218 protein-coding genes, 2 tRNA genes, 3 pseudogenes and 2 other annotated features (2 of these 225 only partly in view) are annotated in these 230,686 nt (G+C 36.8%); of the genes and pseudogenes, 45 read left to right on the top strand and 178 right to left on the bottom strand.

Annotation, left to right across the window (positions count from 1 at the left end; all coding sequences use genetic code 11):
• Both IGK91_RS03960 and IGK91_RS03955 read left to right on the top strand, forming a co-directional pair.
• On the top strand, positions 1-548 hold the end of the coding sequence (locus IGK91_RS03960; RefSeq protein ID WP_034867873.1) for an ATP-dependent Clp protease ATP-binding subunit. 1,690 nt of this gene lie to the left of the window's left edge; 548 of the gene's 2,238 nt are visible here — the last part of the coding sequence; the start codon falls outside the window, past its left edge; the stop codon is at positions 546-548.
• Positions 549-751: 203 nt separating this feature from the next.
• Entirely contained in the window at positions 752-1,072 is a 321-nt protein-coding gene (locus IGK91_RS03955) for a DUF1827 family protein (RefSeq protein ID WP_010719687.1), read from the top strand.
• Positions 1,073-1,171: 99 nt separating this feature from the next.
• Here the strand turns inward: IGK91_RS03955 and IGK91_RS03950 are convergent, their stop codons facing one another.
• From IGK91_RS03950 to IGK91_RS03925, 6 genes are all read right to left on the bottom strand, one after another.
• Complete coding sequence (locus tag IGK91_RS03950; protein WP_181934223.1) at positions 1,172-1,345, bottom strand: hypothetical protein; 174 nt, start codon at positions 1,343-1,345, stop codon at positions 1,172-1,174.
• Between the two features lie 147 nt (positions 1,346-1,492).
• Positions 1,493-2,593 carry a non-hydrolyzing UDP-N-acetylglucosamine 2-epimerase gene (gene wecB, locus IGK91_RS03945; protein ID WP_081123507.1) on the bottom strand — a complete coding sequence of 367 codons (1,101 nt, stop codon included), beginning with the start codon at positions 2,591-2,593 and terminating at the stop codon, positions 1,493-1,495.
• An 80-nt stretch (positions 2,594-2,673) separates the two neighbouring features.
• Complete coding sequence (locus IGK91_RS03940; protein WP_010738143.1) at positions 2,674-4,254, bottom strand: peptide chain release factor 3; 1,581 nt, start codon at positions 4,252-4,254, stop codon at positions 2,674-2,676.
• A gap of 348 nt (positions 4,255-4,602) precedes the next feature.
• A complete protein-coding gene (locus tag IGK91_RS03935) occupies positions 4,603-8,928 on the bottom strand; it encodes a polysaccharide lyase family 8 super-sandwich domain-containing protein (RefSeq protein WP_128479150.1) in 4,326 nt (1,441 codons plus the stop codon).
• A gap of 634 nt (positions 8,929-9,562) precedes the next feature.
• On the bottom strand, positions 9,563-10,939 hold the full coding sequence (locus IGK91_RS03930; RefSeq protein WP_010738146.1) for a hemolysin family protein: 1,377 nt from the start codon (positions 10,937-10,939) through the stop codon (positions 9,563-9,565).
• Between the two features lie 151 nt (positions 10,940-11,090).
• On the bottom strand, positions 11,091-12,212 hold the full coding sequence (locus IGK91_RS03925) for an AI-2E family transporter (protein WP_010719694.1): 1,122 nt from the start codon (positions 12,210-12,212) through the stop codon (positions 11,091-11,093).
• Positions 12,213-12,354: 142 nt separating this feature from the next.
• On the opposite strand from IGK91_RS03925, the gene IGK91_RS03920 reads away from it, so the two are divergent.
• Positions 12,355-12,789 (top strand): GNAT family N-acetyltransferase, encoded by a 435-nt coding sequence (locus IGK91_RS03920; protein WP_010719695.1) that lies wholly within the window; start codon positions 12,355-12,357, stop codon positions 12,787-12,789.
• 128 nt (positions 12,790-12,917) lie between these two features.
• On the opposite strand, the gene ntdP is transcribed toward IGK91_RS03920, so the two are convergent.
• The 3 genes from ntdP to recX all read right to left on the bottom strand — a co-directional run bounded on the left by ntdP (position 12,918) and on the right by recX (position 15,516).
• Positions 12,918-13,451, bottom strand: a complete 534-nt coding sequence (gene ntdP / locus IGK91_RS03915) for a nucleoside tri-diphosphate phosphatase (protein WP_010719696.1) — start codon at positions 13,449-13,451, stop codon at positions 12,918-12,920.
• Positions 13,452-13,544: 93 nt separating this feature from the next.
• Positions 13,545-14,726, bottom strand: a complete 1,182-nt coding sequence (gene mutY / locus IGK91_RS03910) for an A/G-specific adenine glycosylase (protein ID WP_081123505.1) — start codon at positions 14,724-14,726, stop codon at positions 13,545-13,547.
• The gene (gene recX, locus IGK91_RS03905) at positions 14,719-15,516 is read right to left on the bottom strand and encodes a recombination regulator RecX (protein WP_010738148.1); all 798 of its coding nucleotides are present in this window, start codon (positions 15,514-15,516) and stop codon (positions 14,719-14,721) included. The genes mutY and recX overlap by 8 nt, the downstream gene beginning before the upstream one ends.
• Positions 15,517-15,623: 107 nt before the next feature.
• On the opposite strand from recX, the gene rlmD reads away from it, so the two are divergent.
• Complete coding sequence (gene rlmD, locus IGK91_RS03900; protein ID WP_010738149.1) at positions 15,624-17,021, top strand: 23S rRNA (uracil(1939)-C(5))-methyltransferase RlmD; 1,398 nt, start codon at positions 15,624-15,626, stop codon at positions 17,019-17,021.
• A gap of 163 nt (positions 17,022-17,184) precedes the next feature.
• Here rlmD and IGK91_RS03895 read toward each other — a convergent pair whose 3' ends face one another.
• From IGK91_RS03895 to IGK91_RS03885, 3 genes are all read right to left on the bottom strand, one after another.
• Positions 17,185-17,865: a YcjF family protein gene (locus IGK91_RS03895; protein WP_010738150.1), complete on the bottom strand. Its 681-nt coding sequence runs from the start codon at positions 17,863-17,865 to the stop codon at positions 17,185-17,187.
• 386 nt (positions 17,866-18,251) lie between these two features.
• A complete protein-coding gene (locus IGK91_RS03890; RefSeq protein ID WP_010719701.1) occupies positions 18,252-18,830 on the bottom strand; it encodes a lytic polysaccharide monooxygenase auxiliary activity family 9 protein in 579 nt (192 codons plus the stop codon).
• Positions 18,831-18,907: 77 nt separating this feature from the next.
• Positions 18,908-20,461, bottom strand: coding sequence for a carbohydrate-binding protein (locus IGK91_RS03885; protein WP_081123503.1), 1,554 nt, complete (start codon positions 20,459-20,461; stop codon positions 18,908-18,910).
• A gap of 329 nt (positions 20,462-20,790) precedes the next feature.
• Here IGK91_RS03885 and IGK91_RS03880 point away from each other — a divergent pair, with 329 nt between their 5' ends.
• On the top strand, positions 20,791-21,261 hold the full coding sequence (locus IGK91_RS03880; RefSeq protein ID WP_010738152.1) for a TspO/MBR family protein: 471 nt from the start codon (positions 20,791-20,793) through the stop codon (positions 21,259-21,261).
• Between the two features lie 52 nt (positions 21,262-21,313).
• On the opposite strand, the gene IGK91_RS03875 is transcribed toward IGK91_RS03880, so the two are convergent.
• From IGK91_RS03875 to IGK91_RS03855, 5 genes are all read right to left on the bottom strand, one after another.
• Positions 21,314-22,531: an LCP family protein gene (locus IGK91_RS03875; protein ID WP_010738153.1), complete on the bottom strand. Its 1,218-nt coding sequence runs from the start codon at positions 22,529-22,531 to the stop codon at positions 21,314-21,316.
• Between the two features lie 346 nt (positions 22,532-22,877).
• Complete coding sequence (locus IGK91_RS03870; RefSeq protein ID WP_113803740.1) at positions 22,878-24,362, bottom strand: Mur ligase family protein; 1,485 nt, start codon at positions 24,360-24,362, stop codon at positions 22,878-22,880.
• Positions 24,363-24,393: 31 nt separating this feature from the next.
• Entirely contained in the window at positions 24,394-24,633 is a 240-nt protein-coding gene (locus IGK91_RS03865) for a hypothetical protein (RefSeq protein WP_034698894.1), read from the bottom strand.
• A gap of 22 nt (positions 24,634-24,655) precedes the next feature.
• Positions 24,656-26,320, bottom strand: coding sequence for a hypothetical protein (locus IGK91_RS03860; RefSeq protein ID WP_034867856.1), 1,665 nt, complete (start codon positions 26,318-26,320; stop codon positions 24,656-24,658).
• 91 nt (positions 26,321-26,411) lie between these two features.
• Positions 26,412-28,352 carry an adhesive domain-containing protein gene (locus IGK91_RS03855; protein WP_430605333.1) on the bottom strand — a complete coding sequence of 647 codons (1,941 nt, stop codon included), beginning with the start codon at positions 28,350-28,352 and terminating at the stop codon, positions 26,412-26,414.
• 511 nt (positions 28,353-28,863) lie between these two features.
• Between IGK91_RS03855 and IGK91_RS03850 the strand changes: the two genes are divergently transcribed.
• Both IGK91_RS03850 and IGK91_RS03845 read left to right on the top strand, forming a co-directional pair.
• Positions 28,864-29,505, top strand: coding sequence for a helix-turn-helix domain-containing protein (locus IGK91_RS03850; RefSeq protein WP_081125049.1), 642 nt, complete (start codon positions 28,864-28,866; stop codon positions 29,503-29,505).
• A gap of 9 nt (positions 29,506-29,514) precedes the next feature.
• Positions 29,515-30,312 (top strand): hypothetical protein, encoded by a 798-nt coding sequence (locus IGK91_RS03845; protein ID WP_010738160.1) that lies wholly within the window; start codon positions 29,515-29,517, stop codon positions 30,310-30,312.
• A 98-nt stretch (positions 30,313-30,410) separates the two neighbouring features.
• On the opposite strand, the gene IGK91_RS03840 is transcribed toward IGK91_RS03845, so the two are convergent.
• From IGK91_RS03840 to IGK91_RS03830, 3 genes are all read right to left on the bottom strand, one after another.
• The gene (locus tag IGK91_RS03840; RefSeq protein ID WP_010719711.1) at positions 30,411-30,611 is read right to left on the bottom strand and encodes a cold-shock protein; all 201 of its coding nucleotides are present in this window, start codon (positions 30,609-30,611) and stop codon (positions 30,411-30,413) included.
• A 123-nt stretch (positions 30,612-30,734) separates the two neighbouring features.
• Positions 30,735-31,343: a superoxide dismutase gene (locus tag IGK91_RS03835; protein WP_034867853.1), complete on the bottom strand. Its 609-nt coding sequence runs from the start codon at positions 31,341-31,343 to the stop codon at positions 30,735-30,737.
• 97 nt (positions 31,344-31,440) lie between these two features.
• Positions 31,441-31,905: a GtrA family protein gene (locus IGK91_RS03830; protein WP_010719713.1), complete on the bottom strand. Its 465-nt coding sequence runs from the start codon at positions 31,903-31,905 to the stop codon at positions 31,441-31,443.
• A 240-nt stretch (positions 31,906-32,145) separates the two neighbouring features.
• Here IGK91_RS03830 and IGK91_RS03825 point away from each other — a divergent pair, with 240 nt between their 5' ends.
• Complete coding sequence (locus tag IGK91_RS03825; protein WP_025480226.1) at positions 32,146-32,943, top strand: DUF1189 domain-containing protein; 798 nt, start codon at positions 32,146-32,148, stop codon at positions 32,941-32,943.
• A gap of 100 nt (positions 32,944-33,043) precedes the next feature.
• On the opposite strand, the gene IGK91_RS03820 is transcribed toward IGK91_RS03825, so the two are convergent.
• The 8 genes from IGK91_RS03820 to mltG all read right to left on the bottom strand — a co-directional run bounded on the left by IGK91_RS03820 (position 33,044) and on the right by mltG (position 39,642).
• Complete coding sequence (locus IGK91_RS03820) at positions 33,044-33,991, bottom strand: phosphoglycerate dehydrogenase (protein ID WP_325810402.1); 948 nt, start codon at positions 33,989-33,991, stop codon at positions 33,044-33,046.
• Positions 33,992-34,119: 128 nt separating this feature from the next.
• Positions 34,120-34,413, bottom strand: coding sequence for a HesB/YadR/YfhF family protein (locus IGK91_RS03815; protein WP_010719716.1), 294 nt, complete (start codon positions 34,411-34,413; stop codon positions 34,120-34,122).
• 12 nt (positions 34,414-34,425) lie between these two features.
• Positions 34,426-35,091: a potassium channel family protein gene (locus tag IGK91_RS03810; protein ID WP_010719717.1), complete on the bottom strand. Its 666-nt coding sequence runs from the start codon at positions 35,089-35,091 to the stop codon at positions 34,426-34,428.
• Positions 35,092-35,176: 85 nt separating this feature from the next.
• Entirely contained in the window at positions 35,177-35,809 is a 633-nt protein-coding gene (locus tag IGK91_RS03805; protein WP_010719718.1) for a response regulator transcription factor, read from the bottom strand.
• A gap of 6 nt (positions 35,810-35,815) precedes the next feature.
• Positions 35,816-36,883 (bottom strand): two-component system sensor histidine kinase LiaS, encoded by a 1,068-nt coding sequence (gene liaS / locus IGK91_RS03800; RefSeq protein ID WP_010719719.1) that lies wholly within the window; start codon positions 36,881-36,883, stop codon positions 35,816-35,818.
• On the bottom strand, positions 36,880-37,611 hold the full coding sequence (gene liaF, locus IGK91_RS03795; RefSeq protein WP_010719720.1) for a cell wall-active antibiotics response protein LiaF: 732 nt from the start codon (positions 37,609-37,611) through the stop codon (positions 36,880-36,882). The genes liaS and liaF overlap by 4 nt, the downstream gene beginning before the upstream one ends.
• 230 nt (positions 37,612-37,841) lie before the next feature.
• A complete protein-coding gene (greA, locus tag IGK91_RS03790) occupies positions 37,842-38,321 on the bottom strand; it encodes a transcription elongation factor GreA (RefSeq protein WP_010719721.1) in 480 nt (159 codons plus the stop codon).
• A gap of 142 nt (positions 38,322-38,463) precedes the next feature.
• A complete protein-coding gene (mltG, locus tag IGK91_RS03785; RefSeq protein ID WP_010738164.1) occupies positions 38,464-39,642 on the bottom strand; it encodes an endolytic transglycosylase MltG in 1,179 nt (392 codons plus the stop codon).
• Between the two features lie 196 nt (positions 39,643-39,838).
• On the opposite strand from mltG, the gene IGK91_RS03780 reads away from it, so the two are divergent.
• Positions 39,839-41,008, top strand: coding sequence for a serine hydrolase domain-containing protein (locus tag IGK91_RS03780; RefSeq protein WP_025480539.1), 1,170 nt, complete (start codon positions 39,839-39,841; stop codon positions 41,006-41,008).
• Positions 41,009-41,227: 219 nt separating this feature from the next.
• Here IGK91_RS03780 and IGK91_RS03775 read toward each other — a convergent pair whose 3' ends face one another.
• Positions 41,228-42,172, bottom strand: coding sequence for an NAD-dependent epimerase/dehydratase family protein (locus IGK91_RS03775; protein ID WP_181934219.1), 945 nt, complete (start codon positions 42,170-42,172; stop codon positions 41,228-41,230).
• 404 nt (positions 42,173-42,576) lie between these two features.
• On the opposite strand from IGK91_RS03775, the gene IGK91_RS03770 reads away from it, so the two are divergent.
• Positions 42,577-44,271: an IS1182 family transposase gene (locus IGK91_RS03770; protein ID WP_113803737.1), complete on the top strand. Its 1,695-nt coding sequence runs from the start codon at positions 42,577-42,579 to the stop codon at positions 44,269-44,271.
• Here IGK91_RS03770 and IGK91_RS03765 read toward each other — a convergent pair.
• The 27 genes from IGK91_RS03765 to map all read right to left on the bottom strand — a co-directional run bounded on the left by IGK91_RS03765 (position 44,268) and on the right by map (position 77,122).
• The gene (locus tag IGK91_RS03765; protein WP_010738167.1) at positions 44,268-45,692 is read right to left on the bottom strand and encodes a lipopolysaccharide biosynthesis protein; all 1,425 of its coding nucleotides are present in this window, start codon (positions 45,690-45,692) and stop codon (positions 44,268-44,270) included. The genes IGK91_RS03770 and IGK91_RS03765 overlap by 4 nt on opposite strands.
• 9 nt (positions 45,693-45,701) lie before the next feature.
• The gene (locus IGK91_RS03760; RefSeq protein ID WP_081123071.1) at positions 45,702-46,673 is read right to left on the bottom strand and encodes a glycosyltransferase; all 972 of its coding nucleotides are present in this window, start codon (positions 46,671-46,673) and stop codon (positions 45,702-45,704) included.
• A gap of 80 nt (positions 46,674-46,753) precedes the next feature.
• Positions 46,754-47,578 (bottom strand): LicD family protein, encoded by an 825-nt coding sequence (locus tag IGK91_RS03755; RefSeq protein ID WP_010738169.1) that lies wholly within the window; start codon positions 47,576-47,578, stop codon positions 46,754-46,756.
• Between the two features lie 138 nt (positions 47,579-47,716).
• Entirely contained in the window at positions 47,717-49,153 is a 1,437-nt protein-coding gene (locus IGK91_RS03750; protein ID WP_430605332.1) for an O-antigen ligase family protein, read from the bottom strand.
• Between the two features lie 40 nt (positions 49,154-49,193).
• Complete coding sequence (locus IGK91_RS03745) at positions 49,194-50,168, bottom strand: glycosyltransferase family 2 protein (RefSeq protein ID WP_010719729.1); 975 nt, start codon at positions 50,166-50,168, stop codon at positions 49,194-49,196.
• Positions 50,161-51,222 (bottom strand): NAD-dependent epimerase/dehydratase family protein, encoded by a 1,062-nt coding sequence (locus IGK91_RS03740; protein WP_181934218.1) that lies wholly within the window; start codon positions 51,220-51,222, stop codon positions 50,161-50,163. Before IGK91_RS03740 ends, IGK91_RS03745 begins: the two co-directional genes overlap by 8 nt.
• 9 nt (positions 51,223-51,231) lie before the next feature.
• The gene (locus IGK91_RS03735; protein WP_010719731.1) at positions 51,232-51,933 is read right to left on the bottom strand and encodes an IspD/TarI family cytidylyltransferase; all 702 of its coding nucleotides are present in this window, start codon (positions 51,931-51,933) and stop codon (positions 51,232-51,234) included.
• Positions 51,934-52,167: 234 nt separating this feature from the next.
• The gene (locus tag IGK91_RS03730; protein WP_181934217.1) at positions 52,168-54,885 is read right to left on the bottom strand and encodes a DUF5776 domain-containing protein; all 2,718 of its coding nucleotides are present in this window, start codon (positions 54,883-54,885) and stop codon (positions 52,168-52,170) included.
• A gap of 12 nt (positions 54,886-54,897) precedes the next feature.
• Positions 54,898-55,743, bottom strand: coding sequence for a LicD family protein (locus IGK91_RS03725; RefSeq protein WP_010719733.1), 846 nt, complete (start codon positions 55,741-55,743; stop codon positions 54,898-54,900).
• Between the two features lie 253 nt (positions 55,744-55,996).
• Entirely contained in the window at positions 55,997-57,037 is a 1,041-nt protein-coding gene (locus IGK91_RS03720; protein ID WP_010738173.1) for a glycosyltransferase family 2 protein, read from the bottom strand.
• A gap of 17 nt (positions 57,038-57,054) precedes the next feature.
• A complete protein-coding gene (locus IGK91_RS03715; protein WP_010738174.1) occupies positions 57,055-58,446 on the bottom strand; it encodes a sugar transferase in 1,392 nt (463 codons plus the stop codon).
• Positions 58,447-58,652: 206 nt separating this feature from the next.
• On the bottom strand, positions 58,653-60,791 hold the full coding sequence (locus IGK91_RS03710) for a glycosyltransferase family 2 protein (protein WP_430605331.1): 2,139 nt from the start codon (positions 60,789-60,791) through the stop codon (positions 58,653-58,655).
• 37 nt (positions 60,792-60,828) lie between these two features.
• Positions 60,829-62,415, bottom strand: a complete 1,587-nt coding sequence (locus IGK91_RS03705) for a class I SAM-dependent methyltransferase (protein WP_081123065.1) — start codon at positions 62,413-62,415, stop codon at positions 60,829-60,831.
• A complete protein-coding gene (locus IGK91_RS03700; RefSeq protein WP_010719738.1) occupies positions 62,405-63,625 on the bottom strand; it encodes an ABC transporter ATP-binding protein in 1,221 nt (406 codons plus the stop codon). Before IGK91_RS03700 ends, IGK91_RS03705 begins: the two co-directional genes overlap by 11 nt.
• Positions 63,626-63,636: 11 nt before the next feature.
• Positions 63,637-64,443 carry an ABC transporter permease gene (locus tag IGK91_RS03695; protein WP_010719739.1) on the bottom strand — a complete coding sequence of 269 codons (807 nt, stop codon included), beginning with the start codon at positions 64,441-64,443 and terminating at the stop codon, positions 63,637-63,639.
• A 213-nt stretch (positions 64,444-64,656) separates the two neighbouring features.
• Positions 64,657-65,910: an EpaQ family protein gene (locus IGK91_RS03690; RefSeq protein WP_010738177.1), complete on the bottom strand. Its 1,254-nt coding sequence runs from the start codon at positions 65,908-65,910 to the stop codon at positions 64,657-64,659.
• 222 nt (positions 65,911-66,132) lie between these two features.
• A complete protein-coding gene (locus tag IGK91_RS03685) occupies positions 66,133-68,184 on the bottom strand; it encodes a DUF7657 domain-containing protein (RefSeq protein WP_081115122.1) in 2,052 nt (683 codons plus the stop codon).
• Positions 68,185-68,235: 51 nt separating this feature from the next.
• Positions 68,236-69,084, bottom strand: coding sequence for a dTDP-4-dehydrorhamnose reductase (gene rfbD / locus IGK91_RS03680; protein WP_014834184.1), 849 nt, complete (start codon positions 69,082-69,084; stop codon positions 68,236-68,238).
• A 181-nt stretch (positions 69,085-69,265) separates the two neighbouring features.
• A complete protein-coding gene (gene rfbB, locus IGK91_RS03675) occupies positions 69,266-70,294 on the bottom strand; it encodes a dTDP-glucose 4,6-dehydratase (RefSeq protein ID WP_430605330.1) in 1,029 nt (342 codons plus the stop codon).
• Between the two features lie 21 nt (positions 70,295-70,315).
• The gene (gene rfbC, locus IGK91_RS03670) at positions 70,316-70,888 is read right to left on the bottom strand and encodes a dTDP-4-dehydrorhamnose 3,5-epimerase (RefSeq protein WP_010719744.1); all 573 of its coding nucleotides are present in this window, start codon (positions 70,886-70,888) and stop codon (positions 70,316-70,318) included.
• Positions 70,889-70,902: 14 nt separating this feature from the next.
• Positions 70,903-71,769 carry a glucose-1-phosphate thymidylyltransferase RfbA gene (rfbA, locus tag IGK91_RS03665; RefSeq protein ID WP_010738180.1) on the bottom strand — a complete coding sequence of 289 codons (867 nt, stop codon included), beginning with the start codon at positions 71,767-71,769 and terminating at the stop codon, positions 70,903-70,905.
• An 88-nt stretch (positions 71,770-71,857) separates the two neighbouring features.
• Positions 71,858-72,574: a glycosyltransferase family 2 protein gene (locus IGK91_RS03660; protein ID WP_010738181.1), complete on the bottom strand. Its 717-nt coding sequence runs from the start codon at positions 72,572-72,574 to the stop codon at positions 71,858-71,860.
• A gap of 13 nt (positions 72,575-72,587) precedes the next feature.
• Positions 72,588-73,412 (bottom strand): glycosyltransferase, encoded by an 825-nt coding sequence (locus tag IGK91_RS03655; protein WP_010738182.1) that lies wholly within the window; start codon positions 73,410-73,412, stop codon positions 72,588-72,590.
• On the bottom strand, positions 73,409-74,209 hold the full coding sequence (locus tag IGK91_RS03650; protein ID WP_010719748.1) for a glycosyltransferase: 801 nt from the start codon (positions 74,207-74,209) through the stop codon (positions 73,409-73,411). Before IGK91_RS03650 ends, IGK91_RS03655 begins: the two co-directional genes overlap by 4 nt.
• Positions 74,209-75,339 carry a glycosyltransferase family 4 protein gene (locus tag IGK91_RS03645; protein WP_010719749.1) on the bottom strand — a complete coding sequence of 377 codons (1,131 nt, stop codon included), beginning with the start codon at positions 75,337-75,339 and terminating at the stop codon, positions 74,209-74,211. The genes IGK91_RS03650 and IGK91_RS03645 overlap by 1 nt, the downstream gene beginning before the upstream one ends.
• A gap of 68 nt (positions 75,340-75,407) precedes the next feature.
• Positions 75,408-76,331 carry a YihY/virulence factor BrkB family protein gene (locus tag IGK91_RS03640; protein WP_010719750.1) on the bottom strand — a complete coding sequence of 308 codons (924 nt, stop codon included), beginning with the start codon at positions 76,329-76,331 and terminating at the stop codon, positions 75,408-75,410.
• A 26-nt stretch (positions 76,332-76,357) separates the two neighbouring features.
• Complete coding sequence (gene map, locus IGK91_RS03635) at positions 76,358-77,122, bottom strand: type I methionyl aminopeptidase (RefSeq protein WP_010719751.1); 765 nt, start codon at positions 77,120-77,122, stop codon at positions 76,358-76,360.
• Between the two features lie 158 nt (positions 77,123-77,280).
• On the opposite strand from map, the gene IGK91_RS03630 reads away from it, so the two are divergent.
• Positions 77,281-77,721 carry a flavodoxin gene (locus IGK91_RS03630; RefSeq protein ID WP_010719752.1) on the top strand — a complete coding sequence of 147 codons (441 nt, stop codon included), beginning with the start codon at positions 77,281-77,283 and terminating at the stop codon, positions 77,719-77,721.
• Positions 77,722-77,910: 189 nt separating this feature from the next.
• Here IGK91_RS03630 and IGK91_RS03625 read toward each other — a convergent pair whose 3' ends face one another.
• Positions 77,911-78,480, bottom strand: a complete 570-nt coding sequence (locus IGK91_RS03625; RefSeq protein WP_081123059.1) for a TetR/AcrR family transcriptional regulator — start codon at positions 78,478-78,480, stop codon at positions 77,911-77,913.
• Positions 78,481-78,738: 258 nt separating this feature from the next.
• Here IGK91_RS03625 and IGK91_RS03620 point away from each other — a divergent pair, with 258 nt between their 5' ends.
• Both IGK91_RS03620 and IGK91_RS03615 read left to right on the top strand, forming a co-directional pair.
• Positions 78,739-79,971, top strand: a complete 1,233-nt coding sequence (locus tag IGK91_RS03620) for an aminopeptidase (protein WP_034867838.1) — start codon at positions 78,739-78,741, stop codon at positions 79,969-79,971.
• A gap of 317 nt (positions 79,972-80,288) precedes the next feature.
• A complete protein-coding gene (locus tag IGK91_RS03615) occupies positions 80,289-80,696 on the top strand; it encodes a hypothetical protein (protein WP_081123057.1) in 408 nt (135 codons plus the stop codon).
• Positions 80,697-80,757: 61 nt separating this feature from the next.
• On the opposite strand, the gene IGK91_RS03610 is transcribed toward IGK91_RS03615, so the two are convergent.
• Positions 80,758-80,831 (bottom strand) — tRNA-Arg (locus tag IGK91_RS03610).
• Positions 80,832-80,983: 152 nt separating this feature from the next.
• On the opposite strand from IGK91_RS03610, the gene IGK91_RS03605 reads away from it, so the two are divergent.
• Positions 80,984-81,148, top strand: coding sequence for a hypothetical protein (locus IGK91_RS03605; RefSeq protein ID WP_010738186.1), 165 nt, complete (start codon positions 80,984-80,986; stop codon positions 81,146-81,148).
• Between the two features lie 158 nt (positions 81,149-81,306).
• On the opposite strand, the gene IGK91_RS03600 is transcribed toward IGK91_RS03605, so the two are convergent.
• The 11 genes from IGK91_RS03600 to sfsA form a co-directional block, all read right to left on the bottom strand.
• On the bottom strand, positions 81,307-82,488 hold the full coding sequence (locus IGK91_RS03600) for a GNAT family N-acetyltransferase (protein WP_010738187.1): 1,182 nt from the start codon (positions 82,486-82,488) through the stop codon (positions 81,307-81,309).
• 145 nt (positions 82,489-82,633) lie between these two features.
• The gene (locus IGK91_RS03595) at positions 82,634-83,047 is read right to left on the bottom strand and encodes a DUF3284 domain-containing protein (RefSeq protein ID WP_010719758.1); all 414 of its coding nucleotides are present in this window, start codon (positions 83,045-83,047) and stop codon (positions 82,634-82,636) included.
• Complete coding sequence (locus IGK91_RS03590) at positions 83,047-83,229, bottom strand: DUF3188 domain-containing protein (RefSeq protein WP_010719759.1); 183 nt, start codon at positions 83,227-83,229, stop codon at positions 83,047-83,049. Before IGK91_RS03590 ends, IGK91_RS03595 begins: the two co-directional genes overlap by 1 nt.
• Before the next feature lie 27 nt (positions 83,230-83,256).
• Entirely contained in the window at positions 83,257-83,478 is a 222-nt protein-coding gene (locus IGK91_RS03585; protein WP_010719760.1) for a hypothetical protein, read from the bottom strand.
• A gap of 63 nt (positions 83,479-83,541) precedes the next feature.
• Positions 83,542-84,999, bottom strand: a complete 1,458-nt coding sequence (locus tag IGK91_RS03580; protein WP_010738188.1) for a PTS sugar transporter subunit IIC — start codon at positions 84,997-84,999, stop codon at positions 83,542-83,544.
• A 124-nt stretch (positions 85,000-85,123) separates the two neighbouring features.
• Positions 85,124-85,444, bottom strand: a complete 321-nt coding sequence (locus IGK91_RS03575; RefSeq protein WP_010719762.1) for a PTS lactose/cellobiose transporter subunit IIA — start codon at positions 85,442-85,444, stop codon at positions 85,124-85,126.
• 25 nt (positions 85,445-85,469) lie between these two features.
• Positions 85,470-85,787 carry a PTS sugar transporter subunit IIB gene (locus tag IGK91_RS03570; protein ID WP_010719763.1) on the bottom strand — a complete coding sequence of 106 codons (318 nt, stop codon included), beginning with the start codon at positions 85,785-85,787 and terminating at the stop codon, positions 85,470-85,472.
• A 154-nt stretch (positions 85,788-85,941) separates the two neighbouring features.
• Positions 85,942-88,644: a sigma 54-interacting transcriptional regulator gene (locus IGK91_RS03565; protein WP_034867831.1), complete on the bottom strand. Its 2,703-nt coding sequence runs from the start codon at positions 88,642-88,644 to the stop codon at positions 85,942-85,944.
• A gap of 64 nt (positions 88,645-88,708) precedes the next feature.
• Positions 88,709-89,998, bottom strand: coding sequence for a DEAD/DEAH box helicase (locus IGK91_RS03560; RefSeq protein ID WP_010738191.1), 1,290 nt, complete (start codon positions 89,996-89,998; stop codon positions 88,709-88,711).
• Position 89,999: 1 nt separating this feature from the next.
• Entirely contained in the window at positions 90,000-91,013 is a 1,014-nt protein-coding gene (locus IGK91_RS03555) for a Gfo/Idh/MocA family protein (protein WP_010738192.1), read from the bottom strand.
• A gap of 16 nt (positions 91,014-91,029) precedes the next feature.
• Positions 91,030-91,758: a DNA/RNA nuclease SfsA gene (gene sfsA / locus IGK91_RS03550; protein WP_010738193.1), complete on the bottom strand. Its 729-nt coding sequence runs from the start codon at positions 91,756-91,758 to the stop codon at positions 91,030-91,032.
• A 161-nt stretch (positions 91,759-91,919) separates the two neighbouring features.
• Here sfsA and IGK91_RS03545 point away from each other — a divergent pair, with 161 nt between their 5' ends.
• From IGK91_RS03545 to zwf, 3 genes are all read left to right on the top strand, one after another.
• The gene (locus IGK91_RS03545; RefSeq protein ID WP_430605329.1) at positions 91,920-92,312 is read left to right on the top strand and encodes a DUF4828 domain-containing protein; all 393 of its coding nucleotides are present in this window, start codon (positions 91,920-91,922) and stop codon (positions 92,310-92,312) included.
• Between the two features lie 247 nt (positions 92,313-92,559).
• Entirely contained in the window at positions 92,560-93,207 is a 648-nt protein-coding gene (locus tag IGK91_RS03540; RefSeq protein WP_010719768.1) for a metal-dependent transcriptional regulator, read from the top strand.
• Positions 93,208-93,221: 14 nt separating this feature from the next.
• Positions 93,222-94,751, top strand: coding sequence for a glucose-6-phosphate dehydrogenase (gene zwf / locus IGK91_RS03535; protein ID WP_034867829.1), 1,530 nt, complete (start codon positions 93,222-93,224; stop codon positions 94,749-94,751).
• 219 nt (positions 94,752-94,970) lie between these two features.
• On the opposite strand, the gene ileS is transcribed toward zwf, so the two are convergent.
• From ileS to IGK91_RS03450, 17 genes are all read right to left on the bottom strand, one after another.
• Positions 94,971-97,763 carry an isoleucine--tRNA ligase gene (gene ileS / locus IGK91_RS03530; RefSeq protein WP_010738196.1) on the bottom strand — a complete coding sequence of 931 codons (2,793 nt, stop codon included), beginning with the start codon at positions 97,761-97,763 and terminating at the stop codon, positions 94,971-94,973.
• Positions 97,764-97,820: 57 nt separating this feature from the next.
• Positions 97,821-98,038, bottom strand: a binding site (T-box leader).
• Complete coding sequence (locus IGK91_RS03525) at positions 98,022-98,726, bottom strand: DivIVA domain-containing protein (protein WP_010719771.1); 705 nt, start codon at positions 98,724-98,726, stop codon at positions 98,022-98,024. Its footprint overlaps the feature before it by 17 nt.
• A 20-nt stretch (positions 98,727-98,746) precedes the next feature.
• Positions 98,747-99,529 (bottom strand): RNA-binding protein, encoded by a 783-nt coding sequence (locus tag IGK91_RS03520; protein WP_081123053.1) that lies wholly within the window; start codon positions 99,527-99,529, stop codon positions 98,747-98,749.
• 35 nt (positions 99,530-99,564) lie between these two features.
• Positions 99,565-99,834 carry a YggT family protein gene (locus IGK91_RS03515; protein WP_034686156.1) on the bottom strand — a complete coding sequence of 90 codons (270 nt, stop codon included), beginning with the start codon at positions 99,832-99,834 and terminating at the stop codon, positions 99,565-99,567.
• Positions 99,835-99,863: 29 nt separating this feature from the next.
• Entirely contained in the window at positions 99,864-100,460 is a 597-nt protein-coding gene (locus IGK91_RS03510) for a cell division protein SepF (RefSeq protein ID WP_010719773.1), read from the bottom strand.
• Positions 100,460-101,146 (bottom strand): YggS family pyridoxal phosphate-dependent enzyme, encoded by a 687-nt coding sequence (locus IGK91_RS03505; protein WP_010719774.1) that lies wholly within the window; start codon positions 101,144-101,146, stop codon positions 100,460-100,462. Before IGK91_RS03505 ends, IGK91_RS03510 begins: the two co-directional genes overlap by 1 nt.
• A gap of 14 nt (positions 101,147-101,160) precedes the next feature.
• The gene (gene ftsZ, locus IGK91_RS03500) at positions 101,161-102,405 is read right to left on the bottom strand and encodes a cell division protein FtsZ (RefSeq protein ID WP_010719775.1); all 1,245 of its coding nucleotides are present in this window, start codon (positions 102,403-102,405) and stop codon (positions 101,161-101,163) included.
• A gap of 22 nt (positions 102,406-102,427) precedes the next feature.
• Entirely contained in the window at positions 102,428-103,756 is a 1,329-nt protein-coding gene (gene ftsA, locus IGK91_RS03495; RefSeq protein WP_010719776.1) for a cell division protein FtsA, read from the bottom strand.
• A gap of 153 nt (positions 103,757-103,909) precedes the next feature.
• Positions 103,910-105,157 carry a cell division protein FtsQ/DivIB gene (locus IGK91_RS03490; RefSeq protein ID WP_010738198.1) on the bottom strand — a complete coding sequence of 416 codons (1,248 nt, stop codon included), beginning with the start codon at positions 105,155-105,157 and terminating at the stop codon, positions 103,910-103,912.
• Between the two features lie 16 nt (positions 105,158-105,173).
• Entirely contained in the window at positions 105,174-106,256 is a 1,083-nt protein-coding gene (murG, locus tag IGK91_RS03485) for an undecaprenyldiphospho-muramoylpentapeptide beta-N-acetylglucosaminyltransferase (RefSeq protein ID WP_010738199.1), read from the bottom strand.
• A gap of 16 nt (positions 106,257-106,272) precedes the next feature.
• On the bottom strand, positions 106,273-107,643 hold the full coding sequence (murD, locus tag IGK91_RS03480; RefSeq protein ID WP_034867826.1) for a UDP-N-acetylmuramoyl-L-alanine--D-glutamate ligase: 1,371 nt from the start codon (positions 107,641-107,643) through the stop codon (positions 106,273-106,275).
• Positions 107,644-107,656: 13 nt separating this feature from the next.
• Positions 107,657-108,619, bottom strand: coding sequence for a phospho-N-acetylmuramoyl-pentapeptide-transferase (mraY, locus tag IGK91_RS03475; RefSeq protein ID WP_010719780.1), 963 nt, complete (start codon positions 108,617-108,619; stop codon positions 107,657-107,659).
• A 26-nt stretch (positions 108,620-108,645) separates the two neighbouring features.
• Positions 108,646-110,838, bottom strand: coding sequence for a penicillin-binding transpeptidase domain-containing protein (locus IGK91_RS03470; protein WP_430605328.1), 2,193 nt, complete (start codon positions 110,836-110,838; stop codon positions 108,646-108,648).
• On the bottom strand, positions 110,839-111,234 hold the full coding sequence (ftsL, locus tag IGK91_RS03465) for a cell division protein FtsL (RefSeq protein WP_010719782.1): 396 nt from the start codon (positions 111,232-111,234) through the stop codon (positions 110,839-110,841).
• Between the two features lie 4 nt (positions 111,235-111,238).
• A complete protein-coding gene (gene rsmH / locus IGK91_RS03460; RefSeq protein ID WP_010738202.1) occupies positions 111,239-112,198 on the bottom strand; it encodes a 16S rRNA (cytosine(1402)-N(4))-methyltransferase RsmH in 960 nt (319 codons plus the stop codon).
• 20 nt (positions 112,199-112,218) lie between these two features.
• The gene (mraZ, locus tag IGK91_RS03455; RefSeq protein WP_014834189.1) at positions 112,219-112,650 is read right to left on the bottom strand and encodes a division/cell wall cluster transcriptional repressor MraZ; all 432 of its coding nucleotides are present in this window, start codon (positions 112,648-112,650) and stop codon (positions 112,219-112,221) included.
• Positions 112,651-112,821: 171 nt separating this feature from the next.
• Complete coding sequence (locus tag IGK91_RS03450; protein ID WP_010719785.1) at positions 112,822-113,190, bottom strand: DUF3397 domain-containing protein; 369 nt, start codon at positions 113,188-113,190, stop codon at positions 112,822-112,824.
• A gap of 255 nt (positions 113,191-113,445) precedes the next feature.
• Between IGK91_RS03450 and IGK91_RS03445 the strand changes: the two genes are divergently transcribed.
• Together IGK91_RS03445 and IGK91_RS03440 are read left to right on the top strand one after the other, a co-directional pair.
• Positions 113,446-114,402: a magnesium transporter CorA family protein gene (locus IGK91_RS03445; RefSeq protein ID WP_010738203.1), complete on the top strand. Its 957-nt coding sequence runs from the start codon at positions 113,446-113,448 to the stop codon at positions 114,400-114,402.
• A gap of 69 nt (positions 114,403-114,471) precedes the next feature.
• On the top strand, positions 114,472-114,588 hold the full coding sequence (locus tag IGK91_RS03440; RefSeq protein ID WP_010719787.1) for a DUF4044 domain-containing protein: 117 nt from the start codon (positions 114,472-114,474) through the stop codon (positions 114,586-114,588).
• A gap of 222 nt (positions 114,589-114,810) precedes the next feature.
• Here IGK91_RS03440 and recN read toward each other — a convergent pair whose 3' ends face one another.
• The 21 genes from recN to rplU all read right to left on the bottom strand — a co-directional run bounded on the left by recN (position 114,811) and on the right by rplU (position 133,767).
• A complete protein-coding gene (recN, locus tag IGK91_RS03435; protein ID WP_010719788.1) occupies positions 114,811-116,490 on the bottom strand; it encodes a DNA repair protein RecN in 1,680 nt (559 codons plus the stop codon).
• A gap of 17 nt (positions 116,491-116,507) precedes the next feature.
• Complete coding sequence (argR, locus tag IGK91_RS03430) at positions 116,508-116,957, bottom strand: arginine repressor (protein WP_010719789.1); 450 nt, start codon at positions 116,955-116,957, stop codon at positions 116,508-116,510.
• Between the two features lie 99 nt (positions 116,958-117,056).
• Positions 117,057-117,875, bottom strand: coding sequence for a TlyA family RNA methyltransferase (locus tag IGK91_RS03425; protein ID WP_010738204.1), 819 nt, complete (start codon positions 117,873-117,875; stop codon positions 117,057-117,059).
• Positions 117,876-117,889: 14 nt separating this feature from the next.
• Positions 117,890-118,774, bottom strand: coding sequence for a polyprenyl synthetase family protein (locus IGK91_RS03420; RefSeq protein ID WP_010719791.1), 885 nt, complete (start codon positions 118,772-118,774; stop codon positions 117,890-117,892).
• Positions 118,774-118,998 (bottom strand): exodeoxyribonuclease VII small subunit, encoded by a 225-nt coding sequence (locus tag IGK91_RS03415; protein WP_010719792.1) that lies wholly within the window; start codon positions 118,996-118,998, stop codon positions 118,774-118,776. The genes IGK91_RS03420 and IGK91_RS03415 overlap by 1 nt, the downstream gene beginning before the upstream one ends.
• A gap of 5 nt (positions 118,999-119,003) precedes the next feature.
• Complete coding sequence (gene xseA / locus IGK91_RS03410) at positions 119,004-120,344, bottom strand: exodeoxyribonuclease VII large subunit (protein WP_181934214.1); 1,341 nt, start codon at positions 120,342-120,344, stop codon at positions 119,004-119,006.
• Complete coding sequence (locus tag IGK91_RS03405) at positions 120,345-121,190, bottom strand: bifunctional methylenetetrahydrofolate dehydrogenase/methenyltetrahydrofolate cyclohydrolase (RefSeq protein ID WP_010738206.1); 846 nt, start codon at positions 121,188-121,190, stop codon at positions 120,345-120,347. It abuts the gene before it with no gap.
• Positions 121,191-121,284: 94 nt separating this feature from the next.
• Entirely contained in the window at positions 121,285-121,734 is a 450-nt protein-coding gene (gene nusB, locus IGK91_RS03400; protein ID WP_081123045.1) for a transcription antitermination factor NusB, read from the bottom strand.
• On the bottom strand, positions 121,727-122,152 hold the full coding sequence (locus tag IGK91_RS03395) for an Asp23/Gls24 family envelope stress response protein (RefSeq protein WP_010719796.1): 426 nt from the start codon (positions 122,150-122,152) through the stop codon (positions 121,727-121,729). Before IGK91_RS03395 ends, nusB begins: the two co-directional genes overlap by 8 nt.
• A gap of 235 nt (positions 122,153-122,387) precedes the next feature.
• Positions 122,388-123,452, bottom strand: coding sequence for a M24 family metallopeptidase (locus tag IGK91_RS03390; protein WP_010719797.1), 1,065 nt, complete (start codon positions 123,450-123,452; stop codon positions 122,388-122,390).
• A 189-nt stretch (positions 123,453-123,641) separates the two neighbouring features.
• Positions 123,642-123,887: a GlsB/YeaQ/YmgE family stress response membrane protein gene (locus IGK91_RS03385; RefSeq protein ID WP_010719798.1), complete on the bottom strand. Its 246-nt coding sequence runs from the start codon at positions 123,885-123,887 to the stop codon at positions 123,642-123,644.
• 172 nt (positions 123,888-124,059) lie between these two features.
• Complete coding sequence (locus tag IGK91_RS03380; RefSeq protein ID WP_010719799.1) at positions 124,060-124,434, bottom strand: DUF956 family protein; 375 nt, start codon at positions 124,432-124,434, stop codon at positions 124,060-124,062.
• A 116-nt stretch (positions 124,435-124,550) separates the two neighbouring features.
• Positions 124,551-125,465, bottom strand: coding sequence for a PTS system mannose/fructose/sorbose family transporter subunit IID (locus IGK91_RS03375; RefSeq protein WP_010738207.1), 915 nt, complete (start codon positions 125,463-125,465; stop codon positions 124,551-124,553).
• A 21-nt stretch (positions 125,466-125,486) separates the two neighbouring features.
• The gene (locus tag IGK91_RS03370; RefSeq protein ID WP_010719801.1) at positions 125,487-126,290 is read right to left on the bottom strand and encodes a PTS mannose/fructose/sorbose transporter subunit IIC; all 804 of its coding nucleotides are present in this window, start codon (positions 126,288-126,290) and stop codon (positions 125,487-125,489) included.
• A gap of 32 nt (positions 126,291-126,322) precedes the next feature.
• Positions 126,323-127,312 carry a mannose/fructose/sorbose PTS transporter subunit IIA gene (locus tag IGK91_RS03365; RefSeq protein WP_010719802.1) on the bottom strand — a complete coding sequence of 330 codons (990 nt, stop codon included), beginning with the start codon at positions 127,310-127,312 and terminating at the stop codon, positions 126,323-126,325.
• A gap of 98 nt (positions 127,313-127,410) precedes the next feature.
• Positions 127,411-127,902: a mannose/fructose/sorbose PTS transporter subunit IIB gene (locus IGK91_RS03360; RefSeq protein WP_010738208.1), complete on the bottom strand. Its 492-nt coding sequence runs from the start codon at positions 127,900-127,902 to the stop codon at positions 127,411-127,413.
• Between the two features lie 208 nt (positions 127,903-128,110).
• The gene (locus IGK91_RS03355) at positions 128,111-130,924 is read right to left on the bottom strand and encodes a sigma 54-interacting transcriptional regulator (RefSeq protein ID WP_181934213.1); all 2,814 of its coding nucleotides are present in this window, start codon (positions 130,922-130,924) and stop codon (positions 128,111-128,113) included.
• 441 nt (positions 130,925-131,365) lie between these two features.
• A complete protein-coding gene (locus IGK91_RS03350; RefSeq protein WP_014834192.1) occupies positions 131,366-132,475 on the bottom strand; it encodes an acyltransferase family protein in 1,110 nt (369 codons plus the stop codon).
• 304 nt (positions 132,476-132,779) lie between these two features.
• The gene (gene rpmA / locus IGK91_RS03345; RefSeq protein WP_010719806.1) at positions 132,780-133,073 is read right to left on the bottom strand and encodes a 50S ribosomal protein L27; all 294 of its coding nucleotides are present in this window, start codon (positions 133,071-133,073) and stop codon (positions 132,780-132,782) included.
• 12 nt (positions 133,074-133,085) lie between these two features.
• Positions 133,086-133,430, bottom strand: coding sequence for a ribosomal-processing cysteine protease Prp (locus IGK91_RS03340; protein ID WP_010719807.1), 345 nt, complete (start codon positions 133,428-133,430; stop codon positions 133,086-133,088).
• Between the two features lie 28 nt (positions 133,431-133,458).
• The gene (gene rplU, locus IGK91_RS03335) at positions 133,459-133,767 is read right to left on the bottom strand and encodes a 50S ribosomal protein L21 (protein WP_010719808.1); all 309 of its coding nucleotides are present in this window, start codon (positions 133,765-133,767) and stop codon (positions 133,459-133,461) included.
• Between the two features lie 19 nt (positions 133,768-133,786).
• Positions 133,787-133,862: a sequence feature (ribosomal protein L21 leader region), on the bottom strand.
• Between the two features lie 141 nt (positions 133,863-134,003).
• On the opposite strand from rplU, the gene IGK91_RS03330 reads away from it, so the two are divergent.
• On the top strand, positions 134,004-134,657 hold the full coding sequence (locus IGK91_RS03330; RefSeq protein WP_010719809.1) for a uracil-DNA glycosylase: 654 nt from the start codon (positions 134,004-134,006) through the stop codon (positions 134,655-134,657).
• Positions 134,658-134,802: 145 nt separating this feature from the next.
• Here IGK91_RS03330 and IGK91_RS03325 read toward each other — a convergent pair whose 3' ends face one another.
• The 5 genes from IGK91_RS03325 to IGK91_RS03305 form a co-directional block, all read right to left on the bottom strand.
• Positions 134,803-136,422, bottom strand: a complete 1,620-nt coding sequence (locus IGK91_RS03325) for a SulP family inorganic anion transporter (protein WP_181934212.1) — start codon at positions 136,420-136,422, stop codon at positions 134,803-134,805.
• A gap of 132 nt (positions 136,423-136,554) precedes the next feature.
• The gene (locus IGK91_RS03320; protein ID WP_010738267.1) at positions 136,555-136,914 is read right to left on the bottom strand and encodes a DUF1304 domain-containing protein; all 360 of its coding nucleotides are present in this window, start codon (positions 136,912-136,914) and stop codon (positions 136,555-136,557) included.
• A 398-nt stretch (positions 136,915-137,312) separates the two neighbouring features.
• Positions 137,313-137,386 (bottom strand) — tRNA-Arg (locus tag IGK91_RS03315).
• 159 nt (positions 137,387-137,545) lie between these two features.
• Positions 137,546-138,232, bottom strand: a complete 687-nt coding sequence (locus tag IGK91_RS03310) for an O-methyltransferase (RefSeq protein WP_010719812.1) — start codon at positions 138,230-138,232, stop codon at positions 137,546-137,548.
• A gap of 70 nt (positions 138,233-138,302) precedes the next feature.
• Positions 138,303-138,842 (bottom strand): signal peptidase I, encoded by a 540-nt coding sequence (locus IGK91_RS03305; protein ID WP_010719813.1) that lies wholly within the window; start codon positions 138,840-138,842, stop codon positions 138,303-138,305.
• A gap of 217 nt (positions 138,843-139,059) precedes the next feature.
• Here IGK91_RS03305 and IGK91_RS03300 point away from each other — a divergent pair, with 217 nt between their 5' ends.
• Positions 139,060-140,910 carry a hypothetical protein gene (locus IGK91_RS03300; RefSeq protein ID WP_430605327.1) on the top strand — a complete coding sequence of 617 codons (1,851 nt, stop codon included), beginning with the start codon at positions 139,060-139,062 and terminating at the stop codon, positions 140,908-140,910.
• Between the two features lie 145 nt (positions 140,911-141,055).
• Here the strand turns inward: IGK91_RS03300 and IGK91_RS03295 are convergent, their stop codons facing one another.
• From IGK91_RS03295 to IGK91_RS03245, 11 genes are all read right to left on the bottom strand, one after another.
• Positions 141,056-142,060, bottom strand: a complete 1,005-nt coding sequence (locus IGK91_RS03295; RefSeq protein ID WP_010738270.1) for a lipoate--protein ligase — start codon at positions 142,058-142,060, stop codon at positions 141,056-141,058.
• Between the two features lie 10 nt (positions 142,061-142,070).
• Positions 142,071-142,811 (bottom strand): MBL fold metallo-hydrolase, encoded by a 741-nt coding sequence (locus IGK91_RS03290; RefSeq protein ID WP_010719816.1) that lies wholly within the window; start codon positions 142,809-142,811, stop codon positions 142,071-142,073.
• Between the two features lie 65 nt (positions 142,812-142,876).
• Positions 142,877-143,674 carry a DUF975 family protein gene (locus IGK91_RS03285; RefSeq protein ID WP_113803733.1) on the bottom strand — a complete coding sequence of 266 codons (798 nt, stop codon included), beginning with the start codon at positions 143,672-143,674 and terminating at the stop codon, positions 142,877-142,879.
• Positions 143,674-144,756 carry a M42 family metallopeptidase gene (locus IGK91_RS03280; protein WP_010719818.1) on the bottom strand — a complete coding sequence of 361 codons (1,083 nt, stop codon included), beginning with the start codon at positions 144,754-144,756 and terminating at the stop codon, positions 143,674-143,676. Before IGK91_RS03280 ends, IGK91_RS03285 begins: the two co-directional genes overlap by 1 nt.
• A gap of 238 nt (positions 144,757-144,994) precedes the next feature.
• On the bottom strand, positions 144,995-146,266 hold the full coding sequence (gene dltD / locus IGK91_RS03275; protein WP_010738272.1) for a D-alanyl-lipoteichoic acid biosynthesis protein DltD: 1,272 nt from the start codon (positions 146,264-146,266) through the stop codon (positions 144,995-144,997).
• A 2-nt stretch (positions 146,267-146,268) separates the two neighbouring features.
• Complete coding sequence (gene dltC / locus IGK91_RS03270; RefSeq protein ID WP_010719820.1) at positions 146,269-146,502, bottom strand: D-alanine--poly(phosphoribitol) ligase subunit DltC; 234 nt, start codon at positions 146,500-146,502, stop codon at positions 146,269-146,271.
• A 69-nt stretch (positions 146,503-146,571) separates the two neighbouring features.
• Positions 146,572-147,777, bottom strand: coding sequence for a D-alanyl-lipoteichoic acid biosynthesis protein DltB (gene dltB, locus IGK91_RS03265; protein WP_010738273.1), 1,206 nt, complete (start codon positions 147,775-147,777; stop codon positions 146,572-146,574).
• Positions 147,774-149,291 carry a D-alanine--poly(phosphoribitol) ligase subunit DltA gene (gene dltA / locus IGK91_RS03260; RefSeq protein WP_081123037.1) on the bottom strand — a complete coding sequence of 506 codons (1,518 nt, stop codon included), beginning with the start codon at positions 149,289-149,291 and terminating at the stop codon, positions 147,774-147,776. The genes dltB and dltA overlap by 4 nt, the downstream gene beginning before the upstream one ends.
• Before the next feature lie 10 nt (positions 149,292-149,301).
• The gene (locus IGK91_RS03255; protein ID WP_014834217.1) at positions 149,302-149,451 is read right to left on the bottom strand and encodes a teichoic acid D-Ala incorporation-associated protein DltX; all 150 of its coding nucleotides are present in this window, start codon (positions 149,449-149,451) and stop codon (positions 149,302-149,304) included.
• A gap of 290 nt (positions 149,452-149,741) precedes the next feature.
• Positions 149,742-151,805, bottom strand: a complete 2,064-nt coding sequence (locus IGK91_RS03250; RefSeq protein ID WP_181934209.1) for an ABC transporter permease — start codon at positions 151,803-151,805, stop codon at positions 149,742-149,744.
• Positions 151,795-152,562 carry an ABC transporter ATP-binding protein gene (locus IGK91_RS03245; protein ID WP_034698771.1) on the bottom strand — a complete coding sequence of 256 codons (768 nt, stop codon included), beginning with the start codon at positions 152,560-152,562 and terminating at the stop codon, positions 151,795-151,797. Before IGK91_RS03245 ends, IGK91_RS03250 begins: the two co-directional genes overlap by 11 nt.
• A gap of 371 nt (positions 152,563-152,933) precedes the next feature.
• Between IGK91_RS03245 and nrdD the strand changes: the two genes are divergently transcribed.
• Entirely contained in the window at positions 152,934-155,123 is a 2,190-nt protein-coding gene (gene nrdD, locus IGK91_RS03240; protein ID WP_181934208.1) for an anaerobic ribonucleoside-triphosphate reductase, read from the top strand.
• A 245-nt stretch (positions 155,124-155,368) separates the two neighbouring features.
• A complete protein-coding gene (gene nrdG, locus IGK91_RS03235; RefSeq protein WP_010738277.1) occupies positions 155,369-155,971 on the top strand; it encodes an anaerobic ribonucleoside-triphosphate reductase activating protein in 603 nt (200 codons plus the stop codon).
• Between the two features lie 73 nt (positions 155,972-156,044).
• Here nrdG and dinB read toward each other — a convergent pair whose 3' ends face one another.
• On the bottom strand, positions 156,045-157,151 hold the full coding sequence (gene dinB, locus IGK91_RS03230) for a DNA polymerase IV (RefSeq protein WP_010738278.1): 1,107 nt from the start codon (positions 157,149-157,151) through the stop codon (positions 156,045-156,047).
• A 195-nt stretch (positions 157,152-157,346) separates the two neighbouring features.
• Complete coding sequence (locus IGK91_RS03225; RefSeq protein WP_010719828.1) at positions 157,347-158,003, bottom strand: redox-sensing transcriptional repressor Rex; 657 nt, start codon at positions 158,001-158,003, stop codon at positions 157,347-157,349.
• Between the two features lie 222 nt (positions 158,004-158,225).
• Between IGK91_RS03225 and IGK91_RS03220 the strand changes: the two genes are divergently transcribed.
• Entirely contained in the window at positions 158,226-160,163 is a 1,938-nt protein-coding gene (locus IGK91_RS03220; RefSeq protein ID WP_034866355.1) for an ABC-F family ATP-binding cassette domain-containing protein, read from the top strand.
• A gap of 118 nt (positions 160,164-160,281) precedes the next feature.
• On the opposite strand, the gene IGK91_RS03215 is transcribed toward IGK91_RS03220, so the two are convergent.
• The 3 genes and pseudogenes from IGK91_RS03215 to IGK91_RS03205 all read right to left on the bottom strand — a co-directional run bounded on the left by IGK91_RS03215 (position 160,282) and on the right by IGK91_RS03205 (position 163,358).
• Positions 160,282-160,989, bottom strand: coding sequence for a hypothetical protein (locus IGK91_RS03215; protein ID WP_010738280.1), 708 nt, complete (start codon positions 160,987-160,989; stop codon positions 160,282-160,284).
• Between the two features lie 189 nt (positions 160,990-161,178).
• On the bottom strand, positions 161,179-161,838 hold the full coding sequence (locus tag IGK91_RS03210; protein WP_010738281.1) for an ABC transporter ATP-binding protein: 660 nt from the start codon (positions 161,836-161,838) through the stop codon (positions 161,179-161,181).
• Between the two features lie 18 nt (positions 161,839-161,856).
• Positions 161,857-163,358 (bottom strand): annotated as a pseudogene (locus tag IGK91_RS03205) (ABC transporter permease).
• Between the two features lie 141 nt (positions 163,359-163,499).
• Here IGK91_RS03205 and IGK91_RS03200 point away from each other — a divergent pair.
• Complete coding sequence (locus IGK91_RS03200; RefSeq protein ID WP_181934207.1) at positions 163,500-164,174, top strand: response regulator transcription factor; 675 nt, start codon at positions 163,500-163,502, stop codon at positions 164,172-164,174.
• Positions 164,175-164,178: 4 nt separating this feature from the next.
• The gene (locus IGK91_RS03195; protein ID WP_181934206.1) at positions 164,179-165,495 is read left to right on the top strand and encodes a sensor histidine kinase; all 1,317 of its coding nucleotides are present in this window, start codon (positions 164,179-164,181) and stop codon (positions 165,493-165,495) included.
• 373 nt (positions 165,496-165,868) lie between these two features.
• Here IGK91_RS03195 and IGK91_RS03190 read toward each other — a convergent pair whose 3' ends face one another.
• Together IGK91_RS03190 and IGK91_RS03185 are read right to left on the bottom strand one after the other, a co-directional pair.
• Positions 165,869-167,665, bottom strand: a complete 1,797-nt coding sequence (locus tag IGK91_RS03190; protein ID WP_181934205.1) for an ABC transporter ATP-binding protein — start codon at positions 167,663-167,665, stop codon at positions 165,869-165,871.
• Positions 167,665-168,297, bottom strand: coding sequence for a MarR family winged helix-turn-helix transcriptional regulator (locus IGK91_RS03185; RefSeq protein ID WP_010719836.1), 633 nt, complete (start codon positions 168,295-168,297; stop codon positions 167,665-167,667). Before IGK91_RS03185 ends, IGK91_RS03190 begins: the two co-directional genes overlap by 1 nt.
• A gap of 369 nt (positions 168,298-168,666) precedes the next feature.
• Here IGK91_RS03185 and IGK91_RS03180 point away from each other — a divergent pair, with 369 nt between their 5' ends.
• Positions 168,667-168,771, top strand: a complete 105-nt coding sequence (locus IGK91_RS03180) for a putative holin-like toxin (RefSeq protein ID WP_430605326.1) — start codon at positions 168,667-168,669, stop codon at positions 168,769-168,771.
• Between the two features lie 444 nt (positions 168,772-169,215).
• A complete protein-coding gene (locus IGK91_RS03175) occupies positions 169,216-169,473 on the top strand; it encodes a hypothetical protein (RefSeq protein ID WP_010738287.1) in 258 nt (85 codons plus the stop codon).
• A gap of 78 nt (positions 169,474-169,551) precedes the next feature.
• Here the strand turns inward: IGK91_RS03175 and IGK91_RS03170 are convergent, their stop codons facing one another.
• The 5 genes from IGK91_RS03170 to IGK91_RS03150 all read right to left on the bottom strand — a co-directional run bounded on the left by IGK91_RS03170 (position 169,552) and on the right by IGK91_RS03150 (position 173,522).
• Positions 169,552-169,827, bottom strand: a complete 276-nt coding sequence (locus IGK91_RS03170; protein WP_010738288.1) for a hypothetical protein — start codon at positions 169,825-169,827, stop codon at positions 169,552-169,554.
• Positions 169,824-170,174, bottom strand: coding sequence for a type II toxin-antitoxin system RelE family toxin (locus IGK91_RS03165; RefSeq protein WP_010738289.1), 351 nt, complete (start codon positions 170,172-170,174; stop codon positions 169,824-169,826). The genes IGK91_RS03170 and IGK91_RS03165 overlap by 4 nt, the downstream gene beginning before the upstream one ends.
• A 508-nt stretch (positions 170,175-170,682) precedes the next feature.
• Positions 170,683-171,885 (bottom strand): site-specific integrase, encoded by a 1,203-nt coding sequence (locus tag IGK91_RS03160; protein ID WP_181934204.1) that lies wholly within the window; start codon positions 171,883-171,885, stop codon positions 170,683-170,685.
• 59 nt (positions 171,886-171,944) lie between these two features.
• Positions 171,945-172,148, bottom strand: a complete 204-nt coding sequence (locus IGK91_RS03155; protein ID WP_181934203.1) for a DUF3173 domain-containing protein — start codon at positions 172,146-172,148, stop codon at positions 171,945-171,947.
• Between the two features lie 141 nt (positions 172,149-172,289).
• A complete protein-coding gene (locus tag IGK91_RS03150) occupies positions 172,290-173,522 on the bottom strand; it encodes a replication initiation factor domain-containing protein (RefSeq protein ID WP_181934202.1) in 1,233 nt (410 codons plus the stop codon).
• A gap of 161 nt (positions 173,523-173,683) precedes the next feature.
• Here IGK91_RS03150 and IGK91_RS03145 point away from each other — a divergent pair, with 161 nt between their 5' ends.
• Positions 173,684-174,496 carry a helix-turn-helix domain-containing protein gene (locus IGK91_RS03145; RefSeq protein WP_181934201.1) on the top strand — a complete coding sequence of 271 codons (813 nt, stop codon included), beginning with the start codon at positions 173,684-173,686 and terminating at the stop codon, positions 174,494-174,496.
• A gap of 373 nt (positions 174,497-174,869) precedes the next feature.
• Here the strand turns inward: IGK91_RS03145 and IGK91_RS03140 are convergent, their stop codons facing one another.
• The 16 genes and pseudogenes from IGK91_RS03140 to IGK91_RS03065 all read right to left on the bottom strand — a co-directional run bounded on the left by IGK91_RS03140 (position 174,870) and on the right by IGK91_RS03065 (position 190,236).
• The gene (locus IGK91_RS03140) at positions 174,870-175,085 is read right to left on the bottom strand and encodes a hypothetical protein (RefSeq protein ID WP_239000525.1); all 216 of its coding nucleotides are present in this window, start codon (positions 175,083-175,085) and stop codon (positions 174,870-174,872) included.
• Positions 175,086-175,301: 216 nt separating this feature from the next.
• A pseudogene (locus IGK91_RS03135) lies at positions 175,302-175,531 on the bottom strand (hypothetical protein).
• Positions 175,515-175,712, bottom strand: a complete 198-nt coding sequence (locus IGK91_RS03130) for an accessory gene regulator B family protein (RefSeq protein ID WP_071868827.1) — start codon at positions 175,710-175,712, stop codon at positions 175,515-175,517. The pseudogene IGK91_RS03135 and the gene IGK91_RS03130 overlap by 17 nt, the downstream one beginning before the upstream one ends.
• Positions 175,713-175,849: 137 nt before the next feature.
• A complete protein-coding gene (locus IGK91_RS03125; protein ID WP_181934429.1) occupies positions 175,850-176,728 on the bottom strand; it encodes an ROK family protein in 879 nt (292 codons plus the stop codon).
• A 38-nt stretch (positions 176,729-176,766) separates the two neighbouring features.
• A complete protein-coding gene (locus IGK91_RS03120; protein WP_002287020.1) occupies positions 176,767-177,885 on the bottom strand; it encodes a glycoside hydrolase family 172 protein in 1,119 nt (372 codons plus the stop codon).
• Entirely contained in the window at positions 177,882-179,981 is a 2,100-nt protein-coding gene (locus IGK91_RS03115; RefSeq protein ID WP_181934200.1) for a glycoside hydrolase, read from the bottom strand. The genes IGK91_RS03120 and IGK91_RS03115 overlap by 4 nt, the downstream gene beginning before the upstream one ends.
• Positions 179,982-180,030: 49 nt before the next feature.
• On the bottom strand, positions 180,031-180,852 hold the full coding sequence (locus IGK91_RS03110) for a PTS system mannose/fructose/sorbose family transporter subunit IID (RefSeq protein ID WP_002295014.1): 822 nt from the start codon (positions 180,850-180,852) through the stop codon (positions 180,031-180,033).
• On the bottom strand, positions 180,849-181,658 hold the full coding sequence (locus IGK91_RS03105) for a PTS sugar transporter subunit IIC (RefSeq protein WP_002287024.1): 810 nt from the start codon (positions 181,656-181,658) through the stop codon (positions 180,849-180,851). The genes IGK91_RS03110 and IGK91_RS03105 overlap by 4 nt, the downstream gene beginning before the upstream one ends.
• Before the next feature lie 20 nt (positions 181,659-181,678).
• Positions 181,679-182,173, bottom strand: coding sequence for a PTS sugar transporter subunit IIB (locus IGK91_RS03100; protein WP_002287026.1), 495 nt, complete (start codon positions 182,171-182,173; stop codon positions 181,679-181,681).
• Positions 182,174-182,184: 11 nt separating this feature from the next.
• Positions 182,185-182,685: a PTS sugar transporter subunit IIA gene (locus IGK91_RS03095; RefSeq protein WP_256664972.1), complete on the bottom strand. Its 501-nt coding sequence runs from the start codon at positions 182,683-182,685 to the stop codon at positions 182,185-182,187.
• Positions 182,686-182,749: 64 nt separating this feature from the next.
• Positions 182,750-185,368: a sigma 54-interacting transcriptional regulator gene (locus IGK91_RS03090; protein WP_430605325.1), complete on the bottom strand. Its 2,619-nt coding sequence runs from the start codon at positions 185,366-185,368 to the stop codon at positions 182,750-182,752.
• A gap of 505 nt (positions 185,369-185,873) precedes the next feature.
• A complete protein-coding gene (locus IGK91_RS03085; RefSeq protein ID WP_181934198.1) occupies positions 185,874-186,947 on the bottom strand; it encodes an ABC transporter substrate-binding protein in 1,074 nt (357 codons plus the stop codon).
• Entirely contained in the window at positions 186,944-187,771 is an 828-nt protein-coding gene (locus tag IGK91_RS03080) for an ABC transporter permease (RefSeq protein WP_010719841.1), read from the bottom strand. The genes IGK91_RS03085 and IGK91_RS03080 overlap by 4 nt, the downstream gene beginning before the upstream one ends.
• Positions 187,771-188,577 (bottom strand): ABC transporter permease, encoded by an 807-nt coding sequence (locus IGK91_RS03075; protein ID WP_010719842.1) that lies wholly within the window; start codon positions 188,575-188,577, stop codon positions 187,771-187,773. The genes IGK91_RS03080 and IGK91_RS03075 overlap by 1 nt, the downstream gene beginning before the upstream one ends.
• A 13-nt stretch (positions 188,578-188,590) precedes the next feature.
• Positions 188,591-189,676 (bottom strand): ABC transporter ATP-binding protein, encoded by a 1,086-nt coding sequence (locus IGK91_RS03070; protein ID WP_010719843.1) that lies wholly within the window; start codon positions 189,674-189,676, stop codon positions 188,591-188,593.
• 17 nt (positions 189,677-189,693) lie between these two features.
• Positions 189,694-190,236 (bottom strand): helix-turn-helix domain-containing protein, encoded by a 543-nt coding sequence (locus tag IGK91_RS03065; RefSeq protein ID WP_010719844.1) that lies wholly within the window; start codon positions 190,234-190,236, stop codon positions 189,694-189,696.
• Between the two features lie 240 nt (positions 190,237-190,476).
• Here IGK91_RS03065 and IGK91_RS03060 point away from each other — a divergent pair, with 240 nt between their 5' ends.
• From IGK91_RS03060 to IGK91_RS03035, 6 genes are all read left to right on the top strand, one after another.
• Complete coding sequence (locus tag IGK91_RS03060) at positions 190,477-191,466, top strand: acryloyl-CoA reductase (protein ID WP_010738292.1); 990 nt, start codon at positions 190,477-190,479, stop codon at positions 191,464-191,466.
• Positions 191,463-192,209 (top strand): phosphopantothenate--cysteine ligase, encoded by a 747-nt coding sequence (locus tag IGK91_RS03055; protein ID WP_081123028.1) that lies wholly within the window; start codon positions 191,463-191,465, stop codon positions 192,207-192,209. Before IGK91_RS03060 ends, IGK91_RS03055 begins: the two co-directional genes overlap by 4 nt.
• Positions 192,210-192,294: 85 nt before the next feature.
• Positions 192,295-192,846, top strand: coding sequence for a phosphopantothenoylcysteine decarboxylase (coaC, locus tag IGK91_RS03050; protein WP_010719847.1), 552 nt, complete (start codon positions 192,295-192,297; stop codon positions 192,844-192,846).
• 16 nt (positions 192,847-192,862) lie between these two features.
• Positions 192,863-193,495 (top strand): ECF transporter S component, encoded by a 633-nt coding sequence (locus IGK91_RS03045; RefSeq protein ID WP_014834225.1) that lies wholly within the window; start codon positions 192,863-192,865, stop codon positions 193,493-193,495.
• Positions 193,496-194,014: 519 nt separating this feature from the next.
• Positions 194,015-194,662 (top strand): SDR family oxidoreductase, encoded by a 648-nt coding sequence (locus IGK91_RS03040; RefSeq protein WP_010719849.1) that lies wholly within the window; start codon positions 194,015-194,017, stop codon positions 194,660-194,662.
• A 3-nt stretch (positions 194,663-194,665) separates the two neighbouring features.
• Positions 194,666-195,649: an NAD(P)H-quinone oxidoreductase gene (locus tag IGK91_RS03035; RefSeq protein ID WP_081123025.1), complete on the top strand. Its 984-nt coding sequence runs from the start codon at positions 194,666-194,668 to the stop codon at positions 195,647-195,649.
• A 102-nt stretch (positions 195,650-195,751) separates the two neighbouring features.
• Here the strand turns inward: IGK91_RS03035 and IGK91_RS03030 are convergent, their stop codons facing one another.
• A complete protein-coding gene (locus tag IGK91_RS03030) occupies positions 195,752-196,285 on the bottom strand; it encodes an isoprenylcysteine carboxyl methyltransferase family protein (RefSeq protein ID WP_010738296.1) in 534 nt (177 codons plus the stop codon).
• A gap of 210 nt (positions 196,286-196,495) precedes the next feature.
• Entirely contained in the window at positions 196,496-198,007 is a 1,512-nt protein-coding gene (locus IGK91_RS03025) for a flavocytochrome c (protein WP_081115105.1), read from the bottom strand.
• Positions 198,008-198,244: 237 nt separating this feature from the next.
• Between IGK91_RS03025 and IGK91_RS03020 the strand changes: the two genes are divergently transcribed.
• A complete protein-coding gene (locus IGK91_RS03020; RefSeq protein ID WP_010719854.1) occupies positions 198,245-199,084 on the top strand; it encodes a hypothetical protein in 840 nt (279 codons plus the stop codon).
• 220 nt (positions 199,085-199,304) lie between these two features.
• On the opposite strand, the gene IGK91_RS03015 is transcribed toward IGK91_RS03020, so the two are convergent.
• The 4 genes from IGK91_RS03015 to IGK91_RS03000 all read right to left on the bottom strand — a co-directional run bounded on the left by IGK91_RS03015 (position 199,305) and on the right by IGK91_RS03000 (position 202,496).
• Positions 199,305-199,610, bottom strand: coding sequence for a bacteriocin immunity protein (locus tag IGK91_RS03015; protein ID WP_010738298.1), 306 nt, complete (start codon positions 199,608-199,610; stop codon positions 199,305-199,307).
• A 281-nt stretch (positions 199,611-199,891) separates the two neighbouring features.
• Complete coding sequence (locus IGK91_RS03010) at positions 199,892-200,476, bottom strand: GNAT family N-acetyltransferase (RefSeq protein ID WP_181934197.1); 585 nt, start codon at positions 200,474-200,476, stop codon at positions 199,892-199,894.
• A gap of 107 nt (positions 200,477-200,583) precedes the next feature.
• The gene (gene murB, locus IGK91_RS03005; protein ID WP_010719857.1) at positions 200,584-201,504 is read right to left on the bottom strand and encodes a UDP-N-acetylmuramate dehydrogenase; all 921 of its coding nucleotides are present in this window, start codon (positions 201,502-201,504) and stop codon (positions 200,584-200,586) included.
• A 71-nt stretch (positions 201,505-201,575) separates the two neighbouring features.
• Positions 201,576-202,496, bottom strand: coding sequence for a Gfo/Idh/MocA family protein (locus IGK91_RS03000; protein ID WP_010738300.1), 921 nt, complete (start codon positions 202,494-202,496; stop codon positions 201,576-201,578).
• 114 nt (positions 202,497-202,610) lie between these two features.
• On the opposite strand from IGK91_RS03000, the gene IGK91_RS02995 reads away from it, so the two are divergent.
• The 3 genes from IGK91_RS02995 to IGK91_RS02985 all read left to right on the top strand — a co-directional run bounded on the left by IGK91_RS02995 (position 202,611) and on the right by IGK91_RS02985 (position 205,370).
• Positions 202,611-203,363, top strand: a complete 753-nt coding sequence (locus IGK91_RS02995) for an exodeoxyribonuclease III (RefSeq protein WP_010738301.1) — start codon at positions 202,611-202,613, stop codon at positions 203,361-203,363.
• A gap of 191 nt (positions 203,364-203,554) precedes the next feature.
• Positions 203,555-204,088 (top strand): 3'-5' exonuclease, encoded by a 534-nt coding sequence (locus IGK91_RS02990; RefSeq protein ID WP_010719861.1) that lies wholly within the window; start codon positions 203,555-203,557, stop codon positions 204,086-204,088.
• A 196-nt stretch (positions 204,089-204,284) separates the two neighbouring features.
• Positions 204,285-205,370 carry a hypothetical protein gene (locus IGK91_RS02985; RefSeq protein ID WP_081123020.1) on the top strand — a complete coding sequence of 362 codons (1,086 nt, stop codon included), beginning with the start codon at positions 204,285-204,287 and terminating at the stop codon, positions 205,368-205,370.
• A gap of 97 nt (positions 205,371-205,467) precedes the next feature.
• Here the strand turns inward: IGK91_RS02985 and IGK91_RS02980 are convergent, their stop codons facing one another.
• The 4 genes from IGK91_RS02980 to IGK91_RS02965 all read right to left on the bottom strand — a co-directional run bounded on the left by IGK91_RS02980 (position 205,468) and on the right by IGK91_RS02965 (position 208,530).
• Positions 205,468-205,992 carry a GNAT family N-acetyltransferase gene (locus tag IGK91_RS02980; RefSeq protein WP_010738303.1) on the bottom strand — a complete coding sequence of 175 codons (525 nt, stop codon included), beginning with the start codon at positions 205,990-205,992 and terminating at the stop codon, positions 205,468-205,470.
• A complete protein-coding gene (gene tsaE / locus IGK91_RS02975) occupies positions 205,985-206,458 on the bottom strand; it encodes a tRNA (adenosine(37)-N6)-threonylcarbamoyltransferase complex ATPase subunit type 1 TsaE (protein WP_010738304.1) in 474 nt (157 codons plus the stop codon). The genes IGK91_RS02980 and tsaE overlap by 8 nt, the downstream gene beginning before the upstream one ends.
• A gap of 258 nt (positions 206,459-206,716) precedes the next feature.
• Positions 206,717-207,697, bottom strand: coding sequence for a phosphate acetyltransferase (pta, locus tag IGK91_RS02970; protein WP_010719866.1), 981 nt, complete (start codon positions 207,695-207,697; stop codon positions 206,717-206,719).
• Between the two features lie 152 nt (positions 207,698-207,849).
• Positions 207,850-208,530, bottom strand: coding sequence for a uracil-DNA glycosylase (locus IGK91_RS02965; RefSeq protein WP_010719867.1), 681 nt, complete (start codon positions 208,528-208,530; stop codon positions 207,850-207,852).
• A 124-nt stretch (positions 208,531-208,654) separates the two neighbouring features.
• On the opposite strand from IGK91_RS02965, the gene IGK91_RS02960 reads away from it, so the two are divergent.
• The gene (locus IGK91_RS02960; protein WP_010719868.1) at positions 208,655-209,524 is read left to right on the top strand and encodes a Cof-type HAD-IIB family hydrolase; all 870 of its coding nucleotides are present in this window, start codon (positions 208,655-208,657) and stop codon (positions 209,522-209,524) included.
• A 23-nt stretch (positions 209,525-209,547) separates the two neighbouring features.
• Positions 209,548-210,063, top strand: a complete 516-nt coding sequence (locus IGK91_RS02955; RefSeq protein ID WP_010719869.1) for an LURP-one-related/scramblase family protein — start codon at positions 209,548-209,550, stop codon at positions 210,061-210,063.
• Between the two features lie 178 nt (positions 210,064-210,241).
• Here the strand turns inward: IGK91_RS02955 and IGK91_RS02950 are convergent, their stop codons facing one another.
• The 5 genes from IGK91_RS02950 to gloA2 all read right to left on the bottom strand — a co-directional run bounded on the left by IGK91_RS02950 (position 210,242) and on the right by gloA2 (position 214,279).
• Complete coding sequence (locus IGK91_RS02950; RefSeq protein WP_430605324.1) at positions 210,242-212,128, bottom strand: collagen-binding domain-containing protein; 1,887 nt, start codon at positions 212,126-212,128, stop codon at positions 210,242-210,244.
• Between the two features lie 286 nt (positions 212,129-212,414).
• Positions 212,415-212,978 (bottom strand): GNAT family N-acetyltransferase, encoded by a 564-nt coding sequence (locus IGK91_RS02945; protein WP_010719873.1) that lies wholly within the window; start codon positions 212,976-212,978, stop codon positions 212,415-212,417.
• A gap of 52 nt (positions 212,979-213,030) precedes the next feature.
• Positions 213,031-213,210, bottom strand: a complete 180-nt coding sequence (locus tag IGK91_RS02940; protein ID WP_010738307.1) for a hypothetical protein — start codon at positions 213,208-213,210, stop codon at positions 213,031-213,033.
• 77 nt (positions 213,211-213,287) lie between these two features.
• A complete protein-coding gene (locus IGK91_RS02935) occupies positions 213,288-213,806 on the bottom strand; it encodes a hypothetical protein (RefSeq protein ID WP_010738308.1) in 519 nt (172 codons plus the stop codon).
• A gap of 92 nt (positions 213,807-213,898) precedes the next feature.
• The gene (gene gloA2 / locus IGK91_RS02930; protein ID WP_010719876.1) at positions 213,899-214,279 is read right to left on the bottom strand and encodes an SMU1112c/YaeR family gloxylase I-like metalloprotein; all 381 of its coding nucleotides are present in this window, start codon (positions 214,277-214,279) and stop codon (positions 213,899-213,901) included.
• A 285-nt stretch (positions 214,280-214,564) separates the two neighbouring features.
• Between gloA2 and pnuC the strand changes: the two genes are divergently transcribed.
• A complete protein-coding gene (pnuC, locus tag IGK91_RS02925; protein ID WP_010738309.1) occupies positions 214,565-215,323 on the top strand; it encodes a nicotinamide riboside transporter PnuC in 759 nt (252 codons plus the stop codon).
• Between the two features lie 153 nt (positions 215,324-215,476).
• On the opposite strand, the gene IGK91_RS02920 is transcribed toward pnuC, so the two are convergent.
• From IGK91_RS02920 to IGK91_RS02905, 4 genes are all read right to left on the bottom strand, one after another.
• A complete protein-coding gene (locus tag IGK91_RS02920) occupies positions 215,477-216,772 on the bottom strand; it encodes a hypothetical protein (protein WP_034866335.1) in 1,296 nt (431 codons plus the stop codon).
• Positions 216,773-216,862: 90 nt separating this feature from the next.
• The gene (gene pcp / locus IGK91_RS02915) at positions 216,863-217,507 is read right to left on the bottom strand and encodes a pyroglutamyl-peptidase I (protein WP_010738311.1); all 645 of its coding nucleotides are present in this window, start codon (positions 217,505-217,507) and stop codon (positions 216,863-216,865) included.
• A 55-nt stretch (positions 217,508-217,562) separates the two neighbouring features.
• The gene (locus IGK91_RS02910) at positions 217,563-218,507 is read right to left on the bottom strand and encodes a DUF979 domain-containing protein (RefSeq protein ID WP_010719880.1); all 945 of its coding nucleotides are present in this window, start codon (positions 218,505-218,507) and stop codon (positions 217,563-217,565) included.
• 1 nt (position 218,508) lies between these two features.
• A complete protein-coding gene (locus IGK91_RS02905; protein WP_010719881.1) occupies positions 218,509-219,195 on the bottom strand; it encodes a DUF969 domain-containing protein in 687 nt (228 codons plus the stop codon).
• A 471-nt stretch (positions 219,196-219,666) separates the two neighbouring features.
• Between IGK91_RS02905 and IGK91_RS02900 the strand changes: the two genes are divergently transcribed.
• Positions 219,667-219,987 carry a DMT family transporter gene (locus IGK91_RS02900; protein WP_010719882.1) on the top strand — a complete coding sequence of 107 codons (321 nt, stop codon included), beginning with the start codon at positions 219,667-219,669 and terminating at the stop codon, positions 219,985-219,987.
• A gap of 162 nt (positions 219,988-220,149) precedes the next feature.
• Here IGK91_RS02900 and IGK91_RS02895 read toward each other — a convergent pair whose 3' ends face one another.
• Complete coding sequence (locus tag IGK91_RS02895; protein ID WP_010738312.1) at positions 220,150-221,574, bottom strand: basic amino acid/polyamine antiporter; 1,425 nt, start codon at positions 221,572-221,574, stop codon at positions 220,150-220,152.
• A gap of 208 nt (positions 221,575-221,782) precedes the next feature.
• Between IGK91_RS02895 and nrdI the strand changes: the two genes are divergently transcribed.
• Complete coding sequence (nrdI, locus tag IGK91_RS02890) at positions 221,783-222,232, top strand: class Ib ribonucleoside-diphosphate reductase assembly flavoprotein NrdI (RefSeq protein ID WP_010719884.1); 450 nt, start codon at positions 221,783-221,785, stop codon at positions 222,230-222,232.
• A 628-nt stretch (positions 222,233-222,860) separates the two neighbouring features.
• Entirely contained in the window at positions 222,861-223,262 is a 402-nt protein-coding gene (locus tag IGK91_RS02885; RefSeq protein WP_010738313.1) for a hypothetical protein, read from the top strand.
• On the opposite strand, the pseudogene IGK91_RS02880 reads toward IGK91_RS02885, so the two are convergent.
• The 7 genes and pseudogenes from IGK91_RS02880 to IGK91_RS02850 all read right to left on the bottom strand — a co-directional run.
• A pseudogene (locus IGK91_RS02880) lies at positions 223,245-223,505 on the bottom strand (IS5/IS1182 family transposase); the annotation flags it as partial. The gene IGK91_RS02885 and the pseudogene IGK91_RS02880 sit on opposite strands and share 18 nt — an antisense overlap.
• 243 nt (positions 223,506-223,748) lie before the next feature.
• Entirely contained in the window at positions 223,749-225,737 is a 1,989-nt protein-coding gene (locus tag IGK91_RS02875; RefSeq protein WP_081123014.1) for a glucose PTS transporter subunit IIA, read from the bottom strand.
• Positions 225,738-225,750: 13 nt separating this feature from the next.
• Positions 225,751-226,647: an N-acetylmuramic acid 6-phosphate etherase gene (gene murQ / locus IGK91_RS02870; RefSeq protein ID WP_010738315.1), complete on the bottom strand. Its 897-nt coding sequence runs from the start codon at positions 226,645-226,647 to the stop codon at positions 225,751-225,753.
• The gene (locus IGK91_RS02865) at positions 226,634-227,710 is read right to left on the bottom strand and encodes a DUF871 domain-containing protein (protein ID WP_081125417.1); all 1,077 of its coding nucleotides are present in this window, start codon (positions 227,708-227,710) and stop codon (positions 226,634-226,636) included. The genes murQ and IGK91_RS02865 overlap by 14 nt, the downstream gene beginning before the upstream one ends.
• Before the next feature lie 440 nt (positions 227,711-228,150).
• Complete coding sequence (locus tag IGK91_RS02860; RefSeq protein ID WP_430605323.1) at positions 228,151-228,708, bottom strand: histidine phosphatase family protein; 558 nt, start codon at positions 228,706-228,708, stop codon at positions 228,151-228,153.
• Positions 228,709-228,794: 86 nt separating this feature from the next.
• Positions 228,795-230,291: an Lsa family ABC-F type ribosomal protection protein gene (locus tag IGK91_RS02855; RefSeq protein ID WP_034866329.1), complete on the bottom strand. Its 1,497-nt coding sequence runs from the start codon at positions 230,289-230,291 to the stop codon at positions 228,795-228,797.
• Between the two features lie 349 nt (positions 230,292-230,640).
• Positions 230,641-230,686, bottom strand: partial view of a glycerate kinase family protein gene (locus IGK91_RS02850; protein ID WP_034866328.1) — the end only. It continues 1,076 nt past the right edge of the window; the window shows 46 of its 1,122 coding nt (coding positions 1,077-1,122); the start codon falls outside the window, past its right edge; its stop codon occupies positions 230,641-230,643.

Below are 230,686 nucleotides of genomic sequence, written 5' to 3'. Positions count from 1 at the left end.
TCCAAATTTTGGATGATGGCCGTTTGACTGACGCACAAGGTCGGACAGTAAGCTTTAAAGATACGATCATCATTATGACAAGTAATGCTGGTACAGGTAAAGTCGAAGCAAATGTCGGTTTTGGAGCAGCTCGTGAAGGGGTTACTCGTTCTGTTTTAAACCAACTAAACAATTACTTCACACCTGAATTCTTGAACCGTTTCGATGGAATCATCGAATTTAGTGCGCTATCAAAAGAAAACTTAATGACCATCGTTACCTTGATGCTAGATGAAGTCAATGAAATGTTAGCAGCACAACAACTGCATATCGAAGTGCCGACAAATGTCAAAGAAAAACTTGTTGACTTAGGCTATGACCCAGCAATGGGCGCACGCCCTCTTCGTCGAACGATCCAAGAACAAATCGAAGATGGAATTGCTGAATTTTATTTAGACCATCCTTCAATCCATGAACTAAAAGCAAAATTGGATAAAGAAGAAAAAATTGTGATCACTTCTAAACCAGAACGTTTAGTCAAAGAAACGACAAACGAGCCAACAAACTAAACATCTGACAAAAACTTCGCTTTGCGACTGATAAAAAATGAAGCACCCATGAAAAAGCGACAGCTTTTCTCACGGGTGCTTCATTGCTCAAAGCGGATTTTTGATTGTTTTTTGACAAAAAGCAAAATACTGTTCTTTTCATTAGAAAAAAATTATAATGAAATTAAGTTGTATCTAAAATCTACATAAAAGAGGTGAGCGCCATGAAATTTGTCAATGTAACGAATAGTCATTCACGTTTGGTTTTAAACCAATTGGAAAATACAGATGCTCATATGGTGAAGGTTTACACTGCAGGCAATACAATGATTGTTTACACTGAAGCACCGGAACATAACGAGATTTTACTGATTAATGAAAAACGAAAAATACAACCCAAAGAAATTGAAGAAGTCAAAACGTACTTCCTCAATAAAATCCATGACGCCCTATATCAAGAAAACGAAATCCAAGTAATTGAATTAGATGACTTAGTTGAAATCTCGATTCCGAAACATCATCCCCACACTGAGGTTGCAATGTGATGATTACAAATAAACAAAAAAAAGAAACCTTTTTTAGAAGGATCGAAGGATAATGTTTGATTTTATCCTTGATCCAGCTCATTTATAGAGCTGGATCTTCTAAGATTGATTGGTTTCTTTTTTTGGTGTTTTTCCTAGCCGAACGATTGCTCTTACTTCGTTAACGATCGATTCATTATGCTCCCAACCTTCAACATCTAACAGCTTGCATAAACGCTGCATTTCTAACTTTTTTCTTGCTTTACGTTGTTTTCGTTGCTCCAGTGTTTCCATCCAACTCCCCCTTTTTTCTTTTTATATGTACACATCTTTATTTTAATTCATTTTATTTCAAAGAATTTACCAATTTTTTCTTTAAAATAAAAAAACTTTCCACCAAAATTGTTGGAAAGTTTTTTTTGCTTTTTTGGTAACCTGTAATCAATGAAATGAGGCTGCGATAGCCTCTAAGATTCGTTGACTTGCGTAACCATCTCCATAAGGATTTTTTGCTTGTGCCATCTTTTCATAAGCCTTTACATCAGTTAACAATTGTTTTGTCTCGTCATAAACTGTCTCTTCGTCTGTACCAACGAGTTTTAAAGTTCCGGCTTTTACACCTTCCGGTCGTTCAGTGGTATCACGTAAGACAAGAACCGGAACACCTAAAGAAGGTGCCTCTTCTTGAACTCCGCCTGAATCAGTTAATATAAGATAACTTTTGGCTGCACAATTGTGAAAATCAATGACATCTAATGGTTCGATCAGCTGAACATTCTCATATTGTCCTAAAATAGTATCAGCTAATTCTCGTACTTTAGGATTTTTATGCATCGGAAAAATAATGGATACATCAGAAAATTCTTCAGCAATCCTTCCTAATGCTTGAAAAACGTTCGCCATTGGCTCGCCTAGGTTCTCACGTCGATGCATTGTTACTAATAATTGTTTAGTGGAGCTGCTCGAAAGATGATCGCTTTTTTGATCCGCCACGATCGTGTACCTCATCGCATCGATCGCCGTATTGCCAGTAACGAAGATGTTTGCTTCATCGTGGTGCTCTCTTCTAAGATTATCAGCACTTTCATTGGTTGGCGCAAAGTAGAGATCCGCTAAAACATCTGTGGCTTGCCGATTGATTTCTTCAGGAAACGGTGACCATTTGTTCCAAGTTCGTAATCCTGCTTCGACATGTCTGACTTTAATTTGTTGATAAAATGCTGCGGTCGCTGCAGCAAATGTTGTGGTCGTATCTCCATGAACTAAGACGATATCAGGCTGTTCTGCTTGTAAGATTGGTTCTAATGATAAAAGAACTTTCGTTGTAATAGCGGTGAGTGTTTGATTGACACTCATCACATCTAGATCGTGATCAGGAGTAATTTCAAACACTTCTAACACTTGGTCTAACATTTCACGGTGCTGGCCTGTAACCGTCACGATTGATTCAAAGCGCTCATCTTTTTCCAGCGCTTTGATCAAAGGTGCCATTTTTATTGCTTCTGGACGTGTTCCAAAGACCGACATTACTTTAATCATCATTAAATTCCTCCGGATTATTTAGTTATTCTCTCCCGGCTATTTTCATAGTACTCCCAAAGCACCACCATGTGATGAGCGCTTTACATTAAACTTTTTAATTTGACATTTGGGTACTTGTCAGCAAACCAACGTTCAGCAAATTGGTTTTCGAACAAGAATAATGGCTGATCAAAACGGTCACGTGCCAAGATATTACGACTAGAACTCATCTTCTCATCTAAATCTTCGGGCTCGATCCAACGGGCAATTTTATGACCCATAGGAGACATAATCACTTCTGCATTGTATTCATTTAGCATCCGGTATTGGAATACTTCAAATTGAAGTTGTCCAACTGCGCCAATGATGTATTCTTCCGTCAAATAAGTTTTATAGAGTTGGATCGCACCTTCTTGGACTAACTGATAGATACCTTTATGGAATGATTTTTGTTTCATCACATTTTTAGCAGTGACTTTCATAAATAATTCCGGAGTAAAGGATGGTAACTCTTCATACGCCACCTTCAATTTCCCTTCATAAAGAGTATCGCCAATTTGATAATTTCCTGTATCATAGACCCCGATAATATCCCCTGCTACAGCATTCTCGACATTCTCTCTTGAGTCAGCCATAAACTGCGTCACATTACTTAACTTCAATTTTTTACCTGTTCGTTCTAATTGAACATCCATCCCACGTTCAAAAGTTCCAGAACAGATTCGCACAAAAGCAATCCGATCTCGGTGAGCTGGATTCATATTGGCTTGGATCTTAAAGACAAAACCTGAAAATTCTTCTTCATAAGGACTAACTTCTTGTCCTGATTGTGTTTGATGTCCGTAAGGTGAAGGGGCTAATTCCACGAAGGTTTCTAAAAATGTTTGCACACCAAAATTTGTTAACGCTGAACCAAAGAAGACCGGTGTCTGATCTCCCCGAGCAATTTTTTCTTCATTAAAAGAATCTCCTGCTTCTTTCAACAATTCTACTTCTTCAAGAACTTGTTCATACAATGAATTTTCCGTCAAAGGATGGCCTTCTGGCAGCAATCCTTCTTCATCCAAGGCAACAAGGCGCTCATCATTATAGTTTTCTGGACGATAAAACTCAATACGATTATGGTGGATATCATAGAGTCCTTCTAAGCCTTTCCCCATACCAATCGGCCAATTCATTGGATAAGACTCGATATCGAGCAACTCTTCCAATTCTTCTAAAAGTTCTAATGGTTCGCGACCATCTCGATCTAACTTATTGATAAAGGTAAAAATAGGGATTCCTCTTTTTTTAACGACTTGGAATAATTTTTTTGTTTGAGCTTCAATCCCTTTGGCACTATCGATGACCATAACCGCACTATCGACAGCCATCAATGTCCGATACGTATCTTCAGAAAAATCTTCATGCCCTGGGGTATCTAAGATATTGACTCTTTTACCATGATAATCAAACTGCATCACAGAACTGGTAACTGAGATTCCACGTTGCTTCTCAATTTCCATCCAGTCAGATTTTGCAAAGTTACCAGTCTTTTTCCCTTTGACAGTTCCTGCCTGACGTATTGCGCCACCAAATAAAAGCAATTGTTCAGTAATCGTTGTTTTACCAGCATCCGGATGGGAAATAATCGCAAACGTGCGTCGGTTATCTACTTGTTGTTTTAAGTTAGGGTTATTCATGTTTTACTCCATTTCTGTTACATCATTATCATCTTATTCGTCATCCTGTTCGAGGAATGATCGAACTAGCTATCTCAACTTACCAAGTATATCATGGAAACTATCAAAAAATAAACACTTGTTATGAGTCTTCTCTCTTTCTCTGTTGAATATCATATAAACGACTTTTTCAATAGGAGAAAATAAAGCTTTTCCTGCTACTATAACAACTGAAAACAGATTAAACGAAAAAAGTTGAACTTGGAACAGGCTTTTGTTCCAAGTTCAACTGTCTATTTCAATCATCTACAGACAAACGATTATTTATTTTACCTTGTGTTTTTCATCAGATTACTTGCCTAATTTATTTTAACTCCTCTTAGATTCCTTTCGACCTTTCAATAGGAACAAGCTAACGAATACCACTAATAAAATTGTATATCCTAATTTTTGAATAACTTGGTTATTTTTTTCACCTGTTTTTGGTAATAAACCTTCCTTACCGGTCTCTTCACTAATAGAAGATTTACCTATTTCATTGTTGCCCTCTTGTGTATTTTTACCTTGCTCTGCTTTATTATTGATGTTTTTATCTTCCTCAGAGGATGATGCAGTTTCTTTATTCTCTAATTGTTCGATGGCCTGCACCAAATCGTTCATCACTAGTTCGACTTCAGCTTGCGTAGTATTTGAATCAGCTAACACTGCTTGCGCTGCTTCCAGCGCTTTGCGGAACACTTGCCAACTTTCCGCTGTATAACTACTTGCAACTCGGCTTTGGTTTTCTTCGACCAATTTTTTTAATGCTGTTTTGTCTACTTTAGTTACTTCTTGCAGTTGTTCGATGGCTTTATTCACTGCTTGGATTGCTTCGTCTACTTCAGCTTGCGTAGTATTTGAATCAGCTAACACTGCTTGCGCTGCTTCCAACGCTTTGCGGAACACTTGCCAACTTTCTGCCGTATAACCACTTGCAACTCGGTTTTGGTTTTCTTCGACCAATTTTTTTAATGCTGTTTTGTCTACTTTAGTTACTTCTTGCAGTTGCTCGATGGCTTTTCTCACTGCTTGAACTGCATCGTCTACTTCGGCTTGTGTTGCTTTTGGATCTGTTAACACCGCTTGGGCTAATTCCATTGCCTTAGTGAAGACTTTCCAACTTTCTTTTGTATAGTCGCTTTCGTTTCGGTTTTGGTTTTCTTCGACCAATTTTTCTAATGCTGTTTTGTCTACTTTAGTTACTTCTTGCAGTTGCTCGACGGCTTTTCTCACTGCTTGAACTGCATCGTCTACTTCGGCTTGCGTTGCTTTTGGATCTGTTAACACCGCTTGGGCTAATTCCATTGCCTTAGTGAAGACTTTCCAACTTTCTTTTGTATAGTCGCTTTCGTTTCGGTTTTGGTTTTCTTCGACCAATTTTTCTAATGCTGTTTTGTCTACCTTAGTTACTTCTTGCAGTTGCTCGATGGCTTTTCTCACTGCTTGAACTGCTTCATCTACTTCGGCTTGCGTTGCTTTTGGATCTGTTAACACCGCTTGGGCTAATTCCATTGCCTTAGTGAAGACTTTCCAACTTTCTTTTGTATAGTCGCTTTCGTTTCGGTTTTGATTTTCTTCGACTATTTTTTCTAATGCCGTTTTATCTACTTCTGAAGGAACTTTGATAGTAATTGATCTCGAACTTCCTTTTAACCCTTTGCTATCAAATAGAAATGCTCCTGAATCCATGGTAATTTCGGACTCTTTTTCGATAACCTCAATGATCTCTTTCTCAATCGAAAATTCAATCACCTTATTATTTTGAACAGGATTCGCAATTGACAGTCGATAAGTATCATTACTCAATTTTTCTGCAATAATGGATGCAGGTTCAGATACGTGAACAAAAGCTGCCTGTTGATTTCCACTCCAAGCATTCAACATGAGATAGTCTTTTGTCTCAATCGCTTGGATTTCTGGTGTGTTTGCTAACACATTATAGCTTTTATGTTGCGCCATTTCTGCCATTTCTTCTGCTGTCTTTCCAGCAACAGTCAAATACTCATAAGTATCATTTTGAGCGTTACTTCCATGATTTTTGATGATTTTTACAAATTCTTTTGTATATGATTGATCATTGACAAAATATTCGTTGATATCCAAATATTTGCCAGATCGAATTTCTTTTTGAACGTCAACGTTCGACATGGTATTTGGAAAAATGTAACCTAAATTATTGAGTGGATTTGTCGAAGTAAGATTGATCCAAGTAGAATCAGCTGTTTTCTTTTGGATAATTTGCATGTTACTTGAATCCATCATTCGATTATCAAGGATCGTCTCAATTGTCGCATTCGTTGTTCCGCTGATTCCACTGCCTAAATTAATCAATTTATCTTCTAACAAAAACCATGATTTCTTTGCTACCAAATCCATATTTTCATTTTTCTTATCTAAAAACATTCCGACTGCAGCTACTTTGCCATTATTCGATCCTCCCACCCAAGACTGAGGACTCTTTTTACCAGTAGAAGCACCTTCTGCTAACACTTTTGTGTCTATAGTGGTACCTGGTAAGCGATAAGAATCAATAGTGACCCAATAACCTTCATCAAATTGAGCGAGGTCACCGTTATAAAGATAAACCATCCCATCGGCCGTATGCCATCCTTTTTTATTTTCAGTATTTCCAAATTCATAATTTCCAATACGACTAGAGTACATACTTATTCCGAGACTATAACTCTCGTTTTTTTGAAACACCCGATCCATTGAACCATAAACATTCACGAGATTTCGTTCTTCTTTACTAGTTATCGAAGGCTCATTCATGATTTTCTTAAGATCAATCAACGCTTCAAAGTCTCTTGGATTTTCAAAAAAATCATAAAAATAACTACTATGCTCAAGCCATGCTTTAATAGACGAATCAATTTTCTTGCGTAAAATTTCTGGCGAAAATTTCGCTACTAATGTAAGATTGGCGATTGTTTCCTTTCCAGATTCAAATTCAGAGGTAAAGGGATTCGTCCCAGGAGCTCTAGAAATACTTCGTCCTGATACCATTGAGGGCATTTTTCCATTTACCATCAATTGTAAATAACCTTTATCGGTTACTTGAAACAAGTTATTTATATTGTCATCTTTGATTTCCCAATGTGTCCCTTGCAAAATCGTTTGAACCCGTCCAAAGCCTTTCAGCAATTCATTTCCATAACTTCCGTTATATGGGAAATGACTATGTTGGATTAATGAGCCGTCTGAATATAAGCCATCTCCTCCTGTCACCATTTTTAAAACGGATGGAACAGCGCTTTGAACTGCCTCTACTCGGGAATCATTTTCTAATAAAATGGCTGTTCCTAAGACGGTAATAGATATATCTGTTAAGTTCGCTCCTGTAGCCGTATAGCTAGGCCATTGAACTTTAGGATCTTGCGCATAGTGGTTTAAAGGTTCAACAAATTTAGTTAAGATTGCATCATCTTTTTCGATTAAATCATCATGTAATAAAATCAGTGTGTCTGTTAATGGCTGTGCTGATCCAATTTGCCAATCCCACCAATTCCCACTCCAGTAAGTTCCATTGTAGTTTTTGGTTTCAATCATAAAATCAATTGCTTTCAAAATTTGCGTAAAAACCTCTTGATTCTTATGTAATGAACTCGAAGGATCATAATAACCTAATGTCAATTTTTTGATGTTGGTAAATTGAGTGGTATAGTCTGCTGATAATGTGTCTGAACTTTTTTTCTCCCACAAATAAGTTCTATTTTCTGACTTATTAAGTGTTTGCCATAATTCTAAACTATCTTTGGCTATTCTCGCTCGATATTTTTTTACGTCCGAATCCTGATCAAATTCTTCATGATCTTCTTTAGATCCTAGCAAGCGTGCTTTCCATTTCTCACGCATTTCACGATACTCTGCTTTTTCTTGAATAACCGTAACTGGAATCGTATCACTTAAATCCGTATTTTTGATTCTCACAGTCACCTTTGCTTCTCCGGTTTTGAGTGCTTTCATTCTTCCTTGACTGTCTACATTGACAATACTAGGATCACTACTGCTCCACTCAATTTGTTTTTCAGGAACTTGGACGCCTGTTGGTGTTAATATGTAAGTTAATTGTTTGGATCTTTTCTCGCTGATTTCGGCTGAATCAATCGAAAACTTTATCCCATCAGGTAAACGTGCTTGACGATAAGCTTCCATTGAAATAATGCTCGAACCATAATATTGACCATTCGTGTGCTTCCACATTTTTAGTTGTTGGTATTTAATATATCGAGCTGTTACATTCGCTACTTCAATATATTTTTTTGCTTCTTTCCCGCCACTTCCACGCTCCTCCTTATAGATGGATTGATAATTTTGATTGTCGTTAGAAACTAATACCTCATATTCTGGACTCTCCGCATGAAAGTGTAAAACCACCTGACCAATTGTTTTTTCTTCTCCAATATCAACAGTCAGCCACTGATTATCTGTTTTATCCGCTGACCATCTCGTCGATACATCCCCATCAACCGCTTTTTCACCTACAAATTGCGGATATTTCCAATTATCTCCTTGTTTCCCACCTTCTACTCCTGAGTAGGTAACATTCTTTTGAAACAAAAAATCTTCAGTATCTTCAGCACAAACGATTGGACTGTAAAAAGATGTAACAACAAGCGCCAATCCTGTTAAAGCAAAAATGATTGCCTTCTTCATTAAAAAATTCCTCCTTTAGTTAAATAGAATAGTCGATAAAAAATTTTAAGTCGTGAGGCAAAATGAATGATCATCAATTTTTTATCCATTCTTTGCAACTTTTGTACATACTACTTTTACTTGAGAGAACTACCTAATATTTGTTCTTAGTTTTTTAGTTTCAATTGAGATAAATCATTGGAAGAATCGCTCATATCTGCTTATTCGTAAAATATTTAAAATCTGTCTTTCTACTAAAAACACTACTTTACATTTTTCCCACCTCCTCACTGATTCACTTAAACATATAAAAAAATAGGCATGAAAAAACGACGGAAGACTCCGTACGTGTTTTCCATGCCTAGTATAACCTAGTCACATGAAACTTGTGTTTGCGTTTTCATAATACTCTAGCAAAAATTTATTGTCAACCAACAAAACATTTAAATATACTGGTTATATTATGTATAAGTTAACTGGGAGCATAGGATCTTATTGTATGTTTTAGTAATCTTTACAAAAGGGTAAAGCTCTGCCTCTCTTGCTTCTGACTACCCCTCAACTTAGGGAACCACACTGATTTACGTATCAACTTTGAAAAAAAGAAAAAAACATCCTTGCACAAAATCTCTTCTGTGCAAGGATGAAACATATCTTATCTTCTCGGCTCATTTTCATCAAAATCTTTATAAAATAAACGACGGTCCTCATCTGGTTCCACAATTTCTTCTTTAGGATCATGGAACACCACGCGAATTTTTAAAATTCTAGAACCTTCCATTTCTTCAGAAGTCAAAGTAATGTTATCTACATCAAACGATAATTTTTCTCCCTCATCAGGGATCATGCCCAAAGCAGTGATTAAATAGCCTGCCATCGTGTCAACATCGCTCATGTGTAAGTTACTGTCAAATACTTCGTTGAACTCATCGATCAACATTCGTCCTTGGATCACGTATTCATGTTCAGCAACCTTTTCATATAATTTTTCGACTTCATCTGATTCATCATCAATTTCACCGACGATTTCTTCTAGTAAATCTTCTAAAGTCGCTAAACCAACGACTCCACCATATTCATCCAGTAAAATAGCCATCTGGTTTTGAGTTTTTTTCATTTCGTACAAGAGATCATCAATGAATATTGTCTCTGGTACAAATAAAGGTTCTTGCATGATTTTTTGAATATTTAAATGTTCAAAGCCAAATTTATGAGCAGCTTTCAATAAGTTTTTCGTATGAAGAATCCCAACAACTTTGTCTTTGTCTTCATTATAGACCGGAATCCTTGAATAATTTTCTGATAAAACTTCATTGACATTCTCTTCAACGGAGTCATTGATATCGATCATAAAAGCATCTGTTCGAGGAACCATTACTTCCCTAGCTACTTTGGTATCTAAAGAAAAAACACCTTGCAGCATTTCTAACTCTTCATTATCAAGTACACCTTCAGTTTCCAACATATACCGCATTTCATCTCTCGTCATTTTTGAATCTTCATCATCAAAAGTCATTGGTGTGACACGAGCTAGTAAACTAGTCGATGCAGATAATAACCAGACGAAAGGTTTGGCAACCACACCGATCAGACGGATAATTCCTGAAGTAAAGTTGGCTACTTCTTCTGATTTGTTCAAGGCGATTCGTTTAGGATACAATTCACCAAAAACAATCGATACGTAGGTCAAAATAGCTAAAACAATAATATTGGCAATATTTCTTGCTGCTACACTACCACCTAATAATGGTGCTAATTTTTCTGATAATGTATTGGCTAACGAAGCACCGGATAGGATATTGACTAACGTGATTCCTACCTGGATCGTTGACAGAAAGTTATTTGGGTTCTGCAATATTTTTAAAAGCTTTTGAGATTTAACATCTCCTTCTTCCGCTTTTTGCTCGACTCGATTTTTGTTGATCGAAACAACAGCAATCTCGGAAGCAGCTAAAAAAGCATTGATCAAAGTTAAAATGATCAGTAATAAAATTTGCGCTAACAGCGACTGACTCTCAGGGTCAGCATTCATAATCGCATTCTCTCCTTATATTTTTTAATTTTTTTGTTTACGATAGAAAAAAAGCGTGACTATAAAGATAGCCACGCTAAAATGTTATCACAAAGAATTTTTCTTTGCAATAAAAACAACTATGAAGCAATTAGTCGGAATTGCTGATACGTTATTCCAATGTCGTTGCAATTTTTTTCTTTTTTTCATTTTGCTGGTCTTCTTTAACAATTTTGATGACATAAGAAATAATCGTCTTACAAATGGCATAAAACGGTACACCTAAGAAAATCCCGATCAAACCAGCAATGTTTCCTGCTACTAATAACACAATGATGATCGTTAGCGGATGGATTTTTAATGATTTTCCGATGACATTTGGATAAATCACATTTCCATCCAATTGTTGAACGATCAAGACAACGACACAACAAAGCAGTGCTTTAACAGGATCATTGAATACTGTCACTAAAAATGCTGGAGCTAAGCCTAGGTAAGGACCTAGATAAGGAATCAAATTAGTCAAACCAGCGATGACGCCAAATAAAAAGGCATAATTGACCCCTAGAATCAGATACCCCAAAAAAGTAAATGTTCCGACAAAAAGACATTCAATCGCTTGACCACTAATGTAGTTAGCTAATGTTTTGTTCAATTGACCAAGTAATTCAACAATTTGATCTCTTCTCTTTTCAGGAAAGAATTTCTTGACTGTCGGAACCATTTTTTCTCCATCTTTCAACATATAAAACAAAATAAATGGAGCTGTGATGATCACGATTGTAGCAGAAGCGATCGTACCGACAAGCGATCCTAAGCTGTTTGAAATCCCGCTGAGGAACTGTTGGATAATCTTAGCATAAGAAATATCTAATTGATTCAAATAATGATTGATATCTACCTCTTTGAAGATCGGTAGTTGGGCCATATTATTTAACCAAGTCTCTACACGACTAATAAAGTCAGGAATATTCGATGCGATGGATGAAATTTGTTGGATCAAGCTAGGAATCACGCTGAGCAAAATCCAGATGATCGCTGCGACAAGCAAAAGTAATACGATTGCTACCGCCCAAATGCGTTTGATTTTGATTTTCATCAATAGTTTGACAATAGGATTCAACAAATAATACAAAAATCCAGCAATCAAGACTGGTGCGAATAATGTTGAGAAAAACGTTCCAATTGGTTGAAAGATAAAATTGATTTTTGAAGAAACCAAGATCAACGTGGCGATAATGAGTAATTCGCAAGACCAAAACATCAATTTTGATTGTTTCAATTTTTCAAACAATATACTTCCTCCTTTCGTCTTTTTTACTAGTATATATTATTTGTGTGAAAATTTCTTTTATTCTTACTGATATTTGTTTTTTTATCCACTTTTCATTTTATTTTCTTTACAGTATACTAAACGAATGAAAGGTGGGTTTCGGATGAAAGTCGTTCAAACAAAAGATACATTAAGTGATATTTACCTTGATGCCGTTCGTATTAGAAACCAAGTTTTTGTCAAAGAACAAGGCGTTCCTATAACTAGAGAAATTGATCAAAATGAAGCACATTGCATCCACTTTGTTCTTTATTCAGACCAAAATCTACCTTGTGGGACCGTTCGGCTATTACCATTAGAAAATGGAAAAATGAAGTTACAACGAATGGCGATTCTTGCAGATTATCGTCATCAAGGATTAGGTCAAATTTTAGTAGCTGAAGCTGAAGCTTTCGCCAAAAGTCAAGGATATAATACGATTTTGCTAGGCGCCCAAGCAACAGCTGAGAATTTCTATAAAAAATTAGGATTCACTGCTTATGGAGAACCATTTGAAGATGCTGGTATTGCTCATATCGCAATGAAAAAAGTCTTTTAATTATTGACAGGCTATCAAAGCAAGGATCATCCCTTGTCCTTTTTCTTCCATCATCAGTGTCTATGTTGAAGAACCCATAGCAAAAAAGCAGTAAGCGCAAAACTTTTGCGCTTACTGCTTTTTTTTGTTTACTTGCGCGACAATTGCTTGTAACGGTTATACCAAATATCAATATAGCCTTCGGAGAAAGGGCCCTCACCATTATTGATCCAGTCAACCAAGATCTTCACGTTTTCTTTTAGGATGAAGTCGATATCATTCGGATAATTCATCATTTGGCTATGCATCTCATATTCATCGACATCTAGTAATCGTTTCTCTCCATCAGGAAAAACTTTGATATCTAAATCATAATCAATATACTTCAATGCCTCATCGTCCAGCAAAAAAGGTGAAGCTAGATTACAATAATAGGAAACCCCCTTTTCTCGAATCATTGCTATTACATTGAACCAGTATTTTTTGTGAAAATACACAATTGCTGGTTCTCGAGTCACCCAACGACGTCCATCAGACTCTGTAACTAGAGTATGATCATTGACACCGATCATCGAATGCTCACTTGTTTTTAATACCATGGTATCACGCCACGTTCGATGCAATTTGCCGTCATGTTTGTAACTTTGGATCGTTACAAACTCACCTTCTTTTGGGACTCCCATAGCAACCCTTCCTTACGCAGCATCTCATGCTTTGTGTTTGGGTGTTCATTACACCGACATCGTAATTATTATATCAATAAAAAAGAGCTTTGCCTAGAAAGGATTACTATTGTTTCGATTTTTCTCTAATTGTTCGTTTAATTTTACCTGTACTTTTGGAAAAGCCACGTTATCGAAGTCTTCTGGTAATAACCATTGTGTTATTTCAGTTTTAGGAAATTTGTCATTTGATTGAGAAAGTATTCGACCGTAAAATAGTAATACGTGCCATTTCAAATGGCTAAAGATATGCGTTACCTCTCCCAAATGCCGCTTTTGCCAAATCAATTGTTCTTTAAAATGAAAGGGTAGCTCTGTTTCTTCTTCTGCAACTTTGTCTTGATCGAATAAGCTTGGTTCATGAGATTGAGCCCATTCAGCTTGCAACCATTCGTATTTCTCTTTTGTGACTTCGACCATCGGGAACGTCCACATGTTTGCTAATAACCTTTGCGTATGTCGTTCCTCAAAATAATAGGCTCCCGCCTCATTTTGAATCGCTGCACACACATAATAGACATCTTTTGGTTTGGCTTTCTTTGTTTTTACTGGAAACGAGGTTTGCTCATTTTTTTTGTAAGCTAAGCAAAATGATTGGATCGGACATGATTCACAATTAGGTGAAGTAGGTGTACAAATGGCCGATCCTAGATCCATCATTGCTTGGTTAAACTCACCAGGATGCTTTTCATCAATGATCTTACGCATCGCCTCATCAAAAATTTTCCGACTAGAAGCTTTGGCGATGTCAGCTTCAATACAAAATAAGCGACTCACGACTCTCATGACATTCCCGTCGATTGCTGGTTCTGGCAAACCAAAAGCAATACTTGAAATAGCGCCTGTAGTATAAGGGCCAATCCCTTTCAATGAACTGATTTCTTCTGGTGTTTGCGGCATACGTCCATCAAATTCTGTCATGATCTGTTGGGCAGCAGCTTGGATATTTCGAACGCGAGAATAATACCCCAATCCTTCCCAAGCCTTTAAAAGTTTTTCTTCTGGTGCCGCAGCTAACGCTTCAATCGTCGGAAACCATTCCATAAAGCGATAAAAATAAGCAATTACCGTATCTACACGGGTTTGTTGAAGCATGATTTCAGAAATCCAGATACGATAAGGATCACGATCATAGCGCCAAGGTAGATTGCGTTTTTCTTTTTCGTACCAGCCAACAAATTGCGTTTGAAACTGTGCGATTTCCTCTTCCGTCCATTTTTCCCATTCTTTATTCACTTGCTTCTTCCTTTTCTACGATAAATCGTTGGATCATTTCTAAATCAAATCCTTTTTGATATAAGCTTTGTTTGATTTTTAAATTACGTTTTTTCGGTTCAAATCTCTCATTTTTACGCCATAACTTGTCTCCTTGTGAAACTAATGCTTCATATTCAGCGTCTTCATCCGTTTCTTGTGGTAAATGGGCGATGGCTTGTTGGATCGCCTCTTGGGTGAATCCCTTTGTCATCAAGTTTTGTTGAATTTTTCTAAAAAGTTCTTTATGACTTTTCCCATGATTTTTATTGAATAATTTTTCTGCCGTTTGCGATGCTATCGCTATTTGTTCTTCTTCTGGATATTGCAACAGTGCCTGCTCGATGATTTCCGGTTTCAAACCCTTTTGTTGTAATTGCTGAGCTATTTTTTTTGGTCCTTTGTCACTTAGTCGTACATTTGTCCGCACGTAGCTTTCACCATAGACGAGGTCATTGATCAAATCTAATTCCTTTAAACGATCCACGATCTTATTACGGTCAGCTAGTTCAATCTCTTTTTCTTTCAAATAAGTTCTAATTTCTTTTTCCGAACGCAATTGATAACTTAGATAATTGAGCGCTTGTTGGAGACCAAAGTCAAACCCACTACTTTTCTTGATTTCCTCAATTGTTTCTTCTGTTAATTCTTGTCCCTTTAACAAGCGGTAACGCACCAAGATATCTTCTGAAACCTTCAAAGAATCTCCTTCAGATAATTCGACTTGATAAAATGGACCTTTGCCTTTACTGATCCTAGTAACTGTTATCATTGAGTTACCTCCTCGAACGTATATTCTTATCATAACATAGAAAATCCCCATCGCTATTAATAATATGTTAGAATAAAACCACACTATTAGAAAAAAGGAAGATACTTATGACAGAAACCATTGTCAAAAACGGCCAAACCATCCCTTTAAAAATCAAACGACTGGGTATCAACGGTGAAGGGATCGGTTATTTCAAACGTTTGATCATCTTTGTCCCTTATGCACTGCCCAAAGAAGAAGTTCTTGTCAAGATCACGAAAGCAACACCTCGCTATGCGGAAGCTCGGTTAATCAAAGTCAAAAAGCAAAGCAAGGATCGAGTGGTGGCGCCTTGTCCAGTGTATTATGAATGTGGTGGCTGTCAGCTTCAACATTTAGCATATCAGGCGCAACTTGATTTCAAAAAAGATTTGCTTATGCAAGCGCTAGAAAAATTCAAACCGGCTGGCTTTCGTTCTTACAAATTACGTCCAACGATTGGCATGGAAGAACCATGGCATTACCGAAACAAAGCACAATTCCAATTAAGAAAAAATAAGAAAACACAACAAATCGAAGCTGGGCTATATCAAGCAAATTCCCATGAACTTGTGCCATTAATCGATTGCTTAGTTCAAGAACCACAGACACAGAAAGTGATGAATACGGTCGTCGAGTTATTGAATAAGTATGACCTTCCTATCTATGATGAACGGAGCAACAGTGGCATTTTTCGGACGATCATGGTACGTGTTGGAATAAAAACGGGTGAATTACAAGTTGTATTTATTACTCGTAGTCAAAAATTTCCACAAAAAAATGCAATCATCCGTGACATTAACCAACAATTGCCAGAGGTTGTTTCAATCATGCAAAATGTTCAACCTGCTAAAACTTCTCTCGTAATGGGCGATGAAACAATCCACCTTTGGGGAAAAGATGCTATTGAAGAACATCTCAATGAAGTTACTTTTGATCTCTCACCACGAGCTTTTTTCCAGTTGAATCCGCAACAAACAGAAGTCCTTTATAATGAAGGAATCAAAGCACTCGCGATCCAACCAAATGAAACGATCGTAGATGCTTACTGTGGTGTGGGAACGATTGGTTTAAGTGTAGCAAAACAAGCGAGAGAAATCCGTGGAATGGATGTGATTCCTCAGGCTATTGATGATGCACGTAAAAACGCTCAACGTTTAGGGTATACTAATACCCATTATGAAGTTGGAACTGCTGAAGAATTATTACCAAAATGGCTTGAAGAAGGATTTGAACCAGATGGGATCATTGTCGATCCCCCTCGTACAGGGCTTGATCCCCAGTTGATTCAATCGATCCTCAACTATCCGCCAACGAAATTAGTATATATTTCCTGCAACGTCTCAACCTTAGCACGAGATCTGGGACAATTAAGTAAGAAATTCAAAGTGGAATATTTGCAGTCAGTGGATATGTTTCCCCAAACGGCTCGATGTGAAGTCGTTGTAAAATTGACTAGAAGATCAAGTGTTACCAGCAAAAACTAGCTGAACTTTTTTCGGTACTTTTTCTGCTCGTCTGACTTAACTCAACCTAAGTAAATAAAAAACATCCAAAACACAGCTCTGTGTTTTGGATGTTTTTGTTATGCAATAGTTCATGATTGTCCACTTTTTTAACTCTTACTAATTCAATTTATCCACTAAATATTTACTTTTTGATACTTTTTAACGCACGAAACAATGTCTGGGATTGTCCTTTGAATGACATGACTTGTTCAAATATATCTTCCCCATCATTCAGCATCTTTACGGTGGTCCACCCTAGTGATTCGGTGATGGCACTTGCAACAGTGGCATTGATCGCTGCCCCTGTAACAGTTCCAACTGCTGGTACAAATTTGACAATATTTCCGACAGTACTTCTTCCTAAACTGACTACTACAAGTTCTTTAGAAACACTTTTCCCTAAACTTTCTGACCAAGATTGTCCAAAAAGTTTATGTAGCCGAGCCATCATAGTCAATTGAACTGGAACTAATAAAAACGCATCTGAAAAAGGGATCGGAGAGCAACCGATGATTGCAGCTGTTAACGAAGCCGCGTGAATGATCCTATGACTTTTTTTGCGTGTCGTTTCATCGACTCCTTTTAAGAAATCTTTAAATACATGATCAAATTTTTCTTGATTTTTTGCAAGGATTTTTTCTGCTACGATTTTCGATTGGTCATAAGCATTAAGGATCACTCTAGCTGATTTTTGTGGCATTTTTTTTAACACTTCAGCAAAGAAAGAGTCGAACTCTTGCTGGTCAAGTGTTTCTTTAGCAAGTGGTGCAACATGATTAGTTTCATCGCTTGTATCTTGCGTATTCTTCTTAAAAAATCTCATCATACTTTTCCCCCTACTAAAAACTACCAATACTCCATTTAATGAAGTATTGTTGTAGCTCTATCATACATTAAACCTTTCCTTAACCAAAATCATTCACTCATGAACAAAAGAAGGTTGAAACAACAATGTTTAGCATCAAGAATTTAGAACGAATTTCCGAAAACTGCTTCTCAAATTTAAAGATGAAAATCTCGAAACAGCTTCTCATATTTTGAAAAATTCAGGCTTATTTCGAGGAGCTGATGATTGAACACCATTTACACATTTTTAGAAATAAAGAGACTGAAGCAAGTTTTGCCTCAGTCTCCTACACTTGTCTTTGAATAATTGGTATTTCTAGCACATATTCGCTGAAATTGAACCCAAAAGATTCTTATGCTTTATTATTGAATATTCGCATCAATTACTTGATAAAAAGCATTGGTTGTATCACTAATATTCCATACAGCCAAGATCACGTGATAGCCTTTACGATCTTTTGGAATATTGATTGTTTGTTTGACAGTTTGTGGCGGTCTTGCACCTTTGTCATCAATTTTTGATATCAATTCAAAATCACTGATTTTCAATGGTGCATTAGGATTCCAACCAGTTTTAGTGATATAGTAATCCCAAGTACTTGTACTATGCTGCGCAGTTAAAAACCAAGTAATATTCAAGTTGCCAGTATTGATGATATTTTTATGCCATCTAGTTGCTGTTTGCTCATCTAGTGGCTCAAATCCAGTAACCCCAGCACTTGCTATTTTCCCATCGATAAAGGTATTTTTTGGTGCTTCAATACTTTGTGGCTCCCACTCTGCTCGTCCAACATTTTGGTTCAAATTACCAGCTGCTGCAGTTCCGAAATAAGCACGACTTCCAGGTGAGGTAATATAGCCATGAGCATAGCCAGATGCACCAAATCCAAACAAACCTAACATAACAACGCCAACAAACATTAAGATATTAACCTTTTTCATGATGAACCTCCCATTCATTGATGGGTTCATTGTAAGCGCTTTTAATAAAAGAATCAAACATTATGCTTTTATAACTTTTAATAGATTCTTACCCATAAAGCTTCTGTAATATCTGGTTCCCATCCCTCAGTAGCTGGATGTGGTTGAATACAACGATAACGATGTCCCTTATAGGTAACGATATCGCCTATTTTATATGATTTTCCGATAACCCAAGTATCACCTTGCGTACTTTCACTTGTGGTTTTCACTGAGATTGCTTGGCTAAAGTCAGAGGTTCCTGCAGCGTTAACTGCTTTAACTTTATAGCTGTAGGTTGTATTTGCTTGTAAATTTTGATCTTTAAATGTATTCGTTGCACTTGTAGCGATGCGAATATTGTTTCGATAAACTTCATAATGAGTGACTTTTTCTTTTGAAGCATTATTAGTCCAGTTTAAAGTCACTGAATTTTGCGTAACATTACTACTAGTTAAATTTACCGGAATTGATGGTTTAGTTAGCGTTTCTACTGGGTCATTTTCTCCACCAGTCGTTCCATCAGTGAATTGTTGGGCAACAGTTAAGAACTCATATTGATTTTTGACTTGACCTTGACCACCATCGACCATGGCATCACAGTTCATTGACCAATAAGAAACCATCCCGAGTTTTCTTGATTTTGCATGTTGGACGATTTTATTGAACATATCAGTTGTAAAGTATGGATGTGTGTCTCCTTCAAATCCAACGGAAGGGGTTGTTCCTAATTTAGCATAAGCTTGAGCATCAGTTAACGTTTTGTTCGCATAACGTTTGTAGTAATCTTGTAATTGTTTTTTCGTATTGTCCACTGCATCTAGTGAACCTTGCGCATAATCGGGAACAACGCTACCGTAACACATCGTCATGATATTAACAGTAGTTAGATCAACACCTGCCTCAAGATAGGCTTGCAAGACAGATAAACCTGTAGATACCAATCCAAAGTCCATCACTGGTAATGTAAGGGTCACACTAACACCTGTTTCATCTTGGACTTTTTTAATCGCTTTAGCATTAGCTAAATTATGCGCATAATTCATTGCCCCAGCTTCTACGTCGAAATCAACACGAGTTAATCCATAACCATCAATAATTTCTTTATAAGCATTTGCTAAAATGGTTGAATCTTGTGTTGTTTCCCAAAATGCGCCAGAATTTAGACCACCAAATGATACAGCAACATCGCCACCAACTTCTCTTAATTCGCGAATGGATTTTTTGATTCCTTCATATTGCCATTGATCGCTATCACTTTCGCTTAAGCCTCCAAATCCACCCCAGGCCCAGTCGATCTTACCATTTTTAATACCTCTTGATTGCATGAATCCTAAATTGAAGAATTTTTGTCCAGTGCTTTTTGCCACTGCAGCTAAATTAAGCGCTCCGTTATTTGATAGATTGCTGCCTGAAACATATGCCGTCATATCGACAAATGGTGCTACTACTTGATCCGCCCATTTGATCCCTTGACCAACGCCAAAACCAGCTTGCTTGTTCGTACTTTGTTCTGTCGCAAATGCCTCTTCCATGTTCAATAATAATGGCGCAATCATCAGACTACAAAGAGTTGCTCCCGCTAACATTTTTTTGATTCTTTTATTTCCCATATCTTCTTCTCCTTTCGTGATCAGTGCTATTATCATCTGCTTTGTAATCGATTACATATATTATCTTATCAGATAAATAACATCAAAAATAACAATAAATTTGACAATTAACGTTATTTAATCTAATTGACTGTTTTCTTTAATAATGTTCGGAGTTACAACATTACAACGACAATTCTTTTCTTTATTCAATAAGAGATAGGGGTTAATATTCTAATATAATAACTGATTTAAAATAACTAAACCAAAAGTATAATCTTCCAAATCAAATTCAAGTATGTTTAAAACGTTCATGGTAAACTAGAATTATAGAAAGGAGTTAAAACAATATGGCTATACTGAAAGATTATCGTTTTTGGGTTTGTACTGTTGGCATAGTGATTTTAGGTTTCTTATCGGGGATACTAAGTGGTAATCCAGGTAGTTATTATTATTCACTTGAGCTACCTCCTTTTGCACCACCTAGTTGGATCTTTGGTCCTATGTGGACAGTGCTATATATTTTAATGGGAATTTCGTTATATTTACTATTGGTAATGAAAAACAAAAGGGTCAAACAAAAATTAATTACATTATTTGTTATTCAATTTGTATGTAATTTTATCTGGTCTGCTTTGTTTTTCAACTTGCAAAACACCTTAATTGCTGCACTAGATATTACTTTATTATTGATCCTTCTCTCCATACTGCTTTATCAACTATGGAACCACTATCGCTTAGTGATGTGGTTACTGGTACCATATTATCTCTGGGTATTATTTGCTACGCTTCTCAACTATTCTATTTTATTTTTAAACTAGTAAAAAAAGCATCCGCACAGTCGGTTATGACTGTTGCGAATGCTTTTTTTACTTAATATCCATTTCCATAATTATATCCTTGTTCATTGTTTTCTTGTTGGTAAGTTTGTTCATTGTTTTGGTTGTAATTCTGATTGTAGTTCTGATTGCCGTACTGATCATAATTTTGATCGGCGCTTTGATTGTATTCTTGATTATACTCGTTGTACTGATTTGTTGTTTGCGAATTTCCTGAATAAGTTGAATTATTCTCACTTGTCGCAGTCTCGTTCGAATCTTCAGCGGATTGCGAGTCATTGTAGAACATGATAGAAGCATTGTCATTTTTTAAATTAGGTAATGTCTTACTTGGTTTGATGTTTAATTGTTTTTTCAATTCGTTTTGGATACTTAATAAATCATTTTCACCTAAAATTTGATAGTAAATACTATCAATGGTTGCATCTTTACCTTGCAATTGATCTTGTTTGATCGTTTCAAATGCTGGTGTGTAATTAGTTGCTACATCTAGCATATCATCCCAATCTAGGTCAGTTGTGACATTTTTTTCGACCGCTTTTAAAATTTTCCGATAATTGCTGACACCATCTAAACTCAATACTTTATTAACAATTTTGGTAACGACTTCACGCTGTCGTGCTTGACGTCCGATATCCCCCTTAGGATCTTCGTGACGCATCCGTGAATAAGCAAGGCCTTTCTTACCATCTAATACTTGTTTACCTACAGGAACATGAACACCATCTAATGTAAAATCAATTTTATTATTGACTTCCACACCTCCGACAGCATTGATCAAATCTTCCATTCCATCTAAATTAATGGTTACATAATGGTCAATGGGGATATCGAGTAACTGTTCGATTGAGTCCATGGCCATTTCAACGCCTCCAAAAGCATAGGCGTGATTCAACTTATCAACAGTACCATGACCAACGATATTGGTATAGATATCACGGTCTAAGCTGACGATCGTTGATTTTTTTTGTTGGGGATTCACCGTTACCACCATCATTGTATCCGATCTTCCTTGTTCGGTTCTACCTAATCCGCCAGTATCCAGTCCTAACAAAAGGACAGAAAAAGGTTCTTTGTCGTCAATACTCACTTTATCTTTACGCTTTGTTGACTGACGATTCGATCCCTTGGATATTTGATTGACTGTTTGGTTTGCTTCACCCATGAGTTTAATTCCATAAGCTGAGACTCCGCCAATAAAAACAACGAGAATTCCCAGTAAAGCTATTACGACTTTTTGCCACCGCTTCATAATGCACCTCTATCTCACATTTTCTTAAAATATTTTCTCATACAACTAATAAATCAGCAAACTACCTATTTAATCATAATAAAACTTTAAAAAAATAGTCGTGAATAAAAAACTAATTAATATGTAATTTTTTGAATTCTTAATTATCATACCATAGCATCATTACAGAGAAAAGCTTGAATCTAAGTATTTCAAAACGCTTTTATTTTTAAGCACTGAAATGCCTCTTACTCGTTCTCTTTCTTAATTACAATGGTCATCTTGGATCTGTCGTTTTATTTGCAAAAAAAGAAACGATGTCATTCAGCAGATATTGTCTCTTTTTTACAAATTGATACCACCTATTTTATACAGCTTTTAACTGTTTTTTATTAGCGATTTTACGGATGTAACGATCTATATCATGAAAATCACTCCCTGTTACAGACCCCTTCGCTAAAATTAGACTGTCTTCGATTAGTAATTCCTCTAGATAATCACTTAACTCTTGTAAAGTAGCAAACCATTTGAATCGTTGATCTTGTATTTGTTCTTCCTCAAAAATCTTTTTAAAATGCTCACCATAACCTAATATATGATCTGCTCCACAATGTTCCATCGAATCTTTCAGTGATTCATGGATTACTTGTGCAGTACTTCCTAAGTCAGCAATCTGTCCAAGTACCAAAATACTTTTTCCTTGATAAAAGGTTCGAACTTCATCAAAATAATCGATAGCATTTTTCATCGCAGGCAAAGAAGCATTATGGGTGTCGTCAATAAATGTGAAATTCGTTCCATTCAAGGAAGCATAATTCGTTTTATCGAGAATCTTAGACAATGGCTTAAATGTAGTAAATGCTGGCAGATACGATCGAATGTCGCCTTTTATTTTCCAGACTGTCAATAAAGCAGCAAAAGCATTAGAAATCATACCTGCAGAAGCAACTGACAAGTTCATCGAAAATTCTTGTCCTAAAAAAGAAAATAAAATTTCACAATACTCTCTTTCTTGTCTCGTTTCAATTAAGAAGACATCCTTTGTTTGATCATACAAAGAGTACGTGAGAATCTCTACTGTTCTTTTTTTGGCTGCTGTCATTAGAATCGCTAGTTCTTCCTCACCAATATCTGTATTGATGATTGCAGTGCCATCTTGCTTCAGTCCTTCAAAAATTTTTGCCTTATGTCGTGCCACTCCGATAGTATCTTTTAATGAACTAAGGTGTGCTTCTCCAATTGAGGTTACAATCGCAATCTCTGGTTGCACTAAATTAGACATTGATCCAGTGTCATAAGAGTTCAACGCATTGACAGAGACTTCTAAGTTCAACATATCTGGCTCACTTACTAGCTTGCTTAGATATAGAGGAATCGCAAAACGAACATTGTGGTTCCCACGATTTTCTAACACTTTTTCATTTTGGAATAAATGTGAAATCATCATTCGTGTGGATGTTTTTCCTGCCGAACCAGTGATCGCTACAATTGGTTGTACAAAATTACTTCGGATTTTCTCTGAAATTTGTAGTAAAAATTCCCAACTATTTTTAACAATAAATTGAGGTGTTCTAACAGCTGGGTCATCAATGGGGATCTCAGTAATGATTAAACCAAACTCATTTTCCCTTCCTTTGATTTGCTCGTTCCCATCTCGCCAAGCCACTGTCTTTCGATTGATGTAACTTCTTCTTTCTGGTGTCAAACAAACAAATGCTGTGGTATTATAATTGGTTCTTTTGTTTAAATGTCCAGAAAAGTACTCAAAGTTGTCAATTATTTGATCAAGATGGTCGTACTTTTGTAAATACGCACCATCGATATCAGCCAATAATTCTTGGATCTTCCACATTCTTTTACACCTACTTTGTTCTAGATTCTCTCTACCATTTTCCTCGTCTTGGTCTTGCTTGATTCACATACCTTGTTGCTGTTTTTTCAATTCTCTGTGGAGAGTCATCTTGGTCTTCTTCCCAAGGATACAACCCCTCTTCATTTTTTTGATACTGACTCCAATCATTTTCTAAAGTTTCTGATTGATGGTCTTTTTTCTTTTTCAGCCGAAACCCTAAATAGGAAAGACCAATCAATGCTAAAGCAGCAAATCGAATATAACCAACCATTATCTTCACTCCTCTTCTCTTTTTAAAGGCATAAGTAATTGATCAAACCAGATAGAAAATGCTCTGCATCATCTATTCTCATACGGAAACGATCATGACGCGCAAAAAAACCATATTTGATCACTTGCGGTTGTTTGAAAAACTGTGCAAACTCTGGAAACATGACTCCTGTTGTGATTTCATGTAACACTCTTTTTTTCATTACCGTATTGATTCGTGCTTTCGTTTCAAAAAATTCGTTCTCTATCGGAAAAAGCTTATCTTTTAAAGGACTTCTTTCTAATTTGCTGATCATTTTTGAGGCTGCTACTAGTAACTCAAGCATGGTTGGATAAGCTGTATCTCGTTGATCGATAAAGTTGATGTTGACCATTGCATTCTTAATACCAAATTCATAGTAAGTATCTTTTTCTTGATATTTAAGCATCTCATTCGTTGCATAACTTAACCAGTGGTCATGGTATTTTTGATAATTATTTGCGACAAATTGTTCCATCAATCCTTCACAAATCTCAAAAATCTCAATTTGTTTTAAAATCGCATGTGCTCTTAAGAGGGAAAACAGAATTTCACCATCATAATAAATAATTCTAAAACGCTCTTTTGTCATTAATTCGGCATTCAACACATGGATCGTCTGATCATCTGGAGTGATAAATTTTTCTGAAACAGTCGTGATTAAACGACTAAGGGAACTATGAAAGATGGTCTCTTTAGTCACTTCTGAATATTTTGCTAAAGCCAAGATTGCTGTCGCCTGGGCTCCTAACTTATACTCTACTTCTTTATTCAAGTAATCTTTAATCAACAGCTGACCATTGACTTCAGAAGTAAGATTTTCCAATCCCCATAGTAATCCTTCTTTGACTCGTTGCATCAATTCCTGGTCGGATAAATATTCTGCCGATTCAGCTAATGCATACAAAGATGAAAAATGGCGAACCGAATTATACCCTTTTAGTAACTGATCATAGCAAGGATAATAGCCATAAATGAATTTACCAGTAGGAGTCAACTGTTTGGTTAAATAATTCGTTCCTTGTTCAATCACTAGTTCCGTAATCTCATCAAGATTTTCTGTAGTCACTTCTCTGACTTGATTGCCATTGCCATAATCTTTCAAAGGGAATACTTCACCATTTTCAAAATAGAAGGAGGCTGTTTCAAAAAAATAACACTTTGAACGCTCTAAGTAGCTCAAATCACTTTCTTCACGTCCATATTTACGCTTAACATAGCCACGGTAATTTTGGGAATCAATGTGTAACTCAGGATGATTTTTTCCAACTATATGTGCTTTACTTGGTTTAATGATTGCATTTGCTACTAATTCTTCTTTTAAAAAACTTCTTTTTCTGATTCCATCTATTCGCAAATTAAAATCGATGTAATTATTCCTTTTTATTTTGTTTAACCGTTCTTTGACTTGTTGAAAATCAACTTGCTCTTCTTTCGTCACTACATCCAACCTCAGATACGTTTCTGTCTCAAAATGATAGGTTCGATAAGCTGTTAGAAAATTATTCCAAATTGTTTTTAGATTGTTTCCGTAAAATTCATAAGTCTTACCACGCTTACTAAAATCTCCTACGGATACGATTAATAATTTTTTCTCCGTATGAATGACTACTTTTTCAAGTACTTCTTGGATGGTTGCTAAATCATTTTTATCTGTTTGAACTGGCATAGACTCACCCCTATCAAGAATAAAGAGGTTATAACTACATCCATTATGATTTTTAAATCTATTTCTATAGTTATAACCTCTCCGTTAATTATTAGTTATTCTTTTTATTTCTTTTCATTTTCCAAATACCCATTCCCGAAATCAACGATACTAAGCCACCTAACCAAGAAACAGATGAACTTACCGTATCAGAGGTTTTAGGATACATTTTTAGTGTTGAGCCGTCATGGTAATTCAATGGTTTTGTATGACTTGTCCCACCATAGTGCAAAGGTAATTGTGGTGGATTTGAACCTGATCCACCAGAAGTGTTGATCGGCACCATTCCTGGGTCGCCGTTCTGATCCGTATCTGTACCATTTCCTGCACTTCCCATGCCGGCATCCGCATCGGCGTCGGCATCCGCATCGGCGTCAGCATCGGCGTCGGCATCGGCGTCGGCATCGGCGTCAGCATCGGCATCGGCGTCGGCATCGGCGTCGGCGTCGGCATCGGCGTCGGCGTCAGCATCCGCATCAGCATCTGCGTCGGCGTCAGCATCAGCGTCGGCATCTGCATCTGCATCAGCGTCGGCATCGGCATCGGCGTCAGCATCGGCATCCGCATCGGCATCGGCATCAGCGTCAGCATCAGCGTCGGCGTCGGCGTCGGCATCCGCATCGGCATCAGCGTCAGCATCGGCGTCGGCTTCTTCATCGTCTGGGATCACAGCAGCAGCTGGTAAACTTGGATTGTCATTTTCATCATACGCGATTAATTGGATGTCTTCTAAAGGTGACACATCTGTGGCTGCAATTGGAATCGTAAAGTTTCCATTTTCATCAGCCTGTCCTTCTGCAATCAAATTATTCTCTTGATCATAAATACGAACTGTTGCATTAGGATCTGCCATCCCAGTTACTTCATAACCATCAGTTGAGTTCCCTGTAACAATAACATTATATGGTGGTGTTACTTCAGCAGCTTGATAAAAAACTGGCGAATAGCCATCAGAGCTAGAGGCGATATCGATAGATAAAACATCTGCTTTTACAATATTTCCAACGAAGCCAGCTTCATAAGGAACAGACATATCTACTCCGGCTGCCGCTAAATCACTATAATTAGGATCTTGAATCAATGTCGGAATCGTGACCGTCGTTTCACCTAATACGCTCGCATCAGCTAATGTTCCAATCAATGATGACCCCACACCAACTAAACCTGTTGCAGTAGCAAAAGTAAGATTAAACGCTGGTTTAATCGTTGCGGACAACGCTGTATTGATCGTACCTGCTGCTATCGTACCAAGAGCACCGCTTCCTGCATTCGGTGTCGCTTGGATTGCTTGGACAGCATCATTGATTCCATCTAAAATTTCAGTCAGCCCTTCTCGAATAATTGTTTCTAATGAGCCATCTAATTCACCATAGATATATTCGTCCCCTTGCATTTGAAGATTCAATGCTACTTCAGCTGACGTCAATGTACTAAGGTTCTCTAATAATGCTAGTTGAGCATACACTTCATCTAAATTGACTGATGCCAACGGGTTAAGGTTAACAATGTTTTCCACAGCAGACACTAGGGTAGTTACCGCCCCATCTACAATCGACAATAGTGGTTGTAGTTCTTCTCCTGGTAACAAAATATCTGTTTGGAAAGTACCCGTCCCATTTGGATTAACTAAACCTTGCATTTCAGTTGGGATTGCTAAAACTGCTCGTCTCGAGCCATTTAGAACACTTAGATCAATCCCATTATTAGCTGAAATAACAAAATCAACATTACGAGTCGTTCCAGCCAATGGAAAAGGTGCACTTGCTGTTGTTCCACTGGTATTAGACGTCGTTAGATTATTGAACAACTGGCCACTAATCAAGTCAGCATATACTTGTTGTGAACCCACAGTAAACAACGGTGTAGCAATTGAAATAGGTGCTGTCCCCAACAGCATCCCTGCAGCAATAGACGTTCCTACTAATAAGTATTTTTTGGATCGACGTTTAGCTCTAGCTTTTTGATCCATACTTTTTTTATAATCCTTTTTCATTTTTTTCCCCCTTAGATGCTTCCATTATTTACTTATGCTTTATCCCCCACTTAATCAATCACTAACAACAATTATTTCCGCTAGGAACTGGCCTCCTTTCTTTTTGTCAAAAAGATATCTTTCTGAAAAAACTTCAGTTAACTTAAGTTACAAAGATTTTAGCAATCGTTAAATTAAAAATCTATTATTAAGTTTTAATCTTTTTAAAATAACTTTATTATTTTAAAAATAAAAAGAAACTGTAGCAATTATGTAAAAATATTGCATAACATTTCGTTTTTATGCTTGGATAAATTATAATGTCATTAAGGAATTTCTCTATATGTCCATTCATGAAAAAAACTAACAGCCCAAATTAAAATAACGTATTTTTCACTTATTTTTTTGGCTATTTTTTATAAAAAATGATTATAATAAATTTTTTTCTCATTTTTCGTAAAAAAAAATGACAAAATTTAATAATTTGTCATTCGGAAAATTTCGAGTATAAAAATATAGGAGGGAAAAATAAATGAATTTCTCTGTCATGTTAGAAAGGAATATCCAAGTCCAATTAACGATCTTGGACAACTTATATCGCTCACAAGATACTTGTACGTTAGAAGAATTATCGAAAACAGCTCATTGTGACAAACGTTCTGTGCTTCATCAATGTGACTATCTTAAGGTTTTATCTGACGATCACATCACAAAAAGTACAAAAGGCTTCACTTTTTCTGGAACGATCAGTGAGTATCAACTATTACTACTAAAAATCTTGGAACATTCCGCCATCTTTCAATTGTTAAAAGACCTTTGTCTTCAACCTAGAGTTGATCTGGTTTCCTTTGCCACAGAGCAAAAGATTAGTATTCCCTCCTTAAGAAGACATCTTACTCGAATCAATCAGTTGCTTACTACCTATCAATTACAATTAAAGACTTCAAAAGGCTTCGTGTATCTCAAAGGTAGTGAACCACAAGTCCGTTATCTTATTTATTTATTTTTGTGGCAATACTATCAAGGGGTCGTTTGGCCCTTTCCAACCGTTGATTTTCATGAAACCTTTGCAGGGATTGAGTATGCTTTTCAGCTGACAAAACAAAAACCAAATAAACTGAAAATGATTGAATGGTGCTTTATTATTGCTATCACTTTCGTCCGATCAGCATAAGGAAATCAGATGAATCAGAGAGAACTTCCTGATTTTACAGAAGAGATTTGGGATAGCTTTGAAGAGATTACCCATTTTCTTAAACGAATGAGCGTGAAAGCCAAGCTCGATCTTTTGGAAGTCCAATTTTTATTTCTTTGGTTACAAGCACGCCCAGCTTTTTATTTAAAAGACGATCACTTAGAACGAGCCATGAAATTCCATCTAAAAAAAGCCACAGCGATCAAACAATTTCAAAATAGTTTCTATAGCTATATTTATGAAATTGGGTTTAAATCTACACAAATCAACGTAAAGAAAAAATTACTAAATAGTACGATCTTTGCCAACGGGATGAGCGGGCTGTTGTTCCACCGATTTTCCACCATTAAATATGACTTATCAGTCTTTGTAGAAGAAAATTACCCAGCATTCAATCGAGAAATCAATCAATTAGCTTCCCAATTCCAAAAACAGCAACAAGAGCTGTATTGGGTACAATCCTGTCATTTGATCGAAGCATTTATGATCATTACTTCTCCAACATACTTTGATAAAGAAATAAAGATAAAGTACGAAAGTGACTTGCCATTAAGTATTGAACTGAGTTATATGAGTATGTTACAAGAACAATTACGAGTTTACTTAAATGTGGTTTTTACAAATGATCTTTTGTTTGAGCCAGACTTAATCATTCGAACAACCGATATGCCGTTAAAGATCCTGACCTATGAAGAAACAATCCCGTGTTTAGTCGCTCCGACTGATATGTCTAGTGAACAGATTTATTTATTAAGCCAAAAAATCAAGAAACTAGTCAACGAATAATTAACTTGGGTTTTTATAAAATAAAAAAAAGATGGCAGACGCCATCTTCTTTTTATTATTTGAATAGACCGCTAAGCGGGCTTTTCTTCAACAAGTTATTATAATTTAGTCACTTCAGCAGCTTGAGGGCCACGTGCGCCTTCAACAATTGCAAATTCAACTTCTTGACCTTCTTCTAAGCTCTTGAAGCCGTCTCCTTGAATTGCTGAAAAATGTACGAACACATCGTCTCCGCCGTCTACTGTAATAAACCCAAATCCTTTTTCATTGTTGAACCATTTAACTGTTCCATGTTCCATAAATGTATAGCCTCCAAAAAAGTTCTTGCAAGAAACCTTGCATAAATATTATACCGAATTTAGAAAACGCTCGCAAGACTTGCTCAATTTATTTTTCATTCTTTTTTTTAGGCTTGAAAATGATTATTTGGCAGATGATAATCGATTGTTTACTTCTTCCCAGTTCACAACGTTCCAGAAAGCTTCAATGTAATCAGGTCGTACATTCTTATATTTCAAATAATACGCATGTTCCCAAACATCTAAACCTAAAATAGGTGTTTTGCCTTCCATTAATGGTGAATCTTGATTGGCTGTTGAAGTGATCGCTAATTTACCATTTTCCATCACTAACCAAGCCCAACCTGAACCAAAACGGCCAGCTGCAGCTTTTTTAAATTCTTCCTTAAATGTTGCAAAATCACCAAAGGCTTCATCAATCGCTTCTTTAATTGCACCAGTTGGTTCGCCACCAGCATTTGGTGCCATGATTTTCCAGAAGAAAGAATGGTTTGCATGTCCGCCACCATTATTACGTACAGCAGTCTTGATATCTGTAGGGACAGCATCCATATCAGAAAGTAGTTCTTCGATTGTTTTTTCACCTAGTTCTGGATGTTTTTCAATCGCTGCATTTAAATTTGTTACATAAGTATTATGGTGTTTGTCATGATGCAAGTGCATCGTTTCTTCATCGATATAAGGTTCTAACGCATCGAATGCATATGGTAAATCTGGTAATGTGTAAGTCATAAAAAAATTCCTCCTCAATGTGTTTGTTCATAGTGTCTACACTACAAAGAGTAACAAAGAGCAAGGAATTCTTCAAAAATTATGCCTACTGTGGATTTTACTTCTCTTTTTCAGGAAGTTCTTCCTCAATAATGGTTGTCCCTTTAAAAATAAACAATTTACTAAAGACATAATTGGCGACTACCACGATGACTTGGGTAATAATCTTAGCCACATAATCATTTGTGTGCATCACCTGAATCAGCAGCAACATGGAACCCATATCCATACCATAAGAAAGAATCCGATAGAACAAAAATTTACTAAATTCAATAACTAAATGGAAAAAATTAGGTGACTTGGAATGAAATACCCATAATTTGTTCGTTACAAAAGCAAATAAAACAGAACAAATCCAAGAAATAGTATTTGCTATCGGCATACTTAGATGGAGCATCTGTAATGCAATTGCAAAAGTAACGATATTCACGACTGTTGCTAAACCACCAAAAAATAGGTAAATAAATATTTCCCAGTAACCTTTTTCTTCTAAAAATTGTCTCACTCGATAATAAAAATTCATCGTTCATCCTACCTTACTAATCAATTCTTATTCATCATACCTTATTTGTCGCTGGTTTTCATCTTTATTCCTTAAATTCATCTTTGTAACTAGTAAATTTTAACATTATCGTTATTTTTTATAAAAGCAGGTTCTCACATGAACCTTAAAGGAAGATTGCCAATTGGTATTTCCCCTTGTATTTCTTCTAAGACTTCGCTAGAATTGCTAATGATGACATTATGTATAGAAGGAGTAACTATGACAACAAAACAATTAATTATCAGCTCATTCACGCAATTTAAAGAGCTCAAAAATGCTAGAAAAACCCCGTTCGCTAAATCGGTTCTTTATCTTTTGGTCCTTAGCATCATCATGGCTTTGCCTATTTCCTATCAAGTGTTTCAAGTGCTAGAAAACATCAAACAAGATGGTCAGAAAATTGCCACCAAGATTCCAGATTTTTCCATAAAAAACGGGAAAATTGATGCAGCAGATCATGAAGGTTTCATCTATCAAACAAATTCTATCATCTTTACTTTTGATCCGGAAGGCAAACGATCTGAAAAAGATATTACTTCTGACTTAGTCGGAAATTTTCTTAGTGTTGGACTACTAAAAAATAAACTCGTCGTAGCTTTGCCTAATACCGGTACTACTTTTCTAAACAATAACTCACTTGAACTTGACTATAAAAATGATGCCTTAAAAAATCTAACAGGAAAACAATTGCGTACAACCTTAAGTGAAGCAACAATTCCATTTTGGATCAAGATTGTGACTTTCTTAATTTCTATTTATCCAAGCTTTTTGAATTTGATCGTTACTTTACTTTTAGCTAATTTTGCAGCTTATATTTATGCGCGCTTACGTTTGACTGGCGCTTCTTTTCTTGATTGTTTAAAAACGATGATCTATTCAATCACCCTACCAACAGTCTTAGCCACGATCTTAATGATTTTCTTACCGGCTTTTGACACAAGTGCTTTTATCGCAATAGCAGGACTTTTTATTTTTGCACAGGCGGTAAAAGGCTGGCCAAAAAGCCAAATGATGTAGTTCACGAATGTCAAACATAGGAAACGACTTTCTTCGATTAGGCGGCAACGCTAGTCAAAGAAAGTCGTTTTTTAATGTCAACTATTTTTCTAAGTAAGGATCAATATCCTTTTTGTAATACCACTTCATTTATCTTAAGCTCTTGATTTGTGACATAGCTTTTAAGATTGGCTAGAAAGATTGTCATTAACTTATTTTGAAAATCTGAGGTTAAGCCAGCGATATGTGGCGTAATCAATACTTGATCCATTTCCCACAATGGACTTTTTTCAGGTAATGGTTCTTCTTCAAAAACATCCAACGCTGCAAAGGCGAGTTGTTCTTCATTTAATGCCTGAACTAAATCAGCTGTTTTTAAAGAAGCCCCACGTCCAACGTTGATGAATAACGCATGGGAAGCGAATTTTTTGAATAATTCATAATTAAAGAAGCCCTTAGTCTGCTCTGTCAGAGGCAAAATATTTACAATGATATCCATATCAGCTACTACTTTTTCCACTTCGTTTAAGGAATACGTTTGACTGAATCCTTCTACTGGATGCCCGGTAGTATTTATCCCATAACTGACCATAGAAAAGCTGTCTGCTTTATCAGCAACCATCTTGCCGATTTGCCCCGTTCCGATGATCAATAATTTTTGTTTTTCTAATGGCTGATAATGGACATGAGTTCCTAACCATTCTTTCTTTGCTTGTGCTTTTTGTGCTTGGAACAGCCCTCGAGAATAGCCTAAAATCACTCCCATGATGTGTTCAGCTATTGATTCACTATGAATACCACTACCATTTGAAAGTAAGATCCCTTTTTCAGAAAATGCCGTTAGTGGTAAAGTGTCTACCCCTGCCGAGATCGAATGTACCCATTTTAACCCTGGAGATGCTAATAGCTCTCTTTCGTATTGGCGATTCCACCCTAAACTAATTTCAACATTCATCAAATCTGTAGGTTCAAGCTCAGTTTTTATGACATAATTAGGCGCTAATTCAGTCATTTTATCAATAAATTCTTGTCTAAATCCTCGATCTAAATAAATAATTTTTTCTGCCATCTTAGTTACGCATCCCTTCTATTACTAATTGTAATCAAGTGTTTCGTGACTCAGTCTTATGAAAAAAGAGGTAAATATAAAAAAGGAGTTTTCCAAGCTAATGGTAGCTAAAGAAACGCTCCTTTGTTTTATTGTTCTTTGAAATGATAAGTTGGCTCATTTAAAGATGCATCATAATCAACAACAAGATCATACCCCTTGAAAAACCAGTCATCTGCTTCTTCAATAAAAAACAGCATCCCGTCAATGGTTTCTTCTTTGATTGGTCGTTCAGGCTGTTCGACAGACATTCCGATAGAAAAACCATCATGTACTTCTGTCTTGCCGTAGACTTTCCCAAAAAAACGAATCCCATAATTTTCAGGGATGGTTACTTCCTCTTCGAACCATTTACGTGCATTATCTGTTACTGATAATTTCATTCCTGCATCTCCTTATTGATTCATTTTATCGTCTAATATATCTACATCTTCGGTTTCCCCAATTACTAATAAATTATCATTTTCTCTGACATATTCATCTGCTGAAGGTGAAACAACGACCGAACGATCAAAGCGTCGAATTGCTACAACTGTTAGATCATAACGTTGCCTAAAATTCAGCTCCGCTAATGTTTTATTAAAAAATTTGGGATTAGAAACTCGAATTTCTGCAAGAGAAAATTGATCCGATAGTTCTAAGTAATCCAATATATTTTTTGAAACAAGATTATGAGCAATACGAATCCCCATATCTCTTTCCGGGTGAACCACACGATCTGCTCCGATTTTTTCTAACACTCTTGCATGATATTCATTTTGAGCTTTAGCTAAGATGTTGGGAACTCCCATCTCTTTGACCATTAATGTAACGAGGATACTTGCTTGGATATCTTCACCGATTGCAATGATCACATGATCAAAATTTCTGATTCCTAGTGAACGCAATGTCATTTCATCTTGTGCATTTGCTACAACTGCATGAGTAGCGATATTCATATATTCATTGACTCGATCTTCATTGCTATCAATAGCTAATACTTCTTGTCCTGCTTCAACTAAGGTTCGGCAAATACTGCCACCAAATCGTCCAAGCCCGACAATTGCAAAATTTTGTTTCACTTGCTTCCTCCCTTACCTATTTTATTTAAGTATAGCAAAGGCTTTCTAAAAACGAAAGTAAGCTTTCTTTTGTAGAATAAACAATTTATTTAACTAGTCCATGTTTGAAAGCATAAATAGCTGCTTGCGTTCGATCTTCTACTTCTAATTTTGCTAATATATTTGAGACATGGGTTTTGACTGTTTTTAAAGTAATAAATAATTCATCTGCGATCTCTTGATTGCTTTTTCCTTCTGCTATCAGCATCAGGATTTCATTTTCGCGTTTTGTCAATTCTTCATGAAGAATTGGCTCGTTTCTCTTACTTATTTTTTCCATCATTTTTGTTGTTACTTCAGGTTCTAGCACTCGTTCCCCTCTTTGAGTTGCTCTGATCGCATCTGCAATTTCATGAGCGGTAGAAGTTTTTAATAGATATCCCGCTGCACCAGCTTCAATGGCTGGATAAACTTTTTCATCATCGATAAAGCTGGTCACAATAATTATTTTTGCTTCAGGCCAGTCTTTTAAAATAGCTTTAGTTGATTCAATCCCATCCATTTCTTCCATAACAAGATCCATCAAAATCACATCAGGTCGTAATTCCATTGCTTTTTCATAGCCTTCTCGACCATTTTCTGCTTCACCGATCACTTGAATGTCTTCTTGAATCGATAAATAAGAGGAAACTCCTAAGCGAACCATTTCATGATCATCTACGAGTAATACTTGTATCATTTTCAATTATGCCTCCTTGATCAAAGGAACTTTGATCTCAATACTGGTGCCTTGTCCTTTAAAACTAATAATTTTAACTGTTCCACCAATACCTGCTACTCGTTCCCTAATATTATTTAATCCATAACTACCTGTTTTCGTTTCGTTCATATTAAATCCGGTACCATCATCAATCACTCGTAACAATAAGTTATTATTGATTTTGTGTAAATAGACTTCTAATTCATTTGCTTTAGCGTGACGTAAGGTATTCGATAATAATTCTTGCACGATACGAAAAAGATGATCTTCAATCGAATTGGACAATTTTACGTCTTCGATCTCCCATTTCAATGAAATTTGAATTTTATTTTGTAGTTCTTTTAATAATTGCTCAATTCCTTGTTTCAAACTCTTCTCCTCCAGATTCACTGGGCGAAGATGAAGTAGGAGCGCGCGCATTTCAGATTGAGAAGCATTGATGATATCAGCAACCATACGTAATTGTTTGCGAAATATTTCTGAACTATCTGTTTTTTCGGCTTGTTCTGTTAAAGCAGACATCATCATCATCGCTGCAAATAATTGTTGTGAGACAGAATCATGGAGCTCCCGGGCTAAACGATGCCTTTCTAGTTCTAAGATTTCCTCTCTTGTCTGTCCATCCACATACTGGGGTCTGCTAGTGATAATTTGTAGTTCACTAGAAACTTCAATCATTTTTTCTTTTATTTTGGTTATTTCTTTATCAATATCTTGTACATAAATATCATCATTTGCACTGGGAATGGGTTCATTCAAATGACTAGACTCATAATTACCAGAAGATAATGCTCTTAATTTTTCTTCAATTTTACCATACTTTGCTTTTTGGATAAGTGATACTATCAAAAAAACCACTAATCCGACACCTAAGGCAATAGCAAACAAATGAAAAATCAGCGGCACATACAATAGTCTTGCACTTAAAATGGCACGCCACCAATTCGTTTGGTTACTTGCATAAAAATAAGTGAACAACGAAAACAAGATGATTAAAAAAGAAGCCGCTGAGGCATAGATTGCCATCATTAATTTTGATAATCTGCTCATCATACACGTATCACCTCAACGTCACCAAGTAATGTATTCGTGATGATTTTTAACCGTCTTGGGTTTTCATCATAATCGTTACTATAAATTTTGATGGATTCATTTTTTAATGAAAATTGTTCCTCTTCAAATAAAACATTTCCAACAAGTGTCGCATGCTCTAAACTGATGGCAATCCCTAAAGGTACCAAAATTCTCGTTCTGCCAATTCCTTTTCGCACAATAACGATATTATCATCCTTTGGTAACAATGTATTGCCAAGATCAATGATCGTATCCCCTGAAATTAAAGCAATATTGATGTCATCCCATTCATAAACATCATTACCAATACGTTGATTTCCAAATAATTGTTGTTTTTTTCGTTCATTATTATGTGTTTTTAATTGATCGGTTTGTACCATGATCATCTGTTTCTTTCGCCAAAAGGTATTTTTTGTTAGATCAATCCCAGAAATTTCAACCCCTTTTAGTCCGATAAACAAGATCGCAAATACTGCCATCAACCATAGTGCAGGGCTATTGACTAAACTAAAGAAAACGATCAAACTCCCTATAATCAATTGAAAATTTCGAAATCCAGATCGTGGATATTTTCTTAATGCTAAATATATGTTCAATGCACCAAACAATACGAGAAGAAGTAATTCTACGTTGTTCACAATTTGCCAAACTGCAAATAGTAATAATAAAGCCTCGACTACGATAAAAAAACGCCAAGAACTATTCATCTTTATTCTCCTTTCATGCACATTCTCATTCTATCATAGCTATTTTTTTAGAAATATACTATAGGACTTGAGATGTAAAGTTTGTCCTAAGTCAAATGGTTCTGGACACTCATTCCTTAGAAAAATAAATAAGCCGAAGAATCCCAAAAATCGGAGAAACGATTTTCTGATTCTTCGGCTTATTGCTCAAAGTTGTAGATGTCACAACTTCATTTTTGTTCAAGTATTTCTTATGCTTGCTCTACTTTAACGATTTTAACTAACATATCGCCACCAGGGGTAGCAATCGTTACTTCATCATTGACTAATTTACCAATCAAAGCTTGAGCAATTGGTGAATCATTAGAAATTTTACCAGAAAATGGATCAGCTTCTGCACTTCCTACGATTGTGTATTCTTCTTCTTCACCATCCGGTAATTCAATAAATGTTACTGTCTTACCAATTGATACTTCATCTGCATCAACACCGTCATTGTCAATGATTTGAGCAAAACGAATCATATTTTCGATTGTTGTGATTCGACCTTCAACAAACGCTTGTTCATCTTTAGCAGATTCATACTCTGAGTTTTCAGATAGATCACCAAATCCACGAGCGATTTTAATGCGTTCAATGATTTCTCCGCGTTTAACTGTTTTTAATTGTTCTAATTCTTCTTCTAGTTTGGCTTTGCCTTCTAGAGTCATCGGGTAAACTTTCTCAACCATGTATAACGTCTCCTTCTTGATCTATGGAATACCGCAAAAAGTAATCTTTTGAGGAATATAATCCAAAAAAGATTACCACGCTTTTCCTAAAATGTAAATGTTTTTCTATTTTAAATAAATAGTCGATGATACAAATACTATTCTACGAATTATTGACATATTTATCAACTAATTCCAAATGTTCTTCGTAAGTTTTTGCAAAATAAACATCGCCTTTTTTGATATCTGCCACAAAATAGTAGTAATCATTTTGAGTCGGCTCTAATACGGCTTCGATAGCTGCTTCACTAGGGTTATCAAATGGTCCAGGACCATAACCTGTGTTCGTATATAGATTATATGGAGAGTCGACAGCCGTATCTTTATAAGAGACCGTTTCTTTGTGTTCTCCCAAGGCATATAAAACAGAGATATCTGATTGTAAAGGCATATCTGCCTTGATACGGTTGAAAAATACTTGGGCGATGTTTTTACGATCGTTTTCTTTTATCCCTTCTTTTTCAACTAATGAGGCCAACGTCAGGACTTCTTGAACCGTCATATTTTTTTGTTTGATGGTTGTAAAATAAGGCTGTAACACGCTATTTGTCTTGTTTACCATCTGAACGACTAAATCTTTCAACGACATTTTTTTGTAGTAATCATAAGTAGCCGGGAACAAATAACCTTCTAAGCGATATTTGACATTTTGAGCTTTGCTCGCACTGTCCAATAAATCTGGGAATTTTTTATAAAGCTCATTGAAAAACGTTTCATCTTTCATCAAATCTAAAAATTCTTGTTTATCTTTTCCAGTGACTTTCGCTACTCTAGCAGCGATTTGTTCAATGTCGTATCCTTCTGGTATCACGACTTTGCCATCTGCTACTTTAGTTGGCTCTGAGGTGCCACCTTCTTGCAATTGTTTTCCGATCTCATCCAAAGTCATATTTGGTGCCATTTGATAATATCCAGCTTGAAAGCCAGTCATATTTTTAAATTTAGTATAGTAATTGAACACGATGCCGCTTTTAATCACTTGATCTTGTTCGAGTATCTCACCTATTTGTTTATTTGATGAACCGCTAGGTATTTCAATTTGAACAAGTTGATCATTTTTAGGATCCAATGGTTTCAACCCGCTATCCACATAGCGGTAAATGGTGAATCCAAGGACGCCTCCAATGATTAGCAACGTCAAAACGATCACTAAAATGATTTTACCAACGATTTTTTCTTCTTTTTTTCGCAAATTTTTTCTCTGATTAATGACTGCATTCTTTTCAGCAGATTGGTCTGATCTGTTTTTTTTCTCTTCTGGACGTTGTTTGTTTTCTGACAAAACAACTCCTCCTTACTATCAACTTCGTAACTTCATCTATTATACATGATATTTTGATTGACGTGAATTAATTTATTTAAATATTCTATCAAAATTGTAAGTAGTAAATCAAATGAAAACAGATTAAAATTAATATCAATGAATACAATAGTTATTTTAACTATGAGCGAAAATGAAAGGACCTTATGACACAATGATAAAAAAAGGCAAACATGCAAAAAAAGGGGCATTTCCTTTTTTTTCTATCATTCTAGTATTGCTTAGTATCAGCGTACTTTCCACCGGTATGATTATAGGATGGAGTATTTATACGAAAGAACAAGCTAGAAATGATTCCGATTCACTAAAAGCTAAACAGACATTATCGCTTACACCTGAAGAAAAAAAATTATCAGAAAAAATCAACCACCTGTTAATTAAACATGATTACATTGGCTCAATTTATGTAAAGAAAAATAATCATGTGATTTTTGAGCGTGGCTATGGTTATGCAAACAAAGAAAATGATCAGTTAAACCGCCCTTATCTTTACTATCAAATTGGCTCGATTCAAAAAGCGATGACAGCTCTGTTAATTCTCAAACAAGTAGAATTAGGACACCTTTCTTTGAATACGAAATTGGCTAAGTTTTATCCTCAAATTCCGAATAGTCAAAAGATTTCCATTGAAGATCTACTTTATATGAGATCTGGGTTGAAACCTACAGCTAAACCTACTACCCCATTATCAGATACAGAAGTCGTTCAATTTGCGGTTCAACATCTAAAATTAGTTGACTACCATACTTATCGTTATGAACCATTAAACTTTACAATTTTAGCGGGTATTTTAATCAACTTAACTCACCAACCTTATGAAAAATTAGTAGAGAATGAGATTATCAAACCTTTGGATTTGAAACAGACCGCTTTTTATGATCAAGTCAAAAACTCTCCGCATCATGCCCTTTCCTATCAGATGTCTGCTAGTGATGATTACTGGAAGCCATTAACTGAATCGCAAACAGCGATCCATAATGAATTAGGGACTGGAAATATCAGTATGTCGGTGCTTGATTTAAATACGTTTTTCACTAAAGTTTTATCAGGTAAAATGATCCCACAGAAATTACTTTTTACATTATGGAAACCCAGTCCTACTGGCCACCCATATCGTGGTGGTGTCTATTGTGGTAATGATTATGTTTTGGCACAAGGAAACATCAATCGTTTCCATTCAGTCGCTGTTTTCAAACGTGATTTGAAAGATGCGGTTGTCATGGAAAGTAACGACCAATCAGATAAAAAAATAAAATTAACTGCTCTAGACTTGCGAAATCGAATTTATAATTTAATTGAAGGGTCCAAGATATTAGAAGAAAATTAATCCTGAAAACGAAAAAGATTATCGTCCCAAAAATTAAGTACGTCATAGTTCAAAAATTTTTTTATTAAAAAAATCGCCATGCAAAAGTTAGAATGTTATCTGACTTTTGCATGGCGACTGTATTTAGCCGACTATCATAGTTCTATTTCTCAAAGTTTAAGATTTCGTTCCATCCACTTTTCAAGTGTACGAATAAGAACTGTCGACTCTTATTATTCACTATATTTCAGTTTTTAAATAGCTTTTCATACCACTTAATACATCATAATTTGGTAGATAACCAATAGACTGAATCTTAGAAATATCTGCTAATGAATCGTGAATATCTCCTGAACGTTCTGGCTGATATTCTAAAGCTAATTCCGTCTCTAAAATTTGATCAATCGTCTGGATCAATGTTAATAATGTAGTTGCTTTTCCCGTTCCGACATTAAATTGTTGGCCTAAAGCCGCTTCTTTGTTAGCTACCAGAAGTAAAGCTTGGATCACATCATCGATATAGACAAAGTCTCTTGATTGGCTACCGTCTCCATATAAAGTAAATGACGTTTTTTCTCCCGCTAATTGTTTTTTATAACGATCAACTAAGATTGAAATCACACCACTGTAAGGTGAATTTGGGTTTTGGTTTGGTCCGTAAACATTGAAGAAACGAACTGCACTTCCTGGAACATCATATAAATGACAGTAATCCAAAACATATTGTTCAGCTGCAAACTTATCGATTGCATAAGGGGTTAATGGACGAATAATGGATTCCTCTTTTTTTGGTAAAGTTGGTTCATCCCCATAAACTGCTGCTGAAGAACTAAATACGATTCGTTTTAAGTTTGGTTGATATTTCCGGACCAATTCTAACAGCATCAGCACACTTTCAAAATTAACTCGATGTGTTTCTACTGGTCGGGCAACCGAATCTGCCACACTAGCAACTGCCGCTAAATGGAAAATGTAGTCAAATTGATTGGCACGGATGATTTCTTCCATCAATACTGAATCCGCTACATCACCTTCGATGAACGTGATGTTTCTATCCATCTCAATATTTTCTACTTTTCCCATTGATAAATCATCAACAACAATCACTACATTTTCTTTACCTAAGTGATTGGCTAAGGTAGAACCGATAAAACCAGCCCCACCGGTAATCAATATTTTTTCCACTATTTTCACTCCAATTATTGATTTACATAAAAGATAAGTTTAGTGTAACACGTTTATTCTGAGAATACTATCTTATATATATGCCCTAAATAGAGCGATCATAGACTAATTGTTCCCTTTCCAATAGTTATCTCCTGTCTAACAAGAAAACCATACCATGCATAAAATATTCTAATAGTAGATAATATTTTTCTTATTTAAACGCTACTTCTTTGTTATTGCCTTGGCAGAAGTTGGTCAAGAATGTATTTCTCTATCACCTTTTGCAAGAATAAGAGAGTGGGACAATAGTCAGAAAAAAATCTGATTATTGCCCCATTTTTTTTTTTGATTTTAAGGTACACAAAAAGCACACAACCTTGTATGATTAAAGTGCCTAAACAAAAATCAAAGGAGTGTGCCTTATGTTTAAAAATTATACCATCAACCAAACAACTTTACCACTAGATGTAGAACATTATATTCCAGAAACGGATGTTGCCTTTGCGGTTCACTCGTTAGTAGAAGCAATCCCGCAAGCGCTCTTCAACCAAATTGAACAACAGCTGGGACGTCCAGCCTATCACCCCAAAATGATGTTGAAAATTCTTCTTTATGCCTACACGCAACGTGTTTTTTCTGGCAGAAAGATCGAATTTTTATTAGACGATAGTTACCGTATGCGTTGGCTAGCCAATCATGAACAAGTGAGTTACCGCACGATCAATCGATTCAGAAGTCAGGAAACGACAGCTCAGCTTCTAGCAGAGGCTTTTGTGTTGTTTCGCCGTCAACTGATAACCAATCAAGTGATAGATAATGAAGCCATCTTCGTTGACGGTACGAAAATTGAAGCAGACGCCAATAAGTTCAGCTTTGTTTGGCGTAAAGCCACCACTCGGTATGAACGGTTGTTAGATGAAAAATCAGAAGCTTTTTATCAAACGCTTTATCAAGAGGAAATTCTTCCTTGCTTAAAAGAAGAAAGTCAATCCGATGGATTGACGAGCGACCAGTTAGAAGAAGTCGCTCATCATTTAGAAGCTGAACTCCATGAAACACAAGTACAATTAACACATGAAAAATGCAAAGAAAAGCAAAGTCAACTAAAGAAAAAAAGAAGAATGTATAAAAAATATCTCCGACAGGTACAAACGGATTATCTGCCAAGAAAACAAAAGTATGAACGGTATGCTCAACTATTTCAAGAACGAAATAGCTTTTCAAAAACAGATACTGATGCCACCTTTATGCGGATGAAAGACGATTATATGCGAAATGGACAGCTCAAGCCAGGTTATAATTTACAAATCGCCACCGAAAATCAGTATGTTTTGAGCTATGAATTATTTCCAAATCCCACAGACACCAAAACATTGAATCCATTTTTAGACAGTTTTTTAGACCGACATAAGGAGTTACCGGAGTACATTGTGGCAGATGCAGGGTATGGTAGCGAAGAAAATTACATGTATATCAACGATGTTCTACATAAAACTCCCTTAATTACATATGGCAGTTATCACAAAGAAAATAAAAAGAAGTACAAGGATAATCCGTTTAACGTGGAGAATTGGCGTTATCTTGAAGAACAAGACACCTATATTTGCCCAGCGAATCGTCCGGTACCGTTCAAAAATTATAGTCGCAGAAAAGATAAAGGTGGCTTTATTCGAGATTTCAAAATCTATGAATGTGAGGATTGTCGGAACTGTTCAGTTCGTCGTCAATGTACGCGTGCGAAAAGTGAACAAAAGCGAAAAATTCAAGTAAATAATAATTGGCGCTATTTCAAAGCAGAATGCAGAAAAAATCTTTTAGAGGAGAAAACTGGTTCGATTTATCGGAAACGAAAAATTGATGTCGAACCCGTGTTCGGACATCTAAAGGCTCATTTGGCGTTCCATCGTTTCCATTTGCGTGGGAAACAAGGAGCAACGATTGATATTGGTTTGGCACTGATGGCATTAAATTTAAGAAAATTAGGAAAATATATGGAGAGGAAAGTGCGCAAAACAGAAAAAATAAGTTCGATTTTGACAATAAACATCAAAATCGAACTTATTTTCTTTTTGAGAAAGAACTATTGTCCCACTCTCTCACTGTCTTCTTTATATTAATGATCTTTGACTAAGTATCGCAAATCTTTTAAGTCGCTCAAAAAACCACGATGGACAATCACTAAATAAATGATATATATCACAATATAGGCAACCATACTCATATAAGTGCCATCAAACCAAAGATTACTAAAAATGAATAATAAAGTTAGACAGGTTTCTAAAAACATTTTAGCACCAATTTTAATATTCATATCTCTACACAAGAAAAATTCAGCTAAATTACAACGGAATGCTAAACTAGCAAGTATTAATCCGACAGTTAAGTTTAAATTCCCTATGATGAAAATGACGAATAGAGAAAGAAGTAAGGATAAGGTCAACGTCAAGACGTTTACCATTAGAATCGTTTTTTCTTTACGCAATGTCTTCAAATAGGTATTGATTAATAAGGACATTCTTCCTTCATAGATAACGATTGGAAATAAGATCCCCATGAATCTTAAACTAACTTCATATTCAGGTAGCCACATGCCTAAAACGATTTTTGCTGGAATATAAAAAATCAAAATAGCATACGTCAAAGGAACAAATACACCTCTTAGTGTTTGAAATAAAGAGGAAAGACGATCTCGATTTGTTCTTCTTAAAAGCGGGAACATGACGATCCCCACCGCATTGATAAAGGTCAAAAACATATTAGAGATACTTAAAGTAAAAGATAATTTACCAAAAGTCTGGATTGACCATTGTTGTTGAACAAAGAAACGGATCGTACCCATAATTAACATACTAGCAATACTACTCAACATTAATTTGCTACCAATATTAATGTTATCTAAGATTTCAGGTACTAGTTCTTTTAGACCAATCATTTTAACTTGCAGCATATCTTTTATTCGGGTCATTCCCCAAATTGTAATCACTAATTTTGAAATGATATCCATAATGATCAACCAGTAAAATTCCCGCCCACCTGTGGCAAAATATATACCGATTAAGACAACATATAAATAGCGATCATTTCTTGATAACTGGGCATACTCTTTAATCCTATTTGTTGATTGGAAAATATAGAGAATAAATGTTTTAACGATGGTCACTACAGAAACAACAGCTGTCAAAATCAAGATCAGTGCTTGGTATTCTCCAGGCATAAAGAAGTAAGCCCATAAAATAACGAAAATCGAAACAAAAAATTCAAATATCGCTAAATACCAAAACTGCGATCCTAAAGAACGTTTATCAATGTCTTTGTACTCTTCTCCACCGATTTTCAAGTAAATACCATCAATCCAACCAAAATGTAAGAATCCTACATAAGAAGAGTAAAAGACATAGAGTTGCCAATAACTATATTCAGTCACTCCTAATAATTTTGGAACAAATAAATTTAAAAGGACAGAAATACCTAATGTAGCAAAGTTAGCTGCTACGGTATAATATAGATTTTTTGCGACAGCTTTTGCTTTATGGTTCATGCTGATACCTCACTTTCCTGACTTATATTTTATAAGATGATAGATATCAGTACCAAAATAAAATTTACGCTTATAGCGGAAGAAAGAAGCAAGAATTGTTGATAACTGTTCCTTTTCCAATATAGCAATACGCATTTCTAGTTCATCAATCATTGACAAGAGCATTTTTTGTTTCTTCTCAAAATCATCTATATCAGTTAAATTAGCTAAATAGTTATTGGCTGCATGTACACGTTGCAATCTTCGTCGTAACGTATTTAGTCTTTTTTGGTAGGCTGTTACTTTGTTTGCTTGGTCAATTTCTTTTTTAAAAGAGCTTTGACCATGTTTACGCCATTCAATCAACGGTTTTCTTAAGAGAAATAACTCATTGCTTAAAACAGCACTTCCCCACATGGACATATCATGGACTGCATTCTCCATTCTTGAAGCATAAAGCATCACATTCGCAATAAAGCTTTGGCGAATAGCATAGACACAGCCTGGACGTCTTAGGAATAAGTTGTTTTCATTAAAAACCACTCGTTCTTCTGATTGTCCCTCTATTTTTTCTGTATCAACCCGTTTTAACTCTTCTGCTAAACCACCTGGCTCTACTAATTCATGATAATCTGATACTAAAACTTGAACTTGTTGATTCGCAAAAGTACGACTCATTTCTTCAATCTTTTTTTCATGCCAAATATCATCTTGGTCACAAGTAAACACAACATCTTTACTTGCTAGATCCAGCAGTTTAAAAAAGTTTTTTCGCCATCCAACGTTTTCTTCATTAACAATCAATTGCCAGGTAGCCTGTAACTGATTTTCTTCAATGAATCTTCGTACAATATTGACTGTCTGATCAGTTGAACAATCATCTTTTATGATAACTTCATCAATTTTTTGAGATTGATTTTTCAAAGAATTGAGCTGTTCTATAATATTTTTTTCGCCATTATATGTAGCCATTACAACAGTTGTTTGCAGTTTTTCACGCATTTACTTCACTCCTTCTAAGATATAGTATTAAAGATGCTACTTTGTTGTTTCGTCTTACTTTTTGTAACCATTTCGAGAGGCTATTTTTCGTAAAAGTTATACGGATGGTGTGTCACGCGTTCATTTTCCGGTGGCATTGTCATGTAATCTCCGTAACGCAATGTAAGAAAATCTCCTCTATTTTTAATAGCCATTACTTTGTGTCCTTCAAATTCGACGTCTTCATATTCAGTAAACCATTGCGTTGGAAAAACACCCCAATCAATATGGATCCATTCTAAATAACCACATGTGTCCGTATCTCCAAATCGGATTTTTTTAGCAGCTTCTTGATATTTTTTTTGCCAATAGACATTATCTCCGATTTTCAATAATTTTTTATGATGAGGATAACGCACTACTAATTTTACGATTGCTTTCAAAAAATCAAAGCTTCGAGCATAAGCTAATCCCAAAGTGTCCATTAAGTTTAGACGATAATTCTCTGTTGTCTCTCTTAAAGCTTGACGTTCTGTAGCAGAATCTGGAATGCCGTCAATAGGAAAAATATCAACAAAAACGCCTAAATCAGGTTCTTCCCCACTAAAAAACTGCTTTGTTTTAGCTACAGTTTTTGGGTCAATCACTTTTGCAAATGGATATCTAAAATTTTCTCTTGTTTCAAAGGACAACAACTTGTAATTTGTATCATTTTTTAAGATCAAAAGCAATTCTTCATAATCTGGTCGGGGCATCACGATATCAATATCATCATCCCAAGGGATAAAACCTTGATGGCGTTCAACACCAATCAGACTTCCATAAAATATGGTATATTTTAGGTTGTTTTCACGACAGATTTTATCAATATAAACTAAAATATCAACTGCTTTTTTTTGTACCTCTGCCATTGTTAATTCTCTCATAAGAAGTCTCCTATATCCAATTAAATTTTTTACTAACGAACGGGAATATTTATTTGCCTTTGATCATCAAATTGACCAATAATAGAAAATATCCTTGCATCCTTTGTTTCTCTGCAAGGATTTTTCCTATTACCTTAATTATTTTTCCAGTCTGTTCAATTGTTTTTGTTGATCGAAATCATATTGAAGTTTTCCTAAATACAACCAGAAAATAAATGTTGCAGAACGTCTAGTTAGTATAATTTCAGTAATCAATAAACTAGAGACTAAGATGATCAACACAATTTGATTATCTATCAGAAATTCCAGATAATTTTTTTGCTTTGTAGCAAATAGAATCCGCAAAGACTGCCACATTTTTGATAGTAAAAATAGGACAAAAACAATTGTTCCAGAGATACCAGTTGCTGCTAATAGATAGAAAAAGGCACTGTGAGGTGTTTGCCCCGTTTTAGCAATATGAGTCTCTGGGATTTTAGCTTTGGCAATTGCCACAAAACCTTTTGGTGTTGTTCCGAAAATGGGTTCAAGTCGCATCAATTCAGTTGCACTTTTCCATAAAGCAAAACGACTGTTAGAAATATCTTTATTTTCAACAACATCCGGTCTTTCGGTAGTGACCAATTTTTCGTCAGGAATTTTTTTCTCTGAATCTTTTTCAAAAAAGTCAACGACCTTAGGACTTGTGATTTCCACACGGTTTGCTACATTGACGTAACCTGTTTTCATCAATGATACGCCACCAAAAACAACGGCTGAACTAATCGCAGCTAGGACTGTTGCTCCTACTACTTTCAATACTAACGATTGATTTTTTTTCGACTGATAAAATAAGTAAAAGAAGAAAACACCAAAAAAGGCCGCAACTACCAATTGGATCATACCAGATCTTGAACCTGAGAGAGAAATATAGCTAAATTGAACAAACATAACAAAAATAGAAAGAACTTTCACCCATAGCTTTTGATTAAAAATAGCTTTTCTAAGGGCAAAAATAATACAAACCAATGAAATAGTTGTCGCATAGTTTGGATCAACAAAAATCCCATAAAGACGATTTTCAAAAAAACCGATTCGCATGCCATAATACAATGATTTAACTGGCGTAGAAAAACTTACACGATCAAAAAACAAATAAAGAGAAAATAGGACAAGTGCAGACCAAACAACTAAAAGAATCGTTTCAAACACAGTAAATAGTTTTTTGTTATTTTCTCTTCCCACTTCAAATACACAAAAGAAAAAGATACATTGCCAAATAATCAGTTTGATGTTTTCCGTGAAAGCATATTCTCGATTCAACAATGTACTGATTGCTAGAATCACTATAAAAACAATTAACCAATATTCAATTTTTATTTTCTTTTTTTCGAGAATCATTGGTAAAAAGTGGCTAAGGAAAATGACTCCTGATAATAACATGATAATCATCGAAAAGATGGAATCGATTTTTGGTGGTAGTGTGGAATAAACACTAACCATCCGACAGATTAAGACAAGCTCAAAAAAAACAATATAGGGCAATGCTATTTTTTGTCCTATACTATGGAATTGCTTTGAAAATTTAGTAAACATTTTATCCTCCATTAGTATAAAAGATCAATCACCGTAACGGTTAATCTTTAGTTTTAGTTATATGTTTCCTTCTAAATTCTACTGGAAACTTATATAAATGTAAGCTAATCATTAAGAGTAATGTAGAAAACTTACGACTCTTGGTAAATATCTCATTCTCCATAATGAATCGAAAGTTATGTCTTAAATAACTTACGATTTCTTTTGTTTCCGGACGATCCGTTACGTTTGCTACTATAATCTTATCGAGAACTAAAAAGTTAGCAAAACAAACACGTTGATGTGCTGCTTTTTTGATTTCTTGACTTCGGTCTTTGAGCTTTATTTCATTGTTTTCCCAAGCTTCAATAAATTCAAATTGTTTTTCTGAAAAACTTTCTGTATTGATACTTCCAAGACGATGATAATAATAGTACTTTTGTTCAGAGTCAATGGCTACTTTGTGGCATTGATTCAATAAATCTACAATAATAAAAGAATCTTCATGATATTTTCCCTCTGGATAGCGGATAGTTGAAAACAGTTCTCGCTTATAGAGTTTGTTCACTGCATGAACAGAGATGATATTTCCTTGTAAAATTAATAATAACGCTTCTTCAGCGGTTACTGTTTTTTTGATTGTGGGTTTGATTATCGGATCTTTTCCCTCGTAGACATCATAAATACCACAGATCGATAAGTCTGCCTCTTCTTTGATGATTGCTTTATATAAAAGTTCATACATATCTTCTGCGATATAGTCGTCACTGTCAACAAAGCCCAAATATTTTCCTTTGGCTACTTCGATTCCCGCGTTTCTTGCACTACTCAATCCACCATTTTGTTTGTGGACGACCCGTACACGAGCATCCTTCTTTGCATAGTCATCACAAATACGTCCACTATTATCAGGTGAACCGTCATCCACTAAAATCAGTTCAAAATCGGAAAAAGTCTGAGCGAGAATGGAATCTACACATTTTTTTAAATATTTTTCAACTTTATAAACAGGTACGATGATACTAATTTCACACATGTATTTCATCCTTAACTAACTGTACTGTATGCTTCAGTGATTCTTCTAGACTAAAGATCGGGAACCAGCCAGTATCTTTAATTTTTTCATTATTTAAAATAGCCGTATTTGCTTTAGAAAAGCCTTGTTGTTCAATTGCATCAGGTAATTCAAAAATGACTTGCTTCCCACTAATTTCAGCAAGTTTTTGAGCAAGCTCTTTTAGATGCAAATCAAAACTGTCATTAGAGATGTTATAAGCTTCTCCATTCTGACCGTGAATAAGGAGATGAAGCATCGCTGAAACAGCATCACCTACATAAATATAGGAAAAATACTGGTTTCCTTCACTCTTTAATACAATATCTTCTTCATGCACTGCATTCAAGATAAATTGAGAAGAAGCCTTAGAGTCAGATAACAGCATCGTTGGGCCAAATGTACGGCATAATCTTGGAATCACAATATCTAATTGATGCTTCGCAATATATGCCTGACAAAGGGACTCACTGACTCTCTTACCTTCCGGATAGCCGGCACGTATAGTATTGCAATCAATATAACCACAATAATCTTCCGAAAACTTTTCAACGTCTCCACGATTTTCGCCATAGATCTCTACAGTTGAAAGGAAAAGCACTCTTTTCGGTTCTGTTGCTACAGCATGTTTCAATACTTGTTCTGTACCAGCAAGATTCGTCATAATCGTGCCAATTGGATCGGTTGCATAAGCTTTTGGATGGGTATTGCTTGCACCGTGGATGATATAGTCAGCCTTAATAGAAAAAGGCAACGGATCTGTCACGTCTCCTTCGATGATCTCAAAATTTTGATCAGAGATATACGGAGAGAATCGTTCTTCCAATCTTTGACGATTTCTTCCCATTGCATATACTTTAATATTAACCCCTAAATACTGGTTTGCTAACATTAACGTATCGACTAAAAAAGAACCAATCATACCTGAGGCACCAATCATGAGTAAAGATTGACCATCCAAACTTTTTAAATCAGGAGTATGTTCGACTACCTTCAGCAAATCATCTTTATATAGTGGATTATTTATTAAAGACATCCTCTTCACCTAATCTTTCATTTTTAAATATGCTTTGAAAAGCTCTAAATCATCGGTTGTGGTCAATTTGATATTTTTATCAGAACCAGCCGCAAAATACAAGGTTTCACCTAAGTCCACCATCATCGTATTGGTATAAGATGAGTCTGTCATTCCAATATTTTCTTTGACCGCCCGATTATAAGCAGATAGTAATTTACCATATTGGTATGCTTGTGGTGTTGAAACACGTCGTAACGTATTACGATCCACATATTGTTGTGTCGTTTCTTCGGTTTTCTTAATAAAAATCTGTTCATTATACGGTAATGAAGTCACACCATTTCCATATTCCTTACATTTCACAATCACATCTGATAGGACGAGTTCATCCACCAATGGACGGATACCGTCATGAATGATAATTGTGTCATCATCCTCTGAATAATCTTTTAAAAATTGTACACCGTTATTGATTGATTCTTGTCCTTTAGATCCGCCAGTAATCACCCATTGGACTTTACTGATATTGAACTCTTTGATATAAGCCCACATGGTTTCTTCCCAACCTGATTTACATACAACAAGAATTCGATCAATCTGTGGATGGTGTTGGAATGACTCCAATGTATAAATAATGATGGGCTTCCCCTCGATATTAATAAATTGTTTTGGTATATCCTGCCCCATTCGTTTGCCAACGCCACCGGCAATAATTATAGCTGTAATCATATGAGATAAATTCCTTTCTTTTATGTGTATTTATACTAAATAGGTATTGAAAACTTGCCTATTATTTCACTATCCGTTCAATAAAAACCATATTTAACCTTTTACATTTTCTCACAACTGCCAATAACTTTCAATGTTTTCCACTGAGCCTCGGTGAAATATAAGTATTATACAAAAAAACAACACATCAAAAGAATGATAGAACATTCGATTGATGTGTTGATTTATTTATTTTTAGTTTACTTTTTGAACATACTTTTTATTTGCAGTCACATAACCATCAGCTGTTTTTAATCGTGGAAGTCCTGATGGGGTATATTCGATTGATTGGATCTCTACGATCGTTCCTTTGCTAATTGCAGCTCCTTTTTGCGTAAAACTGAGATCTTTATAGTAGTAATCATTCATCAACAGTTGAACTCTTTTAGGATTCGTCACAAAATAATTATCATTTGCATTCGCAGCAGCTGTAACATACCCTTTATTAGCTGTAACATATCCCTTATTGGTTTTTAATCGTGGGATTCCACCAGCTGTATACTCGATACCTAAGACATCGATCACCGTACCTTTCGCAATTGCGGTACTTGGTTGTTTAAAGTCTATGTCAGAATAATAGCGATCATCCCTCAACATAACAATTTTTCTTGGATTTTCGATAAAGTAATTATCACTGTCACTCACTAATTGTGTTACATAACCTCTATTTGCTGTCAAATAGCCTTTTGCCGTTTTTAACCGTGGGATTCCACCACTTGTAAATACCACATTTTGGACTTCAATCAATTCATTTTTAGAGACTGCCTCCCCTTTTTGACTGAAATTGACATCATGATAATACGTATCATTTGTCTTCATGACCACATATCCTGGATTACTATAATAATAGTTTGAGATATTATCTGGCACTTCTTGCACATACTCTTTATTAGCCGTCAAATAGCCATCGGGCGTAAGCAATCGCGGTACTTGACCTTCACGGTATACGACACCTGTAACAGATACAAGCGATCCTTTCGTCACTGCTTTTCCTTTATGGAGAAAGTCTGTGTCTCGATAGTAAGTATCATTGGCTTTCATGACGATTCGAACAGGGTTTTTCGTATAGTAATTATCAATTGATGCTACAGTTGCGATCACGTAGTCTCTATTTGCTGTATAAAAGCCTTTATTTGTTTTTAATCGAGGTATTCCACTCTTTGTTTTTTCAATTCCCGTTACTTTGATGACCGTACCAGCTGAGACTGATTCTCCTGGTTTTGTAAACTCGACATCTTGGTAAAAACGATCATTTGTCTGAGCAATGACTTGTCCTGGATTTGTCATATAGTACATATCAGAGATATCACGATACTGTTCGACCAAATTTTTATTCGCAGTCAAATAGCCATTTTTTGTTTTTAAACGGAAAATACCAGAGTCCGTGTAAGCTAAGCTTTCTACTTCCACCACTGTACCTTTCGTGACTTTATTCAAACGCTGGGTAAAAGCTGTATCTGCATAAAAATAATCATCGGTCTTCAAACGAACTTTTTTAGGATTCGTTGTAAAATAAGAATCAATATTGCTTTGAGCCGCTACAACATATGATTTATTTGCTGTTAAATAACCGTGATCTGTAAATAAGCGTGGAATCCCACTAGCGGTTGTTTGAATACTTTTCACAGTAACTAAAGTATTTTCTTTAACAGTCATTCCAGGACTGGTAAAATTCACATCATTGTAAAAACAATCATCCTTCTTGAGGATGACTATTCCAGGATTTGTCGTATAATATTTATTTAGGTCAGGTCCGGTTCCTGTATTTGGCGTTCCAAAAAAAGAACTGTAAATCATCGACATGTCAAAGGGACGTGATTGATAATTAGCCAAACCTGGGAAATACATTTTAGACGACCACTGCCAAGCGCCATAATCATTGTTCCACTGCATCGATTGTGTTGGAGTATAAGGATATTGTGCGACCCATATACGTTCTTTATTAAAGGGAGCAGGATTGATGTACCCACTATCTAGCCAGCCTCTACTAAGATATAGTGCAGCATTAGAATACCCAAGATTTTTTAGTTGTTGATTAAAAGCCAGAGCATTTTTTTGCGTATCGCGTCCGTTGGAAATCAAGTTTGGGTCTTCTGCGTCATCGAACATGATCGCATTTTTGGGCAAACCAAATTTTGACGCTGCTTGTGCAAAATATTTTGCCTCTGCTTGAGCCGTCTGGACAGATGTATACAAGCTATAATGATAAGCGGACACGCTTAGTCCTGCAGCTTTAGCATTGTTGATTTGACTTTGCGCATACGGATTAGTATAAGATGTTCCTTCAGTGAGCTTGACGGTTACTCCCGTAACCCCGTAACTTTTAATTTTTTGATACTCAGCAACAGAGATTGTTCCATTCCAACTAGCGACATCAATGAAGTCTTTTCTTGGTAAATTAGGATTATCGGCATATACACTATCAGGTTCCCTCATTCTCGTCATAATCCCATACTGACTGCCAGACGGTTGCATGGCATAAGTACCTTTTTTATGGTTTGTCCCTCTTTTCCCGAGTTCAGCATCTTCTCTTGAATCACCTTGACTAGCATCTGGTTGGACCTCGGTAGAATCACTCGTAGAATTGGCGGTCTCGGAACCCAAAGTGCTGGTACTTTCTTGAGTGGGGATTGTCGAGCTGCTGGTCATACTGGATTCTGTCGAAGAAGTCTCAGCCGTAGATGTTTCCGTAGTTGTCGAACTATCCGATTGTTTTGTATCGTTAGTTGTGGTAAGTGTTGCTGAATCAGACGAGTCGTTCATTTGCTTTTCTTCAGTTCCCACTTCATTCATAGCCTTCTGTTCTTGACTAGATTGAGAAGTTTTAGCTATATTTTCAATTGCATAAGTATTGGAAATAGAGCTATTTAATAATAATGTACATAAAAGTACACCAGAAAAAATCCGTTTCATCTCTTTTCTCCTTCATACTGTATCGTTTACTTTGTAAGCTTTTTTAGTATCAACAAGAACAGCTTCATGATGAGGCTGTTGTTCTTCTTCAGGGGGCAATTGCATGTAGTCACCAAAGACCTGTTTCAAATAGCGGTCATATCCAACAGGAATTGGCATTTTTGTCTCTTCAAAGGGAACAACAATCGCTGATTTAAAATCTTCCAAATGGTAAATATTTCCCATATATTTAGGTCCGACACATAATTCTGTGACATAAGGTGTCGATCCGAATGAGTACTTACTCATTTGTTTTTCTGCAAAACGCCAAATCTTATAGCGGATTTTGGGCGAAGAGAACGTACTTAAAAGCACCTTGCTACCTGTTGCCATCATTCCTCCATGTTTTTCGGGCACAACCTGAGAACAAAACAATGCATAAACGAGCGCCCACATTTTTTGGATTTTCCGTTGCGCACTTTTTTCAGGCGCACCGTCCAAAGGAAAAATATCAATCGGTATACCATGAGGAATAGCCATTCCTTCTTGATACGTTTTGACAAATGTGGTATTTGCATCTCGAATGGTCATAAATGAATTATGATCATTGTAATTCTCAGAAGCAACCAATAGCGGATAGCGTTCAACATCAGCATATTTTGGCCATAGTTCTTTTATTTTTTCATAATCTTGTCTAGGCATAAAAAAATCCAAGTCATCATCCCAAGGAATAAAACCTTGATGACGGATAGAGCCAATACAGCCACCACCACAAAAATAACAAAGTAGGTCGTGTTTATTACAAAAATCGACAAAATATTGAGCGATTTCTAACACTACCTGCTGGACATTTCTTAATTCAGGATCATTACTATACATACTTACAGCTCCCTCTATTTTTATTTTATCATAACTATTTTTTTTATCCGAAATAGAATCTGTCTAAATTTGCAAAAAAAGAGTGTGGGTCAAAAGGAAAACCTAAAGACCCAAACTCGAATAAATAGTGTGTTAGAAGAAACTTTTATCCTAACACTTTTATAAATGTGAGAATAAAGCCATGACAGCTGTCACTGCTTTTTTATTTCGATTGAAAAGCAAATGATATCACCCTGCTATTCCGGTCGCTTATTTAATACACTCGTTTTAGTGTTGCCATCAATCCTGGCATCTTTATTTCAACAAAACTTCCGATGCGTACAGCAGTTAAAAAGAATGAACAAGGCAGGTTATACAATTGCTTCGTTACTTTTTTTACTGTAGAGTCGGTGCAAGCAATTTTTTTCGCCTCAACAATAGTTGGATCCGTTAATATTTGCTTTGCTTCAGCTTTTTTTTCTTTTGCTGTCCGTGTCGAAGTGCCATAGATAGAAAAGATGACCGACGTCGTTCCTTTTAAATGGAGAGCTGCCATTCCTGGCTTATCGACTTCATTCGTCACTTCATTTGCTAATTGGTAGAACTCTTTGAAGGTACTAAATTTATTGGGACGGTACTGATTCGTGATTCCTTTGCCACCTTCAAATTCATAAATATAAGAAATTTTCGGGTTCATCAGGACATTTTGACAATATTTATAATAATGCAAATTAAAAATACGGTCTTCACAGCTATTGTATCCTTTAAAAAGAAGCTGATTCTGTTTTAAAATATCCCTTCGATAACATTTATTCCAAACTACATACATCAACTGATCGTTCATTAATCGATACATGTCTTTTATAAAACTATCATGACTTTGATAATGATGCTCCGTCACTAAATTTTCTTTTTCTGAAATAATCTGTTCTCCGTCCATCGTTCGAAAGATAAATGAACTAACGATCAAATCGGTGTCTGGATGTTTAGCTAAAAGCTTGTCATAATCAGATAAAACTTCTTTTTTCGGCGTATCATCCGCATCAAAAAATAAGATGTAAGTTCCTTGGGCTTGCATAATCCCTTCATTTCTTGCTAAACCAGGCCCTTGATTAGCCGTTGTGATCAGTCGAAATTTAGGGTCGTTCTCAATAAGTCTCGTAATGATTGCTTCCGTTTGATCTGTCGAACCATCATTGATTAACAAAACTTCATAATCAGTAAAATCAAATTCTTTTAAAGATGCGATCGTACGAGCAATCGTGCTTTCAGCATTATAAATGGGTATGACGATACTAAATTTTGGGTTACTCATTTTTCACTACCTCTCAACTAGCGAAAGATTTTCTCTTTTGGAAAAGCAATCTCTGCCAATGAATGAACATTCTCATCTTCTTCCAAGCCTTGAGAAGACATCTTATCAAAAAGAATTTTAATGGTTTGTAATAATATTTTTAAATCGAGCAATAAAGAATATTTCTTGATGTAAAGTAAATCAAACCGTAATTTACTGTTGTAATCTGATACGTATTTCCCATAAACTTGCGCATAACCCGTTATCCCAGCACGTACATTGTGTCTCAAATAGTAATAAGGATTTTCCGCATTGAATTGATCAACAAAGAAAGGACGTTCTGGTCGAGGACCAACGATCGACATGTCTCCCTTTAATACATTAAAGATTTGTGGTAATTCATCAAAACGAACTGCTCGGATAAATTTACCCACTGGAGTGACACGAGCATCGTTGCTCTTAGCCAAAACAGGTCCTGATTTGGCTTCTGCAGTCGCAGTCATCGAGCGAAATTTATAGATTGAAAATTCTTTTTGATTTTTAGTGATCCGAATTTGTTTATAAATAACCGGACCCGGTGAAGTAACTTTTACTAAAATAGCAGTTAATAACATGAAAGGTGAGGCTATGATCAGTAAAATCAACGAAACGATAATATCAAACAACCGCTTGAATAATTCATATTCTGGTGGAATTCTGAATCCTGAAGCTTCAATAATACTTTCATCTTCAAAGTTCATGATGTTTGGATTGATCATCGTTAAGTTTTCAAATGTCGTATTGAGAAATAATTTCTTCTCATTTTTTGTCACTAATTGATAGATTTTTACTTTTTCTGCTTCTTCAATATGTGAAGCCAGATAGACGATATCCATTTGATCAATCATTTTTTTCACATTTTCATAGTAGTGATCGATGACAACCGCTTCTACTTTATGCTTATTATTTTTTTTAGAACTGAAATTTTGTATGGCCGGTGCCACATCTTTTTCTGATCCAACGATCACGACTTTCTTATCACGACTGACTTTCAAGTACAACTTATAGATTAATATTCTGTAAAGACTCAATAAAATGGTCGCTAGCACAAATGACAGTAAAATTACGCCTCGTGGGAAAGCAAACCAGCGTCCAGCAAAGGTGACGACCATGATCCCCAATGTCATTAAGACTTGACCAATAACCGTGACAAACACGATATCGCTGACCGTTCGATTATAAAAAACATATACGCCCAATAAGATATTCAAGGCAATAAATATAACAGAAATAAAGATTGCTGAATGTTGAAAAGTTTCAAAATTCCGCATGGGTATTTCCCCATGAAATTTCAGTAAGAAACTGCTATATATGGCTACATTGTACATCAAAACATCCATTAAAATAATGAATATTCGTCTTGCAGCACTCCATTCCCCATTTTTATTCATATATACACTCCTAATCACAAAATAATGCACCTATTATCTTACCATAGCAGGGTTTAAAAGCCTAGTGAATAAACAAATTGTAACAGAATTACAAAAAACTACTGCTCTACAATTATAACGCTTGCTTTTAATATCTCATTTTACGAAAAAAAAACTACCATGCTTTCTTAACTGATTGCATGATAGTTTCTATTTTCATTTCTTAATTAATCTGGTCTTAATGAAAAATCTCCAATTCCTTCTTTTGTCAGATTATCGTTATAAAAAGGATCATGGTTGATATATCCTGGCCATTTCACTTGCATTTTCTTTATCTCACCTGCAAAACGTTTTTGCTTCTCAGGCGTATCTTCATAGCCTCTTGATTTTGATTCAAAATGATAAAGTTCAACTTGATGGGCATAAACGTTATATCGACCTAGCTCATAAATTTTCAGGCATAAATCCACATCATTGAAAGCGACTGCTAATGTTTCATCAAAGCCATGGACCGCATGAAAATCACTGGCTTTGACCATCATACAGGCAGCTGTTACCGCTAAGTAATTGACATCGATGACTAACCGACCAAAGTAACCACAGTGTGTTTGGTCATAGTTGTTCAACGCATGACCAGCAACGCCACCAATACCAATTAACACACCAGCATGTTGTGTCGTATCATCTGGGTAATAAAGTTTGGCACCGACACAGCCAATTCGATCAAATTGCGCATAGGCAACCATATTGGTCATCCACTCAGGCTCAATAACTTCCGTATCATTGTTTAAGAACAATAAATATTTGCCACTTGCTTTTTCTGCCGCCAGATTGTTGATCCTAGAATAATTGAAAGGTATATCGATCAATTCCACTATAAAACGTTCGTTTAGTCGTTGCTGGTATTCCTTAAATAGTTCCTGCATCTTAGGATCGGTACTACCGTTATCAGCAACAATGATCTCATAGTTGGAATAGGTTGTTTTGTCAATAATTGAGTCGATACATAGTTTTAAGTCATCATATCCGTTTTTAGTGGGAATAATGACACTAACTAAGTCTTCTTGCAGCACTTCATAATTGACCTCGTAGAAACCAGAGATTCGTCCAGGACGAACTTTTCCTCTAATTCCTCTACGATCGAGTGCATCAGTCAATGCCTTGACTCCAGAATCATAAATATAGCTCTTCGCTTCACCATTGCTGGCAGTAGATCCCGGAATCGTGCGCCAGTGATACAGTACTTTATCAATGTGATAAATGTGATCAGCTGGGATCTTCTCAGTGATTCGTAGTACCAAGTCATAATCTTGAGAACCTTCATATCCTTTTCTAAATCCACCGATTTCTTTAACTAAGCTGGTACGATAAACCCCTAAATGTGAAATATAATTATTGCCCATTAAAGTATCTGGTGACCAATCCGCTTTAAAATGAGGATCAAAACGCTGACCTTCTGCATCGATCTTATCTTCATCGCTATAAATGACATCAAGTTCAGGACGCTGATTCAAGACGCTTGCGACTTCAAACAACGCATAAGGCGGTAGTTCATCATCATTATCTAACAACGCTATGAACTCTCCTGTTGCCATTTCCAAAGCAGAGTTGGTCGCTAGACTGATATGCCCATTTTTTTCTCTAAAAACGACTTTGATTCGTTGATCTTTAGCTTGATACTTTTCTAAACATTTTCTGATTTTAGGATCAGTTGATGCATCATCACTGATACATAGTTCCCAGTGATCATACGTTTGTTTTAAAACAGAATCAATACATTTTTCCAGCCATTTGATTTCGACATTGTAGACTGGCATAAGTACTGAGATTAATGGACGATATTCAAATCCTTTAGCATCTTGACGTTGCTTTTGGAGATCAAACTGTTCATGACGTTTGATCCATTCGGTATAATCCACAGAAGCTGGTTTCATTTCAAACTTGACACGTCGGATCGCTTTTTTCACTCCGTGTGTCCGTGCATAATTGAATCCTTTTTGAAGCAATCTTTTTTTCTTTTCCCAGTTTGTTTCAAGGCCATCGTCATACGGATAACGACCATTCAATTTCACCGCAATCCCATTTTGATGGGATTTTGTTTGGAAATCTAAAATCGCTTTACCTCTCATTCTTCCAGATAATCGGATGTTGAAACCACTCGGTGTTTTCACATCCAGATTGTATAAATGATTGATATCCAAACGAACAACATTGGTGACTTCGGCAGATACTTTGTCCTTATCGACTTTAATGATCGGAATTTCTTTCGTCACCTCATCAACCGCCCAGCCAACAATCAATAAATCCCCAGTTGCTCTTTCACGAGTAATTCGGTCTATAAATACAGCAATCTCTTTTTTTTGCACGAGCTTTTGTTCTCCTTTATTAAAAATAAGTTCGTTCTTATATCTCGATAAACCAGGATTCGCCATTTTCAGCAACAGCTTCAATTAAAAAAGATTTTTCTCGTTCACATCTTATTTGCAATTCAAAACCAGCTTTTGTTCCCGCTGGCAATTGTTCCGCCTCATTTACTTCTGGCCGTTCAAACTGCAAGGCTTGAAAAAATGGTGCTTGGTTCACAGATAACTTATAGGATAACGGCTGACGTTGTGCGTTAGAAATTCCCCAACCATTGATTGTCAAAATTTTCGTTTCTGGATCCCAATGCTTGCTATCCACGCATAGAGAAATCGCCTTTGCTTGAATTTTCTTTGCTGTTTCTTTCGATCGAAGCTTGCGGTTTCTTGGTTTAATTGCGAATTCTTCCTCAGTTATCAGTTTACAATAACGGTCAGTCGTCATCTGTAATTCGTTAGCTAATTTTTCATTTGTCAATCGCACTTGTTCATTTTCTTTTTTCAGCGAAGTGATTTGTGCCATTAGACGTTGCTCGATCTGCGCTAAAGGTTTGACTGCCTCAAGTAGTTCTTTCATGGTTTGTGTCAATTCCCCGATAAACCGATAATGACAATGGATCGTCAATTCTTGACCTGCGACACCAAATAGAGTAAATTGTGGCGTTACTTCACCATCAAATAAATAGCAATCATTTTGTGTTTTGATTACTGCATTAGATTGGATGAAATCAATTTTGTTCCCCGCCAATTCCCCGCTAAATTCGATAAAACTTGGTTGATCAGCAAATTTAAAAATGACCGATTCGACATCCCCGGCAATTGGAAAAGTCAATGTTTGGTTTTCTCCCGTATAATTGTTGAAAGGATATTTTTGGGAGACTTCTTTGTTTGCAGTCTTTTGGATCACTTCCACCATTCGAACATAATTCGAATTTTGTGGTTGTGAGATGTGACTATTCTCAGTGTGTTTTTTCAAAGAAAAGAAGTATTGATAAACTTCTCCGAAAGGTCGCATTTTGAACTCATAGCGAACTGCTTCGGGTAATTCTTCATAAGTTGAATTTAATTCTGTGTCTCCGACAGCTAAGTAAAGGTAATCCTCAATATTAATAGATAAACCAGCTTTTTCAAACACTTTTTTAAAACCTTCGTGTGTGTAAAAAGAATTATGTGTTTCATCTAATAAGCCATAAGAAGCCCATGGTAACTCATTGTTGAATAAATGGATCAGCACAGAATTATGGACTAAATTCGGAAATGTGATTAAAATTTCTCCATCTTCGTTGAGAAATTCTCTCACTTTTTTTAATGTTTCAGCTGGGTTCACTAAATGTTCTAAAACATCGGCAAAAAGGATATAATCAAAGGTTTGCCCTGCATAATAGTTTGCCCACTCAAAACTTTCAATATCTCCATAAAAACCATCTTGTGAAAATTCACTGACAAAATCGAATAATTCTTTATCTAATTCGACGATACTTACTTGACAATTTTTGGCTCCGATTAAATGTTTGGTCAATCGGCCGTTTCCCGGTCCAAATTCCAAGACTTTGCTGCCTGGTTTAATTTGGGCAGCAATTTTCCCTACACTACTTTGTTCATCTAAGTCCATTTCAAAATCATACTTCATCGGCTAGATAACCTTCTTCCCATTTATGGTCTAAGACCACGATTCCTTCCCCAATATATGAACCATTAACAAATAAGTTCATATATTTTGTTTTGTAAACTAAAGGTACGGTGGCATTTTCTTCAAAAATTGCCACATCAAAATAATATTCACCAGCTAGCAGGCCTAGTTTTTCATATTCTAAATAGAAAACATTTTTGCCTTTTTTCCAAGGGATTTTGATGCCGTCCAACAGTGTATTTAAACCACAAACGTAAAAATTATCGACAGTTCGTAAGGCAATCCCTAAAACAGGATTCTTGATCGAATCATCTTTTACTTCATAGGTTACTTTGACATACAGTGTTTCGCCTTGATCAAGCACGTCAACAGGATTTTTTTCTTTATCCAATAATTCCGCACTCAGTACATCAACGATGTCAGGCGCTGCAAAACGTTCCATTTGATTTTTATTTCGATCAACTGTTTTGACTGATTTTTTCTTTAAAAAGTTTTCATAGTTCGTTGTGACATCCATGGTATCCCCATATTCAACCACTTCACCATTTTTTAGCCAATAGGATCGATCACAAAAACGGCGGATCGAACTGATGTCATGGGAAACGAATAAGATCGTTTTACCTGAGTTCTTGATTTCAGTAAATTTTTCCATACATTTCAACTGGAACTCAAGGTCCCCTACAGCTAAAGCCTCATCGACAATCAAGATATCTGGATTGACATTGATAGCTACCGCAAAGGCTAAACGAACAAACATCCCACTGGAATATGTTTTTACTGGTTGGTAAATATGTTCGCCGATATCAGCAAATTCAATGATGTCTCCGACCATTCCATCGATTTCTTCACGAGAAAAGCCTAACACCATGCCATTCAAATAAATATTGTCATAGCCAGAATATTCGGGGTTGAACCCAGAACCTAGTTCTAATAGTGCAGATATTTTCCCTTCAATCTCCATTGTTCCAGATGTGGGCGTCAAAACGCCAGTAATGATTTTGAGCATGGTGGATTTTCCTGAACCATTTTCTCCGACAAAACCGATCATTTCCCCTTTTTTAATTTCCACATTGATATTTTTCAACGCATAAAAAACGTCATGGTAAGATTTTTTGAAGGGATTCAAAGCTTCACGAAAACGGTCAGATGGTTTTGCGTACATATTATAAGATTTTGTAATGTTTTTTAATTTAATCGCATATTCAGTCATATTCATACTCCTTACAGCACATCTGAAAAATGTGGTTTCAATCTACGGAACACAGCAGATCCAATAACGAAGATAGCTAGCGTAAATACCCAGAAATAGAGAGTATACATTCCGTGTTCCCAGAACCAAGCTTGTCCTAAGAAAGACTCACGATATCCTTGCACGACATAATAAAGTGGGTTTAATTTTAAGATTTGAACGATCACTGGATTGAACTGACTTGGACTCCAAAGGATTGGCAATGTCCACATAACCAACTGTAGGACAATCGTGATCAATTGCATGATGTCTGGTAGAAATGGTTGAATTGATGCTGTCAACCATGTTAAGCCGGTTAAAAAAGCACACATACAGAATAAATAATAAATCAGTTGGAGCGTCATCCAAGTTGGATAGATTCCATGTCCAATAACCACCACTAAACCAACGAAAATAAAGAAAAGATGTGCATATAGATTCGATAAAATTTTCGTAGTTGGTAAAATGCGGATATTAAATACAACTTTTTTTACTAAATAAGTGTATTCTCTGAAAACTAACGTCGTTGATGTAAACGCGTCAGAAAAAAAGAACCATGGGATCATTCCCGTAATCAAATAAACAATAAAAGGATATTTTCCATCTGTCATCGCTGCCTTTAATCCAAAACCAAAGACCAACCAATAAATCAATACGGTAAAGACAGGATTAATGAATGCCCATAAAATTCCCAAAAAAGAGCCCGCATAGCGAGACTTAAAGTCATTCACTGAAAACTGAAGCAAGAGCTTTCTATTCTGGTAGATATCCTTCATAAATAAAAACAGATCTTTAAACATTTGTGTTCCTCCAAGCAAATTCTGTTAATTACAGTCATGTGCCATTTTACCACACTTTTACTCACGGACTGTGATATTCTTAGTTTCTTAATTTTCTATTAAGCAACTTTACGCTAACATTTTTATTTTACATAAGAAATAATTTAATTGCAATGAAGCAAAAAGCTAGCTGACCCAAGAATAACTTGTTTCAACTAGCTCTTATCTAAATATTTAATGTCGGCGTGCTACTCTTGATAAAGAGCCGTCTGTCGTTTCCCTCGTTTGTTGATTCGCTATTTTCCGCTTGCTTGCAACGTTTTTTAAATCATCATACCGGTGACTTGCCATTCCCAATAACAGATAGATGATAGGTACCCACGGAAAAGAAGTTAAAGTATCTTCCATAAAGGATTGGATCATCACCGCAAAGAATGCCCATAAAAAGGTTACTTGTCCATTCGATAAATCTGCTTTTAAGGTCAATCGACCTACATAAATTAAGACTAGTACCCCTGCGATGATGACACCCAGCAATCCATATAGATTTAAAAATGAATTATAACTATTGTGATTTCCTAAAAATTGATTTCCACGTTGAAAAATGAACGGTTTCATTCCAACCCAGACTTGTTCGCTTTTTTCTGAAATAGTCTCATAGAATTTCAACCAAATTTCTTCACGACCAGTAAAGAGATTTAGATGCTCGGAATGAGCTGCTAAGTAAGAAACTGGCAACGCAAAAATCGTGACAATCATGTAGGCTAAAAATGGCGCTCGTATTATTTTGAACAATTGTTTTGGCCAAATATCCAGTAAAACAAATACGATCATCGCAACTAAAGCACCTTTTGATTGACAGACCCAGATACCAATAATCCCAGCAATCACACTCGGAAATCCAACGAATACCCGAACATACCAGCGCTCAAATGAACTGGCAAACCCACTGATCAGTAAGGAGAGGGTCATTAAAGTACTACCAATCGTATTCGTGTTGATCCAAATATCGGAAACTTTATTATCAGGCAACCAAATACTTTCACCATCAGGAATTTTTATTTCAGTAAAAATGCGGTATAACGTAATGCCAAGAAAGACATAACATACTAAAATAAAAATCGAACGATCTAACTTATCAAACTGAATCCATTTAACCGTCAAACAAAAGACTATGATTAGCGGGATCAAAAGATCTACATTCATAGAACTTGCTCTTACTTCACGGAAATGATCAAACAGAAAATAAATAAGCATTGCCGCTGCTAAAAAAATAAAGTCAGCTCTTCGTCCTTTATATACGTTTAAAATAAATAAAATGACAATGCCAAACGTAACAAATTGCGCACTGTTGTCATATAAAAAAAGCGCTTGAGCATTGCCTAGGCCTGCTGTCCATACAAAATAAATAGCAGAAAGAAATAGAATCAGTAATCCAACACTCATTTTATTTATTAATTTTCCAATAACCGTCTGAATAATCTCCATCCTCCTTTCATACTGTTTTATTATACTGTTTTTTAAAAACAAACGGCAATGCTATTTTTAGATTAATTGATAAAAAACTCACTTTTAGTGCTTCATCCAGTCTTTTTAAAAGAAAAAACATGGAACCTAAAAATAGGTACTGAGCAATTTCAGAAGAAGCAGTAAAGAAATTTACTTCCTTACACTCCCATATCAATTACTCAATACCTAATAATTACTTTCTCAACCGCCTGTATACGACCATTCATCTACTTGGTTATCCGTATTATTCACAGCATTATTGGCTGTAGATGGATCGTTTTCAGGATAGGTTACTTCAAAAATCATATAACCATCTTTATCAGGACCGTATAGTTGAGTGAATTGTGCTTGGTACAATTGATTATAATCAGTTAACGGGCGTTTGCTGACCACGTATTTGATTCCAAGCTTTTCAGCATCTTTAAAGTTGAGGGTCACAGAAAACATATCTGGACGATCTAAAACAAATGAAGTTTTTTCTTTAGCAATAAAGGCACGTGTGTGGGCATATCGATTATAATATTTTTCATATTTTTTATCTGGATCAATTTTAGCCCATGCCTTCATGTCTGGATAAAAGCGTACCGAATTAAAAGCTTTTACGCCTAATGTTGGTGTAAAGTTATACAGCTCATCTTCTGTTAACCATACTTGTTGTGGATCTGCCTGATCAATTGCTTTTATCTCTTTTGCCAGAGTCTTTTCAAAGATCGCACCAGTTCCTTCTACAACTGGGTTCACAAAGAAACCTGAAGCTACAATCAAAGCGATAAACGAAAGATAGAACAATCGACAACGTCGGAACAGAATAAATGCCAGGATTAACGTACCAACAATCACGATCATAGTGATCTCAAATTCGGTAAAGTATTTTGTCATTTTGGAATTGACCAAAGCATACGTAAAGATTCCCGCATTCGCCAACAATAGGAAAAATTTATACCATGTTGGGATCACATCTTCTTGCCAAATATAGGCAATAAACCATATGGTTAAGAGGCAAGCTGCAAAACTAAAGGTTAATATTGCTCTAAAAGGTGGCACGTAAGATAATAAAGTGAGTTCAGCGAGCCATTTTGGTAATCCTAAAGTAATCCAATAAATTGAAAACAGACAAAAGAGCATTAAAATCCGTCCAAACAGTTTTTGTTCACTATTTTTTTTACCAAATAAAACAAATGGGCTTGCTAAAAAGACGGTCGGGAAGAAATGATAAAACAGAGCAACTTCAGAATTATTAGAAAAATTGATATCTTTAAACGAAATTTTCCAGTTTGTCAGAAAATAAAAGAACTCTCCTAAATGCCATTTTCCTCCTGTACTTACTCGTTTTCCTGGATATAAGGTATTTAAAGAAGCCAGTAACGCATCTTTAGAGGTTAACCAAAAGTGGATCAGTACGCCACCTATAAATAATATTGCCCCAATGATCAGTACTGCATCAAACCAATCCCAAGTGATTCGCTTCCCATAATAGAGCAATAACCCAACAAAATAAAAGACAAGTAAATAAGCAAGCATAACTTGATGGGCTGGATAAATCACCAGGATAAAACCTAGACCAAATATGACGATCAAACTCATCATCATTGCTCGTACCCATTTTTTTTGATGTTGGTAAAAATAATGATAAAAAGCAACCATTAGTCCTAATGTGAAGAAAATCAGATCTCCCACGTGTTGCATGAACCACCACTGGACTGCTGGTGAGAAAGTTAAGGCAAAGGCGCCTACGAGTGATAAAGCTTTTTTTCTTTTTGTCAAAATCATTAAAACTTCATACCCCAATAAAACCATGACCACTAATTTCATTGCCCAATAAAACGAAAGCCCACGATCTCTTCCCAAGAAAAAGAATCCCCAATTGAATGGTTTACCAATAACTGTGATATCTTTAACAGGAGAATTATAAGCAATGATCATATTTTGTCCATTTAAGGAATAATCGGGATTTACTAAAGGATAGTCATTTTCAGCTTGTGAAAGATAAAAAGGTGTTTGCACGAGCCATTCATCTGAACGAACTTCCCTATTTTGCCCGAAGATGACATCAGTTTTCTTTCCGTCATCTCGTTGCGATACATATTTATCCCATACACCCAATGAACTACCATTCAAATTAAACGTCACAATAACTACAATGACTAGCAATCCGATGAGGTAACGAAGTTTTAGAAAGACATCAAGAACAGAATGATCTGTGCGCTCAGGCTTCACGGCTGTTCGTTGCGCGCGTCTTGTTTGTTTTTCCATGCGATTCTCCAATTTCTAGTTTGTTCTTTTTTTTACGGAAAAACAAGTTTGCTATTTCAAACTTTCAGCTGCTTCCAACATTTTTGCTAATGCTTCTTGCCATGTCGGAATGACAAAGCCTAGATCTTCTGCTTTCTTTAGACTCATCACAGAATATTGTGGGCGAACTGCTTTTTGTGGATACTCTGCTGAAGTGACTGGTGCTACTTCGACATCCGTATCTTTTAAGATTTCTTTGGCAAATTCATACCATGAACAGCTATTTTCATTGGATAACTGATATACGCCATAAGGTGCTTGTTTTTCAATCACATATACCATAAATTCAGCAAGTGTTCGAGTCCAAGTTGGGCGACCATATTGATCATTGACAATAGTTAAACGATCATGCGTTTCGGCTAAACGTTGCATTGTAAAGACAAAATTATGTCCATAAACACCAAATACCCATGAAGTACGGATAATATAATAGTCTTCTAAGATTTCTTGAACCGCTTGTTCCCCTAATAATTTTGTGCGACCATACTCATTCAATGGGTTAGTTGGATCGTCTTCGCGGTATTCTTGGTCTTTCTTTTTGCCATCAAAGACATAATCTGTACTGATATATACTAATTTAGCATTCACTGCTTTTGCAGCCAATGCCACATTTTTAGTTCCATCAACGTTAATCTTCTCATCTAATTCTTTGCCTTCTTCTTCTGCTTTATCAACGGCTGTATACGCTGCACAATGAAAAATAATTTCTGGCTTTAAGTTTGTAATATACTCCATTGTTTTTTCTGCATCAGTAATATCCAGCTCAGCAGCATCAGTTGACACATAAGCCATTCCTTTTTCATCTAATAAATGGCGTAATTCCGTTCCAAGTTGACCATTTCCTCCGGTTAATAAGAACATTCTGATCTCTCCTCTTTTTTGTTTTAAAAAGGGGTCTGCAACATCTGTCACAGCTCCCCTTACAATTGCCAATAAACAATTCCTATTTTTATACTAATTTTTTTCTGCACGTTTTACAACTTCATGCGTGTCTTTTTTACCCGAATTTTTTGAGAGTTCCTTAAATCCGGCTTATCATCATTTATTGACCATTTTTGGCATAGGCTGCTTCCACAGCTTCTTTTTCTTTCTTCCACCAATCTTGGTGTTCTTCATACCATTTGATTGTATCAGCTAAACCATCACGGAAGTTGGTAAATTCAGGTTGCCAACCTAGCTCCTCACGTAACCTTGTCGAATCAATTGCATAACGTAAATCATGTCCTGCACGATCGTTGACATGGTCGTAAGCATCTTTGGGTTGTCCCATAAGTTCCAAAATCAATTCCATGACTGTTTTGTTATCTTCTTCCCCATCGGCACCGATCAAATAAGTTTCACCGATTTTTCCTTTAGTCAAAATCAACCAAACCGCAGATGAATGATCATTCGTATGGATCCAATCGCGAACGTTTTTTCCTTCACCATATAGTTTTGGACGTATACCACTTAAGATATTAGTAACTTGACGAGGAATAAATTTTTCAATATGTTGATATGGTCCATAGTTGTTTGAACAATTTGAGATCGTTGCTTGCAACCCAAATGAACGAACCCAAGCTTTCACTAATAGATCAGAGCCCGCTTTAGTTGAAGAATATGGACTTGATGGATTATAAGGTGTTTCAGCTGTAAATTTTTCCCCTTCGCCTTCTCCATGACCTGGTAAATCTTCACGTAAAGGTAAATCCCCATACACTTCATCGGTGGATACATGATGGTAACGAACATTGTATTTACGACAAGCTTCTAACAGGGTGTACGTACCAATAATATTGGTTTGGACAAAAGGAAATGGATCTTTTAGCGAATTATCGTTATGCGATTCTGCTGCATAGTGGACTACGGCGTCTGCTTCTTTGACTAAACGATCCACTAATTCTGCATCCGCAACATCACCAACGACCAATTCTACACGGTCACTAGGTAGCCCTGCTAAGTTCTCTTTATTCCCAGCATAAGTCAATTTATCTAACACCGTAACATGAATCTCTGGATGATGATTGACCACATAGTGGACGAAATTTGAGCCGATAAATCCGGCACCACCAGTAACAATGATATTTTTCATATAAAAATTCTCCTTGCAATCCTAAATTTCACCATAAACAAATGGATTTTCTGCTTCAAACTCTTTTAAAGTTGGATGATGCTGATCCTTTTCAGACATAATCGCTTTGGAAAGATCGATAGGCCAATCAATCGCTAAGTCTGGATCATCAAAGGCAATCCCACCATCAGCTTGTGCATTGTAGTAATTATCACATTTGTAAAGAAAATTGACATTTGGTGTCAATGTCACAAATCCATGAGCATAACCTTTAGGCACCAAAAGTTGTCGATGGTTGTGTTCAGATAAGATAAAGCCTTCCCATTTACCATAGGTTGGACTTCCTTTACGAATATCGACAATCACATCTAAAACAGCACCAGAAGTTACCCGAATCAATTTCGTTTGTGCTGCTTCTCCTTTTTGGAAATGCAGTCCGCGGATAACACCAGCTTCTGCCGATAATGAATGATTATCTTGAACAAAATCAAAATCTAAACCATGTTCAACAAATTTTGCTTTGGAATAACTTTCGGTAAAAAAGCCACGATGATCACCAAAAACATCCATTTCAATGATCTTCACATCTGTTAAATTAGTATCAGTTACTTTCATTACTTCAGACTCCCTTAATTGTTGGCCAACTGTAAAAGATATTGACCATATTGATTTTTTTTCAACGGTTGAGCTAATGTAAGTAATTGCTCTTTAGTGATATATCCCATTCGGTAGGCGATTTCTTCTAAGCAAGCTACCTTGAGATTTTGACGTTTTTCAATCGTTTCAATAAATGTGGATGCCTCTAGAAGAGATTCATGCGTGCCAGTGTCTAACCAAGCAAAACCTCTACCCATCAATTCAACAGATAGTTTTCCTTTTTCTAGATAGACTTTGTTTACATCAGTGATCTCTAATTCACCACGTTCAGAAGGTTTGATGTTTTTCGCAATCGAAATAACATCATTATCATAAAAATATAACCCTGTTACTGCATAATTTGATTTTGGTAGCGCAGGTTTTTCTTCGATTGACAGAGCCTGCATCTTTTCATCAAATTCTACAACACCAAAACGTTCTGGATCATTAACGTGGTAACCAAACACTGTTGCTCCAGTATCTTTAGAAGCAGCGCGTTGAAGCATTTTAGATAAGCCACCACCGTAATAGATGTTATCTCCTAAAACTAAGCACACACTATCATCACCGATAAATTCTTCACCAATAATAAAAGCCTGTGCTAGCCCATCTGGACTTTCTTGCACTGCATACTCAATTTGTAATCCTAACTCTGCCCCATTACCAAACAGTTCTTTAAATCTTGGTGTATCTTGAGGAGTAGAGATAATCAGGATTTCTTTGATACCCGCTAGCATTAGTGTAGACATTGGATAGTAGATCATTGGTTTATCGTAGACTGGCATCAACTGTTTTGAAGTTGCCTTAGTTAGAGGGTATAAGCGTGTACCACTTCCCCCAGCAAGAATGATTCCCTTCATGAGTATAAATTCTCCTTTTCAATTTAAAATTCACCTTGTTATTATCTCATCAAACTTGTTATTTGTCATGGAATTATTAACGATTTAACTATCTTTTATTAATTCCAAACCATTTTCTCTTCACAAGCGCCTTGATCAGATTCAACCGCCAGGTAATTTTTTGGGTTAGTTTAGTGTTTGTTTTGATTTCACTCACATTAAAATCATGTCTACGATAAAGTGTCAATGTTTCTCTAATAAACCCAACACGAGTTCCACCTAACATTCCAATCCACATATCATGCATTGGTACTTCAGAAGGAATTGGTACTATTTCTTTCTTTAATGAAGATCGAAAAGCCATGCCGGCACCGATATAATTACTCCGAATCAAATTATTGAGCCAGCCTGTTCGGGAATGCCGATAGGAAAAATACGACGCGTGTATCTCATTGAGTTGACCATCCACAATCACTAGATCACTCACTACTACTAATTGTTGCGGATTTTCTTCAAAATATGCGGTGATCTTAGCCACCTTATTAGGTAGCCAAACATCATCTTGGTCTGCTAAAAAAATGATGTCACCTTTAGATTGTTGAATGGCATGGTTGAAGTTGGCAATGACACCTTTCCTTGGTCCTTCAACAAATTTGATTCGATTGTCTAGTTGCGTGTATTCCTTTATAATTTGACAAGTTTCATCTGTCGATCCATCATCTGAAATAATCAATTCATCCTCAAGTGTCAGTTGGTTTAAAATACTATCCAATTGTTCTCTTAAATATCTGCCACCATTAAAGGTAGCCATACAAACTGATTGCACAAATTCACACCCTTCAGTTTTCAGTAAATGATTGTAATGTCAAACGCCATATTTTACGATTTCTGACTGTTAAAAATTGTTTTACTGTACGTAACAATAATTGTTTTCGATGACGCGGTAACATTTCTTTATCATAATTTTGATAAAAAGTTTTTTCAGCTTTCAGTATCGACTGATACCTTGTAACAGAAACTTTCTGATAATCAAGAACTGAAAGATCATGTTCCATTTTTTCAGGTAAGATAAAAACCGTCTTTTTGAACTGATAGATCGTCCAAAAAAGCCAATGATCCAAGAAATCAAGGGGAAAATCTAAATTAAAACCGCCAATTTCCTTTAAAAATTTGATAGAAAAAACAGCGCCCGAATTAATCGCCATGATTCGTCTTTGACTGAGCTGTGATCGATCAACCTTTTCAACTTGACGATTGATATAGCGATCCGCAAAAACAGGCGATATTTGGTTGCTTCCAGCATAAACTAACGGAACGGCTGCAACCAATTCATCTGTCCAATCAATCGTTAAAAGCGTATCAAAATACGTTGCAGTCAATTGACTATCATGATCAAGTGTAACGAAATAGCGAATATTCTGCTGCGCATGATTCAACGCATAATTATAAGCCGTAGCCAGACCAGGATTTGATGGATCATGATAGTAGCTTATATCTTTGTCTTGTTCTAATAATGGCTCCAATTGCTTAACGGGACTATTATCATAAACAACCAGTTGAATCTTCTTCTCTTTGACAGCTTTCATGAGCAGATCAAAAGAAGGCGATTGACTAAAACGCTGCTGGTATAATACGATAACGACTACTATTTTGGGTATGGTCAAAAGAAAGTCCACCCCCACTTATTGAAAAATTTCACCATTGACTGTAAAAAGATACGAAAAAGTTTAAAATTGCGATGAGCACCTTTTCCATATAAATGAACAATCGTGTATAACGGCGTATAAAGGAGTTTTTCTCCTGCTTTTTCAAAAGTTAAGCAAAGATCATTATCTTCAAAATACATAAAATAGCGATTGTCAAACCCGTTGACTTTTTTAAATTTATTGACATCAACGACCATAAAACTACCAGAGATCATACGCACGTAGCTATTGGTTGTTTCTGACAAATCATGGCATTCGAATTTTGCTAAACGTTGAGCAAACAACTGCTTGACAAAACGAGCCGGAATAAACCGCAATACATAATCGAATACATCTAATTTTTGGCGAATCAAATGTTGTGTCGTACCATCTTCATTCAATATTTTAGGTGCTAACATGGCACATTCTGGATGTTCCTGCAAAAGTTTGACCAAGTCAACGACTGTCTGCTGATCCACCAGAATATCTGGGTTAAAGATCACAGCATAAGAAAAGTCACTCGTTAATAAATTATGGTTATGTCCATAACCAAATCCTTTATTTTCCTGATTAAAATAGATTTTGACAAACGGATACTTTAGATATTCTTTCAATCGTTCTTGGTAGTCAATCGACGAAGCATTATCGAAAATCAAGATCTCAACCATGGCTTGGTCATTTATGCTGGCTAGAAGCGTATCTAACGTTTGAAAAATCTTTTGACTATTAGCCGTTACGATGCTAATTAAAATCGGTTGTTTTTGATTTATTTTCATTAGTGTCTAGTCCATTTCCTTTTATATTTCTGTATGACTTGTGTTCGATATTCTTTATTGCCTAAAAAACGTAAAGTTTTAAGAATGTACTGATGCTTCTCGTTGATCAATCCAATCAACTCAAACAATAAAATAGCCGCAAATAGCATCGAAACGATCAAAACAATCGAACCGAGACGCCCAGTATAGTTCATGATCATGGCAGTAAATGAAAACATCAATGCCATAGCATAAATGGTCAAAACTGCTCCTTTATGCGTAAAACCTAGACTCAATAATCGATGATGTAGGTGTTTTTTATCTGCTGTAGAAAAAGAGACACGGTTCGCTTTTCTGCGAATAATCGCAAAAAAAGTATCTGTTACTGGAACGCCCATCACAATCAATAATGAGATAGAAGAAACAAATGTTACATTCTTCAGACCTTGTAGAGAAAGAACAGCCATCATAAATCCTAAGAACAATGCCCCAGTGTCTCCTAAGTAAATTTTGGCAGGATAAAAATTATAAGGAAAAAAGCCAATAATGCTTGCCACTAAACAGAATATGACGATTGGTATGTATACTGTAGAAGCATGTAGGAAAAAATATCCGATAATACCAATTGTAATCAACCCGATCAACGAGATTCCGGTTGCCAAGCCGTCTAATCCATCAATCAAATTAATTGCATTAGTGATACCGAAAATCCAAAAAATGGTCACAGGAAAACTCAGCCAACCCAATTCGATATAACCAAAAAAGGGCAATGTTACTGAATCAATGTGAATATCTGCCACAAAATAGACGATCAACGCTGCTAATAAGATCCCGACGGACTTTTGTTTAGGCGTCAACTCGTATTTATCATCCAGTACTCCCGTTAGAATGATCACTAAGGAAGCTAGTAAAATAGGAATGATATAAAATTTGGGAATGATGTCACGAAAAAACAATAAGGTGGATACGACAAATGAAATAAAAATGGGTAGTCCCCCAGCTGAAGGCATAGGTATTTCATTAATACGTCGCGCATTCGGTTTATCCACCATTCCGGTTTGGACAGAAATAATTTTAAATATGGGCGTTAGTACTAAAGATAACAAGATTGTTAAAAAAAATTTGACAACCATACTAAATGAAACAAGCATATTGGCACCTACTTTAATTAAGAGTCTAGAATTATTATAAAACACTCAAGCAATAAAAACTCGCAGTTCTATTTTTTTTTATGAGAAAATTTATTTTTGAAACGAATCCACCATTTATTTGTAGAAACTCGTCTTTTCTTGATTTCGTTACCTGTTATGTATTCTTGCACAACAGCATTGATGATTCCGCCAAATATAATGATTGTAGCAGCAAAATTGAGCCATAGCATCAAGACGATGAAACTCCCGATGATTTGGTATCCACTGACTCTTGTTGCAAAGTATTTTGCGTAGATTCCAAACACCTGAGATAGCAACATCCAGCCGACAGTAGCAAAAATCGTTCCCGGAATCACTGCTTTTAGTTTTAATTGCGCATTCGGTACTATCACATAAATCAAAAACATAATGATAAATAAGACAACTAAGGTAATCGGCCATTTCAAAGTTTGGAACTGGATGATCACATTGCCAGAAAAATTAAAAATCGGTTGGAGCGCTTCAAGTATCATTTGACCCAGTCCTAAAAAAATCGTTACTCCACTAATCGCAATCATGAAAAGCAAAATCACTACTAATGAAAAGAAACGGACGATCAAAAAATTCTTTCTATTTTCTACACCATAAGCCTTATTCATGGCAATTTGTAAAGCGTTGATACTTTGACTGGCAGACCACAAAGCAGCTAAAGCAGATAACGACAACAAGCCACCGGAACTTTGCGTTAACAAATTTCGAATTGCAGGACCGATAAACTGATAGACCGTCTCAGGGATGATTTGCCGCACATAAGTCAATACTGTCTCTTGATCGATTTTTAGAAATGGCAAAATATTACCAAACGCAATAATTAGGGGAAATAAAGACAATAATAAATAATACGCCACAACAACTGACGTGGTACCCATTTCTGAATCAGTGATCCGTTTTTTTGTTGTTGCAATAAAACGCATTAAATTTTCGTTTTGCTTTATTTTCCCTAATAATTTCATCAAATTCTCCTTATTGATCTAGCTTCTCAATACGTACCTTCTTCACCTTGAGAAGTTAAGATTCTTGGTCCATCTTTCGTAATTGCCAGTGTATGTTCATATTGGCAAGACAAGCCACCATCTCTTGTATAAGCAGTCCAGCCATTTGGATCCATTTTCATTTTCCAAGTTCCAGTATTAACCATTGGCTCAATGGTAATAACCATCCCTTCTTTTAACCGTAGACCTTTTCCTGCTTCACCATAATGAGGGACAGCAGGTTCTTCATGGATCGTTGGACCCACACCATGACCAATAAAGTCACGGACAACCGCTAAGTTTTCACTTTCAACATAAGTTTGGATAGCATGACCAATGTCGCCAATTCGGTTCCCAACTTGCGCTTGTTCGATTCCTAGATACAAAGCTTTTTTTGTCACTTCCATCAAGCGATCAATTTCCGGTGTTGACTCTCCCACTACATAAGCCCAACAAGAATCAGAAATGCCGCCTTTTAAATCGATACACATATCCACTTTCACTAAATCGCCATTTTTCAGCGGTTTTTTACGTGGAAATCCATGACAAATTTCGTCATTGATGCTAATACAAGTCGCATACTCATAGCCTTCAAATCCAATTTGAGCCGCAATCCCACCATGGCTTTCAATATAGTTACGAACAAAAACTTCAATATCCCAACTCGTCACGCCTGGTTTGATAAAATCTCGCAGATTTTTATGTACATCCGCTAACAACGCGCCAGACTCAGCCATTGTTTCAATTTCTCGTGCTGATTTCAATGTAATCATATTTTCGTCTCCTTTTTACAAATCTTCCTCATTTTACCATAGTGTCCGGTCGTTCGCCAAATCAGATTCTCTTCACATGACTTGTTTTCTTTTAGTAAAGGTTTTGGTATAATCTGTAAATGTTAGAGGATCATATATCAATAAGTAGGAGGCAACCCATGGCTTTAGCAAAAATCGTTTACGCAAGTATGACTGGCAATACAGAAGAAATTGCTGATATCGTAGCAGAAGCTTTTGAAAATTTAGATATTGATGTTGAAATCAATGAGTGTACTCAAGTGGATGCAGATGAATTTGAGGATGCAGATATTTGTGTCGTCGCAACTTATACATACGATGATGGTGACTTACCAGATGAGATCGTAGACTTATATGAAGATTTACAAGAACTTGACTTGTCTGGAAAAATCTATGGCGTTTGTGGTTCTGGAGACACTTTTTATGATGAATTTTGTAAGTCCGTAGATGACTTCGATGCTGCCTTTGCGAAAACAGGAGCAGTAAAAGGAACAGAAAATGTTAAAGTTGATTTAAACGCTGAAGAAGAAGACATCGAAAAACTCGAAGCATTTGCTAAGGCGCTTGTTTCAAAATTATAGGCCAAATCAGTCAGCTCACAGCTGAGAACTTTTGGAAAAACTTCAATTATTTGATAAAAAGAACGTGTGATGCTGGAGAGAGTTAGCATCACACGTTCTTTTTATCATGTTTTTAGAAGCTTTTTTAATTTCAAAAAATCAATGTGTATGTTTGAGAAAGACTTTCGAGAAATACTTCAAGTAGTTTGTTTAATTCACTTGGATCGTTTCTTTCGTATTTAGTGTCGCATTGATGCTATCTTGGATCATTTTTTCAATTTGTTCCTTGGTCGGATGAATGATACTTGAAGACATCAGTGCTGCTAATCCTGTAGCGATGATCCAAATTGTGTTATGCAAAGACTCAATTTGTTCCGCAGATAGATCAGCATACTCTGGATCTTTCTTGACCGTCTCGACAAAATAATTATAAGAGAAGTTTTGCATCTCCCTTTCCCCACCATATTCTTCTAAGTACAGAGAACTGTATAATTTTTTCTCTCGATTGGCAAAATCAATATAGTTTACAGCTAAATCGATAATGGTATTTCCTGTATGTACAACTGGGAACACTTCATGCTTCAAGTACTCGTAAATCTGAGCAAATAAGGCTTGCTTCAGATCATCCATGTTTTTGAACTCAAGATAAATCGGTTGAGTCGAACAATTCATTTTATTTGCAATATTCCTTGCCGTAAATTTTGAAAATCCTTCTGTGGTAGCCACTTCAAAAGCGGCTGCTAAAATCTGATCTTTTGTGATCGTCTTTTTTCTTGCCATAATTTTTTAATCTCCTTGAAATTATTTATAACGCTTCCACCATTGATTAATTTAATTGTAACATGATTATTTTGTTATGCACAACTTGTTTTTTTATTTTTAAAAAATTACTTTAAAAACAATCAATTTTATAAATTTTAGACATCATTTAGAAGAACACCCATTTTTTTATTTTACGATTCTGGCAGATTGTCTCTAAAAGAATTAAATGTTATCATACAAATAGCTATTGGATGAAACATTAGGAGGAAATGGATTATGTTAGAAAATTTTAATGAGAACCTCGAAAAATATGCACGATTAATTGTTGAAACCGGCGTAAACGTCGAAAAAGACCATACAGTTGTTTTACAAATCAACGTCGATCAAGCCCCATTAGCTCGCTTGATCACCAAAGAAGCCTATCGTTTAGGTGCAGCTGAAGTGATCGTACAATGGACGGACGACGTGATCCAAAAAGAATTTCTTTCTTACGCTGCACAAGACCGTCTTGAAACTGTTCCACAATATAAAATTGATCAGACTGATGATTGGATCGCTAAAGGTGCTAGCCGAATCAGTGTTGTATCTGCCGATCCAGATGCTTTTGGTGGCGTAGATGGAAAACGAATCGCTACGTATCAAACTGCCGCTGGCAAAGCAATGATGAATCTAAGAAAAGCGACCCAAGCAAATAAAGTAAGCTGGACTGTAGTCGCTGCGGCTGGTAAACAATGGGCAGCTAAAGTTTTCTCAGATTTACCAGAAGAAGAACAACTGGATGCATTATGGGATCAAATTTTTAAAACAACTCGTATTTACGAGGAAGATCCTGTACAGGCTTGGAAAGAACATGATGAAAAATTAGCGAAAAAAGCTGCTGAATTAAATCAAGAACAGTTTACTGCCCTGCACTATACTGCCCCTGGCACAGATATCGTCATTGGCCTACCAAAAAATCATCTTTGGGAAGGCGCAGGAAGTTACAACTCCCGTGGAGAAAAATTCATGGCAAATATGCCTACTGAAGAAGTGTTTACTGCACCTGATTACCGACGGATCGATGGTTATATCTCTAGTACAAAACCATTGAGCTATGCAGGTACGATCATCTCAGGGATGAAGTTTACTTTTGAAGCTGGAAAAGTCATTGATTTTTCTGCTGAACAAGGTCAAGAAGTATTGGAAACCTTGCTCAATACTGATGAAGGCGCACGCTCATTAGGAGAAGTAGCACTCGTTCCCGATCCTTCGCCAATTTCTCAATCGGGTATTATCTTTTACAATACGTTATTTGACGAAAACGCGTCGAATCACTTAGCTCTAGGATCTGCGTATGCCTTTAGTGTCGAAGGTGGTACTGAAATGACCGATGAAGAACTTGTGCAAGCTGGTCTTAACCGCAGTCAAACCCATGTTGATTTTATGGTTGGTTCTGACCAAATGAATATTGACGGTATCCGTGAAGACGGTTCTACTGTTCCAGTATTTAGAAATGGTGACTGGGCTTAATCTGATAAAACGATACAAAAAAAGAGGAGAAATCTTAAACGACCTCCAAAAGTTAGATTTTTGGTCTAACTTTTTGGGGTACTACAGACTTCTTCTCTTTTTTGTGATGATTATTTCTATTACAGACAACACTTTTCCCTGCTACTCACTGAAAGATGGTCGAATAAGCGATTTTTTGATCCTGTTGTTCAAGTTTTTTATAAAAATTATTTATACTATTTATCACGAAATTCTATTAATACATTTTCTGTTTTTTGATAAGATTGACAAAAACAACATTTATTATTAAAAATTAGAAAAAATGATGGAGAGATAGTATGCCTTTTATTGTTTATTTTATTGTTTATTTTTTTGTCTTAGTATTAACGCTTTATATCCCTCTGCCAACTGCGTTATTGTTTTTTCATCGTTTAGCTAATCAACATGACCTGCTCACAACAATCCACAAATTCATTTTGCTATTTTTGGTTTGTTTAGATTATCGGTTCAGTTTCTACTGTATTTATCAATGTAAAATAAAGAAACAATACTACTTGTACCTTATCTTGATTAATATTATCGAATTAGGCATCCATTTTTATTTACTGGTCAAATACCAAACAGTTTGCTTAACTATCATCACTTTGAGCCAGTTATTATTGCTTATTTGTATGTTTACCTTTCCTTTATCAAAAAAATTTAGAAAAGCTGTCTTTCACTCACCAGAAAAATCGAATGTAGCGTAGAAAACTATCTTGGTCCCACATAAACAAAAAAACCTGAACCACAACGGTTACAGGTTTTTAACGTTCCTGACTGGAATTGAACCAGCGACCTATCGCTTAGGAGGCGATTGCTCTATCCTACTGAGCTACAGGAACAAGTTCTCAATAGTATTATTTTAGCTTGTTTAAGGAGCACATGCAAGCTTCTCTTAGAAAAATCATTTTTCTTCCTAAGCAAAACGTTTCCACTAGCTTTTGACGAGTGATAAAATAGAGTTATCTAACAAGTGATGAGGGAGGTTTTATTTATGAATGACAAACCAAAAGAAGAAATATACGCTGAACGCTTTGATGCTTCTAAAAAAGAACGAGAACAACTATCAAAAGAAGCCATTAAACAGCATGAAGATGAAAAACCTCAGAAAAAAGAAAGTCGCAAATTCAAGTTTACTAAAAAAGAAGATTTGCTGTAGAGAAATGAGATAAATCAGTGGCAAAAAAGCAATCTGATTTTCAGAATGATATCGAAAAAATTTCAAAATAGCTTTTTATACGATAACGCCCTCCAAGAATTCGTCGAAAACCTTGGAGGGCGTTATATGTGTTGAGCAACAAATATTTTACGTTCATTTTAAAAATAATCATTTAGAATAGGTTGCTGACTTGGAAAGCATGGCGCCATTTCTAATAGAGCTTCAGTTGACAATTGGATGTGATTGTAAAAAACAAGTTCTTCCATCTGACGATACCCCATTAATAATTGAGTCATGCGTTGGATGGTGCCACTGATGGTTGGTAATTTTGTTTCTGTTACTTTTTCAATTTTCACCTCTGCATTTGATACAGTGATCTCAAAGATCCCTTCATTCCACTGTGCGTAAGGATCATCTGTTACTTCTAAAGCAAAAGTGAGCGCTTGTTTTTTGAAAGGATAGTCTTTCAAAAACAACTCAAGATCAACAATTCTGCCCATCATATATGGCGTGATCGTCATTTGTGCAAAAGGATTTTTAAGCAAATAATTTTGATCACTACCTGAATAACCACAAGCATAGTCAAAAGAAGCAAACGCCCCACTATGGGAACTAACAAACCTCACTAATCCTTGAAAGGCTTCATGACTCAAATAGCCCCATTCCACTACTACAAATGTTGGTGCCGTTAACTGGTAAACCACATATCCTGTTGCTTGACCAGATTCATCGTAATACAGCGCATAATGATTATCTGTCTTTTGCTTAAACTTATAAGTATACCACCAGTCTTCTCTACTTAATCCACCACGCTGATTTGCTGGCATTTGTTTATAAATCATTTCTATGACTTCTCTTGCTTGTTCAAAAGTCACTCGTTTCATTTTGCCAGCCGTCTTTTTCACGTTCGGTACATCTCGACTATCCAATTGATAATTGATTTTATCAAACAATTGCTCATAACCGTAGCGACGATAAAATGGGTAAGAAAATGGAGCAAGATAAGAAAGACTTACTTTTCTTTCACGGCAATCTTTTAAGATTTTTTCCATGATTTGATTGATCCCGCCTTGTCCCCTAGCTTCAGGATAAGATGCTACATAACCGATTCCTGCCATTAAATACTGTTGCCCATAAAATTCAACAGAAAAAGGCGTCGCCATTACTTGGCTAGTGAGTTGCTCTTCCTCGTCAAAAAAACCATAATTCCATGAATTTTCAACGATCAGTTTGAATCGTTCACGTCTTGCAGGTGTATCCTGCGCATTAAATGCATAGGTTGCTAGTTCAAACATCGCTTCTTGATAAGCAACACCAAGTTCTTTTACTTCATTTGCCATTTTTGTTACCCCTTCCATCAAAAACAATAAAAAATTGTGTCAAGTTCAGTGATCCAACCATAGTCACTTTATCAAAATAAAAATGTTATTTCAATAAATCACTATTTAGCTGAATCAACTGCTTCTTGCCACAATTAGTTTTTTACTAGTAAGTTTCTTCGATCATTACTAACATTTTTTTGAAGCGACGTTTTTTAAAATACATCAACATCGTTCCTAAAATCATATCATTCAATTTTTGTAGCATCCCATATGATTGCATTTGTTCCGTATAACGTACTTCGCAGGTTTTATCATCTAACGCTTTGATTTGATAATGGACGACATAATCATTTTTTGTGGTAGATGTTCGAAATTTATACGACTGATTTTCAATAACTTCCTCGATCTTGATGCGAGCGCGGCTATTTTGTGAGAATTGTTTGACGTATTCAAGGTTTTTAAGTTGTTTACGAGTAACCGATTTTCCAGTCGCTTTACGTACATCAAAAAGGACAGAGTCCATCACTTTATCATAGAAAAAGGATGCTGGAATATTTAAAGTTTTAACGATTTCCATTAGCTATTTTTCCCCTTTGCTTCTTCTCTTTTTTTCCCTTTTAAAAAGAAATGTATACCTAAACCTGCCAGAAATAGTCCTGTAGCCATACTATACAAATCATAGTTTTGCGAACTAGGATTTAAACAATACAATACGATCAGTGAACCAATACTACATAAAAATAAGCCGTTTTTCATCATTTTGAACCCTTCCTATCTTACAACCAGTTAAACTGCTGTTGCTTGAAAATATAAAACAGTGCCCCATGGTTGTGCTTTGATTAATGCTTTTGCTTTTTGTGCTGCTGCTTCTTTATCTTGTGCGCTCGTCTCAAAAAACAATTTGATCCCTTGTTTTTCTTTAAATGTATATGAAAAGCCATCTTCATTGTAACCTTCTAATAACTCTTTGATAGCATCTTGTTGCATGGCACTTGCGATTGAAATCATTTTAGTTCCTCCTAGATTATTGTTTAGAGAGCAGAAGCAAAAAATGCTTCTGCTCATTGATTTTTATTGTTCGCCTGCTGCTGGATCCATCTTATTCGCTGAGATAACGAACGGTGCCCAGATCAAGAAAGTCACGATCATACATACTAATGTCACGATTGGCGCACGCCAGTCTGCTCCGGTAGCTAGGAACGAGAGTAAGAATGGTGGAACAACCCATGTGACTTGTTGCGATACTGGGGCGACCAAACCAAAGTAAGTTGCTCCCCAACCTATAGCTGTTGCAACAACAGGTGCTAATAAGAATGGGATGAACATGATAGCGTTCAATACAATCGGCAAACCAAACATAACTGGTTCATTGATGTTGAAAATACCAGGTCCGATCGACAATTTAGCAACTGTTAAATAATCAGCACGTTTAGAAAGGAGTAAAATAGCAATCAATAGAACGATCGTACCACCAGAACCCCCGAACCAAGCGAAGGCATCAAAGGATCCACGAACCCACATATAAGCCTTACCATCTTCAATTGCATCTAAGACTGCAGGTGTTCCTGTTTTGCCATTGTAACCTTTTTGGAAAATATCGATATTGATCAATTGTGCTTGACCCCAAATTCCTTCTAAAACTGGAGCTAACACGTTTGGTCCATGAATACCAAAGAACCAGAAGATCTGAACAAAGACCGTAACGATCAAAACAGCACCGATCCCTTGAGATAATCCCAAGAAAGGTTCAGCGATATATTTTTGAACTAAATCAATGATCAATTGTCCGTCAGCGATACGACCAACGATATAATTAATAATAGCAATGACATATAAAGCGATCGTTGCTGGCAGAATTGCGGCAAAAGCCTTCGATACTGCTGGTGGTACAGAATCTGGCATTTTGATCGTAATGTTGGCTAACATTAATTTACAGAAAATAATGACAGAAATAGCACCCATGATCATGACTGTGAAATAAGAGTTTCCATTTAAATGATCAAGTTTTAGCCAACCCCAAAGACCAACAGATAAATTTCCATCCGCGATCGTTGCCCCTAATTCTGTTCCATTGATGGCATCAACGATATTTTGCGGAACATTCACGTTCAAAGCGGCTGACAATGAAGGACCAAAAGAAATTCCTTGGATCAAAGTTGCCAGACCAACGATCCCTCCGGCTAGGTCATTGACCCCATAAGCTCTCGCAAGATTGTATCCCCAAGAAAAGGCAAAAATCAAGCCGGCAATTGCTAAAGTTCCATTCCATACAAATCCATTAATTCCAATAATAACATTTAATACTGCAAAAATTCCTTTGTCCGCTGCTAAACTATCTGCATACGTACTATTAAATTGCTGTGGTAAATCTCGAATAATTGCATTGATCATTACAGCGACTGATCCCGCCATTGTTGCAGGTAAAGTACCGATAAAAGCGTCACGCAAAGCAACTAAATGTTTCTGCGCACCAATTTTTGCGGCAACCGGAAGGATGTATTTCTCCATCCAATTTGTTAATCCGTTCATTTTTATATCCTCCTATAAGTTGTTTATATAAAGAATTGCTTCCTCATACCAAATTAAAAAAATCCGTTCAAAATTTTTTCTTCTTCCGTTCAAAAAAGAAGGTTCTATTTTCGTTCATCTGTCTTTATTCGACATTGATTCTTCGGTAAAGTTCAATAAGTTCTTCTGCTAAATCAGTAAAAGCAATCGACGTCATTAAATGGTCTTGACTGTGTACGGTCAATAACGTGACCTGAACATGGTTTCCTTGTGCTTCTTGTGTCAACATTTGCGTCTGTGAATGATGGGCTTGGACTAATGATTCCTTTGCATCCATTATTTTTTGATCCGCTAACTCGAAATTACCTTTTTTAGCCGCAGAAATCGCTTCCATTGCATCGCTCTTGGCATTACCACCAAACATGATGAGTCCCATGATGGCTTCGAGATTTTGTTGATCTTCCACATTTTTTCCTCCATTTCCTATAGATTTATTGCATCAAATTTTCGGCTTGTTCTAGTACTTTTGCACCATTCATCATGCCGTAATCTTGCATATTGATTACATCTAGCGGAATCCCTTTCGGTGCTAATTTTTGCTCAAATTGAGCTTTCATAAACCGGACTTGAGGTCCTAAAAGTAAGACATCGACATTTTTTGCTTCAAGATTATTATCAGCGTCTGAAGCTGAAACAGCAAAAATATCTGCCTCCATTCCTTTTTCTTCTGCAGCTTTTTGCATTTTCGTAACTAGCAAACTTGTACTCATCCCCGCAGAGCATACTAACATAATCGTTTTTTTCGCCATTTTCTCCACTCCTTTTAATTTGTTTTACACATTTTTATAATGCAAGAAGCATGCCAAACAAAAAAAGAACCAAAATAGCGTTTTCATAGCCTTTGGTCCTTCTTTTCTGTGCGCACACTGGTGATATCTGTGTAAAAAAATAGATTAGTGTGTTTTATTTTTTAATTTTATTTTCAATAAACATTTGCGTTAAGAAGGCAATCTCATTTTCTGGGATATTCACCTGATATTTCCGTTCCAATCCAATAAGATTCGTTCGAACGATGTCCATTTCTAAACGATAAATTTTTGAGAAAGTAGACAGATTCTCAAATTCTCGGGTCTTCTCATGCTTGATCAGTCCATCCAGTAAAAAGGCTAAATGAATCACGATCCCAATATCTACTCCTGGCTCTACTATAATTGAGAGATCCGTTTGGATTTGCTGGATGTTTTTTTGTAAAGAATGGATCAAAAGCTCTACCGAAGAAATCGAATTTAAAGAATCTTTTAATGAATCAACGATTTTGGCAGTTGGAACTTCATCATCAGCGATCCGCTTGAGCATATTCAATTTCTCATCGTTGAAGACATCATACGCTGAGAAAAACGGAATATTTTGGTAATCCACATCTACCGTGCCCGCAATGGCTTTGATCTCATATTCTTCTAATAATGCATCAATGTGTCGCTTAAATGATTCTCGTTCTAAAAACTGCATTTGGATCACTTCGACCTTTTTCTGGTCGATTACAGGAACAATCCGTTGGTATAATTTAGCTGCTACACCTTCCCCAGTAAAACAAGTAACGATCACCGCTTTTTTACGTTCATAGGTCTCAGTTTGTTCTTCTTTGAATTGGTCCTTGACGATCGTTTCAAAGGAAATCTGGATACTTTGATAGATATCTTCCAAGCTCCGCCCAACATTCGCCATCCGTAATGCCTCAATCACGATCATCGTACTACTCATTGTAATTGCTTTCGTTTTGATTCCAGTCTCTTCAAAAATCAAGTCACCAAAGGTATTTAAAGAACCCATATCCGTCAGTAAGATCAATCCATTCGTCAGACTTGCCTGACGATTTTGAACATAAGCCAGCACTTCTTCATACATCGTTTGGACTTCCATGGCTAACGGCATATTAAATGCTGTACCTAATTTCGTTCCTAATAATTCTTGCGCCATTTCCAACATACTTGAGGCGGTTTGTCTGCCGTGCATCAAAACTAAGACCTCAACTTTATTTTCTTTTACTGGTTCACTTTCGCCAAGATTAATGGAAAGAAACATACTGATAAAACCAATTTCGTCAAACGGAATTTCAATTTGTTGTTCTTCTTCAATGATCGTAGATAAATCAATGGCTACTTGAAATTCCTTTTTAAAATTTTTGCGTACGTTGTTGAGATCAGGATGAACAATCATGTGTCCTTCTTTGACCCGATCCAATGTACTTTGCAAATGAAGGGCAAAGGCAAATCGAGCTTTTTCATTGTAGATTCGATCCAACCTAGCTTCTGCAACATCGTATAACTCGTTGGTTAATCGCCAAATGTCATCTGGCAACAGATCTTTTGGAATCGTACTCTTTGTCAACTCTTTGACATAAGTTTGGAAATAAGCATCCACATCTTTCGAGATCAAAGTTTCTAAATCAATACTTTCGACACCCGTTTCTGATAAAGAAAGCATTTTTTCTTCGATATCATTATAGACCTGCATGTTTCGTTCTGGATCTTGTGACCAAACAACATCAGCAAAACCAGGCTCAAAAGTCAGGTATTGACTCTTACTATCCATAAAGCGATCCAAACGTTCAGGTACTTCTTTGATTTTCAACAACCCTTTTTGTACTTGGAGAGACAGTTCTTCTTTACGAATAATCAGTTTTTCTTCATTATGTGTCCGATAATGTAAAAATGACTTCGCACATACTAATTTCAAATCACGCTTGACTTGTCCGATATTTCCTTCTGCATCATAAAGCATAAATGCCAAAATGGCTTCTTTTTCGATATCTATACGTTGATTCAAACGATTGGCTTCTTGTTTGATAAATAAAGAAATGATTTCATAACGTTCATCTAATGAACGAGAAGCCAGATTTGGTAATGTGATTGCCATAGGAATTCGGCGATTAAAGGTTGTCAAAAAACTTTCGGATGACTCGGTGGTTGCTCCAATGATCTGAACAGATGCTTCATGGACGTGGGCGCTTTCTCCCAACGGACGATAGACCCCTTTATCAATAAAAGTAAACAACATTTCTTGTCCTTCTGGTGGTAAACGATGAATTTCATCAAGAAACAGGATCCCACCATTCGCTTTCGCAATCAACCCTTGACTATCTTGCGATGCCCCAGTATAAGCTCCTTTTTTGATTCCAAAAATATGTCCAAACAGTAACTGTGGATTCTGCGCATAATCCGCACAGTTAAATGAAACAAAAGGGGCATCTTCTGAGAGCATTTCAGAATCAATCGCAAAATGATACATACATTCTGCAAACATCGATTTACCCGTTCCTGTCTCACCAAAAATGATTGTATGCAATCCTCGAGGAGGATATAATATGGCTGCCTTAGCTTGCTGGATGCTTACTTTCAAAGAATCATTTTCACCAACTAGTGTATCAAACGTCACTTGGGTCGATGCATCAACGTGAACTTTGTCAGAGGCTGTTTTTTGCGGAGGCAATGAATAGACGACTGGTCTGCCGGAACTTTTGATAATATAGCGGTCTTTATAGAGATCGCTGAGATATCGACTTGCATTACTTCGATCGATTTTTAGATGTTTTGCCACATCACTTGCCGTCAATCCTTGCTGTTTCTCATGCAATAGATCCAATATTTCTTCTTGTCTTTCGTTCATACAATCCCCCACTATCCTCAAATAACGCTGATTACGTTTTCAATATAATAACACAAAAAGGCGCTTATTTGCGCCTTGCTCCTTTATTTTTCTGCTTTTTTTGTTTGTTTTTAAGCTTTTTCTTTGGCGTACTATTTTTTTCAACTTGTTCTTTTTTCGAAGGACCAAATGGAGCAGTTTTTTTTGTGTTTTTGTCATTGGCTTCTTCTTTTTGTGAGAGTTCTTTTTGTGGCAATTCTTTGACTAATTGTCCACCATGAAGAAAAATCTCTTCCATATCAATCGCCATATGACGTGTTAATTTTTTCAACTCTTTAACTGTATGATCTTGCACAAACGTGATCACGGTTCCGTCTTTCCCCATCCGTCCGGTTCGCCCTGAACGATGCAGATAAGCTTCTTCTGTTAAGGGAATTTCGGCATTCACAACATAAGGTAATTGTTCGATATCTAATCCTCTGGCTGCTACGTCAGTCGTGAACAACATCGTGATTTTCTTATCCTTGAATTGATCAAGTGCTGCTTTACGTAACAATTTATTTTGATCGGAAGCTAAGCTGCCAACTGAAACACCACGAAATTGTAATTTTTCTTCCATTGTCCCTAATTCATTGAGTTGGTTGAAAAAGACTAGTCCATGAAAATCTGTGACATAAGCAAGCCGTCTCAAATACTCTTCTTTTTTACGAGGTGGTATCCTTAAATAGTAATGTTGCTGACCTTTTCTAGAGTCATCGTCTTTTGTGACATCAACAACTGGGATGGAAGCATTTGTGATTTCTTCAATTTTACTGATTGAGCGATCAGCTGTTGCTGAGAAGAATACTAATTGATAGTCCACAGGGGCTTGTCGCAAAATTTGTTCCACTAATGAACGATTCCCCTCATCAAACAATTGATCTGCTTCATCAAAAACAATCGTTTGCAACTGATGAGCTTTTAATTTTTTGGTCTTCATCAATTCCAGCACCCGTCCAGGAGTCCCTACTAAGACTTCTGGTCGTTTTTTCAAACCTTCGATCTGCCTTTTGACGTTAGCTCCGCCCACAAGTGATTGGACTTTTAATGCCAATCCTTTTGACCACTCACGAGCCACTTCTGCGACTTGAATTGCTAATTCTTGTGAAGAAACAAGGATTAGTAAAGTACTTCCCCCCTCTTTAGGGACATTCAGCAGCAAAGGTAAAAGATAAGCTAATGTTTTGCCTGAGCCGGTTGGTGAAATACCAATAATTGATTCTTTTTCTTTAAGCGGTTGAAAAACAGCCTGTTGGATCAGAGAGGGTGTTTGAAATCCCTTTTCCTGCCATTTTTCTTGCCAAGCTTGTGGAAAGTTTTTTACAAATTCATTCATTTTAAAAATCGTCCTCATTATCGGCATCAAATTTGATGCCACCATTTATTCTAAGATCGTAAACTACTTGGTTCACATTGCGAGCAAGTTCGATCCATTCTTCATATCGTAATCCCCAAGCTGGATCGTTTGGATGATTGATCACATTGGCAAAATCAGCTGCCTCTTCTGCCATGGGATTTTCAGCTGCGGTAATTGCTAATGCATCAATTTCCTGATGTTCTCGATCATGGAACTCTGCTTTTTCAATCGCATTGACCCCGTTCATGACTAATGTTCCTGAATTAAAGTAGATTTCTGAAGGTAAGTAAGAATCCCCGATTTTACCAGGTTGAATCGTGACATCAAAGGTCTCATAACGCAAGATCCCCCAACCTAATCCATCAACACCAGTTGAGATCTTTCGTGGGAAATAGTGAACTTCTGAAGGCATCCCAAACCATCCTATCGTAGCATAAACGAGATAAACGCCCAGATCCATCAGCGCACCACCAGAAAAACGGGTAGAGAAAATATTTGGTACTTCTCCTGCTAGTACTTGATCGTAACGAGAAGAATATTTCATATAACTAAAGTTGGCACCGAGGATCTCATCTTTCAATGGAAGATAATCAGCAATTTTTTTGAATCCTGCTTCATGGATGTTTCGTGCAGCTTCAAAAAAATAAACATTTTTCTCATTCGCTAGATGAATGATCTCATCCATTTCTTTAGGCGTACTAAATGCCGGTTTTTCAACAATGACATTTTTCCCTGCTAAAATGCCTTGTTTTGCTTGTTGAAAATGCAGGCTGTTAGGCGAAGCAATGTATACCGTATCAAGATGTTCCAGACCAAAAAAAGTTTCTAAATCTGTCGCATAGGCAATATCTCCCTCATACTTGGCGCCAAATTCTTGTGCTTTTTCTAAATGTCTCGAATAAACTGCTGTTAATTCATATTGTTTCGTGCTTAATGCTGCTTGCACAAATTGATGGGTGATCCAGTTGGTACCAATAATTCCTAAATTGATCATTTCATTTACCTTCTTTCTATTTATTCGGGTCTTCAAACGATGCCTCTACATCAAATGGTATGGCTTGTTTCAAATTGACACAATCCGCTGTTACCTGACAATTATAGGCTAAAACATTCACGCCGTTTAACTGTCCGTAGCGTATGATATTGGCTAACTCCGGTTGCATTGCTTCGTTGATTGTTGCCAGATGAAGGTGTTCAAACTGTGCGATAAACAACACGTAAGTTTCATAGCCTTCCTGTCGCGCTTCCACTAATTCTTTCACATGTTTTAAACCTCGTAACGTTGGCGCATCAGGAAACGCCCCAATTCCTTTATTTTCTAAAGTCATTCCCTTTACTTCGACGAACACTTTTTGTCCTGAATCTGTTTCTAAATAAATATCAAATATGGACTGTCGATAGCGGACTTCACGCTTGAACTTAACGATTTTTCCGATCAACGATGGCAACTGGATTGTTCCAGATAAAATTCCTTCTAATGCCAAACGGTTGGGAAGTTGACTATCGATATTGAACCAGTTATCCCCTTTTTTCACAGCAATTAAATCATAATCTGTTTTCCGTTTTATACTAGGTGTATATGCAACCGCTACTTTCGCTCCTGGAAGCAGGACTTCTTTACCTCTTCCAGTGTTTTTCACATGGGCTACGATCACTTCTCCTTGTTGGTTCAAGCAATGAGCGATGAAACGATTCGGTCGTTCAATAAAAAAAGCGATTTCTACTTGCTGGTACTTCAAAAACGGTCACCTTTCTTCCTACTATGTATCCTACCATAATTTCACAAAAAACTCTTGAAAAACCAGTCGAAAGTCCTAGAGAAATCTTTATTTTTTTTAGGTACAATGAAACTGACAGAAAATGATCGTTGGAATTAAAAGAGGTTAGGAGTGACAATCGTATGATACGTAAAAAAAAACTTTATGGAATCCTTGCATTTTTTGCTATTTTATTTGGAAAATTCTTTCTGAAAAAGAAACAGCCAACCACCAAAGACTTTGATCCAACGCAATATCATGGAACCTGGACCTTTATAGATAAAAATCAACAAAAACAACAACTACTGGTCACAGAAACGTTTGATTTATCTATCAACGGTCACTCCTTAGTAACGGAATTGGTCGAACTAACTCCACAGCAACTCGTCTTGCGAGATCAATATGGTTTTTATTTGATCCTATCATACAGTGATACGACCTTTTATGATGAATCATCCGATACTTCTTATACGTTGACAAAACAAAATAGTTCCTCAAAAGAGGGTGTGACAAGAGCGGCTAACTCTGAGAAATAAGTCGAAGAATTTCCAAAAATCTCCTCCTGTTTTTGGAATTCTTCGACTTATTTTTGATAGAGCCACTTCTTGAACGACTTTTAGAGCAAGTCCTGTATCCCAAACTCTTTTCATTCCCTTCATCATTGATTTACCTTTCTGTATTTCTTCGTTTATTTTACGTTTTTTGTCTAGAAAAATAGTCATTTGATGTTTTTTTTGATAAACTTACTAATGATGGTTTCATACCATGAAAGGATGATTAAACATGACACCAAATCGAGAAGATTACTTGAAAATCATTTTGGAATTAGGCGGAGACACGACAAAAGTAAATAATAAACAAATCGTTTCCAGTCTTGCTGTGTCCCCAGCTTCTGTTAGCGAAATGATTTCCAAACTTGTGAAAGAACAACTCGTTGAGCATTCTCCTTATCAAGGAGTTCAACTTACGGAGACTGGCTTACAAAAGGCAAGTAGTTTGATTCGCAAACATCGTTTATGGGAAGTTTTTTTAGTCGAACATTTAGATTATAGCTGGAACGAAGTCCATGATGATGCTGAAGTGTTGGAACATGTGACTTCAGAACAACTTGCTGACCATTTAGAAGACTATTTGAATCATCCTATGCACTGTCCACATGGTGGAATTATTCCTAAAAAAGAACAAGTGGTTCATGAAGAACGTAGACAAACATTAGAGTCTTATCCAGTTGGTTCTAAAGTTCGCATCGCTCGAGTGTTGGATGAAAAAGAACTATTGGACTATCTTGTGACGATTGACTTAAACATTGATGAAGAATACGAGATTGTAGATGTTGCCGCTTATGAAGGACCGATCACAATCCAAAATCAACAAAAGAAAATCCCTGTCAGCTTTAAAGCAGCCAGTACGATTTTTGTCGACAAATTATAAAGGAGTACACCCATATGGCTAATGAAAAAAATGTCTTATTTACAATCTTTGGTGGTACAGGTGATTTAGCACAACGCAAATTGTATCCTTCCTTGTTCCGCCTTTATAAAAAAGGAAATCTAGGAAAACATTTTGCAGTAATCGGTACTGCTCGTAGACCTTGGAGCGATGAGCATTATCGTGAAGTGGTCGCTTCGACGATCCAGTCCTTGAATCCGACTGAAGAAGAAGCAAAAGAATTTGCTAGTCATTTCTACTATCAATCACATGATGTAAATGATTCTACCCACTACAATACTTTAAAAGACCTAGCTGACCGCTTAGATGAAACCTACCAATTAGCTGGCAATCGCATCTATTATTTAGCCATGTCTCCAGAATTTTTCGGTACGATCGTTTCTCATCTTAAATCGCAACATATCGTTACTGAAAATGGTTATAATCGCTTGATCATCGAAAAACCATTTGGTTCAGATTATCAATCTGCATTCGAGCTGAATGAAAAGATCCGTCAAGTCTTCCCTGAACAAGATATCTTTAGGATTGATCATTATTTAGGTAAAGAAATGATCCAAAATATCTCAGCAATTCGTTTTGCTAATAACATTTTTGAATCACAATGGAACAATCGCTATATCGATAATATTCAGATTACATTCGGTGAAGCTTTAGGTGTTGAAGATCGTGGTGGCTACTATGATCACAGTGGTGCTTTAAAAGATATGGTCCAAAACCACATTCTACAAGTACTAGCACTTTTAGCGATGGAACCTCCTGTCGCCTTTTCTGAAAAAGAAATTCGTGCAGAAAAAATCAAGGCACTGAAAGCTGTGCGAATCTATGAAAAATCTGAAGCATTAAAAAACTTTATCCGTGGGCAATATGCACCTGGTGAGTTAGATGGTAATACATTTAAAGGCTATCGTGAAGAAGATAAAGTAGATCCTGAATCTACTACCGAAACTTTTGTAGCTGGGAAGTTTGTCATTGACAATTTCCGCTGGTCAGGTGTTCCCTTTTATGTGCGCACTGGGAAACGTTTGACAGAAAAAGGAACTCGGATCAATATCGTCTTTAAACAAGTCCCAGTCAATGTTTTTAAAACTTCGGTCGAAGATGAACCTTGTGAAGATAGGACATTACCACCAAATGTTTTAACGATTTATATCCAACCAACGGAAGGTTTCTCTTTAACATTAAATGGAAAAGAGGTTGGACAAGGGTTTAACACTGAATTTAGAAGATTAGAGTACCGCAATAGCGCTGAAATGGTTGAAAACAGTCCTGAAGCTTATGAGAAGCTGCTTTTAGATGCTTTAAAAGGTGATGGTACAAACTTTTCACATTGGGAAGAAGTTGCTCAATCTTGGCATATCGTCGATGTCATTCGTAAAGCTTGGGATCAAGTGGAACCTGACTTCCCTAATTATAAAGCTGGAACAATGGGACCAGAAGCTGCATTTGAATTGCTGGAAAAAGATGGGTTTGAATGGATCTGGCAACCAGATGACTGGTACCGTGATCGTGGAAAGCTAGAAGACTAGCTGTGTATAACGTTTAAAAGTAAAAATTTACTAATATTAAGAGTCTGGGATATTAATCAGTTATGTTCTGATTAATATCCCAGACTTTTTGGCTCCTCTCGGCTCTATATGGATAATGAAATCACTCTATTAAAACGAAAAACATCAAAGCTAGTAACTCTTACTAACTTTGATGTTTTTTAGATAACTTTCCTTTAGTCACCAAACATGACCAAATTTTTATTCAAATCCTTCTGCCACTGCTTCTGGATAGTTTTCTTCAACGATGTGCGCACAGCGTCCACATAAGTGTGGTAATTTTTCATCAACGCCTACGTCTTTGCGGATTTGACGACAACGATCGCATGTTTGTCCGTCAGCTTTTTCTACTAAAATGGCTACGTCATCAAATTTCACCGCAGCTTCTGGTACTTCTGCGTTAGCTGACATCACTTCATAGTAATCTGGTGACACGATCAACAATTGTGGAATATCCGCATCCACAGCTGTCAGCAATCCACGAACTTGTTCATTTGGATAGATCGTTAACTTCGCTTCCAAAGATTTACCGATCAATTTATTGTTTCGTGCTTCTTCTAAAGCTTTTAACACTTTATCACGGAAGTCCATAAATGCTGCCCAAGTATCCATCAATTCTTCTTGATTTGGATACTCTTGGTAACCTGGAAGTTCACTTAATTGAACAAACTCTTCTTCTTCTTTTAAGAAAGACCAAATTTCTTCTGCAGTATGTGGAATAATCGGTGTTAATAATTTTGTTAAAGCTACTGCTGTTTGATAAAACACAGTTTGCATACAACGGCGTTGGTAATCATTTTCTGATTCGATATAAACAACATCTTTAGCAAAATCCAGATAGAACGCAGATAGATCTACTGTTAAAAAGTTCATTACGGTACGATAGATGTGCATGAAGTTATATTTCTCATATCCTTCTTCACGAATTTCTTTAATCACTTCGTTCAATCGGATAGTCATATATTTATCTACAGAACGTAATTCTTCAAATGAAATCGTATCTTTTTGTGGATCGAAGTCTTCAGTATTTGCAATCAAGAAGCGCATCGTATTTCTGATTTTGCGGTAAACTTCTGCTACTTGGCTTAAAATATCCATGGATACACGTACATCTGCTTCATAATCCACACTAGCTACCCACAAACGTAAGATATCCGCGCCAAATTGTTTGATCACTTTATCTGGCAAGATCGTGTTACCTAACGACTTACTCATCTTACGCCCTTCGCCATCCAGAGTGAACCCTTGAGAAAGGACAGATTTATACGGTGCAACCCCATTGATTGCCACACTTGTAGTAATACTTGAATTGAACCAGCCACGGTATTGATCAGAACCTTCTAAATACATATCAGCTGGGAATGATAGTTCTGGACGTTGACGCAAGACTGCTTCGTGAGAAGAACCTGAATCAAACCAAACATCCATGATATCTGTTTCTTTCGTAAACTGTCCATTCGGTGATCCTGGATGCGTAAAGCCTTCTGGAAGAAGATCTTTCGCTTCTTTCTCAAACCAAATGATTGAACCATGTTCAGCAAACAATTGCGCTACGTGTTCAATCGTTTCCGGCGTGATGATTGCTTCCCCATTTTCAGCGTAAAAGATTGGCAATGGCACACCCCATGCACGTTGACGTGAAATAACCCAGTCGCCACGATCACGGATCATATTATAAAGACGTGTTTTCCCCCAAGGAATAATCCAATCTACTTTCTCTACTTCCTCTAAAATATTTTGTCGGAAATCGTCGATTGATGCAAACCATTGTGGTGTAGCACGATAAATCACAGGTTTTTTCGTACGCCAGTCATGAGGATAACTATGCGTAAAGAAGTCAAGTTTTAATAAAGCACCTTTTTCTTGTAACAAATCAGTAATCATTGGATTCGCTTTGTCGTAAAAGACCCCTTCAAATCCTGGTGCTTCTTCTGTATAAACCCCTTTTGAATCCACTGGAGAAACTACTGGCAATTTATATCTGTTTCCTGCAATATAGTCATCTTCCCCGTGACCTGGTGCTGTATGGACTAATCCAGTACCAGCGTCTAAAGTTACATGGTCACCTAAGATGACTAATGATTCCCGCTCATAAAACGGATGCCAAGCAGTCATGTATTCCATTTCCTGACCAGCAATCTCTTTCAACACCTGAACATCAGACCAACCGATTTCAGTTTGAACCTTTTCTAATAAATCTTTTGCAACGACAAATTTACGTCCATCTGCTTCGATTAAAACGTACGTATAAGTTGGATTTACTGCAATCCCTTGGTTTGCTGGTAATGTCCATGGCGTAGTTGTCCAAATAACGAAAGCTGTATCTTCATCTAACAACCCTTTGCCATCTTTCACATTGAAAGCCACAAAGATAGAAGGAGACTTCACATCTTTATATTCGATTTCTGCTTCAGCAAGTGAAGATTCACTTGACGGAGACCAATAGATTGGTTTCAATCCTTTATAGATATAGCCTTTTTCAGCCATTTTACCGAAAACACGGATTTGTGCCGCTTCGTAAGAAGGATCCAACGTGACATATGGATGCTCCCAATCGCCTGCCACTCCTAGTCGTTTGAAATCTTCTCGTTGTTTGTCGACTTGTGAAAGGGCATATTCACGACATTTTTCTAAGTACTCTGACATTGTCATTTCTTTTCGTTTGATCCCTTTATTGGCTAATACTTGTTCAATCGGTAAACCGTGAGTATCCCAACCTGGAACATAAGGTGCACGAAATCCTGACATTGATTTTGAACGGATAATGATATCTTTACTGATTTTATTTAATGAATGTCCTAAATGGATATTTCCATTTGCATAAGGAGGTCCATCATGTAAGATGAAACTTGGCTTTCCTTCATTTAATTCTTGTCTTTTTTGATAAATTTTATTTTCTTCCCATTCTTTTTGCCAATCCGCTTCACGATTAGGCAAATTACCACGCATTGGGAATTTTGTTTTACCTAGTTGTAAGGTTTCTTTCATTTTCATAAACCAGTTACGCTCCTTCTTTCATCATTTTAAAGAACACAAAAAAGCATGTTCATCCAAAGGGACGAACATGCCGTGGTACCACCCAAATTCAGTTACATGATCATGTAACTCTTAAAAACCAATAACGAGGTCAACCGTTGTTTCTTACTCCTATTTCAGAAACAATTTTCGTAGAGGATCTTTCACTTTGCAGGGTCTTGCCGAACTTCCACTATCATCGGCTCGCTGAAAAGAATGACAAAATGCTTTTCTGTTCTACTCTTCGTCATCACCAGGAATGATCGAAATATCGATCGCCTGTGTATCAAATGCAGTCATTGGTGCTTCCATGATGCCTGTGTCTGAGTTTACATCAGTTTGATTTTCATTGTCAAGTTGTTTTGCTAAAACTTCTTTGATCACTTCATGACTATCTGACACATAGCTTGAGAAAGGTTGTAAAATTTCATCCCATTCTGGACTTTTTACTTGTTCTAATTGAGATTCTAACATCAAGCTGATTCGTTGGTGGAAAACTCGTGTTTTTTTCTTTAAGTCTTCTGTTTCAACTGCTAGCTGTTTTGCTTTTTCAGTTGCATCTGTTAGGATTTGTCTTGCTTTTTCTTCCGCATCTGTCGTTAATTGGTGCGCACGTTTTTCAGCCGTAGCCACTAATTCATCCGCTTTGTTTTGAGCAGATGTCACGATTACTTCGGACTCTTTACTTGCACTTGTTTTAACTTTATCCGCTGTGTCTTGTGCCACGATGATTGACTGATTCAATGCATCTTTTAGTTCATTGAAATATTCTAATTTTTCTTCTGAATGTTTCACTGCTTTTTCAAGTTCACGGTTTCGTTGCGTGATTTCTTCATAGTCACGAACAACTAAATCTAAGAAATCATCTACTTCGTCTTGATTGTATCCCCGCATTTTTGTGGGGAATGTTTTGTTTTGGATATCTAATGGAGTTAAAGCCATGTGTAAACCACCTTTTTGTTTTATTTACGTAATACACCAAATAATACCCTGTATTTTTCTTTTTTAGTTTTTCCTTCAAGTTCTTGAATTTGGAGTCGACCAAATCCTCTGATCGAAACGATATCTAATAACTCAAGTAAAAAATCAGGGCGTGTATTTTCTGTCCAATTTACTTTTACTTTTCCAGACTCAATCAGCTGCTTCGAACGCTGTCTGGAAATATTATAAATCTCCGAGATCACGCTGTCTAGTCTCAATGAAGTCACTGTACCTCTTTCTTGTGTCCAACCATCTTTTGGCACAAGTAATTCCGTATACTTGATTGGCTCCATCCGAACAGAGACTTTGCCGATTTTTGTTACTTGCGTTGCTACAAACTGTTCAACTTCTCTTGCAATGAACACTTGCCAACGATCACCATCAGAAATGATATCACCAAAGTAAGCTCGTTTGATACCTGTACCAACCAATGTACCTAATACTTTTCCATGAGTCAAACTAGCAAACTTACTCGGATAATGGATTTCATAAAGTGACACCTCAAAATCTTCGTCAGTAGGCTCATAATAGTCAGGAAAAATCAAACATCGCTTCCGTTCTGCTTGCTCATAACCGCCATAAAATGAAAAGTGTAATTCACTATCTTGACGGATCAGCGTCTCTAGTATATAGGATTGTCTTGGATCAAGAAAGTCAGTAAGATAAGGTGCATATTGCCCTTGTACCTGTTCGATCCAATCACCTACTGAATCGATGAAAGAACGTTCATCTGCACGGAAATGCTGATAAACATTTGCGTCCATATTTTCCCCTCCTATCAGCTACTCCTTTGATCGTTTTAATAAATTGCCATGACTATCCATAAAACGATATGTTGAAGACCTTGTACTGCTAAGTTTAAAATCAAGATCGCAGCTAGAATCGTAAAATCAATTCCACCAAATCGAAGTGGAAGCCGATCAAATAACTGGATATACGGTTCACAGATTTTTGCTAAAAAGCGACCAATCCCTGATTGATATCCTCCTGGAAACCAGGATAAAAGTGCATAAACCATTAACAAAAGACTGTAAAAGTAGGCTGCTCGTCCCAGCAGATTAAGTAATATAAAAATAATATAAATTGTCGTTCCTCCTCTTATAGGTCAAATAGGTTCACGTCTGCAAAAGATTGTGCTGTTGAACTATCGATTTCCATTCCAGTTGGCGTGCATAGAAAAATCTCGTCACCTACTCGCTTAATGTCACCATCTAATGCATAGACAGTGCCAGTTAAAAAATCAACGATTCTTCTCGCTTGTTTTTCTTCTACTAAATGGAAATTTACTAATGTTGCTTCACCAGCAATGATTCGTTTAGCAATAGCCATTGCTTCAGAATAAGCTCGTGGTTCCATGACCGTAATTTTTCCAGCTAAATTTGTTTTAGGTGTAAAAGAAGTTTTTGCTGTTTCTTCTTTACGTGTTTTTTTAGCTGGTGTTTGATGTAATTCAATCACTTTTTTTGTTTCATTTGCCGCTACACTTTCACGAGCAACAGGACGTGTTGTTTGTTGCGCACGTGGCTTTGAGACAGCTCTTGGCTGGCTCATTTGAGATTGTGTTGGCTGTATTGGTTTCTTTTTTGTTGTAGGCTGTGCTACAGCCGGCTTAGATGTTTCAGGATACTCCTCGTACTCTTCCTCATCAGCTAATCCGAAAAAATTAGCAATCGCACCTCTATTTAAAAGTGGCATTATTGTTCCTCCTCGTCTTTGAATAGCGCTGTTCCTACACGGATGAATGTGGCACCTTCTTCGATTGCCAGTTGAAAGTCCTGACTCATTCCCATGCTTAATTCCGTACATGGTGCATGCGAAAAACCTTTCGAATGAACAAGATCACGCAATTCTTTCAGCGTTCCAAATACTTTGCGAATTTGTTTAGCAGAAGCCTCTTTAGGTGCCATCGTCATTAAACCAACAACCTTTATTTTAGACAAAGCAACTAAAGATTCGATAAAAGGAACCAGCTCTTCTGGCGAAAAACCATGTTTGGATGCTTCACCAGATACATTCACTTCCACAAAACAATCGAGGGGTTTTGTTGCCCTTTTTTGTATTTCTTCTGCTAATTTCAAACTGTCTAATGCGTGAAAGCAATCAATTTCATTTATAATCAATTTTACCTTTCTACGCTGCAAATTACCAATTAAATGCCACTTTACATCAGGATAATTAACTAAATCTTGTTTTTTTTGTAACAATTTATCTACGCGGTTTTCTGCGCAGTTTTTTACACCCTGTTCAATCAATTTTTCTGCCGTAGCAGAATCCACTGATTTGGTGACAGCGACTAGTGTGACTTCTTTCGGATCACGATGAACAAGAGCACACGAGTCCTGAATCTCTTGCTCGATTTTTAGCAAGTTGTCAGCAATCATGTGCTCTTCCTCCTTTATTTTTTACGACGGAAAAATGGTGGTGTACTTAATTCATCGTCACCTTTTGCTTTTGTTTCTTCACGATTGAATGTATCAAATTCTTTTTTTTCGATAGGTTCAAAATTCGTTTCTTCAACTCTAGGACGGACATTTTGTTCACGTCTGATGTCCCAGTCACCAAAACTGCTATTTTCTTCTTCAGCAGAGATTGGTTTTGCTTGATCCATATCTAAAACTGTTTTTTGAGTAGATGATTGCATTTGTGTTTGTCTAGCCGGACGACTAGACTTGCGTTCCTTTTTTGATTCGTCGATACCCGTTGCAATAACCGTTACACGGATTTCATCGCCCATTTCTTCATTGATTGATGTACCTAGAATGATGTTAACATCGCCTGTAGCAGCATTTGCTACGATATCTGAAGCATCTTGAGCTTCAAATAAAGTCATGTCTAATCCACCAGTGATGTTAAGCAAGACTTGCTCAGCTCCATCGATTGATGTTTCAAGAAGTGGAGAAGAAATAGCTTTCTTCGTCGCTTCGATCACACGTTCTTCACCGCTTGCTACACCGATACCCATTAACGCTGTTCCTTGGTTTTCCATAACAGTTTTCACATCAGCAAAGTCAAGGTTAACGTAACCTGGGGCTGTAATCAAATCTGAGATCCCTTGAACCCCTTGACGTAATACATTATCAGCTTCACGGAAAGCTTCTAACATTGGTGTTTTCTTGTCAACTACTTCAAGAAGACGGTTGTTTGAGATAATCAATAATGTATCGACGTTTTCTTTCAAACGTGCGATACCTTCAGCAGCAAATCTGCCACGTTTTGGTCCTTCAAAAGTGAATGGTCGAGTTACGACACCGACAGTCAAAGCACCAAGTTCTTTAGCAATTCCTGCTACGATTGGAGCAGCACCTGTACCAGTTCCGCCTCCCATACCTGCAGTAATGAAAATCATGTCAGCGCCATCTAAGGCTTCGCGTAAAGCTTGTTCACTTTCTTCGGCAGCTTTTTGACCAACTTCTGGTTGAGAGCCTGCGCCTAGTCCGCGTGTATATTTAGGTCCTAATTGGATAACTGTTTCAGCTTTTGAATTTTTCAATGCTTGGACATCTGTGTTGGCAGTGATGAACTCAACACCTTTTACATTTTCTTCAATCATACGGTTAACAGCATTTCCACCGCCGCCACCGACACCGATGACTTTGATTACTGCGCCGTCATTGATATTATTATCAATTGAGAATTCCATATTTTATTCCTCCCAGGATGAATTAATCAAAAATTTTTGAAAAGAAACCTTTAATTTTAGTTGTTACATCTTCGTCTGATTTCTTTTGTTCAGGTTCGTCGTAGACCGTTTCTTCTGGAACATCATAGCTATCATTATCATATGATGTCACTTCTTGTTCTACAGTTGTGTGATGCGCGACCACTGTTTCACCTGTCACAGCAATTTTAGCCAATTGATAGACTTCACTCAAGTTAGCTGAGTAATCCACGATGCTGATCACATTAGTAAAGACTGGATTACGAAGTCCCATTTGGTTAGGTACATATAGCTTAACATTCACACCAAAAATCTCTTGTGCCAGATCAACAACACCTGGAAGGCTTGCAGCACCACCAGTTAGTACGATACCACCAGGTAACTCTAGTGCTTCGATTTGGTCTAACGCTTCTTTGGCTTTATTGAAAATCTGTTCCATACGGGCTGAAATCACTTCTGATAAATAGCGTTCATCCACTTTAACAGGTTCAGATTGACCGATCACATCTACTGGAAACTCTTCATTTGCAGAAGTACGTTCTGGATAAGCATCCCCATAATTGATTTTTAACGCTTCAGCATTATTGAATGACGTATTCAACACAATCGAGATATCTTTTGTGACGAACTCGCCACCTTCTTGATCTAGACTAGTGAACTTCAATTGTTTGTCATGCATAACAGCTGTTGTCGTTTGTCCACCGCCCATATCAATCACGATCGTTCCAAAATCTTTTTCTCCATCTGAAAGGATTGTTTCTGTTAAAGCTAATGGTGTAATGACTAATTCATTGACAACCAATCCTGCATTTTCTACACATTTACGGATATTATGAACAATCGTCTTTGGCCCAGTAAATAACAAGCCATACATTTCTAATCTGACACCGATCATTCCACGAGGATCTTTGATTCCTTCGAATCCATCAACGGTAAAGTCTTGTGGCAAAATTGATACGATTTGACGTTCAGGAGGAATTGAACGAACAAGGGCAGCTGAAGCCACGTTTCTGACATCTTCATCGGTGATTTCTTTCGAATCCCCGTTTACTGCAATCATTCCTTGGCAATTTTCCACTTCAAGCAAGTTTGCTGGTAGACCAACACTAACCCCTTTGATCTGTATCCCTGCTTTTTCTTCTGCTTGTCTTACTGCTCGTTGTATCGCTTGGACCGTTTTATCGATATCAACGATAATGCCGCGGTTAATCCCTTCTGATTTTGCGTTTCCTACTCCAATAATATTCATTTGGCTGTCGATATATTCAGCCACGACAACTTTGACAGATGTCGTTCCAATATCAAGGCCTACATACATTCCTGTTTTTGCCATGAACGGGATTCCCTCCTACTTACTATTCCATATACAAGCGAACAACTAACGTCCGTTTTTAAATATACTTTAATAGATATATTCACTGCCTTCAATTCTACCATAAATTACCGGTTTTTAGAAAGTAGATTATCACTTTTTAAAACTGTTTTATTAATTTTCGGTTAAATCTGAAGACGATGAACTTGAATTGTCATCGATTTGGCTAGATTCACTTGTATTCTCTGACTGACCTGCTTGATTTGACTCAACTGATTCCGAAGATTGGTCTGACTGATCACTTGATGCTCCCGATTGTCCTGTGAGATTTTCGGTAGAACTTGTCTGCACAGATGAATCTGTTGCTCCGCCATTCTCCTTCTTGCTTTCACTGTAAGGATAAGAGAAAATCCCTACCTCCATATCAATGACGCCCTTTTCCTTCATCTCTTTAGCGACTTGTGGATAATATTTCATTTGACTGGCTAGATTTTGAATATTGACGATCACTTGGTTCCCATCATTCATATTTAGTTGGATCAAATTTTTATTGCTCTCTTTTGGTGTATATTTGATTTCTGAAATTGCTTTTTGTAATTCTGAAGTTAATTGATTATATTCTTTAACCAATTGACTAATTTTGGCGTTATCTGTGAAATTCTCTAGAATTGGTAAATTCTTAGTCGGATTTGCTACTTTTTCCTTTAAGACTTTTCCATTTTCGATTACAGGAAAATATTCGCCGTCCTTCATCACTAAAGCAATCTCTTTGTATTCTTTGATAGCCAACTCAAAAGTATTGATTGACTTAAAATGCAATTGTGCGCTCTCTACTCTTGGTTGTTCTTTTTTCAATGTATCAAGATATTGGTTTTTATGGAAATACTGACTCCAAACATTTCCATCAATTGCCAAATGAGAGTCGGCAATGGCTATTTGACTCGTAATCATTTGGTTCCCTGAAACTGTTATCCCTTGCAGTCGACTATAAGGGGAAACATAATAAATCAAAAAAATCAGTGGGATCGTTAGGATTGAAATAATAAAAGTCAGTCTTCGATAAAGAACTTTATTTCGTTGATTTTTCAGATTCGGTAGCCGATTTAAAAAAGAGCCATTATAAGGACTACCAATTTTTGGTTGTTCAATTTTTTCAAATGGCTCAGAGTCCCCTTTTTTCATTGGATCAGAAGCGGTTGCTTCTTGCTTCTCACCTTCCGCTGAGTCTGCTTCTTTAGTAGCGGAAGTGGATGCTGCCGGCTCATTTGTATTTTCATTTTTTTCTTCTTTTTGCTCTTCTTTTTGTTCTTCCTTTTTTTCGTGTTCTGCCAAATATTTCCGGTTGGCCTTTTGCCAAGGAGTTAGATTTTGTTCACCCTCAGATTCATTTGGCAGCTTGTCTGGCTTTTTTTTCTTACTCACTAAGACCACACCACCTTTATTTTTGAATTAATGATTTTACTAGCTCGTACATTCTTTCTGATGCGTCTGGGATTCCTTGCTGTTTAGAAGCTAAAGACATTTGTTTTTGTAATTGATCATTAGTCATGATCTCTTCAATCGCTTGTTTTAGGGAACGTCCATCTAATTCGTCATCTTTGATCATCTTCGCTGCATTGTTTTTGACTAAGCTCATTGCATTTTTTGTCTGATGGTCATTCGTCACATAAGGACTTGGAATTAGAATAGCTGGCAAACCTAAAGCTGTTAATTCAGCAATCGAAGTCGCACCTGCTCTACCAACCAATAGATCGCTTGATGCCATTACTTCTGCCATTTTATTGATATAAGGCTGTATGCTGACATTGGCACAAGCAGGAACTTTCGTTTGGATATCTTTATAATAGCGTTCGCCTGAGGCATACAGAACCTGGTATTCCTGATCGAACGACATTAAAAATTCTGTTACTGCCTGATTGATTTTTAAAGCCCCTTGACTACCACCAAAAATCAAGACTGTTTTTTTCTCTGGATCAAGTCCATAAGTGGCTAAAATTTTCGATTTATCCATATCCGCAACTTCTTGCGCCCGAGGATTACCGATCAAAGACGATTTTTCTGCAGGAAAAAATGGAGCAGCATCTTCAAAAGAAAGTGCGATTCGATCCACATAGCGACTTAAAAATTTATTGGTGATGCCAGGCACACTATTTTGTTCATGGATGATCGTAGGAATCGCTAACTTAGATGCCGCATAGACTACTGCACCCGACACGTAGCCCCCAGTCCCAATCACCACATCTGGTTTAAATTCTTTTAAAATTTTTTTTGCTTCTCGAATACTTTTTAAAAAAAGTTGGATAGTCTTCAGATTATGTAGCGAAAGTTTCCGCTGAAATCCTTGTATTTCTAGCGTACGAAAAGGCATCCCGGTCTCGGGAACAATTTTATTTTCTAAGCCTCTTTGCGCTCCAACGTACATAAACTCAGTATTCGGCTCTTTTGTTTTTACATAATTGACGAAGGCTAGTGCTGGATAAATATGCCCGCCAGTTCCGCCACCAGTAACCAAAATTTTCATTCATTCTCGCTCGTTTCTACTTTTGTATAGTTAGTTTATTGACAGCTTCCATAAACCGTTCGCCTCTAATTTCAAAATTAGGGTATTGATCCCAACTTGCATTTGCTGGGGACAATAAGATCGAATCACCCTCTTCACTCAATTCAAGGGCGATCGGTACAGCGGCTTCTGCGTTTTCAGCTGCCTTGATCACAGGGATACCTGCTTTCTTGCCGGCATCCGCTAATCTATTTTGAGTTTCCCCAAAAGTGATCAACGCTTTGATGCCTTTTAAAGCTGGTATCAACTCATCAAATGAATTTCCCCGATCCAGACCTCCAGCGATTAATACTAATTGATCTAACTGAAAACCACTTAATGCCATTTTAGTAGCTAAAATATTAGTGGCTTTTGAATCGTTATAAAACTTCCTTCCTTGAAATTCCCCCACATACTGTGTACGATGCGGTACTCCATGGAAATGGTGTAAAGCATTTTTGATCGCTTCATTTGAGATACCATATAATTTAGCAACTGAGATGGCAGCTAGTGCGTTCTCAACATTGTGTGAACCAGGAACACCCAATTCTGTAATATCCATGATTTTTTCTTGGTTATAGTAGATACTACCATCTAAAGAATAGGCACCTTTAGGTAGTTTTTGTTCCGTCGCAAAAGGTAACACCGTTGCTTTAGTCTTTTTGCTGAGTTCTCTTAGCTCTTCTTGATTCCAATTCAAAATCAAATAATCTTTCTCTGTCATATTCTGTTGTAAATGCCATTTTGCTTTTACATATTCTTTTCTCGTTTTGTGGTAATCGATATGAGCCTCATAAATATTGGTTACTACTGCTACATGGGGACGAAAATCAGTGATTCCCATCAATTGGAAACTAGATAGTTCCATAACGATTTTATCGTCAGCTGTTGCTTCTTGCGCCACACTACTAGCTGGATAACCGATATTCCCGGCTAGGCGAGCTGTTCCTGGCAAATCACCAGCGTTCAATAACAAGCCTGTCATAGTTGTTGTTGTTGTTTTACCATTTGTTCCTGTAATCCCAATAATCGGACATTCCGCTACCTCGTAAGCTAATTCCACTTCCGTAATTACCGGAATACCCAGTTCTTGTGCTTTTTGAACAAATGGATGACTATACGGAATCCCCGGATTTTTCACCATCAAAGAAAATTCTTCATCCAATAATTCAATCGGATGGCTTCCAGCAATCACTTTGACTCCCAGTGATAGCAACTCTTGTGCTTCTGGATTTTCATCAAACGGCTTTCCGTCATTAACAGTGACAAGTGCGCCCAACTCATGTAACAGTTTGGCCGCACTAAATCCACTTTTCGCTAATCCAAGAACAAGGACTTTTTTGTTTTCATATGTTGAAATTTTTTTCATTTCCTGTCATCTCCTACCAAATGAACCATAGTGTTATTAAAGAAGTTACAATACTTACTAACCAAAAAATGATGTCGATCTTCCATTCTGACCAACCACACATTTCAAAATGATGATGGATAGGAGACATTTTGAAGATACGTTTTCCTGTTAATTTGAAAGAAGTAACTTGAAGCATTACACTTGCTGTCTCCATAACATAAATCAAACCAACTAATAACAATGTCCACTCTTGGTTTAGCATAATAGAAATTGCTGCCAATAATCCACCTAATGCCAGAGAACCAACATCGCCCATGAATATTTTGGCTGGTTTACGATTATAAGCAAAAAAGCCAAGTAACCCACCAAGCACACTTAAACAAATAACTAAGACATCATATTGTTGCTGATGCCAAGCAATGATTCCGTACGTTGCAAAAGAGATCGTTCCTAGTCCAGCAACTAATCCGTCAATCCCATCTGTCAGATTAACCGCGTTTGAAAAACCAACAAGCCAGAAAATAGCAAATACCCCATAGAATAGTCCAAGTGGCAACTCTATTCCAAAGAAATTTAACGTACCAGGATAGCCTTCTGAACGATAGACAAGATAAAAAATGATCCCGCCAATGATCTGCCCTAGCAGTTTTTGTTTAGAGTTTAGCCCCATGTTTCGTTTTTTAAAGATTTTAATGAAATCATCTAAAAATCCGATCACACCATATAAAGCTAAAACAAATAGTAGGATGAAAAGAGTAGGCGTCAACTGATTTTGCCAAGCGCCAACCCAAATTCCGGTTAATATTGCTGCAACTAAAAACACCAATCCACCCATCGTTGGAGTTCCGGCTTTTACATTATGCCATTTTGGTCCTTCTTCACGAATCGCCTGCCCTTGTTTTTTCATTTGAAAATACCCAATAAATAGTGGCATTGCTGCAATAGTCATTGCACAACTACTAACGATAGGAATCAATGCTTGTGTCCACTCCATACTCTTTTTCTCTCCCAATTCTATTCTTATTCTTCTAATGTAAAACTTAATTTTTTATCAGTGATTTTTTCATAGGGTGCTAAACTTTGCTCCTTACAGTAACCATCGCCATGGAAGGTGACTTCAACCCCTAAGATTTTCCCTAACTTCATAATATCTGCTTTGGACCAATCGGTGACATCAGGCATTAGATTTTCTCCGCCTGTATACAAGATCAGTTTTTCGCCAGAAATCAATTGATCACCATTTGCAGTAGATTGTTTCTTCACTTTTTCCCCATCACCTACAACGATAGGTTGCAATCCACTTTTCTGTGCATCTGCTGCGGCAACGTCAGCACTTAGATTACGGTAATCTGCTACAGTGATTTTTTCTGTTTTTGCTTCTGGTGAATTTTCTTCTTCACTTTCTTGGAAGTCCATCGCACGTTTCATCAATGGATTAGCGATTTTAGCTAAAGCCATTCGATCGTAAGTCTTAGGATGTTTCATCGTAATGTATAAAACATACTCTGGATCTTCAGATGGAACCATTTCGACGATGGAATATAAGTATGCTGTATCACCAGTTTGGTACCCACCTTTATCAGAAGCAATCTGTGCCGTACCAGTTTTAGCTGAAACATTATAACCCGGCACACTATATACCCCATATGCACTACCATAATTTTCGCTTTCAACTACGTCACGCATATATTCTCGTACTTTTTCGGTCGTTTCTTTTGAAAATGGTTGCCCTAATACTTCCGTTTGCGTTATACGCTCTTCATTCGTTGCAGGATCTACAACTTTACTGATGTAGCGTGGTTGGATCATCGTTCCATTATTTGCGACGGAAGTGAAAGCTTTCATCATTTGGAAATTTGTAACACCAATCGCTTGTCCATAAGAACTCATTGCGCGGTCAACGATATTTTCCGTTGGCAAAGCACCATTTACTTCATCATCTAGACCTGAATGAGTACTTTGACCAAAACCTAATTTTTGTAGGTAGTTGTACCAAGTACCGCCCATTCGTTGCTCTAGCATTACCATCCCAACATTACTTGACCAAGATAACGCTTGTCGCATCGTAAGAACTCCTTTTGCTCCAAAATCGTGGTCGTTGATCGTCGCATCAGCAACTTTTATTTTCCCAGATTGGTACGTTTCATTCTCATTGAATTTCCCTTCTTGGATCGCTGCTGCAGTCGTGAAGACTTTCATAGTTGAACCAGGCTCATAGCTATCTTGCACTAAGAAATTACGCCAAACAGCATCCTTGCCGGTTAAGCCTTCCATCGTTTCAGGATTAAAAGTAGGTCGTTGACCCATTGCTAGAATTTCTCCAGTTTTCGCTTTCATCAACATGGCTGTTAATTCTTCTGGTTGGTATTCTTCATTCACTTGATCCATAAGCGTTTCAAGATAACTTTGTAAACGACTATCCAACGTCGTATAGATATCTTGTCCGTCAACTGCTTTCACTTCTTCTGCCACTGTTCCTGGTAGAGGATTTTGGTAGTTGTCTTTTTGGTAAACGATCTTCCCATTTTTACCACTTAAAATATCATTATAAGCAGCTTCTAGTCCGAGCTTTCCAACTAAGCCATTTTCATTTTTATCTGGAACAGCATAGCCGATAAAGTGGGAAGCAAATTCGCCGTTAGGATACATCCGTGCGGGATGATCTTCAAAATACAGACCGACTACTCCTGCTTTCTTCATATCGTCTTCTATATTCTGTTTGGTCTCTTGACTGATATTTTTTCCATAAGAACCAAATTCAACTTGATATAGATTATTTTTGGCGCCATCTTTTAAGATTTGTAAGGCATCGTTCTTTTCTATAGAGAGATTTTTATTTAGTATCTCGGCGATTTTGTCAAAGTTCTTTTCTTCGGCATACAATTTTTTGTCACCAGAAGTATAAGTTTTTGAAAGGATTGCTTTGATTGAGTAAGAAGTGGCATCTTCTGCCAAAGCGACCCCATTCCGATCATAGATCGTTCCTCGTTTTGCTTTTACGACCTCGCTCCCTTTGTAAAGTTGTTCGGTCTTTTCTGCCAAAGAGGTTCCTGCCACGTGACCACCGATCACGATATAAGAAAAACGAACGGCAAATAAAAAGAACAATCCAATACTCGTAGCAAATAAAATGATACCTACTTTTTTGCGATTGTTCGTCGGATTTAGATTTTTCTTTTCCATAAACCGCCGGAATTTATTTTTAAGACTCATTTACTTCACTTTCCTTAAATTGTCGTCATTGATTGACAACCCTTTTTCTTCTGCGATTTTTTTGATTCGTTCAGTACGTGATAATTCATTTTTTTCCTGTACTAAACTAGTTTTTTCTTGATTTTTTTGAGTGATCTCTGTTTGAATCGTTGTGATTGCTTTTTCGACACCACTAATATTTGTTCGTAACATGACTGTTAAGACACATAGTGCGATCACTGAAAAAATAATACTTACTACTGCTAATTTTTCTAAAACAGAAATATGTTTTAGGCGTTTAGCCGGTGATTGAGGGCGTACGATTTCTTGATTTGAATCTGGCAATTGTTGTTCTGGTTGATCAACCACTTCTGGTAAATCATATGGATATTCTTGGACTTTTTTTAATTCTGCCATTACGCTACTCCTCTTTCACTCGTATTTTTTCAGCAATCCGTAATTTTGCACTACGTGATCGATTATTTTCACTTAGTTCTTCTTCTGATGGAAGAATCGGTTTTCGATTAATCAACTTCAGCTCTGGCTGAAATTCTTCAGGAACAACCGGTAATCCGGGTGGTAAATCTTGAACGGTACTGTATTCTTTGAACATACTTTTGACAATCCGATCTTCTAATGAATGGAAGGTGATCACACTGATTCTTCCATTGATTTTTAATAGCCGAATCGCCTGTTCTAATGAAGCTTCTTCTGCACCTAATTCATCATTTACTGCAATTCTTATTGCTTGGAAAATTCGTTTAGCTGGGTGTCCACCTTTTCTTCTTGCTGGTGCAGGAATCACATCTTTAATGATTTCTACTAATTCACCAGTTGTTTGGATCGGATGGATTTTTCTTACTCGTTCAATTTCTCGAGCAATTTGTTTAGAAAATTTTTCTTCGCCATAACGAAAGAAGATTTTTACTAATTCATTATAGGAATACTCATTAACAACGTCATACGCTGACAGAGGTGCTGATTGATCCATACGCATATCCAAAAGAGCATCCTGATGATAACTAAAACCTCTTTCAGCTTCATCTAATTGTGGAGAAGATACGCCTAAATCATACAAAATACCATCGACTTGAGGAACATGCTCTTTTATCTTTGCTTCTAATTCACGAAAATTCGCTTTGATAAAAGTAACCATACCTTTTTCAATGTATGGGGCTAACCGTACTTTTGCATGATCAATGGCTTTTTGATCCTGATCGAATGCATAAAGGTGCCCGTTTGTATTTAATTGGCTCAAAAGATATTCACTATGTCCGGCACCGCCTAGTGTACAGTCTACATAAATGCCATCTGGTTTGATGTTCAAGCCATCTACCGTTTCTTTCAACATGACTGTATAGTGTTGAAATGTCTCAGTCATTAGTCAGCCTCTTCCTATTCTTATAGTCCAAAATCAATCATATTTTCAGCAATTTCATCAAAGTTTTCTGCTGCCACTTCAGAAAATTCTTGCCATCGTGCCTCATCCCAAATCTCGATTCGATTGGATACACCAATGACAACACATTCTTTCGTTAAAGCAGCGTAGTTTCTTAATGTACTGGGAATGTTGATCCGTCCTTGTTTGTCTAATTCACATTCAGTGGCCGCCGAGTAAAAAAAACGCACAAAAGTTCGAGCATCTTTTTTCGCTAAAGGCATGTCGTTCAGTTTTGTTTCTAAATTCGCCCACTCTTTCATTGGATAGCCAAAAAGACAGCCATCTAATCCACGCGTGAGAACGAATTGTTCACCTAACTCTTCACGAAGTTTTGAAGGTACGATCATACGACCTTTTGTATCAATATTATGCCGAAATTCGCCCATGAACATTGAAACTACCCCCATCTCTCCACTAACTAAAATTAGTCTACCACAATCCCCCACTTTCTACCACCTTTTATGGGAAATCAGAGAATAACTTTTTTATTAGTAAAAAAAATTTTAAGAATCAAGCTGTAAAAAGTCTTTAAAAAGTCTTTTTACAGCTTGATTGGCTTTTTATCAAAGATACGAGAGAAGATTTAAGACGATTAAAACGACATAAAAACCACTTGTTAACAAGAAAGCAAGACGCCAAGTCATTTTAAGATAACGTGAATAGATAATTTCATCATAGTAATACGCCTGGAATACAGCGATACAAATCGCCATCAACAAAAGTGAAATCATAAAGAAAGGAAGGAAGGAAACTGTCGCAGAATTGCGTGACAATGCATGCATCCCTCCCCATAAAAAAGGAACGGCAAGATCAGGCGCTTTGATTTTAAAACGACGATCTAATGAAAAAATTTTCACTAAAAAATTACAGCCAAACAACACGATGGCTGGAAAGATATACCAAAATAAAACAAGTGGCGTAAAAGTGCCCATCTAACAAAACTCCCTTTCATAGTTGGTTCAAGTATACCTGATGTATTTTACACAACTATTTCATTTATTTTAAATTTATAAAGTTTTCTACTATTTTTACTTCTTAGATAAAAATCTAATCCAAATTGTATGAGTCCACTCCTTTAATACTACCTTTTTCCTGTTCCTAGCAAATCCCATTTTCCAAGCTCTTTCACTGTGTTCTATTCTGATATTCGTTATAATAGATGAAAGAGCGTATTAGGAGGTTCAAAAATGATCAAGTATTTTTCTATCGAGGATCGACAATTGGTCAATACTCAAAAAGAAACAGCAGATACGATTTGGTATTGCGTCGAACGTCCAAGTGAAGATGAAATCCAACAAATCACACACCAATTTCAAATTCCGTCTGATTACATTACTTCTATTTTAGACGATGCTGAAAATTCACGAGAAGAAGAATTTAATCAGACCAAATTAACAAAACCAGCGTTATTATTATTGCAATACCCGTTTCCAAAAACAAGCCCAAGCGGCTATTTTCAAGTAGATACTTACCCTTTTTCTATTATTGTGACACCTAAAAAAAAGCTTATCACAATTACGAATCATGAACCACTCTTTTTGAAAAAAGTATTTAGTCAAGCTTTTGCTGAAAATGATTTACCAGCCAACTTAAATATCTTCATGCAATTATTGTGGCAAATTACTTTTTCCTACAATACTTATCTCAGCACCTTACAATCGCAATGCGATGTTTTGGAAAAACAATTGCGTGTCTCAACAGAAAATAGTCAACTGTATCAAATCATGGATATCCAAAAAAGCTTGGTTTATTTCAAAGAAGCAACCACGGCTAACTTGACCACTTTAAAAACCTTAGTAAAAAACAAAACGATTCAAGAAAACCACGCTTTAAAAAATCATCTCCATGATGTGATTATTGAAACCGAACAATCACGCACTACCGCTCGAATTCAATTAAAACTAGTTGAACAAATGAATCAAACCTTTTCAGCGATTGTTTCTAATAATCTAAATAATATTATGAAAATTTTAACTTCTCTAACGATCATCTTAACGATCCCGACCATCATTGGTAGTCTATATGGAATGAATATCAAGCTTCCTATTGCAGGAAGGGACGATGCGTTTTTATGGATTATTCTACTGATGATTTTTATCAGTATCGCTACTGCTTATTATTTAAAAAAGGGAAAGTTTTTGTAACCGTCCCCTTGTGAAGAAAAGTAAAAGGAGTTAAACTAAAGACAACTAAAAAATTTCGAGGTAAAAATTATGCGCGAGAATAAACAAACAAGTACTTTTTCAAAAATCACTAAATTCGTTGTTTGGACCATGTTGATCTTAACGATTGGTTCAGTTGTCTTGACTGCAGTTATGAGTGTCATGTAAGAATGGCTTAAAAACCAACAAGTCCCGCACTTCCCAAAAAGAAGTGCGGGACTTGTTTTTTACCTTGCTAGGAAAGAATGTTCGCTTGCTAATGGTTCGTTTTTTATAAGAAAGCCAAGTGTCGTTTTAGTTGCTGCCATACAAGTAGCATCTCTGAGTCAAATAACTGTTCATTCTAAGATATCCTCTTCTCTTAGACTGCTCAGGCTTCTACCTATTTTTCTATTTACTTGCTAAGCGTAATAATTCTTTGGCATGCTCGACTGTTAATGGGGTAATTTCACTTCCAGCTAACATTCGGGCAATTTCGGTTTCTCGTTGTGTGGGTTGTAGTTCGGTAACCGATGTTTGGGTACGCCCATCAATGACTTCTTTTTGAATATAGTATTGAAAATCGGCAACTGCAGCGACTTGCGGTAAATGGGTGATACACAAAACTTGTGAGTGACATGAGATCTGTGAGATCTTATCTGCAATCGCTTGGGCAACTCGGCCGCTTACTCCTGTATCCACTTCATCAAAAATGATACTAGTCACACCTTGTTCTGAAGAAAAAATAGTTTTTAACGCCAACAACATACGTGATAGTTCCCCACCCGAGGCAACTTTTACTAATGGCTTCAATGGTTCTCCAGGATTTGTGGTTATGTAAAATTCCACTTGGTCCAATCCATTAGCATCTAATTGTCCATTTTTTTCAGATGAAAAACGGACTTCAAACTCAGTGTTTTCCATATATAGACTTTTTAATTCCGTTAAGATTGATTTTTCTAGTTCTTTAGCAATTTTTTTTCTTGTTTTATGCAGTGCTAATGCTTGTTCTTGCAAGAACGTTTCTTTTTTAGTTAATTCCAGTTGCATTTTTTCTAGTTGACCTTCTGAGAAATCAGAAGAATCCAGTTCTTTAGTGATTTCTTCGTAATAATCAAGGATTGCTTCCACTGACTCCCCATATTTGCGTTTCAACTGACGAATCAATTCAAGCCGTTGATTGACTTCTTCTAATCGGTTTTCATCCAATTCCAACAGATCGATTTGGCGACTCATGTCACCAATGGCATCTTGAAGTAAATAATAAGCACTTTGAACATTCTCAACGATTGCTTCATATTCATTATCTAGATGAGCAATGCTTTGTAGTTCAGAAACAGCTAAACCAACGTTATCCACACTACTGGGTTCTCCCGCACTCAATGCACTATAACCACTAGCAAAACTATCCACGATCTTTTGATAATTGCTTAATTTTTCTCTTTCCTCGCTTAACTGTTCCTCTTCGCCAACTTGTAAATCAGCTGCTGCGATTTCTTCTTGTTGAAAATGAAGCATGTCGATCCGTTGAACAAATGATTTTTCATTTTGTTGGACTTTCCGCATTTTTCGTTCGAGCTCACGATAGATAGCATACTCTTTTTGATATTTTTTCTTTTGTTGTTGAAAAGTACGATCACCAAAACGATCCAATAAATTTAAATGGGCTTCTGGTTGTAATAGCTCCTGGTGTTCATTTTGTCCTTGAATATCAACTAGATAACTTCCGATCCTTCTAAGGTTTGCCAGCGTAACAATATGTCCATTGACTCGGCAGACATTTTTACCCGTTAATGCCATATCACGACGAACAATCAAGTTATCACCATCTGATTCGATGCCCAGTTCTTCCATCAATTCAGTAAATCCTTCTTGACTTGGCCATTCAAACAACCCTTCTAAGATACACTTATCGGCTCCTTGGCGAATATAATCACTGGAGCCTCTACCACCAGCCAGTAATCCAAGGGCATCAATGATAATCGATTTACCTGCCCCGGTCTCGCCAGTTAGAGCTGTCATTCCTTTATGGAAAGACAAATGCAATTCCGGAATAATCGCAAAATTAGTAATACTGATCTCTTGTAACAAAGCAACCACTCCTCAACTCAAAGGTAATGTAAAAAATCCATTTTCAATGCAACTGCATCTTCTTCTGTTCGTGTGATCATCAACACATTATCGTCATCATTAATGATGGAAAACAATTCTTTTTTATATCGTTTATCAATTAAATTAGCCGCAGCAGAAGCGTTGCCTGGTAAAGTTTTTAAAATGACAAATTTTTCCATTTGATCAACAGCCACAAATGCATCTTTCAATAACTTTTCTAATTTTGTACTAACGTCTTCAGTAGTTTCTGCAGGAAGACTATAGCGATAACCTCCATCAGCTGCAGGAACTTTGATGAGTTTGAGTTCTTTGATATCTCTGGAAATCGTTGCCTGCGTCACTGAAATCCCTTTGTTTTTCAGGATCTCCACAAATTCTTCTTGTTTTCTGATATCATTTTCATTTAGTAGCCGGGTAATCAAACGATGCCGATCTTTTTTTCGCATACGTTCTTCGCTCCTTTACGTATTCTTCCTTACTATGATAGCTCAATTCAAACGCTTAATAAAGAAGAATCCGCTGTCTTCTTTATTGCTTGCCCGTCATTATTTGTGGTTAAACTGGTTGTGGGCTTCTTGGACGATCTTTTCGGGTGCCACATCTGGTGATAACGTTCCTTGATCAGAAACTTTTTTCAAATGGGCTAAAAATTCAATGTTCCCTTCTCCACCGGTTATTGGCGAATAACTTAAATCTAATACATCATACCCATGCATCGCAGCAAAGTGTAAAATATCCTCAATCACTTGTACATGCGTTTGAGGGTCACGAACGATCCCATTCTTGCCAACTGCTTCTTTCCCCGCTTCAAATTGTGGTTTGATCAAAGCAATCACTTCGCCACCGTCAACTAAAATTTCGTGTAATGGTACTAACATCAAACGTAAAGAAATGAATGATACATCGATGACGGCAATCTCTGGGGTTCCTTCTTGAAAATCTTCTGGTTTGGCATAACGAAAATTCGCTCTTTCCATTACTACAACTCGTTCATCTTGTCTGATTTTCCAAGCTAATTGATTATACCCAACATCCAGAGCATAACTCATTTTTGCACCATTTTGTAAAGCCGCATCGGTAAAACCACCCGTTGATGCTCCAATATCCAATAATATTTTACCTTCTACAGATAAATCAAAGACCTTTAGTGCCTTTTCTAATTTCAATCCTCCACGAGAAACATAAGGTAATTTTTTGCCTTTGATCTGTAATTCACTACTTACAGGGATTTTTTCCCCTGGCTTATCGAAACGTTCATTTTTTTCGTTATAGATCAAACCAGCCATAACTGAACGTTTGGCTTGCTCTCTCGTTTCAAACAAGCCTTGTTTGACTGCTAAAACGTCTACGCGTTCTTTTTCCATTTTTTTCTCCATTTCTATACACTGAATTGCTGAACTAATTGACGTAAAAGTTGTCCATCGAATGAACATACCGTTTGTTCTAACTGATCAATCATTCGATTCGCCGCATCAATCTCATTTTCAAGTGCGCTTTTTGTTTCTTCGATACCTAATAAACCTGGATAAGTCGTTTTTTCCATTTTAGCATCTTTACCAGCTGTTTTACCTAATACTTCAGTCGTGCTAACCACATCGAGCAGATCATCACGAATTTGAAAAGCAAGGCCTAGATGACTGGCTAATTTTTGTAGGCTAGCTAAAACTTCCTCCGGTTGGTTTGCTAATACTCCTCCCGCTAATAAAGCGTAGTGCATCAAGCGACCAGTTTTTCTTTCGTGGATAAACATTAATTCCTCTAATGTTAATTGTTTTGTTTCTCCCTCGATATCCGCTGCTTGACCAGCAACCATCCCTTGGGTTCCCGCATTGATTGCTAATTGTTGCAGCAGTAAAAGTTTTGGTGAGTTTGCTAAATGAGCCATACTGATGAGTTGAAAGGCACCTGTCAATAACCCATCTCCTGCTAAAATAGCCAGTGCTTCCCCGTAGACTTTATGGTTTGTTGGTTTCCCGCGGCGTAGATCATCATTGTCCATTGCCGGAAGATCATCGTGAATCAACGAATACGTGTGGATCATTTCCAAAGCAGCTGCTACTTGATAAGTTGTTGTATTGATCGATTCGCCAAACGCAGCTACTGTACTAAGTAAAAGCAAAGGACGAATCCGTTTGCCTCCAGCGCGAACGGAATAAAGCATACTTTCTTTCAACTGTTCATCAGAAGTGTAGTCATTTAGAAAAGAAACAATTTCTTCTTCTACAGAAGATAGATGGATCGTTGAAAAATCAGCCAACTTCATTATGCTTCCTCATTTCCTTCAAAAGTAACTTCTTCATTTGCCTCTGACATCATTTTCGTCAAAGTTTTTTCAGCTTTAGTTAAAGTATCTTGGCAATGCTTACTTAATTCCATTCCTCGTTTAAAAGCATCTAAAGCAGATTCTAAAGGTACATCACCTTGTTCTAATTCCATGACAATTTTTTCTAATTCTTGTAATGATTCCTCAAATGTCGGATTTTCCATATTGATCATTCTCCTTCTTCTACTTCTTGTACCGTAGCCATTACTTGTCCGTCTTGGTAATGGATCGTGATCGTATCCTCTGGCTTCATCTCTGTCACACTTTTCACGACACGACCTTCGATTGTTGTGTAATTGTATCCTCGCCCCATGATTTTCAACGGACTAAGCAAATCTAATGATTGAATCGCTTGTTGGAAACGTTGCTGCTGGCTCTGCATATATTGTTCCATTTTTTCAGCTAACCGCTTCTCTAAGTAGTCTGTTTCTTGCTTGGCAGATTTCACTCGATAAGTCGGTGCAACTTGTGCCAACTGATGGTTCAAGCGAACCGTTTGTTTTTCTTTCAAATGATAAATTTGTTGTGTCGCTTGGAACAAGCGCTGTTTGAACTGATCAAGCTTAATTGTTTGTCCTTCATACAGACGTTCCGGTTGACGGAAAACATATGATTGTTTTGCTCGTTCAAAACGTTCTTGTTTGCGTTGAATTTGACGCAAAAAGGCCTGTTCAAGCCTTGCTTGCCGTTCTTTCAGCTTCAACAATACTTCAGATAAAACAGGAACAGCTAATTCAGCTGCCGCCGTCGGTGTGGCTGCTCGTACATCTGCTGCTAAATCAGCAATAGTAGTATCCGTCTCATGCCCAACTGAAGAAATCACAGGTGTTCGTGCCTCAAAAATGGCACGTGCTACTCTTTCTTCATTAAATGGCCACAAGTCTTCAATCGATCCGCCGCCACGTCCAATGATCATCGTGTCGAAATCTCCCAGTTCTTCAACACGACGGATATTTTCAACGATATTGTCAGCTGCTTGATTTCCTTGCACCACCGTTGGGAATAGGACGAGTTGGGCGATGGGGTAACGTCTTTTGACAGTTGTGATGATATCTCGGATAACTGCACCACTTGGACTGGTCAAAACTGCAATTCTTTTTGGAAAACGTGGAAGAGCTTGCTTATGTTCCGGCTTAAAAAGACCTTCTTTTCGCAATTTTTCTTTTCGTTCTTCTAATTCTTGATATAGCGCTCCTACACCATCAGGTTCCATGTGTTCAACGTAAATCTGATAAGAACCAGAAGCTTCATAAAGAGAGATCCGTCCGACAACTAATACTTTCATCCCTTCTTTAGGTTGAAAACGTAATTTTTGAAATGCACCTTTGAACATGATTGCTGAGATTTTTGCATGGTCATCTTTTAAACTAAAATATTGATGTGCATTTGCTCTCAAACGAAAATTCGAGATTTCACCTGTTAAATAGACCCTTTCAAGATAAGGGTCTACATCAAATTTCCTTTTTAAATACTTGGTTAATGTGGTTACTGTTAAATATTCTTGTGTCATCTACTCACCTGCTTCAGCAGCCAGCACGGTTTGATACATCAGCATCGTAATCGTCATAGGTCCTACTCCTTTAGGCACTGGAGTGATATAGCTTGCTAAAGGTTCTACTTCATCAAATTTTACATCACCGATCAATTTCCCATGCTCATCACGATTCATACCAACATCGATCACCACTGCGCCTGGTTTGATAAATTCCTTAGTAACAAAATGGCCTCGCCCAATCGCTACGACTAAAATATCAGCTTCTTTTGCAAGTTCAGCAAGGTTAGCCGTTTTTGAATGAGCAATCGTTACTGTAGCATCTGCCATCAATAATAATTGTGCCATTGGTTTCCCTACAATATTGCTACGTCCGATCACCAGCGCCCGCTTCCCTGCCAAATTGATATCATAAGCTGCGAACATTTTCATGATGCCATATGGCGTACAAGGAATCTTATCGGGGTTACCAGCTAATAATCGTCCTAAATTCATTGGATGAAAACCATCTACATCTTTTTTAGGATCAATTGCTAATAAGACTTTTTCTTCATCAATGTGTTTTGGCAATGGCAACTGAACAAGAATCCCGTGAAAATTTGGGTCTTGATTATATTTTTCGATTTCAGCTAACAACGTTTCTTCAGAGATCGTGCTTGGGTAACGTTCAACTTTTGAATGGATCCCGATTGATTTTGCGGAACGTTCTTTATTACGTACATAAACCTGACTGGCTGGATTTTCTCCTACTAATAAAACGACCAATCCGGGGGAGATCGATTTTGTTTTTAATTCGCTCACTTTTATCGCAATCTCTGCTTGCATTTTTTCAGCTAGTTCTTTTCCATTAATCAATTCTGCCATACGATCACTCCCAGATTTTTTTGTGCTTTCATTCTACCATAGATAAACAAGCTTTTAGAACCTGTTTCCTTGTTTTCATAGAAAAAAGCTGGGACTATGCCCCAGCTTCAATCTCTTTTAAAACATTAGATAATACACCGTTGACAAACTTACGTGATTGATCATCACTAAAAGTTTTGGCTAATTCAATGGCTTCATTCAATGCGACTGCAAATGGTACATCTTCAATGTACTTCATTTCAAAGATGGCGATACGCAAGATGATCAAATCCATCTTAGAGATACGATTGATGCGCCAGTTTCCTTTGAGGTGCTTCTCAATGGTTTGGTCTAATTCGCCTTTTTTCGCACACACACCGCCAACCAATGTATCTAAATAAACAGGAACAAACTCTGACTCCTCTTCATTGATCATTTCTTTGTGATCCAACTCAATTGCATGGAAAATTGCGTCTTCTTTGGTCAAATCAGCATTAAAATCTAATGGAAATAATGCTTGTAAAGCCATTTCACGAATTTCGTGTCTTGATAATTCTTTATTCATTTTCTTCCTCTTCGTCTTCAAAAAGTTCTTCAATTGCTGGTTGTTCTAGTTTTTCCGGTACGACTGCTACCACATGAACATTGACTTCTGCTAAAGCAATGTCTGTCATGAAAAGAACTTGCTGATTCACGCGTTCTTGCATTTCCATCGCTACTCTGGGAACAGAAACCCCATATTCTAAATAGCAATAAAGATCTACTTTTAACCCATCTTCATCATTTACTAAATAGACACCTTTACCATGCGCTGCACGCCCTAATAATTCCGTTACGTTGCTGGCAAATGTTCCACGCATCCCATAAACGCCTTCTACTTTTGAAGCAGCGATACCAATAATCACTTCAATGACTTCTGGCGCAATGACAATTTCACCAAGCTCTTGAGTCGCATTCAAAACTAAATTTTTGTCCTCTGCCATTTTATCTATTCCTCCTTTTGCCTCTACACAGATTGTTGCCTACGAATGAACCGTTCTTTCACTTATTCTTCATTCGAAACGTATAAAGGTAAACTGTTCACTTGCCTATTTGAGAGTCTTTTTCTCAAACAAATTACGCTTTGTTTTCAAAGCTTGCTGTCTTCTATAGTGTATCATTAAATCAAGTGATTTTCTATAACAAAGTCTGAGTGAATGATGCTTTAGGCTACGCTCATCATAAAATAATCAACTCTTTTGGTGAATGCGTCAACACGCGATTTCCATCAGAAGTAATCAATAAATCATCTTCGATTCTAACGCCACCGATACCTGGTAAGTAAATGCCTGGTTCGTCGGTAATAATATTTCCTGGAACAAATTGTTTCTCAGCTCGAACTGAAACATTGGGTCCTTCATGGATCTCTAAGCCAATTCCATGTCCTGTTGAGTGTCCAAAAGCTTCGCCATAACCATGTTTCGTAATGTAATCTCTAGCTACAGCATCTAGTTGCTTACCGGTAACTCCTGGTTTAGCTACTTCCAGAACTGCTAGTTGGGCTTCAAGAACGATTTGATAAATTTCTTTTAATTGTTCTCCTGGGTCACCAATCGCAAATGTTCGTGTCATATCAGAAACATAACCTTCATAGTAGCATCCAAAATCTATTGTGATCAAATCGCCTTGTTCAATGATTTTTTTGCTAGCAACTCCATGTGGCATAGCTGAGCGTAAACCACTAGCAACGATTGTTTCAAAAGAAACACCTGACGCTCCAAGTGAACGCATATAAAAATCTAATTGGTTGGCAACTTCGATCTCTGTCATTCCCGGTTGAATCATCTTGAGAATATGGTCATATGCCAAATCTGCAATACTACAAGCTTTTTCAATAATCGCAATTTCTTCTTCGTCTTTGATTTCTCGAAGTTCTTCAATCATGCCCGAAATAGGAATCAGTTGCGCATCAATGATCTCTTCTAATACCGAATATTCTAAGAAGGAAACAGTTGTTTCTTCAAAACCAAGTTCACGTAGTCCTTCTTTTTGAACTAAGTCAGCTACTTCTTCAAAAATCGGTCCTACATTTTTGATGATCTCAAATCCTTGAGCTTGAGCTGCTGCTTGCTCGGTATAACGAAAGTCAGTAATAAAAAAGGCTTTTTCCAATGTGATGACCGCTAAGCCTGTCGTACCAGTAAAATTAGTCAAATAACGAAGATTGTATGGACTAGTGATCAAAAATGAATCTAAATTTTCTTCTTGCATCTTTTTACGCAATTTTTCTACTCGTAGCATCATAAATGAAATTCCTTCTTTCTTTGCTCTCTTTTTTCTATTATAGCAAATTTTCTTTCTGACACAGCAGATAAAACAAATTTTCTTAATAAACTTAGTAAAACAAAAATAGTTAAGACAAATCAGTTTCAGATCTGCCTTAACTATTTACTTCTATCTGCAAAACTATTGGCTAAGCGTTAATCTATTTGATTATGATCGTTTCCCAAAAAAGAATGAAACAACTGCCACTAAAATAACTGCGCCTAAAATTGATGGAATAAGTGCCATACCAGCTGCATGTGGTCCCCAGTTACCAAAAATTGCTTGACCGATACTTGAACCAATCAATCCAGCAATGATATTTGTGATACAACCCATAGAATTTCCTTTACTGGTAATTGCTCCAGCAATGGCTCCGATGACTGCACCAACGATTAAAGTCCATATCCAACCCATACTAATAACCTCCTTCTTTACAGTTTCATTCTAGCATAGGAAAATTATTAGGAGCAAATGATTGAACCAGCGTTGAAGCTGACCTAGATAATGACACCGCACACAAAAGAAAAAGCGAAACACAAAACAAAACACGAATGACATGCTGCGAAGAGCATCCATTCGTGTTTTTCTACTTGCGTTTGAAGATACTTTTGACACCACGTTTCACTACATCAAAAAAGCTCAAGGATTGAACCATACGACTAGGATCTACGTATTTTCTGATAGCGCGAAGTACTTTTTTGGGTTCTTTAGAAGAAAATGTATATGTACCATTTTTCTTTGTTTGAATGGCATAGCGCGGAATCCATTTTCCTTTGAACATAACGGATGCGATGACGTAATCAATCTCTTCCCAAGGGATTTGAACAAATTTCCGAGTGTCTCTTGCATGATAAAATTCGAATCCTCGGTCTCCAATCATGATTTTCCCATAATCAGTCAAACCAGTAAACGCAGTGGCATCAATTACCAAATCAACTTTTGTATTGATTGATTGAACCATTTAATCACTCCTATTATTTTATCTATCTAGTATACTATCGTTTCAATGTTGAAATCTCAAGCAGCATCCACTTTTTGATAAAAAAAGCTCGGGGCTACGCCCGAGCTAGATTCTTATTATAAAAGACCAACAACATGGCCAACTACACCGACAACGAATAGACCTAAGATAATGACAATTGGAGAAACTTTTTTCTTCAATAACCACATGCATAGTAATGTCAATGCTAAAGCAGCTAACCCTGGGATCAATTGATCTAAGTTATCTTGTAAAGTTGTTACTTTTTCAGGACTAAGTGCTAGACCACTGTTTACTTGTTCAAAAGCACTCTTGATTCCTTCGCCACCAGCAGGTAATTTATCCCACTCAATGTAAGCACCTTTATCTAACTTAACAGTTGATACAACTGGCAAGAATTTAATCGATACCCACCGCTGTACTAAGGCGGCTAATACGAACATCCCTAAGATAGATGCACCTTTTGTTACGTCTTGCAATAATCCACCAGATAAATCATCTGTGATTTTAGAACCAGCTTTGTAACCAAATTCTTGTGTATACCACATGAATGACCAACGAATAATGTTCCAACCTAAGAAGAAGATGATTGGTCCAAGAATATTACCACCCATTGCTAGAGAAGCACCAAGAGCTCCTAACATCGGACGAACAGTAAACCAGAATACTGGGTCACCAACACCAGCAAGAGGTCCCATCATACCAACTTTAACCCCTTGGATCGCTACATCGTCAACAGGAGCGCCATTTGCGCGTTCTTCTTCTAATGCTAGCGTAACACCCAAGATAGGTGAAGCAATATATGGATGTGTGTTGAAAAATTCTAAGTGACGTTTAAGAGCTGCTGTGCGCTCTTCTTTCGTTTTGTATAATTTTTTGATTGCTGGGATCATTGAGAAAGCCCAACCACCATTTTGCATACGTTCATAGTTCCATGAACCTTGAATGAAGGTAGAACGCCATGCAACAGCTAAACGGTCTCTTTTAGATAAAGTAATTTTTTCTTCTGCCATTTTTATTTTCCTCCTTCAAGATTAATAGTCATTCAAAATGTCGCCTAGAGGGTCACCTGAGTTGCTTCCTCCGCCACCATTTGAAGAGCCTCCCATTTTAGAAAGGTTCAAGTAGATAAGAGCTAAAGCAACACCTAAAGCACCTAGGGCAATCAATGTTAATTGAGTAATTGCAGCTACAACAAAACCGATAACGAAGAATGGCCATACTTCTTTAGTTGCCATCATATTGATTACTAATGCGTAACCTACAGCAACAACCATTCCCCCACCAATAGCCATACCGTCTGTTAACCATGCAGGCATTGATTCTAAGAAAGATTGAACAGTTTGAGCTGGGATGAATAATAATGCTCCAGCAGGAATTGCAATACGGATACCTTGTAAACATACTGCAATGATGTGCCACATTTCAACTTTGCGGATGTTACCTTCTTCAGCAGCAGCATCCATCAAGTGAACGATAGGAACAGCGATTGTACGTACGATCATTGTTAAGAACAAACCAGCAACAGCAAGTGGTACTGCGATAGCAATAGCTGATGGAACGCCTCGAACACCTTGACCACCTAATACTAAAATAATTGCAGATGCAACTGATGCCAATGCAGCATCTGGTGCTACAGCAGCTCCGATATTTGCCCAGCCAAGAGCGATCATTTGAAGAGTACCACCTAATACGATACCTGCTTCAAGGTTACCTGTTACTAAACCTATTAATGTACATGCCACTAGAGGTTGATGAAATTGGAATTCATCCAGAATCCCTTCCATCCCTGCTAGAAAGGCAACGAATACGACTAAAATCATTGAAATAATAGACATGATAAGCCTCCTATAAATATTAGTTTTTTGAATTATGCTTTAGATAATTCAGACTTAGCTTTTTTAAGAATTTCGTCCATATTGTCGCGAGAGTCATTTGGTACTTTACGTACATCAAATTTAACTCCTTTGCTTTCTAGTTTTTCAAACGCCTCTACGTCTTCAGGGCCCATTGATAAAACTTTACTTACGACAACTTTCCCAACTGAGTGGGCCATTGAACCTACGTTTAATTCTTGGATGTCAACGCCGCCTTCAACAGCTGTCAACACGTCTTCAGGATTTTCAAACAATAGCAAAGCTTTTGTATTCCCAAATCTTGGATCTTTAGCAACTTCGATCATTTTAGAAATTGGGATAACGTTTGCTTTAACCCCTGGAGGAGCAGCTTGTTCGATCAATTTCTTACGTAAATCATCTTTTGATACAGCATCTGAAACAACGATGATCCGATTTGGTTGAACAGCTTTTGTCCATGCAGTAGCAACTTGACCATGTAATAAACGTGAGTCAACACGTGCTAAAACATATTTAATCTTACCGTCGCCAACTACTGTTCCTTCAGGTAATGCACCTTTAGGTTGTCCATCAGAAACTTCTGCTTTTGGTGCTTCTTGTGGTTCAAGCTCTTCTGGCTTCACTTTCACACCATCTTTTGCTGTTTCAATGATATGTGCTGCAATTTCTTGAGCAGATTCCATTGAAAAACGTGACGCATAAGCTTCGATCAACATAGGCAAGTTCAAACCACTAACAATTGCCCATTTGTCTTTGTGTTCTTCAAACAATGTGTTTGATTGATTGAACGGTGTTCCGCCCCATAAATCAACTAAGAACAATACTTCGTCTTGATTATCAAAAGAAGCAACAGCCTCTTCTAATTTGGCTCTCAAGTCATCTGGACCTTCGCTTGGTTTTAAAATGACTGCTTTGACGTTTTCTTGTTCGCCAAAAATCATTGAACCTGATTGCAAGATACCTTCAGCAAATTGTCCATGACTTGCAAGGATAATCCCTACCATATTTATACCTCCTACTTCTTTTTGTTGTAACAAATCAAATATTAAAATAATTGCTAACCATTACAACAGATGAATTTGACCATTTTCCAACAACAATATTATGCCTTTTTGGCTTTTGCTAGTAATTCCATCAAAAGGATCTTTCTATCTGCGGGTACTTTGCGAATTTCTAATTCTACACCTTGCTGATTCAAGAATTGGAACGATGCAATATCTTTATGGTCGACTGACACAAAATTTGTAATCATTGTCTTCCCCTCAGAAAAACTCATCCCACCGATATTCAATGAATCCAGCTGTACACCACTTAAGACAATTTTCTCAACGTCTTGAGGATTAGTGAATAAAAGCATCACTTTCGTCGTTGCTAGTAAACCGCTTTGATAAACTTGAATCATTTTTTTCACCGTGATCACATTTGCGATGATCCCCGGTGGAGCAGCTTCTTTTAAAAGAAACTTTCTCAATTTATCTTGGGCTACTGAATCACTAATAACAATGATGCGTTCCACGCCGGTCAATTTTGACCAGACCGTTGCAACTTGTCCATGGATCAAACGATCATCTATACGCGCTAACCGAATATCCATCAGCAAATCTCCTTTTGTTAAACTACTTCACAGAAACCCCTCTCATTTTCTGTGTGTATAACCATCTATTGGCACATTTATATAAAAGCAAGAACCGTGCCAACTTTTTATCAATACACTAAAGGGTTTTAAGGCGTTTCGAAGCAATACACAAAAAAGATACACTAATAACAGTGTATCTTTTTTGTGTATTTTTCATTTAGTGTATTCATTTTTTTGCCAATTCATTACGAATCAGCTTTAATGAATAATAAACTTCAGATGAAGGTGTTTCAAATCTGATGGTCTTTTCCAACGGGGATAACAATTGTTGGATAGACGAAAACAATGGATCTTCCATCGCTTTTTCCAGTTCGTCTGATTCAACATTCAATGGCTCGTTTAATAAAATCCGTTCAATCATCCCCACTGTGTGTAAAACTAAATTGATTTTAAAACTATATCCATGATTCTCAATCGATAGCTTCTCAGACACTTGATCACTAAAATTCCATAAAGGATCAATCAATTTGGTTCCATTGATAAATGTAAAATTTTGTTCAATAAATTTCACACAAGTCTGTTTTGCAGTTTCTTCACTCAATGGCACTTCTTCTGTTTCATCTAATTCTGCCTCAAGCAATAATTGATCTAAAATCAACTCGATATTTTGATCGATAAACCGCTCCAATGGAATAAACGGCGCAGCAATCTGTGGATCTGTAATTCCAGTAGTCGCAATGACTTGGTAATTTTCAATTAATTTAGGCAATTCTTTTTCCAATTCTAAAACAGAGAGTGCCAAAACAGTCAACTCGACATCTTGCCGTTTACTTACAGAACGTTCGATCAATTCTTTGATTCGTTGTGCGGTTCCTTCACCAGATGCACAAATAGCTAAGATGGCTTTTTTTCTGAGTGCGGTCGGTTCAGGTGTTTTTTCCATCGAAATTTCTGCATAACCACGGAAATTTTTCAAGGAATCGTATAACATATCTAAATCCGTACCTAACACAGAAACTTTGCGAACCGTCTCTAATACCAAAGAGGTCGTCACCATGTCAACTGTCCGCACAGGAATTCCTGTATCTCGCTGAATCTGAGAATTAAATGAAGCAAGCGAACCCATATCCACTAATAAGATCGTTCCACTGCCTTCATCCACCTCTTGCACCATTCGTTCGATCCGACTAAGCGCCGTTTTAGGATCCATATCCAATGGCATATCGACCGCTCGTACATTGTCTGCATCTAATAATTGTTGGACCACTTGAACCATGCTGCTTGCTGTACTATTACCATGTGCTGCCACGACTACCCCAATACGACCGCTTGCTTGATTTGCCCTTAGCGACACAAGCAAGACAGTGAGATAGTAATCTTCGCTATCTGGAATCGTTACTTGGAAATACTCCTCAATATACTTTCTAACTTCTTTCGCTACTTCATATTCCACTGGAAAATCAATTGCCATTTCACGTATATTATCATTCGTATGGCGCTCTTCACCGATATTGATTCTTTTTAAAAAAGAACTGATATGCAGACTCATTGCGTAGATAAAATTTTGCTGAAACTCATATGGCAAGGCATTTTTTACCATTATATATATTTGATTGGTGACTTCGATGATTTTAGGATCAACAAACTCAGCTAGTTTATTATCGGCATTGAATGAGAATCCATGATCCTTGTAAAAAGATTTCAAATGGATGTTGATATCCGTTGAAATAAAATGATTGATGGCTTCTTGATCTAATCCGTCAGACTTTAATAGCGCTGCTTTGTCCCCAATAATGTCATAAAGATTATAGGGTAGTTCATAAGAATCAGATTGAATCTTCATGATTGTGTCGTTAGGGTACACCGTAATTTTGGGCTCCAATAGCTTCGATAGTTCGGACATCGCTACTCGATTACTTGCTAATTGGATCAATCCACTTCTAATCCCTTCCGTCAAATCATCGATCGTAATCGAAATTTCAGGAGAATTGATATGATTTAAAAAACCACGAGCGCAAATCAATTGGATATTCGATTTTAACTGACCGATGTTCCCATAGGTTACACTACCGATCAACGCTTTAACAACATCTTCAGTTAGCGAAATTTGCCGCTGGATACGGTTAGCTTCATGGGCGATCATAATTTTAACCAGGTCGATTTTTTCATTTGCAGGGCGTTTTTCAAAAGATGGCAACTTGATATTGATCGGTATTCTTCGAACAAATGTCTCTAATAGAGAAGAACCAGGGTCCTCAGTTGTCGCTCCCACGATCCGAACATTTGCTTCATGAGATTTTGTTGTTTCTCCTAATCGACTATAGGTACCATGATCCATGAAGTAAAAGATCATTTCTTGCCCTTCAGGTGGTAACCGGTGAATTTCATCTAGGAACAACATTCCTCCATCTGCTTGGTCAATGATTCCGGTTTTTTCCTCTTCTGCTCCAGTAAAAGCACCTTTGACATACCCAAACAAGTGACTCATCAATAATTCCGGGTTATTAGCGTAGTCGGCACAGTTAAAGACGATCAACTCGTTGTCTTCACTAATGACGTGATTGGCTTTGGCAAAATGAAACATCGCATGTGCAAAGTAGGTTTTCCCCGATCCAGTTGGTCCAGTGATCAAACAATTCAGACCTCTCGGCGGATATAAAATGGCGGCTTTCGCTTGCTCAACCGAGTTTTTCATACTCCCATTTGCGCCAATGATCTTAGCAAAAATATCTTTCGTATCAATCTGAATCCTTGCTTTTTCTACTGGTACTCTTTCTTCTTTATAGCTTATGACATGTTTGGCGGTCGGTTGTTCATAGGCAACATTTTTTTGATATATGTAACGTACAGGTCGTCCATCGGTTTTCAACAATTTTCCTTCACGTACCAACTGATTCAAATCTTTACTACTATTGGTCCGTTGGATTCCTAAAACCTCAGCTATCTCTTTCGTTGTGACCCCTTGATCATATTCAATCGGTTTTAGATGAGCCGTTTTTTCTTTGACATACGTATAAATTCGATCAATGCGCTTCGCCATTTGGTTTCGCCCCTTTTTCATTAACTGGCTTCAAAACATAATACTATAAATTTAATTCCATTTCGTCAACTATTTACAGTAAATATCTCTTATTAAAAGAAGTATTGACTGGATCAGCTACTCTTTGTCTCATTAGAATTATCAAAAAACGTCCCCTTCAACTTAAAGCTTTTCTTTAAAATGATCGGATCGAAGTGCTTGCGCCGATAAACCATTTTATCTATTGTAATGAAACACAGAAAAAAAAGCTCTCCTCTTAATCAACGAGAGAGAACTTTTTTCATTGAGTTTAGTTCATTGTTTATTCAATTTATTCTGTTTATTGAGTGCTCGGATAAACAATCACTTCCAATTCAATATTTTCTAGTGAACTTTTATTAACTCCGATCGTATAACCTAAACACTTGTCTTCTATAATAATACGCTCATCATACCATCTAATTATTCTTCATTTTTACTATCAAGTATGGTCAAAGTACGGTCATAAAAAAAGCTTTTAAAATACCCATTTCCTTTTACCGAATTATCTGTTTTTTCAGGAACATTAAAATAGAGAATTTTGTTTAACGGCTTATGAACCCACTCCATTCTGCACAAAAAGAAAATACATATAGTTACTATTAGAATCGTAATACTCTGCGGTACACCAAAACTTTTAATAAACAAATCCAAATGAAGTTTATCATTCACTATTCTGACGATAGGTATATGCAACATATATATGATCAAGGATAATTCTCCAAAACTCGTAATAAACAGTCGTTTATTACTTATCAAAGCAACCAAACTACTGATTATAAGGAAGACTGCAATATAGTAAATAAATCGGAAAAAACCACCATAAAGACCTACTAATTCGCTTACATTCGCATAAGCATTTCTACCGGTCAAAAATCCCATCGTCAGTGAGGTGCCATATAACTTAAAATAAACGACAAAAAAACTTCCTGACAAAAGGAACAACGCGCACAACTTGATCTTAAAATTGTTTAGATAATTTGACATTTTTTGATAATCAATTAAGTATCCAGCATAAAAAAATGGAAAGAAAGTTAAGATTCTTGAAGAACATAGAAAATCTCCCAAATTTGCATCATATCCTGCCAAACAACCAATTACAACAGCTATGCCTAGCACCCAGTATTTGTCATATCCATCAATAACCATGCTGATTAATTGAAAAGCAAAAATAGCAAAACAGTACCATGGCAGTCCGCTTTCTGTTAAAAAGGAAAAGCTTAAAGAACCTGAAGAGAGAAAAGTGCTAATCAAAAATATAATTTTTAAAATGAAAAACCATTTGAGATATCTAAAACTTTTTCGGAAATCTTTGTTGCGAATTGTATTCTTGCTGAATAGACCAGAAACAAAGATGAATGCTGGCATATGAAACATATATATCCAATAGTTAATTTTCATTAACAAGTCGCTCTTTTGATTCGCCCGATCAATTAAATGACCTACTACAACCAGGAAAATTAATAAAGCCTTTAAATTGTCCCATTTGTACAAACGCTTTGAAACGTTATTTAAATTCATTTTTTCATTCATCACTCCTTTTTTAATCCTAGTATACAATACCACATTCACAAATAGTAGTGATTTTTTCCACTCATATATTGTTATACTTCAAACGGGAAACGTTTTTTATTTTTTTAACCGATCATTTAGAATGACGTTCGTTTTTTAATATGTAATTTCCATTTTAACTAATGATAAGCACAGGATTTTGAATAAAAAAGTAAAGAATGGTATTGATTTTTATGTTTAAGCACCTTTTTTGTCAACCGTTTTCATTAAAAGTCATAAAAAAAGCTCTATCCTTTACGTAATAAGGGATAGAGCTAACTGTTCATTAAGCTTCTTGAGCTACTGGATAAACAGACACTTGTTTTTTGTCGCGGCCTTTACGTTCGAAACGTACTACTCCGTCAACTTTAGCAAATAAAGTGTCGTCTCCACCAATACCCACGTTCACACCTGGATAAATTTTTGTACCGCGTTGACGGTAAAGAATTGATCCACCTGTAACTGTTTGTCCGTCAGCGCGTTTAGCACCTAGACGTTTTGATTCTGAGTCGCGTCCGTTAGATGTAGAACCGCCACCTTTTTTGTGGGCAAAGAATTGTAGATTCATTGATAACAACATGGTCTGCACCTCCTATTTATCATTAATTGTTTTAATTTGGATATATTCTGAATTTTCAGCTTCTATCGATTGTAATCCCAACAAGAGATTTTCTAATAGAATCTCGGCAATATTGTTTTGCTCTTGTGTCAATCCTGAAGTGACTTCGGTATATAAATAACCGCCCTCTTCTTCATTCATTTCGACAATTGGTTCAAAACCAGCTAATGAGGCAATCCCATTGACAGTACTGATCGCTAATGCAGAAACTCCTGCACAGACGATATCACTCCCATAAGGACCAGCATCAGCATGCCCTGTCAAAGTAAATGAAACGATTTGACCAGCGTCATTACGTTTAAATGTTCCTTTGATCATTATTCAGGCCTTCTTTCTCAAGCGCTAATTAAGCGTTGATCGCGTCGATAACCACTTTTGTGTATGGTTGACGGTGACCTTGTTTACGGTGTGAATGTTTTTTAGGTTTGTATTTGAAAGTAACGACTTTCTTTTGTTTGCCGTGTTTTTCAACAGTACCTTCAACAGTTGCACCAGAAATAATTGGAGCGCCTACTTTTGTAGTTTCGCCACCTACTAAGATAACTTCGTCAAAAACAACTTTTTCACCTGCTTCAACGTCAAGTTTTTCAACGTAGATTGCTTGTCCAACTTCAACTTTTACTTGTTTACCACCAGTTTTAATAATTGCGTACATGCTATAAAGCACCTCCTTATAATAGACTTAGACTCGCCATCCAGAGTGACAGTTACCTGTACTTACAAACTCGTTCTGTGCGGTTGTAGCTGTGGAGTCCACAATTACAACAGTACTAGATTACCAGAAACTAGCGCATTCGTCAACTCTAGATTCTAGAACTTTTCTTAAGTCAATCAATCGCAATTTTCACTTTTGCTAATTATAATGTTAGTGAAGACGAAGGAGGTAAACGAATGATCTATCCTGATGAATTGGTTCAAGAAGCAACGATTCGTATGCAAGGTCGTGCGGTAGAAGGTTTCGTTGCTGGTCAAGGCCCACTCCACCCAAAACTGATGCTGGTAGGTGAAGCTCCTGGCAAAACAGAAATCGATAATCATATTCCTTTTAGCGGACAAGCAGGCAAAGAACTAATGCAAACTCTTGCTCTAGCTGGTTTGACAAGAGAAGATGTTTATATTACTAGTGCAGTCAGAAGTCGACCTTATCGGACAGTCCAACGACTCAATAAACGAACTCAGCAAGCAGAAACTGTTTATCCGAATCGGACACCAACGAAAGCGGAAGTATTCGCTCATGCGCCGATCCTAGATTATGAAATCGAACATGTCGAGCCCCATTTGATTGCTACATTAGGCAATATCGGTTTGCAACGGTTATTAGGTTCTGCTTATACGATCTCTAAAAATCATGGTCAGCTTTATACTGGGCCTATTTTAAAACTGAATCAACAAAAAGATGCTTACGAGTGGAGTGATAAAAGCTACCAGATCCTCCCGCTTTTCCATCCTGCAGCTATTTTTTACAATCGAACATTAGCTGACGTGATCCGCAAAGACTGGCTTACCTTAGCAAACTATCTCGAGAAAGATCCTAGCAATCAATAGCCACAGCTTCCATAGGTAAAAAATCCCGAAACAGAAAAAAGCTGTTTCGGGATTTTTGAATTTTTATAGCTTATTTTAATTAAACACTGCAAAAAACACTTTGTTTGCCCTGCTTCTCAAAAACATTTCTCCTGCTCATGACTGATTACGTATATTGTTCATGCAGCGCTGAGAGTGCATGCGCTACTGTTTGGTGTTGCTCAAAGCCAGCTTTTTGCCATAAATGCTGTAGTTGTTTTTCTACTTCTGGTTGTAGCGAGGTGTAAATAATCGTTTGTTCTCGCATTTCAGCTTTTTCTTGAAACTCATCAAAAACAGCCCGGGCAGTTAAATCAATACTTGGAACACCACGCATAGAAAAAATGATCCCCTCTTTTTGATTTAGATCAGCTAATGTATTTTTTAATTTTTCAGCAGACATAAAAAAGAGTGGTCCGCTAATATAGACAACTGTCCAATTATCTAATTTTTTCGTTTCTGGCAAATCCATTCGTTCCCAATCGATTGTTTCAACCGAGATCGTGATTGCCGCACTTTTGATCACAAAGAAAATACAGCCACCGATAATGCCGATGACGATCGCAATACTTAAGTCAAAAATCACGGTACATCCCATAGTAATCAAAAATAATAAGATGCCAGACCAATATCTCTTAGTGAACAAGACGTTGATCGTTTCCCATTCATTCATGCGCCAAGCAGTAACAATCAACACTCCTGCCAAAGCTGGCATAGGAATGTTTGACATAATTGGTGCAAAAATAATCATAGATAAAAACAAAACCAAAGCATGAATGATACCAGCTAAACGAGTCTGTGCCCCTGATTTAATTGCCACACTTGTTCGGGCAATCGCAGCTGTCGCTGGAATGCCTCCAAAAAATGGTAAAATTAGATTTCCGATTCCTTGCGCAACAAGTTCTTGGTTGCTGTCCAATGGTTTGTTTGCCATTCGTCCCGCAGAAGCACCACAGAGCAAACTTTCCACCATGCCAAGCAAGGCAATGCTAATCGCTGGCACCATCACTTCTTTTAAAGAATCAAGATGAAAGGCTGCAAACGTTAAGCGATCGCTACTGATCAACGTCTGTGGAATTTTTCCCACGGTTGCTATCGGCAAGTGAAACAAGAACATCGCAACCGTTGCAAGAATAATTGCCATCAAAGAACTTGGTATAGTTTGAGCCCACTTTTGGGGGTAGATAATCATTCCGATGATCACTAATAATCCCATAATAAAGGAGGAAAAATTTATCGAAAAGCCAAAGGTCTGATAGCTGAGAAACTTCTCAATCACATTTGCACCTTCTGAATGGACACCAAACAAGTTATCCACTTGACCCAAGGCAATGATAATAGCAATTCCCGAGGTAAATCCAGTAATCACTGGAGCTGGAATAAAAGAGGTCAATGTTCCTAATCTAAAAATGCCTGCCACTAGCAATAATAGTCCTGCTAAAAATGTCGCCAGTAACACCCCAGACATCCCTTGAGTAGCTGCAATCGACATCAAGATCGCAGCCATTGCGCCTGTTGGTCCTGAAATTTGATAAAAACCACCTGACAAGCCACCAATAATAAGTCCAGCAATAACCGCTGTAATTAATCCTGCCGCAGCATTTGCACCACTGGACACGCCAAACGCCAACGCTAAAGGTAAAGCTACTGCAGCTACAGTAATACCAGCTAATAAATCTTTTTGGAATTTTTGACGATCATATCCGTCAAATTCTTCATTTAGTAAAAAAATATACTTTTTGAACAACCTAGAGACTCCTTTTTTATAAAAATTTTATGAAACACGCAACTACTAGAATAGCATATTTTTCTAACTCATGTCAGCTTTTTCACAAAGTTATAGGCGTTTTCATGAAAATTTTTATAAAATAAGATTAACTCAAATCAAAAGAGTCAGTAATCCAATGATTGCCAGACCACCTTGTTTCAAAATAATTAGTTTGTCACTAGTGATACTACCGTAAGCTGCGACCAGTACAATATAAATCAATAACAAACTTGCCATTTCTTTTGGTGCAGACGAAATATAAATGGCATACAATAAACCAATACCTAACAATCCATTATAAACACCTTGATTTTTAAATAACGTTTGTACCGACGAATTACTTAATTCTTTTTGACTCATTTTAAATACTCTGCCAGTTGCTTTAGAAGTTGTAGCAAAGGTTTCTAAATACATGATATAAAAAAATTCAATTGCAACTAATGTAATGATAATTTGTGAAATAATCGACATATTTTCTCCCCCTATTCATTTCTGCCTATCGGCTTAGAATAAGTATAGCCGAACCGTTCAAAAATAAAAAAACAAACACACTTGTAGCGATTATATTATAAGAACCTTGGATCCCCTGATACCAAACATCATCCACCTATAGAGGATGGACTGATTTCTGCTTAAACGAAGTTAAAATACACGAATGTATGAATTTGTAGAGTAAAAATTTTAACTACTCCTTTTACTTAGAAAAACATCCAATATATTCTTTTTTAACACATACCTAGTAAGTAGAAAATCCTACCTGATTAGACTGTGTATCATAAGAATACTTGCTACGTACCCATTTGGTCCAACTACCAGAACAAAGAAAAACCGGTAGAAACTTTCGTTTCTACCGGTTTTGGTTTTTTTTACGTCACAGGAGGGATTCGAACCCCCGACCGTCCGCTTAGAAGGCGGATGCTCTATCCAGCTGAGCTACTATGACAGCTTTTTCGGAACAAAAATAATTATATAGAATCATTTTGGTTCTGTCAATATGAAATAGTTATTTTATCAATAAAAAAGATTGCTCAATAGAAAGCGTTCCTCTTTTACCTAGTGTCCGACAAAAAGCAAGCTTTTTGTCGTAACAAGGTAAATACTCTTAAGGTAGATGAATTTGCTCTTTTTCTTTAGTTATCAAGATCACACCATCACCTAGCGGCACTAATGTGGAAGTCAAGTCTGGATGGGTCATGACGACCTGTAAAAATTCATTTAATTTACGATGAATGGCACGTTTACCTCTAGGAATCTCTTCATCAGGCAATAAAATCGTTCCGCCTTGAAAAATATCATCAACCATCAATACGCCATCTTTTTTTAGCAGACGTAAACATTCTGGTAAAAACTCAATATATTTCGATTTGGCACTGTCCATAAAAATAAAATCATAAGGCCCAGTTAGTTCTGGTAAAATATCAGCCGCTTGTCCTTCTAGTAAAGTAACTTTTTCGGTTAAGCCAAGTCTTTCATAAGTTGCCTTGGCCTTTTTGATCATAACATCAAAACGATCGATCGTCGTGACGTGACCTTTTTCACTGATTAATTGAGCCATCAAACTAGAAGAAAAACCAATAGCTGCACCAATTTCTAAAACATTCTTTGGTTTTAATTGCCCTAATAAAAACTGCATGAATACGACTGTTTCATGGGGAATGATCGGTACTTCCGCTAAATGGGCTTCTTCTTCAATCAAACCAAGCTCTCCAGACAGTTTTTTCTGTTTTGTCCGCATAAAATCAACTAACTCTTCTTTTACTACCGGACGATGCATCATTTCATTACGCATAATCTGCCTCCTCTTCCAAATTATTATACGAAGAACCTGACAAATCCACAAGTTGCAAACAAATTTACACTCACTTTCCTTTTCGTTGGCTATGAGTAAAAAACCGATTGAAACTTTTCTTTTTTTCAAATTCATCTAGCATATTCCAAGCTGTAATACCGGTCAAACAAAAGGCGATGGTAAAAAATAGCCAGCGCATCCAAGTAAATGCTGACTTTGATAAAAGAATGCCAATATAGGGAATCTGAAAAATGGGCGTTCCAATGATGTATCTTCTCCCCACTACACCGGATTCGGTCTGCGTAGAACTATCTGCTTTAGTATAAAAGTCTTGATGGTCTTTTTCCACTGCGATCACTCGTCGGGTGGTTATTTGCTCTCCTGAGTTTTCATAGTACGTAATCACGTCACCAACCAACAATTCTTCTGGTTTCTTCGGACGTACATAGATCAAACTTCCTTGGCTATAGTAAGGACTCATACCACGATCTTCAATAATATGGGTTGATAGACCAGCTATTTTAGGAAGTAAAATAATGCTCAAAATGATCGCTAAAATAACAATCAGTGTAATTGAACTAATATAGGTTATTTTTTTATAAAATGGCACTAGTTTCCACTCCCTTTACTCATTTCTTATTTCCCATCATATAATAACGATTTAATTTTATCAATTTTAACTCTATTTCTTCTACAACGAATTGAAAGAATTTTAAAAAAAATCTAAAAAATAACTCTTGTTATCTAACTTTATGCAGGTTTATGATTGACTAGAAAACAAAAAACGTTTACCCTAAAAAAAATGTTACTTTTAGAAAGGACACATTATGAACTTTTTTAATAACATTGAATATTTTAAAAAAGCGAACTCATTAAAGATAAAATGGTTTTTCACTATTCTATTATCAACGTTATTTTTAATGATAACAGTATATTTCTTTTATTATATTTTTACTCCTTCTGATAGTGGAAAGGTCAAAGAAATAAAAAATTCATGGGAATTTTACTTAAAAAATGAACCTGATTTTCGTTTTGATAGTCATTATATTAGTTACCTTCCAACAGTTGAAAGAAATGAAACTTTTGTGATGGAAACTATATTAAAAGAAGAGATGGACGATTCGAACTTAGTGATTCGGGAAAACAACCAATGGATAAAAGTTTATTTAAATGATCAACTTTTATATGATCGAACAAATGAACAAGACCAACTTCATCCTGGTTTATCTTTGGCAGTTATTGATCTGCCTACACATTATGCTGGTGAACACTTAAAAATCGAAGTTACTTCACCATATGAAAACTATTCGGGTATTCCACCAAAAGTTTATGTTGGAAATACGGGACCAATCATCAGCTTTATTTTTTCCCAATCTGTTCCTCAAGTAGTTACCATGATCATTGCCATCTTTTTAGGAATTGGGATATTGGTGTACGCCATTTTTAAGCTTTACAAAAAAAAGACACTAGATATTTCACTGATCATTCTCAGTTGTTTTGCGTTAGTCTTAGGGTTTGAATCAATCTCTGAAGATATATTAAGCGGCATCCTTTTTGAACCAATCGTCCATTCGATTTTATCTGATACATTTACTATTTTAACTTCAGTATTTCTGGTATTGTATTATTTATCCCGAATGAAACATTATCAAAAAATATATGGTCTCTTTTGTTTTCTGCAAGTCTCCATCCAAATAGGTGTCCTTATTTATTCATTGATGACAGTAGGAGAATTAACTGAACTAATGCCCATTGTTAATGCGGTTAGTGTAATCAGTACATTAGTTACTTCCCTTGTCTGTGTTGGGGAAGCCTATCGGAATAATCGTTTTTTCATTGCTTGTACACCGTGGATTGTGCTGATTGCCATTTTCCATTGTATGCTTTATATCCAACCATCATTAGGTATTTATAATGCAAATATTAATTGGTCTACTATTCTATTTATGATAATTCTGATTATTATCATTTGTTATAATATTATCGAGTACATCATCAGCTTTGATAAGCATCAGCGAACTGTTAATTTCTTGAAAACAAAATCGGATTTACTTGAACAACATTATGATCAGCTACGTGATCACATTCAAGAAATCAGTACATTAAGAACTGAGTTTATCCAGACTATGGAAAACTTAGAACATTTGGTCAAGGAAGAAGAAACCGATGAAGTACAAAATTATGTGCAAACTATCTTAACTAATGCTCGAAATTTTGAATTTATTTTCTCTTACTCCTCTCACCAACTCACTAATCTTATTTTAGCTCGTTATCAAGAGATTGCATCAAAGCGAAATATCAAGGTGAAGTTTCAAGCCGAACTACCAGAAGTATTGACCGTCAATGATGATGACTTGACCCAAATACTGATTCATGTCTTAGAACATTCTTTTAGAGAAACACATGCCATTGAAGATCCAACACATCGAAAAATTTATTTATCGATGCAGGAAAAAGAAAATCAACTATTGATTCGTTGTGAACATAGCGCAAACTATGAAACAAATCTCTTTTCACAAGGAATTACCGAAAACTTTGCTGAACAAGAACAGTTTGATTTAAAAATAATCCAAGATGTGGCGGAACGTTATGCAGGAACGTTGACTCAGGAAAAAGATAGTCAGGTAGATCGTTTAATCATCCAATTGACTAAAACAAATCCCAAGAAAAGCATATAATGTCTTTGGCAGATTGGAAAATTGATTCATTGAATGAAGGTTTGAGCGGACAAAATAATATTCGTTCTCTTTCTCAAAAAAAGATAAAAAACAGGGAACACCAATCATTGGTGTTCCCTGTTTTTGACTAATGACTAACATTCGATCAATATAAAAGAGCAAGAAAATCTTCAGCTTCGATCGCACCAAAATACTTTTTGATATCAATCGTTTTTACTACATCACTTAAAACTGATTTATCATATCTTTGTCCAATCAGTTTTTCTTCGACGTCCTTTATCTCTCCTAACCCAAAGAAGTCACCAAATATTTTCACATCATCAATCAAACCATGTGACACATTCAGATGGACTTCGATCGAACCAATCGGATACCGCTTTTGTCTCGAAAAGTTAAAATCAGGTGATTTCCCATAATTCCAATCCCAATTACGATAATAGCGATCAGAGATTTCGTTGATTTTGATCCAGTCTTTGTCTGTTAGCTGATACGTATTAACCTCTGCCAACGTTGCTACTCCGAATATTTTTAATAGAATTTCATCACGAAATTCTTCTGTTAACATCTCTTGTCTTTCTTTAGGTAAAAATGGTTTGATATTGGTCACACGAGAACGAATCGATTTGATCCCTTTGGACTCGATTTTATCTTTTTTTACTTTTAACGCATTGACCACTTCATTGATGTCAGAATCAAACATGATAGTTCCATGGGCAAACATTCGACCATTCGTTGCATACATTGCATTACCAGAGAATTTCATACCATCAATCACTAAATCATTTCGGCCTTTTAATTCCGCTCCAGATACCCCTAATTCGTGAAGAGCTTGAATAATTGGCTTAGTAACTTTAGCAAAATCACGGAAAGAATCGCCATCATCAGGCATGATAAAACTAAAGTTTAAATTTCCAAAGTCGTGATAGACGGCTCCACCGCCACTTAAACGACGAACGACATGGATGCCCTGTTGTTCAACGTAATCTCGATTGATTTCTTCGATCGTGTTTTGATTACGCCCAATAATGATAGATGGTTCATTGATATAAAACAATAAAATCGGTTCATCAACAGGCATTTCTTGGAGTAAAAATTGTTCAATTGCTAGATTGATACGTGGATCATGCTTGTCATTCGGTACAAAAATCATTGTCTTCCTCCTAGATATCAAATACTTTATCGACTTTTGCTAGTGCTACTTCTACTGTATCACCCGCAGCTTGTTGCGCTTCGTTCTGTAATTGTGTAAGATCCCCAAATTGAGGTAAATGGGTCAATACTAGCTTTTTGACTTTTGCTGCTTTCGCAAGTTCCCCCGCTTCTTTTGACGTAAAGTGCGCTTTGTGTCGTTCATTACCAGCAAACAGATAAGTATCTGCTAGAAATAAGTCTGCATTTTCAGCAAATTCTACAAAACTTTCCAAATAGCCGGAATCACCTGTAAAAACAAAGACTTTGCCAGTCGCTTCTTCGACGATCCGCATGGCATAGCACACCACTGGATGGATGGTTTCCATAAACGTGATTAAAAAAGGACCTACTTTCAATTCTTCTGCCTCAAAATAGCCACGTCCTTCTGACACGTTTGGCATTGTTAACTCATCAAAATGAAAAGTGTCTTTAGTATGACCATAGATTGGCAAGATAGCTCCTGGTTCTTTTTCAGGATGTAGTTGCCAATAATATTGCAATACACCTAGATCAGCGATGTGATCATGATGGTAATGGCTCAAGATAACCGCATCAAGTTCTAACGGTTCAAGATGCTCTTGTAATTTTATCAAGGTGGCGCTACCAGCATCGATCAGTAGGTTAAAGCCAGCTGACTGCAATAAATAGCTAGTCGTTCCTTGATTTTTATATGGATAGGCGCCTAAGCAACCTAATACAGTTAATTTCATGATCGTTCTCCTTTCAGAATCAATGTAATAGAATCCTGTTTTTTCTGTGAAACCTCTCTCATGTTTTATGAAAAATAAGTAGCTGGGGGTTCTTTTTCAAGTCTTGCTTGCTCGTAAAAACCTGCAATGGTCACATTGACATAGGCGATAACCCACAATAAACCAAAGAACAAGGCTAGGGCTCCAACAAGGTACCACCCGATAAATGAAAGTTGTAATAGGATATAAGTACCTAAACGCTCTTTTAATAAATACCACGCGTATTGCAAACACTGGATGATTGAAAGTTCTGGGTAATCAAATTTAGTCCAAGCCGCAAATTGAAACAATCCGCCCACAATACTCATCAACAAAAGAGAAACAAAGGTCATGAGCAGGGTGGTCAAAACGTAACTAATGTCCAAAGCATTCCCTGATAACACATCTGTTGAAATTGTGTTTGAATTAAATAGTAATTGTGTATAAGTATTGACACCACCAATCAAAAAACCTGGTAATAAAACAAGGGCATTAATGATCCAATTGATCACAACATTGATCAAATTAATCACTAAAATAGGTCCAAAATATTTTTTTTGAAAGACGGCAAACAATAAATTACTTTTTGCTCTGCCGCCGCGAACAACTACCAGCGCAATGTAATATAAGGCATATGAAAAAGCAAATAAAAGGAAATTCTCTAGTAAAAAGCTAACTATTTGTTGTTGCGTGCTATCTACGAAAAAAAATCCCTCAAAAAACATTTGAATCAAACCCGCAACAAACATCGAAAGAAAGACTAGCCAAGCATTGATTCCCCATTGTTGCGCAAGGCTAGCTCGAGCTTTTTTGCGATAATCTGAAAGTGATAACTTTGTTTCCATTAATCATAACTCCTAATCTTTTCAACTGTTTTGTGGTCTAATCGCTTCACTAATTCCGTCACTAATTTCACAGTATTCAAATAATCATCTTCATGGATCACTGAAGTATGTGAATGCAAATACCGCACCGGAACAGTAATCGCCACAGACGGTACCCCATCTCTTGTCAAATGCATCTGTCCTGCGTCTGTCCCACCACCAGTAATGACGGTGTATTGGAATGGTATATCCATTTCTTCCGCCACATCAATCACAAAATTCAACAGTTTTTTATGTGGAATCATTGAAGCATCAAAAATCAAGATTTGTGGACCTTTACCCAAAATCGAATCCGCTTCTTTTGGCGTCATCCCCGGTGTATCTCCAGCTGTTCCTGTATCTAAAGCAAAGGCGATATCTGGATTCACTAAGTGCGTACTTGTGCGTGCCCCTCTAAGGCCAACTTCTTCTTGCACATCGCTCCCTGCGAATAAAACATTGGGATGTCCTTCTTTTGCTAAATTCTCAAGAACTCGTAATGAAACAGCTGTACCGATGCGATTGTCCCAAGCCTTAGCTAGTAAAAATTTACCGCCATTCAACCGTTTATACTCAATATATGGGGTTACCATATCGCCAGGGCGAATACCCCATTCTTTTGCTTCTTTATCACTTGTTGCTCCAATATCAATAAACATATCCTTGATATCATACGGTTTATTTCTTACTTGTGGGGTTAAAACATGTGGCGGTTTCGAACCAATCACGCCATGGATCACTTTCCCAGCTTGTGTTTTGATTTCCACTTGTTGGGCTAACATCACTTGTCCCCACCAACCACCTAATGTTTGAAATTCCAAAAAACCTTTATCAGTGATCTTAGTTACCATAAATCCCACTTCATCCATATGACCAGAAATAAAAATCTTAGGTCCACCACCAGAACCATGTTTGGCGATAATACTACCTAAACCATCATAAAAAATATCTTCCGCAAAGTCTTTTGCATACTTTTTATAGACTTGTCTCACTTCTTCTTCATTGCCTGGTACTCCTTTGGCTGAAGTCAGATCAATCAATAACTGTTCTTCTTTTTTATCCAAAACGTCTCCCTCATTTCTCGTATTGATAGCTAGATTATACCATTTATTAGGTGTGCTTTTCAGCAGAACGATTTTTTCAGTTAGAAAAAAACCAGGATTCCTCGAAAGTTTACCGAATAACTTTCAATAATCCTGGCTTTTTTGCATAATGCATACGATAGCAATCGCTATTTTCTCTTAAATGGACTGACAGCAGTAAACGAGCGTTTCTTTTATGCACTTCGTGTTCGAAACTCCATTACTGTTGGTTTTCTTTTAAATCATTTGGTGAATGTTTTTGCCAGTCTTTACTATAAAATGATGGATCCAATTGATAGTGACTTGGTTGTTGTTGGTTTTCTAAAAACGGTCTAATCCGTTGATCTGCTGCTAGCCACCCTTTCCAACCTAAATGAATGGTGTCTTCCATGAAATAAGGTTGATCAGCCATTTTTGTAAAATCTGCGATCCGATCAAAGCCTTGACTCTGCAATTGAAATTTGATTTTCTTTGCAAATCCTTGAAGCATTTCTTGAGATAACCCAGTATAATCACTCCATTTTTGATTCACAGGTGGAATGATGAATAATGCTTCTGCCTGTTCTTGGGCTAATTGCTGTAGGACTAATTGAAAATCTGAAAATTCAGGTGAAAAACGATAATCCCAATTTTTTTGAGAATTTTTCAGCTCTTTTAAGTGGTGACGAATGCGCTCTTTATAAAAATCATTTTTTAACTCAAAAGAATTGTCGCTTGTACTTTTTCTCCCAATATTTTCCGCTAGGTTTGCCAGAACTTTTTCTTGATAATTAGCAGGCAACGGCTTCATTGCCTGATCAATTTTGTCTTGTTTACTTTTCAGACCAATATTGCTGAACATTTCATCTTCTCTTTTTAAAATATTCCAGTTCAAGCGCAATTGATTTCGTTTTTCAACAGAAGGAAGTTGACCTTTTTTGATCATTTGTAACATTTCCGTCAATTTTTCATCTTTTTTAACGATAGAAAAATGTAAAAGTCTTCTAGCTAAATAACGATCAGCAGGAGTGATTTTTTTCAATGAGAACAGCCAGTCAAGGGTTTGTAACTGTGAATAATACGTATCAAAATAATCTTTTTTTACGCCATCTTTGACAAACCATTGTGGAGAAATGATAAAAACGATTTTCTTATTTTTCAAATCATCTCCTGCAGAGCGCATCATCATATACTGACTTAATGATTGTGTCCCAGGTGCCCCTAATAAGAAGGGACGATAATCACGATGGTATTTCTCCGCCAAGACGGATGGGTGAAACGGACTGATCCGACTGAGTTCACTTGAACCAAAAAAAGGAACATATTTTTTTTCAGCTAAGGCTTCGTTTTTGATGGTATCTCCTTTTAACACATTTTCGGACATGGATGTAGAAGCTTTTTTTATGACTGTTGGGTCGGTTAGATCCACACGATACGAAGAAGTGAAAAAAACTGCTATCAATCCAAAGGCTAAAAGGATTGGACCGAAAATAGCAAATAATTTCTTTTTCATTCTCATCCCTTCAATTCTTGTACTTGTGCAATGATTTTATTCGGTGTGCCCCACTGTTCACGATCAAATTCAGAAACAGGGACTTGAACATCTAATTGTCCATCTAATTCGACTAATAATTGAACAGAAGCAAGTGAATCCAGCAATCCTTCACCAAACAAATCAAGCTCTCGATTTTCTCTTATTTCATCTGTTCCTGTAATGTCTTCTAAAATAGTTAAAATTTGTTCTTCCATAATATAATCTCTCCTTAAATAATCATAATGTAAAATAAATCATTTTTAAGTCTTAGATAATCATCTGCTTTACTTAAACAATAGTTGGTCTAAAAAGCCCGAAAATATCAATAAACTAAAACAAACTGCTTGGAAAGTCATAAAGACAGCAAAAGCGTGAGTAAACCAATTGGATGGTAGTTGTTTTTTATGTTTTTTCTTGAATCGTAGCCAAACGTCGGTTAAGCAAATCAAAGTAGCATGATACAACCCATACACGATGTAATACCAAGTTAGACCATGCCAGATTCCCATCAATAGGAATAATGCATAATAACCAATATTCGAGGTTACAATTTTACTTTTGAACCATTTTTTCTTCATCAAGAAAAACATCAAGCGCATATAAACATAATCTCGAAACCAAAATGATAACGTCATGTGCCAACGATTCCAAAATTCTTTGATATTCCAAGACAAGAATGGTTTGTTAAAGTTGATTGGTGTTTGGTACCCCATCAAGTAACTCGTTCCCACCGCAAACAAACTATAGCCTGCAAAGTCAAAAAACAGATATAAACTATACACATAGGTATATCCTACTAATGACCAAGAAAAACCACCATGTTGCAAGGCAGCTTTGGAAACGATTGGTAACAACACTTGACCCAAATAATAGCCAATAATAAATTTGTATAAAAAACCTAGAAAAATATTTTGGATACCTTTTTCTAATAATGTCAGATATTTCTCAGTTGCAGGCGGCTGACATTGATCCTTTTCAAATCTTCTATAGCGATCGATTGGTCCAGATGAAATCGTTGGAAAAAAGAGTAAAAATTGAATATAACGAAAAGGCTGATAGTTCTTGATCAATCCATCCCTAATTTCCATGATCATCTGAACAGATTTAAAGGTTAGATAGGAGATCCCTAGAAAAGCTAGAAAAGATTCTTTCCCATGGGCAAAAAACGGTGTGACTTTTGTTAAAAATAATGGGAAAATCGCTAGGATCACCGCTAAGTAAAACCAAATACCTTGATTTTCCTTTTGACGGTAAACGAAGTAAGCCCAAACTAATAATGTCTGCCAAACAACATATGCAATCAAGGCTACACCTTGTTGCCAATAGACACCACCAAAACTGATGAATAAGAAAAGCAAGGTGATGAGTGTTTGATAAATTGGCAATCTTTTCCCTCGAATCAACAATGATAGCACGATCGGTACTAAACCGATGATTAACAGCAGAAAATAATAAGGTTCTGCGTACGGGATCATATGTGGAAAGGTCATTGAGGATTCACCTCAGCTATTAATTTTTTCCGATCGATTTTCCCGTTCACCGTTTGTGGTAAAAGATCAATGTAATTGATTTTTTGAGGGATCATGTAATCCATGACCGAATGTGCCAATTTTTCCTTAATTGATTTAGAGAGTTTAAAACTTGGTTCTGGCGAATTTTTTTCTAATACAATAAAAGCAACTAGTTGTTGAACTTTAGTTCCTTGGTATTTTGGAACAACTATCGCTTGTTTAATCCGTTCATCTAACAAAAGCCCGTGTTCGATATCTCCTAATTCGATACGATACCCATGAAGTTTTATCTGTTGATCCATTCGTCCCTCATAGAACAAAAGACCTTCCTCATTAAGAAACCCAGCATCGCCAGTATGATAACTTTGTTGATCCTGTTTCTTGAAAAAAGCAGCTTTGGTTTTTTCTGGATTATTCAGATACCCCTTGGAGACACTAGGACCCAAGATAATAATTTCGCCTGTTTGATTGACCGGTTGCACTTTTTGATCATTCACAATCTGAACCTCGGTATCTTCTTTGATATAACCAATCGGTAAACGTTCATAGCGATCTAAAATACCTTGAGTGATTTGGATACTTGAAATAGCAACCGTGGCTTCCGTTGGTCCATACGTGTTATAAATACGGGCTTCAGGGAATCGTTTTAATAATTCTTGCGCTGTTTTTTTGGTTAATTCTTCCCCACAGAACAAGAAAGTGGCTAGATCTGGTACATGTTCCGCATCAAAAGTGGGTTCCATCAAACAGATATCGATAAATGAAGGAGTTGACACCCAGACATCTAATTTCAACTTTGCTAAAGTAGAAAATAATTGTCTAAAGTCTTGAATAACCGCTTTTTCTAAGGGTTTTAACATTCCTCCTGTCACAAGTGCTGGATAAATCGAAAAAACAGATAAGTCAAACGAAAATGGTGCTTGTGATAAGAAACGTAGACCCTGTTCAAGATGAAATTCCTGGATCGTCCAACGAACAAAGCTCAATAAGTTATCATGACTGATTTGCACACCCTTGGGCTCACCTGTAGTACCAGAGGTAAAAATAATGTAATAATTTTCGTCACCTTTAACTGGATGTGTTGCTTCGTATTGACTCTCTTTTTTCGTGATCGTTGCTAATTCTTCCCGAGAAATCACTGGGATACCATCTGTTTCCATCTGCCAGTCACCGACACTAATGATCAAAGCTGGTTTTGCTACTCGAAGAATTGATTCAATTCGCTCATTCGGCGTATGTTCTTCAATCGGAAGATAGGCATGACCGGCTTTGGTGGCCCCCAGAAAAGAAACGATCATTTCAAACTCTAGATTTCCAAAAACCACGATTGGTCCCTGTTTCTGTAGATTTCTGTCTAAATAAGCTGCTAAAGCATCGGACTTTCTTTTTAGCTCCCCATAGGTATGCTCTGTGGTTTCTGTCTGATAAACGACCCGATCTGGTTCCGTTTGACCAAAAAAATCAATTGATTCAACGATTGTTTGAATATCCATCGTCTTCCTCCTAAAATTCATTATAGATAAAAGATCCGCCTTGGACATTTTTATAATGGTACAAATAAATCAACATAAAAATAATTGCACTATACAATAATGTTCGTACCACAAACGTGCCCCAGTACCTAAATTGAGGATTATTCCACCAATTTTTCAATTTATATTTCCCTCCTAATCGAATCTCAAAACAATTTTACCCATTCTTTTTAAAAAACAACATTTGTTTTCCTAACAGTAATCGCTTTTCTGCTAACAATTTTGTCACAATTTAGATTAACTACAAAAAGACGGTTATTATAATATAAGCATCACCTCAAATAAATAAAGATTTTTTTTTAAAAAGCTAAAAAGACTTAAACGATCTATGTAACCAATCGTTTAAGTCTTTCTTCATTCAAATTAAAAAAACAAAGTACTAACCTTTTGATCATTTAAATATAGCTTGATTTACTCCTCAATAATCCTGCAATATAAGACACTTGTGATGTAATAAAACAAGATATAGATCAAGACAAGTGAGCCACAAATCAGATATGCTAACCCATAATTTGCTGTATCGACATATTGAGTAAATACTTCAATGGCAAAAAAGGTATGCATACTCCCCAAAATAATTGGTGGGAAAAACATGATCGCATTTTGTCCAAAGATGACTCGCTTCACTTTTTTTCGAGAAATCCCTAATTTCGTTAATAATTGATAATTCTCTCGTTCTTCTTCTGCTTCTGCTAATTGACGAACCATCAGCATGCTTCCAGTCGTGACAATAACAATTATTCCAATAAAGATCGAAACATACGCCATTAAACCAATTCCTTGTTCAACTGTCCGTTTAAATGGGAAACGTGCAGAAAAGTTAAGACGTGAATCTTCATTATTGTATTCATCAGAAGATTGATCTGAAGCTGCTTTTTCTTGGTGCGATTCATTTTTATGAATCGTTCCAGTTATAGACTCTCCTTTGATCTCATAATCATAATAAATGATGTTCTCATAACTTGTAGGAATCTCTTTAGAAATACGTTCAATGATTTTTTCCTGATCTCCCCCTTGCACATTCCAATTGACCACTTGATAGTTTAGTCCAGATGCTTTAGCAAAATAATCATCACTGACAACGAGTGTCGGACCGAAATACCTCAACGAACCATCTCCTAAAAAATTAGGTAAGGTTGCTTGAATATCTAAAGTTTGATCAGGCAAGTAGAATGTTGAATCATACATTGAAAAATTTCTAAAGATATTTTTCATACTATCTAATACCACAGTGCTGTTATCCGATGTTAAATCAATTTTAGGCATTTTAGGATTGAATTGTCGAAAGGCATGATATTCTTTTTCTGGAATCAAATTTACCAATTGAAATACTTTTTCCTCAGAAATCCCGTCTAACTTATCATTATAGTAACTTCCAATTACTTTGTAATTGATCGTCATTTCTTTTGTGATCGTTTGCCCTTCACTTGCAAGAAGCGGTCGCAGCTTGTCGGCTGTTGCCTTATCCATTTGATAAGATACCGGTGAGACCATCTCCACATTTCGAGACATGATGACAGTCGCACTCATCATTGCGCCAATCATCGTTAAAGCTAGAGCCATGATCAGTGTGATCAACGAATTGATCCGCCAGCTTTTCAGCAGATGGATCTGCGTATTGCCGATCAGCAAGAAGTTGATCCCTCGATACTTAATTCGAGAACGACTCACCAAATCAATTAACACACGTAGGGAAAAACAAAAGAACAGATATGTCCCGATCACACAAAACAGCAGGATCAGAACAAATAATAAGAAAGGAAAGCGAAGATCTTGCGTAAAAATAAAAAGTTTAGCAGCAAATTCCCGATAGTGGACCGCAAAGAAATAACCACTAGAGATCAGCAATAAACCCAGTGTTCCTAAAAAACGATGGCGTGTCCGAACTCTTAACTTGCTACTTTCCAAATGATCGTATTCGCCAAAATTTCGAATCGTCGGATAGCGCCAGATTTTCCATAATGAATACAAAGAAACAACAGATAAAATCAAAAAAAACAACAGAAATGTTTCAAAAATCGATGGCACAGAAATGAAGAAAAGACTCGTGATTTGCAAGTTCATCATGCGAATCAAGATCATAGAAAATAATTTTGAGAAAATGATTCCTAAAATAATCCCTGCTGTACAGGCGAATAATCCAATAGCCATTGTTTCCAATACATAGATCAGTGAGATTTGGGTTTTCTTCACACCAAACAACTGATAGATCCCAATCTCTCTTTGTCTGCGGTTAAAGAAAAAACGATTTGCACTAATAACAAAAAAAAGTAATACGATTAAGATAATCCAACTACCAATACCAAAAAAAACATTTAATAAAGAATCTTGCTGTGTCCTTCGGTTCAATAATTGATCATAAGAAATCGTACTAAAAGAATAGTAGATCATCGTTGATAACGTTAGACTAAAAAAGTAAACGAGATACCCTCTTGACTGTCGCAGAAAACTTTTCGCAGACAACTTATAAAGCATTGAGTTTTCCACCTCCCCCAATGGTCGCCTGCATATCAATCACCCGTTCAAAAAATTCGTTTCTTGAACCTCTGCGAACTACTTCAGAGAAAATCACCCCATCTTTGATAAATAAAATCCGATCACAATAACTGGCTGTATACGGATCATGTGTTACTAATAAGATAGTTGATTTTTCTACTCGGTTCATCGTTGTTAAATAATTTAGTAACTCGGTGGCTGATTTCGAGTCCAGAGACCCGGTTGGCTCATCAGCAAAAATGACTTGTGGTTGAATAACTAATGCTCTAGCAGCCGCAATCCGTTGTCTCTGACCAACTGATAATTCATCTGGATAACGTTTTAAGATTTCTTCGATCCCTAATAATTGAGCAACATGCAACACACTTTTTTCCATCTCTTCTTTCGAGATTCGTTCCACCGCTAATGGTAGTAAGATATTGTCCTTCGCATTCAATGTATCGATCAAATTAAATTCTTGAAAAATAAATCCTAATTTTTTGCGACGGAAGTCACTCAATTCATTATTTTTCATTTTAGTGATCTCATTTCCTTGGATCAACACACTTCCCATCGTTGGTAGATTGATCGTCGAAAGAATATTCATCAAAGTCGTCTTTCCAGCACCACTCGGACCCATGATGCCAACAAATTCTCCTTTTTCTACTGTAAAAGAGATATTATCAAGTACTTTTACCGGCGAAAGCTTATTTCCATAGCTTTTACTTACATGTTTTACCTCGATCATTTTATCCATGGCTTTCCTCCTTGGGTTTTGCTTACTCGCCACACTGATACACTTACCAGCATATTAGCATATTCTTTGGTTTTTTTCTCTGATCTTTACAGCATTTGAGCATTTCTTTTTAGATTTTTATCATTTCACAGACATAACTTTTTTTTAAAAAAATTTTTATTCATCTATTTTATTCACGAAAGCGGTATATTCAAAATAAAAATCCTATAAACTTACGTTTTCACTTTTTTTCACAAAGAAATATATACAACATATAGTATAGTTGTCCGTTTATACACCTGTTTGCATACTATATATAGCTAGTATTTAGTTGCTCCTTCGTGGATTTTGTTTTATGATAGACAAGAAGAATTTAGCAGGAGTTGAATAAAATGAGTGTACAAATTGAAGAAAAAGTAACAGATCCCCTTCATTCAGAAGTATCAAACATAACAATCATTAAACGAGATGGTCGACGTGTCGAATTTGATGAAACAAAAATCAATGAGGCTTTAGTCAAAGCTGAAAAGAAAATTCATGGCTCATTGTCTCCACTTACTTATGAAAAAATTCAAACGATCGTGGATTTAGTCGTTCAAGAAATCAAACGACGCTTTACCGACAACGTTAAAATATATGAGATCCAAAATATCGTTGAACACATTCTTTTAGAAAAAAACGAATATGAATTAGCAGAAGAATATATCAATTACCGCACAAAACGTGATTTTGCCAGAAGCAAAGCCACAGATATCAATTTTTCGATCAAAAAATTGATCAATAAAGACCAAACAGTTGTCAATGAGAATGCAAATAAAGATAGTAATGTCTTCAATACTCAAAGAGATTTAACCGCTGGTATCGTTGGAAAATCCATCGGTTTGAAAATGTTGCCCCCACATATCGCAAATGCGCATCAAAAAGGCGACATCCATTACCATGATTTAGATTATCATCCATACACACCAATGACAAACTGTTGTTTGATCGATTTCAAAGGAATGTTGAACAACGGATTCAAAATTGGAAATGCTGAAGTGGAATCACCAAAATCAATTCAAACTGCTACTGCTCAAATTTCACAGATCATTGCAAATGTAGCTTCCAGTCAATATGGTGGTTGTTCTGCTGACCGAACAGATGAATTACTTGCTCCTTTCGCTGAACTGAATTATCAAAAACATTTAGCGGATGCAGAAGAATGGATCGAAACACCTGAACGTCGAGTAGAGTATGCGAAATCAAAAACCAAAAAAGATATTTTTGATGCGATGCAAAGTCTAGAATATGAAATCAATACTCTTTTTACTTCAAATGGTCAAACACCATTTACTTCTCTTGGCTTTGGTTTAGGAAAAAACTGGTTTGAGCGAGAAATTCAAAAAGCAATCTTACAAAATCGGATCAATGGCTTAGGCAGCGAAAAGCGGACAGCTATCTTCCCTAAATTGATTTTCACATTAAAAGATGGCATAAACTTGAACCCGACTGATCCTAATTATGACATTAAACAATTAGCTCTGGAATGTGCAACTAAGCGGATGTATCCTGATATTTTAAACTACGACAAAATCGTTGAATTAACCGGTAGTTTCAAAGTACCTATGGGTTGTCGTTCATTTTTACAAGGTTGGAAAGATGAAAATGGCCAAGAAGTGAACGTTGGACGAATGAATCTTGGTGTGGTCACACTAAACTTACCTCGTATTGCCATCGAAGCGAAAGGCGATCAGGAAAAATTCTGGCAAATCCTCTCTGAGCGCTTAGCCATCATGAAAGATGCTTTAGTTTATCGTGTCGATCGTTGTAAAGAAGCGATCCCTGCTAACGCACCAATCTTATATATGTATGGTGCATTCGGTAAACGTCTCTCAAAAACAGATGCTGTCGATGAATTATTCAAAAATCGTCGTGCAACGGTTTCTTTAGGTTATATCGGTCTTTACGAAGTGGCTTCTGCTTTTTATGGTGGGGAATGGGAAAACAATCCCGAAGCAAAAGATTTTACCCTTGATATCGTGAAGGAATTAAAAGCCAAAGCAGATGCTTGGGGTGACGAATATGGATATCATTTCAGCGTTTACTCTACACCTAGTGAGAGCTTAACTGATCGTTTCTGCCGTTTAGATACAGAAAAATTTGGCGAAGTCGAAAACATCACTGATAAAGAATATTACACGAATAGTTTCCATTATGACGTTCGTAAAAACCCAACTCCGTTTGAAAAACTAGATTTTGAAAAAGATTATCCGAAGTATTGTTCTGGTGGTTTTATCCATTACTGTGAGTACCCAATGCTTCAACAAAACCCGAAAGCATTAGAAGCCGTTTGGGATTATGCTTACGATAAAATTGGCTATTTAGGAACGAATACACCAATTGATCATTGCTACAAATGTGGCTTTGAAGGTGACTTCAAACCAACCGAACGTGGCTTTGAATGTCCCGAATGCGGCAATCATGATCCAAAAACTTGTGACGTCGTTAAAAGAACCTGTGGCTATTTAGGTAACCCACAAGCACGCCCAATGGTTCACGGTCGTCACAAGGAGATCTCTTCACGTGTCAAACATATGAAGTAATCTTTCTCTACTATTTCGTTCTAATTTACTCTAAGAATAAAGATAGAGCGATCGTTATTCCTTAGAAAACAATCCCCTTTCACAGCGTGACTACGATAAATCGAACGGTGTGTGAACCGTGACCGTTCGATTTATTTGCATTTTTTTGAGGCTAGTCCATTATCTTTTCTGAGACTGCTTGCTGTGAAACTGGTTTGAGTTTTAAGTAAATTTTTCATACTTTGATGTTAGAAAGAAGTTTTTTTATGCGAAATCCTAAACCTAAAGAATGGCTGGCACAAGATTACAGCCAAAATTACATTGCTGATTACAAACCATTTAACTTTGTGGATGGCGAAGGCGTAAGAAATAGTCTTTATGTGAGTGGCTGCTTATTTGCTTGTGAAGGATGTTTCAATAAAGCAGCGCAAAACTTCCGCTATGGTAAACCTTTCACACCAGAGCTGGAAGAACAAATCATTACCGATCTCCGCCATGATTACGTTCAAGGACTGACCCTTTTAGGCGGGGAACCTTTTCTAAACACGGACGTCTGTCTCCAAGTCGTTGAGCGTATCCGACAAGAATTTGGTCAGACCAAAGATATCTGGTCGTGGACCGGTTATACTTTTGACGAACTACTTCAAGACTCCGAAGACAAGTTAGCTCTTTTAGAAAAAATCGATATCTTAGTTGATGGACGTTTTGAACTAAGTAAAAAGGATTTAAAACTACAGTTTCGCGGTAGTAGTAATCAACGCATCATCGATGTCAAAAAATCGCTAGCCGAAAATAGAGTAGTGATTTGGGAAAAATGCAGCGATGCTACAGAATCGTATGAACAAATCAAAAAACAGGAGTTCATTTAGGTCCTCCCACTCCTTATTGAATAAAAAACAGTAGAAACGTATGTTGATTTCCAACACGTTTTCTACTGTTTTTTCATTCCCACAAAGGTAACACAATATTCTCATAAGTCATGGGATCTAAATTCGTTAACGTGATCCCCAAGAGACGTATGCCTTGTTCAATCCCTAAAATTTCTTCCCAAATCAAACTTGCTTGATAAAAGAGCGCTTCTTTCTTATAGATATACTCAGGTAAAGTGACTCTTTTCGTGACTGTCGTATAATCCGTATATCTCACTTTTAACACTACGGTTTTTCCATGTTTCTGGACTCTTTTCAACGACTCTTCGACTTTCTCAGCTAATTGTTGTAATTGTGCTAATACCGCTTCTTCCGTTTGTAGTGGCTGACCATAAGTATGCTCTTTTCCTACAGATTTTCTTTCTCTTGTCACATTGACTGGTGCATCATGGACACCTCTTACTTTTCGATAAAGCGAATAGCCCATCTTTCCAAATTGTTGGATCAACATCATCTCTGTACAATTATAAAGATCTTCTCCAGTGAAAATACCAAGTTCATGCATCTTAGGGACGGTTTTTTTTCCTACCCCATGAAATTTATCAATAGGTAATGCCTTTAGGAACGTCAATGCGTCTTGAGGTGCAACGATAGTAATGCCTTTAGGTTTTTGAAAATCTGAGGCTAATTTCGCTAAAAACTTATTATAGCTCACACCTGCCGAGCAGGTCAGTTTTACCTCTTCCCAAATGTCTCTTTGGATCAAACGAGCAATTTTGATTGCTGATTTACAATTGCGTTTATTGTTCGTCACATCAAGATAGGCTTCATCAATACTGACAGGCTCAACGATATCCGTATATCGGTAAAAAATCTCACGAACAATTTGTGAGATCTCACTATATTTTTGATGATCGCCTGGTTTAAAAATGGCTTGCGGACATAATTCATATGCTTTTTGCGCACTCATCGCTGAATGGATGCCATACTTTCTTGCTTCATAATTCGCTGTAGTAACCACTCCTCGACCACCAGTGTCACTCGGATGTCTGGCAATAACTAAGGGTTTCCCTCTAAATTCTGGATGATCCCGTTCTTCGACAGAGGCAAAAAAAGCATCCATATCGATATGAATGATTTTTCTAGATGTATCATTATGTAAAGGAAACTGTAATTCCATCTCACTCACCCCTATCATGATTATATAGGAACTTTTGTTCGGTGACAAGAAGATGGTTACCCACCAAACGGACCACAAAAAAGAGCCGAAATTTCACAAAAACTGAGACATCAATTTCGGAAATCACGACTTCTAAAATGATCATTCATCACTTGAGACTGTTTAGTAAACCAACCAGGTCATCTGAATCATTCGTTACTCAGTTTCTTCAGTCGCTTGCAAGGATGCATCAGAATGAAGAAAATAAATCAACGTTTGTAATTCATTCGTTAAGTCAACATTTTGAATCAACACGTCTGCTGGCGCATTTAATCGAGCAGAAGTAAAATTCAAGATACCTTTAATGCCCGCTTCAGTCAACCGATTAACTACTTCTTGTGCTCGCTCAGCTGGTATCGTCAATATTGCTACTTCGATTTGTTGGATCTTGATTTGCTCAAACATATCTTCCATAGGGTAAACGGGAATCCCATCCACGATCCGTCCAACGATTGCTTCGTTGACATCAAATGCACAACTTACACGGATACTGTTACTTTGATGGAATTTATATTTTAAAAGGGCACTTCCCAAATTACCGACACCGATCAACGCCACATTAGTCAATTGATCATCATTCAATGTTTTTGCGAAAAAATGCATGAGGTCTTCAACATCGTAGCCATAGCCTCGTTTTCCTAATTCTCCAAAATATGAAAAATCACGGCGAATCGTTGCACTGTCAACTTGAACAGCCTCACTTAATTCAGTTGATGATACTTTTTTCTTACCAGCATTATTTAAGATTCGTAAATAACGGTAATACAAAGGTAGCCGTTTGGCTGTTGCCTTTGGAATAACATGATCTTTCACTTAATTACCTCCACTTTTACTTTAAGTTTACTTTGATTTATCCATCATATCAGTATATATAGGAAAAAATCAATTTGATTGCTTGGATATTGTGAAATTTTATTCTTTATTCATTTTTTTATCATTTCTTTGAACCTCGCAGTATCAAGGAATTTATGGTAGACTACTAGTTGAAAAAGAGATTTATTCTTAGAGAATTCACAAAGTAGAAAAGAGGATTCCATGATATTATTACAAGCCAATCAAATTGCTCGTCACTTCGGTGCAGAGATCTTATTTGAGAATATCCATTTAGAAATCAGCACAGGGGCTCGGATCGCATTAGTCGGCCGTAACGGAGCAGGAAAATCAACACTTTTGAAGATCCTTGCTGGAATCGAACGCCCCGATGAAGGAACAATTGCTAAAAATAAAGCTGCTACTTTAGGCTATCTGGCACAAGATACTGGGTTAGATTCAGCAGAAACAGTCTGGAATGAAATGCTTAAATCATTCGAAACAATCCGTCAAATGGAAAATCGAATGCGCGAACTTGAAATCTTGATTAGTGAAGGAACACCTGATACACCTTCCTATGAGTCACTTTTGAAAGAATACGATAAATTACAACACGATTTTTCAGATAGAAACGGTTATGGCTACGAAAATGAAATACGCTCTGTTTTGCATGGCTTTAAATTTGATCCGTCTTTTTATGATCAAAAAATCAATGAATTGTCTGGCGGACAACGCACTCGCTTAGCGTTAGCAAGAATGTTGCTCCAACATCCAGATATCTTGATCTTAGACGAACCAACCAACCATTTAGATATTGAGACTCTCTCTTGGTTAGAAGGCTACCTGCAAAGTTATACTGGTGCCTTACTGATCGTCTCCCATGACCGATATTTCTTAGATAAAGTCGCAACAGAAGTTTACGAATTAAATCGAAAAAAAATGCGCCACTATAAAGGGAATTATTCGAAGTATCTTGACATGAAAGCTGAACAATTAGCAACTGAATGGAAAGCCTATGAAAAACAACAAACTGAGATCCATAAATTGGAAGATTTTGTCGCACGCAACTTGGTACGCGCTTCTACGACGAAAAGAGCCCAAAGTCGCAGAAAAGTCCTTGAGAAAATGGATCGGATTGACCGTCCTCAAGGAGACGAAAAACAAGCTCACTTTCTTTTCAATGTAGCAAAACCATCAGGAAATGTCGTATTACAAATCGAAGATGCTGCGATTGGTTATCATAATGAAGTTTTGTCTGAACCGATCAATCTTGATATTCGGCGTCAAGAAGCCATTGCACTGGTCGGCCCCAATGGTATTGGTAAATCCACGCTTTTAAAATCGATCATCCATCAGTTGCCTTTTATCCGTGGAAAAGAACATTTAGGAACCAATGTGACGATCGGCTATTACGATCAAGGTCAAGCAGACTTACACACCAACAAAACTATTTTAGCTGAATTATGGGATGAACATCCAACGACTCCCGAAAAAGAAATTCGTAGCGTTTTGGGTGCCTTTCTATTTTCTGGTGAAGATGTAGAAAAGACCATCCCCTTGCTAAGCGGTGGTGAAAAAGCCCGAGTCGCCCTTGCAAAACTCGCAATGAATCAAGAAAACTTTTTGATTTTAGACGAACCAACCAACCACCTGGACATTGATAATAAAGAAGTATTAGAAAATGCCTTGATTGATTATGATGGTACTTTGTTGTTTGTCTCTCATGACCGTTATTTCATCAATCGGATTGCCACAAAAGTCATCGAATTATCGGAAAACGGTAGTAAAGTTTATTTAGGTGACTATGATTATTATTTGGAAAAGAAACAAGAAGAAGCGGAGATAGCAGAGCTGTTAGCTGAAAAAACACCAGAAGAAGAGCATATTTCTACGAACAAGAAAACCTATTTCCAAAGTAAAGAGCAACAAAAGCTGATACGTAGTTTACAACGTAAAATCACTCAAATTGAAGAAGAATTAGCTATTTTAGATGAACAGATCGAGTCACTAGAACAGCAAATGGTGTCCCCAGAGAATTTGGATGACCATCTCAAATTAAATGAATTGAATCAAACACTCGAAGCAACTCGCCAATCTCAAGAAACGAAACTTTCTGAATGGGAAGATTTGAGTATTGAGCTTGAAGAATATGAAAATGAATAAAAACAGATAAATAAATATTCATTTCTGCACTAGAAACGCTCTCAAAACAGTACCCTCTGTTTCGAGGGCGTTTCACTTATCACAACGCACACTATCAAAGCAATCTCAAAGTGCTTGTTTATTCTCTACCTAAATTTTCTTGAACTTTTGTCTCACTAGATTGTGCCTTTGTTTCGATTAAACTGGGTTCCTTTATTTTATCAGTTATACTTTCCATCGTTTGGCATCCATTCGTTTGAGTTTTTTGGTTTGTCCGACTCTCCATCTGATCCCTCCCCTTATTCAATGAGAAATCAGTGATCTTCTTTGTTACTTGAAAATCAATTACCACTTTGTTTCTTTGACAGCCTTTAGGATTTATTCGCCCAAACATTTCTTGATAAGCTTGTTGATTTAGCCGATAATTAGTAATTTCCCCTCCCAAACACCGCGATAAAATTTCACTTTTTATCTTTATATTCTTCGCTAGTTCTTCTTTGATTTCCTTTAAATTTCCTTTCTCGAACATTGTATCCAACTTATATTCCTGTAATTTTGCTTCATTTATTTGTAGCCAGATATTTAAATAATCTGTTAAATAAATCTTTTCTTGACTATGGACTTGTATTTCTTTATGAAAGGCTTCAGTATGAGATTCATAACTGGTTTCACCACTATTTACTTCTTCTGCTTTTTTTTCTAGTGCATACAAGCGGATTAATGCTGTAGTCGCCGGACAAAAGTCTTTCGGTTCATGAATCTTTTTATTTAGCTTAAGTAGCATTTCATTGACTTCTTTATCTTGATTATTTGAAAAATTTTTTCTAAGCCATTGAGACAATCCCATTCTAAACACTCCTATCTATCGCTCTTTTACAAGAATTATATCTGTTATTCTTTTTATTAATAGGTCACTTTATTCCTTTCAACCTAAAAAAAACGACTATTACTAAAAGAGAGACTGAGCAAAAATTTTCTCAGTCTCCTCTATTCATTTCCTACTCATTCATACTAGTTGCACCAAAATTCTGTTTGTTTAAGATACTTGATTGAATTCTTGATTTTTCAGTTCATACACTACATCGCAGCCTTTAGCGACATCCTGTTCGTGGGTGACTAAAATAATACATTTCTTTTGCTCATGTGCAATCTCTTGGAAAAGTTTAACGATCTCGCTGGAAGTTGCTTCATCCAAGTTTCCAGTCGGTTCATCCGCAACGATTAGATCGTGTTCACAGCATAGGGCTCTAGTGATTGCTACTCGTTGCTGCTGACCACCAGATAGCATCGTAACTTTTTTATCTGCTAAATCCTTAGTGATTCCGACTTTTTCCAAGTTCGCTAAGGCGTAGGCTTTTTTATCTGTCTGTTGGCTTTGAGCAATCTCCATCGCTGTTACCACATTGTCTACTGCCGATAAATACGGCAGTAGATTATAGGCTTGGAACACAATTGATACATCTTTACGACGATATTCCCGCAATCCAATTTTTTTCAACGATTTGTCGTCATAGAGAATTTCTCCGCTTTTTGGTGTATCTAATCCTGCGATCAGGGATAAAAAAGTCGTTTTCCCTGAACCGCTCGTACCTAAAATTGCATACATTTTGCCTTTTTCAAAAGTTAAATTAACATTTTCGAATAATCGTCGGTTGTCTTCATACCAGTAGCCTAAATCTTTTGTTGATAGTGTCATTAAAAATTCCTCCTTTAATTAGGAAATCAATATTTTCTTCGGATTCAGTCGTAGAATTCCTGCTGATGAAAGGACAATTGAGAATAAACTAATCCCCAGCCCAATTCCTGCAAGACTTAAAATCTCGGTTGGCTGCATTGAAATATTTAGTTCTTGAATTTCTTTTGATTGTGTAAATGGATTGCTTCCCATTTGACCACCACTAGGACCACCGTTTCCGCCACCAGGTGCTTGTCCTTGGTTACCTTGATTTGGACCGCCGTTTCCTGCCGTATTCGCTTCTTGTCCATCTGCATTTTGCGAAGTTGTTTGCTGACTCAACAACTGGTTGCCGACTGCATTGCCAACAACATTTCCGCTAGCTGCAGCGATCCCTAAAGCGAAGATCATGCAGACAAAAATCTCAACGAAAAATTGTGAAATAACTTTGACCCGTGATTCACCTAATGAAAGTAATACACCGATCTCATATTTACGTTCACGAATCGACAGCATAATAATCAATGTCAAAATAATGACTCCGGCTACGGCTACTAAAATCACGATATTCTTCGCAAAGCTTGATACATTATTCAATGGTTGAAGCATTTGCTGATACATTTGATCATTGGTTTCTAAGCTGAATGTATCCGTATCGATCAATTTATTCGCTGCTTCTACAAAGCTGTCCATGTCTTTGGGATCATCTAAGTTATAAACTGCCGAATCGATCGTTTTTCCTTCCGATCCAGTTAAGGTGTTAACCAGTGTATAAGAAGAAAAAATCGTGTTCGCTGGATTCATAAAGTTGAAGCGAGCACTCATACTGTTGCCAGAATCACTTGTTTTGTAAATACCTTTAATAGTAACTTCAACATCTTTATCATCGGTATCTTTAATCTTAAATTTGTCCCCGACACTTAGATCGTTCGCTTCCGCTAAACTTTGCTCGATCAGTACATTATTCGTCCCTTCATCATCCGAAGTGATTGCCTTGCCTTCAACTAGGCTAGCTGTTCCTGATGAAAAATCACTGTAAGAATTACTTTCGGAAACACCTTTAATTTGGAAATCCCCTTGACTCATCCCACCAGGTGCTTTCTGTCCACCAAATCCAACAGCTTGTTCATCCGAAGATTCCTCTTCACTGTCACTATCACTCGAGATCGGTGTAATCCTGTGCCTTTATCCGCTGAAGTACTTGCTTCAAATGAATACGATTTAACATTCGCTAATTCTGCGATTTTTTTTGCATCACTCAAGTTGACGGGTGTCTGTTCAAAGCTACCTGGATCTGGACGACTGCTTTCATCATCTGAATCTGAATTTGATTGCTGTTTGAACATTGCCTCTCGGTTCGTTGATAAGGTGACGGTCGCCCCGACACTTTTTTTCGCATTCGTGGTCGCCAGTTCAGCGCCGCTGCGGATCGTTAACCCCGCTAATACAAAAATTAATATGGCGGAAAAGACGGTGATCATAATGATGCTGCGTCCTTTTTTTGCCCAAAGGCTTTGAATCGCCCGTTTGATATAATTCATTTTGGTTCCTCCTTCATTTGTCTGTTTATAGAATAGGCAAGTTGGCTTAACCGAAGCTTAAACGAGATAAAAAAGTTTTTAAGGTTGTTTTAGGAAAGCGTGGTAAACTGAGTAAGTAATAGATGAAAAAGGAGAAAATCAATGATAAACCTTTTAATAGTAGAAGATGAAGCGACACTTTCAGATAATATAAAAGAAATCTTGTCGGATTTAGGTGAGATCACACAGATCTATGATGGGGAAGAAGGCTTATTTGAAGCAGAAACTGGTGTTTATGATCTAATATTGCTGGACCTGATGCTGCCAGGGAAAAACGGCTACGAAATCTTAACAGAATTACGGAAAAAAAATATCCAAACCCCTGTGCTGATTCTAACTGCCAAAGATGGCCTAGAAGACAAAATCACTGGATTTCAAAAAGGTGCAGACGATTATTTGACGAAACCTTTTTATCGCGAAGAACTGATTATGCGGGTCAAAGCGTTATTGAAGCGTTCGTTAGGATTGTTTTCTGAGAATCAAATCGTCTATAAAAATATTACCTGCAACCTTGCGACGAAAGAAGTAACCATCGACGATGAGATCTTATCAATTCAAGGAAAAGAATTTGATCTCTTGGTTTATTTCATCCAAAATAAGGGCGTGATTTTAACAAAGGAGCAAATCTTCGATCGGATTTGGGGATTTGATTCCGATACGACCATTACAGTTGTAGAAGTATATATGAGTCACTTAAGAAAACATTTGAAGCCGTCAGGTGCAGATCAGTTCTTTAAAACACTGAGAAATGTCGGCTACATCTTACAAAAGGATTAATGCTATGAATACCGAAATATCAAGAAAACAACGATTAAAATTTTTCTTCTTAAATGTAGCCGCTTTCGCAGGTATCTTCCTATTATTAGGATTTATAACTCTACAGCTGCTGCAAAGCTCGGCCTACCGCCAGACAGACCTGTCACTAACTCAAATGGCGGAGAATGAACATCTTATTCAGATGGAAATCAACCGGTACCAACAAAGCAATCCCTTTCTGGCACAAATGCCGGGCGATCAGCTGAGAGAGAATGGACCAGAAGGCAATAATCAGTTCAATACTCAGATCATTTTATGGTCAAAAGAAGGAGCGATTCTCAACAAAGACACGATTGGTGGACGGTTCACTGAACTGGAAAATTTAACCTTAGATAAGAAAAATCTCGATTCTGTTCAAGCATTAAGTTTAAAAAATGCAGGCTATTCTAGCCAAAAACTTTCCTTTCATTCGTATACAATCAAAGCAGATAAAGGAGGAGACATCGCCTATATTCAATTTTTAGCCAATACCAATCAAATCGCAGACTCCATGAAAACCTTCAAGACAACACTGATTATCTGTATGGTCGTTTTTTGGCTGATTTCGATTGGAATAAGCTTTTACATTTCAAAAATGAATATGCAACCCATCATGCTCTCATGGCGCAAACAACAGGAATTTGTTGAAAATGCCTCTCACGAATTACGCACGCCACTAGCAATCATTCAAAACAGCCTGCAGCAATTGTTCACCCGACCCAATCACACCATCTTGGAAGAGTCTGAACCAATTGCCCAAGCCCTGAATGAAACACGGCGAATGAAAAGCCTGACTGAAGACCTGCTAACCTTGGCACGCAGTGATTCCAATCAGTTGCTTCTGCAGAAAGAATCAGTTAATCCCAAAGACTTTATTCGTCAATTAGCCCAGCCCTTCCAGGAAATCGCAGAAATAAACGATCAATATTTTGTCTTGGAAAACTTTGCCGATCAACCAGTGATAGTCGACGAAAAACGTATCCACCAAGTTCTAGTTATTCTGCTGGACAATGCGCTAAAATACACAGAAGCTAAAGAAAAAATTGTCCTGCAATCTGAAATCTCCAACGATAATTGGCTGATTGAAGTCAAAAACAACGGGCCATCTATCAGCGATGAAGACAAAAGACGAATTTTTGAACGCTTCTACCGCGAAGACCGCTCTCGTTCTAAAGAAACTGGTGGCTATGGTCTTGGTCTCGCAATTGCCAAACAAATCATCACTCAGCATAAAGGCAAACTGTCCGTAAGGGACTGGGAACCTAGAGGAGTCGTTTTTCAAATACAATTGTCAATGAAATAGATGACAAAACGACTAAATTGTGATCAGATGATAGATTTTTATACCTGTATGTAATTCCTTCTCTTTTGTTTCTATACTTTGTGTGACTGAGCCAAAACTTGTCTCAGTCTCTTCTAGTATCTCTAAAAACGAATAAACGGTGAAAAAAAGACACCTTGAAATCCTTTAGAATTAGTTTAACGAACCAATTCATAGGAGGATTCAAGATGTCTGATACTCAGTTTATCAAACATATCCTAAACATTCTAAACCTGATTATCTATTTCGCGGAAAATTGTTTAACCAAATAAAAAGAACAGAAAAAAGTATTTCTTCTTTCTCTTAGATTCTTCGCATTCTTTCAGTAAGATAAAAGGATTCAGCTTTTTAACACTTAGGCAATTTGCAATGTATCAACTTTAAATTGTTCGTCTACGTATTTGGCATAGGTTTTGTGTTTTTCAACAAGCTCAGCGTGTTTTCCTGAACCGGTTACTTTTCCTTTTTCGATAAAGTAGATTTTATCAGCATCCACGATCGTTGATAGACGATGTGCGATCACTAATGTTGTCCGACCTTTCATCAGATTTGCCAAGGCTTGTTGGACTTTTGCTTCTGATTCAGAATCAAGACTTGCTGTTGCTTCATCCAACATCAAGACCTTTGGATCTCTTAAGAACGCTCGAGCGATTGCCAGTCGTTGCCGTTGGCCTCCAGAAATTTTCGTACCACGCTCGCCCACTTCTGTATCTAAACCATTGGGCATCTCTTCCACAAATTGACGTGCATAGGCTAATTCTAACACTTCCCAAAGCTGCTCATCTGTGTAAGTATCCGCTAATCCATAAGTTAAATTATAACGGATCGTTCCTGCCATAATAGCAGAATCTTGGGAAACATAGCCAATTTGACTACGATAATTGGACAACTTGATCTTTTGGATCTCCGTTGTGCCAAATTTGATCGTACCTGCTGTTGGCTCATAAAAACGTTCTAATAAACTGAATGTAGTCGATTTCCCTCCACCAGAAGGACCCGCAAAAGCAATGATCTCGTTAGGTTTAGCTTCAAAAGACACATTCGTTAAAATCGGTTCCTCAGGTGCATCACTATAAGCAAAGTCCACGTTAGAAACACACAATGTTTTGTTCGATAAATCCACTTCTTCACCAGATTCAAAGTCTTCAGGTACTTCATTCAATAATTCTTGTACACGGCGTGTCGAACCAGCAGCTTTTGCCATTTCAGAAAACAACGTGGCAATCGTTGGCATCGCGCCGATCAGATTGAAGAGATACATGAGAAAACTCATCAATACCCCGATCGTCATCGCACCAATCGCAATACGATGCATTCCATAAGCTAGCAAACCAAAGACCATACTCATAAAAACCATCATCATGATTGGTTGCATTGCAGCATCAAAGACTGCTTCTTTTTTACCAACGCGAAACAAACGATCGACTTCATTTGCTGCCCGTTCTTGTGCTTGTTGTTCGGCATTCGACGTTTTTACTAAACGAATTTCAGACAACGTTTCTGTTGCGATTCCATTGAAATGACTCATAGCATCTTGACGGATATGACTGATCTTTGAACCAAAGGTCATCACAGGAATCATCAATAGGATAACGACGGGAACAGCAATAACCATGGCTAGCGACATATGCCAGTCCATTCGGATCATCATATAAACAGTCCCGATTACGGTAATGATGCTCGCAATCGTTTGTGGAAACGTCACAGCCAACAGTTGTTTTACCTGGGTCGTATCATTCGTTACTCGGCTGGACATCTCACCCGCCTTCACCGAATCAAAATAGGTGACTTTCAGTATCGTTAATTTATTCCATAAACGTTTTCGCATATTTTGAATGACGTTTTCGCCAAAAATTCCTAGAACCGTCCCACCAATCGCTGAAATTACAGCTGAAAAAACGGACATCCCCACGACTCTTCCTAATAAAGCATAATCGATCCCCTCTTGAAAATGATTAACTAAATTAGCCGCCAATTTAGGAACATAAACTTGTACAGCTGATGAACCTGCTAATAAGATCATGCCGATCGCCAGTAAAGGATAGCGCGGTTTTGTTTGTTTGATTAAACCAAGAAATTCTTTCAAAGAAAATCTTGTGTTCGTTTGTTTCATCGAGATACTAACGGGTCTTCCGCCTCCACCTTGTGCCATTATTTTCTACGTCCTTTCTTCCATCCTTCAAAGCCACCGTAATGTCTATCAAATCGTCCATCGAAGGCATCTCGATCAAAGCCACCTCGACCAAAACCACCGAATCCACTGCGATCCATCATCTGTTCACGTGCTCTGCCAAAATGCGCACTCATCTTATTGAATCGTTCCCAGCGCTGATCATCGCCGAAAACTTCAGCTAATTTTTCTTGAAATTCAGGACGATTGATATTTTCATTCATTCGTTCAAGGTAGGTATTCAATTGTGCTAACTCTTCTTCTGCAAAACCTTTAAATAAGACATCTTTTAACGTTGTACTGATTGAACCACGCTCTTGCAGACTTTCTCGACCTTTATCAGTAATCTTGACCAAAGTCACTCGGGAATCCGTTGCTGATTTTTCCCGCATGACCGTCCCAGCCTCTTCTAATTTTTTGATGATTTGTGTCACACTAGACGGTTTAATATCTAGCACTTCAGCTAATCGTCCTGCCGTCACATCGTCCTCAGCCACTAAAATTTTTAATGTTTCAAAAGCATTGTCTGTCTTTTCTTCCACTTGATAGGCAAAAATCAAAAACGGTTGATGCGCAATCTCTAACAGATTTTCTAAGATTTCATGATTATTCATAAGATGACCTCCAAAATACTTACTTAGTTTATATCGATATCAACAAAATAAATGATAAACTATTTATTTTGTTTGTCAATAACTAAACTAATTAAATAGTTAAAAAAATAGTTAGCCAAAAAAATCTAAAATTGACTAACACTTGATAAGTGAGTTGGTTTGTTTTTTTCAATACGCATTATCCCTTCTATTTTTTTATTTTCAAACAAAAAAATAGACTCAGTTCTTTTTGGATTTTCAAGAAAATAACTAAGTCTATATGCTATAATCCTTTATGACAGTAAAGTTTAATGACGGTGGCTTTCCATTCTGAAAGCGAGGTGGTGCTTATGCACATAATCCCACACTTTAGAGAAAGGAGATGCCTTTTTGTCCGCATATGAGACAATTCAAACCATTCTTAGGTTTGGTATGTTTACCATTTCTTTGATTGGCTTGGTTGTAACTATGCTTAAACATGACAAAAAGAAATAGCCGTCACTTTAGCGAGAAGACTGGCTATTTCTTTTTGAAATATTTAGTTTAATTGCCACCGTCTTTAGCGGTGCTGTCAAAAGGGAACTGTTGACGCAGTTCCTTTTTGCACGATTATTATAGCATGACTCTATTCTTCTGTTCAATGTTAATTTCTAGCATCTTGATTAAAGATTAAAATTGACTTCTATCAATTCATATAAACACCAAAAATTCTGATATCAAGGCATTTTTGAGTAAATAGCTTACTAGCAAACCCTAACTGATCACAGTAGTACGATAGTCAAAGAGGATATTTTTAACTAAATTGATTTATCGTATAGTGTGATAGAGGGAACTAGTTCTACTTACTTATGCAATAAAACATATCTAAAGAGTTTTATTTGAAAAAAATATATTGACATTTTATACTTGAATTATCAAATAAAAAGGACGTGAAGATAAATGTCAAATTTAGAACATAAAGAAGAAAAAACTTTAGACAAAATTATTGCTACGGTTAATAAACTGGATAAAGAATTAGACGAACTTGATACGTTATCTGAAAATCCAGAAAAAAAACATAACCTAAAAAAATGGTTAGTTGAACGAAAAGCGATTCATGAAATTAAAAAAATTCTTCATGAAGCTGGTAAATATGAGAAATATGATGAAAAAGAACTTGATAAAGAATTTAAAGAAATTAATGATTTATTACAATAATTGATTTATACGACTCATTTTGAGTCGTTTTTTATTTATAATAAAGCATTCCTTTCAAGAAGATAAAACAAATGAGAGTCATTGTTTAAGTTTAGTTTGTATATAAAGTCTATAGCTATTTTTAAATTCAATATCTGCTATTTTCATTACTTTTTTCATTGCTTCATCTGAAGAGTCAAACTGGTACCTATTCTTTTCGAATCCATCTTCAACTATCGTGTATTGATCTTGGTTATAACAGATAAATACATAGCGATCTTTTTTGAATGTAAGAATTTTTAAAGCGAAACAGTTCTTTGACTTAAATGTTTTTTTCAAATATTGTTTTAATTGCTTTTTATAAATCATGTTCATTTTACGGCACTTCTACTTTCTTCATCGACTAGCCATTGATTTTTGTTGAATCGATTAACCAACTTATTTACTTCCTTATCAAATAAAAATTTTTTCAACGTTCGACTAATATAAAAAACTTGCACCTTTTTGCCATCTATTCTAAAAGCAATTCGAAAATCTTCCTTTCCTAAATGGATTTTCATTTCATAAATAGAGTATTTTGCAGATGAATGGACAGGTTTGATGCGATAAAAATTATGTGTCAAATACTCATTCACTTTATATACGATTATTTCTTGGTATTTTTTTGATTGATTCTCAGAAAATACATCGGAAAATTCCTTGCTGAACTCTACAGAGTACATAACTATACCTTCTTTGTTAGATGATTTATGTAAAGGATAGAATACAAATACAATAGAATGTCTCATATATCACAATATAATTATAGTTGATAAAACAACCTATTTCTATTCATATTCATTATATCAACTATAAAAAATAGCCACCAAAAGGCGACTGAAAAATAGGCTTTTATTTGTAAGTTACCTTACAGGCTTTAGACTAATCCAACCAATGCCTATCAAAAACATATCATACTTGTTGCATCACTATTTCGTCTATTTTCTTTGGTAGAAAATCGCTGGTAGAAAAGATAAAATAACACAAAAAAAGCGCCTAAAAAGACGCTTTTGGTAGAAAATTGGAAAACTGAGTATCAGAAAGTACGTGAAATAGGCTATTTTAAGATTGATTTTCTCCCAATTTCACTAAGTTTTACCAGCTTTTCCGATACATCTTGAACAGGAGCAACTCAACCAAAAACACTGGTACAAAAGCATTTGTCTGTCTTCTGGTAGCGCAGTGGAAAACTCAGACTGGTAATAAATCGTCATTTTTCGAAAGAATAACGCCCTCTTGAACATTATCAATCGCATTTACCACTTGTTGATCTGACTTCGCATATAAGTGACCGTAAGTTCCTAAAGTGATTTGGATATTCGCATGGCCCAATCGTTCTTGAATCGATAGCGGTTGAATATTCTGCTCAATCAGAAATGCAACATGAGAATGTCGTAGCGCGTGAAGCTTAATCGGCTTGACGCCCGCTTTTTTAGCAGCTTCTTTTAACCAGTTTGCAAAAGAATAAGGTGGCGTAAAGGTTCCGTCCAACTGAGCAACATATTCAAAATTTCCAATACGTTTTTGCAAGTCATACCACTGTTTGAGCTTTAAGGAAAGCTTCTTCCCCATCCCAATCGTTCGATAAGCGCACTTAGTTTTTGGAGTCGAAAAGTACCAATCGTCTTTTGTATTATAAATCAGTGTCTTCTCAATCGTTATCGTATTTTTCTCGAAATCTACATTCGACCAAGACAAAGCTTCAAGTTCTCCAATCCGAATACCAGTATAAAAGAGTATTTCATACACAATCTTCCGATGGCGAGTTTGAATCTTATCGTCCTTCATTGCGTTCATCACTTTTAGAAACTCGCTGTGTTCCCAAAACTCAACTTTCTTATTCTCAGAAGGAAGCGAAGAAACATCTTCAACGGGATTTTTAGCAATCACCCCCTCTTTAACAGCCCGATCCAATACAATCTTTAAGTGTCCCCGAATCCGATTAATATAAGATTTTGATAACGTTTCGCCATTGACTTTTTTCCGTGAATTACGTGACTCCGTCTGGCTTAGTTCAAATAGCCAATCCTCAATATCGTGACTTGTAATATCCCGAACACGGAAATGATAGAAAAACTGCATTCGCTTTTCGAATATAAATTGCGCATTCTCATATGTTTGACTTTTCACCTGTCTCTCATACCATTTTACAAACCTATCCTTGTAAAACTCTTCGAAAGTCATTTGATTGGTAGAACACAACTGAGTAGGAACTGTCTTGTTAAAATCATGTGTTTCCATGTACTTGTCATAAGCAATTTTGGCATCTTTTTGTGAAACATAGCCTCGTTTAGTCTTCTGAACCTTTCTTCCATTTTCATCTATACCTAGATATGCTCGAAAGAACCATTTTTTTGTTTTTTTGTCTTGATAAATATTTTTAATTTTTGGCATCGTACCATTCCTCTCTATACTCGAGAAAAGCTACTTTAATTGTACCGCGCTTGTACTGTTTATTCCGCAACTTGAACGTGGAAAAGATGTTCAATCACTCGAGATGGCACCACACCAACTTGACGATTGTTATAAAAATCTATACCTTCAACCCTTGCAAGATATGCTTTGCTCTCTTTAATCATTCGTGCAGCTTGGCTAGGTTTAAAGCCCATCTCTATCAGAATTGCACGATTTACCATGAAATCACATTTTGTTTCCAATCTCTCACCCCCTGATGCTTTACTCCTTTTAAACTAATCCTCTCTATAATCAATTGTTTCTCATTCAATGGTTGTGTTATACTCGTCTTGTCGAGGCGGAGTACGTTGCACAACTTGTTGTGTAAGCAGTACTTTGCTTTTTTAGTAGCTTGTTTTCTCATTTGATATACTTTGTAGTTTTCGTTCATAATACTCAACCTCCTCCTGATAATACTCTGGGTCTGCCTTCATATTTTGGAGAAGTTTAATCTGTCTTGGATTCATTTCTCCTTGTTCAATAATCAAAGACAACAAGGAAGAATGAAACGTTTGATCCACTTGTGCAATAAAAGCTAGCGATGGCGAAACACCATGGATTAACCAATTCATACTTTTCTCAAAGCTTTGAGGAATCGTTTCTAAAGAAATGTTGATTGCGCCATGATTGCCAATAAAGGCTGCCCATTTTTTATCAACTTTTGCACCTGGCTCATTTGGATCGCGGTCATAAAAACAAATTGCGCCATTAAGTAACTCAAAAAACAGTTTGGTTAAATCATAGGTTTTTGAAATAATCTTTGCCAAGCTTTGTGCTTTCTCTTTTCGATACCGTAGTTCAAAGCGATTTTTCACTTCTGTCTCCTCTAAAGGAATTCCTCGTCTTTTACGTTGTTCATAATCCTTCTGATAAAAACAAAAGCGACACTGACTCTTCTTTGAGCCTAAATACAAGGTCTCGCCATTTGATTCATTGTTTGTGATATCCGTCCCGCCATGAGATTCACTCACTTGAAACGTGGTCCACACATGGCCTAGCGTTACCTTACGCTTCAGTTCTGGAATGCTGAGACTCCCCACAAAATCATCTAAAGTAAAATCAATCCGTGTAAAGTTTCCCTGATAATCTAATACCTTACGGAAGAACTCTTGCCAGTTTGATTTTGCGGTCTTCAAACGCATGGCAAGATGTTTACAGCCTTGACCTGAAAACTCCATCACGGTTCCTTTTACCGTATCGTCAATGGAATACCGAATTGTGATTACTTGATTCCACACGTATTGGCCAATATAGCCCTTTGGCGCATAATCCAGTTCCTCAAAGCGTTCAATAGGCATGCCAATAATTGCTTCAATCAACTTTAAATGTTGATTCGAGAAAAAGTGAATAGTTAGATAATCAATCAAAACACGATTAACTGGAACAATCTCTTCTTGCAAACTATCCAGTATAAGATTCAATTTTTCTGCACTTAATTGTCTCGTTCCTTTTTCTACTTTCGATAATAACGATCTCGAAATCCCCACTTTTTCTGCTAAATATCGCTGGGTCCACCCCCTTTCTTCTCGAGAAACTCGAATCGATTCCCCGAGATCATGTTGATTCACTTGATTCATAGAAAAACCTCCTTCTGCTATTTACTTGTCAAAGAACCGTCAGACTTATTTTAAGTACATATTAATTGTACGCTTGTATTTATTTTAAGTCAATATGTTTTGACTTTTTTTAAGTACGCACGTATACTAAATTTAAGAATTCATCCTGAGGAGGAGTTTTCATGGAGATAGACAAGCAAGCAGTCGGTAATCGAATTCGGCAGATTCGCCAAGAGTTAAAGCTGAGTATGGAGAAATTTGGCAAACTAATTGGTGATCTACCACGAAGCACTGTCAATAATTGGGAACGCGGGATTAATCTTCCAAAAACCGAGACCCTTCACCAAATTGCAGAGGTGGGTCATGTCACCAACGAATATCTTTTGTATGGTGATCAAGAGAATCAATACATTTTAGAAATGCTTCAAAAGAAGGCAGGTAAGCTTGATCCTAAGATTGAAGGACTGATAGTAGACGAAATGAAACAAGCAGGTCTTGTTAGTGAAAAAGAAATGGATCGAATGATTGAATTTTTTATTACAAACCTCATTCCACCTACCGAACAAGACCAGTTTACTTTCCAATGTATCGACGAGAAAAAGCGACTTTACCTTGGTTCAACCAATTTTGGTAAAGAAGCTCAACTCTATTTACACCATGATCATCAAAATCATATTCTGCACATGATGCCCTTTACCTTCTCCAACTTTAGTATGGATCGCTTACTCGTCTATTTAGCAAATCAAGAATCCTATTCCTATTTTGGAAAACATCTGCCCAAGAAACTAGTTGAAAAAGCCATTCTTCTATACTCAATTAATCAATTGACCGGAGATGTGCGAATTGCCCCGTTGGTCTATTCAAAAGAAACCGGTTCTTATCAGTACACAGAGGACAATCAATATCTACTAGAACAGCAATATCTTTATCTACCATTCGTGATGGAAGTCGAGAAAGAACGCCTGTTAAACGCAGCGTATCCATCATCAAAATGAGGTGACAAGATTGATAAGCACGTGACAAAGAAAATACTGCTAGGACACTCCCCAATGGGTAGTTGTCACAGTTTCCTGTTCTTTGTTAGCCCCCTGTTAGAACCGGGGGCTTTATTCCTGCAGTCCGGCTGCGCCTTCCTGCAATAGACAAAACTCCAGATCGGGTGATTCGCTTGTGGCGAAACCCGACCTGGAGTTTGTCTCTGTATTTTAAACCCTAAAAATTAACCAAACTGACTGAAATTCCCATAATCAGCGCGAAATGAGCCATTAAGTCCAGCTTTCCTACCTATTTTTGATAATCCTTTGGTTAGTTCTTATTTCTTTTACGAGAGGGATAAATGATTGGTTAAATCTGTGTACATTTCACCCTTCAAAAATGTTTTCGAAATATTTCATCAGCACATGTCATACAAATTACCGGTGCATTCTCAAATTCTAGTTCTTTAATTGATTTCAATTGAGGAGCAGTTACTTTTGGCGGAAATTTCCATTTTGTCCAAACCTCTTGCCACGTTGAAATTTCTTTGTTGCAATTATTGCAATGAAAAGTTTTCGTTTCAAAAATATAAATAATTGCTTTATCCAATAAAAGCTTTCTACTTCTCAAATTATTTTTCTCTAATAAGAAAAACAGAAAAGTAATAAGGTACAACAGTGATGATTCCCAATGAAGAACAAACCATAATAATATTTTTCTAACTTATCCCCTTCAAGGAAATAATTTCTTTTTTTTCACTAAAATAAAGAATTTCTTGCAAAAAATAGAAACTACAAAATTATCAATCATTTCAAGGTAATATAACTACCTGAGTTTATTATCGATTAAAATGCTAACTACATTTGCAAGAGAAGCGAGAGTTAAAGGTAAATATAGAATTTCTACTTTTTTAGCAATAGAAATAGGAATAAAATATTTAAAATGTATAGAAACTTTCTTTTTTTTCTTGCTATCTTTTTATAATCACAACTCTCGATAATAGAATTACGATTTATTTTATACGGCTGAAAAAATCTATCACCAAAAAAATTCAAACATTAAGCCAAGGATTATGAAGTCAACATTTCGAAAAATGAACATACATTGGTAAGCAACTATAACTATTACCACAGACATAAAGTAACACAATATATTACTATTTAAGTGTACGCCACCAGTGAATATCCTCAAGGTATACAGCGCACAACAAAAAGAAAAAAGGAAACGCAGAAGCATTTCCTTTCAGTGATTTAATGAAAACAACACGATTTGACTTAGAGCCTTTTTATTTGAATTCATTTTCGCTTTATCCAACTTCATTTGATTACTCGGTTAAATACTTTTGACATGAGTATCAATGAAACATTCATTAATTATGGTTGCTTATTTCTTACCGCTTTTCTGGCCATTGCTAATCCGCCGATTATTCCGGCATTATCACCTAATTCGGGCGTAATAATGTAGCTATCAATTGGTGGTATTTCAACATATCCATTTATAAGCTCAACAAATTTATCCTGAACTTTTTTCTTCATGTGTTCTTGTTTCATTACACCACCGCCAAAAATAATTCTATCTGGCGAAAACATCAGTGTTGTATTGTATGCACATTGGGCAAGGTAAAAGGCTTCAATCTGCCAAAACGAATCGTCAGCCAATAAATTCTGGCCTTTTACACCCAACCGTTTTTCAATCGCTGGTCCTGCTGCCATCCCCTCTAAACAATCTTGATGGAAGGGACAGTTTCCTGAAAAATTGTCCTTTGGATGTCGCTTGATCAACATATGACCCATTTCCGGATGACTGAATCCCTCCACGAAAGTCCCATTGAGCAAGGCACCACCTCCTATACCTGTTCCCACAGTGAAATATGCAACACTTGCTAACCCTTTGCCAGAACCAGCAACATATTCACCATAGCAAGCCGCATTAACATCTGTTGTCCATTCAATCGGAATATTGAAATGTTGCTTTAGCGTTCCTACAAAATTGAAATTTTGCCAAGCAAGTTTTGGTGTTGATGTGATATGACCGAAACTCGTTGATTTGCATTGAATATCAATTGGACCAAAGCAGCCGACCCCGATGCCTGCCAATTGTTCCTTAAAAGGTTTAAAAAAATCAATGACCTGCTTCATTGTTTCAACTGGAGTTGTTGTGGGAAAACTGACTCTTTCCAAAATCGTTAATTCCTCAGTACCGACTGCACAGACAAATTTAGTCCCTCCAGCTTCAATTGCCCCATATATCATCATAGGTTCCTCCCTTCGAATATGTGAAAAACACTTCATTAACGCGGCAAGCGTTCTCGATCAGTGAAATGACGTTTAGTATTTCCTGAAGCTTCTGTTGAATACCAGTAAGCGACACTAGCAACATCGTCTTGCCGCTCAAATAAGCGAACATCATCGTTGCCGATTTGTTGTAAAGTGACCGATAAATCTTCGGTAAAACAGATGGGGTCTTGAAGATGCCAACGATAAAGACCATGTCGTGGCATTGCGTCGTCACCAAAGGCATGAACGGCATTCAATTTTCCCGTTTCAAAACGATCTCTTGTGGCATCTCTATTTGATTGGTAAGGATACCCTAAAAAGGCTGTTGAATAGTTTTTCGCATGTGGACGTCCGAACTCATCGTACTCATGAAAGGCCCACGCCCCGCCAAAATAATCTTCTGAACCTGTTGAGGTTACGGTCGGATACTCACTATCCCCATCAATGTAGAATTTAAACTCGCCTTCGCCCCACCAATAACGTTCTAGGCAGGTAAGCGCAAGGTAAGTACCCACGTAATAGCCTTGGCCCTTTAATCGATCAATTAACTTATAATCCTCCTGTAATTTGGTAATGCGTTCCCGATGCCAATTTGCGTGAAAATATAGGCTATTTTCTTCCAATTCGTCCACCAAAGCGTAATTTATCGTATAAAAAAATGAGGACATATCCTTCGGATGTAAATTCTCGATCGTAATTTTAGCGGATGTTTGGAAAGGCATTTCGAAATAGGAATTAAAGCCCCCCGTAGGATTAACCACTATCGGCAACGAGTTCACCTCGCAACGCTCTCCAAACCCATTACAAAAGAAATCCCCTAAAGGACTTTCAACAGCAGGGCTATCCGACCCATCCCAATAAATTCTTAAGATTAAATCACGTAAAACAAAACTGCCAAATTCTGTTCGATCACGAATCGTCATCCACATATGACGAATTATTCCCGTTCCAGTAATATCCGCAATCACAGTTTCTTCACCAGAAGTCAGCGGAATTGCGCCACGACCTTTGCGGCTTGGTCCTAGCTCGCTTGGCAACATCGCAGCTTTACCTTTCTCGCCTGTTGGATTTTCGGGAGTGATTGCTCGACTCTGGATTTTTTTAAATTGGGTAATATTTTTTAGTATACTCATCTTTTTCTCCTTTGAATGTGAATCGTTTTTCCCTTTTCTACGTGAAGAATTTTTTTCGTATCACTTATTTTCAATGGCTTTTCTGACAAATTTGAAATACTCAACTCGGATTGCGTACATTCAATCGAAATGAAGGCTTGACCGAACTTCAAATTCTTCCAAGAAAACGTTAAATTATCAACAGGATCAATTTGCAATACTCCTTTTTTTAATTTCAATCCGAAATATTGACTGATCATTAGGCTGACAAAAAGACCCGATGCCCAGCCGCATTTGCCGCAGCCAAAGTCTCGCACGACTTCTCCTTGTTGAGCCTCTAAGCGATACGGCCACCACCACCACGAACCGTCTAAATCTGCCAAACAAATTAGTTCTTCTAATCGGGTTACGAAAGATTGAGGGTTGTGCAGCTCGCTCATTAAAACAGTGATAAAGCCAGGAAAAGTGGCGCCGGATTCTAATCCCCAAGTGATGCCTTTGATTTCCTCGCTATAGGTTGGATTGAAAGAACTAGCAGAAAAGGCCATGGTGTTCTGATATAAAGGATCTTTATTATCTAAAAATTGATAAAAAGGCATCAACGTAGTGTCTGATTCTTCTCCATCATGCATCAATAAATTAATTTTTCCATCCACAATCACATCACTTAAAAAGATTAACCCTTGCTCAAGAATCGGTTTTTGATAGTGCTTCACTGAATAGGTTGTTTTCTCCTCATCACCGATTCCCTCCAAAAATTGCTCACCAAAAGGACCATCGATAGTCATTTGTTTACAAATTGATTCTTTTAGTTTACAGGCAATGTTTTTGTATCGCTTGCTAAGACTCAGTTGTTCTAGGGCTTCAAAAATTTCTGCAAGTCCAATACAGGCCTTCCAAAGACAAAGATTGCTGCCGGTATGATACTTTCCAAGTGCAAAGGCGTCTGATAACCAAACAGATGGAAAAAGCATTGGTTCCCCTGACCGACGTTGAGCTAATATGTCCTCAATAATTCTTGAAGCATTCAGTAGAACCTGCGGATACCGCTCAAAGAATTTTGTATCCCCAGTATGTTCAAAATAAAGACTAGCCAGTAACGCACTGGATAACGAATTACTCAGAGAATGATTGATACCTCCTGTAAATTTTGAACCAGGAAACTTAACGCCATATTGATCAAACCATAGAACCGTTTTTTGACATAACTCCGGTTCAAACATGGTGAATGGCAATGATGCGTAATACATATCCTTATTCCAAATTCGATTAGTAGCAGGATAGCTGCCCCAATTGCTGCCGACGACCTGTCCCTGTCGATTCATACCGAAACTAGAAAAGCTTTGATAAAGTGCACGACGATAGAGATGGACAACTCTATCGTTTGGCATTGACAGCTGCCCAAATAGCTGAGCAAAATAGTTCAGTGTTTCCTTCAGCCATTTTTCGATATCAGATTCCTGAAAAGTCATTACTTCTTCAAAAGCATTTGGGTCCACAAAAGCAATGGCGAAGCTTGCCACTTCCTGTTGCGCGATCGTGTCCTTATTTCCTTTTTGAGAAATCAACACATTTTGCTGATCCGAATACTTCTCTTGATACATAGGCACATCTTTCACTGAAACTTGAAGGCTTTCGTGTGTTTCATTCACAATGTAAACCTGTTGAACAAGCATACTTAAACGCTTATTAGCCAGTATGGGAGCAAAGGATACTACAATGACCTTAAACGTCGAATAATGATGAATATATCTAGGCAAACAGTCTTGAATCACATCGACTTCAATACGATGATCCGATTCTGACAAATGGTAGACAATCCCGTTTACTTCAACCTTTAAGGATAACGAATTGGTTTGAGAGAGCTGTTTATTGACCCAAACACCTGGTTTTTCCTCAGTTAGTAAATTTTCTCGATAAAAGGTCAACGTTTGAATCGTCCCGCAAACATCAAGGTTTGCTAATGTCTTTTGATTACTTACATCAAAGGTCAATCCCTTTACATCAGGGATATTTCGATAATAGCTGTATTCGTTTGAGGTAGTCACAATTCCGTCGTTTAACTCGGTATTAAACAATGGATGCTTTGGAGAATGAATTACTTCATTAATAGTCATCTTTTCCCTCCTTGCTAAAAAACTGCAGCTACTAGGCTGCAGCTTTCTACTATGCGATTCCAAGTAATGACAATAAAATTCCCAACACGACCATTCCAAAAATAATTTTGATGACGCCGACTTTTTTATCTAGTAATTTGAAACAGCCCAATGTTACCAATAAAGGTACAATTCCTTTAAAAATACTATCGAGGATTTCTTGGACATTCATTAGCTCTTCGCCCTTCATTGAAAAGCTCAAAACGGTATTGAATTTGACCATACTGATCGTCATTGCGCCTACCATGATCAGACCCAAGATACTAGCAGCTTTTGTCAGAATTTCAATTAACCCGTTCGCATACAGCTTTTCAATATATTTAGAGCCTAATGAATAGCCTAAAACGCCGCCATAGTATCGCATCAAGTAATTAGGTATATTGAACATAACTAAAAAGATAATTGGTGCCAAAATATTTCCGGCATTGGCTAAGTTGATCGCTAGTCCCGCGGTAACGACACGCCAAACTCCCCAGAACAATGAATCGCCAATTCCAGCCAATGGTCCCATCAAACTCGTTTTGATCGCGTTGATACTTTCCACGTCAAAACCAGCTTTTTCAGAATTTTCCTTCTCCATCGATGCCGCAATCCCCATGACAAAGGACGCGCAAGGAATGGTCGTCGAAAAATACTGTGTATGACGCTCCAGCGCCGCAGCTCGATCTTCTTCACTTTTGTAGAAATGATTAATGAAGGGCATCATAGAATAGGCGAAACCACCGCCGCCCATCGTCACCGGATTCACCGAAGCATACATGGTCATCGAGCGCCAAAACATCTTTCGAACCAATTTTTTCTCATCTTTAGAAATTCCATCAGCTAATTTCATTGAAAGAAATCCTCCTCTTCTTGGTCAAGCGTTGCATTTACAGCAGCATCGCTTTGAACTGCATGAACAGATATATTTTTTAGTTGTAGATCTCTTTGGGCTATAACAATTGCAATAATCGTTCCAACTGCGGCAATTGCAATCAATGGTAACTCGAGATACGCCATAACAACGGCCCCAAAGAAAAACCACACAGCAATATTTTTACTCCAAAGCATCCGTAACAGCATCGCCATCCCAACTGCCGGCAGCAGATTTCCAGCGACTGTTAATCCGTTCATGATGACCTCTGGAATATTATCCAAGACGCTTTTGACAACATCTGCTCCAAATAAAACGGCAAAAAATGGAATAAGAGCATAAAGCGCATAGTGGACAAACCACATAAAGAAGTGCAGATTGATGATTCCTTTTTGATCACCAGATTTTGCAAATTTGAAAAATTTAGCAGCCATCGGTCCACATACAAAAGAAAAAATCATATTCATTAACTGTAATCCTAATACTGCTAGTGGAAAGACAATGGGAATAATCGCATCCACGTTTCCTCCCATTTTGATTGCGAACGCTGTAGCCAGCCCAGCAGCCAAAGAAGGCTCCGCCGTACTAGAGATTCCGATATTGACGACACCCATAAAGATGGCTTCTAGTGACGCCCCGACAATCAACCCCGTCTGCAAATCCCCCATCAATGCTCCTGCTAACGGAGCAACAACAATCGGACGACTCAGCATGGACATCCCGAACATTTCATGTCCAGCAACTCCAATAAAAACGGCCAAAGCGACTACAAATGCATCATACATAATTTTTCTCCTTCCTTTTTCTAAAAATCACTCAAAATAGAGATAGCTGAACGTTTTTCCATCGCCGGTGTAGGCTGAAAAACGGTATCTGGATAAAGTTCAACTAATTCTTTTAAGTCTTGAATTTCTGACGTCGTTAACATCACTTCCTTTGATAAGGTTTTCTTATCTTCCGATGGCGGTGTCATTTTCCCAGCATTCCCCACGTTCATTAATTCGATTTCCGTTGGGAAAGCTTTCGCAACTTTTACCGCATCTTTGACATTAGGGACTAAAACCATCAAGCGCATGTCCTTCGCCCGCGGATCTTTTAACAAATGAATCGCGTCATCAACTGTTTTAATAATGACTTTGACATTCGATGGTGCAGCCATCTTCAATGTCATCTTTTGAATATCGTTGGTAGCCGCCTCATCGCTTGCTACTACTAACCCGGTTAAATTTAGACTCTTTGTCCAAGTCATCGCTACTTGTCCATGAATTAATCGTTCATCAATTCGCACTGCTTTAATCATTTTTCTTCCTCCTAAAAAAAATCTTCCTCTTCATTTACTACATGTACCTCATCAAGAATGGTCATCTTTAATTCCTGTTGGCATTTATTTACCAGTTCCTGAATATCCTCCTTTGTTAATTCCTTGGTTGCCAATACTATTTCGAGCAGAATTGGCAGATTAAAGCCTGACAAAATAGTTACAGCAATCTCTTTCTCCAAAAAGGTTTTGGTAATCTTCTGATTGACACTTCCGCCAAATAAATCGGTAAAAACAAAAATCTGATCCTGCTCATTCACCTGGTTTACAAATACATTCAACTCCTGTTCAAAATCACACTCATCCACATAAGCATTAATCACCGTAATCTCTTGAACCTTCCCCGTCAGTAATTGAATACTGCTAAGAAAGCCTGAAGCTAAGTGACCGTGAGTCGCTATTAGAATTTTCTTCATATGGTTAATTCCTTTCTTTCTGTTCACTTTTATATAAGCAATTCCTGTGCCAACTTTTAAAAACATTGGTTTAATCACGTTAATTCACATTAAAAAAAGTGTCTAACCTAAAAAAAACAGATTAGACACTTTTTTAGACACTTTATTTTTGAATATACGGTCCTAATAATTCATAGAGCAGCGAAAGCTCATAAGCATTGACTTTAAAATTATATTTCATCTCCATTGATTGAAAAATACTTCTAGAAACATAATAAAACTCATCTTCATCTGGTTTCAAATCATAATTCGGTTCTTCAGATTTTTCTGTCCGAGCCAAGAATAAACGTTCCATCATCAATGCCGTATGCATATAGAGATTTAGTTTTACACGGCCATTTAAAGTGAAATGATAGTAATTTTCATATTTAGAAATGACTGTTTCCACTTCACTCATCACGATCGTTGGGTTCAGAAAGTTCAAACGGTCCGCAATTCCTTCCAACGAAAAGAATTTTACTAGCTCCTGAATCAAGCGGTTAAATTCTGCCGGCTTCATTTCAGGACTCAAAATATGCTCCAAATTGGCTGCTCCATCACCGTCTAAGATGTCATAAACATTAATATTAGGAATTGAAAAGGAACGCGGAAGATCCGAAGTCGTGATGACCAATTTTGTCTTGTCAAAATAAGTTTCATCATTTTGGTCGATTAATTCACGTAGTTCTCTGTAGTCCTTCGTGAAAACTTCGATGGATTCATCCGATAAATGATGACGAAAAACATCTTTCAATTTGTCCGAAATCCCCAAACCCGACATACAGGAAATGATAATGTTGCTACTTTGAGAAAAGCCTTCAAAGTATTGAACATTGATTGAATACTTGTCTGCTGCATCCTCCGCAATCTGTTTAAATGGCGCATTCATCGTCATCTTCAAGCCAATATCAAGTGCAATGGAAGTCGTCAAATTATTCAGAAGAAGTAACTCCCCTTTTAAATCGTTCTTGATCTGTGTGTAAATTTGATTTAAAGAGCCCATATCTACGATCAGCACTAGACTATCTGTATTCACTTGCCTTTTCACGAAATTCCTTGTCGATTCGACAATCTCTGACACATTACTCTCTACTGGCATATCCAACGCTTCAAAAACATAATTGCCGCATAATTGATTCACTACTGCTTGAATGCTGCTAGCCGTACTATCTCCGTGAGCAAGCAACAGGCCCTTCAGCTCGATGGATTCATCTACATAATCAGATAAAGTCACGACAATAAGCAGTCTTAGAAAGTTCTCGTCCTTTTCTGAGAGCGGTGGTAAATGCTCCAAGAACTGATTACATAAGTAAGTCGTCCGAGGTAGATTTGCAGCTAATGTACGATTTATCCCGGTTAAGTCTGTCTTATAGCTTGGGGAAATGACATAGGATCTGCTAATAATTTCTGCAACAGGTCCACTCGTCGTCAATCCGTACGTTTTTCCTAAAACGGATACCCAGACCTTTCTAAACATCTGAATCATCAATTTTCTACTCATTGATAAAAAAGAATCCTTATCAATGTGATACACCAAATGCTGTACTTCATTCTTTATCGAAGAAAAGTTTTCATTGAAATTACCTTCATTTATCAACTGAGTAATTTTTTCCAAAATCGAATCATAATCAAACGGTTTGATTCGATCCGTTTTTATCTTTTGATTTTTCTTTATCAATAAACTAGCAATCGGCAAGCTTTCTATCTCGGATTCCAGCATATTTAACTGAATCAAGATCTCATTTTTCCCAATCGTTAATGGTTCTTCTTGTGTTCGACTATACACATCCGCACAACTGATTTTAATGATATTCTTCAGCTTACCAATATTCCCACTAAAGGGATGAGATAACATTAAAGACAAGGCTTCTCTTGAAACAATAATATCTTTTTGTAAAACATCCGCTTCATTTTGAAAAAATAATTGAATCAGCTCTAATCGTTCTCGAATAGGGCGATCTTCAAAAGTTGGCAACATAACACTAATTTGAATACGCCGATCAAAGGTGTCTAATAAATAATCTTCACCTTTTTCCGTCGTGGCGAAAATAAAACGAACCTTAGCAGAATGCCAATTTACATTTTCACCGACTGGACGATAGTTTCCAGTATCAATAAATAGAAAGAGCTTTTCTTGATTTTCTTTCGATAAGCGATGGACCTCATCGAGAAAAAGATAGCCGTTGTTGGCCGTTGCCAATAAACCATCGGTATCCTTTTCAGCCCCCGTAAAGGCCCCCTTCTTGTATCCAAACAGTGTTGCCGAAAGCAGTTCGGGATTGTCCGCATAATCGGCACAGTTTAAGATAGCAAATGGTGCATCTTCTTCAATAATTTGCTCATGGATAGCGTATTCAAAAATTTTTGTGGCTAAAAAACTTTTTCCAACACCCGTGGCTCCATTTATTAATACACTGAGTCCGTTAGGCGGATATTTGACAGCGGCTATACATTTTTGAATGACCTCTCTCAGACTTCCGTCATGACCAACTACAGAATGAAAGGCTTCGTTTATTTGCTCCGTATTATCTACAACCGCATATTCATCTAAAGGCTTCCACAAAACAGGCTTTCCCGGTAATTTCTCGACCTTTTTATCTTCCACTAATCTCGTCAAATAATGGCTGGCATTCTGACGAGAGATACCTAGATTCTTCGAAATTTTCTCGGCAGTGACAGAAGACATATTCCCTGTTAGTCGTATCAGCTCATCAAAAACTCGATCTTTAGCGCTCTTTTTCATTTTTTCCTCCAGTTTAATGTGTCTAAAAGCATAATAAACTATCGGCTACAATATGTCTATTCTATATTTGTATTCCAATTTTTACTTTGAAACACAAATAGTCGAATATTTGCCTCAGATATCTGACAAAATAATTTATCTACCAATTTAGTTTTTATCTAATATGATTTTTATGTTTTTTCATAGCTACAAATATTGAACTGGATTCATATATTAGTTTTATTAATAGATTACAGAAGAGTTAAGTATATTTGCATAGTTTCCAATTACTTTATCCTTCTGTAACTTTTTTAATCTTAGATTTACTAGCCCGTCTCGGGCCCTATTTTACAATGGTTTTGTCTACTTTTCTCTGGTAGAAAAACGTGGTAGAAAAAATAAAATAACACAAAAAAAGCGGCTTTTCAGCCGCTTTTGGTAGAAAATTGGAAAACTCAGATAGAAAAAGGACGATTTTTAGCTCTTTAGAACGTTGATAAATCCCCATTCTTACTGAGTTTTACCATTATCTCCTGTACATCTTGAACTCTAAGAACAAGTCGTTATAGATTCCTAAAAACTTAGGTCCAAGGTCTTCATAAACTTCTAGATGAGAGATGGTTTCATCAGAGGGATAGAATTGTTCATCTTGGGAAATTTCTTTTGGTAAAAGAGCTTTCGCTTTTTTGTTAGGTGTTGAGTAGCCAATGTATTCAGCATTTTGGGCAGCATTTTCTGGTTTCAACATAAAGTTGATGAAATCATACGCACCTTCTTTGTTCTTGGCTGTTTTCGGCATCACAATATTATCAAACCATAAATTCGAACCTTCTGAAGGGATCACATAATGAAGATGTTCATTTTCAGACATCATATCTGCTGCTTCTCCAGAAAAAGTTACTGCGACGGATGCTTCTTCATTGATCATATACATTTTGATTTCATCAGCTACGATCGCTTTGACATTAGGGGTTAGTTTGTTCAGTTTATCTGCAGCTGCATTCAATTGATCCATCTCTTTGCTGTTCAACGAATAGCCCAAACTGTTCAACGATAGCCCCATCACTTCTCTGGCACCATCGATCAACATCAAACTATCTCTTAATTTCGGTTTCCAAAGATCATTCCAGTGCTGGATTTCCTCTTTATTGAAAACTTTATCATTATATACGATCCCCAAGGTTCCCCAAAAGTATGGAATCGAATAGGTATTTTGGGGATCAAAGTCTAAATCCAAAAAGCGCTCATCAATGTTCGCTAATCCTTTGATCTTGGAATGGTCTAAAGGAAGCACTAATTTTTCTTTGATCATCTTTTGGATCATGTATTCACTAGGAATGGCTATATCATAATTTGTGCCACCTTGTTGGATCTTAGTAAACATGGCTTCATTGGAATCAAACGTTTCATAATTGACCTTATACCCATATTCTTTTTCAAATTTTGTGATCAAGCTAGGATCAACGTAATCGCCCCAATTATAGATCGTAACGATTTTTGCTCCACTCATTCCACTTGCTTGTTCTAATTGCCGTACACCAAAGAGCAAGATCAAGATGATCACAACGATACCCACAAACAGTGATTGTAATTTTTTCATCGTAAGCGTGCGACCTCCTCACGTCCTCGGCGATTTTTTCTCAGTTTTTTTGAACGATTTTCTTTACTAATGAAATAATAACCGATCACTAAAACCATCGAAAATAGGAACACTAATGCACTTAACGCATTGATTTCTAAACTGATTCCTTGACGAGCACGAGAATAGATTTCTACTGACAACGTAGTGAATCCATTACCTGTCACGAAAAAGGTCACCGCAAAATCGTCTAATGAATAAGTAAATGCCATAAAGTAGCCTGCAATGATGCCCGGAGATAAGAATGGTAAAATAATATTTTTTACGACTTGAAAATTATTTGCACCTAGATCTCTAGCGGCATCAACCATCGAATCATTCATTTCTTGTAATTTAGGTAATACCATCAATACAACGATTGGGATACTAAAGGCAATATGAGAAAGCAAAACACTTTGGAAACCTAATCCAAAGCCTAAAAAAGTAAAGAAAATCAAGAAACTGGCACCAATAATTACATCTGGTGAAACTAATAAAATATTATTCATACTTAGTAATGTCGTTCTTGCTTGACGTTTTTTAGTATAGTAAATCCCCATTGCCCCAAACGTTCCGATAATCGTTGCGATCAGTGCCGATAAAAAGGCTAACATAAAAGTGTTCAATACAATAATGATCAATCGTGTATCTTCAAAAACTGCCTGATAATGGTCCCAAGTAAAACCGGTAAAGTTGTTCATGGTACCACCGTCATTAAAGGAGTAGAAAATCAAATAAAAGATAGGCAAATATAATAGTAGAAAAACAATAAAGAGGTAAAGGTAAGACCACTTAAATTTTTTCATCATGCGCGGCCTCCCTTCTTCTTCTCACCCGTCAGCAACATCACTATAAACATTGCAATAATCAAAATAACTCCGATCGTCGAACCCATCCCCCAATTTTGAGTCACGAGAAAATGTTGTTCAATTGCTGTTCCTAAAGTGATCACACGATTTCCACCAATCAGTCGTGTCAACATGAACAATGACAGTGAAGGAATAAACACTGCTTGAATCCCACTTTTTACACCATTCAATGACAATGGGAATACTACTCGGCGAAATGTTTCAAAATTATTAGCTCCTAGATCACGGCTAGCACTGATCAATGACGGATTCATTTCTTCCAATGCATTGAATATCGGCATAATCATAAATGGAATCTCGATATAAGTTGCCACAAATAAAAAACTAAAATCGGTAAACAAAATTTGTCTTGGAGCAATCCCTAAAAATTCAAAAAATTGATTCACACTTCCATGGATACTAAAAATACCAATAAACGCATAAGCTTTTAGTAATAAATTCACCCATGTTGGTAAGATGATCAGCATCAACCACAACTGTTTATGTTTTAATTTAGTTAAAAAATAAGCAGTCGGATAGCTGATGATTAATGTAAAAAAGGTGATCAAAAAGGCATACCAAACAGAATTTAACGCCATGAAAAGATTCGTTCTAGACGTCAAAAAAGTAGCATAATTATTTAAAGTAAAGTGTCCATTCATATCAAAAAAAGATTGGTAAATGATCATCAAAACTGGTGCGATCACGAATAGACCAAGCCAGAGTACATAAGGAACAGAGTAGATTCTACGCATTGCTTTCATTGACTATTCCTCCTTACTCTTCATAACTATCAAGTCGTGCATCAAATTCTTCTTCTGATTCATTAAAACGCATGACATGGATATCTTCTGGATCAAAGGCTAGACCAACTTTGCTACCCTCTTTTGCTTTTTTCGTTGAATGAACCGTCCATTCATTTTGTTGCTCATCGTAACAGACAATTTCATAGTGGACCCCACGAAACAGTTGCGTATCAACAGTCACAACCAGTTTTCCCTTATCAGGGGTAGTAATTGTTAAATCTTCAGGGCGCAAGACGACTTCAACTGGTTCATTGGGACGCATTCCACCATCAACACATTCAAATCGTTTGCCAACAAACTCTACAAGATTATCGTCGATCATCACACCATCAACGATATTGCTTTCACCCACAAAATCAGCCACAAAATGATTGATCGGTTCATCGTAGATATCGACAGGTGTTCCACTCTGCACGATTTTCCCCTTATTCATCACAAAGATTTCATCGCTCATTGCTAAAGCTTCTTCTTGGTCATGTGTCACAAAAATAAATGTAATTCCCAAACGTTGTTGCAGCTCTCTTAATTCATACTGCATATCCGTTCGCAGCTTCAGATCCAGCGCAGACAGAGGTTCATCTAACAATAATACTTTAGGTTCATTAACGATAGCCCGCGCGATAGCCACACGTTGTCTTTGTCCACCAGACATTTCGCTAATTTCTCGATTTTCGTACCCAGGAAGTTGCACCATGCGAAGTGCATCTTTGACTTTTTTCTCAATATCGACTTTATTCATTTTTTTGATTTTCAATCCAAAAGCGACATTGTCGAATACATTCATATGAGGAAATAAGGCGTAATCTTGGAAAACCGTATTTACTTGCCGTTTATTAGCTGGCACATCATTTAATCGTTTTCCCTCAAAATACATTTCGCCTTCAGTAGCATCTGTGAAACCAGCAATAATTCGTAAAATCGTTGTTTTTCCACAACCCGAAGGACCTAATAAGGTATAAAATTTCCCTTGTTCGATCTCAAAACTCACTTTTTTCAAAATCGTTTCATCATCATAGCGTTTGACCACCTGATCAAATGAAATAATTGGTTTTCCCACTTTTTAACCCCCTAAAATTACAAGTACGATTCAGTAGCGACAATCAATGCCCTCGTACGTTTTGATTGATGATTCTTCAATTGGTGGTGCTTTGTTGCTTGGTAATAGATCGATTGACCTGCTTTGGCAATATATCGCTCTTCACCTAAGCTTAACTCTAATTCCCCCTCTAACACAAAAATAAACGTTTCTGATAAAGAAGGTTCAAATAATTTATACTCTCCTGCTTCATTGAATGTCAGTAAAACAGGTTCCATTTCTTTTTCATTCGAATCAGAGACCAACCATTCAAGTTGATAACCATTTTCTTCATCTAAATAAACGGTATGATCTTCTTTAGAATAAACAACTTGTAGATTCACTGTTTCTTGATGGAAAAATTCTTCAGGGGAAACACCTAATACTTCAAGAATCGAAAAAAATGTTTCCATGGATGGCGAACTCAAGTCACGTTCTAATTGAGAGATATAGCCTTTTGATAAATCCGTACGTTCACCTAATTCTTCTTGTGTCAAATTTTTCTGGATACGTAAATTTCTTAACTTCTCACCTATTTCCATCTCATTCCTCCTCCATGAAGTTTTCTAATAGTAAACATCAAGTTTACTATCACTCGTACTAGTATACAAATTTTGATCAAAAACACAACCCTTTTTATTTTAAATTTCAAGAAAAACATCTTTTTTATTTGAAAGAATAAGTTTCACTTTTTTTAGTCACTAATCATCAGCGAATCACCATAAAATAGATTGATTTATGGTATGATAAAAGAAAAATTTTGAGAGGAGTTCTGTTTTTACATGAATAAATTTAAAGCGTTTCAAGTAAATAATGTTCCGCATTTTCATACTTCGATCATTGACCAGGAAATGCCTCTTTTATCAGCGAACGAAGTGTTGGTCAAAGTTGCTTATTCTGATGTTAACTATAAAGATGCACTAGCTAGTAGTGAATCTGGTGGGGTCATCCGCTCTTATCCTATGACACCTGGGATTGATCTTTCAGGAACCGTTGTCGAAAGTCGAGATGAACGTTTCAAAACAGATGATTCTGTTCTCCTAACTGGTTATGGCTTGGGCGTCACTCAACCTGGAGGCTATAGCCAGTACCAGAAAGTTTCTGGTGATTGGTTGATCCCACTTCCGAAAACCTTGTCACTTCGTCAGGCAATGGTATTAGGAACTGCTGGCTTTACTGCACTTTTATGTGTGAACGCCCTCATAACAAAAGGGATGAAGACGAGTGACCGTATTGTTGTAACCGGAGCATCTGGCGGAGTAGGCAGTACCGCTGTGGCAATTTTAAAAAAATTGGGTTTTACTTCGATCATCGCTCTTTCACGCAAAAAAGAATCGGTGGAATGGCTAAAAAAATTAGGAGCGAATGAAGTCCTATCCCCAAATGAATTTCTTCCTGAAAAGACAAAACCTTTAGGAAAGCAACAAATCGATTATGTCATTGATACGGTTGGTGGGGACTTATTGACCCAACTCCTTCCTTTGATCGCCTATGATGGTGCTGCGACATTATGTGGAAATGCTGGAGGAATCAAATTGACCACTACTGTATTACCGTTTATTTTGCGCAATATCCAGTTGATCGGTATCGATTCAGTCAATGTTCCGCATGAAAAACGTTTCTCCTTATGGCAACAATTAGCTGATCTTGCTATTGCTGATGATCTTTTCGTTAAAGAAATCGCCTTGGAGGAATTGCCCAAAGTGATTCAAGGATTGTTAGCTGGGCAACATCAGGGAAGAACACTAGTTAATGTAGGTGAAATGAAATGAAGATATTGATTACGGCTGGTGGCACAAGCGAAAAAATTGATCAAGTCCGTTCAATCAAAAATCATTCGACTGGGCAGTTAGGTAAAAAGATTGCTGAAACATTGGTAGCTGATTCAACAGTAACGATCGACTATGTCACGACAAACAGTGCTGTCAAGCCAACGTCACAGGACAATATTCGCTTTCATCTAATCGAGTCCACTCAAGATTTATTTGAAACTTTGGAAAGATTACTGACAAGTGACTCTTATGATGCCATCATCCATAGTATGGCAGTGAGCGATTTCACTCCTGCTTTTAGCCTATCTGAAGAACAATTGGCACAGAGCATTGACCAAACACCGCTAACGCCAGAACACCTTTCTTCATGGTTCCGAGACCATGAAATAAATCCTAATAAAGCTGAAAAAATCTCTTCTGACACAGAACACTTGTTAATTGCCTTGAAAAAAACGCCTAAGATCATCAGCTATCTAAGAAAATGGCAACCAGAAGCAACCATCATCGGCTTTAAGTTATTAGTCGATGTTTCAAAAACAGAACTTTTAGCAGTCGCCAAAAAAAGCATCATGAAGAATCAGGTAGACTACATCCTTGCGAATGATCTGACACAAATCGACGGAACAAACCATCACGGCTATCTATTAGGGGCAGACGGAACAATCAAAGAAGCTCAGTCCAAGGAAGAAATTGCTAAATTATTAGCATCGGTTATAATAGAACCAGTTTCCTTTAACCAATGAAACGCTGAAAAGAATTCTCTGATTTATTTCTTAAAACACAAAAGTTAAGCTTGATTTTAGCAGGGAATGAAAGGAGTAAACAATTATGAAAAAAATTCTATTGGGGGTTACTGGCAGTATCTCTGCTTATAAAAGTGCGGATATTACCAATCAACTCGTGAAACTTGGCTACCAAGTAGACGTGATCATGACAGAAAGCAGCACTCACTTCATCACGCCACTTACGTTACAATCTTTATCAAAACGTGCCGTCCATACCGATGTCATGCAAGAAAAAGAACCTTCAGTGATTAATCACATCGAACTGGCAAAACAAGCAGACTTGTTCTTGATTGCTCCTGCTACGGCTAATATTATCGGTAAATTAGCAAATGGATTAGCAGATGATCTGCTCTCAACAGTTGCAATGGCACTCCCTGCAGATACTCCGAAGTTGATTGCTCCTGCAATGAATACAAATATGTATCAACATCCGCTCAATCAAAGGAATTTAAATACGTTAAAATCAATCGGCTATCAAGAAATCGAGCCAAGAGAGTCGTTGTTGGCTTGTGGTGATTTTGGCAAAGGTGCTTTAGCTGATACCCAAATAATCATTGATCAAACGGTACAATTGATTAATGAAAGAAACGCTTAATATAAAAGGAGTCATTATGAAAAACACACGTACTTTTGCTTTGACTGCTATGTTTTTAGCAATCATGATTTTATTAGCGGTCACACCGCTTGGGTTTATTCCTATTGGTCCAATCAACGCTACGACCATGCACATCCCAGTGATCATTGCATCAATCGTTTTAGGCCCACGTTTAGGTGGCTTTCTAGGAGGAACATTCGGCTTGATTAGTATGATCCGTAGTACGGTCATTCAAACACCTTTGTCATTCGTCTTCTCTCCATTCATTCCAGTGATTGGTACAGATCATGGAAGTTTGAAAGCATTGTTGATTGCTTTTATTCCACGGATATTGATTGGTGTTGTTCCCTATTTTGTCTATAAAGGAATACTAAAGTTAAGTAAAAATAAATTCCAAGGAGTTTCTTTGTTTTTAGCAGGCTTAGCTGGTTCTTTCGTGAATACGATCCTAGTGATGAATATGATCTATTTCTTATTCCAACAAGATTATGCTCAAGTGGTCGGAAAAAGTATCCATGCGTTATATACTGCTATTTTAGCTGTTATCTTTACGAGTGGTGTTCCAGAAGGAATCATCGCTGGAATTGCTACAGTCGCTGTTGGTAGTGTCTTGCTTCGTTTGATGCATGCGACACCCCAACCTAAATAAGACAATTAGCTGATAGCGAACATGATCTTCTTTGAATCAAAACATCCATCCCAATTTTTGTTGAAATTGGTAGATGGATGTTTTTTACTTAAAAATCATCAACAGTATGAAAGCTTCTACTTCTTGGAGCAAGCCTGAATTTGTCCCATCTAAGTTCCCCATGCTGTTTATTATCCTATCCACGGCGTTCTCAGAGCTGATCTTCGGCAATAAGCCTGAATTTTTCAAAATATGTGAAGCTATTTTAAAAAATTCTTTCTTATTGTCTTCTAAGTCCTCAATGCTGTTCACAACCTTATCCACGGCGTTTTCAGAGCTGACCCTTCGGCAATAAGTCGAAAAATCTCAAAACATGAAAAGCTGTTTCGAGATTTTCCTCCTTATTGCTCCTGCGATTACTCGTCGCAGTTTCTACTTGGTGAGTGCTCAGGTCAGAACGCTCTGTTCACGACCTTCTTCTCGCATTTTTTTGTTTAGTGTTATGATTGATAGTGATTATTATAAGAAAGGATGATTAAAATGAAAATTTTTGTTGTAGGTGCTAATGGCCAAATTGGTCGGCATTTAATCAAAGACCTTGCAACTACTAGACATCAAGTGACAGCAGGTGTACGTGAGGTTGCAACTCAATCTTTAGTAAAAAAAGATAATGTCACTTATGTTTCTTTCGATCTTACTTGGACAATTGAAGAAATGGCAGATGCTTTTAAAGGTTGTGATCTCGTTATTTTTGTTGCGGGTTCGCAAGGGAAAAACTTATTGCAGATCGACTTAGACGGTGCGATCAAGACAATGATAGCGGCCGAATCAGCACATGTTTCTCGCTACTTTATGATTAGTGCTGTTTTTGCCGAGGATCGCAGCAAATGGCCAGATTCTATGATTGATTACTACATTACGAAACATTATGCTGATGAGTGGCTGAAACAACAAACAACTTTAGATTATGTAATCATCCAGCCAGTGTCATTGACAAATGAAGAAGTTACTACAGTCCAACTGGCAAAACCAACCGAAGCCACTGCTAAAACCGTCTCTCGTCAAACAGTAGCTGCTGTTTTGACAGCTTTAGTGGAACAACCAACTATAACTAAAACAACGCTAGTACTATCTGAAGGAACGCAGGAAATTTCAACTGCGTTGCAGCAAATAGTCGAGGAGGAATAAGAAATGCGAGCCATCACGATCAAACATCCCGGTTCTGCCGAAGTACTACAAGAGATCGATGCACCAAAACCAATAGCGGAAAAAGGACAATTACTCATAAAAGTCCACACAGCGGCAATCAATCGAACGGACATCATGCGTCGAGAAACAACGAATCAACAGACTCCTTACCCAATTCTTGGCGTAGAAGTAGCTGGAGAAGTGGTTGAAAACCGAAGTGATAACCCAGATTTTGTACCAGATACAAGGGTATGTGGGTTAGTCAATTTAGGCGGTTATGCCGAGTACGCAGTGATGCCAGCTGACCGTGCAATTCTACTGCCCGATACATTGGATAATGTTGCAGCGGCTGGTATTGCAGAAGTTTTTCTAACAGCTTACCAAACACTCTATTGGCTAGGAAATTTACAAGAAGGTGAAACTGTTTTGATCCACGCTGGAGCGAGCGGTGTGGGAACGGCAGCCATCCAACTAGCAAAACAACTTACTAAGGCAACCGTCATCGTCACTGCTGGTTCATCAGAAAAACTAGCTTTTTGTCAAAAACTTGGTGCAGATGAACAGATCAATTACAAAACACAGGATTTTTCAACCGAAGTAGCAAGAATTACCAATGGAAAAGGTGTTGACGTGATCTTAGATTTCATCGGAGCTTCTTATTGGGAGAAAAATTTAGCTTCTATTGCTATTGATGGACGTTGGGTATTGATCGGAATGTTAGGTGGAACAATTGTACCAGAGATTGATTTAGCTACCTTGATCACCAAACGAATCCAATTGATCGGCACTTTGTTGACTCCTCGAAGTGATCAGTACAAAGCTCAATTGACTCAAGAATTTATGCAAGTAGTTGGACCTTATCTAGCTGACCAACGAGTCAAACCAATTATTGATCGTACCTTTACATTGGCGCAAGTCCAAGAAGCTCATGAATATATGGAAGCGAATAAGAATATCGGAAAGATTATTTTGACGATAACAGAATAACCAACTTTTAAATGCAAATAGCAATCAAAAAAAAGCCGTAGAATTTCAAAAATAGGAGCAACTATTTTTGGATTCTACGGCTTTTTTTATTTAGCTAGTTTATTATGACTGCTTTATTTCTTTCTGTTTAATAGATGCAACTAATTGATTTTCCTTTTTTATTCGTAGATAGAGACAGAGACTATAAGGAAGAATAAAAATAATGAGTGTCACATAAGCATGAAAAAGAAGCACGACTCCAATCAATTCAGGTAAAATATTTAAAAAATAATTGGGGTGCTTGACCCGTTGGAACAACCAATGTTCAATCAATTGATGATCTGGTTCAAAGATCAATTTCACTGACCAATATTTTCCTAATAATTTCATGACCCAAAAGAGCATGATAAACGAAAATAGGATGAGACAAAATCCAATCCAGCTGACCCAATTAATTTGTGTTTTTTGAATGCTTCCCTCAAAGAAAGCAGAAAAATAAAACAGCGTATGTAAGATAGCTAACCATTTTGTAGTTGTTTTTCCATACTCAATCGCTCCTTCATGTAATAATTGGTTCGCATGCTTACTTGAAATTTTTAATACATACAATCGTACGAATGCGATTATCAAAAAGAAAGAATATAATTGTTGACTCATTCGTTTCACTCGTTTCTATTTTTATTTATTATCATCTGGAACGACCTGCAAAAGTCACTTATTTTCTATCAAATAATCATTTATTCAAAGTAAAGGAGTAGAACCATGATCGCATGTTCTTCACAGTTTGATAAAAGTATAGGAGAAAACTAACTTTTGACATGCTAGTTTTCTCCTAATTGACCGTCCATTTACTTTATATTTACGTTCTTAATTTTCACTGACGAATTTTGCTGCCTGTTGTCCAGCTTGTCGTCCAAAGATAATAATTTCAGCAACCGAATTACCACCAATCCGATTGTTCCCGTGTAGCCCCCCAGTTACTTCACCAGCAGCATACAACCCAGTAATCGGTTGATTTTCTTTATTCAACACTTCTGTCTTCGTATTGATTTTCACACCACCCATTGTGTAGTGGATACCTGGGGCAATTTTGATCGCATAGTATTTAGGTTCTGTCAGCCCATTATCCATCGCTGTCGTCCGATTAAAAGCGTCATCCTTTTGAGTATCGACTGCTTTATTCCAAAATTCAAGTGTTTGAGCCAAATTGTCTGCAGGCACATTTACTTTTTCAGCTAATTCTGCCAGATCATCTCCTGAAGTCACGTAACCCTTTTGCTCATAGAAATCAATTGCTTTTGCTCGATCTCTTACTCCTTGATCAAAAATCAAATAAGCAGATTTTTCCGGTAAAGCTGTAATAGCTGCGGAAACTTTGTCTCTTGTATCTAATTCATTCACAAATCGTTGTCCTTCTTGGTTGACTAAAATAGCTCCCTCACCTCGAACAGCTTCACCAATCAAGACGCCTTCATCTTGTTGGACTGTTGGATGTATCTGGATTTTATCCATGTCGACCGTTTGACCACCTAGTTTTTCAATCATCGTGATTCCATCACCGGTTGAGCCTACTTGGTTAGTAGTGACATAGCCTGCTAAATCAGGACGGTATTTTTCAATCACTTCTTGATTGGCACCATACCCGCCAGTTGTCACTACAATTGCGTTCCCTTTGATTTCCTTTGGCTCTTCGCCTTGGACTTGTACAGTCACCTCATTGACTTTACCACTATTTTCTTTGATATCAGTTACATCTGTATTAACAAAAATAGGAATTTTACGTTCATGTACATTTTTTAACAATCCGTCAACTAAGTAACCACCGATAGCTGAGCCATCTGAAGGTCGGTGGGTTCTTTTTTCACTCATTCCCCCAGTAATTGTTAAATTATCCAATTTGATTCCATTTTGATCCAACCAATCAATCGCAGCGGCTGAATGATCAACGAAGTAGTGTAGTAATTCTTGATCATTGGTGCCACCTCCGCCTTTTAATGTTTCTTCGTAGAACGCTTCATTGGAGTCATTGATTCCGTCAGCTTGTTGGAATTTAGTGGCTGATGCATTCATTCCACTTGAAGATTTTAAGGTATTCCCACCTGCTACTGGCATTTTTTCAAAGATGACTGGGTTCAATCCAGCATCTTTTGCTTCAATCGCAGCTGTCATCCCTGCTCCACCTGCACCAACAATGATAATATCATAAGAGTCTTTCATTTCAGCTGGGTTGGTATACGTTTGTTCCGATGCACCTGAAGATACCTCTGTTTTTTCAGATGATTTCGTGCTTGTCGTCGTTTTTTCTTTTGAATCTGCACTACAAGCTCCCATTGTTAAAACTGATGTAATAACCACCAAACTTTTTAGCACTTTTTTCATTCTTTTCCTCCTAAATTTTAGTACTCCTTTATTTTAAGTGAAAAAAATCACAATTCCAACTATTTTTTTATTCTTTTTATCAATAAACAATGACTTTTTCATCTAGCATCTCTAGATAACTATTTTTGCTATTTTTTGTTGGCTGTTTTCTTATTCATTTAGGCGTTTTGGTACAAATAATTTTGGTTTGCGCTTTTACCCTAGTATAATCTTTACTATAGGTAAAGGAGTTATTTTATGAACTATCTGAAAATGTTTTTTATGAATGGTACCAAAACCGCTGGAAGAATTACCCATGCGTTTTATATTCTTCTACGGGTCATCGTTACAGTAATGTTAGTCGATCAAATTTTTCAGCAAAATATGGGGAATACTTTTCTCTTATTGCTAACTCTAGTTTTATTTGAAATTCCTTATCTTCTAGAAAAAATGTTAAAGATCGAAATCCCGAATATGTTAGAAATCATTATTATTTCATTTATTTTTAGTTCAACTGTTTTAGGAGAATTAAGTGACTTCTACGGGTATTTCTCAATGTGGGATACTATCTTACATGCTTTAACTGGTTTTTTAGCTGGTGGGGTTGGTTTTTCACTTGTCTACTTACTGAACAAAAACACGAAAACAATGAATCTAACACCATTATTGTTAGCTATCGTTTCATTTTGTTTTTCAATGACAGTCGGTGTGATGTGGGAATTTGTTGAATTTTCAGCTGATCATATATTTCAACTGGACATGCAAAAAGATAGCCTTGTCCAACAAATCAATAGTGTGGAGTTAAGTAAAGATGGCAATACTGTCCACTCGATCCCTAATATCGAGCAAACCATCGTGGAATATAAAGATTCAGCTGGAAATACAGAAAAATATGTGATTTCTGGTGGTTATCTTGACATAGGGATTATTGACACGATGAAAGACCTATTCGTCAATTTTATTGGAGCCTTGACGTTTAGTATCTTTGGATATCTTTATAGTCAGAATGATTATCGGAAGTTTACTTTTATCCGTAACTTCATCCCCAGAAAAAAGAGAGAATCACGAACTGAAAGAAGAAAAGCACCTTCGAAATAAACAAAATTTTATTATCAATTATTCTTTATGTGATTCTATCGAGAACTTTAGAAACTAGTATAAGAAAAATTGTCTACTATTAAAAGCCTGGGGCAAGGACGTCCTAGGCTTTTTTGATGGGTATAAAAACAAATAAAGTGTGTTCAGGAATTGTACTACTTACACTTATTAAAGAGATCAGATAAACCAGCTAGCAGTGGTTCCACGCTTCAGGGGATATTTATTGAAAAAATGGTCCAAAAGCGATAGGCGTCGAAGCTAATCCTCGACCTAATTCTTGTTCAAATCGCCCTATCGTAGAAATTTTTAAATAAAAAGCTGCGACTGGTGGTGTCAATTGACTCTTGATCGCTAAAGGGCGTAGTTGATATTCCAGATCTTTCATTACTCTTGGAAAATATTCTTGTTTTTCTAGTTTGTTTTTAGCCTCGATTAATGATACTCTTTCCCTTTCTTTGACTTCTTTATTAAGAATCAAGTCGTATAATTCCACTATAATTTGATTGATTTCTTCTGTTTTCTTCATGATATCGCTCCCTTTAATATCATTTGGCTCATCTTTCTCAAAGCTTTAATAAATATTAAATGTATTATAGTCTAGATTTACCTCTTCAGGTCATTCATTTCCTAAATAACTGTTTTCCATTCATAATTGTATCCTATAGTTATATATACATTCTTACATTTCAGCCTAAACCTATTTGAAATGAAACCAGTAGGTCGGAAAAAAGAAAGCCGAAATAACCATGATCACAGAAAATAGCTGATTCTACTTTCCATTATCACGGTTATTCCACAAAAAGAATGTTAGTCTTTTTTAGCATTTATATTCAATTTTTCCAAAGTGTCCATTGCTAAGGGATACTCGCTATTCGGACGTCCATCAAAATTCTCAGCGATAATCGTAAACCCTAGCTTTTGGTATAGTTGAATGGCAGGATGACTCCAAGTTTGCGTATGCAGATACACTGGTCCATGAGATACCAGCTTTTGGAAAATACGCAATACTTCGATCGTTAATGCTTTGGCAATCCCTTTTCCTTGATGTCTCGGATCTACTGCCAGCCAATGAAAAAGCGGATAGCTTCCATCCCTCCGTTTTTTGAACCAAGCGGTACAAGTCGCGATTTTTTCACCTGTATCAGTTACAACGAAAAGCATTCGTTGCTGAAGTTCTTCTTGATAAGGTAAAAAAGTTCTCTGAAAGTAAGCAAGTGCTTCTGTTTCTGTTGCGAACTCTCCGACTGATTGTTCGATTCTTGCCCATTCGGTTTCATCGCCTAGACGGTAGTACTCAAAATGATACCCAGTCGCTAAAGATTGCGTAGGGAGACTGTCACTTAATGGACGAGTCATCCAAATCTCGGCATAAGGAACATGTTTATCTAGCATGAGCTAACTTCCTTTCTAAACAGAATAGCTCTTTCTATCTGTTTTATCACAAAAGTTTGAACATCTCACTGTAGTCATTGATGGCTAGTTCATTCAACTAGCAATGGTTACATGCTTGCATCCACTGTTTTTGCTTCGCCAATGATGCGTACTTCTGTTTCCAAAGACACATCAAATTTTTCTTTGATCACTTCTTGGATATGCGCGATCAATTCTGTATAATCCGTAGCGGTCGCATGATCAATATTGACAATAAAGCCAGCATGTTTTTCAGAGATTTGAGCGCCACCCCATTTTAAGCCTTGTAATCCAGCTTCTTGGATCAATTGACCAGTAAAATGCCCCACAGGACGTTTGAATACACTCCCACAAGAAGGATATTCCAATGGTTGTTTCGATTGACGTAATTCAGTCAGCTCGTCCATCCGCCCTTTGATTACTTCATGCTCTCCTGCAGTTAATTGGAAACGTGCTTCTAAAACGACTGCATCCATTTCTTGGATTTTACTATGTCGATAAGAAAACGCCATTTCTTCGTTGGTTAGAGTTTTCAACGTACCATCTGCTAATAAAACATCCACTTCTGCTAATACGTCTTTGATTTCACCGCCATAGGCACCTGCATTCATATAAACAGCGCCTCCGATACTTCCAGGAATGCCACAAGCAAACTCAAACCCGGTTAAAGAAGTATCTAACGCCGCATAGGTCGTATCGATCAATTTTGCTCCAGCTTCAGCTGTGACCATCGTCCCAGAAACTCGGATTTGTTTCATCTCAGTCAACATGATCACCATGCCACGAATCCCACCATCTTGAACAATCAAATTACTGGCATTACCTAAAACCATCCAAGGTACATCATGGGTTCGGCAATAATCCACTACTTCTTTTACTTCATTTTGTGTTTTTGGGAAAACGAGAACATCCGCTGGACCGCCCGTTTTGGTAAACGTGTAATTCATCAATGGTTCATCAAACAATAGATTGAGTGCTGGTAAATTTTTAACTAAGTCTTCTTTATTCACTGAGGATTTTCCTTTCTATATCAAACATCCCCATTATTCTATCACGCTTAAAACAAACTTGCCAGTTTCCCTCACATTTGTTGTCTTGTATGTTTGCGTAGCATTTCTTCACAAAGTGCATGACTTTGCATGATTCCTTGTTGCTTCAATCCTTCCATTGAAGGTTTTTCTTTGCTAATCTCTGCGAAAAATGTTTGAACCATTGGCTCAAAACCGCGTTTGACTAACGTACTTTCCCAATCGCCAAATTTTTCTATTTCGATACCAGATGCTCGTTGGATCGTCATATCCGTTAATTCCGCCACTTCATAAGTACCACTTTTACTAGTGATCTGATAGTTCTCGCTATTTGCTCCACTTAAAAGATCCATTGTTAAAATTGCTGTTTGATGGGCTGTTTCCAATTGTAAAACCGCAAATTCCAAAAATTCTTTTGTTTCACGGATCTGATATTTCGTACGCAAGATCGGTTCGTCCAAAAGATATACCGCCGTATCAACAAGATGTAAAAACAAATCATAGATCACAAATTCCGTTGTTTCCTGAGCTGCAATTCGATTTTTTTGTAACTGGATTAGCCGCTTCTCGGGGACTTGTTTCAAACGTTCGACCATTGGAGCAAAACGTCGATTGAATCCAACCATTAAGACAACTTGATTTTTATCTGCCAGTTCTTGTAATTCGTTGATTTCATTAAGGTCAACACTGAGTGGTTTATCGATATACACATGCACCTGATTTTCAAGACATTTTTTGGCTAATTCATAATGTACCTTTGTGGCTGCATGAATCATACAAGCCTTGATATCCTGAGACAGTAGTTCATCAATTGATTCATATAGATGGTCAAATCCATACATTTCATGGATTCGTTTTTTCGTTTCTTTGTTTCTAGTCGCAAAGTAGAAATCAATCTTTCCTTGATTTTTTGCATAAGTAGGTAAATACGCTTTTTCTGCAATATTACCCACACCAATCACACCAATTCGCATGTTCGTTCCTCCAATCCATTCATTACTCTTATCTTACACTATTTTTTAGTAAAATAAGGTACAATAGAACCACAAATGCTAATCTAAGATCCAAAAGAAAGGATGCGTATTTAATTGAAATTTATCTCCTGGAATGTGAATGGCCTACGTGCAATCGTCAATAAAAATTTTTTAGACGTCTTTCATGAATTAGATGCCGACTTTTTCTGTCTTCAAGAAACCAAACTACAAGCCGGTCAAATCGAATTAGACTTACCTGGCTATCATCAATATTGGAATTATGCAGAAAGAAAAGGCTATTCAGGCACAGCGATCTTTGCCAAAGAACCCGCACTAAATGTCTCTTATGGAATGGGCATTGATTTACATGATCAAGAAGGACGTTTGATCACACTTGAATACCCTGAATTCTTTCTAGTTACTTGTTATACACCTAATTCCCAAAATGAATTAAAACGCTTGGACTACCGTTTACAATGGGAAGAAGCCTTTTACCATTACTTAGAAGAACTAAAAAAACAAAAACCAGTCATTGTGTGTGGCGACTTAAACGTTGCCCACCAGGAAATTGATTTGAAAAATTGGAAAACCAATCAAAAAAATGCTGGCTTTACGATGGAAGAACGAACTGCCTTCTCACACTTGTTAGCAAATGGCTTTATTGATACCTTCCGCTATTTCTATCCTGAACAAACTGGTATTTATTCTTGGTGGAGTTATCGTTTCAATGCTAGAAAAAACAACGCAGGTTGGCGTATCGACTATTTCTTAACTAGTGACGAGTTGAAGCCACGCTTGATAGATGCAAAAATCCATACCTCGATTATGGGAAGCGATCATTGTCCCGTAGAACTAGACTTGAAATAATCTCATTGTTAGCCATCGTCATCCTAGGCAGGGCTGAATATTTTTATTAAAGAGAATGAAGAAAGACCAGCAAAGATGCTTCTTTTTTGAGCGTGGCCTTTCTTCATTTGATTGATTTTTTTTACATATCCATCACTTTCTTTTCTTCACTTTTTATGTTAGTGTTTATTTTTTAAGGAGGTTTTATGCACATGAATTTTGTTGCAATGGACTTTGAAACAGCCAACCATCAATCCCACAGTGCTTGTTCATTAGCATTGGTTATGGTCCAAAATAGCCAAATCGTTGATGAATATTACACACTCATCCAGCCAGAAACACCTTTTTTCTGGAGAAATGTTCAAATTCACGGTATTCATCAAGAAGATGTTCGTACCGCACCCAAATTTCCTGAAGTTTGGCAAACGATTCAACATTATTTCCAAAAAAACCGCTTAGTCGTCGCTCATAACGCAGCTTTTGATACGAAAGTTCTAGCTGGTTGTTTAGATTATTACAATTTGCTCCAACCTCATTATTTATCTTTATGTACGGTAAAAACCAGTCGTCGTTTATTTCCAGAGATGCCAAATCATCGATTGAATACTGTCTGTGAAAATTTAAATATCACTTTAGCGAATCACCATGATGCATTAGAAGACAGTCGTGCCTGTGCAGAGATTTTACTTTATCAAGAAAAACACTTTGGAACAGATCCTTTGAAAAAATTAGTTACCCTAAAATGAGCTACTAAAAAACAGGTAGACAAAAAATCTATGGTTGCTTTTTACAGGTAACCATGGATTTTTTGATCGCCTTTTCTAACCTTTATCCCCTTCATTCCAACCATTCACCAATTTTTTCTGATTATTTGAAAAGATGTCCTCGATACAACGGTAAGATATGAGACACTATACTCAATAAAAGTGAAAGGAGTATCATATGCCATACGTTAATGAGTTACACCGTCTCTGTGACATCTGGGCACTTACCTTAGGCTTGAAAGATAATGTTAATTGGATATCAAGTGATGATAAAACCAATTATCCTTTATTACTTTCGATTTATATTGAAACATTGAAACAAGATCACGATAATTTTTTTATTGAAGCAACAAAAAAAGAGAAGTTCATCCAGTCCCTTGAACGAAGTAAGCAATTTTACACATTTGGACATGGTGAAGAACTATCAAATGTCCTTCAAACTATGAGGGATGATGACCCTACAGATTTCATGCTTCTCCCAATTCACTATCTTTTAAAAAAACCGAAGATCGATCTCAACATGGGAGTAATAGATGGCTTTCGCGCTTCTGGATTATTGATTTATAAAGCCCCTACTGGTTATAAAGCAGTAATAGTTGATAAAATGAGACCTATTGATGGACTTCCTGTCTCCTACGTCTTGATTCCGCCAAAAAATTTATCCTCTCTTTGCGAAAAACTACTTTTAAACAATCAAGTTAAAAAGTACACAAAAGCAGAATTACCAACTATCAAAAAAAGAGAAATATTAGAGACAATCATTGATCACTCTATATCTAAAAAACTACTTCCTCTTAATGTATATACTGGCTATCAAAAAGTAGCTAATGATACTACCCTTGCAATAAAAGCACCTATCAAAACAGCATTATTTCACTGTCAATACGATATATTTAAATTGAGGGATCCATACTATGAAAAAATCACTTGGAAAAATGTTAGTTCTAATCCTGAGACTAATTCCAATCCTACGATAACTGCTCGTAAATCTTTATTAGCTACTATAAAAAAATTCAGTGGCGTCTCAAATTGTTTTGATCATTTATTTTCATGGTATTTAACAAAAAAGCAAAGAAAAGTCAACTATGACTATACCGTTGACTTTAACAAAGATCCCTTTATCAACCAAATTTTTACGGGAGAAATCAATAATAAATCATATTTCTATCAAAAAAAGCAACAGTGCATTACAGCTTCAAAGCACATCCAAAAATCTACTGTTTTTCGAAAAATAGAAATAAAAAATGCTAACCCTGTCCGATAAAGTACTAACGGGTCAAATAAACAAATGATTCAGAAAATCTATGTTGCACTCTTTAGATTTAGGAGGAATGAACTGACTATTCCTCCTAAATCTAAGATCAGTCAATCAATAAAGACATCCTATAGACATCCAAAAAGTCCCCATCATCTGTTCGGGCCCCTCTTTTCATAAGCGCTTCGATTTCAAAACCCATTTTTTGATACAAGTGAACCGCTCGTTCATTTCGAGTTTGCACATCTAGTTCTAGTCTAAAAAGTACACCATTTTCTTTCACCCAAATCAATACTTCTTCAAGCAACATCGTTCCTAAGCCCAAACCCCAATAGTCCTTTAAGATGCTGATCCCAACTTCTCCCACATGAGAGATGCGGTATTGTTCGCTTGCTTTAACAGAAACAACCCCGATGATTTTTTGACCCATACAAGCTAAGAGTAAAAGATTATTATTGCTGTCTTGTAGATATTCGATGGATAAAGCTAAGGCTTCATGTGTTAGCTCCATTCCTTGTTCATCCATAACCAAAAAGTCAGTCTCTTCCTCTACTTGTTGCATCATTGCTAATAGTTCACTGGCATCATTTGGCTGAGCTTCTCGAATGGTCAATGAGATCTCTTCACTCATTGTTTTGTCTCCATTGTTCCACGATCCGTTGTTTGAAAGCTTCACTTTGCTCCCCATATGCTTGCAATTTCACATATCTATATTCTAAATCTGTATCACTTTTTTCTAAAATCAGTTCCAAATAGTCTTCTGGTAAGGCTTCTTCTAAAAGATTCCCCCATTCAATGACAGATAGACCCTCTCCTTCAAAATACTCATCTAAACCAAGATCCGCACCACTAGCTGCTACACGATAAATATCCATATGATAAAGTGGCAATCTACCTTGATCATATTCCCGAATAATTGTATAAGTGGGGCTCTTGATCATTTGTTCGATTCCTAATCCGCGAGCAATCCCTTTGGTCAGCGTTGTTTTTCCGGCTCCTAAGTCACCAGTTAATACTAAATTATCCCCAGGCAGTGCCACTTCACCGATGACTTTTGCCAATTCTTCTGTCTTATCTAAACCACTTAATTCAATCATTCTAACTTACTCCTTCATCTAGCCTTTTGTGACAGTATATCGTGGATGGAAAATTTTTTAAAGCAAAAAAAAGCTTGGGACAAAGGTCGTCCCGAGCTTTTTCATATGTGTCAAAATGAATAAATGTTTTTCAATCATCAGCTCCTTGCAATAAGTCTAAATTTTTCAAAACATGAAAAATGTTTCAAAAAAATCAGCGCTTATACGCTCGGAGCCGATCGCTTCTTTCACGAACTCTTATTCATTGAGTCTTAGATCTTAATCTAATAATGTTTGGGCTGCAGTAATGATCGCTAATTTATACACATCTTCTTCGTTTGCTCCACGAGATAAATCAGAAACTGGTTTATTCAATCCTTGTAAGATCGGTCCGATCGCTTCAAAGTTACCAAAACGTTGAGCAATTTTGTAACCAATGTTTCCAGATTGCAATTCTGGGAAAACAAAGACAGTTGCTTGTCCAGCTACATCAGAATCAGGTGCTTTTAGTTGAGCCACTGAAGGAACATAAGAAGCATCAAATTGTAATTCGCCATCAATTACATATTGAGGCGCTAATTTTTTAGCAATTTTAGTTGCTTCGACCACTTTATCCACTTCTGGTGCTTTCGCAGATCCTTTAGTTGAAAAACTCATTAATGCTACTTTAGGATCAATATCGAATAATTCAGCAGTCTTTGCCGATTCTACAGCGATTTCTGCTAATTCTTGGGCATTGGGATTGACATTGATAGCACAATCTGAAAAGACATATTTTTCTTGGTCACGTCCACGTACCATGATCATCGCACCACTTGTTCGGCTGACGCCTGGTTTTGTTTTGATGATTTGTAACGCTGGACGAACAGTATCTCCAGTTGAGTGAATCGCACCAGAAACCATCCCGTCAGCAATTCCCATATATGTCAACATCGTACCAAAGTAATTGACATCTTTTAAGATGCTTTCTGCTTGTTCCTTGGATGCCTTTCCATTACGACGTTCCACAAAAGCTTCAACCATTTCATCCCATTTATCATAACGATTTGGATCAATGATCGTAAAACTTGAAGTTTTAATTCCACGAGCATGAGCAGCAGCTGTGATTTCTTCTTCGCTACCAATCAAAATAGGTTCCACTAATTCTTCCGCTTTCAAACGAGCTGCTGCACCTAAAATTCTTGCATCAGTTGCTTCAGGAAAAACGATTTTAATGCTGCGACGTACAATTTTGAATCTCAAACTATCAAACAATTCCACAAGATGACCTCCAGATATTTTCTATGTATCCATCATACACTATTCCTAAAAAAAAGAACAGTTTATTTTATCTGTATCAGTCAAAAAACCATTAGTAATGAAGTCTTTCACATAACATACAATCTGACATATAACAGGAAAACGCTGTCTTATTACACTGTTTCAGGTAATTGCCAATCGATCGGTGTTTCCCCTAATGCCATCAGTGCATCATTGGTCTTAGAAAAAGGTTTAGAGCCTAGGAATCCTCGATGAGCTGATAATGGACTAGGATGAGCAGATGTTAAAATGATATGCCGACTTTTATCAATCATTTTCATTTTTTCTTGAGCCGGTTTCCCCCATAAAATAAAAACGATTGGTTTTTCTCGTTCGTTTAATTTTTCAATGATTTTATCCGTCAATATTTCCCAACCTTTGCCACGATGTGAGTAAGCTTGACCTTCTCGGACCGTTAGTACCGTATTTAATAGTAAAACGCCTTGCTTAGCCCAAGAAACTAAATTGCCATGTTTGACCGGCGAAATACCTAAATCACTTTGCAATTCTTTATAGATATTGTTTAATGATGGTGGAATTTTAACCCCTGGTTGCACAGAAAAAGATAAGCCATGTGCTTGATTGACACCATGGTAAGGGTCTTGACCTAAAATCACAACCTTTACTTTTTCGTAAGGAGTCAATTCCAACGCTTCATAAATATGATACATATCTGGATGAATTTTCTGAGTCGTATATTCTTTCTTTAAAAAGTTTCTTAACTTTTGGTAGTATTCTTTTTCAAACTCATCTGTTAAAATCGTTTGCCAACTGTTATGAATGATTTCTTTCAATCGTTCCACCTCCAACAATCAGGATAACTCACAAATTCTTTCTTAACAAGGGGCAATCTTCGCGCGCAGTGTCATCTGGATATGGTAAACTAAGAAGAAGAGAAAGAAAGGAACGATGAGAGTTATGATCAAATTAATCGCATCAGATATGGACGGTACTTTATTAGATGCCCATATGAGTATATCACCCGAAAATGCCGAAGCGATCCGCTTTGCCAATGATGCAGGGATTGAATTTATGGTTGCGACTGGTCGCAATTATCAAGAAGCACGTGCGGCTTTAGATGAAGTTGGCATTGATTGTGCCATGATTACGCTAAATGGTGCGCAAGTTTTCGACAAAACAGGAAACTCCTTGTTCACTGTTCCAATACCGACTCTAAAAACTGCAACTGTCTTAGATATCCTTGATCAAAATGAGATTTATTATGAAGTATCGACCAATCGAGGGCTTTATTCTGAAAGCCAAGCCAAAAGAATTGAAAGCTTTGCCTCAATGATCGGTAGTCATCTCCCCCATTTAACATATAAAATGGCGATTGCGATGGCTTCAGCCAACCTTGAACTTTTGCATATCAATTATGTTGATAGTATTCGTGACTTGCTCCAAGACGAAACATTAGAGGTATTAAAAGTGATTTGTTTCCATACGGAAGGTCCGCGAGTATTGGGTCCAGTTGGAAAAGAAATCAGTGAACTGGGTGACTTAGCTGTTACTTCGTCTGGTCAAAACAATATCGAGGTCAATCACAAAAATGCCCAAAAAGGAATTGCTGTGGCTCATGTCGCACATGACCGAGGAATCGAATTAGACGATGTCATGGCGATTGGGGATAATTTTAATGACGTTAGTATGTTACAAGTGGCTGGTGTTAGTTTTGCGATGGGAAATGCTGAAATCGAAGTCAAAGATTACGCAAAATTTGTCACTGATACTAACCTGGAGTCTGGGGTCGGCAAGGCAATCTTACGGGCAATTTCCGAAAATCTATAATTTTCGAGAAAAGAGGGAGAAAGATGTCAGAATTTTTCATTCAAGAAAAGCATCTCAGTCGTGTCACGAGGACTGTTGTTAAAAATGAATCTGGTAAATCCATCTTCTTAATGGTTGGTCGTTGGGGAACAAAAGGAGATGCTTTGTCTCTTTATGCAATGAACGGAAATCTTGTGGCACATATTAAACAAACGAGTCTAACTTTCGGAACCCGTTTTGAACTTTATAAGGATTTTAAAAAAGTAGGAACGATGCAAAAAATCTTTAACTGGCCCGGGGATTTTTACTATGTACGTCGTCTTCATTGGACAGTTCAAGGAGATATCTATAACCATCAATATCAAATCCATCATTTTAATCAACGAATCATGAAAATGGATAAAGCAACGCTTTTTTCTGGAGATTATTATGTACTTGATATTCCAATGGAAGAAAATGCGCCTATCTGTATCTGTATCGCAGCTGTATTAGACTACTGGTTATATCGTAAAAACCATGACAAAGATACACCTCTTTCTTACCGATTAGACACAAATTAACTTGCTCCTTCTTATAATCAGAATAACTTCAAGAAAAAATAAGCCATCCTCTAGGAAACAAGACCCGCTAGTCAGAGCAAACGAACTTAGCAAATACGCTTCATGTAGGAAGGCTTATTTTTAGTTGGCTCAGTCAAACACTTGATGAGCCTTTATTTATTCTTCTTATTTATGCTTCTTATTTATGCTTCTTTCTTCTCATAAATCCCACAATAACAACTAACACAATAATCATTCCACCAACAATTGCTAACCATTTATTGGAAGCACTATTTGTTTTTGGCAAAACTTGCGAATCTTGATCTTGAAAATCCATTGACCGCGATTCATCGGTTACGTTAGTTGTTTCATTTGTGGAACTGTTAAACTCATTTCTATCTAAATCAGTCCCCTTCCCTTGTTGTGGGATGGTGCTATTCATTCCATTTGATTGATTAGTTTTATCATTATTATTAGGATACACCTGATTGGTATCCTCTCCGCTCATACTTGGATCAATATGAAATGGAGTTGGCGTGTCAGTATCACTATTACCATTTGTTGGGTTGCTACTGCTGTCACCACTTGTTGGGTTAGTACTACCGTCACTGCTTGTTGTGTCCGTACTGCTGTCACTGCTTGTCGTATCGGTATCACTGTCACCACTTGTTGGGTTAGTACTGCTGTCACTGCTTGTCGTGACCGTACTGCTGTCACTGCTTGTCGTATCCGTACTACTATCACTGCTTGTGGTATCCGTACTACTATCACTGCTTGTCGTATCCGTACTGCTATCACTACTTGTCGTATCGGTACTGCTGTCACTGCTTGTCGTATCCGTACTGCTGTCACTGCTTGTCGTATCCGTACTGCTGTCACTGCTTGTCGTGTCCGTACTGCTGTCACTGCTTGTCGTGTCCGTACTGCTGTCACTGCTTGTCGTGTCCGTACTGCTGTCACTGCTTGTCGTATCGGTATCACTGTCACCACTTGTTGGGTTAGTGCTACTGTCACTGCTTGTGGTGTCCGTACTGCTGTCACTGCTTGTCGTATCCGTACTGCTATCGCTTGATCCAGAATTATCTGGATTATCAGCAAGGAAAATTTCGTTAGGGTCCCAACGATTGGTTGCTGCATTTAGCGTAACATTTTTTCCGATAATCGTTCCATCCATATTTTGATTGGCTGTGACATCTGCTCGTGGCGCAATAATGGTACCTTGAAAAGGTGCATTTATCGCCAAGTTCGTTACATTACTTGGGAAATTCCATGAAATATTTGCGTCAGAAAAATCTTCCGTTTCATGATTTGCTCGATTATTGTAATGAATTTGTGACTGGATCGTGAAATCAGTTGGTGCATTGATGACATTCATAACCAAAATTTTATTTTCAGAATTTACAATATTCAGTGGTGTATTCATTGATAACACTGAAGCATCCACATTGATGATTACAACATCTGAACTTCCCATTCCTGTTACATCAATCGTTCGATTATTCATATCAGGAAAATCACTTGAAAAATAGGTTTTAGCAGGAGTAATCGACATCAAACTTTCCGAAGCTCCTTCTAATTTTGCAAATTCCGTGTCAAAATCAATATAAGTATTCCCAGGTCGATCTTGATAAAGTTCTGAAGCAGATAAATGGTCGATCCTTGAGCCATTCACCACTGCCCGATCATTTTCGATCCCTGTACTAATTGAAGAACCTACAACAAATTTATTTACTCGGTTACTATTTCCCGAAGTAAAGGATGAGCCAATCAAAGAATCAGTTGCTTGAACATAGTTGATTTCTAGTTGGAGGTCACCCGTGATGATATCTGTCCCAAAATTATTGTTTGCATCTAGCTCTTTTGTTGCAACATTACCATTTGTATGCGCGTTTATCGTCGTTTTTTCTTTTGCGAATATATGGAATTGAGAAGCAATCCCTAATATTCCATAATCACCAGTTAAATCATCATAGATGCTACCAGAATCTTGAGGCGTATAAGTTTCTGCTATTGCAGGTAGAGCAACAAAGAGATTTAAAAATAATAGCATAACACCAAATATATTCCCAATTTTACTTCTTAACATTTCAACGGTCCTTTCCTGTCTCCAAGCCCAGTGACGAGCGATAGAGCATATTTTAATACTTAAAAAAAGACCCGTCATTACAGAATAATTGAAAATAAATGGAAAATATTTTCATAAAAAAGAGATTATAACAACTATCATTTAATATATACAACTGACATTTATGAAAACAAAACAAAAAAAGAGTGAAAAACCTTGTTTTCACTCAACATTTTATCAAATAATAGTTACAACAATTTAAATGTCTTTATTAAAAAATAATAAGTTTGATTTAATTAAGAAACCATTAAATTTCCTTTTGCATGTGATCATAAAGATGATCACTGATTTTCCTTTTACCTACTACTTTAAATCCGTGACGTTCATATAATCTTTTGGCGTTAGGATTCTGTTCATCTACACTTAAACCAATAACATTTCGCCCAGTTTTTTTAGCTAATTTAGGTAAAGCTTCAAGTAAGTGTGAACCTATTCCTTGTCCTCTAAAAGCTTCCGAAACGGAAATGGAATCCAAATACCATTCTTTAGGAAATGTTTCTTGATCTACAAATAATTGTTCCTTATCTGTAATTCCATGTTTTTCTAAAATTACTTCTAAGGGTTTATCGATAAATGGCTCTTCTTCATCTGTGTAGCCAAATGCTACACCAGCTATCTTGCCATCAATTTCTTCAACAATTCCTCTTGTATAACTGTAACGATAATCGGGATCCATAATGGCTTCTTCTAAGATTTCAATTGTTTTTTCTTTCCCATACTTTTGTAAAAAAGGTAATTCCATATCATTTAAAATAACTAAAATAAGCGGAGCAATCTCTTGAGCATCCTCTTTTTTTGCAAAACGAATCATTTCATTCTCTCCTTTTTTTCATTCTATCACTGAAAAATAAAGATCAAAAGAGTTATTTTAAATAATCCTCGATTTTTTGGGTAACAAAATAACCATGTGAAACGATGCGAGCAGCTTCTGTCCGGCAATAAGGACAAACGATCGGCATTTCTTTATCAACATGTTCAACTACATTGTTGACTTCTTCATAAGTAAACTTTTTCCCGCAATTTGGGCATTTCATCTTTTCCATAGCAATGACTTCCTTTCTTTTTTACACATTTAGCTTACTCTTATATTGTAAAAAAGAAAAATGATAGCTATTGATTTTTAGGCACGAATCAACAAAACAGATTCTTCATTATCCTCTGCTAATTTGATCTCATAGTATAATTTGTCGCTTTTCATTAGCAAAACCCAACTTCTTACTTTAGCATTGCGCTTTCCACTTTGTTTAACAGCTTCTTTCATTGCCTTTTGAGGAGATTTGCTTGAGTAGATCTTTTTGATGTCAAAGAATGGTTGGTTTTCGGCTAATTTACTCGAACGAACAGCTGGCTTTCCGGTTGTAGGATTGACAACAAGCATTTGTTCAGAATCTACGAAAAGATATTGAAAGGTATTGTTTGTTTGTTGTTGGACATCCTCTTTTGGTACAAACTGAACCATTTGAACTTTTGTTTTATTTGTTTCTTTTTTAAAGATTCCCACTGCTTTTTTCAGTGAGATTTGATATTCTTGTTCACTAATATCATCATAACGAAACGTAGCAGTCAATAATCCTAACGAAGCCGTTAGCCCAATAAGTATGAGAATAGCTGACCCAAATAAAATTTTTTTCATCTTCATCAGTGTCTCCCTTTTCCTTTTTTTACTAGCATATCAAGATTTTTTATTAAAAAAAATCGAATGACAGAAAGAAAAAGTGACAATTTTGTTACTTATTCATGTAATTCTAACGGCAAGCCATCTGGATCAAAGAAAAAAGTCATTTTTTTCCCAGTAAATGTATCGATTCGAATTGGCTCAGTTTCGATCCCTTTTAAACGAAGCTCTTCAATGACAGATTCAATCTGTTCCACTTTAAAAGCCAGATGTCTTAATCCACATGCTTCTGGATAACTTGGACGTTTAGGCGCATTAGCTACCCCGAATATTTCTAATTCAGCTGTTCCAAGCTTTAAATCTAATTTATAATCTTCTCTTTCCGCACGATAATTTTCACGGATTACTTCAAAGCCTAACTTATCAACGTAAAATTCCCGTGATTTTTGATAGTCAGATACAATAATTGCGACATGATGGATAGCAGATAAATTCATTTTTTTACTCCTTTACTCTTTTATTCTTTTTCATATTTTAACATTTTCTTTGGTCAAAAGTTTTTTATAAAGAAAAAAATGGAAAGTTCACCTACGTCGGTTGACTTCCCATTCTTTCATCAATTCAATGTAAAGTTTTCATGTTTCCAGAAAACAAAGCAAAAAGTATCATAACACATATTATTTTAAATTGAAAGACTAGAAATATTTTTTGAAAGTAATACAATAGGTTGTGTCAACAAATCGAACGCATACTATATTTAGTGTTTAAAGGAGCTTTTATCAATGATAAATTATTTTCGCTTTTTAGCACACCAACTCAAAGGTTGGCCTCAACAAAATTACTATCTTTTCTTTTTTAGTCTTGGGTGTCAGATTATGACCCTTGTGAATAGCCCTATTACTTGGTTAGCGGTGATCACTTTTATCGGTACTACACTTGGTGTCTTGTGTATCTTATCAATCAATGCAGCGAAATCTGTTAATGGTATTTTAGGAATTTTATCAGCTATTTGTTTCATCATCGTTGGTTTTTCTGCTAAAAATTACTTGAGTATCGGCGAACAAATCGCCTATATGATCACCTTAGATATCCCTGTTTTATTAAGTAAAGAATGGAATCATAACATGGCAGCAAAAATCCGTAAGTTCAATGGAAAAACATGGTTAGTCGCAATTTTTGCTACGATCCTGGTTTATGCTATTTCAGGTTTCTTGATTGGGCGCTTAACAGACGATCCACGTCCTTGGATCGATGCTATTGCCTTTTCAATCAGTTTGACAGCTGGTGTGATCAGTTTCTTGCGTTACAATAACCAATATTATTGGTGGTTGGCTTCAGGATTAGCACAGATGGTTCTGTGGTACATCTCATTTAGACATGGTTCAGCTAGTTTAGCTATGTTTGTCAATAGTTCCGTTTACCTATTGAATGATGTCTTGGCTTTCACAGTTTCTCCTTGGTATAACCAAAAAGAACGTGAACGAATGCTAAAAATGGAAAAAGAATATGATCAAGAGCATGAAAAGAGTGTGCTGATTTAAGACCGTGCCATGATCATTTTGATCTGAATATAATCGACAGTCTTCTGGTAAAGCATGTTTCGATGTTCCCTTTTTCTTGGTACTTATCTAAATAAGCTAGCTGCCGCCAACAATTGATTGGTGGTAGCTAGCTTATTTTTACCCTATCGACTTTCACAATAGTCTTTTTAATAATTGCTTAGTTTTTGAACTTTCTGTTTGCAAAACTTTTTCTAATCGTTGGAAATATTGTAACGCATGTTGTTGTTCTTTCGATAAGGAATAGTCATTTTCATTTAGTTCTGTTAAAATGGTCATCACTTTTTTCGTTTTCAACTCAACAGCAATTTTATCCCATACTTCCTCGGTGACTACCTTTTTCTGTGACACATTTTCGTTAGCTATCACTGTTTGCTTCATTTCTTTTTCTTTTCGTAAGACCTTCAAGAAACCATTTCTCATGACTCTAGGAATACTATCAAAGAAGCCTTCTGTGAAACCATAACGACAATATTGCTGCCAGATGAAAAGATACACCTCGGATTGGATAAATCGCTGCTTGCGTGCATATTCGGTCATTTTACTCTGTTGTTCTGGAGTTTGTTGGCGTCCAGTTGCTCTTAATTGCTGGATGAATGTTTCAAAGAAGGTCAATGATAGTTGTTCACCCCCGTCAACAGCGATCAACGCCCAGTCTTTTTGCAAAAAAGTTCGGTAATTCGTTAAAAAAGTCTCGACATCTTTCACTAATTCTTCTGAAAAATCTTCAAATAGTTCTTTCTTCCCACGAATTTTTTTAGGGGTTCCCTCTAATTGCGTTGCAATACGTGAGATCTCTTGTTTCAGCGCTTGATAATCAGCAAGATAAATTGGCATATCTGCTTCACGAAAATCCACAACCCTGGCAACTAGTTTTTGATCAGGCAAATAGGGATTTTTTAATTTTCGATTTTGGTAGAGCATAAAACAATATTCTTGCCATAAATCTTCTGGAAACGCCACGTTTTGCTGTTTCAGCCACAATAATTCGTCTAGTGCTAAATCGACTTTAGTCATTCCTTGATTGATAGATGTTGCGATTTGCGGGCTTACGTGTAAATGTTCAGCAAAGTGATTGATCCCTAAAGAAAGGCTCTTACCGGTCTTTGGTGAATGAACGATATATTGCACTTTTAATTCACGACCGCATTCGCAATATAATTTTTGTTGTCGCCGTTTGGTACGAAAAAAAGGATTGATTTTAAAATCGGAAAAGACCCAATCAGTCGCTGCTAAATAATTTTCTTCTATAAATTGGGAATTGATCAAGTAGCGTCGATGTTGATCAACTAATTGACGTTGTTTCGTCGTCAACTTTTCATAGATTTCCCAACGCTGATTACTTGTATACTGTTTTGATATCTTAATTGGATAGACTTGATTGATTTCTTTGGGATACCATTCTTTAAATACCTTTTGCCAGTCGTTCATTACTTATGTTTCCTTTCAAAAAAAGAATCGACTGGTCTAATTCGACCAGTCGACACAATGATTTGTTTTTCACTACATTATTTGTAAAAATTAGTGAGTTGTTCCTGCATTGCCAGCAATGTCATGATCATTTGTTACGGCTGCTTCTACTGCATAAGTCAAAGAAGCGGCAATATCATCTAATGACATTGATGGTGTGCCTACTGGACGATCAATCACTTGATCAGGTGAAAATGGCACATGGATAAATCCGCCACGAATCGTCGGGAATTTTGTCTCAATCAAGTGAAGCAAACGATACATGATGTCGTTGCAAACAAAGGTACCCGCTGTATACGAAATGTACGCAGGTAATCCATGTTCATGGACATTTTTTGTCATTGCTTTAATCGGTAAAGAAGTGAAATAAGCAGCTGGTCCATCTGGTTCTAACGCTGTATCAAAAGGTTGGTTTCCTTCGTTGTCAGCAATTCTAGCTTCTGCTAAATTGATTGCTACTCGTTCGAATGAAACAGCTGAACGTCCACCAGCTTGTCCAACACAGATGACGATTTCCGGCTGATGTTCTTCGATTGCTTTTTCCACAACTTGGCTGCTTTTAGCAAAAACCGTTGGGACTTCCACTTTGATAATTTGTGCTCCAGCAATTTCATCAGGCATTTTTTTCACTGCTTCATAAGCAGGATTCACTTTATCTCCACCAAATGGATCAAAACCAGTTACTAGTACTTTCATTTTACATTCCTCCATTATTCTCAATATAAACTAACTATTATTATAGAGTTTTTTCTTATTTAAATAAAATCATATAAACGATTTGGAACACTAACATGAAGATCGCTACGAATAATTGGTTCTTGATTACGCCGTATTTGTCTTTCATCTCTAACATTGCCACAGGCACGACATTGAAGTTTGCAGCCATCGGTGTTAACAAGGTTCCACAGAACCCACAGGTCAGAGCAACCATTCCCACTAGTGCTGGATTTGCGCCGTGACTGAATACAAACGGTGCACCGATCCCTACAGTCATTACCGTAATCGCTGCAAAGGCGTTCCCCATAATCACCGTGAAGATAACCATACCCAATGCATAGATTATAATACCGACATTCACATTACCTTCGGGAACGATTTGCCCGACTGCATTAGAAATAACTGTCCCTACTCCTGCACTTGTAAAAACCGCTCCTAATGATGCCAAGAGCATTGGTAACATACTTAAAGGTCCTACTGTTCCTAGCATATCTGCAGCATCATCTAAGAAAGTAGTTGGTCGATTGTCTCGTGAGAAGAACATCATGATCACCATTGCGGCAAAAACACCAACACCAACACCAACTAATGCGCCAAGCTTAGTAAAGAGTGCGAACAAGATTGCAAAGATCCCAATACTCAATGCCGGAATAAAGATTTTCATTCCTAATTTATCAGACATTTTTTCCATGTATTGTTTAGAAGGTAAGCGACTTTCTCCTTTGCTGACTTTCTTTGCAATCGCTGGAACTGTCATGGCAAAAATCAAAAGACCGTTGACGATCGCAGGTAACCATCTTCCACCAGCAATTACGATTCCTAATACTGTCCAGAAAAAAGCAGAACCGTATCGATGAGGATTCGTTTTATCGTTAATATTTCTGATTCCTGTATAAATAAGAACTAACCCCATGATGATATATAATATTTCTAATAATTTATCCCCTAATAAAATTTCAGGATCTGTAAAAAAGCTCATATTATTGCCCCTTTCCTGAATAATATTTTTTCGCTAATTTTTTCTCTCTTAAGTAGAAATAAATACTTGCAACAATCAGTGCAACGACAGCAACTGGTACTTCAACCAAAGCAAGTTGTCCTAGTGTCACTTCATAACCCAGACCTTTTAAAGTCGATTGAACTAACAACGCACCTGCTCCACCAACGAATAATACTTGACCAAAGAACCAACAAATATTTTCCATCGCAGAAGACATGCCTTTTAATTCTTCCTCATGTTGTGGATCAATTTCCAGGCCTTTTGATTCGACTGTTCCTAAAGCCATTGGCATGATGATTGGGCGAACAAAACCGGCAACTCCACCAAAGCTGACATTGAACGCTGCAAAGATCATACGGAAGACCCCATAGATATCAATGATCATTCCAGCTGATACTTTCTTAAAGCGCTTAATAAGCGAAGCTGCTGATTCTTTCAAACCATTACGTTCCAGTGTACCTGTTGCCAACATAATAATGATAAAAATAGCCATTCCTCGATTATTGACAAAACTTGTTCCTAAAGTTTCTAACATTCCTTCAATTCCTAAACCGCCTGTCAATGCGGTGACAATCAGTGCGACCATTACGATCAAAATTGAATCTAATTTTAGTGCAAAACCGATAATGACGATCAAGACACCTAAAAGACTAAGATAGTTCTCCATTTGACTTTCTCCTTAAAATTACAAGATATTTTTTTATTATAAATCAAAAAGCCATGAAAATATAGATAAAATCCAATTATCTCATTATATTTTTTAAAAATTCAGTCAATTCAATAAAAAAATTAGAAAAATCACTTACGATTGAAACAACTCGTTTACAGTTCAAATTTTTTGAGATCTTATTTTTGTTAACTAACAAATGAACAAAAAACAAACAAAAACGTGCTTCATTATCTAAAATAACACTTTAGCATAGGTGTTTTCCTCCAAAAAACGACTTCTAAATCGAATGGCCGATTCAAATTGGTTCACGTTTTAGCTTATCACTACCCTTATTTTTTATTCTGTGTTATCCTTTCAATTAACAAAATAATGACACAACTATCGCCGGGTAGTATTAAGAGGATAAGCATTCCATTAGGTCTTTGGAGGAATGCTACTCCTCTTTTTTGTGTAAATGGAGTGATTAATATGGCATGGTTTGAATTAATCTTAGCGGGAATCTTGGAAGTTTTTTGGTCTACGATGATGAAATGGAGTGATGGTTTTTCTAAATTGAATTATTCTTTCTACACAGTCATTGGCATGATCGCCAGCTTTTATCTCTTATCAAAGGCGATCAAACAGTTACCAATGAGTTTATCCTATCCTATTTGGACCGGAATCGGTGCCGTTGGTTCAGTGATCATTGGTGTCGTCTTGTTTCATGATAAACTGACATTAGCCACTTGGTTTTTCGTTGGCTTATTATTGATTAGTCTGGTCGGAATCAAAATAACGAGTGGACATTGATCCTACATTATCAGGAATGGTTGATCAGACCAAAACAATAGTAGGTGCATGAACACATCAAAAAAAGCCAGATAACCGGTTTTGCTAACGATTCTTTTATTAGAATCATGAATTACCGTTTATTTGGCTTTTTTAATGACTTAATTTAACATATTTGTGTATTTAAACATGTAAAACGCCTGTAGCAAATAGAATCATTGCTGTTAGTCCGATCATTGTGACACCGACTAATAAAAATTTATCTAAGTGAAGATGAGGGATTGGCTCATTTTGTTCTTTCCGGGCTCTTAAATAAAAGAAGATCCCAGGTAAGAAGAGTACTAACACTAACATCACTTCATTGAAAGCAACCACGAGCATTGCCCAGACTTGAAATGCACTGGCTAAAAAGCCGATAAAGAATTGCCCCCATTCTTTTCTTTGATAAGATAGTTTCATCTGATAAAGACCTAAGAATAACCAAGTAAAGAATATCGCTGCTGTCCCAAGTGTGTAAGCAAAATTATACGCACTATCCGTGAACAATAAAGAAAGTAAGAAAACATTAGTACAAATCGTCGTTAAGACAATAGCATATGTTGGCGCACCTTTTTTATTGACTTGACCCCAGCGTTTCGGTAATAAGTTAGCATCTGCCATATTCCTCATGGTTTCAATCGGTAAAATCGTCCAAGATAACCAGACACCTACAAGCGAAATGATCAAACCACCGTTGATCAAGATTGCTCCCCATTTTCCTACCATCATTTCAAACACATAGCCCATCGCTGGCTGTGTTTGGATTCCTTGCAATTCTTTCATTGACATTGTCCCATAAGGTAACATCGAAACTAAAACATAAATGATGATTAAACCAAAAATACCAAGGATCGTTGCTTTCCCTACATCTGATTTTTTCTTTGCACGAGAACCAACCACAGAAGCTCCTTCGATCCCAACAAACACCCATAACATCACCATGATACAGCTCAATATCTGACTAGAAAATGGCACGGGCTGGCCATTCGCACTCAATATGATATCACTAGAAAAATTATCGATAAATTGTTGCAGTGAAAAGGTACTGATTGCTACAACAATAAATAAAAATAGTGGGACAAGTTTACAGATCGTTACAATAGCGTTCACATAACTTGCATTTTCGACCCCACGATTGACTAGCCAAGCATATCCCCATAAAAACAAAGTGCTCATAACGATCGAAGCGATATTCTGACCTCCGTCGAATACTGGGAAAAAGTAACCTAAAGCACTCATTAGCAACGTAGCAAAGGCTACGTTCCCCAACCAACAAGTAAGCCAATAACCCCAACCACTGATAAATCCAGCAAAACGTCCGAAACCAGCTTCTGCATAGCTGAAAATACCACCTTCCAGCTCTGGACGTTTTTTATTGATATTATTGATTGATAACGAGAGCATCAACATAGCTGTTCCAACTAGCACCCAACTAAAAATAGCTGGGGCACCAGCCGATCCGGAGATGTCCGTCATAATACCAAATACGCCACCTCCTATCGCTGACCCAATCACTAAGGCCGCTAGTGGAAACAACCCTATTCCTTTGTTCTGTTGCTCTGTATCCATTTTAAGCATCCTCCAAAATAAACCGCTTTTACCAAAAGTATAACAAATCTTCACCTGTTTTACTTTATTCATAAAAATTCTAATAGAAATATAATTGTAACTATTTTTTTCTAATTATACAAGAATCTTGCATATTCATTTAGGGAAAACCTTTTCCAAAAATTGATAAAAAAATGCTATACTGGAGACAAGAATTGGAGGAAATGTAATGAACATTCTATATATATCGATCTCTGGAAACACACGAGCTTTCGCTAAAAAACTTGCTGAATATGCTGCGAACCAACATGAGTTAAATCCTCAATTACCAGAAATCACGCTAAAAGAAATTCATGAAAATAGTGACTTTCAACAAGAGAGTGAACCTTTCTTCACTTTTGTACCCACTTACTTAGATGGAGGAAATGGGTTAGATAACGGTGATACAGAAATTTTAACAGAAACCATGCGTGAATATCTGGAATACGAAGACAATCATACGCTTTGTCTGGGTGTCGTAGGGAGTGGAAACAAAAATTTTAATAATCAATATTGCTTAACCGCTAAACAATACGCCAGCCAATTTGGCTTCCCTTTCCTCGCCGACTATGAATTACGGGGAACCCCAGCAGATGTTGAGCGAGTATATCAAAAATTAGTCGAAACAGCTAACCAATAATTTCTAAAAAATTCGATCAAAACAGAGAACAGAGAGGAAACTTAGTTGGTAAGTTTCCTCTCTGTTTTTCTTTTTTAGGCTTTATACTCATTCAGTAATCCGCTTATCGAATATCCTTCATCCATCACTTGCGACTATTTTACATTACAATAGAAGTAAACTGTGTCACCTCCAACACTGTGATTTATTGTGTGAACTTGTTAGGAAGCTCTGGCTAAGATAAAACACTCGTCATCCACATGATGCCCCATTCATAGACTTCCGTTATAAAAAGTTATCGTATCAGATTCTAATTCTATTTCAATGGATCTCCCCTTCGTTTAGATTACTTTTGTCAGAAAAATTTGTTATCAAAAACTTAAACATAGACAGTTCGAAAGAGAATCACTAGTCAAAATGGAAGAAATAAAATTCCCCATACTCTTTTTAAAGCTATTCAGTTCAAATAATCTTAATATAACCAAGCATATTGCAAACGTTAACTTAACAGAACAAAAAGGAAAAGGTATAATAAAAATAGAAATATCCAGATTTTTTATATGTTATTTTATATTTTTTTGACACTAGATTATAAACAAGGTGGTGAAAAAACATTAAAAAAAAGAAATTTCTTGTTGTGTTATTTTCAATGTTTTATTTATTATTTTTAGGTGCTTGCAAGCAAAAGAATGATCCTGTGGTTTCTTTAGAAGAAGTCGATAAAGCAGTGATTTTTGTTAAAGATGACGAAGGAAAAGAAAAAAGTTGGAAAGCTACAGACCCCAATTTTTTAAAAACATTAATAGGAAACCTTAATGTTCTGTTTAATAAATCGGATCAACATGCTCAACGTTATGATATGAAACTGACATCAAAGCAAAAAAGATTCAACTATCAAATAAAGTTTTATAAAAACAATAATGTTGTACAAGAGATTCAGATTTCAAAAGTAAATAAGGTAACTATAGACAAAGAGGAATTCATGATTGGAAAAGAGAAAGAAAACGAACTAGATAGTTTGAAAAATCATTTATTACTTGTTGCTAAATAGATAGGCGATGTTGGGACAATCATCTACCAAAGATATAATAAGCCTGGTTTTGATACGTAATGTCAAAATCAGGCTTATTTTTCTTATTTTAGACACTTTTTCCTTCATGTGTTTCCCTAATTTTCTCAAATTAAGTGCCATGAGTACCGAGCCAATATCAATCGTTTCTCCTTGTTTCCCACGCAAGTGAAAACGATGGAACGCCAAATGAGCCTTTACACTGTTTACCATAGATTTTTTGTCTTGAATGAATCACACTCTTTCTCAACTTTTTTAACATTTTGCTTTGAACTAGTGCCTATAATAATTGACTTGTATTTGGCGATCTTGCTTATTGTATATTTTAGAATGATCAATTAGATTAAGAGTTATTTGGTCTAAGGTACTACAATTATTTTTCCCTCTTATTAATCATAGAAAAGAGCCTGAGACCGCACTTGGTCCCAGGCTCGAATTTTCTCTATTCTTTATCTGCTTTTACTTCGTTCAATTTTTTGTAGCTTCAACAGTCATGACCTTCGCTTTGGCTTTTGTCTCACCTGTTTTTTCTAAAACGAAATTTTTTACTTTCTCCATATTGGTAATTAAAACCATCATCGAAGTTTCTTTACCGGCAGCTTTGATTGCTGCTAAATCGACTTGAGCAACAAGTGTATCAGGTGTCACCAACTGACCTTCTGTTACCTTCACCTCAAATGGTGTACCACCAAGGTCAACTGTATTGATCCCCATGTGAAGTAACACTTCTAATCCATTAGCGGTTGTGATACCAATCGCATGTTTAGTGGGGAACACTGAGCTGATCGTTCCACTTACTGGTGAATAAATCTGCCCATTGATTGGCTCAACAAAGTAACCTTCTCCCATCATTTTTTGAGCAAATACGGGATCACTTGCCTTTTCAAGTGATTCAACTACTCCATCAGCTACAGCAGCTAATGAAATTTCACTTGTGCTGACTGCTCCTGTATTTTCCGTCATTGGTGTCATTTCAGTTGTTGTTTCTTCAGCTAATTCTTCTTTCTCCAATTGCTCTTTAGGAATACCAAAGAAGAATGTTGCTAGGAAACCACCTGCGTAAGCAGCGAGTAGCCCTAAGACATACCCTAACCATTTTCCATCTGAAATCAATGGGATCAAAGCAGCACCAGAAGGCCCGATCGCAATAGCACCTACATTTCCAATCATCCCAACAACAGCACCACCAATACCACCACCGATACAAGCGGTAATGAATGGACGTCCTAACGGCAGTGTCACACCGTAGATCAATGGTTCACCGATTCCTAAGATTCCTACGGGTAACGCACCTTTGATCATTTCAGTCAATTCTTTATCTTTTTTACAACGAACCCACAATGCTAATGCTGCTCCGACTTGTCCGGCACCAGCCATCGCCAAAATAGGTAATAATAGTGTTTTTCCTGTTTCATCAATCATTTGGACATGGATCGGTGTTAAGATTTGATGCAATCCGAACATAACCATCGGTAAGAATAGTGTCCCCAAGACAAATCCTGAAAAGGCACCACCTACACCTAATACCCAGTTGATTCCGCCAACCATTCCATCTGAGATGAAACCAGCGAGTGGCATGATGAAGAAAATTTCGACTAAGCCAATAGCAATCAATGATAATGTAGGGGTAACAATAATATCAATGGAATCTGGTACAACTTTATGCAATTTTTTTTCAACGATTGCTAATAACCAGACAGCAAAAATAACACCTAAAATCCCACCTTGACCTGCAGCTAACGCTTCTCCAGTGAATAAGTTTTTAAGTGGCGCTTCTGGATTCATGCCTGTTAATAAGACTACCGCACCGATAACACCACCAAGAGTTGGTGTTGCACCAAAAACTTGAGCTGCATTGATCCCTGTATAAATCACTAAGAAACTGAACATACCATTTTTTAGAATGTTCATGATATCAATGTATTGTTGCCAAGTTGCTGCATCTAATGTACCCGCTGTCACTAAGTTTGCTAGTACCGCAGCAATCCCTGCCACGATCCCAGTACCGACAAATGCTGGAATCATAGGGACGAAAATGTTCGAAATATCTTTCAAGATTGATTTGATTTTTGAAGGTTTTTGTTTATTTTTTTGAGCAGCTTTCATCGCTTGCGCTCTCTCATTTACCAAATCTTTTCCTGAGGCTGACGACTTATCAGAAGCTCTATTTCCTGAAGAAATCTGTTCTCCTAATTTTACACCTGCTTGATCTACCATCGTTTGTGCTACTTTGTTCACTTTACCAGGACCGATGATCACTTGCAGTTGTTCGTCCTCAACAACGCCTAATACACCAGGTATCGCTTTCAATTTTGCAACATCGACAAGCTCATCATTAATGATCTTCATTCGAACACGGGTCATGCAGTGGACAATGCTTTCGACATTGCCCATTCCGCCTACACCAGCATAGATCCGCGTTGCTAGTTCTTCTAAAGTCAATTCATTTTTAGCCATTGGTTCTTCCCCCTCATAAGGTTCCTTTTACAAAGCCGTTTGCTTCAACTAATTTTTCTTCTGCTGTCGCTTTATCACTATTGGTTAAAATCATCACGATCGCTAATTTCACATTTTTATCTGCTTCATTAAAATACTTCTCAGCGGTTTGATAGTCAACCTCTGTTGCTTGCATAATGATTCGTTTTGAACGCTCAATCAATTTTTCGTTGGTCGGTTTCACATCGACCATCAAGTTATTGAACACTTTGCCAATCCCGATCATACTAATTGTTGAGATCATATTCAAAATCAATTTTTGTGCTGTACCAGATTTTAGGCGAGTTGAACCGGTTAGAAACTCAGGTCCTGCATCAACTTCGATCGGATAATCGGCATGTTGACTGATTTCAGCATTTTTATTACAAGAAATTGTAGCAGTAGTCGCACCGATTGTACGAGCATAATCTAAACCGCCAATCACATACGGTGTACGACCACTTGCGGCAATCCCGATGACCATATCATTTTCAGTTAATCCTAAGTTTACTAAATCTTCTTTCCCTAACTCTAAAGAGTCTTCTGCTCCTTCAACCGCAACTGTCATGGCTGCTTCACCACCAGCAATCAAGCCAATGACCATCTCAGGTTCTACACCAAATGTTGGTACACACTCTGCAGCATCTAGCACACCTAAACGACCACTTGTACCGGCACCCATGTAGATCAATCGACCACCTTGTTGGAAAGATTTAATCGTCTGTTGGATCACTGGTTCGATGCTAGCCAATTCTTTTGAAACGGCTTCGGCTACTTTATGATCTTCTTGGTTCATTAGCTGAACTGCTTGGGTAACACTCATTTCATCAAGTCCAAATGTTTGTTGATTTCGTCGCTCTGTTGTTAGATTTTCTAAATTAATTTGCTTCATTTGTTTTTCCTTCTCTTCTAATTATTTTAAAATTTACCCCTGCACGGATTTGCTCAAGTAGCGGTAACTCAGCTTCGCTTATTTGAGCGACTCGATTCACTTTTTCATCTGCTGGTAAATCCTTTTTAGTAATTTGAATTTCCCCCATGTAACGAAGATATCGTTCATTATCTAAAGTAATCGTTCCTTTTGCTCGTTCTTTCGTATCACGAGGAGGAATTTGAGGGATGTTTCTAAACCGTGCATCCGCACTGCGGATAACATCTCTTGCCTCATCTTGCCGATTCATATGGTTTCCTAAAATATACTCGTAAAACTGGGCATCAATTACTTCAGCATGTAGTAAAATTGTTTGTTCTCTTTGATACATGGCAAATTGTTCTTGAACTTCTTCTGAAAGTCCGCCATCACCGATATAAATCAAATCTGTATCGCATGACATCAAATCCAGAGCAGCAGCTAAAGGATGGACATGTCGATGACTTTCTAAAGTAGGTAAACCTTGATATAACGGACCACGTAAGGCTTCGTCCCCTGCCACAAAACCTTGGATTGTAAAGCCTTGTTCTTTTAGCCAATGATTTTTTTCTTGATACCATTTCCGATCTAATCCAGTTTCGGGACGCGGATAGTAATTATGCCATGCTTCAAGTTGAGAAAAATCTGCATTAGCGACTTGTAATTCTGTGACATCTTGTTGAGTGATCGTGCTGGCGTTTAAACTGATTTTGATTTGATGGCTCCAATTCGCAATTTGTTCATTTGAAAGATGATAATCCATTCGTAACCCAGTAACGCCAATCTTTTTTAATGGCTCTAAATCTGCCATCGAAAATCCAGCATGTTTTAAAGCATCTCCAGAAATATCTACCATTAGATCCAATTGATTTTCTTTGGCACATTCGCCTAGTTCTGTTAACCGTTTTTTATATAAACTAGCATCATCTTCAGGAATATGCATAGAAGTAAATATCCCATCAAACCCATTCTTTGCCATCTTTTGGATATAAGCTTTTTTTTCTATCGTTAAAGCTTCATTCATAAAAATCGAAAAACCAAACATCTGTCTCCCCCTCACGCGATGTATCCGTATTCATTTCTATGAACAGAGTATACCTCTTGTGAAATAAAATTTCAACATTTTTATAAAAATAAATTAATTTTATTTCTAAAAGCGTTTTCGTTGGTTGATAATGATAGGCGATTTCAAAGATTAATGGCTAATTATATAACTAAAGAAAGAACGACACACCGACTAAAAAGTGTTTCATGCGCTGAATGACAGAACAAAAATACGCATCAATCATTGGTTCATTCTGACCTCTATTTGATTTTATACAACTCATCAGTCCTTATTGACAAAAAGCCACGTAAATAAACGGAAGAATGACAAAAATAGCAAAAACTATTTTTGGATTCTTCCGCTTATCGGTTTCAGAAATCAACTATTTTTTTGATTCATGATACGAATGTTTGACTCCGCTGCTACCCGCCAAAAATGAGTTAAGACTTTATAGTGTTCAGCTCATGTTTACTAGGAAAAGTAACTAATTCCGTATTTTCAACAAAAAAATCAAAGAATGTCTCATTTGGCATAGGATGGAAATAAGCGTTCATGATACGAATCAACGCATTATGACAAACTAATAGGTAGACATTCTCTTCATCAGCAAGACATTCTTCGATCAATGGAACAACTCGAGCATAAACATCTAACACTGATTCACCATTTGGAAAACGCACCGCAAATTCTTGTCGTGCTTCTTGAAAGATTGTTTCATGACTTGGCATCCCGTCGTATTCCCCAAAATCCATTTCGATTAACCGTTCATCTACTTCCATTGGCAAGTGAAGTTTATCGGCAACGGCTTGCGCTGTATCTTTTGCACGTTGTAAAGGGGAATGGATAATCTTCGTGACTGGGATTTGTAATTCTGAAACTTTTTCAGCCAATTTCTCCGCTTGTTTTTGCCCTTTTTCTGTTAATGGGGCATCCGCTCTCCCGCAGACCTGTTCTGCTGCATTCCAAGTTGTCTCGCCATGTCTAGTTACATATAACATTATTCAACGCTCCTTTGTTTGTTCTGGCTCGATTGTAACATAACTAATGAGCAAAACAAGTTTCACTACTTATTGATGACAATGAGTTATTTGAGTGAAATGAGTCGATCAGCTATTTTATTTAAGAAGACTTGGTCATGATCCACAACCAACATTGCAGGTTTAAACGATAAAATCAGTTGCTCCAACTGGACTTGATTGAAGACATCTAAATAGTTCAACGGTTCATCCCAAATATATAATTCCGCTTCTTGAGAAAGCGACTTGGCTAGTTCAACTTTTTTGCGTTGCCCCATACTCATCTGCTCAATTCGGTTATGAAAGACTTCTCTTTCCATCCCTAACTTGCGGAGATTATTTAAAAATGTTTGATAATCAACTTTTTGCTTTTCTGCAAATTCACTGAGCGTACCTCGATTATCTTCATAATTCTGACGCACGTAACTGATCGTTAGTTGATTAGGCTTATGGATCGTACCTGCAGTTATTCCATCAAAATCGTCTAAAAGATAATGGATGATCGTAGATTTCCCTATACCGTTTCCCCCTGTTAACGCCACACATTCGTTTTGGTCAATCGTAAAATTAACGGGCGAAAAAAGCAGCTGTTGATACCCCAGCTGTAAATTCTCCACAGTCAGCAATCGTTTATGATGTGTTTTTTTGACATTCATTGACAAAGGCTCTACATATTCGATATCCTTCAATAATTTTTCTTTTTCCCCGATTTGCGTTTCCATCCGATTCACGATTGCTTTCGAGCGTTTCATCGTTCGAGCGGCATCCGCGCCAATTGCACCACGATTCACTCTACGATTTTCAGTATCGATAAACCCAACGCTTTTTTTCGTCTTATCTCCCTCACGAGAGCGGGACCACTCTGCTTTTTCTGCTGCAGTTTTCTTCAAGCGCGTGACTTCTTTTTTGATTTTTTCATTTTGGGCAATCTCAAACTCATTTTTTAACTGCTTTTGCTCTTCATATACTGAAAAGTTCCCCTGATACAGTTCTAATTGGCTTTTTTCAATTGCTAATACATGATCGACCACTTCATCGATAAATCCGCGATCATGGCTGATCACGATAAATCCTTGATTTTTTTTCTGCAAGTAATTAGCTACTTGTTTTCTTCCGACTAAATCCAAATGATTCGTCGGCTCATCGATCAAAGGAAAATGCTGATCATCAACAAAAAGCAGTGCTAAGAGTACTTTTGTTTTTTCACCACCAGACAGTGTGTGAAATGGTCGCCACAAAATCTCTGGGTCAGTTTCCATTAATTGTAGTTCTCTTTCGATTTCCCAAAGTTCGACATCAGCTATCTCATTCAACGCATCATAAGTAAATTGTGCTTCTTCTCCAATTTCTTGAGGGAAATAGTTAAATTCTTGCTGATGGATAATCTGTCCTTGATAAGGTAGTTTATCTTGTAAAATGTTCAATAATGTCGTTTTTCCACGTCCATTCCGACCGATCAACCCTAATTTCCAAGTAGTATCAAAATTCAATGTAGCTTGATCAAATAAGGGTAGCACTTGATTGTCATAACCAAAAGTTAAATTTTTAATTTCTATCTTCGACATTTATATCCTCCTATAAAAAAGACCAGTCCTATTTTCAGAACTGGTCGCCAAAGAAGGGATATAAAAAGAGACCCCACCAATGAAAACTCGCCAATTCTGAAAATCTGCCTGCTATTTTTTATTGAGTAAGTGTTTTTCACATTAAATTCTGCATGAGCAAGCTTCAACGGGCAATCGTTAGACCGTTTCTCTTCACTCAAACATCGTGATTAATGTAATTTATGCACTTTTCTCATTAATAAAATAGCCTTAATGCAGCTTTCAATCATTGACTTAGTTTTTCAATGGCAAGATCCCTCACTTCGTTTTATTTGTCATTAGGTTAACATAATTATTTTTAAACTGTCAACTAAGATAAATCATCTTCCACTAATCGGCTGAGATTATGTGTCATA

This window comes from Enterococcus sp. DIV1208 (assembly GCF_050530455.1).
GTDB lineage: Bacteria > Bacillota > Bacilli > Lactobacillales > Enterococcaceae > Enterococcus_B > Enterococcus_B hirae.
The sequence above is the reverse complement of the archived record's forward strand: the minus strand, read 5'-3'. Positions and strand labels throughout refer to the sequence as shown.

Excerpts from the sequence above, each read along its gene's own strand:
- IGK91_RS03955 (WP_010719687.1), top strand. The coding sequence starts at position 752 with ATGAAATTTGTCAATGTAACGAATAGTCATTCACGTTTGGTTTTAAAC.
- IGK91_RS03950 (WP_181934223.1), bottom strand. The coding sequence starts at position 1,345 with ATGGAAACACTGGAGCAACGAAAACAACGTAAAGCAAGAAAAAAGTTA.
- wecB (WP_081123507.1), bottom strand. The coding sequence starts at position 2,593 with ATGATGATTAAAGTAATGTCGGTCTTTGGAACACGTCCAGAAGCAATA.
- IGK91_RS03940 (WP_010738143.1), bottom strand. The coding sequence starts at position 4,254 with ATGAATAACCCTAACTTAAAACAACAAGTAGATAACCGACGCACGTTT.
- IGK91_RS03935 (WP_128479150.1), bottom strand. The coding sequence starts at position 8,928 with ATGAAGAAGGCAATCATTTTTGCTTTAACAGGATTGGCGCTTGTTGTT.
- IGK91_RS03930 (WP_010738146.1), bottom strand. The coding sequence starts at position 10,939 with ATGAATGCTGACCCTGAGAGTCAGTCGCTGTTAGCGCAAATTTTATTA.
- IGK91_RS03920 (WP_010719695.1), top strand. The coding sequence starts at position 12,355 with ATGAAAGTCGTTCAAACAAAAGATACATTAAGTGATATTTACCTTGAT.
- ntdP (WP_010719696.1), bottom strand. The coding sequence starts at position 13,451 with ATGGGAGTCCCAAAAGAAGGTGAGTTTGTAACGATCCAAAGTTACAAA.
- recX (WP_010738148.1), bottom strand. The coding sequence starts at position 15,516 with ATGATAACAGTTACTAGGATCAGTAAAGGCAAAGGTCCATTTTATCAA.
- rlmD (WP_010738149.1), top strand. The coding sequence starts at position 15,624 with ATGACAGAAACCATTGTCAAAAACGGCCAAACCATCCCTTTAAAAATC.
- IGK91_RS03895 (WP_010738150.1), bottom strand. The coding sequence starts at position 17,865 with ATGAGATTTTTTAAGAAGAATACGCAAGATACAAGCGATGAAACTAAT.
- IGK91_RS03890 (WP_010719701.1), bottom strand. The coding sequence starts at position 18,830 with ATGAAAAAGGTTAATATCTTAATGTTTGTTGGCGTTGTTATGTTAGGT.
- IGK91_RS03885 (WP_081123503.1), bottom strand. The coding sequence starts at position 20,461 with ATGGGAAATAAAAGAATCAAAAAAATGTTAGCGGGAGCAACTCTTTGT.
- IGK91_RS03880 (WP_010738152.1), top strand. The coding sequence starts at position 20,791 with ATGGCTATACTGAAAGATTATCGTTTTTGGGTTTGTACTGTTGGCATA.
- IGK91_RS03875 (WP_010738153.1), bottom strand. The coding sequence starts at position 22,531 with ATGAAGCGGTGGCAAAAAGTCGTAATAGCTTTACTGGGAATTCTCGTT.
- IGK91_RS03870 (WP_113803740.1), bottom strand. The coding sequence starts at position 24,362 with ATGTGGAAGATCCAAGAATTATTGGCTGATATCGATGGTGCGTATTTA.
- IGK91_RS03865 (WP_034698894.1), bottom strand. The coding sequence starts at position 24,633 with ATGGTTGGTTATATTCGATTTGCTGCTTTAGCATTGATTGGTCTTTCC.
- IGK91_RS03860 (WP_034867856.1), bottom strand. The coding sequence starts at position 26,320 with ATGCCAGTTCAAACAGATAAAAATGATTTAGCAACCATCCAAGAAGTA.
- IGK91_RS03855 (WP_430605333.1), bottom strand. The coding sequence starts at position 28,352 with ATGAAAAAGGATTATAAAAAAAGTATGGATCAAAAAGCTAGAGCTAAA.
- IGK91_RS03850 (WP_081125049.1), top strand. The coding sequence starts at position 28,864 with ATGAATTTCTCTGTCATGTTAGAAAGGAATATCCAAGTCCAATTAACG.
- IGK91_RS03845 (WP_010738160.1), top strand. The coding sequence starts at position 29,515 with ATGAATCAGAGAGAACTTCCTGATTTTACAGAAGAGATTTGGGATAGC.
- IGK91_RS03840 (WP_010719711.1), bottom strand. The coding sequence starts at position 30,611 with ATGGAACATGGAACAGTTAAATGGTTCAACAATGAAAAAGGATTTGGG.
- IGK91_RS03835 (WP_034867853.1), bottom strand. The coding sequence starts at position 31,343 with ATGACTTACACATTACCAGATTTACCATATGCATTCGATGCGTTAGAA.
- IGK91_RS03830 (WP_010719713.1), bottom strand. The coding sequence starts at position 31,905 with ATGAATTTTTATTATCGAGTGAGACAATTTTTAGAAGAAAAAGGTTAC.
- IGK91_RS03825 (WP_025480226.1), top strand. The coding sequence starts at position 32,146 with ATGACAACAAAACAATTAATTATCAGCTCATTCACGCAATTTAAAGAG.
- IGK91_RS03820 (WP_325810402.1), bottom strand. The coding sequence starts at position 33,991 with ATGGCAGAAAAAATTATTTATTTAGATCGAGGATTTAGACAAGAATTT.
- IGK91_RS03815 (WP_010719716.1), bottom strand. The coding sequence starts at position 34,413 with ATGAAATTATCAGTAACAGATAATGCACGTAAATGGTTCGAAGAGGAA.
- IGK91_RS03805 (WP_010719718.1), bottom strand. The coding sequence starts at position 35,809 with ATGATACAAGTATTACTCGTAGATGATCATGAAATGGTTCGCTTAGGA.
- liaS (WP_010719719.1), bottom strand. The coding sequence starts at position 36,883 with ATGATGAGCAGATTATCAAAATTAATGATGGCAATCTATGCCTCAGCG.
- liaF (WP_010719720.1), bottom strand. The coding sequence starts at position 37,611 with ATGAATAGTTCTTGGCGTTTTTTTATCGTAGTCGAGGCTTTATTATTA.
- greA (WP_010719721.1), bottom strand. The coding sequence starts at position 38,321 with ATGGTTGAGAAAGTTTACCCGATGACTCTAGAAGGCAAAGCCAAACTA.
- IGK91_RS03770 (WP_113803737.1), top strand. The coding sequence starts at position 42,577 with ATGTTTAAAAATTATACCATCAACCAAACAACTTTACCACTAGATGTA.
- IGK91_RS03765 (WP_010738167.1), bottom strand. The coding sequence starts at position 45,692 with ATGAACCATAAAGCAAAAGCTGTCGCAAAAAATCTATATTATACCGTA.
- IGK91_RS03760 (WP_081123071.1), bottom strand. The coding sequence starts at position 46,673 with ATGCGTGAAAAACTGCAAACAACTGTTGTAATGGCTACATATAATGGC.
- IGK91_RS03755 (WP_010738169.1), bottom strand. The coding sequence starts at position 47,578 with ATGAGAGAATTAACAATGGCAGAGGTACAAAAAAAAGCAGTTGATATT.
- IGK91_RS03750 (WP_430605332.1), bottom strand. The coding sequence starts at position 49,153 with ATGTTTACTAAATTTTCAAAGCAATTCCATAGTATAGGACAAAAAATA.
- IGK91_RS03745 (WP_010719729.1), bottom strand. The coding sequence starts at position 50,168 with ATGTGTGAAATTAGTATCATCGTACCTGTTTATAAAGTTGAAAAATAT.
- IGK91_RS03740 (WP_181934218.1), bottom strand. The coding sequence starts at position 51,222 with ATGTCTTTAATAAATAATCCACTATATAAAGATGATTTGCTGAAGGTA.
- IGK91_RS03735 (WP_010719731.1), bottom strand. The coding sequence starts at position 51,933 with ATGATTACAGCTATAATTATTGCCGGTGGCGTTGGCAAACGAATGGGG.
- IGK91_RS03730 (WP_181934217.1), bottom strand. The coding sequence starts at position 54,885 with ATGAAACGGATTTTTTCTGGTGTACTTTTATGTACATTATTATTAAAT.
- IGK91_RS03725 (WP_010719733.1), bottom strand. The coding sequence starts at position 55,743 with ATGTATAGTAATGATCCTGAATTAAGAAATGTCCAGCAGGTAGTGTTA.
- IGK91_RS03720 (WP_010738173.1), bottom strand. The coding sequence starts at position 57,037 with ATGAGTAACCCAAAATTTAGTATCGTCATACCCATTTATAATGCTGAA.
- IGK91_RS03715 (WP_010738174.1), bottom strand. The coding sequence starts at position 58,446 with ATGAATAAAAATGGGGAATGGAGTGCTGCAAGACGAATATTCATTATT.
- IGK91_RS03705 (WP_081123065.1), bottom strand. The coding sequence starts at position 62,415 with ATGAAGTATGATTTTGAAATGGACTTAGATGAACAAAGTAGTGTAGGG.
- IGK91_RS03700 (WP_010719738.1), bottom strand. The coding sequence starts at position 63,625 with ATGACTGAATATGCGATTAAATTAAAAAACATTACAAAATCTTATAAT.
- IGK91_RS03695 (WP_010719739.1), bottom strand. The coding sequence starts at position 64,443 with ATGTTTAAAGATCTGTTTTTATTTATGAAGGATATCTACCAGAATAGA.
- IGK91_RS03690 (WP_010738177.1), bottom strand. The coding sequence starts at position 65,910 with ATGGAGATTATTCAGACGGTTATTGGAAAATTAATAAATAAAATGAGT.
- IGK91_RS03685 (WP_081115122.1), bottom strand. The coding sequence starts at position 68,184 with ATGGAAAAACAAACAAGACGCGCGCAACGAACAGCCGTGAAGCCTGAG.
- rfbD (WP_014834184.1), bottom strand. The coding sequence starts at position 69,084 with ATGTTCTTATTAACCGGAGGAAATGGTCAACTTGGAACGGAATTACGC.
- rfbB (WP_430605330.1), bottom strand. The coding sequence starts at position 70,294 with ATGAAAAATATCATTGTTACTGGTGGTGCCGGATTTATCGGCTCAAAT.
- rfbC (WP_010719744.1), bottom strand. The coding sequence starts at position 70,888 with ATGAAAGTAACTGATACTAATTTAACAGATGTGAAGATCATTGAAATG.
- rfbA (WP_010738180.1), bottom strand. The coding sequence starts at position 71,769 with ATGAAGGGAATCATTCTTGCTGGGGGAAGTGGTACACGCTTATACCCT.
- IGK91_RS03650 (WP_010719748.1), bottom strand. The coding sequence starts at position 74,209 with ATGAAAATAAATCAAAAACAACCGATTTTAATTAGCATCGTAACGGCT.
- IGK91_RS03645 (WP_010719749.1), bottom strand. The coding sequence starts at position 75,339 with ATGCTTGTTTCATTTAGTATGGTTGTCAAATTTTTTTTAACAATCTTG.
- IGK91_RS03640 (WP_010719750.1), bottom strand. The coding sequence starts at position 76,331 with ATGAAATTATTAGGGAAAATAAAGCAAAACGAAAATTTAATGCGTTTT.
- map (WP_010719751.1), bottom strand. The coding sequence starts at position 77,122 with ATGATTACATTGAAATCAGCACGAGAAATTGAAACAATGGCTGAGTCT.
- IGK91_RS03630 (WP_010719752.1), top strand. The coding sequence starts at position 77,281 with ATGGCTTTAGCAAAAATCGTTTACGCAAGTATGACTGGCAATACAGAA.
- IGK91_RS03625 (WP_081123059.1), bottom strand. The coding sequence starts at position 78,480 with ATGGCAAGAAAAAAGACGATCACAAAAGATCAGATTTTAGCAGCCGCT.
- IGK91_RS03620 (WP_034867838.1), top strand. The coding sequence starts at position 78,739 with ATGTTAGAAAATTTTAATGAGAACCTCGAAAAATATGCACGATTAATT.
- IGK91_RS03615 (WP_081123057.1), top strand. The coding sequence starts at position 80,289 with ATGCCTTTTATTGTTTATTTTATTGTTTATTTTTTTGTCTTAGTATTA.
- IGK91_RS03605 (WP_010738186.1), top strand. The coding sequence starts at position 80,984 with ATGAATGACAAACCAAAAGAAGAAATATACGCTGAACGCTTTGATGCT.
- IGK91_RS03600 (WP_010738187.1), bottom strand. The coding sequence starts at position 82,488 with ATGGCAAATGAAGTAAAAGAACTTGGTGTTGCTTATCAAGAAGCGATG.
- IGK91_RS03595 (WP_010719758.1), bottom strand. The coding sequence starts at position 83,047 with ATGGAAATCGTTAAAACTTTAAATATTCCAGCATCCTTTTTCTATGAT.
- IGK91_RS03590 (WP_010719759.1), bottom strand. The coding sequence starts at position 83,229 with ATGATGAAAAACGGCTTATTTTTATGTAGTATTGGTTCACTGATCGTA.
- IGK91_RS03585 (WP_010719760.1), bottom strand. The coding sequence starts at position 83,478 with ATGATTTCAATCGCAAGTGCCATGCAACAAGATGCTATCAAAGAGTTA.
- IGK91_RS03580 (WP_010738188.1), bottom strand. The coding sequence starts at position 84,999 with ATGAACGGATTAACAAATTGGATGGAGAAATACATCCTTCCGGTTGCC.
- IGK91_RS03570 (WP_010719763.1), bottom strand. The coding sequence starts at position 85,787 with ATGGCGAAAAAAACGATTATGTTAGTATGCTCTGCGGGGATGAGTACA.
- IGK91_RS03565 (WP_034867831.1), bottom strand. The coding sequence starts at position 88,644 with ATGAACGAAAGACAAGAAGAAATATTGGATCTATTGCATGAGAAACAG.
- IGK91_RS03560 (WP_010738191.1), bottom strand. The coding sequence starts at position 89,998 with ATGAATGAATTTGTAAAAAACTTTCCACAAGCTTGGCAAGAAAAATGG.
- IGK91_RS03555 (WP_010738192.1), bottom strand. The coding sequence starts at position 91,013 with ATGATCAATTTAGGAATTATTGGTACCAACTGGATCACCCATCAATTT.
- IGK91_RS03545 (WP_430605329.1), top strand. The coding sequence starts at position 91,920 with ATGATACGTAAAAAAAAACTTTATGGAATCCTTGCATTTTTTGCTATT.
- IGK91_RS03540 (WP_010719768.1), top strand. The coding sequence starts at position 92,560 with ATGACACCAAATCGAGAAGATTACTTGAAAATCATTTTGGAATTAGGC.
- zwf (WP_034867829.1), top strand. The coding sequence starts at position 93,222 with ATGGCTAATGAAAAAAATGTCTTATTTACAATCTTTGGTGGTACAGGT.
- ileS (WP_010738196.1), bottom strand. The coding sequence starts at position 97,763 with ATGAAAATGAAAGAAACCTTACAACTAGGTAAAACAAAATTCCCAATG.
- IGK91_RS03525 (WP_010719771.1), bottom strand. The coding sequence starts at position 98,726 with ATGGCTTTAACTCCATTAGATATCCAAAACAAAACATTCCCCACAAAA.
- IGK91_RS03520 (WP_081123053.1), bottom strand. The coding sequence starts at position 99,529 with ATGGACGCAAATGTTTATCAGCATTTCCGTGCAGATGAACGTTCTTTC.
- IGK91_RS03510 (WP_010719773.1), bottom strand. The coding sequence starts at position 100,460 with ATGCCACTTTTAAATAGAGGTGCGATTGCTAATTTTTTCGGATTAGCT.
- IGK91_RS03505 (WP_010719774.1), bottom strand. The coding sequence starts at position 101,146 with ATGATTGCTGACAACTTGCTAAAAATCGAGCAAGAGATTCAGGACTCG.
- ftsZ (WP_010719775.1), bottom strand. The coding sequence starts at position 102,405 with ATGGAATTCTCAATTGATAATAATATCAATGACGGCGCAGTAATCAAA.
- ftsA (WP_010719776.1), bottom strand. The coding sequence starts at position 103,756 with ATGGCAAAAACAGGAATGTATGTAGGCCTTGATATTGGAACGACATCT.
- murG (WP_010738199.1), bottom strand. The coding sequence starts at position 106,256 with ATGAAAATTTTGGTTACTGGTGGCGGAACTGGCGGGCATATTTATCCA.
- murD (WP_034867826.1), bottom strand. The coding sequence starts at position 107,643 with ATGAAAAAAATTTCAACATATGAAAACAAAAAAGTCCTTGTTCTTGGA.
- mraY (WP_010719780.1), bottom strand. The coding sequence starts at position 108,619 with ATGGAGTGGACACAAGCATTGATTCCTATCGTTAGTAGTTGTGCAATG.
- IGK91_RS03470 (WP_430605328.1), bottom strand. The coding sequence starts at position 110,838 with ATGAGTCTTAAAAATAAATTCCGGCGGTTTATGGAAAAGAAAAATCTA.
- ftsL (WP_010719782.1), bottom strand. The coding sequence starts at position 111,234 with ATGGCAGAATTAAAAAAAGTCCAAGAATATCCATATGATTTACCAGAA.
- rsmH (WP_010738202.1), bottom strand. The coding sequence starts at position 112,198 with ATGACTGAGACATTTCAACACTATACAGTCATGTTGAAAGAAACGGTA.
- mraZ (WP_014834189.1), bottom strand. The coding sequence starts at position 112,650 with ATGTTCATGGGCGAATTTCGGCATAATATTGATACAAAAGGTCGTATG.
- IGK91_RS03450 (WP_010719785.1), bottom strand. The coding sequence starts at position 113,190 with ATGGGCACTTTTACGCCACTTGTTTTATTTTGGTATATCTTTCCAGCC.
- IGK91_RS03445 (WP_010738203.1), top strand. The coding sequence starts at position 113,446 with ATGATCAAGTATTTTTCTATCGAGGATCGACAATTGGTCAATACTCAA.
- IGK91_RS03440 (WP_010719787.1), top strand. The coding sequence starts at position 114,472 with ATGCGCGAGAATAAACAAACAAGTACTTTTTCAAAAATCACTAAATTC.
- argR (WP_010719789.1), bottom strand. The coding sequence starts at position 116,957 with ATGCGAAAAAAAGATCGGCATCGTTTGATTACCCGGCTACTAAATGAA.
- IGK91_RS03425 (WP_010738204.1), bottom strand. The coding sequence starts at position 117,875 with ATGGAAAAAGAACGCGTAGACGTTTTAGCAGTCAAACAAGGCTTGTTT.
- IGK91_RS03420 (WP_010719791.1), bottom strand. The coding sequence starts at position 118,774 with ATGAAGTTGGCTGATTTTTCAACGATCCATCTATCTTCTGTAGAAGAA.
- IGK91_RS03415 (WP_010719792.1), bottom strand. The coding sequence starts at position 118,998 with ATGGAAAATCCGACATTTGAGGAATCATTACAAGAATTAGAAAAAATT.
- xseA (WP_181934214.1), bottom strand. The coding sequence starts at position 120,344 with ATGACACAAGAATATTTAACAGTAACCACATTAACCAAGTATTTAAAA.
- IGK91_RS03405 (WP_010738206.1), bottom strand. The coding sequence starts at position 121,190 with ATGGCAGAATTGATTAATGGAAAAGAACTAGCTGAAAAAATGCAAGCA.
- nusB (WP_081123045.1), bottom strand. The coding sequence starts at position 121,734 with ATGAATAAAGAATTATCAAGACACGAAATTCGTGAAATGGCTTTACAA.
- IGK91_RS03395 (WP_010719796.1), bottom strand. The coding sequence starts at position 122,152 with ATGGCAGAGGACAAAAATTTAGTTTTGAATGCGACTCAAGAGCTTGGT.
- IGK91_RS03390 (WP_010719797.1), bottom strand. The coding sequence starts at position 123,452 with ATGATGCTACGAGTAGAAAAATTGCGTAAAAAGATGCAAGAAGAAAAT.
- IGK91_RS03385 (WP_010719798.1), bottom strand. The coding sequence starts at position 123,887 with ATGGGTTGGATATGGACTTTAATCGTTGGTGCAGTCATCGGAGCCATT.
- IGK91_RS03380 (WP_010719799.1), bottom strand. The coding sequence starts at position 124,434 with ATGGTTCAATCAATCAATACAAAAGTTGATTTGGTAATTGATGCCACT.
- IGK91_RS03375 (WP_010738207.1), bottom strand. The coding sequence starts at position 125,465 with ATGGCAGAAGAAAAAATTACTTTATCTAAAAGAGACCGTTTAGCTGTT.
- IGK91_RS03370 (WP_010719801.1), bottom strand. The coding sequence starts at position 126,290 with ATGTCTATTATTTCAATGATTTTAGTCGTATTCGTTGCCTTTCTAGCA.
- IGK91_RS03365 (WP_010719802.1), bottom strand. The coding sequence starts at position 127,312 with ATGGTAGGGATTATCCTTGCAAGTCATGGACAATTTGCTGAAGGTATC.
- IGK91_RS03360 (WP_010738208.1), bottom strand. The coding sequence starts at position 127,902 with ATGGATATTCGGTTAGCGCGTATAGATGATCGTTTGATCCATGGACAA.
- IGK91_RS03355 (WP_181934213.1), bottom strand. The coding sequence starts at position 130,924 with ATGGCGAAGCGCATTGATCGAATTTATACGTATGTCAAAGAAAAAACG.
- IGK91_RS03350 (WP_014834192.1), bottom strand. The coding sequence starts at position 132,475 with ATGAATGAAAAAATGAATTTAAATAACGTTTCAAAGCGTTTGTACAAA.
- rpmA (WP_010719806.1), bottom strand. The coding sequence starts at position 133,073 with ATGTTGTTATCAATGAATCTACAATTCTTTGCCCACAAAAAAGGTGGC.
- IGK91_RS03340 (WP_010719807.1), bottom strand. The coding sequence starts at position 133,430 with ATGATCAAAGGAACATTTAAACGTAATGACGCTGGTCAAATCGTTTCA.
- rplU (WP_010719808.1), bottom strand. The coding sequence starts at position 133,767 with ATGTACGCAATTATTAAAACTGGTGGTAAACAAGTAAAAGTTGAAGTT.
- IGK91_RS03330 (WP_010719809.1), top strand. The coding sequence starts at position 134,004 with ATGATCTATCCTGATGAATTGGTTCAAGAAGCAACGATTCGTATGCAA.
- IGK91_RS03320 (WP_010738267.1), bottom strand. The coding sequence starts at position 136,914 with ATGTCGATTATTTCACAAATTATCATTACATTAGTTGCAATTGAATTT.
- IGK91_RS03310 (WP_010719812.1), bottom strand. The coding sequence starts at position 138,232 with ATGCGTAATGAAATGATGCATCGTCCGGTAGTAAAAGAAGAGTTAGTT.
- IGK91_RS03300 (WP_430605327.1), top strand. The coding sequence starts at position 139,060 with ATGAACTTTTTTAATAACATTGAATATTTTAAAAAAGCGAACTCATTA.
- IGK91_RS03295 (WP_010738270.1), bottom strand. The coding sequence starts at position 142,060 with ATGATTTTTGTACCGAATGACAAGCATGATCCACGTATCAATCTAGCA.
- IGK91_RS03290 (WP_010719816.1), bottom strand. The coding sequence starts at position 142,811 with ATGAAATTAACTGTATTAGGTTGCTTAGGCGCCTATCCATATAAAAAT.
- IGK91_RS03285 (WP_113803733.1), bottom strand. The coding sequence starts at position 143,674 with ATGGAAACAAAGTTATCACTTTCAGATTATCGCAAAAAAGCTCGAGCT.
- dltD (WP_010738272.1), bottom strand. The coding sequence starts at position 146,266 with ATGAAAAAGAAATTATTTGCTATTTTCGGTCCAATCCTTTTAGCCTTT.
- dltC (WP_010719820.1), bottom strand. The coding sequence starts at position 146,502 with ATGGAAGAACAAATTTTAACTATTTTAGAAGACATTACAGGAACAGAT.
- dltB (WP_010738273.1), bottom strand. The coding sequence starts at position 147,777 with ATGACCTTTCCACATATGATCCCGTACGCAGAACCTTATTATTTTCTG.
- dltA (WP_081123037.1), bottom strand. The coding sequence starts at position 149,291 with ATGGATATTCAAACAATCGTTGAATCAATTGATTTTTTTGGTCAAACG.
- IGK91_RS03250 (WP_181934209.1), bottom strand. The coding sequence starts at position 151,805 with ATGCTTTATAAGTTGTCTGCGAAAAGTTTTCTGCGACAGTCAAGAGGG.
- IGK91_RS03245 (WP_034698771.1), bottom strand. The coding sequence starts at position 152,562 with ATGGATAAAATGATCGAGGTAAAACATGTAAGTAAAAGCTATGGAAAT.
- nrdD (WP_181934208.1), top strand. The coding sequence starts at position 152,934 with ATGAGTGTACAAATTGAAGAAAAAGTAACAGATCCCCTTCATTCAGAA.
- nrdG (WP_010738277.1), top strand. The coding sequence starts at position 155,369 with ATGCGAAATCCTAAACCTAAAGAATGGCTGGCACAAGATTACAGCCAA.
- dinB (WP_010738278.1), bottom strand. The coding sequence starts at position 157,151 with ATGGAATTACAGTTTCCTTTACATAATGATACATCTAGAAAAATCATT.
- IGK91_RS03220 (WP_034866355.1), top strand. The coding sequence starts at position 158,226 with ATGATATTATTACAAGCCAATCAAATTGCTCGTCACTTCGGTGCAGAG.
- IGK91_RS03215 (WP_010738280.1), bottom strand. The coding sequence starts at position 160,989 with ATGGGATTGTCTCAATGGCTTAGAAAAAATTTTTCAAATAATCAAGAT.
- IGK91_RS03210 (WP_010738281.1), bottom strand. The coding sequence starts at position 161,838 with ATGACACTATCAACAAAAGATTTAGGCTACTGGTATGAAGACAACCGA.
- IGK91_RS03200 (WP_181934207.1), top strand. The coding sequence starts at position 163,500 with ATGATAAACCTTTTAATAGTAGAAGATGAAGCGACACTTTCAGATAAT.
- IGK91_RS03195 (WP_181934206.1), top strand. The coding sequence starts at position 164,179 with ATGAATACCGAAATATCAAGAAAACAACGATTAAAATTTTTCTTCTTA.
- IGK91_RS03190 (WP_181934205.1), bottom strand. The coding sequence starts at position 167,665 with ATGGCACAAGGTGGAGGCGGAAGACCCGTTAGTATCTCGATGAAACAA.
- IGK91_RS03185 (WP_010719836.1), bottom strand. The coding sequence starts at position 168,297 with ATGAATAATCATGAAATCTTAGAAAATCTGTTAGAGATTGCGCATCAA.
- IGK91_RS03175 (WP_010738287.1), top strand. The coding sequence starts at position 169,216 with ATGTCAAATTTAGAACATAAAGAAGAAAAAACTTTAGACAAAATTATT.
- IGK91_RS03170 (WP_010738288.1), bottom strand. The coding sequence starts at position 169,827 with ATGAACATGATTTATAAAAAGCAATTAAAACAATATTTGAAAAAAACA.
- IGK91_RS03165 (WP_010738289.1), bottom strand. The coding sequence starts at position 170,174 with ATGTACTCTGTAGAGTTCAGCAAGGAATTTTCCGATGTATTTTCTGAG.
- IGK91_RS03160 (WP_181934204.1), bottom strand. The coding sequence starts at position 171,885 with ATGCCAAAAATTAAAAATATTTATCAAGACAAAAAAACAAAAAAATGG.
- IGK91_RS03150 (WP_181934202.1), bottom strand. The coding sequence starts at position 173,522 with ATGAATCAAGTGAATCAACATGATCTCGGGGAATCGATTCGAGTTTCT.
- IGK91_RS03145 (WP_181934201.1), top strand. The coding sequence starts at position 173,684 with ATGGAGATAGACAAGCAAGCAGTCGGTAATCGAATTCGGCAGATTCGC.
- IGK91_RS03130 (WP_071868827.1), bottom strand. The coding sequence starts at position 175,712 with ATGCTTCTGCGTTTCCTTTTTTCTTTTTGTTGTGCGCTGTATACCTTG.
- IGK91_RS03125 (WP_181934429.1), bottom strand. The coding sequence starts at position 176,728 with ATGATATATGGGGCAATTGAAGCTGGAGGGACTAAATTTGTCTGTGCA.
- IGK91_RS03120 (WP_002287020.1), bottom strand. The coding sequence starts at position 177,885 with ATGAGTATACTAAAAAATATTACCCAATTTAAAAAAATCCAGAGTCGA.
- IGK91_RS03115 (WP_181934200.1), bottom strand. The coding sequence starts at position 179,981 with ATGACTATTAATGAAGTAATTCATTCTCCAAAGCATCCATTGTTTAAT.
- IGK91_RS03110 (WP_002295014.1), bottom strand. The coding sequence starts at position 180,852 with ATGAAATTAGCTGATGGAATTTCTAAAGATGAGAAAAAATTGGTTCGA.
- IGK91_RS03105 (WP_002287024.1), bottom strand. The coding sequence starts at position 181,658 with ATGTATGATGCATTTGTAGTCGCTTTGGCCGTTTTTATTGGAGTTGCT.
- IGK91_RS03100 (WP_002287026.1), bottom strand. The coding sequence starts at position 182,173 with ATGATTAAAGCAGTGCGAATTGATGAACGATTAATTCATGGACAAGTA.
- IGK91_RS03090 (WP_430605325.1), bottom strand. The coding sequence starts at position 185,368 with ATGAAAAAGAGCGCTAAAGATCGAGTTTTTGATGAGCTGATACGACTA.
- IGK91_RS03085 (WP_181934198.1), bottom strand. The coding sequence starts at position 186,947 with ATGAAAAAATTACAATCACTGTTTGTGGGTATCGTTGTGATCATCTTG.
- IGK91_RS03080 (WP_010719841.1), bottom strand. The coding sequence starts at position 187,771 with ATGAAAAAATTTAAGTGGTCTTACCTTTACCTCTTTATTGTTTTTCTA.
- IGK91_RS03075 (WP_010719842.1), bottom strand. The coding sequence starts at position 188,577 with ATGAAAGCAATGCGTAGAATCTACTCTGTTCCTTATGTACTCTGGCTT.
- IGK91_RS03065 (WP_010719844.1), bottom strand. The coding sequence starts at position 190,236 with ATGGAAATAGGTGAGAAGTTAAGAAATTTACGTATCCAGAAAAATTTG.
- IGK91_RS03060 (WP_010738292.1), top strand. The coding sequence starts at position 190,477 with ATGAATAAATTTAAAGCGTTTCAAGTAAATAATGTTCCGCATTTTCAT.
- IGK91_RS03055 (WP_081123028.1), top strand. The coding sequence starts at position 191,463 with ATGAAGATATTGATTACGGCTGGTGGCACAAGCGAAAAAATTGATCAA.
- coaC (WP_010719847.1), top strand. The coding sequence starts at position 192,295 with ATGAAAAAAATTCTATTGGGGGTTACTGGCAGTATCTCTGCTTATAAA.
- IGK91_RS03045 (WP_014834225.1), top strand. The coding sequence starts at position 192,863 with ATGAAAAACACACGTACTTTTGCTTTGACTGCTATGTTTTTAGCAATC.
- IGK91_RS03040 (WP_010719849.1), top strand. The coding sequence starts at position 194,015 with ATGAAAATTTTTGTTGTAGGTGCTAATGGCCAAATTGGTCGGCATTTA.
- IGK91_RS03035 (WP_081123025.1), top strand. The coding sequence starts at position 194,666 with ATGCGAGCCATCACGATCAAACATCCCGGTTCTGCCGAAGTACTACAA.
- IGK91_RS03030 (WP_010738296.1), bottom strand. The coding sequence starts at position 196,285 with ATGAGTCAACAATTATATTCTTTCTTTTTGATAATCGCATTCGTACGA.
- IGK91_RS03025 (WP_081115105.1), bottom strand. The coding sequence starts at position 198,007 with ATGAAAAAAGTGCTAAAAAGTTTGGTGGTTATTACATCAGTTTTAACA.
- IGK91_RS03020 (WP_010719854.1), top strand. The coding sequence starts at position 198,245 with ATGAACTATCTGAAAATGTTTTTTATGAATGGTACCAAAACCGCTGGA.
- IGK91_RS03015 (WP_010738298.1), bottom strand. The coding sequence starts at position 199,610 with ATGAAGAAAACAGAAGAAATCAATCAAATTATAGTGGAATTATACGAC.
- IGK91_RS03010 (WP_181934197.1), bottom strand. The coding sequence starts at position 200,476 with ATGCTAGATAAACATGTTCCTTATGCCGAGATTTGGATGACTCGTCCA.
- IGK91_RS03000 (WP_010738300.1), bottom strand. The coding sequence starts at position 202,496 with ATGCGAATTGGTGTGATTGGTGTGGGTAATATTGCAGAAAAAGCGTAT.
- IGK91_RS02990 (WP_010719861.1), top strand. The coding sequence starts at position 203,555 with ATGAATTTTGTTGCAATGGACTTTGAAACAGCCAACCATCAATCCCAC.
- IGK91_RS02985 (WP_081123020.1), top strand. The coding sequence starts at position 204,285 with ATGCCATACGTTAATGAGTTACACCGTCTCTGTGACATCTGGGCACTT.
- IGK91_RS02980 (WP_010738303.1), bottom strand. The coding sequence starts at position 205,992 with ATGAGTGAAGAGATCTCATTGACCATTCGAGAAGCTCAGCCAAATGAT.
- tsaE (WP_010738304.1), bottom strand. The coding sequence starts at position 206,458 with ATGATTGAATTAAGTGGTTTAGATAAGACAGAAGAATTGGCAAAAGTC.
- IGK91_RS02960 (WP_010719868.1), top strand. The coding sequence starts at position 208,655 with ATGATCAAATTAATCGCATCAGATATGGACGGTACTTTATTAGATGCC.
- IGK91_RS02955 (WP_010719869.1), top strand. The coding sequence starts at position 209,548 with ATGTCAGAATTTTTCATTCAAGAAAAGCATCTCAGTCGTGTCACGAGG.
- IGK91_RS02950 (WP_430605324.1), bottom strand. The coding sequence starts at position 212,128 with ATGTTAAGAAGTAAAATTGGGAATATATTTGGTGTTATGCTATTATTT.
- IGK91_RS02945 (WP_010719873.1), bottom strand. The coding sequence starts at position 212,978 with ATGATTCGTTTTGCAAAAAAAGAGGATGCTCAAGAGATTGCTCCGCTT.
- IGK91_RS02940 (WP_010738307.1), bottom strand. The coding sequence starts at position 213,210 with ATGGAAAAGATGAAATGCCCAAATTGCGGGAAAAAGTTTACTTATGAA.
- IGK91_RS02935 (WP_010738308.1), bottom strand. The coding sequence starts at position 213,806 with ATGAAGATGAAAAAAATTTTATTTGGGTCAGCTATTCTCATACTTATT.
- gloA2 (WP_010719876.1), bottom strand. The coding sequence starts at position 214,279 with ATGAATTTATCTGCTATCCATCATGTCGCAATTATTGTATCTGACTAT.
- pnuC (WP_010738309.1), top strand. The coding sequence starts at position 214,565 with ATGATAAATTATTTTCGCTTTTTAGCACACCAACTCAAAGGTTGGCCT.
- IGK91_RS02920 (WP_034866335.1), bottom strand. The coding sequence starts at position 216,772 with ATGAACGACTGGCAAAAGGTATTTAAAGAATGGTATCCCAAAGAAATC.
- pcp (WP_010738311.1), bottom strand. The coding sequence starts at position 217,507 with ATGAAAGTACTAGTAACTGGTTTTGATCCATTTGGTGGAGATAAAGTG.
- IGK91_RS02910 (WP_010719880.1), bottom strand. The coding sequence starts at position 218,507 with ATGAGCTTTTTTACAGATCCTGAAATTTTATTAGGGGATAAATTATTA.
- IGK91_RS02905 (WP_010719881.1), bottom strand. The coding sequence starts at position 219,195 with ATGGAGAACTATCTTAGTCTTTTAGGTGTCTTGATCGTCATTATCGGT.
- IGK91_RS02900 (WP_010719882.1), top strand. The coding sequence starts at position 219,667 with ATGGCATGGTTTGAATTAATCTTAGCGGGAATCTTGGAAGTTTTTTGG.
- IGK91_RS02895 (WP_010738312.1), bottom strand. The coding sequence starts at position 221,574 with ATGGATACAGAGCAACAGAACAAAGGAATAGGGTTGTTTCCACTAGCG.
- nrdI (WP_010719884.1), top strand. The coding sequence starts at position 221,783 with ATGAACATTCTATATATATCGATCTCTGGAAACACACGAGCTTTCGCT.
- IGK91_RS02885 (WP_010738313.1), top strand. The coding sequence starts at position 222,861 with ATGTTTTATTTATTATTTTTAGGTGCTTGCAAGCAAAAGAATGATCCT.
- IGK91_RS02875 (WP_081123014.1), bottom strand. The coding sequence starts at position 225,737 with ATGGCTAAAAATGAATTGACTTTAGAAGAACTAGCAACGCGGATCTAT.
- murQ (WP_010738315.1), bottom strand. The coding sequence starts at position 226,647 with ATGAAGCAAATTAATTTAGAAAATCTAACAACAGAGCGACGAAATCAA.
- IGK91_RS02865 (WP_081125417.1), bottom strand. The coding sequence starts at position 227,710 with ATGTTTGGTTTTTCGATTTTTATGAATGAAGCTTTAACGATAGAAAAA.
- IGK91_RS02860 (WP_430605323.1), bottom strand. The coding sequence starts at position 228,708 with ATGTTATATGTAACTAGACATGGCGAGACAACTTGGAATGCAGCAGAA.
- IGK91_RS02855 (WP_034866329.1), bottom strand. The coding sequence starts at position 230,291 with ATGTCGAAGATAGAAATTAAAAATTTAACTTTTGGTTATGACAATCAA.